This window comes from Enterobacter sp. MALB-1 (genome assembly GCF_041021625.1).
GTDB classification, from domain to species: Bacteria; Pseudomonadota; Gammaproteobacteria; order Enterobacterales; family Enterobacteriaceae; genus Enterobacter; species Enterobacter oligotrophicus.
On sequence record NZ_JBDPJL010000001.1, the window covers coordinates 2,745,713 to 2,976,398 of the forward strand.

The 230,686-nt window shown below is 54.1% G+C and carries 201 protein-coding genes, 2 tRNA genes, 2 CRISPR repeat arrays and 1 riboswitch (2 of these 206 cut by a window edge); of the genes, 85 read left to right on the top strand and 118 right to left on the bottom strand.

The window, feature by feature from the left end; genetic code table 11:
• Positions 1-328 carry the 5' portion of a DUF3574 domain-containing protein gene (locus tag ABGB15_RS13220; RefSeq protein WP_215722987.1) on the bottom strand. 92 nt of this gene lie to the left of the window's left edge, so only the first 328 of its 420 coding nucleotides appear in the window; the start codon lies at positions 326-328; the stop codon falls past the left edge of the window.
• Between the two features lie 117 nt (positions 329-445).
• Complete coding sequence (gene putP, locus ABGB15_RS13225; protein WP_152084148.1) at positions 446-1,954, bottom strand: sodium/proline symporter PutP; 1,509 nt, start codon at positions 1,952-1,954, stop codon at positions 446-448.
• Between the two features lie 423 nt (positions 1,955-2,377).
• Between putP and putA the strand changes: the two genes are divergently transcribed.
• Together putA and ABGB15_RS13235 are read left to right on the top strand one after the other, a co-directional pair.
• Complete coding sequence (gene putA, locus ABGB15_RS13230; RefSeq protein ID WP_215722988.1) at positions 2,378-6,340, top strand: trifunctional transcriptional regulator/proline dehydrogenase/L-glutamate gamma-semialdehyde dehydrogenase; 3,963 nt, start codon at positions 2,378-2,380, stop codon at positions 6,338-6,340.
• A gap of 102 nt (positions 6,341-6,442) precedes the next feature.
• The gene (locus ABGB15_RS13235; protein WP_215722989.1) at positions 6,443-6,844 is read left to right on the top strand and encodes a lysozyme inhibitor LprI family protein; all 402 of its coding nucleotides are present in this window, start codon (positions 6,443-6,445) and stop codon (positions 6,842-6,844) included.
• 60 nt (positions 6,845-6,904) lie between these two features.
• Here the strand turns inward: ABGB15_RS13235 and rutR are convergent, their stop codons facing one another.
• The 3 genes from rutR to ABGB15_RS13250 all read right to left on the bottom strand — a co-directional run bounded on the left by rutR (position 6,905) and on the right by ABGB15_RS13250 (position 8,780).
• Positions 6,905-7,543: an HTH-type transcriptional regulator RutR gene (gene rutR, locus ABGB15_RS13240; RefSeq protein ID WP_152084145.1), complete on the bottom strand. Its 639-nt coding sequence runs from the start codon at positions 7,541-7,543 to the stop codon at positions 6,905-6,907.
• Between the two features lie 44 nt (positions 7,544-7,587).
• Positions 7,588-8,493, bottom strand: coding sequence for a DMT family transporter (locus ABGB15_RS13245; RefSeq protein WP_215722990.1), 906 nt, complete (start codon positions 8,491-8,493; stop codon positions 7,588-7,590).
• 116 nt (positions 8,494-8,609) lie between these two features.
• Positions 8,610-8,780, bottom strand: a complete 171-nt coding sequence (locus tag ABGB15_RS13250) for a general stress protein (RefSeq protein WP_059354485.1) — start codon at positions 8,778-8,780, stop codon at positions 8,610-8,612.
• 391 nt (positions 8,781-9,171) lie between these two features.
• On the opposite strand from ABGB15_RS13250, the gene wrbA reads away from it, so the two are divergent.
• Both wrbA and ABGB15_RS13260 read left to right on the top strand, forming a co-directional pair.
• On the top strand, positions 9,172-9,768 hold the full coding sequence (gene wrbA, locus ABGB15_RS13255; protein ID WP_090279120.1) for an NAD(P)H:quinone oxidoreductase: 597 nt from the start codon (positions 9,172-9,174) through the stop codon (positions 9,766-9,768).
• Positions 9,769-9,786: 18 nt separating this feature from the next.
• Positions 9,787-10,014 (top strand): YccJ family protein, encoded by a 228-nt coding sequence (locus tag ABGB15_RS13260; RefSeq protein ID WP_152084143.1) that lies wholly within the window; start codon positions 9,787-9,789, stop codon positions 10,012-10,014.
• 34 nt (positions 10,015-10,048) lie between these two features.
• Here ABGB15_RS13260 and agp read toward each other — a convergent pair whose 3' ends face one another.
• Both agp and ABGB15_RS13270 read right to left on the bottom strand, forming a co-directional pair.
• On the bottom strand, positions 10,049-11,290 hold the full coding sequence (gene agp, locus ABGB15_RS13265; RefSeq protein ID WP_152084142.1) for a bifunctional glucose-1-phosphatase/inositol phosphatase: 1,242 nt from the start codon (positions 11,288-11,290) through the stop codon (positions 10,049-10,051).
• A 114-nt stretch (positions 11,291-11,404) separates the two neighbouring features.
• A complete protein-coding gene (locus ABGB15_RS13270) occupies positions 11,405-11,908 on the bottom strand; it encodes a DedA family protein (protein WP_152084141.1) in 504 nt (167 codons plus the stop codon).
• Between the two features lie 155 nt (positions 11,909-12,063).
• Positions 12,064-12,233, top strand: a riboswitch (M-box (ykoK) riboswitch).
• A gap of 60 nt (positions 12,234-12,293) precedes the next feature.
• Between ABGB15_RS13270 and ABGB15_RS13275 the strand changes: the two genes are divergently transcribed.
• Positions 12,294-13,295, top strand: a complete 1,002-nt coding sequence (locus tag ABGB15_RS13275) for a magnesium transporter (RefSeq protein ID WP_152084140.1) — start codon at positions 12,294-12,296, stop codon at positions 13,293-13,295.
• Between the two features lie 74 nt (positions 13,296-13,369).
• On the opposite strand, the gene ABGB15_RS13280 is transcribed toward ABGB15_RS13275, so the two are convergent.
• A tRNA-Ser gene (locus ABGB15_RS13280) sits at positions 13,370-13,457 on the bottom strand.
• A 151-nt stretch (positions 13,458-13,608) separates the two neighbouring features.
• Between ABGB15_RS13280 and ABGB15_RS13285 the strand changes: the two genes are divergently transcribed.
• The 3 genes from ABGB15_RS13285 to ABGB15_RS13295 all read left to right on the top strand — a co-directional run bounded on the left by ABGB15_RS13285 (position 13,609) and on the right by ABGB15_RS13295 (position 16,417).
• On the top strand, positions 13,609-14,622 hold the full coding sequence (locus tag ABGB15_RS13285) for an ABC transporter substrate-binding protein (RefSeq protein ID WP_215722992.1): 1,014 nt from the start codon (positions 13,609-13,611) through the stop codon (positions 14,620-14,622).
• A gap of 77 nt (positions 14,623-14,699) precedes the next feature.
• Positions 14,700-15,662, top strand: a complete 963-nt coding sequence (locus ABGB15_RS13290; protein WP_225903506.1) for an iron ABC transporter permease — start codon at positions 14,700-14,702, stop codon at positions 15,660-15,662.
• Positions 15,659-16,417, top strand: a complete 759-nt coding sequence (locus ABGB15_RS13295; RefSeq protein WP_215722993.1) for an ABC transporter ATP-binding protein — start codon at positions 15,659-15,661, stop codon at positions 16,415-16,417. Before ABGB15_RS13290 ends, ABGB15_RS13295 begins: the two co-directional genes overlap by 4 nt.
• Positions 16,418-16,474: 57 nt before the next feature.
• On the opposite strand, the gene ABGB15_RS13300 is transcribed toward ABGB15_RS13295, so the two are convergent.
• Together ABGB15_RS13300 and ABGB15_RS13305 are read right to left on the bottom strand one after the other, a co-directional pair.
• Positions 16,475-16,562: transfer RNA gene (locus tag ABGB15_RS13300), tRNA-Ser, on the bottom strand.
• 142 nt (positions 16,563-16,704) lie between these two features.
• Positions 16,705-18,333 carry an ABC transporter substrate-binding protein gene (locus ABGB15_RS13305; protein ID WP_215722994.1) on the bottom strand — a complete coding sequence of 543 codons (1,629 nt, stop codon included), beginning with the start codon at positions 18,331-18,333 and terminating at the stop codon, positions 16,705-16,707.
• A 269-nt stretch (positions 18,334-18,602) separates the two neighbouring features.
• Between ABGB15_RS13305 and yccA the strand changes: the two genes are divergently transcribed.
• On the top strand, positions 18,603-19,262 hold the full coding sequence (gene yccA / locus ABGB15_RS13310) for an FtsH protease modulator YccA (protein WP_215722995.1): 660 nt from the start codon (positions 18,603-18,605) through the stop codon (positions 19,260-19,262).
• Between the two features lie 87 nt (positions 19,263-19,349).
• Entirely contained in the window at positions 19,350-19,679 is a 330-nt protein-coding gene (gene tusE / locus ABGB15_RS13315; protein ID WP_152084491.1) for a sulfurtransferase TusE, read from the top strand.
• On the opposite strand, the gene yccX is transcribed toward tusE, so the two are convergent.
• A complete protein-coding gene (gene yccX / locus ABGB15_RS13320; RefSeq protein WP_215722996.1) occupies positions 19,676-19,957 on the bottom strand; it encodes an acylphosphatase in 282 nt (93 codons plus the stop codon). The two genes, tusE and yccX, sit on opposite strands and share 4 nt — an antisense overlap.
• A gap of 93 nt (positions 19,958-20,050) precedes the next feature.
• Between yccX and rlmI the strand changes: the two genes are divergently transcribed.
• Positions 20,051-21,241 (top strand): 23S rRNA (cytosine(1962)-C(5))-methyltransferase RlmI, encoded by a 1,191-nt coding sequence (gene rlmI / locus ABGB15_RS13325; RefSeq protein WP_215722997.1) that lies wholly within the window; start codon positions 20,051-20,053, stop codon positions 21,239-21,241.
• A 60-nt stretch (positions 21,242-21,301) separates the two neighbouring features.
• Positions 21,302-21,619 (top strand): heat shock protein HspQ, encoded by a 318-nt coding sequence (gene hspQ / locus ABGB15_RS13330; protein WP_010429359.1) that lies wholly within the window; start codon positions 21,302-21,304, stop codon positions 21,617-21,619.
• Between the two features lie 36 nt (positions 21,620-21,655).
• Here the strand turns inward: hspQ and ABGB15_RS13335 are convergent, their stop codons facing one another.
• Positions 21,656-22,069, bottom strand: coding sequence for a CoA-binding protein (locus ABGB15_RS13335; protein ID WP_152084132.1), 414 nt, complete (start codon positions 22,067-22,069; stop codon positions 21,656-21,658).
• A gap of 173 nt (positions 22,070-22,242) precedes the next feature.
• Here ABGB15_RS13335 and ABGB15_RS13340 point away from each other — a divergent pair, with 173 nt between their 5' ends.
• Together ABGB15_RS13340 and mgsA are read left to right on the top strand one after the other, a co-directional pair.
• Positions 22,243-22,905, top strand: a complete 663-nt coding sequence (locus ABGB15_RS13340; protein WP_152084131.1) for a DUF2057 family protein — start codon at positions 22,243-22,245, stop codon at positions 22,903-22,905.
• A gap of 80 nt (positions 22,906-22,985) precedes the next feature.
• Positions 22,986-23,444, top strand: a complete 459-nt coding sequence (gene mgsA, locus ABGB15_RS13345; RefSeq protein ID WP_152084130.1) for a methylglyoxal synthase — start codon at positions 22,986-22,988, stop codon at positions 23,442-23,444.
• A gap of 82 nt (positions 23,445-23,526) precedes the next feature.
• Here the strand turns inward: mgsA and helD are convergent, their stop codons facing one another.
• Positions 23,527-25,581, bottom strand: coding sequence for a DNA helicase IV (gene helD, locus ABGB15_RS13350; RefSeq protein WP_215722998.1), 2,055 nt, complete (start codon positions 25,579-25,581; stop codon positions 23,527-23,529).
• Between the two features lie 123 nt (positions 25,582-25,704).
• Here helD and ABGB15_RS13355 point away from each other — a divergent pair, with 123 nt between their 5' ends.
• Complete coding sequence (locus tag ABGB15_RS13355; RefSeq protein ID WP_152084128.1) at positions 25,705-26,151, top strand: YccF domain-containing protein; 447 nt, start codon at positions 25,705-25,707, stop codon at positions 26,149-26,151.
• Between the two features lie 19 nt (positions 26,152-26,170).
• Positions 26,171-28,333: a YccS family putative transporter gene (gene yccS, locus ABGB15_RS13360; protein ID WP_152084127.1), complete on the top strand. Its 2,163-nt coding sequence runs from the start codon at positions 26,171-26,173 to the stop codon at positions 28,331-28,333.
• Here yccS and ABGB15_RS13365 read toward each other — a convergent pair.
• Entirely contained in the window at positions 28,290-28,916 is a 627-nt protein-coding gene (locus tag ABGB15_RS13365; RefSeq protein WP_152084126.1) for a TfoX/Sxy family DNA transformation protein, read from the bottom strand. The genes yccS and ABGB15_RS13365 overlap by 44 nt on opposite strands.
• Before the next feature lie 217 nt (positions 28,917-29,133).
• Between ABGB15_RS13365 and sulA the strand changes: the two genes are divergently transcribed.
• Both sulA and ompA read left to right on the top strand, forming a co-directional pair.
• Positions 29,134-29,643 (top strand): SOS-induced cell division inhibitor SulA, encoded by a 510-nt coding sequence (gene sulA / locus ABGB15_RS13370; RefSeq protein ID WP_152084490.1) that lies wholly within the window; start codon positions 29,134-29,136, stop codon positions 29,641-29,643.
• A gap of 355 nt (positions 29,644-29,998) precedes the next feature.
• A complete protein-coding gene (gene ompA / locus ABGB15_RS13375) occupies positions 29,999-31,051 on the top strand; it encodes a porin OmpA (RefSeq protein WP_152084125.1) in 1,053 nt (350 codons plus the stop codon).
• Between the two features lie 63 nt (positions 31,052-31,114).
• On the opposite strand, the gene matP is transcribed toward ompA, so the two are convergent.
• The gene (matP, locus tag ABGB15_RS13380) at positions 31,115-31,567 is read right to left on the bottom strand and encodes a macrodomain Ter protein MatP (RefSeq protein WP_152084124.1); all 453 of its coding nucleotides are present in this window, start codon (positions 31,565-31,567) and stop codon (positions 31,115-31,117) included.
• 186 nt (positions 31,568-31,753) lie between these two features.
• Between matP and ABGB15_RS13385 the strand changes: the two genes are divergently transcribed.
• Together ABGB15_RS13385 and fabA are read left to right on the top strand one after the other, a co-directional pair.
• On the top strand, positions 31,754-33,514 hold the full coding sequence (locus ABGB15_RS13385) for a Lon protease family protein (protein WP_215722999.1): 1,761 nt from the start codon (positions 31,754-31,756) through the stop codon (positions 33,512-33,514).
• Positions 33,515-33,582: 68 nt separating this feature from the next.
• Positions 33,583-34,101: a bifunctional 3-hydroxydecanoyl-ACP dehydratase/trans-2-decenoyl-ACP isomerase gene (fabA, locus tag ABGB15_RS13390; RefSeq protein WP_000227926.1), complete on the top strand. Its 519-nt coding sequence runs from the start codon at positions 33,583-33,585 to the stop codon at positions 34,099-34,101.
• A gap of 71 nt (positions 34,102-34,172) precedes the next feature.
• Here the strand turns inward: fabA and rmf are convergent, their stop codons facing one another.
• The 6 genes from rmf to rlmKL all read right to left on the bottom strand — a co-directional run bounded on the left by rmf (position 34,173) and on the right by rlmKL (position 42,098).
• A complete protein-coding gene (gene rmf / locus ABGB15_RS13395; RefSeq protein ID WP_152084122.1) occupies positions 34,173-34,340 on the bottom strand; it encodes a ribosome modulation factor in 168 nt (55 codons plus the stop codon).
• Between the two features lie 254 nt (positions 34,341-34,594).
• Positions 34,595-35,161 (bottom strand): membrane integrity-associated transporter subunit PqiC, encoded by a 567-nt coding sequence (pqiC, locus tag ABGB15_RS13400; protein ID WP_152084121.1) that lies wholly within the window; start codon positions 35,159-35,161, stop codon positions 34,595-34,597.
• Positions 35,158-36,798: an intermembrane transport protein PqiB gene (pqiB, locus tag ABGB15_RS13405; RefSeq protein ID WP_152084120.1), complete on the bottom strand. Its 1,641-nt coding sequence runs from the start codon at positions 36,796-36,798 to the stop codon at positions 35,158-35,160. The genes pqiC and pqiB overlap by 4 nt, the downstream gene beginning before the upstream one ends.
• 4 nt (positions 36,799-36,802) lie before the next feature.
• Positions 36,803-38,056, bottom strand: a complete 1,254-nt coding sequence (gene pqiA, locus ABGB15_RS13410) for a membrane integrity-associated transporter subunit PqiA (protein ID WP_152084119.1) — start codon at positions 38,054-38,056, stop codon at positions 36,803-36,805.
• Positions 38,057-38,069: 13 nt separating this feature from the next.
• Positions 38,070-39,977, bottom strand: a complete 1,908-nt coding sequence (locus ABGB15_RS13415) for an ABC transporter ATP-binding protein (protein WP_152084118.1) — start codon at positions 39,975-39,977, stop codon at positions 38,070-38,072.
• Positions 39,978-39,989: 12 nt separating this feature from the next.
• Positions 39,990-42,098, bottom strand: a complete 2,109-nt coding sequence (rlmKL, locus tag ABGB15_RS13420; protein WP_215723000.1) for a bifunctional 23S rRNA (guanine(2069)-N(7))-methyltransferase RlmK/23S rRNA (guanine(2445)-N(2))-methyltransferase RlmL — start codon at positions 42,096-42,098, stop codon at positions 39,990-39,992.
• A gap of 98 nt (positions 42,099-42,196) precedes the next feature.
• Here rlmKL and ABGB15_RS13425 point away from each other — a divergent pair, with 98 nt between their 5' ends.
• Entirely contained in the window at positions 42,197-43,306 is a 1,110-nt protein-coding gene (locus tag ABGB15_RS13425) for a YcbX family protein (RefSeq protein ID WP_215723001.1), read from the top strand.
• On the opposite strand, the gene zapC is transcribed toward ABGB15_RS13425, so the two are convergent.
• Together zapC and pyrD are read right to left on the bottom strand one after the other, a co-directional pair.
• Positions 43,303-43,845: a cell division protein ZapC gene (gene zapC, locus ABGB15_RS13430; RefSeq protein WP_152084115.1), complete on the bottom strand. Its 543-nt coding sequence runs from the start codon at positions 43,843-43,845 to the stop codon at positions 43,303-43,305. The genes ABGB15_RS13425 and zapC overlap by 4 nt on opposite strands.
• A gap of 165 nt (positions 43,846-44,010) precedes the next feature.
• Positions 44,011-45,021: a quinone-dependent dihydroorotate dehydrogenase gene (pyrD, locus tag ABGB15_RS13435; protein ID WP_215723002.1), complete on the bottom strand. Its 1,011-nt coding sequence runs from the start codon at positions 45,019-45,021 to the stop codon at positions 44,011-44,013.
• A gap of 249 nt (positions 45,022-45,270) precedes the next feature.
• On the opposite strand from pyrD, the gene ssuE reads away from it, so the two are divergent.
• The 5 genes from ssuE to ssuB are packed head-to-tail and all read left to right on the top strand — an operon-like array spanning position 45,271 to position 49,511.
• Positions 45,271-45,846 carry an NADPH-dependent FMN reductase gene (gene ssuE, locus ABGB15_RS13440; protein ID WP_152084113.1) on the top strand — a complete coding sequence of 192 codons (576 nt, stop codon included), beginning with the start codon at positions 45,271-45,273 and terminating at the stop codon, positions 45,844-45,846.
• Positions 45,839-46,801 (top strand): sulfonate ABC transporter substrate-binding protein, encoded by a 963-nt coding sequence (locus tag ABGB15_RS13445; protein WP_152084112.1) that lies wholly within the window; start codon positions 45,839-45,841, stop codon positions 46,799-46,801. The genes ssuE and ABGB15_RS13445 overlap by 8 nt, the downstream gene beginning before the upstream one ends.
• Positions 46,798-47,943 carry an FMNH2-dependent alkanesulfonate monooxygenase gene (gene ssuD, locus ABGB15_RS13450; protein ID WP_129324407.1) on the top strand — a complete coding sequence of 382 codons (1,146 nt, stop codon included), beginning with the start codon at positions 46,798-46,800 and terminating at the stop codon, positions 47,941-47,943. The genes ABGB15_RS13445 and ssuD overlap by 4 nt, the downstream gene beginning before the upstream one ends.
• Positions 47,944-47,952: 9 nt before the next feature.
• Positions 47,953-48,744: an aliphatic sulfonate ABC transporter permease SsuC gene (ssuC, locus tag ABGB15_RS13455; RefSeq protein ID WP_152084110.1), complete on the top strand. Its 792-nt coding sequence runs from the start codon at positions 47,953-47,955 to the stop codon at positions 48,742-48,744.
• Positions 48,741-49,511 (top strand): aliphatic sulfonates ABC transporter ATP-binding protein, encoded by a 771-nt coding sequence (gene ssuB, locus ABGB15_RS13460; RefSeq protein WP_215723004.1) that lies wholly within the window; start codon positions 48,741-48,743, stop codon positions 49,509-49,511. The genes ssuC and ssuB overlap by 4 nt, the downstream gene beginning before the upstream one ends.
• 104 nt (positions 49,512-49,615) lie before the next feature.
• On the opposite strand, the gene pepN is transcribed toward ssuB, so the two are convergent.
• Entirely contained in the window at positions 49,616-52,228 is a 2,613-nt protein-coding gene (gene pepN, locus ABGB15_RS13465) for an aminopeptidase N (RefSeq protein WP_215723005.1), read from the bottom strand.
• 255 nt (positions 52,229-52,483) lie between these two features.
• Here pepN and pncB point away from each other — a divergent pair, with 255 nt between their 5' ends.
• From pncB to aspC, 4 genes are all read left to right on the top strand, one after another.
• Positions 52,484-53,686 (top strand): nicotinate phosphoribosyltransferase, encoded by a 1,203-nt coding sequence (gene pncB, locus ABGB15_RS13470; RefSeq protein WP_215723006.1) that lies wholly within the window; start codon positions 52,484-52,486, stop codon positions 53,684-53,686.
• A 167-nt stretch (positions 53,687-53,853) separates the two neighbouring features.
• Positions 53,854-55,254, top strand: a complete 1,401-nt coding sequence (asnS, locus tag ABGB15_RS13475; protein WP_215723007.1) for an asparagine--tRNA ligase — start codon at positions 53,854-53,856, stop codon at positions 55,252-55,254.
• A gap of 605 nt (positions 55,255-55,859) precedes the next feature.
• Entirely contained in the window at positions 55,860-56,966 is a 1,107-nt protein-coding gene (locus tag ABGB15_RS13480) for a porin (RefSeq protein WP_269777594.1), read from the top strand.
• Positions 56,967-57,151: 185 nt separating this feature from the next.
• Positions 57,152-58,342 carry an aspartate transaminase gene (aspC, locus tag ABGB15_RS13485; protein WP_152084105.1) on the top strand — a complete coding sequence of 397 codons (1,191 nt, stop codon included), beginning with the start codon at positions 57,152-57,154 and terminating at the stop codon, positions 58,340-58,342.
• Between the two features lie 50 nt (positions 58,343-58,392).
• On the opposite strand, the gene ABGB15_RS13490 is transcribed toward aspC, so the two are convergent.
• From ABGB15_RS13490 to cmoM, 7 genes are all read right to left on the bottom strand, one after another.
• Positions 58,393-59,040, bottom strand: coding sequence for an MBL fold metallo-hydrolase (locus tag ABGB15_RS13490; protein ID WP_215723008.1), 648 nt, complete (start codon positions 59,038-59,040; stop codon positions 58,393-58,395).
• A 20-nt stretch (positions 59,041-59,060) separates the two neighbouring features.
• Positions 59,061-59,612 carry a YcbK family protein gene (locus ABGB15_RS13495; RefSeq protein WP_215723009.1) on the bottom strand — a complete coding sequence of 184 codons (552 nt, stop codon included), beginning with the start codon at positions 59,610-59,612 and terminating at the stop codon, positions 59,061-59,063.
• A 176-nt stretch (positions 59,613-59,788) separates the two neighbouring features.
• Positions 59,789-61,612 (bottom strand): L,D-transpeptidase, encoded by a 1,824-nt coding sequence (gene ldtD, locus ABGB15_RS13500; RefSeq protein ID WP_215723010.1) that lies wholly within the window; start codon positions 61,610-61,612, stop codon positions 59,789-59,791.
• Positions 61,613-61,792: 180 nt separating this feature from the next.
• On the bottom strand, positions 61,793-66,241 hold the full coding sequence (gene mukB, locus ABGB15_RS13505) for a chromosome partition protein MukB (RefSeq protein ID WP_215723011.1): 4,449 nt from the start codon (positions 66,239-66,241) through the stop codon (positions 61,793-61,795).
• Entirely contained in the window at positions 66,241-66,945 is a 705-nt protein-coding gene (mukE, locus tag ABGB15_RS13510) for a chromosome partition protein MukE (protein WP_215723012.1), read from the bottom strand. The genes mukB and mukE overlap by 1 nt, the downstream gene beginning before the upstream one ends.
• The gene (mukF, locus tag ABGB15_RS13515; protein WP_152084099.1) at positions 66,926-68,248 is read right to left on the bottom strand and encodes a chromosome partition protein MukF; all 1,323 of its coding nucleotides are present in this window, start codon (positions 68,246-68,248) and stop codon (positions 66,926-66,928) included. The genes mukE and mukF overlap by 20 nt, the downstream gene beginning before the upstream one ends.
• A gap of 3 nt (positions 68,249-68,251) precedes the next feature.
• Positions 68,252-69,031: a tRNA uridine 5-oxyacetic acid(34) methyltransferase CmoM gene (gene cmoM / locus ABGB15_RS13520; RefSeq protein ID WP_152084098.1), complete on the bottom strand. Its 780-nt coding sequence runs from the start codon at positions 69,029-69,031 to the stop codon at positions 68,252-68,254.
• 124 nt (positions 69,032-69,155) lie between these two features.
• Here cmoM and elyC point away from each other — a divergent pair, with 124 nt between their 5' ends.
• Entirely contained in the window at positions 69,156-69,935 is a 780-nt protein-coding gene (gene elyC / locus ABGB15_RS13525) for an envelope biogenesis factor ElyC (RefSeq protein ID WP_152084097.1), read from the top strand.
• Here the strand turns inward: elyC and ABGB15_RS13530 are convergent.
• The 14 genes from ABGB15_RS13530 to ABGB15_RS13595 all read right to left on the bottom strand — a co-directional run bounded on the left by ABGB15_RS13530 (position 69,912) and on the right by ABGB15_RS13595 (position 85,468).
• Positions 69,912-70,805 carry a YcbJ family phosphotransferase gene (locus tag ABGB15_RS13530; protein WP_215723013.1) on the bottom strand — a complete coding sequence of 298 codons (894 nt, stop codon included), beginning with the start codon at positions 70,803-70,805 and terminating at the stop codon, positions 69,912-69,914. The genes elyC and ABGB15_RS13530 overlap by 24 nt on opposite strands.
• 145 nt (positions 70,806-70,950) lie before the next feature.
• Entirely contained in the window at positions 70,951-71,697 is a 747-nt protein-coding gene (gene kdsB, locus ABGB15_RS13535) for a 3-deoxy-manno-octulosonate cytidylyltransferase (protein ID WP_215723014.1), read from the bottom strand.
• Positions 71,694-71,876: a protein YcaR gene (gene ycaR, locus ABGB15_RS13540; RefSeq protein ID WP_152084094.1), complete on the bottom strand. Its 183-nt coding sequence runs from the start codon at positions 71,874-71,876 to the stop codon at positions 71,694-71,696. The genes kdsB and ycaR overlap by 4 nt, the downstream gene beginning before the upstream one ends.
• 45 nt (positions 71,877-71,921) lie before the next feature.
• Positions 71,922-73,151, bottom strand: a complete 1,230-nt coding sequence (locus ABGB15_RS13545; RefSeq protein WP_152084093.1) for a winged helix-turn-helix domain-containing protein — start codon at positions 73,149-73,151, stop codon at positions 71,922-71,924.
• Between the two features lie 44 nt (positions 73,152-73,195).
• A complete protein-coding gene (lpxK, locus tag ABGB15_RS13550) occupies positions 73,196-74,173 on the bottom strand; it encodes a tetraacyldisaccharide 4'-kinase (RefSeq protein ID WP_152084092.1) in 978 nt (325 codons plus the stop codon).
• Positions 74,170-75,918 (bottom strand): lipid A ABC transporter ATP-binding protein/permease MsbA, encoded by a 1,749-nt coding sequence (gene msbA / locus ABGB15_RS13555; RefSeq protein WP_152084091.1) that lies wholly within the window; start codon positions 75,916-75,918, stop codon positions 74,170-74,172. Before msbA ends, lpxK begins: the two co-directional genes overlap by 4 nt.
• Positions 75,919-75,954: 36 nt before the next feature.
• On the bottom strand, positions 75,955-78,219 hold the full coding sequence (locus ABGB15_RS13560; protein ID WP_215723015.1) for a ComEC family protein: 2,265 nt from the start codon (positions 78,217-78,219) through the stop codon (positions 75,955-75,957).
• 227 nt (positions 78,220-78,446) lie between these two features.
• Positions 78,447-78,881, bottom strand: coding sequence for an IS200/IS605 family transposase (gene tnpA, locus ABGB15_RS13565; protein WP_061379590.1), 435 nt, complete (start codon positions 78,879-78,881; stop codon positions 78,447-78,449).
• Positions 78,882-79,060: 179 nt separating this feature from the next.
• On the bottom strand, positions 79,061-79,348 hold the full coding sequence (gene ihfB, locus ABGB15_RS13570; RefSeq protein ID WP_003858233.1) for an integration host factor subunit beta: 288 nt from the start codon (positions 79,346-79,348) through the stop codon (positions 79,061-79,063).
• A 169-nt stretch (positions 79,349-79,517) separates the two neighbouring features.
• Positions 79,518-81,191, bottom strand: a complete 1,674-nt coding sequence (gene rpsA, locus ABGB15_RS13575) for a 30S ribosomal protein S1 (RefSeq protein WP_003858235.1) — start codon at positions 81,189-81,191, stop codon at positions 79,518-79,520.
• Between the two features lie 111 nt (positions 81,192-81,302).
• Positions 81,303-81,986, bottom strand: coding sequence for a (d)CMP kinase (gene cmk / locus ABGB15_RS13580; protein WP_152084089.1), 684 nt, complete (start codon positions 81,984-81,986; stop codon positions 81,303-81,305).
• A 185-nt stretch (positions 81,987-82,171) separates the two neighbouring features.
• Positions 82,172-83,455 carry a 3-phosphoshikimate 1-carboxyvinyltransferase gene (aroA, locus tag ABGB15_RS13585; RefSeq protein WP_215723927.1) on the bottom strand — a complete coding sequence of 428 codons (1,284 nt, stop codon included), beginning with the start codon at positions 83,453-83,455 and terminating at the stop codon, positions 82,172-82,174.
• 69 nt (positions 83,456-83,524) lie between these two features.
• Positions 83,525-84,613, bottom strand: a complete 1,089-nt coding sequence (gene serC, locus ABGB15_RS13590; RefSeq protein ID WP_215723928.1) for a 3-phosphoserine/phosphohydroxythreonine transaminase — start codon at positions 84,611-84,613, stop codon at positions 83,525-83,527.
• A 162-nt stretch (positions 84,614-84,775) separates the two neighbouring features.
• Positions 84,776-85,468, bottom strand: coding sequence for a DUF421 domain-containing protein (locus ABGB15_RS13595; protein WP_215723929.1), 693 nt, complete (start codon positions 85,466-85,468; stop codon positions 84,776-84,778).
• Positions 85,469-85,595: 127 nt separating this feature from the next.
• Between ABGB15_RS13595 and ycaO the strand changes: the two genes are divergently transcribed.
• The 4 genes from ycaO (at position 85,596) to pflA (ending at position 91,896) form a co-directional block, all read left to right on the top strand.
• Entirely contained in the window at positions 85,596-87,356 is a 1,761-nt protein-coding gene (ycaO, locus tag ABGB15_RS13600) for a 30S ribosomal protein S12 methylthiotransferase accessory factor YcaO (RefSeq protein ID WP_215723930.1), read from the top strand.
• 405 nt (positions 87,357-87,761) lie between these two features.
• Entirely contained in the window at positions 87,762-88,619 is an 858-nt protein-coding gene (gene focA, locus ABGB15_RS13605; protein ID WP_152084085.1) for a formate transporter FocA, read from the top strand.
• A gap of 51 nt (positions 88,620-88,670) precedes the next feature.
• Positions 88,671-90,953: a formate C-acetyltransferase gene (gene pflB, locus ABGB15_RS13610; RefSeq protein ID WP_152084084.1), complete on the top strand. Its 2,283-nt coding sequence runs from the start codon at positions 88,671-88,673 to the stop codon at positions 90,951-90,953.
• Positions 90,954-91,155: 202 nt separating this feature from the next.
• Positions 91,156-91,896 (top strand): pyruvate formate lyase 1-activating protein, encoded by a 741-nt coding sequence (gene pflA / locus ABGB15_RS13615; RefSeq protein ID WP_137848949.1) that lies wholly within the window; start codon positions 91,156-91,158, stop codon positions 91,894-91,896.
• Positions 91,897-91,932: 36 nt separating this feature from the next.
• Here pflA and ABGB15_RS13620 read toward each other — a convergent pair whose 3' ends face one another.
• From ABGB15_RS13620 to lrp, 10 genes are all read right to left on the bottom strand, one after another.
• Positions 91,933-92,409, bottom strand: a complete 477-nt coding sequence (locus ABGB15_RS13620; RefSeq protein WP_215723931.1) for an anti-virulence regulator CigR family protein — start codon at positions 92,407-92,409, stop codon at positions 91,933-91,935.
• Positions 92,410-92,532: 123 nt separating this feature from the next.
• On the bottom strand, positions 92,533-93,681 hold the full coding sequence (locus tag ABGB15_RS13625) for an MFS transporter (protein WP_152084082.1): 1,149 nt from the start codon (positions 93,679-93,681) through the stop codon (positions 92,533-92,535).
• Positions 93,682-93,954: 273 nt separating this feature from the next.
• Complete coding sequence (locus ABGB15_RS13630; RefSeq protein ID WP_215723932.1) at positions 93,955-94,818, bottom strand: dimethyl sulfoxide reductase anchor subunit family protein; 864 nt, start codon at positions 94,816-94,818, stop codon at positions 93,955-93,957.
• A gap of 1 nt (position 94,819) precedes the next feature.
• Complete coding sequence (locus tag ABGB15_RS13635; RefSeq protein WP_014169373.1) at positions 94,820-95,437, bottom strand: DMSO/selenate family reductase complex B subunit; 618 nt, start codon at positions 95,435-95,437, stop codon at positions 94,820-94,822.
• A gap of 10 nt (positions 95,438-95,447) precedes the next feature.
• Positions 95,448-97,892: a dimethylsulfoxide reductase subunit A gene (dmsA, locus tag ABGB15_RS13640; RefSeq protein WP_215723473.1), complete on the bottom strand. Its 2,445-nt coding sequence runs from the start codon at positions 97,890-97,892 to the stop codon at positions 95,448-95,450.
• Between the two features lie 209 nt (positions 97,893-98,101).
• Positions 98,102-99,394, bottom strand: coding sequence for a serine--tRNA ligase (gene serS / locus ABGB15_RS13645; protein ID WP_045908394.1), 1,293 nt, complete (start codon positions 99,392-99,394; stop codon positions 98,102-98,104).
• Positions 99,395-99,486: 92 nt separating this feature from the next.
• Positions 99,487-100,830 (bottom strand): replication-associated recombination protein RarA, encoded by a 1,344-nt coding sequence (gene rarA / locus ABGB15_RS13650; RefSeq protein ID WP_152084079.1) that lies wholly within the window; start codon positions 100,828-100,830, stop codon positions 99,487-99,489.
• Positions 100,831-100,839: 9 nt separating this feature from the next.
• Positions 100,840-101,451 carry an outer membrane lipoprotein chaperone LolA gene (lolA, locus tag ABGB15_RS13655; RefSeq protein WP_215723472.1) on the bottom strand — a complete coding sequence of 204 codons (612 nt, stop codon included), beginning with the start codon at positions 101,449-101,451 and terminating at the stop codon, positions 100,840-100,842.
• A 129-nt stretch (positions 101,452-101,580) separates the two neighbouring features.
• Positions 101,581-105,261: a DNA translocase FtsK 4TM domain-containing protein gene (locus tag ABGB15_RS13660; RefSeq protein ID WP_215723471.1), complete on the bottom strand. Its 3,681-nt coding sequence runs from the start codon at positions 105,259-105,261 to the stop codon at positions 101,581-101,583.
• A gap of 135 nt (positions 105,262-105,396) precedes the next feature.
• Positions 105,397-105,891, bottom strand: coding sequence for a leucine-responsive transcriptional regulator Lrp (gene lrp / locus ABGB15_RS13665; RefSeq protein ID WP_000228469.1), 495 nt, complete (start codon positions 105,889-105,891; stop codon positions 105,397-105,399).
• A 544-nt stretch (positions 105,892-106,435) separates the two neighbouring features.
• Here lrp and trxB point away from each other — a divergent pair.
• From trxB to ABGB15_RS13700, 7 genes are all read left to right on the top strand, one after another.
• The gene (trxB, locus tag ABGB15_RS13670) at positions 106,436-107,404 is read left to right on the top strand and encodes a thioredoxin-disulfide reductase (RefSeq protein ID WP_215723470.1); all 969 of its coding nucleotides are present in this window, start codon (positions 106,436-106,438) and stop codon (positions 107,402-107,404) included.
• A 114-nt stretch (positions 107,405-107,518) separates the two neighbouring features.
• Positions 107,519-109,285 (top strand): cysteine/glutathione ABC transporter permease/ATP-binding protein CydD, encoded by a 1,767-nt coding sequence (gene cydD / locus ABGB15_RS13675; protein WP_152084074.1) that lies wholly within the window; start codon positions 107,519-107,521, stop codon positions 109,283-109,285.
• Positions 109,285-111,006, top strand: coding sequence for a cysteine/glutathione ABC transporter ATP-binding protein/permease CydC (cydC, locus tag ABGB15_RS13680; protein WP_215723469.1), 1,722 nt, complete (start codon positions 109,285-109,287; stop codon positions 111,004-111,006). The genes cydD and cydC overlap by 1 nt, the downstream gene beginning before the upstream one ends.
• Before the next feature lie 46 nt (positions 111,007-111,052).
• Positions 111,053-111,757 (top strand): leucyl/phenylalanyl-tRNA--protein transferase, encoded by a 705-nt coding sequence (aat, locus tag ABGB15_RS13685; RefSeq protein ID WP_215723468.1) that lies wholly within the window; start codon positions 111,053-111,055, stop codon positions 111,755-111,757.
• A 284-nt stretch (positions 111,758-112,041) separates the two neighbouring features.
• Positions 112,042-112,260 carry a translation initiation factor IF-1 gene (gene infA, locus ABGB15_RS13690; protein ID WP_002211347.1) on the top strand — a complete coding sequence of 73 codons (219 nt, stop codon included), beginning with the start codon at positions 112,042-112,044 and terminating at the stop codon, positions 112,258-112,260.
• Positions 112,261-112,431: 171 nt separating this feature from the next.
• Positions 112,432-113,059: a CRISPR direct-repeat array (repeat unit 28 nt; unit sequence TTTCTAAGCTGCCTATACGGCAGTGCAC).
• Between the two features lie 239 nt (positions 113,060-113,298).
• The gene (locus tag ABGB15_RS13695) at positions 113,299-113,742 is read left to right on the top strand and encodes an antitoxin Xre/MbcA/ParS toxin-binding domain-containing protein (protein WP_152084071.1); all 444 of its coding nucleotides are present in this window, start codon (positions 113,299-113,301) and stop codon (positions 113,740-113,742) included.
• Positions 113,739-114,212, top strand: coding sequence for an RES domain-containing protein (locus tag ABGB15_RS13700; protein WP_215723467.1), 474 nt, complete (start codon positions 113,739-113,741; stop codon positions 114,210-114,212). The genes ABGB15_RS13695 and ABGB15_RS13700 overlap by 4 nt, the downstream gene beginning before the upstream one ends.
• Before the next feature lie 21 nt (positions 114,213-114,233).
• Here the strand turns inward: ABGB15_RS13700 and cas6f are convergent, their stop codons facing one another.
• From cas6f to clpS, 9 genes are all read right to left on the bottom strand, one after another.
• A complete protein-coding gene (gene cas6f / locus ABGB15_RS13705) occupies positions 114,234-114,788 on the bottom strand; it encodes a type I-F CRISPR-associated endoribonuclease Cas6/Csy4 (protein ID WP_215723466.1) in 555 nt (184 codons plus the stop codon).
• A 9-nt stretch (positions 114,789-114,797) separates the two neighbouring features.
• The gene (csy3, locus tag ABGB15_RS13710; protein ID WP_369064193.1) at positions 114,798-115,796 is read right to left on the bottom strand and encodes a type I-F CRISPR-associated protein Csy3; all 999 of its coding nucleotides are present in this window, start codon (positions 115,794-115,796) and stop codon (positions 114,798-114,800) included.
• 13 nt (positions 115,797-115,809) lie between these two features.
• Positions 115,810-116,745, bottom strand: coding sequence for a type I-F CRISPR-associated protein Csy2 (gene csy2, locus ABGB15_RS13715; RefSeq protein WP_215723464.1), 936 nt, complete (start codon positions 116,743-116,745; stop codon positions 115,810-115,812).
• Complete coding sequence (gene csy1 / locus ABGB15_RS13720; RefSeq protein WP_215723463.1) at positions 116,742-118,052, bottom strand: type I-F CRISPR-associated protein Csy1; 1,311 nt, start codon at positions 118,050-118,052, stop codon at positions 116,742-116,744. Before csy1 ends, csy2 begins: the two co-directional genes overlap by 4 nt.
• Before the next feature lie 393 nt (positions 118,053-118,445).
• Positions 118,446-121,673, bottom strand: coding sequence for a type I-F CRISPR-associated helicase Cas3f (gene cas3f / locus ABGB15_RS13725; RefSeq protein WP_215723462.1), 3,228 nt, complete (start codon positions 121,671-121,673; stop codon positions 118,446-118,448).
• Positions 121,670-122,653, bottom strand: coding sequence for a type I-F CRISPR-associated endonuclease Cas1f (gene cas1f, locus ABGB15_RS13730; RefSeq protein WP_215723461.1), 984 nt, complete (start codon positions 122,651-122,653; stop codon positions 121,670-121,672). The genes cas3f and cas1f overlap by 4 nt, the downstream gene beginning before the upstream one ends.
• 332 nt (positions 122,654-122,985) lie before the next feature.
• Positions 122,986-123,976: a CRISPR direct-repeat array (repeat unit 28 nt; unit sequence TTTCTAAGCTGCCTGCACGGCAGTGAAC).
• A gap of 175 nt (positions 123,977-124,151) precedes the next feature.
• Positions 124,152-124,592 carry a hypothetical protein gene (locus tag ABGB15_RS13735; protein WP_152084063.1) on the bottom strand — a complete coding sequence of 147 codons (441 nt, stop codon included), beginning with the start codon at positions 124,590-124,592 and terminating at the stop codon, positions 124,152-124,154.
• Between the two features lie 416 nt (positions 124,593-125,008).
• Positions 125,009-127,288, bottom strand: a complete 2,280-nt coding sequence (gene clpA / locus ABGB15_RS13740; protein WP_152084062.1) for an ATP-dependent Clp protease ATP-binding subunit ClpA — start codon at positions 127,286-127,288, stop codon at positions 125,009-125,011.
• Positions 127,289-127,315: 27 nt separating this feature from the next.
• Positions 127,316-127,636, bottom strand: coding sequence for an ATP-dependent Clp protease adapter ClpS (clpS, locus tag ABGB15_RS13745; protein WP_006174393.1), 321 nt, complete (start codon positions 127,634-127,636; stop codon positions 127,316-127,318).
• Between the two features lie 267 nt (positions 127,637-127,903).
• Here clpS and cspD point away from each other — a divergent pair, with 267 nt between their 5' ends.
• Together cspD and tnpA (ABGB15_RS13755) are read left to right on the top strand one after the other, a co-directional pair.
• A complete protein-coding gene (gene cspD, locus ABGB15_RS13750; protein WP_006809408.1) occupies positions 127,904-128,125 on the top strand; it encodes a cold shock-like protein CspD in 222 nt (73 codons plus the stop codon).
• A 183-nt stretch (positions 128,126-128,308) separates the two neighbouring features.
• Positions 128,309-128,743: an IS200/IS605 family transposase gene (tnpA, locus tag ABGB15_RS13755; protein WP_061379590.1), complete on the top strand. Its 435-nt coding sequence runs from the start codon at positions 128,309-128,311 to the stop codon at positions 128,741-128,743.
• A gap of 82 nt (positions 128,744-128,825) precedes the next feature.
• Here tnpA (ABGB15_RS13755) and macB read toward each other — a convergent pair whose 3' ends face one another.
• Entirely contained in the window at positions 128,826-130,766 is a 1,941-nt protein-coding gene (gene macB / locus ABGB15_RS13760; RefSeq protein ID WP_152084061.1) for a macrolide ABC transporter ATP-binding protein/permease MacB, read from the bottom strand.
• The gene (macA, locus tag ABGB15_RS13765; protein ID WP_152084060.1) at positions 130,763-131,878 is read right to left on the bottom strand and encodes a macrolide transporter subunit MacA; all 1,116 of its coding nucleotides are present in this window, start codon (positions 131,876-131,878) and stop codon (positions 130,763-130,765) included. Before macA ends, macB begins: the two co-directional genes overlap by 4 nt.
• A gap of 159 nt (positions 131,879-132,037) precedes the next feature.
• Here macA and ABGB15_RS13770 point away from each other — a divergent pair, with 159 nt between their 5' ends.
• A complete protein-coding gene (locus ABGB15_RS13770; protein ID WP_215723460.1) occupies positions 132,038-132,994 on the top strand; it encodes a VirK/YbjX family protein in 957 nt (318 codons plus the stop codon).
• Here ABGB15_RS13770 and ABGB15_RS13775 read toward each other — a convergent pair.
• Positions 132,991-134,649, bottom strand: a complete 1,659-nt coding sequence (locus tag ABGB15_RS13775; RefSeq protein ID WP_152084058.1) for an ATP-dependent endonuclease — start codon at positions 134,647-134,649, stop codon at positions 132,991-132,993. The genes ABGB15_RS13770 and ABGB15_RS13775 overlap by 4 nt on opposite strands.
• A 292-nt stretch (positions 134,650-134,941) precedes the next feature.
• On the opposite strand from ABGB15_RS13775, the gene aqpZ reads away from it, so the two are divergent.
• The 6 genes from aqpZ (at position 134,942) to ABGB15_RS13805 (ending at position 140,397) form a co-directional block, all read left to right on the top strand.
• Positions 134,942-135,637 carry an aquaporin Z gene (aqpZ, locus tag ABGB15_RS13780; RefSeq protein ID WP_152084057.1) on the top strand — a complete coding sequence of 232 codons (696 nt, stop codon included), beginning with the start codon at positions 134,942-134,944 and terminating at the stop codon, positions 135,635-135,637.
• Positions 135,638-135,814: 177 nt separating this feature from the next.
• Entirely contained in the window at positions 135,815-136,714 is a 900-nt protein-coding gene (locus ABGB15_RS13785) for a lysine exporter LysO family protein (protein ID WP_215723459.1), read from the top strand.
• A gap of 144 nt (positions 136,715-136,858) precedes the next feature.
• The gene (gene hcp, locus ABGB15_RS13790; protein ID WP_152084055.1) at positions 136,859-138,511 is read left to right on the top strand and encodes a hydroxylamine reductase; all 1,653 of its coding nucleotides are present in this window, start codon (positions 136,859-136,861) and stop codon (positions 138,509-138,511) included.
• 10 nt (positions 138,512-138,521) lie between these two features.
• Positions 138,522-139,490, top strand: a complete 969-nt coding sequence (gene hcr / locus ABGB15_RS13795; RefSeq protein WP_215723458.1) for an NADH oxidoreductase — start codon at positions 138,522-138,524, stop codon at positions 139,488-139,490.
• A 140-nt stretch (positions 139,491-139,630) separates the two neighbouring features.
• Positions 139,631-140,080 (top strand): STM2901 family protein, encoded by a 450-nt coding sequence (locus ABGB15_RS13800; protein ID WP_152084053.1) that lies wholly within the window; start codon positions 139,631-139,633, stop codon positions 140,078-140,080.
• Complete coding sequence (locus ABGB15_RS13805) at positions 140,080-140,397, top strand: DUF1493 family protein (protein ID WP_174779604.1); 318 nt, start codon at positions 140,080-140,082, stop codon at positions 140,395-140,397. The genes ABGB15_RS13800 and ABGB15_RS13805 overlap by 1 nt, the downstream gene beginning before the upstream one ends.
• Before the next feature lie 24 nt (positions 140,398-140,421).
• On the opposite strand, the gene ABGB15_RS13810 is transcribed toward ABGB15_RS13805, so the two are convergent.
• Together ABGB15_RS13810 and ABGB15_RS13815 are read right to left on the bottom strand one after the other, a co-directional pair.
• The gene (locus tag ABGB15_RS13810; protein WP_215723457.1) at positions 140,422-140,904 is read right to left on the bottom strand and encodes an Hcp family type VI secretion system effector; all 483 of its coding nucleotides are present in this window, start codon (positions 140,902-140,904) and stop codon (positions 140,422-140,424) included.
• Between the two features lie 209 nt (positions 140,905-141,113).
• Complete coding sequence (locus tag ABGB15_RS13815) at positions 141,114-141,548, bottom strand: DoxX family protein (RefSeq protein WP_215723456.1); 435 nt, start codon at positions 141,546-141,548, stop codon at positions 141,114-141,116.
• A gap of 151 nt (positions 141,549-141,699) precedes the next feature.
• Between ABGB15_RS13815 and poxB the strand changes: the two genes are divergently transcribed.
• From poxB to ABGB15_RS13835, 4 genes are all read left to right on the top strand, one after another.
• Entirely contained in the window at positions 141,700-143,418 is a 1,719-nt protein-coding gene (gene poxB, locus ABGB15_RS13820) for a ubiquinone-dependent pyruvate dehydrogenase (protein ID WP_215723455.1), read from the top strand.
• Between the two features lie 38 nt (positions 143,419-143,456).
• Positions 143,457-144,458, top strand: a complete 1,002-nt coding sequence (gene ltaE, locus ABGB15_RS13825) for a low-specificity L-threonine aldolase (RefSeq protein WP_215723454.1) — start codon at positions 143,457-143,459, stop codon at positions 144,456-144,458.
• Between the two features lie 10 nt (positions 144,459-144,468).
• Positions 144,469-145,905, top strand: coding sequence for an SDR family oxidoreductase (locus ABGB15_RS13830; protein ID WP_152084048.1), 1,437 nt, complete (start codon positions 144,469-144,471; stop codon positions 145,903-145,905).
• A gap of 93 nt (positions 145,906-145,998) precedes the next feature.
• Positions 145,999-147,012: an NAD(P)-dependent oxidoreductase gene (locus ABGB15_RS13835; protein ID WP_152084047.1), complete on the top strand. Its 1,014-nt coding sequence runs from the start codon at positions 145,999-146,001 to the stop codon at positions 147,010-147,012.
• A gap of 137 nt (positions 147,013-147,149) precedes the next feature.
• Here the strand turns inward: ABGB15_RS13835 and ABGB15_RS13840 are convergent, their stop codons facing one another.
• The 15 genes from ABGB15_RS13840 to gspC all read right to left on the bottom strand — a co-directional run bounded on the left by ABGB15_RS13840 (position 147,150) and on the right by gspC (position 163,409).
• A complete protein-coding gene (locus ABGB15_RS13840) occupies positions 147,150-148,976 on the bottom strand; it encodes a glycoside hydrolase family 19 protein (RefSeq protein WP_369064194.1) in 1,827 nt (608 codons plus the stop codon).
• A gap of 144 nt (positions 148,977-149,120) precedes the next feature.
• The gene (gene iagB, locus ABGB15_RS13845) at positions 149,121-149,561 is read right to left on the bottom strand and encodes a type III secretion system invasion protein IagB (protein ID WP_152084045.1); all 441 of its coding nucleotides are present in this window, start codon (positions 149,559-149,561) and stop codon (positions 149,121-149,123) included.
• Between the two features lie 139 nt (positions 149,562-149,700).
• Entirely contained in the window at positions 149,701-152,418 is a 2,718-nt protein-coding gene (locus tag ABGB15_RS13850) for a glycosyl hydrolase family 18 protein (RefSeq protein WP_369064195.1), read from the bottom strand.
• Positions 152,419-152,659: 241 nt separating this feature from the next.
• A complete protein-coding gene (locus ABGB15_RS13855; RefSeq protein ID WP_215723451.1) occupies positions 152,660-153,457 on the bottom strand; it encodes an A24 family peptidase in 798 nt (265 codons plus the stop codon).
• Positions 153,454-153,939 (bottom strand): type II secretion system protein GspM, encoded by a 486-nt coding sequence (gene gspM, locus ABGB15_RS13860; RefSeq protein ID WP_152084042.1) that lies wholly within the window; start codon positions 153,937-153,939, stop codon positions 153,454-153,456. Before gspM ends, ABGB15_RS13855 begins: the two co-directional genes overlap by 4 nt.
• Positions 153,936-155,069, bottom strand: a complete 1,134-nt coding sequence (gspL, locus tag ABGB15_RS13865; RefSeq protein WP_215723450.1) for a type II secretion system protein GspL — start codon at positions 155,067-155,069, stop codon at positions 153,936-153,938. Before gspL ends, gspM begins: the two co-directional genes overlap by 4 nt.
• Positions 155,070-155,084: 15 nt before the next feature.
• The gene (gspK, locus tag ABGB15_RS13870) at positions 155,085-156,095 is read right to left on the bottom strand and encodes a type II secretion system minor pseudopilin GspK (protein WP_215723449.1); all 1,011 of its coding nucleotides are present in this window, start codon (positions 156,093-156,095) and stop codon (positions 155,085-155,087) included.
• On the bottom strand, positions 156,092-156,733 hold the full coding sequence (gene gspJ, locus ABGB15_RS13875; RefSeq protein WP_215723448.1) for a type II secretion system minor pseudopilin GspJ: 642 nt from the start codon (positions 156,731-156,733) through the stop codon (positions 156,092-156,094). Before gspJ ends, gspK begins: the two co-directional genes overlap by 4 nt.
• Complete coding sequence (gene gspI, locus ABGB15_RS13880) at positions 156,730-157,110, bottom strand: type II secretion system minor pseudopilin GspI (protein WP_152084038.1); 381 nt, start codon at positions 157,108-157,110, stop codon at positions 156,730-156,732. The genes gspJ and gspI overlap by 4 nt, the downstream gene beginning before the upstream one ends.
• Positions 157,103-157,588: a type II secretion system minor pseudopilin GspH gene (gene gspH / locus ABGB15_RS13885; protein WP_152084037.1), complete on the bottom strand. Its 486-nt coding sequence runs from the start codon at positions 157,586-157,588 to the stop codon at positions 157,103-157,105. The genes gspI and gspH overlap by 8 nt, the downstream gene beginning before the upstream one ends.
• Positions 157,588-158,037: a type II secretion system major pseudopilin GspG gene (gspG, locus tag ABGB15_RS13890; RefSeq protein ID WP_215723447.1), complete on the bottom strand. Its 450-nt coding sequence runs from the start codon at positions 158,035-158,037 to the stop codon at positions 157,588-157,590. The genes gspH and gspG overlap by 1 nt, the downstream gene beginning before the upstream one ends.
• Positions 158,038-158,040: 3 nt before the next feature.
• A complete protein-coding gene (gene gspF / locus ABGB15_RS13895) occupies positions 158,041-159,249 on the bottom strand; it encodes a type II secretion system inner membrane protein GspF (RefSeq protein WP_276852034.1) in 1,209 nt (402 codons plus the stop codon).
• Entirely contained in the window at positions 159,249-160,727 is a 1,479-nt protein-coding gene (gene gspE, locus ABGB15_RS13900; protein WP_152084034.1) for a type II secretion system ATPase GspE, read from the bottom strand. The genes gspF and gspE overlap by 1 nt, the downstream gene beginning before the upstream one ends.
• A 14-nt stretch (positions 160,728-160,741) precedes the next feature.
• Positions 160,742-162,664, bottom strand: coding sequence for a type II secretion system secretin GspD (gene gspD, locus ABGB15_RS13905; RefSeq protein WP_152084033.1), 1,923 nt, complete (start codon positions 162,662-162,664; stop codon positions 160,742-160,744).
• A gap of 13 nt (positions 162,665-162,677) precedes the next feature.
• On the bottom strand, positions 162,678-163,409 hold the full coding sequence (gspC, locus tag ABGB15_RS13910) for a type II secretion system protein GspC (protein ID WP_215723476.1): 732 nt from the start codon (positions 163,407-163,409) through the stop codon (positions 162,678-162,680).
• 301 nt (positions 163,410-163,710) lie between these two features.
• On the opposite strand from gspC, the gene ABGB15_RS13915 reads away from it, so the two are divergent.
• The gene (locus tag ABGB15_RS13915; protein ID WP_215723445.1) at positions 163,711-165,288 is read left to right on the top strand and encodes a peptidoglycan-binding domain-containing protein; all 1,578 of its coding nucleotides are present in this window, start codon (positions 163,711-163,713) and stop codon (positions 165,286-165,288) included.
• On the top strand, positions 165,288-165,926 hold the full coding sequence (locus tag ABGB15_RS13920) for a hypothetical protein (protein WP_215723444.1): 639 nt from the start codon (positions 165,288-165,290) through the stop codon (positions 165,924-165,926). The genes ABGB15_RS13915 and ABGB15_RS13920 overlap by 1 nt, the downstream gene beginning before the upstream one ends.
• Here ABGB15_RS13920 and ABGB15_RS13925 read toward each other — a convergent pair whose 3' ends face one another.
• The 3 genes from ABGB15_RS13925 to ABGB15_RS13935 all read right to left on the bottom strand — a co-directional run bounded on the left by ABGB15_RS13925 (position 165,927) and on the right by ABGB15_RS13935 (position 167,971).
• The gene (locus tag ABGB15_RS13925) at positions 165,927-166,550 is read right to left on the bottom strand and encodes a helix-turn-helix domain-containing protein (protein WP_152084030.1); all 624 of its coding nucleotides are present in this window, start codon (positions 166,548-166,550) and stop codon (positions 165,927-165,929) included.
• Between the two features lie 270 nt (positions 166,551-166,820).
• Complete coding sequence (locus ABGB15_RS13930; protein WP_215723443.1) at positions 166,821-167,651, bottom strand: N-acetylmuramoyl-L-alanine amidase; 831 nt, start codon at positions 167,649-167,651, stop codon at positions 166,821-166,823.
• Positions 167,648-167,971, bottom strand: a complete 324-nt coding sequence (locus tag ABGB15_RS13935; protein ID WP_006174327.1) for a heavy metal-binding domain-containing protein — start codon at positions 167,969-167,971, stop codon at positions 167,648-167,650. Before ABGB15_RS13935 ends, ABGB15_RS13930 begins: the two co-directional genes overlap by 4 nt.
• Before the next feature lie 107 nt (positions 167,972-168,078).
• Between ABGB15_RS13935 and ABGB15_RS13940 the strand changes: the two genes are divergently transcribed.
• From ABGB15_RS13940 to artJ, 6 genes are all read left to right on the top strand, one after another.
• Entirely contained in the window at positions 168,079-168,597 is a 519-nt protein-coding gene (locus tag ABGB15_RS13940) for a lipoprotein (RefSeq protein ID WP_215723442.1), read from the top strand.
• 226 nt (positions 168,598-168,823) lie between these two features.
• Positions 168,824-169,552: an arginine ABC transporter ATP-binding protein ArtP gene (gene artP, locus ABGB15_RS13945; RefSeq protein WP_152084027.1), complete on the top strand. Its 729-nt coding sequence runs from the start codon at positions 168,824-168,826 to the stop codon at positions 169,550-169,552.
• Between the two features lie 19 nt (positions 169,553-169,571).
• Positions 169,572-170,303: an arginine ABC transporter substrate-binding protein ArtI gene (gene artI, locus ABGB15_RS13950; RefSeq protein WP_215723441.1), complete on the top strand. Its 732-nt coding sequence runs from the start codon at positions 169,572-169,574 to the stop codon at positions 170,301-170,303.
• 6 nt (positions 170,304-170,309) lie between these two features.
• Positions 170,310-171,026, top strand: coding sequence for an arginine ABC transporter permease ArtQ (gene artQ / locus ABGB15_RS13955; protein WP_152084025.1), 717 nt, complete (start codon positions 170,310-170,312; stop codon positions 171,024-171,026).
• Complete coding sequence (gene artM, locus ABGB15_RS13960; RefSeq protein WP_152084024.1) at positions 171,026-171,694, top strand: arginine ABC transporter permease ArtM; 669 nt, start codon at positions 171,026-171,028, stop codon at positions 171,692-171,694. The genes artQ and artM overlap by 1 nt, the downstream gene beginning before the upstream one ends.
• A 175-nt stretch (positions 171,695-171,869) precedes the next feature.
• On the top strand, positions 171,870-172,601 hold the full coding sequence (gene artJ, locus ABGB15_RS13965) for an arginine ABC transporter substrate-binding protein ArtJ (protein WP_152084023.1): 732 nt from the start codon (positions 171,870-171,872) through the stop codon (positions 172,599-172,601).
• 85 nt (positions 172,602-172,686) lie between these two features.
• Here artJ and ABGB15_RS13970 read toward each other — a convergent pair whose 3' ends face one another.
• The 11 genes from ABGB15_RS13970 to nfsA all read right to left on the bottom strand — a co-directional run bounded on the left by ABGB15_RS13970 (position 172,687) and on the right by nfsA (position 183,368).
• Complete coding sequence (locus ABGB15_RS13970; RefSeq protein WP_215723440.1) at positions 172,687-174,156, bottom strand: ATP-binding protein; 1,470 nt, start codon at positions 174,154-174,156, stop codon at positions 172,687-172,689.
• On the bottom strand, positions 174,140-174,847 hold the full coding sequence (locus tag ABGB15_RS13975; RefSeq protein WP_152084021.1) for a response regulator transcription factor: 708 nt from the start codon (positions 174,845-174,847) through the stop codon (positions 174,140-174,142). The genes ABGB15_RS13970 and ABGB15_RS13975 overlap by 17 nt, the downstream gene beginning before the upstream one ends.
• Before the next feature lie 95 nt (positions 174,848-174,942).
• Positions 174,943-176,073, bottom strand: a complete 1,131-nt coding sequence (gene rlmC, locus ABGB15_RS13980) for a 23S rRNA (uracil(747)-C(5))-methyltransferase RlmC (RefSeq protein ID WP_215723439.1) — start codon at positions 176,071-176,073, stop codon at positions 174,943-174,945.
• Between the two features lie 40 nt (positions 176,074-176,113).
• Complete coding sequence (locus tag ABGB15_RS13985) at positions 176,114-176,611, bottom strand: YbjO family protein (RefSeq protein ID WP_215723475.1); 498 nt, start codon at positions 176,609-176,611, stop codon at positions 176,114-176,116.
• A 42-nt stretch (positions 176,612-176,653) separates the two neighbouring features.
• Complete coding sequence (gene potI, locus ABGB15_RS13990) at positions 176,654-177,499, bottom strand: putrescine ABC transporter permease PotI (RefSeq protein ID WP_152084018.1); 846 nt, start codon at positions 177,497-177,499, stop codon at positions 176,654-176,656.
• Positions 177,496-178,449: a putrescine ABC transporter permease PotH gene (gene potH / locus ABGB15_RS13995; RefSeq protein WP_152084017.1), complete on the bottom strand. Its 954-nt coding sequence runs from the start codon at positions 178,447-178,449 to the stop codon at positions 177,496-177,498. The genes potI and potH overlap by 4 nt, the downstream gene beginning before the upstream one ends.
• 9 nt (positions 178,450-178,458) lie before the next feature.
• Positions 178,459-179,592, bottom strand: a complete 1,134-nt coding sequence (gene potG / locus ABGB15_RS14000) for a putrescine ABC transporter ATP-binding subunit PotG (RefSeq protein WP_131632878.1) — start codon at positions 179,590-179,592, stop codon at positions 178,459-178,461.
• 96 nt (positions 179,593-179,688) lie between these two features.
• A complete protein-coding gene (gene potF / locus ABGB15_RS14005; protein WP_152084016.1) occupies positions 179,689-180,801 on the bottom strand; it encodes a spermidine/putrescine ABC transporter substrate-binding protein PotF in 1,113 nt (370 codons plus the stop codon).
• Between the two features lie 351 nt (positions 180,802-181,152).
• Positions 181,153-181,629 (bottom strand): YbjN domain-containing protein, encoded by a 477-nt coding sequence (locus tag ABGB15_RS14010; RefSeq protein ID WP_003858385.1) that lies wholly within the window; start codon positions 181,627-181,629, stop codon positions 181,153-181,155.
• A gap of 62 nt (positions 181,630-181,691) precedes the next feature.
• Positions 181,692-182,594: a 30S ribosomal protein S6--L-glutamate ligase gene (gene rimK, locus ABGB15_RS14015; protein WP_152084015.1), complete on the bottom strand. Its 903-nt coding sequence runs from the start codon at positions 182,592-182,594 to the stop codon at positions 181,692-181,694.
• A gap of 51 nt (positions 182,595-182,645) precedes the next feature.
• Positions 182,646-183,368, bottom strand: a complete 723-nt coding sequence (gene nfsA, locus ABGB15_RS14020) for a nitroreductase NfsA (protein ID WP_152084014.1) — start codon at positions 183,366-183,368, stop codon at positions 182,646-182,648.
• 186 nt (positions 183,369-183,554) lie between these two features.
• Between nfsA and ABGB15_RS14025 the strand changes: the two genes are divergently transcribed.
• Positions 183,555-183,824, top strand: a complete 270-nt coding sequence (locus ABGB15_RS14025) for a GrxA family glutaredoxin (protein ID WP_014069504.1) — start codon at positions 183,555-183,557, stop codon at positions 183,822-183,824.
• A gap of 30 nt (positions 183,825-183,854) precedes the next feature.
• Here the strand turns inward: ABGB15_RS14025 and ABGB15_RS14030 are convergent, their stop codons facing one another.
• A complete protein-coding gene (locus ABGB15_RS14030; RefSeq protein WP_152084013.1) occupies positions 183,855-184,229 on the bottom strand; it encodes an inner membrane protein YbjM in 375 nt (124 codons plus the stop codon).
• A 273-nt stretch (positions 184,230-184,502) separates the two neighbouring features.
• Here ABGB15_RS14030 and ABGB15_RS14035 point away from each other — a divergent pair, with 273 nt between their 5' ends.
• The 4 genes from ABGB15_RS14035 to arsC all read left to right on the top strand — a co-directional run bounded on the left by ABGB15_RS14035 (position 184,503) and on the right by arsC (position 188,712).
• Complete coding sequence (locus ABGB15_RS14035; RefSeq protein WP_152084012.1) at positions 184,503-186,188, top strand: aspartate:alanine antiporter; 1,686 nt, start codon at positions 184,503-184,505, stop codon at positions 186,186-186,188.
• 542 nt (positions 186,189-186,730) lie between these two features.
• Positions 186,731-187,438 (top strand): hypothetical protein, encoded by a 708-nt coding sequence (locus tag ABGB15_RS14040; protein WP_152084011.1) that lies wholly within the window; start codon positions 186,731-186,733, stop codon positions 187,436-187,438.
• Between the two features lie 221 nt (positions 187,439-187,659).
• A complete protein-coding gene (locus ABGB15_RS14045; RefSeq protein ID WP_215723438.1) occupies positions 187,660-188,139 on the top strand; it encodes a type VI secretion system tube protein TssD in 480 nt (159 codons plus the stop codon).
• Between the two features lie 141 nt (positions 188,140-188,280).
• Positions 188,281-188,712, top strand: a complete 432-nt coding sequence (arsC, locus tag ABGB15_RS14050) for a glutaredoxin-dependent arsenate reductase (protein ID WP_215723437.1) — start codon at positions 188,281-188,283, stop codon at positions 188,710-188,712.
• Between the two features lie 21 nt (positions 188,713-188,733).
• On the opposite strand, the gene ABGB15_RS14055 is transcribed toward arsC, so the two are convergent.
• Positions 188,734-189,285, bottom strand: a complete 552-nt coding sequence (locus tag ABGB15_RS14055) for a TetR/AcrR family transcriptional regulator (protein WP_215723436.1) — start codon at positions 189,283-189,285, stop codon at positions 188,734-188,736.
• 82 nt (positions 189,286-189,367) lie between these two features.
• On the opposite strand from ABGB15_RS14055, the gene ABGB15_RS14060 reads away from it, so the two are divergent.
• Both ABGB15_RS14060 and ABGB15_RS14065 read left to right on the top strand, forming a co-directional pair.
• Positions 189,368-190,582: an MFS transporter gene (locus tag ABGB15_RS14060; protein ID WP_215723435.1), complete on the top strand. Its 1,215-nt coding sequence runs from the start codon at positions 189,368-189,370 to the stop codon at positions 190,580-190,582.
• Positions 190,572-191,384 (top strand): Cof-type HAD-IIB family hydrolase, encoded by an 813-nt coding sequence (locus ABGB15_RS14065; RefSeq protein WP_215723434.1) that lies wholly within the window; start codon positions 190,572-190,574, stop codon positions 191,382-191,384. The genes ABGB15_RS14060 and ABGB15_RS14065 overlap by 11 nt, the downstream gene beginning before the upstream one ends.
• A gap of 46 nt (positions 191,385-191,430) precedes the next feature.
• Here the strand turns inward: ABGB15_RS14065 and ABGB15_RS14070 are convergent, their stop codons facing one another.
• Positions 191,431-192,663 (bottom strand): MFS transporter, encoded by a 1,233-nt coding sequence (locus ABGB15_RS14070; RefSeq protein WP_152084004.1) that lies wholly within the window; start codon positions 192,661-192,663, stop codon positions 191,431-191,433.
• Positions 192,664-192,830: 167 nt separating this feature from the next.
• Here ABGB15_RS14070 and ABGB15_RS14075 point away from each other — a divergent pair, with 167 nt between their 5' ends.
• From ABGB15_RS14075 to deoR, 3 genes are all read left to right on the top strand, one after another.
• Positions 192,831-193,559: a phosphatase PAP2 family protein gene (locus ABGB15_RS14075; protein ID WP_215723433.1), complete on the top strand. Its 729-nt coding sequence runs from the start codon at positions 192,831-192,833 to the stop codon at positions 193,557-193,559.
• A 7-nt stretch (positions 193,560-193,566) separates the two neighbouring features.
• Positions 193,567-194,175: an undecaprenyl-diphosphate phosphatase gene (gene ybjG / locus ABGB15_RS14080; protein ID WP_215723432.1), complete on the top strand. Its 609-nt coding sequence runs from the start codon at positions 193,567-193,569 to the stop codon at positions 194,173-194,175.
• 67 nt (positions 194,176-194,242) lie between these two features.
• Positions 194,243-195,001, top strand: coding sequence for a DNA-binding transcriptional repressor DeoR (gene deoR, locus ABGB15_RS14085; protein WP_215723431.1), 759 nt, complete (start codon positions 194,243-194,245; stop codon positions 194,999-195,001).
• A gap of 83 nt (positions 195,002-195,084) precedes the next feature.
• Here the strand turns inward: deoR and dacC are convergent, their stop codons facing one another.
• Positions 195,085-196,290, bottom strand: a complete 1,206-nt coding sequence (gene dacC / locus ABGB15_RS14090; protein WP_152084000.1) for a serine-type D-Ala-D-Ala carboxypeptidase — start codon at positions 196,288-196,290, stop codon at positions 195,085-195,087.
• 247 nt (positions 196,291-196,537) lie between these two features.
• On the opposite strand from dacC, the gene ABGB15_RS14095 reads away from it, so the two are divergent.
• On the top strand, positions 196,538-197,164 hold the full coding sequence (locus ABGB15_RS14095) for a glutathione S-transferase family protein (protein ID WP_152083999.1): 627 nt from the start codon (positions 196,538-196,540) through the stop codon (positions 197,162-197,164).
• On the opposite strand, the gene ABGB15_RS14100 is transcribed toward ABGB15_RS14095, so the two are convergent.
• Both ABGB15_RS14100 and bssR read right to left on the bottom strand, forming a co-directional pair.
• Positions 197,165-198,283: a PQQ-dependent sugar dehydrogenase gene (locus ABGB15_RS14100; RefSeq protein ID WP_215723430.1), complete on the bottom strand. Its 1,119-nt coding sequence runs from the start codon at positions 198,281-198,283 to the stop codon at positions 197,165-197,167. It lies immediately after the preceding gene.
• A gap of 106 nt (positions 198,284-198,389) precedes the next feature.
• Positions 198,390-198,773, bottom strand: a complete 384-nt coding sequence (gene bssR / locus ABGB15_RS14105) for a biofilm formation regulator BssR (protein ID WP_152083997.1) — start codon at positions 198,771-198,773, stop codon at positions 198,390-198,392.
• 216 nt (positions 198,774-198,989) lie between these two features.
• Here bssR and rimO point away from each other — a divergent pair, with 216 nt between their 5' ends.
• Complete coding sequence (rimO, locus tag ABGB15_RS14110) at positions 198,990-200,315, top strand: 30S ribosomal protein S12 methylthiotransferase RimO (RefSeq protein ID WP_152083996.1); 1,326 nt, start codon at positions 198,990-198,992, stop codon at positions 200,313-200,315.
• 63 nt (positions 200,316-200,378) lie between these two features.
• Here the strand turns inward: rimO and gsiD are convergent, their stop codons facing one another.
• From gsiD to iaaA, 5 genes are read right to left on the bottom strand one after another with little or no spacing between them, the layout of a single operon-like run.
• Entirely contained in the window at positions 200,379-201,290 is a 912-nt protein-coding gene (gene gsiD, locus ABGB15_RS14115) for a glutathione ABC transporter permease GsiD (protein ID WP_152083995.1), read from the bottom strand.
• 1 nt (position 201,291) lies between these two features.
• Positions 201,292-202,212, bottom strand: coding sequence for a glutathione ABC transporter permease GsiC (gene gsiC, locus ABGB15_RS14120; RefSeq protein ID WP_152083994.1), 921 nt, complete (start codon positions 202,210-202,212; stop codon positions 201,292-201,294).
• A 5-nt stretch (positions 202,213-202,217) separates the two neighbouring features.
• Positions 202,218-203,756, bottom strand: coding sequence for a glutathione ABC transporter substrate-binding protein GsiB (gsiB, locus tag ABGB15_RS14125; RefSeq protein ID WP_152083993.1), 1,539 nt, complete (start codon positions 203,754-203,756; stop codon positions 202,218-202,220).
• A 23-nt stretch (positions 203,757-203,779) separates the two neighbouring features.
• A complete protein-coding gene (gsiA, locus tag ABGB15_RS14130; protein ID WP_215723474.1) occupies positions 203,780-205,633 on the bottom strand; it encodes a glutathione ABC transporter ATP-binding protein GsiA in 1,854 nt (617 codons plus the stop codon).
• A gap of 10 nt (positions 205,634-205,643) precedes the next feature.
• Positions 205,644-206,582, bottom strand: coding sequence for a beta-aspartyl-peptidase (iaaA, locus tag ABGB15_RS14135; RefSeq protein ID WP_215723429.1), 939 nt, complete (start codon positions 206,580-206,582; stop codon positions 205,644-205,646).
• 188 nt (positions 206,583-206,770) lie between these two features.
• Here iaaA and moeA point away from each other — a divergent pair, with 188 nt between their 5' ends.
• Both moeA and moeB read left to right on the top strand, forming a co-directional pair.
• A complete protein-coding gene (gene moeA, locus ABGB15_RS14140; RefSeq protein ID WP_215723428.1) occupies positions 206,771-208,003 on the top strand; it encodes a molybdopterin molybdotransferase MoeA in 1,233 nt (410 codons plus the stop codon).
• Between the two features lies 1 nt (position 208,004).
• A complete protein-coding gene (moeB, locus tag ABGB15_RS14145; protein ID WP_215723427.1) occupies positions 208,005-208,757 on the top strand; it encodes a molybdopterin-synthase adenylyltransferase MoeB in 753 nt (250 codons plus the stop codon).
• A gap of 86 nt (positions 208,758-208,843) precedes the next feature.
• Here the strand turns inward: moeB and fsa are convergent, their stop codons facing one another.
• Positions 208,844-209,506 (bottom strand): fructose-6-phosphate aldolase, encoded by a 663-nt coding sequence (fsa, locus tag ABGB15_RS14150; protein ID WP_215723426.1) that lies wholly within the window; start codon positions 209,504-209,506, stop codon positions 208,844-208,846.
• 127 nt (positions 209,507-209,633) lie between these two features.
• Between fsa and ABGB15_RS14155 the strand changes: the two genes are divergently transcribed.
• The 4 genes from ABGB15_RS14155 (at position 209,634) to ABGB15_RS14170 (ending at position 215,410) form a co-directional block, all read left to right on the top strand.
• Positions 209,634-210,533: a glycyl-radical enzyme activating protein gene (locus ABGB15_RS14155; protein WP_215723425.1), complete on the top strand. Its 900-nt coding sequence runs from the start codon at positions 209,634-209,636 to the stop codon at positions 210,531-210,533.
• Between the two features lie 4 nt (positions 210,534-210,537).
• Complete coding sequence (locus ABGB15_RS14160) at positions 210,538-212,970, top strand: formate C-acetyltransferase/glycerol dehydratase family glycyl radical enzyme (protein WP_369064196.1); 2,433 nt, start codon at positions 210,538-210,540, stop codon at positions 212,968-212,970.
• A 218-nt stretch (positions 212,971-213,188) separates the two neighbouring features.
• Positions 213,189-214,004: a Cof-type HAD-IIB family hydrolase gene (locus tag ABGB15_RS14165; RefSeq protein ID WP_152083986.1), complete on the top strand. Its 816-nt coding sequence runs from the start codon at positions 213,189-213,191 to the stop codon at positions 214,002-214,004.
• A 149-nt stretch (positions 214,005-214,153) separates the two neighbouring features.
• Positions 214,154-215,410, top strand: a complete 1,257-nt coding sequence (locus ABGB15_RS14170; protein WP_215723423.1) for a DUF1479 domain-containing protein — start codon at positions 214,154-214,156, stop codon at positions 215,408-215,410.
• On the opposite strand, the gene ABGB15_RS14175 is transcribed toward ABGB15_RS14170, so the two are convergent.
• Positions 215,407-216,480 (bottom strand): LacI family DNA-binding transcriptional regulator, encoded by a 1,074-nt coding sequence (locus tag ABGB15_RS14175; RefSeq protein ID WP_215723422.1) that lies wholly within the window; start codon positions 216,478-216,480, stop codon positions 215,407-215,409. The two genes, ABGB15_RS14170 and ABGB15_RS14175, sit on opposite strands and share 4 nt — an antisense overlap.
• Positions 216,481-216,765: 285 nt before the next feature.
• Between ABGB15_RS14175 and ABGB15_RS14180 the strand changes: the two genes are divergently transcribed.
• Together ABGB15_RS14180 and ABGB15_RS14185 are read left to right on the top strand one after the other, a co-directional pair.
• On the top strand, positions 216,766-218,067 hold the full coding sequence (locus tag ABGB15_RS14180; protein ID WP_152083983.1) for an MFS transporter: 1,302 nt from the start codon (positions 216,766-216,768) through the stop codon (positions 218,065-218,067).
• 17 nt (positions 218,068-218,084) lie between these two features.
• Positions 218,085-220,448, top strand: a complete 2,364-nt coding sequence (locus ABGB15_RS14185; protein ID WP_369064197.1) for a TIM-barrel domain-containing protein — start codon at positions 218,085-218,087, stop codon at positions 220,446-220,448.
• A gap of 84 nt (positions 220,449-220,532) precedes the next feature.
• Here the strand turns inward: ABGB15_RS14185 and ABGB15_RS14190 are convergent, their stop codons facing one another.
• On the bottom strand, positions 220,533-222,128 hold the full coding sequence (locus ABGB15_RS14190) for an ABC-F family ATPase (RefSeq protein ID WP_215723420.1): 1,596 nt from the start codon (positions 222,126-222,128) through the stop codon (positions 220,533-220,535).
• 731 nt (positions 222,129-222,859) lie between these two features.
• Between ABGB15_RS14190 and ABGB15_RS14195 the strand changes: the two genes are divergently transcribed.
• Positions 222,860-223,765 (top strand): site-specific DNA-methyltransferase, encoded by a 906-nt coding sequence (locus tag ABGB15_RS14195; protein WP_152083980.1) that lies wholly within the window; start codon positions 222,860-222,862, stop codon positions 223,763-223,765.
• Here ABGB15_RS14195 and ABGB15_RS14200 read toward each other — a convergent pair.
• A complete protein-coding gene (locus ABGB15_RS14200) occupies positions 223,754-224,860 on the bottom strand; it encodes a HindIII family type II restriction endonuclease (RefSeq protein WP_215723419.1) in 1,107 nt (368 codons plus the stop codon). The genes ABGB15_RS14195 and ABGB15_RS14200 overlap by 12 nt on opposite strands.
• Positions 224,861-224,901: 41 nt before the next feature.
• Entirely contained in the window at positions 224,902-225,195 is a 294-nt protein-coding gene (locus ABGB15_RS14205) for a helix-turn-helix domain-containing protein (protein WP_215723418.1), read from the bottom strand.
• A 572-nt stretch (positions 225,196-225,767) separates the two neighbouring features.
• Here ABGB15_RS14205 and ldtB point away from each other — a divergent pair.
• Positions 225,768-226,688, top strand: a complete 921-nt coding sequence (gene ldtB / locus ABGB15_RS14210; RefSeq protein ID WP_152083977.1) for a L,D-transpeptidase — start codon at positions 225,768-225,770, stop codon at positions 226,686-226,688.
• Between the two features lie 42 nt (positions 226,689-226,730).
• Here the strand turns inward: ldtB and ABGB15_RS14215 are convergent, their stop codons facing one another.
• From ABGB15_RS14215 to ABGB15_RS14230, 4 genes are all read right to left on the bottom strand, one after another.
• Positions 226,731-227,447: a GntR family transcriptional regulator gene (locus tag ABGB15_RS14215; RefSeq protein WP_152083976.1), complete on the bottom strand. Its 717-nt coding sequence runs from the start codon at positions 227,445-227,447 to the stop codon at positions 226,731-226,733.
• Between the two features lie 16 nt (positions 227,448-227,463).
• The gene (locus ABGB15_RS14220; protein WP_215723417.1) at positions 227,464-228,786 is read right to left on the bottom strand and encodes a PTS sugar transporter subunit IIC; all 1,323 of its coding nucleotides are present in this window, start codon (positions 228,784-228,786) and stop codon (positions 227,464-227,466) included.
• A gap of 51 nt (positions 228,787-228,837) precedes the next feature.
• A complete protein-coding gene (locus ABGB15_RS14225; RefSeq protein ID WP_215723416.1) occupies positions 228,838-230,214 on the bottom strand; it encodes a glycoside hydrolase family 1 protein in 1,377 nt (458 codons plus the stop codon).
• 158 nt (positions 230,215-230,372) lie between these two features.
• A protein-coding gene (locus ABGB15_RS14230; protein ID WP_215723415.1) for a YbjP/YqhG family protein crosses the window boundary here: on the bottom strand, positions 230,373-230,686 show its 3' portion. 184 nt of this gene lie beyond the right edge of the window; only the last 314 of its 498 coding nucleotides appear in the window; the start codon falls outside the window, past its right edge; it ends in the stop codon at positions 230,373-230,375.

Here is a 230,686-nt window from a genome sequence, read left to right on the forward strand (position 1 = left end):
TCTCACTCTGCGCATCTTTGCCGTGGATAAGCATCAGCGCCTTGCTCGGCTCACGCGCCACTTTTCCATCATTCCCCAGCCACTGCCCGCGCGCATCAAATACCGTTAAGCCATCACGAAAACGCGGCGTCACGTCCTGGTCAACAAACTGCTGCCACTCGTTAGCGGTGATCTGCGCCCCTGCCGGACGATTCAGTCCGAAGTAGAGCGTGGTCTGCTGCATCTGATTCTCGGCTTTGCAGGTCTCCACCGCCGCGTGCTGCGAGGGAGCAGTGCAGCCAGCCAGCATCAATACTGCCGCCACCATTACCCCTGCTTTGATTGTCATGCTTCGCTATCCTCATTGTTATAAGTATATGGATATCACAGGAAATTACGGATTTTGGCAAGAAAAAAGCCGGGTGGCGCTTGCGCTTACCCGGCCTACATTGTGCAGCGAGAAAAATTATTCTGCCTGGAGTTTAGACGGCGGTGCAGAGCGATAATGCGCATCCGCTTCTGCAAAGCGTTTCTGCATGGACGCAGACGGCGCTTTACCCAGCAGGCTGAACACCACAATACCGATGCTGCCGAAGATGAAGCCCGGAATAATTTCGTACAGACCCAGCCACGCGAACTGTTTCCAGACGATCACGGTAACTGCACCAATGATCATTCCCGCCAGCGCGCCGTTACGGGTCATGCGTGACCACATCACGGAGAACAGGACCACCGGGCCAAATGCCGCACCAAAGCCTGCCCACGCGTAGCTCACCAGACCAAGCACACGGTTTTCCGGGTTTGCGGCCAGCGCAATCGCCACCAGCGCCACTGCCAGCACCATAAAGCGCCCTACCCATACCAGCTCTTGCTGGCTCGCGCCTTTACGCAGGAACGCTTTGTAGAGGTCTTCGGTAATCGCACTGGAGCAGACCAGCAGCTGGCAACTGAGGGTGGACATCACAGCCGCAAGGATCGCTGACAGCAGAATACCGGCAATCCACGGGTTGAACAGGATCTGCGCCAGCTCGATGAACACGCGCTCGGCGTTCTGGTTCACCGCGCCCGCCTGCGCCGGGTTGTTGTTGAAGTAGGCGATACCGAAGAAGCCTACCGCACACGCGCCAGCCAGACAGAGGATCATCCACGTCATACTGATTCGACGCGCATGAACGATGGTGTGGTGAGAATCGGCAGCCATAAAGCGCGCCAGAATATGTGGTTGACCAAAGTAGCCCAGGCCCCAGCCCATCAGGGAGACGATGGCCACGAAATTCAGTCCCTTCAGCATGTCGACGTTTTCAATGCTCTTCTGCTTGATCACTTCCAGCGAATCAGCAAAACCACCAACGGTGAAAATCACAATCACCGGCGTCAGGATCAGGGCGAAAATCATCAGGCTCGCCTGCACGGTATCCGTCCAGCTTACCGCCAGGAACCCGCCCACGAAGGTGTAGAGGATGGTTGCCGCCGCACCGGCCCACAGCGCCGTTTCATAGCTCATGCCGAAGGTGCTTTCGAACAGACGCGCGCCCGCCACGATGCCGGAAGCACAATAGATAGTGAAGAACAGCAAAATCACAACCGCGGAGATAATACGCAGAATGCGGCTGTTATCTTCGAAACGTCCGGTGAAGTAATCCGGCAGCGTCAGGGCGTTGTTGTTGGCTTCGGTATGCACGCGCAGACGGCCTGCCACCAGCTTCCAGTTGATCCACGCGCCCACTGTCAGGCCAATCGCGATCCAGCTTTCGGAAATACCGGAGATGAAAATTGCCCCCGGCAGCCCCATCAGCAGCCAGCCGCTCATGTCGGATGCGCCTGCAGAGAGTGCAGTCACCATCGGGCCTAAACTGCGTCCGCCCAGAATGTAGTCGTCAAAGTTTTTCGTTGAACGCCACGCCAAAAACCCTATCAGGATCATGCCAAAAATATAAACGAGAAATGTCACCAGCATCGGTGTGCTAATTGCCATTCAAATTCTCCAAAATGTCGAGCGACAACCGTCCGGGTTGCCTTGTTATGTCATCACCGGAACGTAGTGATGTGTGTATGTGTTTCTGTTGGCCGCGCGTATCCTGCCGTAAGCTGTCCCCGCGCACAAACGATTTAACACTGCATTTACATCAAATTCATCCCTGGTTTTATACGTCTTTCCTATAGGTTGCACTCGCTCACGCTTTTACGGGTTGCACCTTTAAAAAGTGTTAAGTTCCGCATAAAAACAGGTGTGAGATGCAGAAGCCCATACTTTTTCCTGGCTAACCAACCATTAACAATCCATTCATTTTCCGGGTTGCAGACCAGGTCACATTTAACACGGTTGCACAAAGTTGCAACATGGTGGATATTTCACGCTAACGACAGAACACGATTAAAGCACAACAGGAGTTTTGGCATGGGGATGACCACCATGGGGGTTAAGCTGGATGACGCGACCCGCGAACGGATTAAAACCGCAGCAACCCGTATCGATCGCACACCGCACTGGTTAATTAAGCAGGCCATTTTTAACTATCTGGAAAGGCTCGAGAGCGAAGAAGGGCTGCCTGAACTGCCCGCCCTGCTGACGGGCGCAGCGAATGAAAGCGAAGAGGCCACAACCGTGGCTGAAGAAAATCATCAGCCGTTCCTCGAATTCGCCGAGCAGATCCTGCCGCAGTCCGTTAGCCGCGCCGCCATCACCGGTGCATACCGCCGCGCCGAAACCGACGCTGTGCCGATGCTGCTGGAGCAGGCTCGCCTGCCGGAAGCCATCGCCGCCCAGGCGCACAGCCTGGCATATCAGTTGGCCGACAAACTGCGTAATCAGAAAACCGCCACCGGCCGCGCCGGGATGGTTCAGGGGCTGCTGCAGGAGTTCTCCCTCTCCTCTCAGGAAGGCGTGGCGCTGATGTGCCTGGCGGAAGCGTTGCTGCGCATTCCGGACAAAGCCACCCGTGACGCGCTGATCCGCGACAAAATCAGCAACGGCAACTGGCAGTCACATATTGGCCGCAGCCCGTCGCTGTTCGTCAACGCCGCGACCTGGGGCCTGCTGTTTACCGGCAAGCTGGTCTCAACGCATAACGAAGCCAACCTGTCACGCTCCCTGAACCGCATCATCGGCAAGAGCGGCGAGCCGCTGATCCGTAAAGGCGTGGACATGGCGATGCGCCTGATGGGCGAGCAGTTCGTGACCGGTGAAACCATTGCCGAAGCGCTGGCGAACGCCCGCAAGCTGGAAGATAAAGGTTTCCGCTACTCTTACGACATGCTGGGTGAAGCGGCGCTGACCGCCGCCGACGCGCAGGCCTACATGGTCTCTTACCAGCAGGCGATCCACGCCATCGGTAAAGCGTCCAACGGTCGCGGTATTTATGAAGGTCCTGGCATCTCTATCAAACTGTCCGCCCTGCACCCGCGCTACAGCCGCGCGCAGTACGACCGGGTGATGGAAGAGCTTTATCCACGCCTGAAGTCCCTGACTCTGCTGGCGCGCCAGTACGACATCGGCATCAACATTGACGCCGAAGAGGCCGACCGTCTGGAGATCTCCCTCGATCTGCTGGAAAAACTGTGCTTCGAGCCAGAGCTGGCAGGCTGGAACGGGATTGGCTTCGTTATCCAGGCCTACCAGAAGCGCTGCCCGTTCGTCATTGACTACCTGATTGACCTGGCCAGCCGCAGCCGACGCCGTCTGATGATCCGTCTGGTGAAAGGCGCCTACTGGGATAGCGAAATCAAACGCGCCCAGATGGAAGGTCTGGAAGGCTATCCGGTCTATACCCGCAAGGTCTACACCGACGTCTCTTACCTCGCCTGCGCGAAAAAACTGCTCGGCGTGCCGAACCTGATCTACCCGCAGTTCGCCACCCACAACGCCCACACTCTGGCGGCAATTTACAGCCTGGCCGGTCAAAACTACTATCCTGGCCAGTACGAGTTCCAGTGCCTGCACGGCATGGGCGAACCGCTGTACGAGCAGGTGACCGGTAAAGTGGCCGACGGCAAGCTGAACCGCCCATGCCGCATCTATGCCCCGGTGGGCACCCACGAAACCCTGCTGGCCTACCTGGTGCGTCGCCTGCTGGAAAACGGCGCGAACACCTCCTTCGTTAACCGCATCGCCGACACCACGCTGCCGCTGGACGAGCTGGTGGCCGATCCGGTGCAGGCCGTAGAGAAGATGGCGGCGCAGGAAGGCCAGATTGGCCTGCCGCATCCGAAGATTGCCCTGCCGCGCGAGCTGTATGGCGCTGGCCGCGTCAACTCGGCGGGCCTGGATCTCGCCAACGAACACCGTCTGGCATCCCTCTCTTCTGCCCTGCTCAACAGCGCGCTGCAGAAATGGCAGGCCAAACCGATCCTTGAGCAGTCTGTCGAGGACGGCGACATGCAGCCGGTGATCAACCCGGCCGAGCCGAAAGATATTGTCGGCTACGTGCGTGAAGCGACCGATTCGGAAGTCGAGCAGGCGCTGGAGAGCGCGGTGAACAACGCGCCAATCTGGTTCGCCACCCCGCCGCAGGAGCGTGCCGCCATTCTGGAACGCGCGGCGGTGCTGATGGAAGATCAGATGCAGTCGCTCATCGGCATTCTGGTCCGAGAAGCGGGTAAAACCTTCAGCAACGCCATCGCCGAAGTGCGCGAGGCCGTCGACTTCCTGCACTACTACGCCGGTCAGGTGCGCGATGATTTCGACAATGAAACCCACCGCCCGCTCGGCCCGGTGGTGTGTATCAGCCCGTGGAACTTCCCGCTGGCGATCTTCACCGGCCAGATTGCCGCCGCCCTTGCCGCAGGCAACAGCGTGCTGGCAAAACCGGCAGAGCAGACTCCGCTGATTGCCGCTCAGGGCATCAACATTCTTCTGGAAGCGGGCGTGCCTGCGGGCGTGGTTCAGCTGCTGCCGGGCCGCGGTGAAACGGTCGGCGCGAAATTGACTTCCGATAACCGCGTGCGCGGCGTGATGTTTACCGGCTCGACCGAAGTGGCCTCCCTGCTGCAGCGCAACATTGCCACCCGTCTGGATGCGCAGGGACGTCCAACCCCGCTCATCGCCGAAACCGGCGGGATGAACGCCATGATCGTTGACTCCTCCGCCCTTACCGAGCAGGTGGTGGTGGACGTGCTGGCCTCCGCCTTCGACAGCGCGGGCCAACGCTGTTCGGCTCTGCGCGTGCTGTGTCTGCAGGACGACGTGGCCGACCACACGCTGAAGATGCTGCGCGGGGCAATGGCCGAATGCCGCATGGGCAATCCGGGCCGTCTCACCACTGATATCGGGCCGGTGATCGACGCGGAAGCCAAAGCCAATATTGAAAACCACATTCAGGCCATGCGTGCCAAAGGCCGCCCGGTATTCCAGGCGGTGCGTGAGAACAGCGAGGATGCCCGCGAGTGGCAGACCGGCACCTTCGTGCCGCCAACGCTGATTGAACTGGCGAGCTTCGATGAACTGAAAAAAGAGGTCTTCGGCCCGGTACTGCACGTGGTGCGCTACAACCGTAACAACCTGAAGGAGCTGATTGAGCAGATTAACGCTTCCGGCTATGGCCTGACGCTCGGCGTGCATACCCGCATCGACGAAACCATTGCCCAGGTCACCGGCAGCGCCAGAGTGGGCAACCTGTACGTGAACCGCAACATGGTCGGTGCCGTGGTAGGCGTACAGCCGTTTGGCGGCGAAGGTCTGTCCGGCACCGGCCCGAAAGCGGGCGGTCCGCTCTATCTGTACCGTCTGCTGGCGAACCGTCCGGAGAATGCGCTGAGCGTGACGCTGGCACGTCAGGATGCGGAACGTCCGGTGGATGCGCAACTGAAATCCGTACTGACACAGCCGCTGGACGCGCTCATCGCGTGGGCAGAGAAACGCCCTGAACTGCGTGCTGTCGCGCAGCAGTATGGTGAGCTGGCGCAGTCGGGTACGCAGCGTCTGCTGCCAGGTCCAACCGGCGAGCGCAACACCTGGACGCTGATGCCGCGCGAGCGCGTGCTGTGCGTGGCGGATAACGAGCAGGACGCACTGGTTCAACTGGCCGCCGCCGCTGCGACGGGCTGTGAAGTGCTGTGGCCGGAAGATGCGCTGCATCGCGACCTCGCCAAACAGCTGCCGAAGGAGGTCTCGGCCCGCATCCACTTTGCGAAAACCGATGCCCTGCTCACCCAGCCGTTTGATGCGGTCATTTACCACGGTGATTCCGACCAGTTACGCGAGCTGTGCGAGCAGGTTGCGGCACGCAGCGGGGCGATTGTCTCAGTGCAGGGCTTTGCGCGCGGAGAAACCAACCTGCTGCTGGAGCGTCTGTACGTGGAGCGCTCGCTCAGCGTCAATACCGCGGCGGCGGGCGGTAACGCCAGCCTGATGACCATCGGTTAATCGTGTAAACTCTCCCTGGAGGCGCTACGCTTACCGGGGCTACCAGTGTCACCGTAAGCCGGATAAGCTCAGCGCATCCGGCTTTTTTACATGGAGGGGACGATGAAACGATATTTGATTGCAGGTGCAGCACTGCTCCTGAGCGCCAGCGCGCTGGCCAACGAGTGCGACAACGCCACTACCCAGCCTGAACTGAATACCTGTAGCGCGGAGCAGTACCAGGCCGCCGACAAGAAGCTCAACCAGACGTATCAGGCCGCCATTAAACGCGCGGCTGCCCCCCAGCGCGACCTGCTGAAAAAAGCGCAGCAGGCGTGGATCGGCCTGCGCGATGCGGACTGCGCGTTTATCGGCTCGGGTACGGAAGGTGGCAGCGTTCAGCCAATGATTATTAACCAGTGCCTGGCGGAGAAAACCGTCGAGCGCGAAGCGTTTCTGGCCTCGCTGATGCAGTGTGAAGAAGGCGATTTAAGCTGTCCCCTCACCCCGGCCCTCTCCCCATAGGGGCGAGGGAGAAAAGACAGCACAGAGCAGTCCCCTCTGAGAGGGTTAGGGTGAGGGGAACTAGCGCACGCGGACCCCTTCGATAATCATTCGCTGCACGTTTTCCAGCGTGCTCTGGAAAAACGCCTCATCCTGCAGCGTTTTGCCGGTCACCGCTTCAACCTGGGCCGCAAAGTCAGCGTAATGCTGGGTGGAGGCCCAAATCATAAAGATCAGATGATGCGGCTCAACGGGAGCCAGCTTCCCGCTGGCAACCCATCCGGCGATGATCGCGGATTTATCGTCCACCAGCTGTTTTAAATCCCCTGTCAGTTCAGCCTGCAGCAGCGGTGCCCCCTGCAGCATTTCCAGGCAGAATAGCCGTGACGCCTGCGGGTAGTCGCGGGAGACCTCCAGCTTCAGGCGGATGTACTCTTTAATCGCCACCAGCGGAGCCAGTTCCTGACGAAAGGCTTTTAGCGGGGCCAGCCAGATATCGAGGATCTGCTGCATCACCGCCACATACAGCGCCTCTTTCGACGGGTAGTAGTAGAGCAGATTGGTTTTAGACACTCCGGCCTGCTCGGCCACCTGCTCAAGGCGCGTGCCGTGAATACCAAACTGCGAAAACGTATCCAGCGCCGCGCTGAATATCGCCTGCTTCTTGGCGCTCACCGCCTGCGAACGTTTACCGGGTCTTTTCACTGCCGCCTGAGTCATTTTCGCTCTCCTTGTTTTTCTTAAAATGAATCCATGGGTTGGCTTTACTCAACCGTCAGATCCCCCGCCTCGCTCCGGCGCTTTCTGAGCTTTAGCTCGCTCACCAGCACGCCAGCGATGATAAACGCTGCGCCCACTATTGCCAGCCACGGCAGACGCTCCCCGGCGAGCCGTCCGAACACACCCGCCCAGACTGGTTCACCAGTGTAGATAACCGTGGCGCGCGTCGGAGAAACACTGCGCTGCGCCCAGTTCATCGTGACCTGGATAATGGCGCTAAAGATGCCCAGCCCCAGCGCGACGACGAGTAATCCGGTGGACATTGGCGGAACAGACTCTCCTGCCGGAACCATGGTGGCAAATGCCACAAGCGACGCGGTTGCCAGTTGCACCACCGTCACCCGCCTGACGTCCACTTTTCCCGCCCAGGCGCTAATCAGGATAATTTCCGCCGCAATCGCCACCGCGCCAATAAGCGTGATCAGTTCACCGGGCCCCAGTGCCAGCAGCGAGTTTCCTGGCCCCGCCAGCAGGATCAGGCCGATAAACGCCAGCCCAATCCCGATGCAGGACATCAGGCCGGGGAGTCGCCCCAGACACAGCCATTGCAGTAACGGCACCAGCGGGACATACATAGCGGTAATAAAAGCGGATTTACTGCTGGAGATGGTCTGCAACCCCCACGTCTGCAGGCTGTAGCCCATCGCAATGGCGATACCGATCGCCACTCCGGCCTTTAGCTCTTTGAGGGTCAGCCCACGCAGGGTTTTTAACGAGATCAACGCCACGGCAATCGCCGCCGTTGCAAACCGCAGGCCGACAAAAAAGAACGGATCGCTCAGGGTGACGGCATACTGGACGGCAAGGAATGTTCCACCCCAGAACATGGTGATGAGAATGAGGATGGCTTCCTGAGGTTTAACGGAGAATTTGAAACGTGAAGCAGACATGAGGCACCAGCAATAATCATCGATTCTGTAGTGTGCGATGCCTTTGGTTACAGTTCAATGTTGCAGAAATAAAAAAACCGCCGGGAAACCCGGCGGCAGAGGATCAACCCGGCGTATTACTTGCTGCTGCCGTGGCTGTTTTTACCCCCTTTTTTGCCAGCTTCAGATGCGCGCTGAGGGTCATTTTTGAAGTTGCCCCCGCTGCTCTGACCACCTTTACGACCTGCTTCTGATGCTCTTTCACGGTCTTCAGCGAAATTACCTGAACCACCACGATGGTTTGCCATCTCTAACCTCCAGAGTGTTAAACATTAGACATCATATTGCATTCAGTAAAAGAGGATTCTTTCACCTGGCGACTTAAGGACAGTGCCTTTATCTGCGTCGCGTGAAACTAATCTTAGTGGAATGAGGCTATCCGGCCAGTTAACAGTAATATCCTGCAACATGATCTCAGCCTTTCGAATGAGATAACGCGGCGGTTATTCATAAGCCTTTCTTATACATTAAAAAATCCACGCCATTAAAGTTGTTTCAGTTTGCTACAAACGGCATTTTAAAATTTATTGTTATAAATCAAAGAAATGCTGTTCATTTTTGCAGTCTGGCTGTGATGTCATATCTTTAAAAGAACGCAGCGATCCGCTGTCAGAAAAAACAAACGAGGAGTGATGCAAAATGGCAAAAGTTCTGGTGCTCTATTATTCCATGTATGGACACATTGAAACCATGGCTCACGCAGTTGCAGAAGGTGCAAACAAAGTGGATGGCGTTGAGGTTGTGGTGAAGCGTGTACCGGAAACCATGCAGGCCGAAGCCTTCGCCAAAGCCGGGGGGAAAACCCAAAACGCCCCGGTCGCGACCCCGCAGGAGCTGGCCGAATACGATGCCATTATCTTTGGCACTCCTACCCGCTTTGGCAATATGTCAGGCCAGATGCGCACCTTCCTCGATCAGACCGGAGGACTTTGGGCATCGGGTGCATTATACGGCAAGCTCGCCAGCGTCTTCAGTTCCACCGGTACGGGGGGCGGCCAGGAACAGACAATCACCTCAACCTGGACTACCCTTGCTCATCATGGAATGGTGATTGTGCCTATTGGCTATGGTGCGCAGGAACTGTTTGATGTCTCTCAGGTTCGCGGCGGCACGCCTTACGGTGCCACCACTATTGCGGGTGGTGATGGTTCACGTCAGCCCAGCAATGAAGAGCTCTCTATCGCCCGGTATCAGGGTGAATATGTCGCGGGTCTTGCCAAAAAACTGAACGGCTAACCCAACAGGAGGACAAGCATGCCAACTCAAGAATCCAAAGCTCACCGCGTGGGCGAATGGGCAAGTTTACGTAATACCTCGCCGGAGATTGCCGAAGCCATCTTTGAAGTCGCAAAATACGATGAAAAACTGGCAGAGCAGATTTGGGAAGAAGGCAGCGATGAAGTTCTGGAGCGCGCCTTCGGGAAAACGGACAAAGATTCGCTCTTCTGGGGTGAGCAAACCATCGAACGTAAAAACGTCTGAACGTTTCCCCCCGCCGCTGCGGGGGGTTGTCTTGCTATTTCGCCGCGTCGTTCATTACCGCATTAAATTTATCGATCGGACAGAAGCCGTTGGCATCCACCGGACAGCCTTTTAGCTCCAGCGTTACGCGCTGCGCCGGAGACTGCAGCGACAGTGCGCTGGCATTTCGCAGCTGTTCTGAGCTTTGATAAACATACTCAATCTTCATCAGTTCACGATTCGCGCCCTTATCATGCCAGCGCTGGAACACAATCTTGCCGCCAATGGGGGTCCGCTCCTGCTGGTCATGCAGCTGATAGGGTTTAAAATCAAGCGCCGTCAGCAGCGAAGCGATGTTGGAGTCATGCCCCACCAGCAGCGTGATTTTCGGTGCTTTCGCCTGTTCAGTCACCAGGGCTTTGTCGATGTACTTCACCAGCGGTTTAGCAACGTTCTGCGCAACTTCCGTAGAGGTAAACAGCGAGTCCTGATAACCATTTTTCAGCTTCGACAGTACCCGCCACTGCTGGTCAGTTTTGATATCGCCCCAGGCAACCTGATCAAGCGGGAAGCCTTCGTAATACTGCAGCGTAAAGGCATCGACCAGGGAATTACCGACCTTAAGCGGCCCGGAAACGCCGGGCTCTTTTTCGTATTCTGCACTGAACGTATCTTTCTCCCCGGTCAGCGAGCAGACTTTTTTCTCTTTGCAGGACGGTGATTCCGCGTAATTTGTCATCTGCTCCAGCAGCTTGTAGCTCTCATCAAGCTGCATTTTCTGGCGTTCCGCCGCCATTGCTTTCAGTGCTTTTTCACGGAATTCAGGCGAGTTATCGGTGATGACCGGATTAAAGGTCGGGTCCATCGTGCCCATTTTTTCCTGATGGTGCACCGGAACATCACACCCCGGAAACGCCCCGGTAATAAAGAATTGCGCGGTCGCTACGGTGCGCTGCAGACTGTTGGCGTAGGCATAAACGGTATCCGCTGGCGGACACTCACCCGTGGTGACCATGCCCTGTTTTGCCAGCCACTCACGCATATAGTGGCCCATATAGACTTCGAGCACACCGCCTTTGGTCGTCAGTTGACCACCCGGTACATCCCATTCCGGCCACTTTTCTGGCGTGGACTGCTCCAGCACGCTGCCGTTATTGGCGAGCGGCGCACGCAGGTTATGGCGACTCATGATTAAAACTTGTTCCAGCTGATACCCGTCCGGCGTCTCTTGCGCCTGGGCACCAAACGTCACTGAAACTGAACCTGCCACGGCAATCGCGAGTAGTGCTTTTCTCATCCCTAATTCCTCACTCGGTTTTAAAGGTCGGATCAAGTGTGACAGATTGATGACAATTTTCCCGGAAGCATTTCTCAAACTGATAATTACGCGGGCAGAAAGGGCGTTCAGGGTTCAGAAAAGCGTGATGCCAATGGCCGCGCCCACATACAGCGCCGCCCATACGGAGGCCGAAACCAGGCTGATAAGATAGACCTTCACCACGCTGAGCCTGAGCATACCCGCCGCCAGCGGCACGATATAACGCAACACCGCCAGAAAACGGGAGGTGAACAGGACAAGCACGCCGTTTTTCTGTAGCTGATGCTGTACACGCAAAAATTTATCAGCATGTTTTGAGGTGAAGCGCGTGACCCAGCGCGTATCGCCCATGCATTGTCCGGTATGGTAATTCAGCAACGAGCCCGCCGTTGCCCCCATCACAACAGCGAGCCATGCGAGACCCGGATGTAAACCCGGCTGGCTGACGGTTATTCCCGCCAGCAACATGACCGACGCGGGCGGAAGCACAGAGGAGATAATCACCGTCGATTTACCCAGTGCCATTGCGAATAACAACGCGAACAGATGAGCTGGATAAAGCGCAAAATGATTAAGTAAATTATCTAACCACGCCATCTCCCCGCCTCCGCGTTATTTAATCCTCCATTTAAAGTTAATAACCTTAAATAAACCCTCAACGTATGAACAGAAATAATCACCTAAACATTTCTTAAACATTATTTAAATTTCAAAGCAGCAGGAAAAAATAAGCGTATTATCCCCCTCGTTTACAACGATCTCGTTATGGCGAGGCTCCTGTACAAATACACGTTATCGCTCTGGTGGGTTCGAGAGAACCGGCACAGGGTAAAACAGGCACTGTCGAATCAAGGCTTTGTCAGTATAACTTCCTGAAAAGGATACGGTGTACAGTGCTGAACCCAGGACGTGGGGATCTCTTCTTCGACATGCCCTGTCTTGCTCGCCCCTGAGAGATTTTATTATTCAAAGGGAATTCACTATGTCTTACTCCATTCACAACCAAAACCCGGCATTCAATGAAAGCGCGATCGCGCAATATATGAATACCGATTTTATCGCTCTTGATATCTCATTATGCGTGGGACTGGCGCGCGAGCAGTTTTTCGAGAAATTAAAAGACAATGATATTCCGTCGCATATTTTCATCGAAGATAATGGTCGTCTGGCCGGTATGATTGCCGTTCGCAGATTATTGCAGGAAGCCAATACGGTGCAACCGGTTAACGCTCTGATGGTGTCGCATTTTATTCAGGTTAAACCTGAAGACGAACGCGCGGATATTGCCGCACTGCTGGCCCACGGAGAGGCCGACGTGGTTCCGGTGGTCACGCACGGAAAACTGGTCGGATGCCTGACAGAGCGCGAAATTGCGCATCTGCTGGAGGATGATGTGACGGAAGATGCCCAGCTTCAGGGGGCCACTCTGCCGCTGGAAAAACCGTATCTGGAAACCAGCGCATTCAGCCTGTGGAAAAAACGCTCCGTCTGGCTACTGCTGCTGTTTGTTGCCGAGGCTTATACCAGCTCAGTCATTCAACATTTTGAAGAGGCGCTGGAATCCGCCATTGCGCTGGCGTTCTTTATTCCATTGCTGATTGGTACAGGGGGAAACAGCGGTACGCAAATTACCTCCACGCTGGTGCGCGCGATGGCGCTGGGAGAAGTGCATTTACGCGATGTTGGCCGCGTACTGCGCAAAGAGATGAGCACCTCGCTCATGATCGCCGTCACGCTCGGCCTGGCAGGATGTTTCCGGGCATGGATGATGGGGATTGGGCTGGAAATTACCCTTATCGTCAGCCTGACGCTGGTCTGTATAACGCTGTGGAGCGCGACTGTCTCTTCTGTGATCCCGATGGTGCTTAAGCGCTGCGGTATCGACCCTGCCGTGGTCTCCGCGCCGTTTATCGCTACCCTGATCGACGGCACCGGTTTGATTATCTACTTCAAGATTGCCCAGTACACGCTGGGGCTGGAGTAATATCCCCCTTTCCCGGTAACGCCAGGTAAAAACAAAAAGCCCTGCAATATTGCTATTGCAGGGCTTTTCAAATTTGGCGGAAGCGTAGAGATTCGAACTCTAGAACCCTTTCGGGTCGCCGGTTTTCAAGACCGGTGCCTTCAACCGCTCGGCCACGCTTCCAGAGTGAGGCGCACTATAAACGTCTCAACGCGCTATGTAAAGCAGGAAATTGAGGAATTTAAACATGTTTCGCTCCCGCCGCGGTGAGACGGTTGCTCTCAGCGCCAACATATGTATTATGTTATAACATAACAATTAAGGGATCGGGATCGTGTTTACCAAAAAAGCGCTAGTAATATCTGTGTTAATGACTTTTGCTCATGTCACTTTTGCCTCATCAACCTTCCCTCTTTCGCTTGAAAACTGTGGGATAAAACAAACGTTCTCTGCGCCACCGAAGCATGTTGTCACTGTCGGACAGCATGAGACCGAATTACTGCTGGCATTAGGGCTGGAGAAAACAATTGGCGCTACGTCAGTCTGGTTTGAAAAGCTGCCAGCGCCCCTGGCGGAGGCCGGTAAAAATCTCAAAAAGCTGGCCGACAACTCTCCCTCTTTTGAAGCGATTGTGGCGCAAAAACCCGATCTGGTGCTCGCCCAGTATCACTGGCACATCGGACCGCAAGGTGAAGTCGGCACCCGCGAACAGTTTGCATCGCTGGGGATCAACACCTGGATTTCTCCGGCGGACTGCACAAATAAAGGCGTAACCGAAAACTCAAACGCGGATGGCGCGCGCAGTGCGCCCTTCTCAATGGCGGAGATTGAGCGGGAAGTCAGCGATCTAGCGACGATTTTTGATGTCGCAGAGCGAGGAAAGCAGCTGAATACAACGCTGACAAAACGCATTGCGCATGCGCAACAGCAAGCTGGCGCAAATTCGCGCGCACCGCTGAAAGTTGTATTTTGGTTTTCAAGCAGCAGACTGAACGGCGATCCCTGGGTAGCCGGGGATTACGGGGCTCCTGGCTGGATCAGCCGCACGCTTGGATTGCAGAATATTATTGATTCCCATGATGAGTGGCCAGCCGTGACGTGGGAGCATATCGCTCAGGCACAGCCTGACGTTATCGTCATTGCTGATATGGCGCGGAGGCTCTACCCTGCCGATGATGTTGCCGCTAAAAAGGCCTTTTTGCTAAGCGATCCGGTAACGAAGAATATTCCCGCGGTCAAAAATAATCGCATTATTGTTGTTCCGGCGATGTCCCTGAACCCTTCGCTGCGCACCGTTGATGCCGTTGAGAAAATCAGCCAACAGCTTGTCTTGTTTCAGGCCAGGTAATGAACCGTTTCCCCTTAACCTTACCTCGCTGGAACCAGCGAGGCCCGATCACGCTGGCTGTCATTGCCTTACCCTTGATGCTGGTATTCGCCGCCAGTATCGGGGATATGGCGGTATCGTATACCAGCACGGCAAAAGCGATCCTCAACGGGCTGGGAGTCACCTCGTATGTTCTGCCCCAGACAGAAGAAGGCATTGTCTGGCAGTACCGGATGAGCCGGGCGCTGATGGCAGCGTGCAGCGGCGGTGGTCTGGCACTGTCCGGGTTGGTACTGCAGTCGATTCTGCGCAATCCATTAGCTGAACCTTACCTGCTGGGTGTTTCTGCCGGGGCGTCCCTGGGGGCCGTGTGCGTGATGCTGCTGGGGATCGGCGGCAGTACACTCGGCGTCAGTAGCGGTGCGTTTGTGGGCTCCTGCGCTGCTTTCGTGCTCATCATGCTTATTACCAATGGCATGACCGAAAGTCCGTCGCGCATTTTGCTGGCGGGAATAGCCGGAACGCAATTGTTCAATGCACTGACCGCGTATGTGGTCAGTACCTCAGCAAATGCCGAGCAATCACGTAGCGTGATGTTCTGGCTTCTGGGGAGCCTGAGTGGTGTGCGCTGGCCGGATGCGATACTGGCGTTGACGGTGACGATGCTGGGCTTAATTGTGGTGTTAACCTTTGCCCGTGCACTGGATACGTTCTCCTTTGGCGATGAGGTCTCCACGACGCTGGGCATTCCGGTGACCTTCGTCCGCGTTATTTTGCTGCTCACCTGCGCGTTAGTCACCGCAACCCTGGTGAGCGCAATTGGCGCAGTGGGCTTTGTCGGGCTGGTGATCCCTCACGTGACACGCATGATCGGCGGACCTGGACATAGTCGATCCGTTCCACTGACGTTCCTGATCGGCAGTCACTTTATGATTGTGGCGGATATCGTATCTCGTACCGTGATAACGCATCAGGTGCTGCCGATTGGCGTGGTGACAGCCCTGGTGGGTGCCCCTGCGTTTGTGGTGTTGCTGTATCGCAACCGGGAGACTAAAAAATGAACATTTCCGTTGCCGGATTACAGGTGACAATGCAATCACAAACGGTCCTGAAGGGGATCGATCTTGAACTGCCATCCGGACAAATCATCGGCCTGCTTGGACCAAACGGCTCAGGGAAATCAACGCTGTTGCGCTGTCTGGCGGGGCTATTCCCGCAACACGCGCAACGTGTCGCGTTTAACGGCAGGATGCTTGGTGATGTGCCACTCAGGATACGAGCAAAACAGCTGGCCTTTGTACCTCAACATGCTGAGGTTGACGGGGAACTTACCGTCGAACAGATCGTCCGTTTGGGTCGAACGCCCTACCGAAGGGCGCTCCGGCGCTTCACCGATGAAGATGAGTTGGCCGTTGAAGAGGCGATACGTTTAATGCGGCTAAACACGCTTCGTCACCGGCGATGGGGGCAATTATCGGGTGGAGAGCGCCAGCGCAGCCAGATAGCCCGCGCGCTGGCGCAACAACCGCACGTATTACTGCTGGATGAGCCGACAAACCACCTGGACATCCAGTACCAGCTGGAACTGATGATCCTGATTTCGCAACTGCCGCTCACGGTGGTCATAGCCCTGCACGATCTCAATCTGGCGGCGAACTACTGTCAGCGTCTGGTGCTGCTGAAATCCGGACGCATTTCATCCATCGGTACACCCGAAAATGTCCTTACGCCGGACAATATTGAGAAAACCTGGAACGTTAAAGCGAGGGTTAAACGGGAAGACGAGAAAATCGCGATCAGCTATATCATGGGGTAACTTTGGCCCTGAAAAGAAAAACCCCGCGATATTGCTATCGCGGGGCTATTCCTTATCTGGCGGAAGCGCAGAGATTCGAACTCTGGAACCCTTTCGGGTCGCCGGTTTTCAAGACCGGTGCCTTCAACCGCTCGGCCACACTTCCGGAATGAGGCGCACTATAAACACCTCATTGCGCCCTGTAAAGGGTGATTGCATTCGTTCGCCTGAAAAATAGCCAACACGTGTTTAATCGGTTGAATTGACAACGCATTGACCATTTTATCAACACAAAATCTTACCGCTACTCAGTGCTTTTTGATGTACATATCTTTGGTGAAGTAATAACCCAGTTTGTCTGGCGTAAATCCACCCACCCACGGTTTCACCAGGTGTGTACGCACGTAGTGGTAAACCGGAATAGCGGGAACATCGCGCCCCAGGAGATCTTCCGCCTGCTGGTAGAACTTCCCGCGCGCTTCCGGCGTTTTGGCTTTTGCTGCATTTACCAGCGCCTGATCGTAATCCGGGTTGCTGTACTGGCTGGTGTTCTCGCTGTCGCCGGTGCGGAAGTTGTTCAGGAAGGTCGCCGCATCGTCATAATCCGCAATCCAGGCGTAGCGCACTGCATCGAAGTTATGGGTATGCATGGTATCCAGCATGGTTTTCCACTCCTGATTTTGCAGCTTCGCCTCCACGCCGAGATTTTTTTTCCACATGGAGCTGGCGGCAATGGCAATGCGCTGGTGCGATTCAGAGGTATTGTAGAGCAGATTAAAACTGAGCGGATGGTCGGCGTTAAACCCGGCTTCAGCCAGCAGTTTTTTCGCCTCGGCAATGCGTTTATCCATCGGCCAGCTGGCGTAATCCGGATTCTTCAATGTTACACCGCCAATATCCGGCTGGCTGATCAGCCATGCCGGACGTTGCCCCTGACCCAGCACTTTTTCCGCAATGATGTCTTTATCCAGCGCCATATTCAGCGCTTTTCGCACGCGGGCATCGTTAAATGGCGGTCGTGTGGTGTTGAATTCATAATAGTAAGTAGCAAGCTGCGGAGACACGTCCAGCTCGCTACCCAGCGTTTTCCTGAGTTGGGCAAACTGGTTGATTGGCACGGTGTACACAATGTCAATCTCACCCGCTTTATAGCGGTTCACATCCGAGGCTTCTGAGGTGATTGGCAGGTATGTCACCTTGTTAATGACGGTATGAGCGTTATCCCAGTAGCGCGGGTTACGCTCGGCCACAATACGCTCGTTGACCACCCACTGCGAGAGCTTATAGGCACCGCTGCTGACGAAATGCTCCGGCCGGGTCCACTTCTCACCAAAGCGACCAATCAGCACTTTATCGACCGGCACCAGCGACGGGTGTGCCAGCATCGCCAGGAATGCGGCATTAGGTTGGGTGAGCGTGACTTCCAGCGTAGCGTCATCGATTGCTTTGACGCCCAGTTTGTCCGGCGTTTGTTTACCCTGGGCAATGTCTGCCGCATTAACGATATGCATATTGCCCGGATAGCTGGCATACGGCGAAGCTGTCTTAGGATCAACCAGACGCTGCCAGCTCCAGACAACATCTTCCGCCGTAATGGCAGTGCCATCGCTCCATGTAATGCCCGGACGCAAATGGAAGGTCCAGACGGTGTTGTCTTTGTTTTCCCATTTTTCCGCCAGCCGCGGCTGGATCTCACCTGACGGGGAGACGCTCACCAGCCCTTCGAATAAATCACTGATAATATTAAATTCGACATCGCTTTCGACTTTATGCGGATCGAGCGTTGACGGCTCACTGCCATTATTCCTGACCAGTTCCTGTTTTTCAGCCAGCTGTGTTCCTGCTGGTACGTTAGCCGCCCAGGTCGCTGTGCTGGCGCACAGAAGCCCTGCGGATAACAAAGAAAGGGTAACGTGCATGCGTGATTGTGGTTTCATTTCCTTCGCCTTATTGTCTGTTTTTTGACGATCCGGAGATAACTCTTAGCGCTCCGGATGTAATAAGGCAATATATTTCAGTAACCTATAAGAGGTTGATCTGAATAAATCGCGCAAACCGTTCTTCATTCTGCAGAACCGTCTTTCTGCAGAAGAAACAACCAGCGCCGCGGCTAACGTGCTGAGTAAAGATGGGTAAAACCACTTTGAGACTGGCGCATCGTTTCCTATTCTTGCCGTTAATTACATCTGTCATAAGAGAGTGACTCATGGATCGTATTATTAGTTCTTCACGCGACCGCACATCGCTACTCAGCACCCATAAAGTGCTGCGCAACACCTATTTCATGCTCAGCCTGACGCTGGCGTTTTCTGCGATCACCGCCACGGCCAGTACCGTACTGATGCTGCCGTCTCCGGGGCTGATCCTGACGCTGGTGGGTATGTATGGCCTGATGTTCCTGACTTACAAAACGGCTGACAAACCGGTAGGTATTCTGTCGGCATTCGCCTTCACTGGCTTCCTGGGCTACATCCTGGGGCCGATCCTGAACGCCTACATGTCAGCCGGAATGGGTGACGTCATTGGTATGGCGCTGGGCGGCACCGCGCTGGTGTTCTTCTGCTGCTCGGCCTACGTGCTGACCACCCGCAAGGATATGTCCTTCCTCGGCGGTATGCTGATGGCGGGTATCGTGGTGGTGCTGATTGGTATGGTGGCAAACATCTTCCTGCAGTTGCCTGCCCTGCACCTGGCGATTAGCGCGGTATTTATCCTGATTTCATCTGGCGCAATCCTGTATGAAACCAGCAACATCATTCACGGCGGTGAGACCAACTACATCCGCGCGACCGTGAGCCTGTATGTATCGCTGTATAACATCTTCGTTAGCCTGTTGAGTATCCTGGGCTTCGCCAGCCGCGATTAACGCACAGTGCTGTAAACCAGGCCCCGCTTATGCGGGGCTTTGTTTTTTGGTACACTGCAGCGGTTTTTGACTGATGTGTGAATGACTATGTTGTGTTTTGAAGGTAAAGAGATCGAAACCGATAACGACGGTTATCTGAAAGAGAGCAGCCAGTGGAGCGAAGCGCTGGCGGAAGTGATTGCTGAGAAAGAAGGCATCGCGCTCTCCCCTGAACACTGGGAAGTGGTGCGTTTCGTGCGCGAATTCTATCTCGAATTCAACACCTCTCCGGCTATCCGCATGCTGGTAAAAGCCATGGCGAACAAATTTGGTGAAGAGAAAGGTAACAGCCGCTACCTGTATCGCCTCTTCCCGAAAGGCCCGGCAAAACAGGCGACCAAAATCGCGGGTCTGCCAAAACCAGTGAAGTGCATTTAATAGCGAATACCAAAATTATCGTATTCCCGATCGGGTTGATGCGGTTCCGTTAAAACCTTATCAACCCGCGCACTTCGCGGCCCGCCCGCTTTCAGCCACGCCACCAGCTTTTCTACCTGTGCTTCTTCGCCACAGGCGACCACCTCCACGCTGCCGTCATCCATATTGCGTGCGTATCCCGTTAGTCCAAGCTGAACGGCTTCGCGCTGTGTGCTGTAACGGAACCCAACCCCTTGTACGGTGCCGTAAACCCAGGCAATGGTGCAGACTTTTGACATCTTCCTTCTCCTTATCCGTCTGGCGCGTTGCATTTCCTCACTGAACTCGGGAAAATGGCGGCCATTTCATTGGAATCGACAGAATAGCAAATTATGAGTGTACGTTTAGTGTTAGCCAAAGGGCGCGAGAAGTCATTACTGCGCCGTCATCCCTGGGTCTTTTCCGGCGCAGTTGCCCGTATGGAAGGCAAAGCCAGCCTCGGTGAAACCATTGATATCGTTGACCATCAGGGGAAATGGTTAGCGCGCGGCGCATACTCGCCTGCATCCCAGATCCGCGCTCGCGTCTGGACCTTCGATAAAGACGAAACCATCGACATCGATTTCTTCGTTCGCCGCCTGCAGCAGGCGCAGCAGTGGCGCGACTGGCTGGCAAAACGTGACGGGCTGGACAGCTACCGCCTCATTGCCGGGGAATCCGACGGTCTGCCGGGCGTCACCATTGACCGCTTCGGTAACTTCCTCGTGCTGCAACTTCTGAGCGCAGGGGCGGAGTATCAACGCGCCGCGCTGATTAGCGCGCTGCAAACCCTGTTCCCGGAATGCGCTATTTACGACCGCAGCGATGTGGCAGTGCGCAAAAAAGAGGGCATGGAGCTGACCCAGGGTCCGGTTACCGGCGAGCTGCCGCCTGCCCTGCTGCCGATTGAAGAGCACGGCATGAAGCTGCTGGTGGATATTCAGGGCGGCCACAAAACGGGTTATTACCTTGACCAGCGCGACAGCCGACTGGCGACCCGCCAGTACGTTGCCGACAAACGCGTCCTGAACTGTTTCTCCTATACCGGTGGCTTCGCCGTATCGGCACTGATGGGCGGCTGTGCTCAGGTGGTGAGCGTAGATACGTCACAGGAAGCGCTGGACGTGGCGAAACAGAACGTTGAACTGAACAAGCTGGATCTCAGCAAAGCGGAATTTGTCCGTGATGACGTGTTCAAACTGCTACGCAAATACCGCGACCAGGGTGAGAAATTTGACGTGATCGTCATGGACCCGCCAAAGTTCGTGGAAAACAAAAGCCAGCTGATGGGGGCTTGTCGCGGCTATAAAGACATCAACATGCTGGCAATTCAGTTACTGAACCCTGGCGGGGTATTACTGACGTTCTCCTGCTCTGGCCTGATGACCACAGATTTATTTCAGAAAATCATCGCTGATGCCGCAATTGATGCGGGTCGTGATGTACAATTTATAGAGCAGTTCCGTCAGGCGGCCGATCATCCGGTGATCGCTACCTACCCGGAAGGGCTGTATCTGAAAGGGTTTGCCTGTCGCATCATGTAACTTGAAAAGAGGAATATTGCCCATACATACGGTATGAGTAATGTTTCCGGGGAGGTGACTATGATTGCCAGCAAATTCGGTATCGGCCAGCAGGTCCGCCACACCTTGCTTGGTTATTTGGGTGTGGTCGTGGATATCGACCCGGAATATTCCCTTGATGAACCGTCAGCAGATGAGCTGGCAGTTGACGCAGAGCTTCGCGCAGCACCCTGGTATCATGTGGTGATGGAAGGTGATGACGGACAGCCCGTTCATACCTACCTTGCCGAAGCGCAGCTAAGTAGCGAACTGCAGGACGAGCATCCGGAACAACCCACTATGGACGAGCTTGCTCAGACCATCCGCAAACAGTTACAGGCTCCAAGACTGCGAAATTAAAGGTGTAAAAAAGCCCGGCGAACGGGCTTTTTTTTGTTACTTTGCCAGCCCCAGACGGGGAATATCGATCGCCGGACAGCGATCCATTACCACGTTTAACCCGGCATCCCGCGCCAGCACAGCCGCCTGCTCATTTATGACGCCCAGTTGCATCCACAGCGTTTTCGCGCCAATGGCAATCGCTTCCTGCGCCACGCCCCAGGCCGCCTCTGAGTTACGGAAGACATCCACCATATCCACTTTTTCAGGCACATCAGCCAGCGTCGCGTAACCCTGCTGGCCCAACAGCGTTTTACCCGCCACCTTTGGCGATACCGGGATCACGTGGTAGCCCTGATCCAGAAGGTATTTCATCACCCGGTAGCTTGGGCGATCGGGTTTGTCGCTCGCCCCCACCAGCGCGATAGTGCGTGTGGACGTCAAAATCTCGGCAATATCGTTCTCTTTCATACTCATCCTCCTGGCTTTTTTCAAAGTGTACGTCAAAGCCGTGTTCACAACCATTCATCCCATACAGATGTATGAGGGCAAAACGGTGGAATATGTCTATATGTTAGTAAACGTGATTATCGAAAAATTTAGATACATTATTACGAAGAAAGTATTTTCAACAGGAGCGCCCTATGAAAACCGGCATTGTCTCTGCTGTGATTGCGTTAGTCATGCCGGTTTGCGTCTTTGCGACCACACTACGCCTCTCAACTGACATTGATCTGCTGGTACTCGATGGCAAAAAAGTATCCAGTTCACTTCTGCGTGGCGCAGACAGCATAGAACTCGACAACGGGCCGCATCAGGTGGTTTTTCGGGTAGAGAAAATGATCCGCCTTGCCAACCATGAACAACGGATGTACATCTCGCCACCGCTGATTGTGAGCTTTAATACTCAGCGTATCAGTCAGGTAAATTTTAACCTCCCGCGCCTCGAAACCGAAAAAGAGGCCATCGCTTTTGATGCCGCGCCGCGAATTGCGCTCGTAGATGGCGACGCGATGCCCATTCCGGTGAAACTGGATATTCTGGCACTGACAAAAATGCCTAAAGGCACGGATTACGAAGCAGATACGGAGGTCTATAACAAAGCCGGTAAGCGCGCTTCGCTGCCGCAATTTGCCACGATGATGGCTGACGATAGCACGCTATTGTCTGGCGTATCAGAACTGGATGTGATCCCGCCCCAGTCGCAAACGCTCACCGAGCAGCGCCTGAAATTCTGGTTCCAGCAGGCCGATCCCGATACGCGAGCCCGCTTTCTGCAATGGGCGAAGCAACAACCTTCGTCATAAGCCACATTTTTTTGTCCTTTCTCTTGCAGCATCAGGCAGTTCCCGTCATCGTGTAGCCAGGTAACCTGACGGACAAGATTATGGAACTGACAACACGCACGCTTCCTGCACGCAAACACATTGCTCTGGTTGCGCACGATCACTGTAAACAAATGCTGCTTAACTGGGTTCGCCGCCATCAACCGTTGCTGGCAAATCACGCCCTCTCAGCCACGGGGACAACCGGCAACCTGATCCAACGCGAAACGGGTCTGGAAGTGAATGCCATGCTGAGCGGCCCGATGGGCGGCGATCAGCAGGTGGGCGCACAGATTTCGGAAGGCAAAATTGATGTACTGATTTTCTTCTGGGACCCGCTGAATGCGGTGCCACATGATCCCGATGTTAAAGCGCTGCTGCGCCTTGCGACGGTGTGGAATATCCCGGTAGCCACAAATCTGTCGACGGCGGATTTCATCATTGAATCACCGCAGTTCAACTCTCCGGTTGAGATCCTGATCCCGGATTATCAACGTTATCTTTCCGAGAGACTGAAGTAGCTCTTTGCCCGGCGGCGCTACGCTTGCGGGGGCCTACGGTTTTTGCAGGCCGGGTCAGGCGTAGCGCCGCCCGGCAATCCAGCTACGGTTTCCTCGCCACCGGCACGTCAATACTCTTCAGTATATCGACAAATACCGACGGCTCGTCTTTATTGAACAGCAGCCACACGCGATGGCGCGCGCGGGTTATCGCCACATACAGCAGACGCCGTTCTTCTGCATCCGGGAAATCTTCCGGTACTGGCAGCAGCGCCTGCTCCATTACCGACTCACGTGCCGGAGCCGGAAAACCATCACTTCCCTCTTTCAGCCCGACCACAATCACGTAGTCAGCCTGCTGGCCTTTGCTGGCATGGATAGTCATAAAATCAAGCTGTAGCGTTGGCCAGCGAGTGGCCGCCTTTTCCAGCACCGTCGGTTTAAGATGGTGATAACGCGCCAGCACCAGAATCCGTTCATCGGGCTTTGCATACCCGCTCAGTTTATCCAGAAGCGGCTCAAGCTGATCGTCCGCCAGCAGCGTGACCGCTTTCTTATCTCCCGGCCTCAGGCTGTTGAGCGGTTTCGCCAGTTGATGCGGGTTTTGCTGAATAAAACGGTTTGCGATTTCGCCAATTCGTGAATTGAAACGGTAGGTAGTATCCAGATCGCTGCGATCGCCCTCGCCAAAATGGTGGTGAAATGCAGTTGTGAGCGAGAGTTGCGCCCCGCTGAAGCGATAGATAGCCTGCCAGTCATCCCCCACGGCAAACAGCGACGTATGTTTGTTCTGCGCCCGCAACGCCGAGAGCAATGCGGCACGCTGAGGCGAGATATCCTGGAACTCATCCACAAGGATATGCTTCCACGGACTGACAAAGCGTCCTTTCTCCAGAATGACAATGGCCTGATGAATAAGACCGGAAAAATCGACGGCATTTTCCTCTTTCAGGGCCGATTTCCAGGCTTTCAGCAGCGGTGCCATTAATTTGACGCGCTTTGAAAACACGGTGCGGATCGCTTCCGGCGCGCTGTCGATCATCTCTGCCTGAGAGCCGCCGTGCATGCGCATCAGGCTCACCCAACGGTCAAGTCGCGCGCCGAGGCGTCGCGCCAGCTTTTCATCCTGCCAGAAACTGCCTTCCGGCACTTCCCAGTTCAGTTCCTCCTCCAGCCACTGACGCCACCCTTTGGCCTGCGCTTTTTTCTCGCTGCACTGCTGACGCCACGTCTTAATAAACAGCGCCTGACGAGCCTGGGTGTCATTTTCCAGTTTACTGATGGACGGCACTTTCTTACTACCCTGCTGAATAATATGCAGTGCGAGGGCGTGGAAGGTGCGCGCCGTAATATCCTGAGTATGCAGGCGCTGCCGGATTCGCTCGTCCATCTCCTGCGCAGCTTTGCGGCCAAAGGCCAACAGGAGGATTTGGTCAGCTACGGCTTCACCGGTTGTCAGAAGCCAGCCTGCACGCGCCACCAGCACGGAGGTTTTACCGCTGCCTGCGCCCGCCAGCACCAGTAGCGACGGTTCACCGTTGACAACGGCACGCGCCTGAGCCGGGTTGAGCGGCGACGATTCGACGGTGCTGAAGAAATCGGCATATTCCGCAAGCATGGCATCGGTCCAGGCCTGGTTATGTGCCAGTCTGCTTTTATCAATATCGCTGAGCCAGGCCTGACACTGACGCCACGCATCACGGCAGTTTTCAAACTCATTAAGACGGGAGACGGGGAACGGCAGCGCGGTTAGCGCCTGTGTTATCTTTTCCTGCAACCCGGCGGTTTGCTGGCGCGTCAGCCACTTTTGCTGCGCGTTACTTCGGGCGATATCGTCAAGCACCTGCTGCAGCACCTGTGCCGCAATCACACTCATGTCATGGCTCCACTGTTGCCAGAGCGTGTTCAGATGATGGTGAAAACGTTGTGTTTCTGCCCACTCAGTACCGTGCAGACGTACCACTTTATCGGCTGGCAGGACGAACTCCAGTTCCCCCCACACCAGCCCGCGTTTGCAATGAATGGCCAGAAGTTGATTAAACGGAATGAGATATTCATGACGCTCACCGGAGACTTTCACTCCCGCATTGAGAAGGACAACCTTGTCGTAAGGGTGCTGCGCCAGGCGTTTGCCCATTGAAGTTGCTTTCAGTTCCATATCCAGCCGGACCCACAAAGAGATAATTTGTCTGACAGTTTAACTGCCAGTTTTAAGGTGCTCCAGCCTAAAAAAACGTTACAATCACTCAGCGTTAGTCTTATCGAAAGGAAATGAGGGTTTATGCGTACCGTTCTGAATGTTTTGAATTTTGTCCTTGGCGGTTTTGCCACCACCCTTTCCTGGCTTTTTGCCACCCTGGTGAGCATCGTGCTCATTTTCACCTTGCCGCTGACCCGCTCCTGCTGGGAAATCACCAAACTCTCACTGATTCCCTTCGGCAATGAAGCTGTCCATGTTGATGAACTGAACCCGGACGGGAAAAATGCCCTGATGAATACCGGTGGTACTCTGCTGAACGTTCTGTGGCTGATTTTCTTCGGCTGGTGGCTGTGCCTGATGCACATCGTTGCCGGCATTGCACAGTGCATTACGATTATTGGCATTCCGGTTGGGATCGCTAACTTTAAAATTGCCGCCATTGCCCTGTGGCCGGTTGGACGCAGAGTCGTCCCGGTAGAAGTGGCGCAAGCCGCACGTGAAGCCAACGCTCGTCGCCGTTTTCAGTGAATAAGGACAGGCCGCGCTCATGCTAAGCCCACTGCTTCGCCGTTATACCTGGAACAGTAACTGGCTCTATAACGTCAGGATTTTTATTGCCCTCTGCGGCACGGTTGCCCTGCCGTGGTGGCTGGATGATGTAAAACTGACCATCCCGCTGACCCTCGGCGTGGTGGCCGGGGCGCTTGCCGATCTTGATGACCGTCTGGCCGGACGTTTGCGTAACCTGGTCATCACTCTGGTCTGTTTCTTTATAGCATCAGCGTCCGTTGAGTTGCTGTTCCCCTGGCCCTGGCTTTTTGCGCTGGGGCTTACGCTTTCAACCAGCGGGTTTATTCTGCTTGGCGGGCTTGGGCAGCGCTACGCCACCATCGCGTTTGGTGCCCTGCTGATTGCTATCTATACCATGCTCGGTGTCTCTCTTTACGATCAGTGGTATCAGCAACCCGTTCTGCTGTTGGTGGGGGCGATCTGGTATAACTTGCTGACCCTGACCGGACACCTTATTTTTCCGGTTCGGGCGCTGCAGGATAACCTCGCGCGCAGTTACGAGCAGCTGGCTCAGTATCTTGAATTAAAGTCACGTTTGTTTGACCCGGATATTGAAGAGGAGAGCCAGGCACCGCTTTACGATCTGGCGCTGGCGAACGGCCAACTGGTGGCAATGCTTAACCAGACAAAAGCCTCGCTGCTTACTCGTCTGCGTGGCGATCGGGGTCAGCGTGGCACCCGAAGAACTCTACATTACTATTTTGCCGCCCAGGATATTCATGAACGAGCCAGCTCATCGCATGTCCAGTATGCAGCCCTGCGCGAGAAGTTCCGCTATAGCGACGTCATGTTCCGTTTCCAGCGCTTACTGTCGATGCAGTCTCAGGCCTGTCAGCAGCTGGCGCGCTCAATCCTGTTGCGTACACCGTACCAGCATGACCCACGTTTTGAGCACGCTTTCAGCCATCTTGATGCAGCCCTCGATCGCGTTCAGGCGAGTGGGACATCACCAGAGCACATCAAAGCGCTGGGATTCCTGCTCAATAATCTGCGTGCGATTGATGCCCAACTGGCAACCATTGAATCCGAACAGGCAATGGCGATGCCACGAAGCGACACGGAGAACCAGCTTGCGGACGACAGTCTGCACGGCGTTAGCGATATATGGCTGCGCCTGAGCCGCCACTTTACGCCAGAATCGGCGCTCTTTCGCCATGCGGTGCGGATGTCACTGGTACTGTGCGTAGGCTATGCCTTTATTCAGATAACCGGCTTGCAGCACGGTTACTGGATCTTACTGACCAGCCTGTTTGTCTGCCAGCCCAACTACAACGCCACCCGCCACCGTCTTGCGCTGCGTATTATCGGCACGCTGGTGGGCGTCGCTATCGGGCTACCGGTGCTGTGGTTCGTGCCCTCGGTTGAAGGACAGCTTATTCTCATCGTCATCACCGGCGTGTTGTTCTTTGCCTTTCGTAATGTGCAGTACGCACATGCCACCATGTTTATCACGCTGTTGGTTCTGCTGTGCTTTAACCTGTTGGGTGAAGGGTTTGAAGTCGCCCTGCCCCGCGTGATCGATACGCTGATCGGCTGTGCTATTGCCTGGGCGGCAGTGAGCTTTATCTGGCCTGACTGGCGTTTTCGCAATTTGCCGCGCGTGACAGACAGAGCAATGAATGCAAACTGTCGCTACCTGGATGCCATTCTTGAGCAGTATCACCAGGGCCGCGATAACCGCCTGGCCTACCGTATCGCCCGTCGCGATGCGCATAACAGCGATGCTGAACTCGCGTCAGTAGTTTCAAATATGTCCACAGAGCCGCGCGCGACTGCAGAGATACGTGAAACCGCGTTTCGCCTGCTCTGCCTGAACCATACGTTTACCAGCTATATCTCTACGCTGGGTGCCCATCGCGAGAAATTGACCAATCCGGGTATCTTGTCCCTTCTCGATGATGCCGTCTGCTACGTCGATGACGCCCTTCATCATCGGCCTGCCGATGAACCCCGTGTGCAGCAGTCGCTGGACGACCTGACTCAGCGTATTGCGCATCTCGATCCAGGCTCCGACAGCAAAGCTCCACTGGTCCTTCAGCAAATCGGCCTGCTTATTGCTCTGCTGCCGGAAATTTGCCGACTACAACAGCAGATCGCTACCTGGCGGAATGACTCTCCTGAGCCTCAGGCAGTGCATTAAACCATTCCGTTAGCTCCCGGCGAATGTCCGCCGGGAGCGCCGCTTCGTGCATTCCCTCAATTGCCCCTTCAAGCGCAAACAGCACCTTAATGCTCAGCCCCTTATTTTTTGATCGTATTTTCAGCCAGCTCGTTTTTGCGCCCAGTTCCCGTAACGTCTCTTCATTTGTTATACCCGCTTCACAGAGCAGAACTTCAATCTGAAATGTCAGGTTCGGCAGATCTTTTAGCCGATTCCGCTGGTGACGCTGATACCGCTCTTTTCTGGCCGCATCAAGTGCAGACGATGAAAGTTTGAGCAGCTCATCCCTGTTCTGCCAAAGCCCGTCATCCACGCGGTAATAGTTAAGAAGGACAGGACGGCCCCGCTTCATTAACGTCAAAAATGAAGAGGCGTGTTTTACACAGTATTTTGCGCTCTCTTCACAGGCCCGAAGATAGAGCTCCCCGTCCGACACCATGGCGAAAACCGCATCATCCACCGCAAGGGTATATCCTCCAAAAAGCGCGCGATGATGAATTTCTCCTAATGGAGAAAGGTATTCCTGCGATTTATAAATCCGGTCATAAGATATCTTTTTCATGATATTTCCCTTCAAAATCATAAAGTAACAACATATTTTCTTACTAGCGGATCCGTTAGCAGGAAAATAGGCAACTTATTGCCTGTGAGCAAGATGATTTTTCGAGGCACGCCATTAATGAGTGAAATTTGCGAGTCGCTTTCCGAAAATGAGGTTGATCTTTATGCATACAGGGGTTACTGTATATCCATACAGTAACTACAGGGCTGGAATGAATATGTACACTTCAGGCTATGCAAATCGCTCAATCTCTCTTTCTTCTACCGCTGACACTGTCGCGCAGAAATCTGTCGGGCGCGTTTCAACCGGGCTTATTAGTGAAGTGGTTTATCGTGAAGACCAGCCCCTGTTGACACAGCTCTTATTACTGCCACTATTACAGCAGCTTGGCCAACAGTCCCGTTGGCAGTTGTGGCTGACGCCACAGCAAAAATTGAGCCGTGAATGGCTTCTCTCCGCAGGGCTGCCGCTGGCAAAGGTGATGCAGATTAACCAACTCCCGCCCTGCGATACGGTTGAGTCAATGATCCGCGCATTACGCACCGGAAATTACAGTGTGGTGATTGGCTGGTTATCGGATGAGCTGACGGAAGAAGAGCATTATCGGCTCACGGAAGCGGCAGAAGAGGGAAATGCGATCGGGTTTATTATGCGACCTGTTCGGGCAGATTCTCACCGCAAAGGACAACTTTCCGGGCTAAAAATTCACTCTAATTTGTATCACTAAGCCATTTTAAGAGTTTTCCTGGAATTTTTTTTGACCTCAGGATTGGAAAAAAGTTCCAGGTGACAAAACTGCGGCAAGGCTTGTCTGGAGCGGTTCTTCTTAATTTTACTGCACAAAATTCGTTCTAAAAATGTTAAATATTAGGTATACGGAACTTTTTTTTTCATATGCCTGACGGACTTCACACTTGTAAGTTTTCAGCTACGTTGTAGACTTTACATCGCCAGGGGTGCTCGGCCTAAGCCGAAGATATCGGTAGAGTTATAGTTGACCACGCCCCCCGGTGAAGGATTTAACCGTGATTTCTCTGTTGAGATTTACATGGCGAATTTTGGATGATAACGAGGCGCAAAAAATGAAAAAGACAGCTATCGCGATTGCAGTGGCACTGGCTGGCTTCGCTACCGTAGCGCAGGCCGCTCCGAAAGATAATACCTGGTATGCAGGTGGTAAACTGGGCTGGTCTCAGTTCCATGACACTGGCTGGTACAACAGCGCTAACAACAACGACGGCCCTACTCATGAGAGCCAGCTCGGTGCAGGCGCGTTCGGTGGCTATCAGGTTAACCCGTATGTTGGTTTTGAAATGGGTTACGACTGGTTAGGTCGTATGCCATACAAAGGCGACACCGTTAATGGCGCTTTCAAAGCTCAAGGCGTACAGCTGACCGCTAAACTGGGTTACCCAGTAACTGACGATCTGGACGTGTACACCCGTCTGGGCGGCATGGTATGGCGTGCTGACTCCAGCAACAGCGTTGCTGGCGACGACCACGACACGGGCGTTTCCCCAGTATTCGCTGGTGGCGTTGAATGGGCAATGACCCGTGACATCGCTACCCGTCTGGAATACCAGTGGGTTAACAACATCGGCGACGGCAACACCGTTGGTGTTCGTCCAGACAACGGCATGCTGAGCGTAGGTGTTTCCTACCGTTTCGGTCAGCAGGAAGAAGCTGCGCCAATCGCGCCAGCTCCGGCTCCAGCACCAGAAGTACAGACCAAGCACTTCACTCTGAAGTCTGACGTTCTGTTCAACTTCAACAAAGCGACGCTGAAACCAGAAGGTCAGCAGGCACTGGATCAGCTGTACACCCAGCTGAGCAACCTGGACCCTAAAGATGGTTCCGTAGTGGTTCTGGGCTTCACCGACCGTATCGGTTCTGACGCTTACAACCAGGGTCTGTCTGAGAAACGTGCTCAGTCCGTTGTTGATTACCTGGTATCTAAAGGTATCCCAGCTAACAAGATCTCCCCACGTGGTATGGGCGAATCTAACCCAGTTACTGGCAACACCTGTGACAACGTGAAAGCTCGCGCTGCACTGATCGACTGCCTGGCACCAGATCGTCGCGTTGAGATCGAAGTTAAAGGCATCAAAGACGTTGTAACTCAGCCAGCGGCATAAGTTATCGTCTTAAAAAAAACCCCGCACTGCGGGGTTTTTTATTGTCTGAAGAAAAGGAAGAGATTACTTTTTGCCAAGCAGTGCCTGAAGATCGTTCTTCAGTGTCGACATTTGACTGGCATACTTTTCTTTATGCTCAGCATCTTCAATCAGCTGCACAATCGTTTCCGATAATGTTTTCCCGCGACGCTGCGCAAGCCCTGCCAGTCTCTGCCAGACCATAAACTCCAGATCGATAGACTTCTTGCGGGTATGCTGATGCTCAGCATTAAAATGCCGTTTGCGACGCGCACGGATAGTTTGCTTCATCCGGTTTAACAGCGCCGGATTGATATGCTTCGCTATCCAGCTATTGACCTGTACCGGTTCGTTTTCGAGGGTCAGCAACATATCCACGGCCTCTTGTGCCGCGCTGGCTTCGATGTAGCAGGTGATCAGTTCACCTTCACGGTGCTTCTTGACCAGGTACTTCCATTTCCAGCCGCTTTCGAGGTTTTCCAGTTGTTGATATTTCATTGCGATCTCAGTGTTACCACGTAACTCTGTTCAGAATATCAGTTTTTTAGCAATCTGCTGAAAAGAAATCATATCCTGTGAAACATGACAGAAGATTCACTCGCCGAAATCCCCATTCCTGCATGGGCAGAAACCACCGCTTACGGTATACTCCACGGTTTTACATCTGACTAAAAAACATCGACTTTGACCATTACGAAACTAGCATGGCGTGACCTGGTTCCGGATACGGAAAGCTATCAGGAACTGTTTGCACAGCCAGACCTCGCAAAAGAACACGAATTTATACTTAGCGATACACAACCGCGTTTGCATTACGCACTGGAGCAGGTGTTAAGCCCGTGGGCTACATCTCCCTTCATGCTGCTCAAAGCCCCGGAAGAAGCCGAGTATTTGACGCTTCTGGGGGATGCTATGCGCCAGTTAAAACCGGACGCGAACACCGTTTATGGTGGCCAGTATCGTATCGCGGGACAACATATCACTTTCACTCCCGCAGAACGGGCAGATGACCATTTTGCCGCCAAAGGTGAAGTGATTACCGCCAGTTGGGTTGAAGCCGAGCAGTTATTCGGTTGCCTTCGTCAGTTTAATGGCGAACTGTCGTTACAACCTGGGCTGGTACATCGTGCAAACGGCGGCGTATTGATCATCTCTCTTCGTACCCTGCTCTCCCAGCCTCTGCTGTGGATGCGCCTGAAAACGATTGTGAGCCAGCAACGTTTTGACTGGGTGGGATACGACGAGTCACGCCCTCTGCCGGTTTCTGTGCCGTCGATGCCGCTCTCTCTGACTGTCGTCTTAACCGGTGACCGTGAGTCTCTGGCTGATTTCCAGGAGATGGAGCCGGAACTGGCTGAACAGGCGGTCTATAGCGAATACGAAGACAATATTCAGATTGCTGATGCCGATGATATGGCGCAGTGGTGTCAGTGGGTGATGGCCGTTGCAGAACGTTCAGCACTGCCAACTCCCGCCGCCGATGCCTGGTCAGGTCTGATCCGTGAAGCGGTCCGTTATACTGGCGATCAGGAAACCCTGCCCCTCTGTCCACTCTGGATCGGCAAGCAACTGCGTGAAGTGGGTGTCATCAGCGGTGAAGGGTCGTTTACCGGTGAGCAGTACGCGCAAATGCTTGCCCAGCGCGAGTGGCGTGAAGGTTACCTTGCTGACCGTATGCAGGATGAAATTCTGCTGGAGCAGATCCTGATCGAAACCGAAGGCGAGCGTATCGGTCAGATCAACGCCTTGTCTGTCATCGAGTTTCCGGGGCACCCGCGTGCATTCGGCGAGCCGTCTCGTATCAGTTGCGTGGTACACGTCGGTGACGGGGAATTTACGGATATTGAACGCAAAGCCGAGCTGGGCGGGAACATTCATGCCAAAGGCATGATGATCATGCAGGCGTTTCTGATGTCTGAGCTGCAGCTTGAACAGCAAATCCCCTTCTCTGCATCGCTGACCTTCGAGCAGTCTTACAGTGAAGTTGATGGAGACAGCGCTTCAATGGCGGAGCTGTGCGCATTAATCAGCGCCCTGGCGGAAGTGCCGATTAATCAGAACATTGCGATTACGGGTTCTGTCGATCAGTTTGGCCGTGCTCAGCCTGTTGGCGGCCTGAACGAGAAAATTGAAGGTTTCTTCTCTATTTGTCAGCAACGCGGTTTAAATGGCAAACAGGGCGTGATCATCCCAGCCCCCAATGCGCGCCATTTGAGCCTGAGTCAGGAACTTCTGGATGCGGTGGAACAGCAACAATTCTCCCTGTGGGCCATCGAAGGCGTTGAGGATGCACTACCCTTACTGACAAACCTTGTCTGGGATGGCGAAGGGCAGACCACTTTGATGCAGACCATTCAGGAACGTATTGCTCAGGCAACACAGCAGGATGCTCGTCATCGTTATCCTTGGCCGTTACGCTGGCTAAGTTGGTTTACGCCGAACTGATCGGACTTGTTCAGCGTACACGTGTTAGCTATCCTGCGTCCTTCACTAAAATAAGGCTTACTGAGAACATGGTAGATAAACGCGAATCCTATACAAAAGAAGACCTTCTTGCCTCTGGTCGCGGTGAACTGTTTGGCGCTAAAGGCCCGCAGTTACCGGCCCCGAACATGTTGATGATGGACCGTGTCGTGAAAATGACCGAAACCGGCGGCAACTTCGATAAGGGTTACGTAGAAGCAGAACTTGATATCAACCCGGACCTGTGGTTCTTCGGCTGCCACTTTATTGGCGATCCGGTAATGCCTGGCTGTCTGGGCCTGGATGCGATGTGGCAGTTGGTTGGCTTCTATCTGGGCTGGCTCGGTGGCGAAGGCAAAGGCCGCGCACTGGGCGTGGGTGAAGTGAAATTTACCGGTCAGGTGCTGCCTACGGCGAAAAAAGTCACCTACCGTATCCACTTCAAACGCATCGTTAACCGTCGCCTGATCATGGGCCTGGCGGACGGTGAAGTGCTGGTAGACGGTCGTTTGATTTACACCGCAAACGATCTGAAAGTGGGTCTGTTCCAGGATACCTCTGCATTCTGATTTTGCTTTTTTAGCCAATCCAGAAAGGCGAAACCTCCGCATTGCGGAGGTTTCTTTTTAAAGAGACGTTATCAAACAAGTACTGCCCTGTCTCCGATGGCTTCTCGCCAGCCCCCTAACCATTGAGATCTCTGATTCAGAGTCTGATAGGGACACATTTCTTTTGAACGTCCGGCGATGCCAGCCTGATAACCACGTTGATGAGCCCTTTCCAGGCGATCTCGTTTCTGTCTCTTCATGCCTCGTTTCCCTCATTCTTTTGTCTGGTGGAAAGAAAACAGTGATTGCAAAATGTGCAACCACAGATAACGAATACCGCGAATCAGGCTCAGCGTCAACGTTCAAAATTCATACGGGTGTCATATTTGTGAGCTACATGGAATATCATTTGTACAAAAAATGTGACCCGGCACAAGTAACGGTCTGAAGATAAAACGAAAAAAAAGCCGCAATCAGCGAGACACTGAGTGCGGCTTTTGGCTATGAATTTTACTTATGGAAGTCGGGAAATCTCTCTGGCTATACTGGCCGACTCCTGCGCCCACCCTTGTGCCAGAACTTTCACCATTTCATCATAACCGTCTTTCTGTTGTTTCATTTCGAGATGGAACGGACGCTTAATCAGCTGTCCCTGATGATTCAACAGCCACTCGCCGCTGATCACCACCGCACCATCATAACGCCCATGGAAACCAGTCACCGTCACATTGAGCGTATCCTGGTCGCTGCCTAGCGGTTGCGAAGCGACAATCCAGCCCGGAAGCTGACTGCTCAGATTCGCCACCAGCGTGTTGCGTAGCTGCTGATCCAGCGGGCTAGCCCACAGGTTATTATTGGCAATGACGTACTGCACATCGCTGGTTTGATACACCACCCCGTTTCCGGCGAGATAATCAGGCACCGCGACCTGCTCCACCCATAACAGACGGTTGCCCTGCGAGGCGTGACTTTGCGACCCCACCTGCGCAGTCAACGGTAGCTGGTAATAGCTTTTGTTTTCGCTTCCTGAGCTGCAGGCCGTTAGTACCATCGCTCCCACAATCGCTAGCCACTTTTTCATTGTTTAGCCCTCTTCGGCTCAGGATCTTTTTTATCTTTTGCTTCAAATACCAGCGCGTTGCTCTTCTCATTGAGCGTTTTCAAGACTGGCTGCAGCTCACGTAATACCTGATCAAGACGCTGCATATCTGCCACCATCTTGTTATACGCCGCCGAACCTGGCTGGAAGCCCTGCATACTACGGTTAAGCTCACGCAATGTTTTCTGCATATCCTGCGGCAATTGCTGCATGGACTGGCTTGCGGTGATCTTATTGATATTATCCAGCGTGGTTTGCAGACGTCGCATCGTCGCCTGGCTTTGACTCAGTGAGTTTGTCGCGGCTTCAATCATCGGATTCAGTGGCAGATTGTTAATCTTATCCAGTGTTTCCATCAGACGCTGCTGGATTTGCGCCAGACCGCTGCTGACCGTTGGGATAATCGTATAGCCACCGAATTCACGCATACCCGTAATGGCAGGCGCTTTTGGATAGAAATCCATATCCACATACAGCGCGCCAGTCACCAGGTTACCGGTTTTCAGCGAGCCTCGCAGCCCACGGTTCATGAGGTCAGTAATATGCGCACCAATATCCTGATTCTCGCCGATCTGATTGATTAACCGCTCAGGCTCAATGCGAATCAGCACCGGAATGCGGTAATCATCATCCAGCATCTGCTTAAGACCCGGCACAAAGAACGGCACCTGTCCTACCGTACCCAGACGAATACCGCGGAACTCAACTGGCGCTCCCGGCTGCAGACCACGGACGGAATCTTTAAAGAACATCAGGTAATCGATGTGATCGGTATAGAGTGCATCCTGAATGCTTTTTTGATCGTCAAAGAGCCTGAAAGCGGTTTTCTCGGCAACCGGCTGCCCCAGATCGATCCCCTCTGGCACATCAAAACTCACGCCACCGCCAAACAGGGTGGTCAGAGAGCCCATTTCCACTCGCATACCAGCAGAAGTGAGATCAACCGCGATCCCGCTGTCTTTCCAGAAACGCACGTTGCTGGTCACGAGGCGATCGTTTGGCGCATTGATAAACAGCTGATAGCTGATGGTACGTTTTTGCGGATCAAAGGTACTGGTTTCTACCGAACCAACCCGATAGCCGCGGAACAAGACCGGGTCGCCAGGGCTTAACTGTCCCGCTTTTTGACTGTCGAGGATCACACGAATACCTTTCGCATCCGGCGGCGCGAGCGGCGGTGAATCAAGCAACTGATATTCCGCAGGCTGGTTACCTTTCGCGCCAGGCTGCAGTTCAATATAGGCACCAGACAGCAACGTGCCCAGGCCACTGATCCCTTCACGGCCAACCTGTGGCTTTACCACCCAGAATACGGAATCACTGTGCAGCAGCTTTTCCATACCGGCATTCAAACGCGCTTTGATTTGCACATGCGTTAAATCATCGGTCAGGGTTGCACTTTCGACCACGCCCACATCCACGCTACGGCTCTTGATGGTCGTCTTGCCGCCCTCAATCCCTTCTGCATTGGTGGTGATCAGCGTGACTTCCGGCCCCTGATGGCTGTAATGATAAAACAGTATCCAGGCACCGATCAGCGCAGTCACGATGGGGAATATCCACACCGGCGACCAGTTTCTGACCTTCTGCACTTTCGCCTCTCCACTTTTGTTTTCCATGCTCTTACTCTTCCTCATGGCTTGACTCGGGCTCACGATCCCACGATAAACGAGGGTCGAAGGTCATGGCCGCAAACATGGTCATAATGACGACCAACGCAAACATTAGCGCTCCCATAGCGGGATAAATACTCATTAGTCCCCCCATGCGCACCAGCGCAGAGAGAACCGCAATCACAAATACATCTATCATTGACCAGCGACCCACAAACTCCACAACTTCATAAATCAGATGCATGCGTTCGCTGTCGCGTTTGCCATGGCCTTTCGCATCCCAGCAGAGCCAGGCAATTGCGATCATTTTTAAGGTCGGCACCATGATACTGGCGATAAAAATAACACCGGCAACCGGGTACGAGCCTTCTCCCCAAAGCAAAATAACCCCTGCCAGGATCGTCGAAGGCATTTTATCGCCGAGCAAATCGGTGATCATGATGGGCAGGATATTGGCAGGCAGATAGAGCATGATGGACGTCACCAGTAACGCCATTGTCCACTGCAGGCTGTTTTTACGTCGCACATGGCCCGTTGTCCCACAGCGCGGGCAAACTTCGTTGTCTGCCGGCAGCACTGCCGTACAACAGGAGCAGGAGCGCAGACCCTGGCGAATACCCGGAACGCCCACTTTTACCACCTGCGGTAGTGTTGGGGCTGGCGCGATATCGTCCCACACCCAACGACGGTCCACGCACTGAAAAGCACGAAGCTGCAGCACACAGTACAAACACCAGGGGATAAAACTGCTGCCAATCCCGACATCGCCGTAAGCCATCAGCTTCACGAAACTGACCAGTATCCCCGCCAGGAAGATCTCAGCCATCCCCCAGCTTTTCAGCTGGAACAGTATTCGCGCAAGTTTGATTTTAAGAGAGGCGGGCATCTGCACGCGGTTGACCAGCAAAAGGATCACGATCAGGCAAAAAGCCGGAACGATCTGTACAAACAGAAGAAAGAACGTGCCGAGGCTGGCGTAATCTTCCGAGAACATCACGCCAGGTATTTCAAGAAGTTCGACCTGGCTGGTCATCCCTCCCACTTTCATATAAATGAAGGGGAAGAGATTCGAGAGCACAAGCATGAACAGAGCAGCAATAGCATAGGCCGTGGGACGCTGTCTTGGCGCGTCCCATTCGGTCGTTAACGTTGCACCGCAGCGCGGACAGGTTGCCTTATGTCCGTGACCAAGCTCTGGCAACGCCACGAGCAAATCGCATTGCGAGCATAATATATGCCGATCGGCATGGTGCTGGTCACACATAGTTAATCCCTGTTTATGCGCCGTTTTTCAGAGACTCAAGGTACTCCCAGCGCTCAAATGCTTCTTCCAGTGCCTGCTCGGCCTGGGAGAGATCAGCCAACACTTTCTGAGTATAGTCGTGAGGCTGCGTAAAAAATGACGCATCTGCGACCTGAGATTGCAGCGCTTCCAGCGAGGCTTCCAGCTCTTCGAGACGCTGTGGCAACCCTTCCAGTTCGCGCTGCAGGTTATAGCTCATTTTAGCAGGAGATTTTTTAACAGTTTCTGCTTTCGCGGCAACCGGTTCGGCAGTATTTTTGGTTTTTGCCTGCTTTTGCGCCAGCGACTGAGCCTGCTGGCCTCGCGCGTCATGATAACCGCCGACATACTGCCCAATCCGCCCCTCGCCTTCGAAGATCCAGCATTCGGTCACGGTGTTATCCACAAACTGACGATCGTGACTCACCAGCATGACGGTTCCCTGGTAGCCGTCGATCAACTCTTCCAGCAATTCCAGCGTTTCGACATCCAGATCGTTCGTCGGTTCATCGAGAATCAACAGGTTACTGGGTTTTAAGAATAATCGGGCAAGCAACAGACGGTTTCGCTCACCGCCTGACAATGCGCGCACTGGCGTCATGGCACGTTTCGGGTGGAACAGGAAGTCCTGCAAATAGCCAAGCACGTGACGCGGTTTACCGTTAACCATCACCTCTTGTTTCCCTTCGGCCAGGTTATCCATCACCGTTCTGTCCGGGTCCAGCTCCGCACGGTGCTGGTCGAAGTACGCGACTTCCAGTTTTGTACCGCAATGAATACGCCCGCTGTCGGCCTGCAGTTGTCCCAGCATCAGTTTCAGCAACGTGGTTTTACCGCAGCCGTTCGGGCCGATGAGCGCAATTTTGTCGCCACGCTGAACCTGCGCGGAGAAGTCCTTCACCAGCACTTTGCCATCAACCTGGTAGTTGACGTTTTCCATTTCAAAGACAATCTTGCCGGAACGGGACGCTTCTTCGACCTGCATTTTGGCGCTGCCCATCACTTCACGGCGTTCGCTACGCTCGCGACGCATCGCCTTCAGGGCACGCACGCGGCCTTCGTTACGGGTACGTCGCGCTTTGATGCCCTGACGAATCCACACCTCTTCCTGCGCCAGCTTGCGGTCGAACTCTGCGTTTTGCAGCTCTTCTACACGCAGGTTCTCTTCTTTCTCCAGCAGGTAGGTGTCGTAATCGCCCGGATAGGTGACCAGCTTGCCGCGATCGAGATCGACAATGCGCGTCGCCATATTGCGAATAAACGAACGGTCATGCGAGATGAAGATAATGGTGCCGCTAAAGGTTTTGAGGAAACCTTCCAGCCAGTCAATCGCTTCAATATCCAGGTGGTTGGTCGGTTCGTCCAGCAGCAGCACTTTTGGCCCGCTGACCAGGGCACGGCCCAGCGCCGCTTTACGCAGCCAGCCACCGGATAACGCCGACAGCTCCATATCCGCTTCAAGGCCGAGCTGTGCCAGCACCTCGTTAATACGGTTTTCCAGCTGCCACAGGCCGTGGTGATCGAGCATCTCCTGCACTTTTGCCAGTTCGTTAAGATTCTTGTCGCTCGGATCGGTCATCACCAGATGCGAAATCTCGTGATAACGCTTCAGGTATTCCGCCTGTTCAGAGATGCCTTCCGCCACGAAATCGTAAACGCTGCCGGTCACATGACGCGGCGGGTCTTGCTGCAGACGTGAAACAATCAGATCCTGCTCGTACACGATACGGCCATCGTCCAGCCCTTGTTCGCGGTTGAGGATCTTCATCAGCGTGGATTTGCCCGCGCCGTTACGGCCCACCAGACAGACACGCTCGTTATCTTCGATGTGCAGTTCTGCATTATCAAGAAGCGGTGAGTCGCTGAAAGAGAGCCACGCGCCGTGCATACTAATTAAAGACATTTATTTTTCCTTTCAAACCGCGGAGATTAACCAGCAGTTATGGATCTGACGGTTACGGGCAAAGTCCTGAGACAGCGTTTTTTGGCTGATTTCTTGTGCTTTCAGTCCCAGTGCGGCCAGGCCGTCGTGATCCATACGGAATCCACGTTTGTTGTTTGAGAACATAATGGTGCCGCCTTTACGCAGCAGGCGTTTCAGGTCGGTCATCAGGCGCAGGTGATCGCGTTGAACATCAAAGCTATCTTCCATACGCTTGGAGTTTGAGAACGTCGGCGGATCGATGAAGATCAGGTCGAACTGTTCATCGGTGTCACGCAACCAGCCCAGTACGTCGGCCTGCATCAGACGATGCTGACGCCCGGTTAAACCGTTCAGGCGCAGGTTACGCTCCGCCCATTCCAGGTAGGTACGGGACATATCTACCGTGGTGGTGCTGCGCGCACCGCCCAATCCCGCATGTACGCTGGCGCTGCCGGTATAGGAGAACAGATTGAGGAAATCTTTGCCCTTGCTCATCTGGCCCAGCATACGACGCGCGATACGGTGGTCAAGGAACAGGCCAGTATCAAGATAGTCAGTCAGGTTAACCCACAGGCGCGCGTTATATTCGCCCACCTCGATGAAGTCGCCCTTCTCGCCCATCTTCTGGTACTGGTTTTTCCCTTTCTGACGCTCACGGGTTTTCAGCACCAGTTTGTTAGGTGCAATGCCAAGCACATTGATTGTCGCGGCAATGACGTCCAGCATACGCTGACGGGCTTTTTGCGCATCAATGGTTTTTGGCGGGGCATATTCCTGAATCACCACCCAGTCTGCATAGCGGTCAACCGCCACGTTGTACTCCGGCAGGTCAGCGTCGTACAGGCGATAACATTCAATTCCTTCCTGCTTCGCCCATTTTTCAAATTTCTTCAGGTTCTTACGCAGACGGTTGGCATAATCTTCTGCCACACCTGACGGTTTGCTGTCTGCCGCTTTCTCTGCCAGATGGTAGTTCTTCTGCACGCAATCCAGCGGGCCGTTTTTCGCTTTAAACTGGCGTTCGGCACGTAGCTGAAGGCAACTCAACAATTCTGGTGACGCACTGAACAGGGAGAGATTCCAGCCACCGAAGTAGTCTTTCATATTGCGACCCAGCAGGCTGTGCAACGCAATCAGTGCCGGTTCGCTGTCCAGACGCTCGCCGTATGGCGGGTTGCTGATCACAGTCCCGTATGGACCTTTTGGCAGCGGGTTGGTCAGGTTCGCCACGTCTTTCACCTCGAAGGTGACCAGCTCACCGATACCGGCACGACGGGCGTTGCTGCGCGCACGTTCTATTACACGCGGGTCGCTGTCAGAACCGTAGAAGTGTGAGGTGTACTCTGCCAGGCCTTTACGCGCACGGTTCTGCGCTTCGGCTTTCACCTCTTTCCAGAGCGCTTCGTCGTGCTGTGCCCAGCCGCTAAAGCCCCAGTGTCCGCGGTGAAGCCCCGGTGCGCGATCGGTTGCCAGCATCGCCGCTTCAATCAGCAGCGTACCGGAACCACACATCGGGTCGAGCAGCGGCGTACCCGGTTGCCAGCCGGAGCGCATCACAATAGCGGCGGCCAGCGTTTCTTTAATGGGTGCCATACCGGTACGATCGCGGTAACCGCGCAGGTGAAGGCCCGCTCCACTCAGATCCAGCGAGATACTCGCGGTGTCACCGTTGAGCCAGACGTTGATACGCAGATCCGGGTTTTCGCGATCGACGTTCGGACGTTCCTTATTTTTACGGGTGAAGCAGTCAACAATGGCGTCCTTCACGCGCAGCGCGCCATACTGGCTGTTGCGGATCTCGTCGTTCACGCCGTTGAAATGCACCGCAAAGGTGGCATTCGGGGTGAAGATCTCTGTCCAGTCGATCATCTGTACACCGGTGTAGAGATCAAGGTCGCTGTAAACCTTGCACTCTTTCATCGGCAGCATGATGCGCGACGCCAGACGGCTCCACATCAGGCTCTGGTAAATAAGCCGTGTGTCGCCCTCAAAATGGACACCACCCTGAACCACCTGGCACTCTTGTGCACCCAGGGCTTCCAGTTCAGTTTTTAACAGCTCTTCCAGCCCACGGGCCGTACTGGCAAACAGAGAATTCATATCGTCACTTATACTCTTAGAAAATTGTCGCGCATTATAGCTAATATGGCGTGTATGTCATAAAGTTGAAGGCTTATTTTCAATTGTGGGAGTGTGCAGTGGCGACGTTATCCAGGCTTTTTATTCATCCGGTGAAATCTATGCGCGGTATCGGCGTCTCTCACGCGCTGGCCGACATGAGCGGATTTGCCTTCGATCGTATTTTTATGGTCACCGAGCCTGACGGTACGTTCATAACGGCACGCCAGTTCCCGCAGATGGTTCGCTTTACCCCTTCCCCCCTGCATGACGGCCTGCATCTGACCGCGCCGGACGGCTCCAGCGTGGTGATTCGCTTTGCTGATTTTGCGCCTGTCGACGCGCCAACGGAAGTCTGGGGCAATCATTTTACCGCCCGCATCGCGCCAGATGAGATTAACCGCTGGCTGAGCGGCTTTTTCTCTCGCGACGTGCAGCTGCGCTGGGTCGGGCCTGAATTAACGCGTCGCGTTAAGCGCCATGACGCCGTTCCCCTCTCCTTCGCCGATGGCTACCCTTTCCTGTTGACCAACGAAGCCTCGCTGCGCGATTTGCAGAGCCGCTGTAAGGCCAGCGTCCAGATGGAGCAGTTTCGCCCGAACCTGGTGGTGACGGGTACTGACGCCTGGGATGAAGATACCTGGAAAGTGATCCGCATCGGCAGCGTCATTTTCGACGTGGTAAAGCCGTGCAGCCGCTGCATATTTACAACCGTAAGCCCGGAAAAAGGACAAAAACACCCCTCCGGCGAGCCGCTGAAAACGTTGCAGTCGTTTCGAACCGCACAGGATAACGGCGATGTGGATTTTGGTCAGAACTTAATTCCCCGCACCAGCGGCGTGATCCGCGTGGGTGACGAGGTGGAAATTCTCGCCCGCGGGCCATCAAGGATTTACGGCGCAGGTCAGGAAGAAGAATTCGTCGACGTTGAGACATCGGTCAGCTCAGCGGTGGATATTCACTGGCAGGGCACCCTTATCCGGGGCAACAATCAGCAAGTTTTACTTGAGCAACTGGAACAGGCAGGTATCCGTGTACCTTACTCGTGTCGTGCGGGAATTTGCGGATGCTGTCGCATAACGCTGGTTGACGGTGAAGTCAGCGCCCTGAAAAAGTCGGCGATTGGAAATGACGGAACCATTTTATGCTGCAGCTGTGTGCCAAAAACGTCGGTACGGCTGGAAGTTTAAACCGCCTGTTCGAGGTTGAAAGCGTCCACGCGAAGCTGCGGTTTCAGCCTGTCGTTCATCACTTTTATGGCATCACCCAACTGCATCACTCGCCCGGCAATCGTTACGCCGGGCTGAGCCAGCAGACAGAGCGCCGCGTTTTCACCAGGTTCAACCACCAGCAAACTGACCTCTTCTGCGGTATCGCTCAGATTGACGCTGGCCGCATCGCCCGTTGCAGGCATCCAGTTCACACCGTGCGCCAGGAAATGCCAGCTTTTTGGCATTTGTGGCTTCAGGAAACGGATCGCCACCAGCGCATTTAATACCAGCTCAGCGCGCTGTTCTTTTGAGAGTTCCAGATCGCGGCATTTTTCTTCGAATGAGAAATAAAGCGCTGCATCGTCAACGCAAAAGCCTGAGGGTGCAAATGCGTCCGGGGTCAACATTCGGCGTGGAAAACGAGAACGAAACAACATGCCATTGGCTAAATCGAGCATCATTCGATCATGCTCGTCGCAAAAATACCAGCGCCAGTTATCGTCAGGTTTAATTCGCATGTTTCTCTCCCGTCCCCAAACACCCTGTTCTAAAAATGTCCTGTTTGCCGCCTCGTTTATAACAACATTAATAAAAGACTATAATGTCTAAATAAGCAACAATGACGGAATATAAAACAACCAGGGCTGGAAATAAAGCCCTGGTTGTCTGATTCAGAAAAAAGATTAGATATGAGTAACGATTTCTTTAATCAATGGCGGCCCTTTAAAAATAAAGCCGGAATAGATTTGTACCAGCGATGCTCCTGCCGCCATCTTTTCACGGGCAGCTATCACCGAGTCGATGCCACCCACACCAATAATCGGCAGTCGGCCATTTAATTCGGCAGACAACGCGCGAATAATTTCGGTGCTTTTTAATTGCACCGGACGGCCACTTAAGCCCCCCGCTTCGTCACAGTTTTTCATTCCCTGAACGAGAGAGCGATCGAGTGTGGTATTGGTCGCAATAACACCATCAATATTATGGCGGACTAAACTATCCGCAACCTGGATCAATTCTTCGACAGAAAGATCCGGGGCGATCTTAACCGCGACCGGAACATATTTATGGTGGATCGCCTGCAGCGCATTTTGTTTATTTTTAATGGCACTGAGAAGATCGTCCAGCGCTTCGCCATATTGCAAAGAACGCAGCCCCGGAGTATTCGGTGAAGAAATGTTCACCGCAATATAACCGGCATAGGCATAGACTTTTTCCATACAAATCAGATAGTCATCTTTACCCTGCTCGACTGGCGTATCTTTATTTTTGCCAATATTGATGCCTAATACGCCATCAAAATGGGCTTTTTTAACGTTCTCAACCAGATGATCAACGCCGAGGTTATTAAAGCCCATACGGTTGATCAGCCCTTCGGCTTCGACCAGACGGAACAGGCGTGGCTTGTCGTTACCCGGCTGCGGACGCGGAGTAACCGTACCGATTTCGATGGAGCCAAACCCCATCGCCCCCAGTGCATCAATGCACTCACCATTTTTATCCAGACCGGCCGCGAGACCCAGCGGGTTCTTAAACGTCAGGCCCATGCAGTGGACTGGTTTTTCCGGCACGTTTTGACGCACCAGCGCAGCCAGTGGCGTGCCGGTGATACGACGCAATTGCTGGAATGTAAATTCATGAGCGCGCTCAGGATCGAGCTGGAAAAGGGCTTTACGAACGAAAGGGTAGTACATGAACTCTCCTGGATTCCCGGTGTGCAAACCGGGAGGGGATTATCTGCGATCCTGCCCGGAAAGGGAATTGACCTGTGGCAAAAAATGCAGCTTAAAAAGCAAACGTTTCCCTTGCAGCACACTTCTTATGCAATTTCCTGCAGTTCACTTGCAGATAAATCATTTAGTGGAATAACCCGGCGATGTCACACTCCTGAAAATTGTTATGAATGTTAGATAAAAGCAAACAATTAGTTATAAGGAGCATGCATGCGCGTCATCACTCTTGCCGGAAGTCCACGGTTCCCTTCACGTTCCAGCGCATTGCTGGAATATGCCCGCGAAAAACTGAACGCCGTGGATGTGGAAGTATGTCACTGGAATCTGCACAACTTCGAACCGGAGGATCTGCTCTACGCTCGTTTTGACAGCCCGGCGCTCAAAACCCTGATCGAACAACTGAAAGGGGCTGACGGGCTAATCGTGGCGACGCCTGTCTACAAAGCCTCTTTTTCTGGCGCACTGAAAACCCTGCTGGACCTGCTGCCTGAACGCGCACTGGATGGCAAAGTGGTGTTACCACTGGCAACAGGCGGCACGGTGGCTCATCTCCTGGCGGTGGATTATGCCCTTAAGCCGGTGCTGAACGCACTTAAGGCACAGGAGATCCTGCACGGCGTTTTTGCTGACGATTCTCAGGTCATTGATTATCAGCATAAACCACACTTCACGCCGAATCTGCAAACGCGTCTCGACAGTGCGCTGGAAACCTTCTGGCACGCGCTGCATCGCAGGGATATTCAGGCTCCCGCATTTGGTCAACCACAAGGAGTTGCTCATGTTTAGAACGCTAACCCGAATCGGGCTGGCTGGACTGTTGGCTATGTCTGCGCTTGCTCATGCGGCACAAACGGCACCGGAAAGCCTGCGTATCGGCTACCAGAAAGGCAGCGTCAGCATGGTGCTGGCCAAAAGCCACCAGTTGCTGGAAAAACGTTTCCCGCAAACGAAATTTTCCTGGGTGGAGTTCCCGGCCGGACCGCAAATGCTGGAGGCGCTGAATGTCGGGAGTATCGATCTCGGCAGTACCGGGGATATTCCGCCGATTTTCGCTCAGGCGGCCGGGGCAGATCTGGTCTACGTGGGCGTTGAACCTGCCAAGCCAAAAGCAGAAGTGATCCTGGTTCCTGAGAACAGCGCCATTAAGAGCGTCGCCGATCTCAAAGGCCATAAAGTGGCGTTCCAGAAAGGTTCCAGCTCGCATAACCTGTTACTGCGTGCCTTACAGGAAGCCGGGCTTAAGTTCACCGACATTCAACCGGTTTACCTGACGCCCGCCGATGCGCGCGCTGCATTTCAGCAAAAGAATGTGGATGCCTGGGCCATCTGGGACCCGTACTACTCCGCCGCATTACTTCAGGGGGGTGTACGTGTCCTGAAAGATGGCACCACGCTTAAGCAGACCGGTTCGTTCTACCTGGCAGCACGTCCGTATGCGGAAAAGAACGGTGCCTTTATTCAGGGCGTGCTGGATACCTTTACCCAGGCCGATGCACTGACGCAGAGCCAGCGTCAGGAGAGCATCACCCTGCTGGCTAAAACCATGGGCCTGCCGGAGCCCGTCATTGCCAGCTATCTCGACCACCGTCCACCCACCACGATTACGCCCGTGGATGCACACGTAGCGGCACTCCAGCAGCAAACAGCCGATCTCTTTTATCAAAACCGCCTGGTTCCAAAACAGGTGGATATTCGTGACCGTATCTGGCAACCCAATGGTAAAGAAGGAACCAAATCATGAGCCTGAATCTTTTCTGGTTTTTACCCACTCACGGTGATGGACACTATCTTGGTACAGAAGAGGGGTCCCGCCCGGTCGACCACGGCTACCTGCAGCAAATTGCGCAGGCGGCGGATCGAATCGGTTTTACCGGCGTGTTGATCCCCACCGGACGCTCCTGTGAAGATGCATGGCTGGTCGCTGCCTCAATGATCCCGGTGACCCAACGCCTGAAATTCCTGGTCGCGCTGCGTCCGAGCGTGGTGTCCCCTACCGTTGCGGCACGTCAGGCGGCAACGCTGGACAGGCTCTCTAACGGTCGCGCCCTGTTTAACCTGGTGACCGGCAGCGATCCACAGGAACTGGCGGGCGATGGCGTATTTCTCGATCATACCGAACGTTATGAAGCCTCGGCCGAATTCACCCGCGTCTGGCGTCGTCTGCTTGAGGGTGAAACCGTTACCTTTGAAGGCAAACATATCCATGTTCGTGATGCAAAGCTCTACTTCCCGCCGGTGCAGCAACCGCGTCCGCCGCTCTACTTCGGCGGATCGTCAGATGTTGCGCAGGATCTGGCGGCCGAGCAGGTTGACCTTTATCTGACATGGGGCGAACCACCGGAGCTGGTCAAAGAGAAGATTGCCCAGGTGCGCGCCAAAGCCGCCGCGCATGGGCGCAAAGTGCGCTTTGGTATTCGTCTGCATGTGATTGTACGCGAAACCAATGAAGAAGCCTGGCAAGCTGCTGACCGCCTGATCTCGCATCTGGACGATGCCACCATCGCGAAAGCGCAGGCCGCGTTTGCGAAAACCGACTCCGTCGGGCAGCACCGGATGGCGTCCCTGCACAACGGCAAGCGCGAGAATCTGGAGATCAGCCCGAACCTGTGGGCAGGTGTGGGCCTGGTTCGCGGCGGTGCAGGTACGGCGCTGGTCGGCGATGGTCCAACCGTTGCGGCGCGTATTAATGAATATGCCGATCTGGGCATCGACAGCTTTATCCTCTCCGGCTATCCGCATCTGGAAGAGGCATACAAAGTCGGTGAGCTGTTATTCCCGCATCTGGATGTCGCCATCCCGGAAATTCCGCAGCCTCAGCCACTTCAGTTACAGGGCGAGGCGGTAGCGAACGAGTTTATTCCGCGTAAAGCGGCGCAGAGCTAAGGAGTCGCCATGTCTGCCATCTCACAAAAATGGTTGCTGCGCGCTGCCCCCTGGTTTTTGCCCGTCGGCATTGTCGCTATCTGGCAACTCGCGTCGTCAACCGGCTGGCTGTCGAGCCGTATTCTGCCCGCACCTATGGGCGTTGTAGAAGCATTCTGGTCGCTGAGTGTAAGCGGCGAGCTATGGCAACATCTGGCGATCAGCTCATGGCGGGCGGTGATCGGTTTTTCCATCGGCGGAAGCATCGGCCTGACGCTCGGGCTTATCAGCGGCCTGTCTCGCTGGGGCGAGCGGCTGCTGGATACCTCCATTCAAATGCTGCGCAACGTGCCGCATCTGGCGCTTATCCCGCTGGTTATTTTGTGGTTTGGTATTGATGAGAGCGCCAAGATATTCCTCGTGGCGCTGGGCACGCTGTTCCCGATTTACATCAATACCTGGCACGGTATTCGAAGTATCGATCGCGGTCTGGTGGAGATGGCACGCAGCTACGGGTTATCCGGTTTTGCACTGTTTACCCATGTGATCCTGCCGGGTGCCCTCCCCTCCATTATGGTCGGCGTGCGTTTTGCGCTCGGCCTGATGTGGCTGACGCTGATTGTGGCGGAAACCATTTCGGCCAATTCCGGCATCGGTTATCTGGCGATGAACGCCCGTGAATTCCTGCAGACGGATGTGGTGGTGGTTGCCATCATTCTTTATGCCCTGCTCGGCAAACTCGCCGACGTCAGCGCCCAGTGGCTGGAACGCAGCTGGCTGCGCTGGAACCCGGCCTATTCACTTCAGGAGGCTAAAGCATGAATACTGCCCGACTGACTCAGGGGACGCCGTTATTATTGAACGGCGTAACCAAACGCTATGGTGATAACACCATTCTTAATGCGCTGGATCTGCATATTCCTGCCGGACAGTTTGTGGCCGTAGTTGGTCGCAGCGGCGGCGGTAAGAGTACACTGTTGCGCCTTTTGGCCGGTCTGGAAGCACCAAACGACGGTGCAATTCTGGCGGGCACGACACCACTGGCCAATATTCAGGACGATACCCGCATGATGTTTCAGGACGCGCGCCTGCTGCCGTGGAAAACGGTAATTGATAACGTCGGGCTGGGTCTGAAAGGTAGCTGGCGGGATAACGCGCGTCAGGCGCTGGCCGCCGTCGGGCTGGAGAATCGCGCGGGCGAATGGCCTGCGGCGCTGTCAGGCGGGCAAAAACAACGCGTGGCGCTGGCTCGTGCATTGATTCACCGCCCTGGTCTTCTGCTGCTTGATGAACCGCTTGGTGCGCTTGATGCGCTGACGCGTATCGAAATGCAGGATTTGATTGAATCCCTCTGGCAGACACACGGCTTTACGGTGCTGCTGGTGACGCATGACGTCAGCGAAGCCGTGGCGATGGCCGACCGTGTGCTGTTAATAGAAGAGGGGAAAATTGGACTGGATCTGACGGTGGATATCCCGCGTCCTCGGCGTGTCGGTTCGGCAAAACTGGCGGAGCTGGAGGCGGAGGTGTTGGATCGGGTGATGAAGCGTGGGAGTGCGGAGTTACAGCGGATCAAAGCTAATGCCTGATGCCCTCTCCCTGTGGGAGAGGGAGAAAACCAGTGCCCCGCTATCACACGGTGCAAGGGTAAATCGTAGGCCCGGTAAGCGTAGCGCCACCGGGCTTTTTTACATCAGGCCAGCGCCTTAGTAATCTTCTCGTACAGATCGCCAGACAGATTTTCCAGCCCTTTCAACTGCTCAAGCGCGGCACGCATTTTCGCCTGACGCTTCGCATCGTAGCGTTTCAGGCGGATCAGCGGCTCAATCAACCGTGACGCCACCTGTGGGTTGCGGCTGTTCAGCTCGGTCAGCATCTCAACCATAAACTGATAACCGCTGCCGTCTTCCGCATGGAATGCGGCCGGGTTGCTGCTGGCAAACGCACCAATCAGGGAACGCACGCGGTTCGGATTGCTCATGGTGAACGAACGGTGCTTCAGCAGGCTGCGTACTTTGCTGAGGGCATCGGCCGCCGGGCTGGTGGCCTGCAGAATGAACCACTTGTCCATCACCAGACCATCCTGATACCACTTGTCGTCGTACTCCTGCATCAGCGCATCACGGCACGGCAACTCGGCAGCAACGCTTGCAGCTAAAGCAGCCAGCGCATCGGTCATGTTATCGGCTTCATGATACTGCTTGCTCACCAGCGTATTCGCCAGTTCCACTTCACCAAAGGCCAGATAGCGCAGGCAGGTATTACGCAGGGAGCGTTTGCCGATATCGGCATGTTCTACGCGATACGCATCCAGCTTGTTGGTGTTGTAGATCGCCAGGAACTCATCCGCCAGCTCGGTTGCCAGAGTACGGGTCAGCGCTTCACGCACAGCAACAATAGCAATCGGGTCGATAATATCGAACAGCTCGGCGATTTCACTGGCCGCTGGTAAGGTCAGAATTTCAGCCGCCAGCGCCGGATCAATCTTCTCGTCCAGCAGGATAGCGCGGAATGCGTCAGCAACATGGATCGGCAGAGACAGCGGCTGGCCCTGCTGGTGACGGTTCACGTTCAGCTTGATGTACGTTGCCAGCAGGCTTTGTGCCGCATCCCAGCGGGAGAAATCGTTGCGCGCGTGACGCATCAGGAACGTCAGTTGCTGATCGCTCCACTTATACTCCAGCTTCACTGGCGCTGAGAATTCGCACAGCAGCGCAGGCACCGGCTGGAAATAGACGTTATCGAAGATAAAGGTCTGCTCAGCCTGGGTTACGTTCAGTACGTGGTGTACCGGATGACCGCCCTTCTGCAACGGGATCACTTTGCCTTCATTGTCGTACAGCTCAATGCTGAACGGGATGTGCAGCGGGTGTTTCTCTTCCTGCTCGGCCGTAGGCGGCGTGCGCTGGCTGATGGTCAGAGTGTACTGCTCAGTTTCCGGGTTGTAATCGTCTTTGACGGTCACCACCGGCGTACCGGCCTGGCTGTACCAGCGGCGGAAGTGAGAGAGATCGACATTAGACGCGTCTTCCATCGCCTGCACGAAGTCGTCGCAGGTGGCAGCGCTGCCGTCGTGACGTTCGAAGTAGAGCTGCATCCCTTTCTGGAAGTTCTCTTCGCCCAGCAGGGTATGGATCATACGGATGATTTCTGCACCCTTTTCATACACCGTCAGGGTGTAGAAGTTGTTCATCTCAATGACTTTATCCGGGCGAATTGGGTGCGCCATTGGACTGGCGTCTTCCGCAAACTGCAGGCCGCGCATGGTGCGCACGTTGTTGATGCGGTTCACCGCGCGTGAACCCAGATCGGAGCTGAACTCCTGATCGCGGAAAACGGTCAGGCCCTCTTTGAGGCTCAACTGGAACCAGTCGCGGCAGGTGACGCGGTTACCGGTCCAGTTATGGAAATACTCGTGGCCGATGACGCGTTCAATATCGAGATAGTCTTTATCGGTGGCGGTATCGGTACGCGCCAGCACGTATTTGGAGTTAAAGACGTTGAGGCCTTTATTCTCCATCGCGCCCATGTTGAAGAAATCGACGGCGACGATCATATAAATGTCGAGATCGTATTCGAGGCCAAAGCGCTCTTCGTCCCACTTCATGGAGTTGATAAGCGAGGTCATCGCCCACGGCGCACGGTCAAGGTTGCCACGATCAACAAACAGTTCCAGTGCTACTTCGCGGCCAGAGCGGGTTTTAAAGGTATCGCGCAGCACGTCGAAATCACCGGCTACCAGCGCAAACAGGTAGCACGGTTTCGGGAACGGGTCCTGCCACTGCACCCAGTGACGCCCGTTTTCCAGCTCGCCTTCACCGACGCGGTTACCGTTGGAGAGCAGGAACGGATAGAGGGTTTTATCGGCGATGATTTTAGTGGTGAAGCGGGCCAGCACGTCCGGGCGATCGAGATACCAGGTAATATGACGGAAGCCTTCCGCTTCACACTGGGTACACAACGCCACGCCGGACTGGTAAAGCCCTTCCAGCGCCGTGTTCGCAGCAGGGCTGATTTCATTGACGATGCTCAGCGTGAAGCGCTCAGGCAGATTGTTGATAACCAACTGGTTATTTTCTTCTTTATAGTCTGACCATGCTTCATCATTAATATGCAGGGAGACCAGCGTCAGGTCTTCACCATCAAGACGCAGCGGCACTGCTGTCGCGCTCTGGCGCGTCACCTGACTGACCGCCGTGACAACGGTTTTAGTGGCATCCAGGTCAAAAGTCAGATCGATATCGCTAATCAGGTAATCCGGCGCACGATAGTCGTGGCGGTATTTGGCTTGTGGCTGTTGTGTCATAGAAAACCTTATGCATCGTTTGTCGAATATCGAATCCAGTCTATTCCTGTTGTGTAAAACGCGCTACGCAGAATGTTCATCTTTTCAGGCACAACGACCTTTTTCGCTACATTTTTATAACAAGAGGCACGAAATGCCATCGACCCTAAAGACAGCTTATGTTGTGATCGGGGTTCAATAAATCACTAAACAAGGTATACTCCGGAGTTGTTTATTGTACTAAACGCTCCTGTGAGAGGATGCTACTGCGCACCTATGACTCAATTCGCTTCTCCTGTTCTGCATACGTTGCTGGATACCGACGCGTATAAACTGCATATGCAGCAAGCCGTTTTCCACCATTATCATGATGTCCATGTAGCGGCTGAGTTTCGCTGCCGTGGCGACGACTTGCTGGGTATCTACGCAGACTCCATTCGTGAACAGGTCGATGCCATGCAGCATCTGGCGCTGCAGGACGACGAATATCAGTGGCTTTCCGGCCTGCCTTTCTTTAAAGCCGATTATCTGAACTGGCTGCGCGATTTCCGCTATAACCCGCAGCAGGTCACCATCACCAATGAAAACGGCAAACTGGACATCCGGCTTGAAGGTCCGTGGCGTGAAGTGATCATGTGGGAAGTACCGCTTCTGGCTGTGATCAGTGAGCTGGCTCACCGCTATCGCTCTCCGGAAACCGGCGTTAAGCAGGCGGTTGCTTCGCTGGAAAACAAACTGGTTGAGTTCTCACATCTGACCAACGATCTGGATATGTCCCGCTTCCGCCTGATGGACTTTGGCACGCGCCGCCGTTTCTCGCGTGAGGTTCAGCAGGCCATCGTTGAGCGTTTGCAGCAAGAGCCGTGGTTTGTCGGGACCAGTAATTACGATCTGGCGCGTCGTCTGGACCTGACGCCAATGGGCACCCAGGCACATGAATGGTTCCAGGCGCATCAGCAAATCAGCCCCGATCTGGCCAACAGCCAGCGTGCTGCACTTGCCGCGTGGCTGGATGAGTACCCGGACCAGCTGGGTATCGCCCTTACCGACTGCATTACAATGGATGCTTTCCTGCGCGACTTTGGCCCCGAATTCGCTGAGCGCTATCAGGGTTTACGCCATGACTCCGGCGATCCCGTTGAATGGGGCGAGAAGGCCATTGCTCATTACGAAAAACTGGGCATTGACCCGATGAGCAAGGTGCTGGTCTTCTCTGATAACCTTGATTTAGCAAAAGCCGTCGATCTCTATCGCCATTTCTCCTCCAGAGTGAACCTGAGCTTTGGGATTGGGACCCGTTTGACCTGCGATATTCCTCAGGTGAAACCGCTGAACATCGTCATAAAACTGGTGGAATGTAACGGCAAGCCGGTCGCGAAACTCTCCGACAGCCCCGGTAAAACCATCTGCCATGACAAAGCGTTTGTTCGCGCATTGCGCAAAGCGTTCGATCTGCCACAGGTTAAAAAAGCCAGTTAATCGCTTTCGGGAGCCTGACCGGCTCCCCTCTCCTTATTTATTTCTGATTTCTTCTCTTTTGACTGCGAAATCTGCTTGTCTGGCGGCGGATGCCAGGTAACATAGATATCCCCCCTTTAAGGGCGGACAAGTGTTTATTTTTTCCGACTATTAACAGAGAGAATATTATGAGCGTTGTGCCTGTAGCCGACGTACTCCAGGGCCGTGTCGCCGTTGACCAAGAAGTCACCGTGCGCGGATGGGTGCGTACTCGCCGAGATTCTAAAGCTGGCATCTCCTTCCTTGCCGTCTATGACGGTTCCTGCTTTGATCCTGTACAGGCCGTCATTAATAATTCTCTGCCCAATTACAATGATGACGTTCTGCGCCTGACAACGGGTTGTTCCGTTATCGTTACCGGCGTTGTTGTCGCATCGCCTGGTCAGGGTCAGAGTTTCGAAATTCAGGCATCTGCGATTGAGGTCACCGGCTGGGTTGAAGATCCGGATACCTACCCGATGGCGGCAAAACGTCACAGCATCGAGTATCTGCGTGAAGTGGCGCACCTGCGCCCGCGTACCAACCTGATTGGTGCGGTTGCTCGCGTGCGTCATACGCTGGCACAGGCGCTGCACCGCTTCTTCGATGAGCAAGGTTACTTCTGGGTATCCACCCCGCTGATTACCGCTTCCGATACGGAAGGTGCGGGTGAAATGTTCCGCGTCTCAACGCTGGATATGGAAAACCTGCCGCGCACGCCGGAAGGCAAAGTGGACTACGACAAAGATTTCTTTGGTAAAGAGTCCTTCCTGACGGTATCTGGCCAGCTCAACGGTGAAACCTACGCCTGCGCACTGTCGAAGATCTATACTTTCGGCCCAACCTTCCGTGCTGAAAACTCCAACACCAGCCGTCACCTGGCGGAATTCTGGATGCTGGAGCCGGAAGTAGCGTTCGCGGATCTGGATGATGTTGCAGGCCTGGCTGAAGCAATGCTGAAATATGTCTTCAGGGCGGTGCTTGAAGAACGTGCTGACGACATGAAATTCTTCGCAGAGCGTGTAGACAGTGATGCCGTTGCGCGTCTGGAGCGTTTCGTTTCCGCAGATTTCGCTCAGGTGGATTACACCGATGCGGTCGCCATCCTTGAGAAATGCGGTGAGAAATTCGAGAACCCGGTTTACTGGGGCGTTGACCTGGCTTCTGAGCATGAACGTTATCTTGCAGAGAAACACTTCAAAGCACCGGTCGTCGTTAAAAACTACCCGAAAGATATTAAGGCGTTCTATATGCGCCTTAACGAAGACGGTAAAACGGTTGCCGCGATGGACGTTCTGGCTCCGGGCATTGGTGAGATCATCGGTGGTTCGCAGCGTGAAGAGCGCCTGGACGTACTGGATGCGCGTATGGCTGAGATGGGTCTCAATAAAGAAGACTACTGGTGGTATCGCGATCTGCGCCGTTACGGTACCGTACCGCATTCCGGTTTCGGTCTTGGTTTTGAGCGTCTGATTGCTTACGTAACGGGTGTTCAGAACGTGCGTGACGTGATTCCTTTCCCACGTACTCCACGCAGCGCAACCTTCTAAATCCTCGTCATCTCAATGGCCAGCTCTGCTGGCCATTATTTTATTCTGCATTGTCAGTTTGTGTCAGTTAAAAGTCAGTATCTTTAAATCTCAACCCCGACAAATCCCCTGATTGTTACCTGGTATTTCCCCGAAATATCTTTGAACAAAAAATAAACCGCACAGACATTGCGCCTAATCTATTTCTTACGCTTTAGCACAAAACTCAGCCAATTTCTCAGACTTCCAGATGTCCAGAGTGCGTCATAAGAAAAATAAACTTGTTTAACTTCTGTTTATATGAAATGCCTTTATCAAAATTAAACATAAGCAATTCATATATATAGGATAGGTTCAGTCGTTTAAATAACCAATCGGTTCTGAAATTTGAGGTGCTTCACAAAGTTCCTTAAAATTCACATTTAGTTACACATAATTTCTTTTTGTTACTGAATCTTGAGGATTGTAGCACTTTCAGGCTAGCGAAACGGTTCTATGAATGGAAAGATGCCTGTCAGATACATAAAGACACCAAACTCTCATCAATAGTTCCGGAAATATTTATTGACAGAATTTATTGACGGCAGTGGCGAGTGTCATAAAAAAACCAATGAGGGTAATAAATAATGATGAAGCGCAATATCCTGGCAGTGGTTATCCCTGCCCTGCTGGTAGCCGGTGCAGCTAACGCTGCAGAAATCTATAACAAGAACGGCAACAAACTGGACTTCTACGGTAAAGTTAACGGCGAGCACGATTTCGTGACCACCGGCGACGACACCAATAGCACTGATGGTACTTACGCACAGATTGGCTTCAAAGGCGAAACCCAGATCAACGATCAACTGACCGGTTACGGCCAGTGGGAATACCGTTTCATGGCTAATCAGCCTGAAGGCGGCAACCAGTCCAACAAAAACCGTCTGGCTTTCGCTGGTCTGAAAGCAGGTGACGCTGGCAGCATCGACTACGGTCGTAACTACGGTATCGTTTACGACGTAGAATCTTACACCGATATGGCACCGTCCTTCTCCGGTATGACCTGGGGCGGTAACTACGTCGATAACTTTATGACCAGCCGTAGCACCGGCTTGCTGACCTACCGTAACAGCGATTTCTTCGGTCTGGTTGACGGTCTGAGCCTGGGCGTACAGTACCAGGGCAAAAACGACCGTGCTGACGTTAACACCTCTAACGGTGATGGCGTAGGTTACTCCCTGGGTTACGATTTCGGCGAAGGCTTCGGTGCAATCGCATCTTACAGCAACGCTAACCGTACTCTGAATCAGAAAGCTGATGGCCAGGGCGATAAAGCTGAAGCATGGGGTGTCGGTCTGAAATACGACGCTAACAACATCTACCTGGCAACCACCTATGCTGAAACCCGTAACACTACCCGTACTGGTTCTAGCGGTGATGCTGGTTTTGCTAACAAAACCCAGAACTTCGAAGTTGTTGCTCAGTACCAGTTCGACTTCGGCCTGCGTCCGGCAATCTCCTACGTCCAGACCAAAGGTAAAGACCTGGCTGCCGTCGGTGGCTTCAGCGGTGGCGATGCAGATCTGGCGAAATTCGTTCAGGTTGGCGCGACTTACTACTTCAACAAAAACTTCAACGTGTGGGCTGACTACTACATCAACCTGCTGGACAAAGACGACGCATACGTGTCTGAAGTTGGCGGCATCAACGGCAACGACGACATGGCTGCTGTTGGCGTAACTTACCAGTTCTAATCAGTACACCACTTTGTTATATGCTTAAGAAACAGGGCTTCGGCCCTGTTTTTTTTATGCCTGAAAGCAAAAAGTCGCGTCTTTTGAAAAGCCGCACGCTTTTTGTCGCAAACGGTTGGCATTTTGTAAATCTACCGTTAACCTGATAGCGGATTTCACTTCTGTAATCACAATGGAACTTCGTCATGTTTGAGAACATTACTGCCGCTCCTGCCGACCCAATTCTGGGCCTGGCCGATCTGTTTCGTGCCGACGACCGCCCTGGCAAAATCAACCTGGGTATTGGTGTATATAAAGATGAAACCGGCAAAACTCCGGTACTGACCAGTGTGAAAAAAGCTGAGCAGTATCTGCTGGAAAACGAAACCACCAAAAACTACCTCGGTATTGATGGTATCCCTGAATTTGGTCGTTGTACTCAGGAGCTGCTGTTCGGTAAAGGCAGTGCAATTGTAAGTGACAAACGTGCGCGCACGGCACAAACCCCTGGCGGTACAGGCGCATTGCGCGTTGCGGCGGATTTCCTTGCGAAAAACACCTCAGTTAAACGTGTCTGGGTAAGTAACCCAAGCTGGCCAAACCATAAAAGCGTCTTTAACTCTGCTGGCCTGGAAGTGCGTGAATACGCCTACTACGACGCCGCAAACCACTCGCTGGATTTCGATGGCCTGCTGGCCAGTCTGAACGAAGCGCAGGCGGGGGATGTGGTGCTGTTCCACGGCTGCTGCCACAACCCAACCGGTATCGATCCAACGCTGGAACAGTGGGAACAGCTGGCAAAACTGTCCGTTGAAAAAGGCTGGCTGCCCCTGTTCGACTTCGCCTATCAGGGCTTCGCCCGTGGTCTGGAAGAAGATGCTGAAGGCCTGCGTGCGTTCGCCGCGGTGCATCAGGAACTGATCGTCGCGAGTTCCTATTCCAAGAACTTCGGCCTGTATAACGAGCGCGTGGGGGCCTGTACGCTGGTCGCTGCTGACGATCAGACCGTTGATCGCGCATTCAGCCAGATGAAATCCGTCATTCGCGCTAACTACTCCAACCCACCGGCTCACGGTGCGTCTGTTGTTGCTACTATCCTGAGCAACGATGCCCTGCGCGCTATCTGGGAGCAAGAGCTGAACGATATGCGTCAACGCATTCAGCGTATGCGCCTGCTGTTCGTGAATACACTGGCAGAAAAAGGTGCTGACCGTGATTTCAGCTTTATCATTAAGCAAAACGGCATGTTCTCTTTCAGCGGTCTGACCAAAGAACAGGTGCTGCGCCTGCGTGAAGAGTTCGGTGTATACGCTGTTGCCTCTGGCCGTGTAAACGTTGCGGGTATGACGCCAGACAACATGGCACCGCTGTGTGAAGCGATTGTCGCGGTGCTGTAATTTGCACCCAAACAAAAAAGCCTGCGTTATGCAGGCTTTTTTAATGCGGGTTACCAGACAGGCATTTCATCCTGAAGGAACGGATTATGCAACCGTTCATAGCCCAGCGTTGACATCGGACCGTGTCCAGGAATAAACGTCACATCATCGCCCAGCGGCAACAACGTCTGTTTAATTGACTGAATCAACTGCCCGTGATCGCCACGCGGGAAATCGCTGCGTCCTACGCCGCCTTTGAAAATCACATCGCCGGAAATCAGCAGACGGGACTGGTCATCAAAGAAGACGATATGGCCTGGCGTATGCCCAGGACAATGCAACACCTGTAAAGTCACATTCCCTACGGTTACGCTATCTCCTTCGTTCAACCAGCGATCGGGCGTCAACGGCAGACACTCATCAAGGCCAAACATGCGGCTTTGGGCGGGTAACCCCTGCAGCCAGAACTCATCTTCTTTTTCCGGGCCAATCACCGGCACACCGTAGTGTTCAGCCAGCTCCGCCGCAGCACCCACATGATCAAGGTGACCATGGGTCAGCAAAATTTGCATCAGCGTGACACCGCTGGCTGCGACCTCTTGCTTGATTTTCTCGGCGTCACCGCCGGGATCGACAAGCGCGGCCAGTTTGGTTTGCTCGCACCAGATTAATGAACAATTCTGGGAGAACGCGGTAACCGGAATAATACGATAGTTCATACTGCTCCTGTGTTTCGTTATTACCAGTGCCGAACCGGCCCGGTATCAATATGCACAAAGTTGCTACGTGGGTAATATCCTACACCACCTGCGCGCATAGATAACGCAGCTTTGCGAATATTGGCTAACGAAACGCCTTCAATATGGAAATCCATTGCCTGCCCTTTCGTGTGATAGCTTTTTTTGGCTACCCCACGGCTGTGGGCGCGCAGTTCATTATTGGTATCAAGGGAGCGATAGCCAGAAATGAGCTGCACCGGCTTGCGGGTTCCCAGCAGGCCCTGAAGGCGGAATAATTGATCAAATAATCCTGGGTCGATGGCTTTTATTTTATTCGCGCGGAAATCACGGAAAAAATGGTTGAGTCTTGCTAATTCATCCTGAATATAGCCTCTGCCATCAAAAAACTCCGCTTTAAGCGTCTCACCCGTGTGGAGGTTGTTGAGCGTTAAAATGCGCGGACGAGGTGTCGAGAGGGTGGCAAATGCTGGCGTCGGCAGGATGGCCGCTGCGCCCAGCGCAACGCCACCTAACGCCAGCAGTTTGCGGCGATTAGCGTCAAATTTGTCCATGATAATCAGGTCTACAGGTCAAGGTTTATCGTATGTATGCTTAGCGCACGAAGGGCACCATAACTGGCAAAGCCAACGACGTCAAGGCACCCAACCCCAGTAAATACGGGGCTTACAGCCTTATCGCCCCGATTTCACCATAACTTACGACAATCTATTTTCCCGAACTACTTCATTTATCTGATTAATTGTTCAGCTTTTGGCAAAATTTGTGCGCCAGATCGCGCGGGGAGATCATAATTGTAAATATCTGTACGATACTGGGTACGCCCGTCTTCGCCAACAAATGCCGTCAGATAGTAAAGGTTGACCGGAATATTGTGTCGAATGTTAACGTAACGCGTATCCCCTTGTTTCAGCGCATCGGAAATCCGCGTATCGTTCCAGCCTGCATCCTGCAATAGCATATTGGCCAGTTCAGAGGCTTTGTTCACGCGAACGCAGCCAGAACTGAGCGCGCGGGCATCTTTCTGGAACAGGTTATGGTTCGGTGTATCGTGCAGGTAAATAGCGTCCGAACTTGGCATATTGAATTTATACCGTCCCAGCGAGTTATGTGCGCCAGGTGCCTGCTGAAAACGGAACGGCAGGTTCGAGGCGGTAATTGTTGACCAGTCAACCATATACGGATCGATAGCCTCTTTGCTGTTCCATCCTCGCATCACGGTATATCCATGGCGTTCAAGATAACCCGGATCGTTCCATACCTTCGGCAGGATATCTTTGCGCGCAAGCGTAGGCGGCACGTTCCACGGCGGATTCACCACAACGTTATTCAACGCGCTGCTCATCATCGGTGTTTTACGGTCAGGACGACCGACAATCACACGGGACGCCAGCACTTCACTACCGTCCTGGTAATAAACCAGGGAGTAGGCAGGAATGTTAACCATAATACCGGTCGACAACGTGCCCGGCAGCAAGCGCAAACGCTGGATGTTCAGGGCCAGCACACCTGCACGCTGCGCAGGAGAGACATTCAGCCACTCACGCGTTGACTGACCAATCACACCATCGGCTCCCAGCCCCTGCGCGGCCTGAAATTGCTTAACCGCCGCGACCAGCTCGCGATCGTAAGCCGCAGGTTTATCGCTCAACGCCACGGCTTTCTGCTCTTTCACCGGTGCAGACGGGCTGACAACCACACTTTGCGGATCATCACCCGGAAGCGCGATTTTTGGTCCATTTTCCAGAATGCCGGAACGTTTAAGGATCTCACGCAGGGCTGGAACATCACTGCTCCACTGGCCAGGGCGAAGCGTTGCAGTCGCCCGCAGTTGCGGCCAGGGACGGGAATCTGCCACCAGCTCAAGTAAGGACTGGTGCATCGTGGCATATTGCGGGTGTGCAGGTGCCAGGCTTGCGATAAAGCGTGGCAGTTGGCCATTATCCAGCGACAGTTGCCACTGGTTAATCACCGACAGTGCAGGCGTTGCCAGCTTGTACGGCTTTTCGCTGTATAACCAGCGATTACCATTGACCGGAATACCCGCCACAAACTGAAGGTAACCCATCAGCGCATCGGACAGCACCACATCACGCGCCTGCCCGGTCACGGCAGGATCGGTCAGCAACTGGACCCACGTTGTAAATTGCGGCTGAAAACCCGCAATGGCCACTTCCGCCAGTTGCTGCTGGAAAGCACGTACCGCGTCGCGATCTTCCCACATTGGTTTCATATCGCGCGCAGCATAAAGCAGCGTTAACTGGTTGATATAAGCAGGTGTATAGCCGGACGGCAACCCCGTCATCAGCTGCTGGCGAAGCGATTCGGTGTCGATACCTTCCGGTAACGGCTTAATGCCGGCCATAATGGCCGTCGCCGGAGATTGTTCCAGCGGTTGCGACAGTGACGTAGGCTGTGCACCCATCGTTGCGGAGCTGTCACTCGGCACAATTTCAGGCTCGTCGGCCTGAGCGGTAAACAGTGGAGCAAACATCACCGTCAGGCACAAACTCAGCGCTGACAGCTGACGACCACGATTTTTCATTAGCAACATCCCTTGCCCCCTGTTTTCTCACGACATTCCCAATACACTGGGGCTAATCTTCATTATAGGAAGGCAAAAACGCTGTTGCCTTACCTTATGTAAAGAAGTTTAAAGATAACGCAGCCGTAAGTACAACTTAAGAGAATAAAAAAAGCGGCGCATTTGCGCCGCTCTTTGTAACAAAACGCGTTATGACGCGTCAGCCGTACCCGGTAATGACTCCGGTGGCTGCGGTGCAAATCCGCGCAAACCGACAACGTGTACGTGCTCACTGTTCTGGAACACCTTACGCACCAGCTTGTAGGTCGTCCCTTTTTCCGGGCTGATATTTTCCGGTGCCGCAATGATGAGCTGCATATCAAGGCGATCGCAAAGCTCAAACAGCGTGGCGATGGAGCGCGCATCAAGACGTGCCGCTTCATCCAGGAACAGCAAACGGCATGGAGAGATATCTTTGCCGCGCAGACGACGCGCTTCATCTTCCCAGCTTTGCACAACCATCACCAGAATCGACATCCCCGTACCGATAGCTTCACCGGTAGAGAGCGCGCCGGATTCCGCACGCAGCCAGCCGTCTGAACCACGGTTAACCTCAACTTCCATCTCCAGGTAGTTACGGTAATCCAGCAGCTCTTCGCCGATGGTTTGTGGCGTACGCTGCCCCATATCAATCTGTGGATTCAGGCGCTGATACAGTTTCGCCAGCGCCTCGGAGAAGGTCAGACGGTTGCTGTTGAACAGATCCTGATGCTGTTCGTGTTGTTCGGACAACACATCCAGCAGCGTGGCGTGAGCTTCACGCACATTCACGTTCAGACGCACGCTGTTAACCTGGCCGAACGACACGCTCTGCAGACCCTGGTTCAACTGGCGGATACGGTTCTGCTCGCGCTGAATGGTTTTGCGGATGATATTCGCCACGCTGCGGGAACTGATAGCCAGTTTTTGTTCGCGGGAGGTTAACTCTTCCGTCAGGCGGCCCAGCTCGATTTCCATCTGTTCAATGGCTTCAACCGGATCGTCGGTACGGATAATGTCCTGACGAATACGTTCGCGCAGGTGCTGATAAACCGCCACGAAGAACTGAATTTTACGCTCAGGACGCTTCGGATCTTCTGACATGCGCAGCACGTCGCGCAGATGCTCGTTATCCGCCACCGCCAGACGCAACGCACCCAACGCTTTATCCGACATGGAACGCAGTTCATCTCCGGAGAGATACGCCAGCTCACGACGATGCAGACGACGTTCAACACCGTTGTCTTTCACCATGCGCATCACCGCACACCAGCCCGCCTTCGCGGTCACGACCTGCTCGCGCATTTCGTGATAATCGCGTTCCAGCTTGCGCAGCCGACGAGTCAGATTGTCCATCTCCGCTTCGCAGAAGGTCAATGCTTTTTCCAGCTGATTACGGCGCGCACGGTTGTTGCTGAGCTGCGCATGTAGCTCATCGCGACGAATACGCGCCCTCTCTTCTGCACCACTGTCGGCACGCACGCCGATGTCCTGCAGCTCTTTATGCAGATCGTTTAACAGCTCTTTCTTGGTGTCGAAGGAGCTTTTCAGCGAGGCCATGACCTGGCTGTACTGGCTCAGTTGCGCAGCATGAGTACGCATCGCGTCACGAGCGCGGGTACGCTCCGCTTCGGCCTGCTCAAGGCGCTGGCGCAGTTTTTCATTCAGGTCACTGTTGCCGCTCAGCATTTCCGCCGAGTCGGAGTAGCCAAAGTGGGCGCGACGTTGCACCACTTCCGTCAGGGCAAACGCCTGTTGACGCGCTTCGCGCTGGACCTGCTGAGACCAGGCATAATCTTCTTTTAACTGCTCGAACTGCTCCGGGTCGCTCTGCAGAACGGAAACCATTGGCTCCAGCTTCGCCAGTTGATTACCGTACTGCTGAACGAAACGCGCGGCTTCCTGGGCTTCATCCAGCCGTTCCTGGATTTCATCCACGCGGTCTGCCAGCGTGTCATCGGCCAGCAGATTCAGACGAGGCAGGATGCGGTTCAGCGCGGCAACGCCCTCTTTCGCCTGTTCGAACTGGACGCGGCTCTGCTGGTTATCATTTTCATGATTAGCAATCGCCCGCTCCAGCTCACCACGACGGGTGTTGAGCTTGCGAATTTCGGCTTCCGGGTCCGCTTCAAAGGCCACGCCCAGATGGCTGCCGATAAAGCGGCTGAAGGCCTGGTGCAGACGCTGAGTTTTCTGAACGTCGAACGACAGAGTCGCAAAACGTTCGGAAAGGGTTTCACGCTCCGCGTGCAGGCTTTCGATACGGCTTTCACGCGCGGCGCGGCCAAACAGCGGCAGTTCCGGGAAGCGTGAATAACGCCACTGACGGTCAGCGATTTTTACAACTACCGCTTTTTCCAGTTCATCGACGCTGAACACGCTGTCATCAAACGACTGCGGATCGCCCTCGATCAGATAGAGATCTTCCGGACAATCTTCCAGGCCTGCGAGTTGCTCAGAAATCAGCGACAGATCGGGCACTACAATCGCGTTACGCGACGGGCCGTACAGCGCGGAGAAGTACGGTGCGTCATCAAGACCCACATCGTCATAAATTTCAGACAGCAGCACGCCGCCAAAACGCTCCGCCAGAGTGTTCAGGCGCGGATCTTCTGCCCCGCCCGGCTGGCTTAAGCGTTCAATTTCTTCGTCGACGTCACGTTTACGCGCGCCGACTTCATCACGCTCAACAATCGCTTCGCGTTCACGCTCCAGCAGTTGTTGCAGGTATTCAGTCACTTCCTGGCTGGATTCAAACTCTTCGCCACACTGCTCGCTGAGCTGGTTCAGGCTGCTTTGCGCCGCAAGCCAGACCGGTGCACGCTGCAACAGCGCCTGCGAGCGGGACTGGAGCTGTTCCATCTCCTGGCGTAGCGTCATGCGCTGTTCGCTGGCGCTGGATACGGTATCGGACAGGGCCGCAATACGCGCCTCCAGCTCCTGATGCAGGGCTTCCAGATCGTCGATATCGTAATTTTTACCCTGACGCTTGCAGAACTCGGCCAGCAGACGCTCGGCTTCCTGCTGCTCGCGCAGGCGCTGCTCCAGCTCGTTCAGACGCATACGCAGCGGTTGCACCTGCCCGGCCAGATGGCGCTGATTCACGCTATCGCGCAGCAATTCACGCGCAACGTCCCACGCTTCATTACGCGCAAGCGGGCCATTGATCGCTACCACGAGTTGATAAGCCTGTTCAAACTGGCTGTGTGCCGTTTGCGCTACGCTCATTTTCTGCTCGAGAGACAGCAGTTTCTCCGTGGCTTCCTGCTCTTTGGCCTGGAAGGTTTCCAGCCATTCATCGGCGCTGTCCGGCGTTAAATCCGGCAGATGGCACAGCTCTTTTGCGCGCTGCAGCGCCTGAAGTGCCTGAGTGTACTGAATGGCACGCGTCTGCTGCACGTCCAGCGCCTGCTGATAGTCGGCAAGCTGGCTTTTCAGCTCATCCACTTCCAGCTCGGCAGCTTCGGCGCGCGCTTCGTTCTCTTCCTGCATGTCGGCAGCTTCAGCCACCACTTCATTTTGCTCTTCGAGACGAATTTGCAGTTCATCAAGATCCGCTTCATAGCGCTCGATTTTTTCCTGCTGGCGCAGTGCGGTCTGCACCAGGTTCAGGTGATCGCTGGCCGCCTGATAATCCGCTTCCAGATCGCCCTCGGCACCGTTGTGCTCGCCCAGTTCGCGCGCCATTTCAACGTGCTTATACTGCTCGGCCACCAGCTGTTTACGGGAGGTAAACAGTTCACGGCGGTACTCTAACGCCTGATCGAGATGAATGCGGCGCTCGTTGGCGTGACGCATATAGTCCGCAGCCACATAGTTTGTGGCTTCGCTGATCAAGTGTTTAAACAGGTCGCGATCGGACTGAGTCACGCGGATCGCTTCCAGCGTCATGCGGTTTTCACGCAGCGCGGCTTCCATATCCTGGAAGGCCTTACGCACGCCGCTGTTTTCCGGCAGCAGGTAGTCACGCAGGGAGCGGGTAATGGCGCTGGAGATACCGCCGTACAGTGACGCTTCGATCAGACGGTAGTATTTGCTACGGTCTGAGGCGGTGCGCAGGCGACGCGCGACAACGCCCAGATCAAACATCAGGGAGTGGTAATCGGTAATAGAGTTGAACTGCTTGAACTGCACGCCTTCGATCGTTTCGAGCTTGTCTTTCAGCTCCTGCAGGGTCAGCACGCGCGCCTGGCGTTCGTTCAGGGTCTCCGTCAGCAGCGCCGTGGGCTGCATCGATGTTGGCAGCCCCTGGATGGCGAACGGTTTAATATCAACTTTACGGTCGCGCCCGGCAACCTGCTGCAGACGCACACCCACCACGACACGCTGGTGACGAGAGTTGATCACATCCAGCACCGAATAACAGACACCCGCTTTCAGCTTACCGTGCAGGCCTTTATCACGGGAGCCGCTTGTCGCCCCCGCTTCGGTGGTGTTACGGAAGTGCAGCAGCGTCAAATCTGGGATCAGCGCCGTAACGAAAGCGGCCATGGTGGTGGATTTACCCGCCCCGTTACCGCCGGAGAGCGTGGTCACCAGCTCATCCAGATCGAAGGTTCGGGCAAAGAAACCGTTCCAGTTAATCAGCGTTAGTGAGCGAAATTTACCGCGTTCAATCATTACTCTTCCTCCCCGCTATCCGGCTGATTCTCTTCGTGCTCATCATTGAGCTGCAAATGGTTTTCCACCGGCATCGCTTCACCGTCGCGGATCATACGCAGCTGCGCCTCACGCGCATCGTCACCCGCACGCACATCGGCACCAAAGCGGAAGACGGACTCCGTAATGCGGAATTTGCTGCTGTCATGGCCCATAAACCAGACCATCCCCAGACGGCGCAGACGGTTCAGGGAAGAGCGTACTTTTTCCTGCAATTTCTGACGATCGAGATCCGAACCCGTTGAACGGTTATTCACCAGCTTCAGCAGCTTGCTTTCATCCGCCAGCGCGAGCAGCTCATCGTAAAGCTCCTGCTGAGTGAAGATACCTTCGTTCGCCAGACGTTCCGGGCTGAGATAGAGATAGCAGAGAATTTTACCTACCATCATGTCCAGCTCGGAAAGCACGGAACGCGGAATAAGCGTCGTGGAGCGCGGACGCAGGTAGAAAAAGCCTTCCGGCGCACGGATAAGCTCAACGTTATAACGCGCGTAAAACTCCTCCAGATATTCCTGGAAGTCCATCAAAAAGGCGTGATTATCCAGCTCGTCAAGGCCAATGTGACGACCGGCACGCAGCTGGCTGTCCAGCGCCGGAAACAACGGATTTGCCAGCGCCTGTGCCAGTTTCACTGGCATCACTTGTTCAATATTTGTCAATGACATGCGCCTGTACCTTGGCTCCGTAATCGTTAATCGGCTGCCACTTCGGCGGCAGTCCGGTGAAATCTGCTTGTGCAACACCCAGGCGCACAGCCTGGTCTACAACAATGCGGGCGATATCAAAATGGCGCGCACGTGGATATTGCGCCAGATAGTCGCGCACCACGAGCCCAAGATCCAGCGGCACTTGTCTGGTTTTGTAGACAGCAAGCTGTTCTTCGATCATCGCCGCAAGTTGTTCGCGAATTTCGTTAAATTCTTCGTATTCCAGATCCGGTGGCAATTCACCGGTCACCTCTTCGTCGCGCAGCGCCATCTCTTCGTCGCGCATATCCAGCAGACGATCGGCGTTAGCGTAGGTCAGCGCCCATGGCGCATCGAAATAAGTCTGTACCGACTGACGCAGACGCTGAGCAAAGACGCGGTTTTTATCCATATCGATGGCGGTACGGATAAATTTATGCACGTGACGGTCATAGCCAATCCAGAGGTCGATCGACTGCTGGCCCCAGCTAATAATGCGATCAAGTTTGCTCTGCAGGTCGAAGACCAGACGATCTATAAAATGCAGATCGTCATGCGCCAGCGTCGCATCCTGAATACGCAGCAGGTTGGCCTGCAGTTTGTCACCCGCCGCCTCCAGCGTATCCTGCAGCTCACGCAGCGTACCGGAAGTTTCAGACAGTAAAAGTTCACAGCTTGAGATGGCCGCGCGCCAGTCTTTGTTTAGCAACTGGGCGATATCATCTTTTACCTGCTGCTGTTGTTCGTCCATCAGACGCTGAGTCAGATCGATGCTGTCGAATATCTCCGCAACCGAGTATTTCAGCGGGGCGTAGACGTTGCGGTGCCAGTGGAACTCATCGCCGTTTTCATCCGCGGCATCGGCAGCGCGTTTCAGCTCGCCCGCCACAATGGAGAGCTGCATAGAAAGGCGCAGCGTGGAGAACTCACGCTGACGGATGTAGTAATCAGTTATGCCGATGCCCAGTGGCGTCAGACGATAGATGGCGTTTCCTTCCGCCTGCTCGCTGGTAAAGCGGTTCAGCAGACGTTGACGCACCATATCGTTGATAGCGTTGTTAGCACGCACGCTAATGGTTTCGCTGGTTTGCTCAAACGCATCACTGACATGGCGGAACGCATCCACCAGTTCACCCTCGCTCATTTCACCATCCAGCCGTTCGCCGTTCAGCGTGGCAACCGCCAGCAGGAAAGAGAGTCTGTCTACCGGCAGCGAGATGGCGAAATCATTTTTCCTGGCCCAGGCAACCAGTTCTGGGACTGTCTGGGAAAATTCACTCATAGGTTATCCTTGCATCTGCGGTTTGCGGGCAGTGACATGTATATAACGGCCAAGGCTGATAAACGGCTCCTGGCGGCAATACCGCGTTTCTAATTCTGCTAAGGTATCAAAACAGTCACGCTGTTTGTGTTTTTCACGCAGATAATCATGAAACACCCTGACGCCCGTCTTTCCGGTAATCTCCCAGCCAATCTCTTCCAGCCAGCTATAGACCTGCTGTGGATCGCGTGGGTAGTCCGGCGAAAGCGTGCGCTTTTTCTTTTTCGGCATCCCGACCTGAACGTAGTCGAAGTTACCTGCAACCATGTTGTGCATCAGGAAGCCGTTTGCATTGTAGAACATCAACGACAGCGTGCCGCCGGGGCGCAGCATTGACCAGAGGGTTTGCAAGACCTTTTGCGGATCGGCAACCCACTCCAGCACAGCATGAAACAATATCAGATCAACTTCGGTTTCCAAATGTTGAGCAATGTCCTGAGCGGCGCTGTGTATAAAATGCATGTTGTCGCTCACACCTTTCTCTTCTGCTGCTCGGGTCGCACGCGCAACCATCTCAGCAGAAAGATCGCAAAGCGTGACGTGATGACCGCGCTGCGCCATTTTTATGGCCGTTTGCCCTTCACCGCCGCCAGCGTCCAGCACACGCAACGTCTGGCTACCGTAAGCGGCAAGGATGTTGTCCAGATCCTGCCAGAGGATCGTCTGACGCAACTGCCCTTTGGTGGTGCCATAAATGTTGCGCGAAAACTTTTCCGCGATGTCATCAAAATTGCGATCCCGCATTGGGAGAGTTCCACTCGCTAACTGCAATACCGCTATTTTGTCACACCCGAGCGGAGAATGAACCTCTCTGGTGTAATATCACAGACAATCGCCTGCTATATGGTTAAAAAAGGAACCAAAAAGGATGCTTTTTACCCTGAAGAAATACATCGGAGGCATGATGCTTCCTCTTCCGCTGCTGCTTCTGCTCATTGCGCTGGGGCTGGCGCTGGTGTGGTTTAGCCGCTTTCAGAAAAGTGGCAAATCGATCATTACTCTGGGCTGGCTGGCACTGCTGTTATTGAGCCTGCAACCGGTGGCCGATGGACTATTGCGTCCCATAGAAGATAAATATGCAACCTGGCAAGGCACGCAAAAAGTTGAGTACATCGTGGTGCTGGGAGGCGGCTATACCTGGGATGCAAACTGGGCCCCCAGTTCTAACCTGATTAACAATAGCCTGCCGCGTCTGAACGAAGGCATTCGTCTGTGGCTGGCGAATCCGGGATCAAAGCTGATCTTCACCGGCGCGGCGGCGAAAACAAATCCGGTCAGTACGGCAGAAGCCGGAGCAAGAGTGGCTGAATCACTGGGGGTGCCGCGCTCCGCAATCATCACGCTGGATAGCCCAAAAGATACGGAAGAAGAAGCCGCAGCGGTTAAAGACGCGATTGGCGATGTCCCGTTTTTACTGGTGACGTCTGCTTCGCACCTGCCAAGGGCCATGATTTTCTTCGAGAAACAAGGACTACACCCCTTGCCCGCCCCTGCCAATCAGATGGCCATAAACGCGCCGCTCAACCCGTGGGAACGGGCGATTCCGTCCCCAATGTGGTTGATGCACAGCGATCGGGTAGGCTATGAAACGCTTGGTCGCGTCTGGCAGTGGCTGAAAGGCTCGTCAGGCGAGCCAGGGCAGCAGTGATTTTGTCGCAAGATCGAAGTTGGCGCGGTTGAACCTGCCGGTATTCACCAGTTGCGCCACTTCATCCCAGAGCAGATAGAGCCAGCGCCGCCAGAGAAACGCCTCTGCGACAGGGGCTCGCTGCAGATAATGCCACAGCAAACCTTCTGCAGAACCGCTATCGCTCAGCCGGAACAGCTCATATTCGCGGGGGGCCCAAAGCATGATCCCCGGTCCGACCATCGCCAGTAACTGGTCGCTGCGGGGATCTTTCAACATACTGCGCAGCGTGAAATTGCCATGCACCAGGACGCAGTTATCGTTGAATCCCTCAAACAACGCAGGCAGACACTCGCGTGTGCGGAAAAGGATGCGTTTGTCCTGCATGGTTAAGCCGGTATTATTGAACTGATTAAGCGTCCCCCATAGCACCTCAACACGCTGGCGATACCACAGAGGCCACAGATTTTCCTGAGTGCTGTCTACAGGGCCGACAAGCCCGCGGCTATCCTGCCGGTGCCAGGCCAGCAGCGCTTCAACAATCTGATCTTTTAGCTGTTCCCAGCGTTCCGGCGTGCGAGCCGGAGCTTCAACAGAGACGCCGCGTAAACGCTCAATAAGGAGTACATCCGGGCCAGGGTGTTCCTCATGCGTCATCACGCCGTAAACCGTTGGCATGCGGACCGTCCCTTCCCGTGCCAGCATCGACATTTTCCAGGCGAGCTGTCTTGCGACCCCCGGTGAGGTAAAACTTCTTGCCATCAGTGGCATCGGGTTTCCCTGGCTGTCGTACAACGACCAGAGAGCGGTATCTGCTTTTTCATTCACGCACTCGACCCGGCTTAACTTTTCGCCAAGCAGGTGGCTGAGTTCGGCACGCAGTTGTTCCATATGAGATTACCCCCATTAAGACTACTGCTTTTATAATGAGCGCGCGGGGAGCAGAAGTCACCCGTGAGAGATCAATTATGGAAAAGAAAAGAAAAAAATAACCAGGCGGGAGAACATCCCCCCGAACGAGGGGATGGCGGTAAAATTAACGCATTTCGGTACGCACGCGCTCAAGGTCTTCAGGCGTATCAACGCCCGTACCCGGCACTTCCTTTGCCACTGCAACGTGGATCTTTTCGCCGTACCACAGCACGCGAAGCTGCTCAAGCATTTCAATATGTTCCAGCGGGCTGGGTGCCCAGCTGACATAGCGGCGGATAAAGCCTGCACGGTAACCGTAGATGCCAATATGACGCAGGAAGGTGTCGCCTATCGTCTCTTTTGAAACGGCAAAGCGATCGCGATCCCATGGAATGGTCGCACGCGAGAAATAGAGCGCATAGCCTTCAGCATCCATCACCACCTTCACCGCATTCGGGTTAAACGCCTCTTCGGCATGGTGAATCGGCACAGCGAGCGTTGCCATACCGACCTGACGCTGAGCCAGGTTTTCCGCCACCTGGCGAATAATGACTGCCGGGATCATCGGCTCGTCGCCCTGCACGTTAACAATGACCGTATCGTCGCTGAAACCACATTTTTCGACAACTTCAGCCAGACGTTCAGTACCAGACTGGTGATCGGCGCGGGTCATGCACACTTCTCCACCCGCTGCTTCAACAGCACGTGCAACATCCGCATGGTCAGTGGCGACAATAATGCGATCGGCACCTGATTCACGCGCACGTTCGAGAACATGCACAATCATCGGCTTGCCATTGATATCAACCAGCGGTTTACCAGGCAGACGCGTTGACGCATAACGCGCCGGGATAATGACGACAAAACTCATGGTTTGCTCTCTTCTGCGACCAGGGAACGGGCTTCATTTTCCAGCAGGACAGGAATACCGTCACGCAGAGGGAAAGCCAGGTTGTCCAGTTTGCATATCAGCTCTTGTTTATCCTGGCTGTAATACAGCTTGCCGTTGCACACCGGGCAGGCAATGATTTCAAGTAAACGGTGATCCATAGTTCCTCCGTATGGGTAATTGCTACAGCTTAACACATTCCCTCTTCAGGCTAAGCCTGTTTCCCAGCCACGTTGACAGGATATAAACAACCCGTCAGGCAGACGCCCCAGCGTGACTTCCCTGGCTCCCTGCCAGACAGCAAACTCATTAATGGCAGACGTTAATCCCCTTTCCAGCGCGGCCGTGACGTTCACGCCCTCTTCCAGATAGAGCGCAATGATCTCCAGGATACCGGTTTTACGGTGCATCTTGGCATCCATACGGCCGACCAGTTGCCCTTTGTGCAACAGAGGCAAAACGAAGTAGCCATACTGACGTTTTGGTGCCGGGGTATAACATTCCAGCCGATAGCTAAAATCAAACAGCTGCATGGCACGTTTTCTGTCCCACACTACCGGATCAAACGGTGACAACACCGCGCTGTGGGTGGCCTGAAGTTTGCCTTCCAGGGCCTGCGGCAATAGCGGGAGTAAATCTGCATGCAGCCACATCTCCCCCAGCGTCTCCACTGAGACCGGAATCACGCGCTGTGTCTGTTGCCAGTGCTCCAGCAACGGTTTCAGCGCAGGCTGGCGGAGACGGTAGTAGTCCGCCAGCCATTGCGGACGAAAAATACCCAGACTACGGGCACTGTTCTCCAGCATAATGGCCTCAGCGGTATCCTGGGTGAGCAGATCGCGCGCGTCATCCCAGTGCGGCATCACGCGATGCGTCAGGTCGTAAACACGCTGAAAATTACGGCGCTCCACCACCATCACTTTGCCTGATGTAAAAAGCCCTTCAAGGTGGCGCTTATGCGGCTTCCACTCCCACCAGCCGCTCGCGCCTTTTCGCGGATGTTCAAAATCAGCGGAGCGTACCGGACCGTTCTCCTGAATATGGGCAATAAGCTGCTCAATTTCAGCCGCGTGCTCCTGCATCCACTCCTGCCGGTATTTCCAGCCCATCTTGTCGGGGGAGAGCATGCGGTGGCGAACCAGTGCGAAATCGCTGCGAGGGAGGAAACAGGCTTCATGCGCCCAGTATTCCATTAGTTCACCCTGACTGAGCGCCATATCCAGCCATTGAGGCTGATAGTGTCCCAGACGGCTGAACAGCACCAGATACGGGCTACGTGCCACGATATTAATGGTGTCGATCTGCAGCAGCGACATGCGCTGCACGGTGGAAAGGATGTCTGCGGGGCGGGCGCGACGACGGGGCTTTTTAAGCAGCCCCTGCGCAGCCAGGTGTAAATGACGTGCAGCTGAAAGTGTGAGTTGCGGTAAAGACATGCTTTTTCCTGTCAGTTAACGCGCTACCGGAAACAGGATTGCTATTAATGTGTTAGCGCAATCAGCTCCCTGAGCAATTGTTCCGGCTGCTCGCCGCTGAGTTCAGCGTCAACCGGCAGATACCACCAGTTTTCTTTCGCGAAGGCACGGCATTTCACCGCATCTTTTTCTGTCATAATGAGCGTCTGTCCAGGCGCAGTCAGCGCTTCAACCTGCTCCGGAACCAAAGCCTGGTGATCGGCCAGTGGCACGCATTTTTCAAGCCGGGCACCACACTGTTCAAGCGTCGTAAAGAAGCGTGGCGGATGACCAATACCCGCCATCGCAACCAGAGAGGAGAGTTGCGCGACATCCTGACGTTCACCGGTCAAAAGATTCACCGCCAGACCAGGGTGAAGGTGCATCGGGATTTCCCCCGCTCTGGCTTCGCCACCGTTTACGATGACCGCATCAACAGACTTCAAACGGGATGCGCGTTCACGCATCGGCCCGGCGGGTAACCACCAGCCGTTGCCAAAACGGCGCACACCGTCGATGACCACAATCTCTTTGTCTCGCGCCAGGGCATAATGCTGCAGGCCATCATCGGTAATGATGATTTGAACCGCATGCTCAGCGAGAAGTGCCTTCACGGCGTCACTGCGCACAGGAGACACCGCAACCGGCGCGCCCGTGCGCTGGTAGATCAGTACAGGCTCGTCGCCAGCTTCAGCCGTTGTGGTTTGAGCGCTTAACAGCAGAGGATATTGCGCCGCTTTGCCCCCGTAGCCACGTGAGACCACCCCAGGCCGGAGACCCCGTTTCTGAAGTTGCTCTACCAGCCAGATAACCACTGGCGTTTTACCGTTTCCACCCGCAGTCAGATTACCGACCACCACCACCGGAACCGGTGCGCGCCAGGCGCGTTTCAGCCCCAGACGGTAAAGCAAGCGGATCACACCACTCACCAGACCATAAAGCCAGGAGAGCGGCAGAAGCAGCAGCCACAGCGGTGATTCACCTGACCAGATGCGTGCTATCATTCGCCAAACTGCATCTTGTGAAGCTGCGCGTAAACGCCGCGATGCGCCAGCAGATCCGCATGGCTACCACGTTCGACGATAATGCCATCTTCAACGACGACGATTTCATCAGCTTGCTCAATCGTCGACAGACGATGCGCAATCACCAGCGAAGTACGGTTCTTTTGCAGTTCATCCAGAGCCGACTGAATAGCGCGTTCAGACTCCGTATCCAGTGCAGACGTCGCTTCATCCAGGATCAGAATTGGGCTGTCTCGCAACAGCGCACGCGCAATCGCGATACGCTGACGCTGGCCGCCGGAAAGCAGAACGCCGTTTTCACCGATAATCGTATCCAGACCGTTATCCATCTTGTTGATAAAGTCCATCGCATAGGCCATACGAGCAGCATTTTCAATTTGCTCGCGGCTGTACTCTTCGGTACGCGCATACGCGATATTGTTTGCGACCGTATCGTTAAAGAGATGTACGTTCTGCGATACCAGCGCAACCTGGTTACGCAGCGATTGCAGGGTATACTCACGCAGATCATGGCCATCCAGCAGGATCTCGCCGTCGTCGATGTCATAGAAACGCGTTATCAGGCTGGCAATCGTCGATTTACCAGAACCCGAGCGGCCCACCAGTGCAACCGTTTTACCTGCCGGGATATTCAGGCTGATATTACGCAGCGCAGGAGCTTCGCGGCCAGGGTAGGTAAAGGTCACGTTACGGAACTCAACGTCTCCGTTTGCACGTTCAATCACGCGCTTACCTTCATCTTTTTCCTGCTCGGAATCCAGAATGCTGAACAGCGTCTGGCATGCTGCCATCCCGCGCTGGAACTGCGCGTTGACGTTGGTCAGAGATTTCAGCGGGCGCATCAGTGCAATCATGGACGAGAAGACCACCGTTATAGTCCCCGCGGTCAGGGTCTCCATGACGCTCGGGAAACTTGCCGCATACAGCACAAATGCCAGTGCCAGAGAGGCAATCAGCTGGATGATCGGATCGGAGATAGAAGAGGCTGACACCATTTTCATCCCCTGCAGACGCATCTTGTTGCTGACCTTATCAAAGCGTTTGGTTTCGACATCCTGACCACCGAAAATCAACACTTCTTTATGCCCCTTCAACATCTGTTCAGCGCTGGTCGTCACCTGCCCCATCGTATTCTGCATGTTTTTACTGATATTGCGAAAACGCTTAGACACGACGCGGATCGCGATAGAGACAATCGGTGCCAGAACAATGAGGATAATCGACAGCTGCCAGCTGTAATAGAACATCATCACAAACAGGCCGATGATCGAAGCACCTTCACGCACAACGGTGATCAGCGCGCTGGAGGACGAGGAGGCTACCTGCTCTGAATCGTAGGTAATACGCGACAGCAACGTACCGGTAGACTGTTTATCGAAGAAAGCGACAGGCATACCCATCATATGGCTGAACAGCCGACGGCGCATGGTCATAACCACTTTTCCCGATACCCAGGAGATGCAGTAGCTGGAAATATAGCTGGTGATACCGCGTAAGATCATCAGTCCGATAACCACCAGAGGCATCCATAGCAACACTGAGCGATCCGTTTTACCAAAACCGTCATCCAGTAACGGTTTGAGGAGCGATAACATAAAAGTATCGCTGGCTGCGTTGAGGATTAACGCTACGCCCGCCACGATCAAGCCTGCTTTAAAAGGTGCAATCATCGGCCAGAGACGGCGGAACGTTTGCCACGTGGAGAGATCTTTGTCGTTATGCATTCAAAAAACCAGCATTTGTTGAAATAGCCGCATATTCTACCCGTTATCGACGGGCGCGCCAAACCACTGATGATACCAACGTGGCAAATAGTGATCGCGTAAGCGACGGATTTGCCTGTCATGTTGCGAAAACGTCACAGAAATTTGTCCGGAGTGAGGCGTATCAAGCCAGATATAGCCCTCTTTTCTGTAACGCCTGACCACTTTAACAGACGGAAATCGCCACGCGTTATAGCGGGCCGCTGAGGCCAGCGCTATCTTCCCTTCGGCACGCTGCACCAGCGGCAGTGATGAAGAGGTATTGCTGCCATGATGCGGTACCTGAATGAGTGTAGACGCAAGATAGCGCCAGTGGTGGCTCAGCATCATCTGTTCAGCCCGCGCTTCAATGTCTCCCGTCAGCAGTACACTCTGTTCACCATCATCAACTTTTACCACGCAGGAGCGGTTATTGCCTTTGGCGTGATACTCCTCTGGCGGCCAGTGCACGGTGAATTTTAAACCCTGCCACTGCCATTGCTGCCCACGAAAACACGGAAGATGCCCGGCCCAGCGTAGCGGACTTTTTATCCACATATCTGGCCATGCTTTTTGTAGTGATGGCAGGCCACCTGCATGGTCAAGATGCTCGTGGCTCAGAATCACGCCTTCCGGCTTAAGATGGTGCCAGCGTAGCCAGGGTATTATCAGTTGCTGTCCACTGTCGCCCCCCGGCCACGCCAGCCCGGTATCGTATAAAATGGCTTTCCCGTGGCGTTCAACTACCATTGCCAGCCCCTGCCCCACATCAAGCATATGCAGCGTCCAGCTGTCTGTTTTAACCGTTCGCCAGAGAGGAAACGACAGCATAATACTTCCTGCCAGACAAACCGCAGGTACGGCTTTCAGGGCGCGGAAACGCCAGCCAGCTATAGCAAACCACGGCAATAACGTCAGGTATTGCCAGCGTTCATCGACATCCTGCCAGCCATCCGGCAGTCGCATCAGCAGCCAGAACAGCCCCGCAAGAGATTTATCTGACGCAAACCAGACGGCGTTCTCAAGAGAAACCAACGGGAGCAGATGCAGCAGCATACCGAACAGGATCAGCGGAACCGAGATAAACGTCACCAGCGGAACGGCAAAAAGGTTAGCAACCAGTGAAGATATGCTGAAGCCATGGAAAATCAGCACCTGTAAAGGCAGAAGCAACAGCAACATACCCAACTGCAGATAGATTAAATTTACCAAAGGGCGTATCCGGCTAGCCCAGCGCCAGTGCGGGAGAGGCAACCACTGATACCAGAAAATTAATGCCGCCACGGCAAAAGCCGACAAAATAAGGCTTTGTGATAGCACAGACATGGGATCGAAAATCAGGATCGTCGCCACACAGCATAACCAGACCTGCCAGGGTGACCACAGGCGGCCGCTCATCCGTAAAGCTGCCAGCACCGCAAGAGAAATAACAGTACGCAGTGCCGGTGGCTGTAAGCCAGTTAGCCACGCGTAAAAGGCGGCAAACAGCAGGCCAGCAAGTAGCGGTATCTGCCATATCATCCAGCGACAGGGCAAGAATAGCTGGATGCCCCGAGCCAGAAACCAAAAAACAGAGGCTGCCAGCGCAATGTGCAAACCTGAAATTGCCATCAGATGCAGGGTCCCCGTCTCACGCATTAAATTTTTTATTTCGCGCGACACATTCAGACGCTCCCCCATTCCCAGCCCCAGGATCACTGTCCCCCACTGAAATGGGGAAAGAGAACGTTGCAATGATGTCAGGTACTGTGAACGCAGGCTGCAGCGAGCATCAATACTCTCTGCGTGAGTGAAGCGTCCGCTCAACGTTTGATGTCGGGCAAAGGCACTCTGCTGCGAATCATAGCCTCCCTCGTTGAGTTCACCATGTACCGCTCTGAGGCGCAGCGTCATGGCCCAGCGCTGACCCGCGCACACCTTTTCAGGTAAGTAATTACCATACAGCGTTACACCCGTTGCGGCCCCCCAACGTTTTCCGTTTAGGCTGACAATGTTTGCCTGATGCACCGTCGCACCGTCGGTTGCGGTAATCACCACCTCTGCCTGCTGTGGCCCTGTCGTTAAGTGCTGCATGGGCCAGATATTTTCCTGCGCGTTCAGAATGCCCCAGGCAAAAAATAACAACCCGGTTCCCATGTAACGCAGCCACGTCCGCTGCTGAAAAGCCAACACAATCCCGACGGCAATGCTCCCCCAGACAGTATGAAGGTCCGGCAGAACGGGTAACCAATACAGTGGGATAATTGCCAGAATGGCACACAGACTGATAGCGGATATCCCCATTTTCACCTCCCTGTTTCAGAGAAGTATGCGGGTTTAATGGGGCATCGTCAGACGGATAAAGTGAGTGTTGCGGCGGTCGCTGTAACGTTTTTGGTTGGTTACAGAAAACCAAACAGGAATTGCGGCACATCTTCAGAAATGAAGGAAGGAAAGTAAAAGACCACCTTCTAAGAAGGTGGCTTTTGAGAATGCCCCCTGTAAGGGGGGCTATTATCACTTCCCGCTTACTACTCTAGCAATTCCATCTGCTGTTCATGCGTTTGTTCCGTTTTCTCCTGATGCCGCACATATCGTCTGATAATTTCCTCGTTCACACCGACAGTATCTACAAAGTATCCACGTGACCAAAAGTGGTTGCCCCATAGCTTTTTTCGTATATGTGGAAAACGATTGTAGAGCCTGATGGCGCTGCGGCCTTTCAGATGCCCCATCAGGGTTGATATCGAGATTTTAGGTGGGACGATTACAACAAGATGTACATGATCTGGCTGAATATTTAGCTCCAGAACCTCACAATCTTTTATTCCACAGAGAATGTAGATTGTCCTGTAAAGTTCCTTACCCAACTTATCTTTCAAGATCCTGAAACGGTACTTTGGCGTCCAGACTATGTGGTATTTGCAACGCCAATATACATGTGATGAACTCCTGTAAAGCCCCATGTCGGTTTGTCTCCTTTTACTTGTGGTGAGTAAGCAGAGATATTCCGGCATGGGCATTCTTCAGGCTATAGCCTTACAGGATCAATCACCACCTCCCCAGGAGGTGGTTTAGGGGTGACAACAAAAAAAGCACCCGAAGGTGCTTTCTTTAAAACCCAGTTTAACCCTGACGGCTAAACTCAGTTGCCATAAATATTGGCGCGATCGCGCAGTTCTTTACCCGGTTTAAAGTGAGGAACGTATTTACCTTCCAGTTCAACTTTATCGCCAGTCTTCGGGTTACGCCCGGTGCGTGGAGCACGATAGTGCAGAGAGAAACTACCGAAACCGCGGATTTCAATGCGCTCGCCCTGGGCAAGAGTGGTGGCCATATGCTCCAGCATCTCTTTAACAGCATCTTCCACAGCCTTTGCCGGGATGTGCGGTTGCTGACTGGCAAGTCTTTCAATCAATTCTGACTTGGTCATGATTCCTCCGGTTCCTTCAAACCATTTAGCTGAACAGCTCATTAAACAAGGGCGGCCGTAGCCGCCCTTTGTTATTGATTACAGGACGAATCCTGCAATCTGTCAAGTCTGCTCCTCATCCTTCGCGCTGTAAATGCGTTACAGATCAAATGATGCTGAGAACCTGATATTACTCGCCTTTAGCTGCTTTGAATGCTTCAGCCATTGCGTTGTTAGAGAAGTTTGCATCTTCCTGTTTGTTAACAGTTGCGATTGCATCTTTCTCATCAGCTTCGTCTTTAGCACGAACAGACAGGCTGATAGCACGGTTCTTACGGTCAACACCGGTGAACTTAGCTTCAACGTCGTCGCCAACACTCAGAACCAGAGTTGCATCTTCAACGCGGTCACGTGAAGCCTCGGAAGCGCGCAGGTAACCTTCAACGCCGTCAGCCAGTTCTACGGTTGCGCCTTTAGCGTCAACTGCAGTCACTTTACCGTTTACGATTGCGCCTTTCTTGTTCAGTGCAACCCAGTTGTTGAACGGATCTTCTGCGAGCTGTTTAACGCCCAGGGAGATACGCTCACGCTCTGCGTCAACCTGCAGAACAACTGCAGCGATTTCGTCGCCTTTTTTGTATTCACGAACTGCTTCTTCGCCTGCAACGTTCCAGGAGATGTCAGACAGGTGAACCAGGCCATCGATGCCGCCGTCCAGGCCGATGAAGATACCGAAGTCAGTGATAGACTTGATTTTACCTTCAACACGGTCGCCCTTGTTGTGGGTTTCCGCGAACTGCTGCCATGGGTTGTTTTTGCACTGTTTCAGGCCCAGGGAGATACGACGACGTTCTTCGTCGATATCCAGAACCATCACTTCCACTACATCACCAACGTTAACAACTTTGGATGGGTGGATGTTTTTGTTGGTCCAGTCCATTTCGGAAACGTGCACCAGACCTTCAACGCCTTCTTCGATTTCAACGAAGCAGCCGTAGTCAGTCAGGTTAGTAACGCGACCAGTCAGTTTAGTACCTTCTGGGTAACGCTTAGCGATAGCTACCCATGGATCTTCGCCCAGCTGTTTCAGGCCGAGGGATACACGAGTACGCTCGCGGTCGAACTTCAGCACTTTAACAGTGATTTCGTCGCCCACGTTCACGATTTCGCTTGGGTGCTTAACGCGTTTCCACGCCATGTCGGTGATGTGCAGCAGGCCATCAACGCCGCCCAGATCAACGAATGCGCCGTAGTCAGTGAGGTTCTTAACGATACCTTTGACTTCCATGCCTTCCTGCAGGTTTTCCAGCAGCTGATCGCGTTCTGCGCTGTTTTCGGATTCGATAACGGCACGACGGGAAACAACAACGTTGTTACGCTTCTGGTCCAGCTTGATTACTTTGAACTCAAGCTCTTTGCCTTCAAGGTGCAGGGTGTCACGGACTGGACGCACGTCTACCAGTGAACCTGGCAGGAACGCACGAATACCATTCAGCTCAACAGTGAAGCCACCTTTAACTTTGCCGTTGATAACACCGACCACAGTTTCAGCTTCTTCGTAAGCCTTCTCCAGCGTGATCCATGCTTCGTGACGTTTAGCTTTCTCACGAGACAGCAGGGTTTCGCCGAAGCCGTCTTCTACTGCGTCCAGAGCAACGTCAACTTCGTCACCGACCTGGATTTCCAGCTCGCCCTGGGCGTTTTTGAACTGCTCTGCCGGAATGGCGGACTCAGATTTCAGACCGGCGTCAACCAGCACTACGTCTTTGTCGATAGCAACAACAACACCACGAACGATGGAACCCGGACGGGTTTCGATTTCTTTTAAGGATTCTTCAAACAGTTGAGCAAAAGATTCAGTCATGTTTAATCTTCAGGTTAATATTAACGTCCACCTGGCTCCGTGCCGGATGGGGTTGTTTCACATACCCGCCGTCAATCCATTGCAGCGGGGGTACTGCTAAATCGGTCGCGATTACGCGAGTGCCAGTTTTTGGCGCGCATATTGTAGCGCTTTTTCAATCACTTGCTCAATAGTTAAACTGGTTGAATCCAGAACTAATGCATCTTCTGCAGGAACAAGTGGGGCGACAGCGCGGTTACGGTCGCGGTCATCGCGCTCTTTTATCTCGGATAAAAGGCGATCAAAGTTAACACTAAACCCCTTTTCCTGCAACTGAAGCATGCGACGTTGAGCACGTTCTTCCGAGGAGGCGTCAAGGAAAATTTTCACTGGCGCATCAGGAAATACAACAGTTCCCATGTCACGGCCGTCGGCAATAAGCCCTGGGGCCTCACGGAAACCACGCTGACGACGTAAAAGCGCCTCGCGAACGCGCGGGAATGCCGCCACTTGTGAGGCCGCGTTAGCGACTTCCTGAGTACGAATTTCGCCACTGACGTCTTCGCCTTCCAGGATCACTTCAAGATTGCCATCAGTGGAGACGAAACGCACATCCAGGTGTGCAGCCAGCGGAACCAGCGCCTCTTCAGATGCGACATCCACATGGTGATGCAGCGCAGCCAGAGCCAGCACACGATAGATTGCTCCCGAATCTAAAAGATGCCATTGCAATGCTTCCGCCATCGCTTTACACAGAGTACCTTTCCCTGCGCCACTTGGCCCATCAATGGTGATTACCGGGGCAACTGCCGTCATCTTTTTCTCCTTAATAAAGGCATACCGTTAACATGAACGCCGCGCATTATACGCGTCAACGTGCGCAACTGTTACCCTTGCGTGCAAATTACGGAATGATTGAAGCAGAGTGTAGAAGAAATGGGCGGAAGTGTTCGTCAGGAAGCGTAAGGAAATGCCGCACCGGATGATGCGGCAGAGAACGATCAGGCCAGCGTGCTAATGCGCGCCAGCTGTTCGAAGTAGTCCGGGAAGGTTTTCGCCGTACACTTCGGATCGAGAATAGTGACCGGTGTGTCGGACAGCGCCACCAGCGAGAAGCACATCGCCATACGGTGATCGTTGTAGGTGCCAATTTCCGCAAACTGCAGTTTCGCCGGAGGCGTGACGCGAATGTAGTCTTCGCCCTCTTCCACCTCGGCACCCACTTTACGCAGCTCGGTGGCCATCGCGAACAGGCGGTCCGTCTCTTTTACGCGCCAGTTATAGATGTTACGCAGCGTGGTGGTGCCTTTGGCAAACAGCGCCGCCGTGGCAATGGTCATTGCCGCATCCGGGATATGGTTCATGTCCATATCGATGGCGTTCAGCTCGCCACGGGTACAAGAGATGAAGTCATCGCCCCAGGTGACAATGGCACCCATTTTTTCCAGCACGTCAGCAAAGCGGATATCGCCCTGTACGCTGTTGCGGCCAATGCCGGTCACTTTTACCGTACCGCCTTTAATCGCGCCAGCGGCAAGGAAATAGGATGCGGATGAAGCATCACCTTCAACGAGGTAGTGGCCCGGAGACTGGTACTGCTGCGCACCGCGAACCACAAAACGCTGATAAGCCTGGTTTTCAACCTCAACGCCGAAAGTTTTCATCAGGTGCAGCGTGATATCAATATACGGTTTAGAGACCAGGTCACCTTTGATAGTGATAACTGTATCCTGCGGAGCCAGCGGTGCCGTCATCAGCAGTGCCGTCAGGAACTGACTGGAGACACTGCCGTCAACCTCAACCGTACCGCCAGTAAAACCACCGCGCAGACGCAGCGGCGGGTAATTTTCCTGCTCCAGGTAATCGATCTGAGCCCCCCCCTGACGCAGAGCATCCACCAGATGGCCGATCGGACGCTCTTTCATACGCGGTTCACCGGTCAGCACAATGTTATTGCTGCCGAGGCACAGCGCGGCGGCTAACGGACGCATCGCCGTCCCTGCATTGCCCAGGAACAGCTCCAGCGCTTCACCGGAACGTAACGCACCGCCGTTGCCGGTCACCTCACAACGGGTACGATCGTCAGAGAGTGTGTAATGTACGCCCAACGCTTTCAGTGCATTGAGCATATGGCGCACGTCATCGCTGTCCAGCAGGTTTGTGAGGACGGTGGTGCCGTTTGCCAGAGCTGCCAGCAGCAGAGCGCGGTTCGAGACACTTTTTGAACCAGGCAGATTAATGGTGCCATCTACCCGCGCGATAGGTTGTAACGTCAGGGATTCCATGAAACTTAACTCTCAACTCAACATAATAAAAACCCCGCAGCAATGCTACGGGGGTGAAAAACAGCGCAATTAACCGTGACGACGTTCGAAGTCGATCATGAAATCGGTCAGTGCCTTAACACCTTCCAGCGGCATGGCGTTATAAATAGAGGCGCGCATCCCGCCCACTACACGGTGGCCTTTCAGCGCGTGCAGCCCCGCAGCGAAGGACTCTTCCAGGAATACTTTATCCAGGTTGCTATCCGCCAGCTGGAACGGCACATTCATGCGGGAACGGTTAGCTTTCGCCACATCGTTACGGTAGAAGTCGCTTTTATCAATCACGCCGTACAGCAGTTCCGCTTTTTGCTGATTGATGGTGTTCATCTGCGCCACGCCGCCCTTTTGCTTCAGCCATTTGAAGACCAGACCGGAGAGATACCAGGCGAACGTTGGCGGCGTGTTGAACATTGAGTCGTTATCGTTCAGCACGGTGTAATCAAAAATCGACGGGCAGGATTTATGCGCTTTACCAAGCAGGTCTTCACGCACGATGACCAGGGTCAAACCTGCGGGACCGATGTTTTTCTGCGCACCGGCATAAATCACACCGTAACGGCTGACATCCAGAGGCGAGGAAAGAATGGTAGAAGAGAGATCCGCGGTCACCACCACGTTCTCACCAAAGTTTGGCTCTTCGTGAATGGCGATGCCGTCGATCGTTTCGTTCGGGCAATAGTGCAGATAAGCGGCATCAGAGGAAAGCTGCCACTCGCTCATTGGCTTAACGGCGCGCAGACCGTCAATGGTCACTTTGGCATCAATAACGTTTGGTGTGCAGTATTTGTGCGCCTCTTTTACCGCACTGGCTGCCCAGTAGCCTGCATCAACGTAATCGGCGGTGGTTTTGTCGCCCAGCAGGTTAAGTGGGATACCGGCAAACTGACCGCGTCCACCACCGTGGCAGAATAATACTTTGTAGTTGGAGGGAATGTTCAGCAGATCGCGAAAATCCTTTTCTGCCTCTTCTGCCACCTGAATAAACTCTTTACCACGGTGGCTGATTTCCATCACCGACGTACCCAGACCGTTCCAGTCACACAGTTCCTGTTGAGCCTGTTTAAGTACATCCGCCGGTAACATTGCCGGACCTGAACTGAAATTAAAGACTTGAGCCATTTCCCCTCACCACGCTAAAAGCAATAAGTTATAACTGTGGATATCGGTTTTATCATTCAGTGACACGCGCCGCAATGTCTAAAACTTATGACGGGTGAAATGTGTCCTTCGTCACACAATACATTCTGCCGCTCCGCTGTCACAAAACCGACAAAATGGCTGTCAGGTAACACGTATAGCCCGGCTAACCTTCGTCCATTCTGGATTCGTACAGCGAGGGCATAATTGATGATCACCCGCCCGCATGGCAACCACATGACTACATTTGATACAGGCATACTCTTCGGTTTCGGGTACGGTCGTAAACCGTTCCACCAGCATATCCGGCAGGATGCACAACCCAGGCTTCACCTCATCGTCGGGATAGTAGTAGACGCTGATTTGCCCGTTCGTTTCCATAATGGCCAGACGCACCTGCCCCAGTTGTTCAACGCTGTTGAGACGCAGTTCCATAAAGAACTCGAACTCCGTCATATTGGCACTTTGCACTTTCTCCCAGGCCAGTTGCCCGTCTTCCACAATCACCACCGGTTTCCCTTCAAGCAGATCTTCCAGCTTTTCGCTTTTCGACATCAGCCACATCACCAGCCGGTACAACAACGCGAGGGAAACAAAGACAATAAAAACCGGCACCATCGGCACATCGTCATAGAACGCCACATCCCCTGCCGCTGAACCCAGCGTCAGAATGATAAGCACTTCAAAGAGGGACATCTGCCGAACGCCACGGCGTCCGGTGATTTTGAGAAACAGAAACACCAGCACGAAGGTATAAAGGCTACGCAGCGCCACCTCACCTAAAAATTCAAGAGGAACTTTGTCAAACGCCATCCGCTGGAGATCAAATGCTTTCATTTTTCTACGCCTTAACAGTGGGTTACTGTCTTTAAGCATAGTCCAGCCATTTATTTTCGCCGGAGATAGCACCCGTCACGCAAAACCCGTATCATTGCGCGCTTTACGTACGATAAAAGTGAACGCCATGACTCAAACGTTTATCCCCGGCAAAGACGCCGCTCTGGAAGATTCCATCGCTCGCTTCCAGCAGAAACTGACCGACCTGGGCTTTAATATTGAAGAAGCCTCCTGGCTGAACCCGGTGCCTCACGTCTGGTCCGTGCATATTCGCGATAAAGACTGCGCGCTGTGCTTTACCAACGGTAAAGGCGCAACTAAAAAAGCGGCACTGGCCTCTGCGCTGGGTGAGTATTTTGAACGTCTGTCGACCAACTATTTCTTTGCTGACTTCTGGCTGGGCGAAACCATCGCCAACGGTCCATTCGTTCACTACCCAAACGAAAAATGGTTCCCGCTGACGGAAGATGACGAACTGCCGGAAGGCATTCTTGATGCCCGTCTGCGCGCGTTCTACGACCCGGAAAATGAACTGACCGCCAGCATGCTGATCGACCTGCAGTCTGGTAACGAAGATCGTGGTATTTGCGCTCTGCCTTTCACGCGTCAGTCTGACGAGCAGACCGTGTATATTCCGATGAACATCGTCGGCAACCTGTATGTGTCCAACGGCATGTCCGCTGGTAACACCCGCAATGAAGCGCGCGTGCAGGGTCTGTCTGAAGTCTTCGAACGCCACATCAAAAACCGCATTATTGCCGAATCCATCAGCCTGCCAGAAATTCCGGCCGACGTACTGGCACGCTATCCTGGCGTGGTGGAATCCATCGCTAAACTGGAAGCAGAAGGTTTCCCAATCTTTGCCTATGACGGCTCACTGGGCGGTAAATACCCGGTTATCTGCGTGGTGCTGTTCAACCCGGCGAACGGAACCTGCTTCGCCTCCTTTGGCGCACACCCGGACTTTGGCGTGGCGCTGGAGCGTACCGTCACCGAACTGCTGCAGGGCCGCAGCCTGAAAGATCTGGACGTGTTCACCCCACCAACGTTTGACGATGAAGAAGTGGCCGAGCATACCAACCTCGAAACCCACTTTATCGACTCCAGCGGTTTGATCTCCTGGGATATGTTCAAGCAGGACGCGGACTATCCGTTCGTGGACTGGAGCTTTGCTGGCACCACCGAAGAAGAGTTTGCGACGCTGATGGCGATCTTCAACGCCGAAGATCAGGAAGTCTATATTGCTGACTACGAACACCTGGGTGTTTATGCGTGTCGCATTATCGTTCCTGGCATGTCGGATATCTATCCAGCGGAAGACCTGTGGCTGGCGAACAACAGCATGGGCGCACACCTGCGTGAAACGCTGCTGGCCCTGCCGGGCAGCGAGTGGGAAAAAGAAGATTATCTGAACCTGATCGCCCAGCTGGACGATGAAGGCCACGATGACTTCACCCGCGTGCGTGAGCTGCTGGGTCTGGCGACCGGTAAAGATAACGGCTGGTACACCCTGCGTATTGGTGAACTGAAAGCGATGCTGGCGCTGGCGGGTGGCGATCTGGATCAGGCGCTGGCCTGGACTGAGTGGACAATGGAGTTCAACCAGTCGGTCTTCTCTGCCGAGCGCACCAACTATTACCGTTGCCTGCAAACTCTGCTCCTGCTTTCTCAGGAGGACGATCGCGAGCCATTGCAGTACCTGAATGCATTTGTTCGTATGTACGGTGCAGACGCGGTTGAAGCCGCCAGCGCGGCGCTGAGTGGTGAAGAGCCGTTCTATGGCCTGCAGGCCGTTGATAGCGATCTGAAAGCCTTCCCGGCGCATCAGTCATTACTTAACGCTTATGAGAAATTACAGAAAGCGAAAGCCGCTTACTGGTCAAAATAAGCGCATATAACATTAGCGGCTGTAGGCGTATTCAATCGTCTGAGCTATATTACGGGGCAATTTCATTGCCCCGTTTTTTATTTTTTCGGCAATGACTGTTGATTGTAATAATAAAGTTAAATATGGGTAAATATAATAATATTTATCCACGCTTTATTGTTACTTTTTATGGTAAATACTCCATATTAATTAACTGTTTTCCGGGAGGCCGAACGAAATAATTCAACTCTTTTCATAACTTTTAAAATTTATTTTTATACGGATAATCAAATACTTACTCCGCACTTGCTGTAAAACCATACGCATTGCGGGCCTATAAGCCAGGCGAGATATGATCTATATCAATTTCTCTTCTATAATGCTTTGTTAGTATCTCGTCGCCGACTTAATAAAGAGAGAGTTAGTGTGAAAGCTGACAACCCTTTTGATCTTTTACTCCCTGCTGCAATGGCGAAAGTTGCCGAGGAAGCAGGTGTCTATAAAGCAACGAAACACCCGATGAAGACGTTCTATCTGGCGATCACAGCCGGTGTGTTCATCTCAATCGCTTTCGTCTTCTACATTACTGCCACCACCGGTACTGCCGCGATGCCTTTCGGCATAGCTAAACTGATTGGCGGTATCTGCTTCTCACTGGGTCTGATTCTCTGCGTCATCTGCGGTGCCGACCTCTTCACCTCTACGGTGCTGATTGTGGTGGCGAAAGCCAGCGGAAGAATTACCTGGGGCCAACTGGCGCGCAACTGGCTTAACGTCTATGTTGGCAACCTGATTGGCTGTCTGCTCTTTGTTCTGTTGATGTGGCTCTCTGGCGAGTACATGACCGCCAACGGCGGCTGGGGGCTTAACGTCCTGCAAACCGCTGACCACAAAATGCATCACACATTTATCGAAGCCGTTGCTCTCGGCATCCTCGCAAACCTGATGGTCTGCCTGGCTGTATGGATGAGCTACTCGGGTCGTAGCCTGATGGACAAAGCCATGATTATGGTTCTGCCGGTTGCGATGTTTGTTGCCAGCGGCTTTGAGCACAGTATTGCGAATATGTTTATGATCCCGATGGGTATTGTAATTCGCAACTTTGCGAGCCCGGAGTTCTGGACTGCTATCGGTTCAACCCCGGAAAGTTTCTCTCACCTGACTATCATGAATTTCATTACTGATAACCTGATCCCAGTCACTATCGGGAACATTATCGGTGGGGGTCTGTTAGTCGGGTTGACATACTGGGTCATTTACCTGCGTGGCGGCGACCATCATTAATGGTTGTCTCAGGCAGTAAATAAAAAATCCACTTAAGAAGGTAGGTGTTACATGTCCGAGCTTAATGAAAAGTTAGCCACAGCCTGGGAAGGTTTTGCGAAAGGTGACTGGCAGAATGAAGTCAACGTCCGTGACTTCATTCAGAAAAACTATACCCCGTATGAAGGTGACGAATCCTTCCTGGCTGGTGCAACTGACGCGACCACCAAGCTGTGGGACAACGTAATGGAAGGCGTTAAACTGGAAAACCGCACTCACGCGCCAGTTGATTTTGACACCTCCGTTGCATCCACCATCACTTCTCACGATGCTGGCTACATCAACAAAGCCCTTGAGAAAATCGTTGGTCTGCAGACTGAAGCACCACTGAAACGCGCAATCATCCCGTTCGGTGGTATCAAAATGGTTGAAGGTTCCTGCAAAGCGTATAACCGCGAGCTGGACCCAATGCTGAAAAAAATCTTCACCGAATACCGCAAAACCCATAACCAGGGCGTATTCGATGTTTACACCAAAGACATTCTGAACTGCCGTAAATCCGGCGTTCTGACCGGTCTGCCAGATGCGTATGGCCGTGGCCGTATCATCGGTGACTACCGTCGCGTTGCGCTGTACGGTATCGACTTCCTGATGAAAGACAAATACGCACAGTTCGTATCCCTGCAGTCCGATCTGGAAAACGGCGTAAACCTGGAAGCCACTATTCGTCTGCGTGAAGAAATCGCTGAACAGCACCGCGCACTGGGTCAGATCAAAGAGATGGCGGCGAAATACGGCTGCGATATCTCTGGTCCTGCGACTAACGCTCAGGAAGCTATCCAGTGGACCTACTTCGGCTACCTGGCCGCAGTTAAGTCTCAGAACGGTGCAGCAATGTCCTTCGGTCGCGTATCCACCTTCCTGGATGCGTACATCGAACGTGACCTGAAAGCAGGTAAAATCACCGAGCAAGACGCTCAGGAAATGATTGACCACCTGGTCATGAAACTGCGTATGGTTCGTTTCCTGCGTACCCCAGAATACGATGAGTTGTTCTCCGGTGACCCAATCTGGGCGACAGAATCTATCGGTGGTATGGGCGTAGACGGCCGTACTCTGGTAACCAAAAACAGCTTCCGCTTCCTGAACACCCTGTACACCATGGGTCCTTCTCCGGAGCCGAACATCACCGTTCTGTGGTCTGAAAAACTGCCTCTGAACTTCAAGAAATTCGCCGCTAAAGTGTCCATCGACACCTCTTCTCTGCAGTACGAGAACGATGACCTGATGCGTCCGGACTTCAACAACGATGACTACGCTATCGCTTGCTGCGTAAGCCCAATGGTTGTTGGTAAACAAATGCAGTTCTTCGGTGCGCGTGCAAACCTGGCGAAAACCATGCTGTACGCAATCAACGGCGGCGTTGATGAAAAACTGAAAATGCAGGTTGGTCCTAAATCTGAGCCAATCAAAGGCGACGTGCTGAACTATGACGAAGTCATGGAGCGCATGGACCACTTCATGGACTGGCTGGCTAAGCAGTACGTGACCGCGCTGAACGTTATCCACTACATGCACGACAAGTACAGCTACGAAGCCTCTCTGATGGCGCTGCACGACCGTGACGTCGTTCGCACCATGGCGTGTGGTATCGCGGGTCTGTCCGTTGCGGCTGACTCCCTGTCTGCAATCAAATATGCGAAAGTTAAACCAATTCGTGACGAAGACGGCCTGGCTGTAGACTTCGAAATCGAAGGCGAATACCCGCAGTTTGGTAACAACGACGCTCGCGTTGATGACATGGCGGTTGACCTGGTAGAACGTTTCATGAAGAAAATTCAGAAACTCACTACCTACCGTAACGCTATCCCGACTCAGTCTGTTCTGACCATCACCTCTAACGTTGTGTATGGTAAGAAAACCGGTAACACCCCAGACGGTCGTCGTGCTGGCGCGCCATTCGGCCCAGGTGCTAACCCAATGCACGGTCGTGACCAGAAAGGTGCTGTAGCCTCTCTGACCTCCGTTGCTAAACTGCCGTTTGCTTACGCAAAAGATGGTATCTCTTATACCTTCTCTATCGTGCCAAACGCGCTGGGTAAAGACGACGAAGTGCGTAAAACCAACCTCGCGGGTCTGATGGATGGTTACTTCCACCATGAAGCGTCCATCGAAGGTGGTCAGCACCTGAACGTGAACGTCATGAACCGTGAAATGCTGCTCGACGCGATGGAACACCCTGAGAAATATCCTCAGCTGACCATCCGTGTATCTGGCTACGCAGTACGTTTTAACTCCCTGACGAAAGAACAGCAGCAGGACGTTATCACCCGTACTTTCACTCAGTCCATGTAACTGGATTTGACTGAAATCACGCGTTAAAAGGCGTACAATAAAGGCTCCACGCAAGTGGGGCCTTTTTAACACCCTCTCTGCCTCAGTCTCTTTTGTCCGCTATCTATACTCAATGGATAACAGCCAAAACAGACTCGACATAGCCTTTGAGCTGTGCACCTACATAGGCCCCGGATGGGCCAAATTCGGAGATATCACCGCAATGTCAATTATTGGTCGCATTCACTCCTTTGAATCCTGTGGCACTGTCGACGGCCCAGGCATCCGCTTTATTACCTTTTTCCAGGGCTGCCTGATGCGCTGCCTGTACTGCCATAACCGTGACACCTGGGATACGCACGGCGGTAAGGAAGTCACCGTTGAAGATTTAATGAAAGAGGTGGTGACCTACCGCCACTTTATGAACGCATCCGGCGGCGGCGTGACGGCATCCGGTGGCGAAGCCATTCTGCAGGCCGAATTCGTGCGTGACTGGTTCCGCGCCTGTCGTAAAGAAGGGATTCATACCTGTCTTGATACCAACGGTTTTGTGCGCCGCTACGACCCGGTCATCGACGAACTGCTGGAAGTGACCGATCTGGTGATGCTCGATCTCAAACAGATGAACGATGAGATCCACCAGAACCTGGTTGGCGTCTCCAATCACCGTACCCTGGAGTTCGCAAAATACATCTCCGGGAAAGGCATCAAAACCTGGATTCGCTATGTCGTCGTACCGGGCTGGTCAGATGATGATGATTCAGCGCATCGCCTGGGGGAATTTACCCGCGATATGGGCAACGTCGAGAAAATCGAACTCCTGCCCTATCACGAACTGGGTAAACATAAATGGGTGGCGATGGGCGAAGAGTACAAACTCGATGGCGTGAAGCCGCCGAAGAAAGAGACGATGGAACGCGTGAAAGGTATTCTTGAGCAGTACGGCCACAAGGTTATGTATTAATAAAAAGCCCGGTGAGGACACCGGGCTTTTTTAATTTTATTTGAAAACACCGTTGATAATGGTAGTTACAATCGCCGTGCTGAGGGCAATTAAGACCAGGTCATCTCCCACCACTCGCCATTCATAACCTGGATAAGAAGGCAGTTGACCAAGCATTGATGCTGGCACAGTCTTTTTCGCAATCCCCGGAGGCAGTGGCTTACCGCGAGCCAGGTTCTTCGCAATACCTGGGGGCAATGAGTCATAGCCTGTTAAACCGTAATTCAATGCCAGATGACGGGCATGGTCGAAGCTCACGCGGGCTTCAACATCGTCACTTACGCTTTTATTCGATTTGCCTGGGTTTTGATTACCGTTATTTTTATTACCATGGTTAGCGGAATTCCCGTTGCCATGATTGCCGCTATTGCCGTGACCATTCCCGTTTCCAGGATTCGCCATAACCGGAGCCGTTGCAAACGTTAAAGACAACACTACTGCCAGCGCGGTAGTGGAAAAACGACGTAGTGACATGATTGCTGCCTTTTAGTGATAGAACTCAATTGAATTATCACCTGGCGCAATAAACAAACAATAAGTAAAACTCTTAGATGTGATGGGGACAAAAAAGCCTGTCATCGACAGGCTTTTATTTAATCAGGCATGAGCCACAGGCGTTGGATGTTCGCCCACCTTGCGCAGCAACATTAAGAGATAAATAAACGACACGCTGGCAATCATAATAAACAGCAAATTGTCGGAATAATTCTGCATAAGCATGGCGGTAAATGTCGGCCCCAGTAAACTGCCGATGGTATAACTCAGCAGCAACGCCTGGTTCATCGCCACCAGCTGGTGATGCTCCACTTTCTCACAGGCCCAGGCCATTGCAACCGGATAGAGCGTAAAGCCCGCTGCGCCTAAAATAAACAATGCTGGTGCCATAGCCGCGTTGCTGAGCATGGCAAGACAACCCATTATCACTACGAATACCTGAACGCGCAGCACCAGCAGGCGTCCAAAACGATCCGCCAGACGGCCAATTGGCCACTGCCCGACAATCCCGGCGCTGACCATCACCGCCATCCAGAAACCAATCCCGGAATCACTCACGCCCTGATGATTCAGGTAGAGCGGCATCAGGCCATAGAGCGAGCCGAGCACAATTCCGGAGATAATGCAGCCATTAACACCCAGACGCGCCTGTCGGAGCCTCAGCATCGGCCAGACGTGGGTCACCTCCTGGTGTTCGCTGCTCTGGTTTACGATGCGCGTAAACAGCAGCGGCAGGATCGCAGCCAGCACCATGCCCGTAACCCACGGCAGGACGCTCATCAAATCGGTTGGCAGTTTGCTGACCATCAACTGGCCCAGCACGGTCCCGACGTAATAGACCATCATATAAGCTGCAAGCAGGCGTCCGCGGTTGCGCGATGTACCGCTGCACATCAGCGCACTTTCCACCACTACCCAGATCATCGCGCAGCCCACGCCAGCAATAAATCGCCAAGCCATCCAGCTCCAGAAGCCAACCATCAGCCCTAACCCGGCACATCCGGCGGCGAAAATCAGCGATGCCAGATAATAGCTACGGTTAAAGCCAAAACGCTTAATCAGGCTTCCTGTTAATAGCGTACCCAGCAGGTTGCCGGTAAAAAACGACGAGCTAACCATACCCACCTGCCAGGTCGGTAAGTTTTCATGGGCGAGCCACAGCGGGACGAGCGTGTTTAACACTGCGATCGCCAGGGTCAACAAAAGCAGGCCACAGAGCAACAAAAGCACTGGCCGGGTATAGGTGGTCATGGGTTAAAAACCGTGAGGAAGTTCAGATTTCGTGCGCATCATGCCACTGGCAAAAACAAAGTCAATCCACTGATTTAGCCGCCTCGCACAATATGTTCCCTGTCGATTTAAAAAACTTATCCTGCTAATGCAATACTGGCTATAGATATTAATTATGTATCTGTTTTTATTTATTTATGGCGAGAATTAAAACCAAACGACAGTCGAAAAATTTCATGAATGAAAAAAGAAAAGCCGGGCACACAGTCCCGGCTTGATATAACAAAAAACGTGTTAACTGGCGACGGCCATGCCCACGGTCATATGCAGCCCGTAGAACACACCACGGCCAATCAGTTCGCCCGCCAGCATCAGCACAAAGGCCAGTGACAACAACGGCAGCGCAGGCTGATATCCTTTGAGCTGAGGCGCGATCCAGAACACCAACGCCGCTACCAGCAGAACGATACGCCACGCCATCAACGCACCGTAATCCGGCACCAGCGCAGATGCCTGCTGAACAGAGCTATGAATGGTTGCCAGTTCAGCGCCCTGCATCAGAGCAACCATCGCGCTCACCACCAGCGCCAGCAGTGAAACCGCTGGCAACAAGCGCATCGCCCAGCCATCAACACCCGCCACGCGCAGTAGCAGGTAGCCCAACAGCGGCCCGCCGATAAACAGGGTCAGGAAGAAGCTCATCGGCGTCCAGACGCTGTACCAGGTGGGGACGGTGTCGATGGTGTTGTAGACGCGTACCATCATCCACACGAATACCACGCCCAGCACCATCGTCACGATCAGCCACAGGGTGCGCAGGCCCGCAGGCAATTTCTTCAGCGCAGCCAGCAGCCATCCCAGCCCGCCGACGGCAAAGAAGATCGCCCCGCTGGCAATCTCGTTACTGAGCGAAGAGGCACCGACGCGGTTCAGGGAATTAAACGCACGCATTGGTGAACCGAGGTGCAGCGTAGAAGCAATAAAGCCAATCCCCATCAGCACCCACAGGCCAAACATGCTTAACACCAGACGCTGCTGCTGTTCGGCATTCAGATTGCCTTTTAACAGCGCCAGGGCGAGCACAATAAAGCCACCCGCGACGCACTGCCCAAAGACCGTGAAGATCATCAGCGGCCATTCATGCCATCCACTTCCCATCTCACACCTCCTTCGGGTTTGCCAGATAGCCGGTGGTGTCACCCGTCGGACGGCTGTTGGCGTTAGGTTTAATCACAATACTCGGCTTCGTGAAGTGCGCGGACGGCAGCGGTGCCACCGCAGCAAGCTGGCCGTGTTTTTTGCGCAGTTCGTCTATCGGGCCAAAGTCCAGCGCACGCAGCGGGCAGGATTCCACGCAGATCGGCTTTTTACCGTCCGCCACGCGGGTGTGGCAGCCATCGCACTTGGTCATATGCCCTTTGGCGGCATTGTACTGCGGCGCGCCGTACGGGCAGGCCATATGGCAGTAGCGACAGCCGATGCAGACATCTTCATCCACCACCACAAAACCGTCGTCGCGCTTGTGCATCGCACCGCTCGGGCAGACTTTGGTACACGCCGGATCTTCGCAGTGGTTACAGGCAATCGACAGGTAATAGGCAAAGACGTTCTGATGCCAGACGCCGTTGTCCTCCTGCCAGTCACCGCCCGCGTATTCATAAATACGACGGAAACTGACATCCGGCGTTAAGTCTTTGTAATCTTTACAGGCCAGCTCGCAGGTTTTGCAACCGGTACAACGGCTGGAATCAATGAAAAATCCATACTGGGTTGTCATCGGTTACTCCTTACACCTTTTCAACCTGAACAAGGTTCGTGTGGGACGGGTTACCTTTCGCCAGAGGCGACGGGCGCTGCGTGGTCAGTACGTTAATACTGCCAGCCTGGTCGATGCGATTTGCATCCGGGCTATACCAGGCCCCTTCCCCCAGCGCGACAACGCCAGGCATCATGCGCGGTGTCACTTTGGCTTCGATATGTACTTCACCGCGACCATTAAAGATGCGCACGCGATCGCCATTGCTGATACCACGCGCTTTGGCATCCATCGGGTTAATCCACATCTCCTGACGACATGCCGCTTTCAGTACGTCTACGTTTCCGTAGGTTGAGTGCACACGCGCTTTGTAGTGGAAACCGGTCAACTGCAGCGGGAATTTCGCCGTCAGCGGGTCGTTGTAGTTTTCGAAGCCAGGCGTGTAGATCGGCAGCGGATCGATAACGTCCCCTTCCGGCAACTCCCAGGTAGAGGCGATTTTTGCCAGCGCTTCGGAGTAGATTTCGATTTTGCCCGACGGCGTAGTCAGCGGATTAGCCTGCGGATCTTCACGGAAGGCCTTGTACGCCACGTGGTGTCCTTCAGGATCACGCTGCTTGTACATCCCCTGCTTGCGGAACGTATCGAAGTCAGGCAGGTCCGGGATCGCTTTGCGGGAGAGTTCATGCAGGTGGCGCATCCATTCTTCCTGAGTGCGTCCTTCAGTAAACTTCTGCTCGACGCCAAGACGTTTCGCCAGCGCAGACGTCATCTCATAAATGGTTTTGCATTCGAAGCGCGGTTTAATGGCCTGGTCGGTGAAGATCACATAGGACATGTTGCCGCAGGAGGCGTCCAGCGCGAAATCCATCTGCTCAGAGGCGGTGCAGTCCGGCAACAGAATATCGGCATATTTCGCTGAAGAGGTCATGTGGCAGTCGATCACCACAATCATCTCGCACTTCTTGTCGTCCTGCAGGATCTCGTGGGTGCGGTTGATCTCGGAGTGCTGGTTGATGAGGCAGTTACCGGCATAGTTCCAGATCATCTTGATCGGCACATCCAGTTTATCTTTGCCGCGCACACCATCGCGCAGCGCGGTCATTTCCGGGCCACGTTCAATCGCATCCGTCCACATAAACATGGAGATGCTGGTCTGAACCGGGTTATCCAGCGTCGGCATGCGTTCAAACGGCACTTCATACGAGCCTTCACGCGCGCCGGTGTTACCACCGTGGATACCAACGTTACCGGTCAAAATAGAGAGCATTGATATGGCACGAGTCGCGATTTCACCATTGGCATGACGCTGCGGCCCCCAGCCCTGGCTGATATAGGCCGGTTTCGCCGAGCCAATTTCACGCGCCAGCTGGACAATACGCTCGACCGGAATACCGGTGATGGTGGAGGCCCACTCTGGTGTTTTCGCCACGCCGTCGCTACCCTGACCGAGGATATATGCTTTATAGTGACCATTTGCAGGCGCACTGGCTGGCAGCGTTTTCTCGTCATAACCGACGCAATATTTATCAAGGAATGGCTGATCGACGAGGTTTTCAGTGATCATCACCCACGCCAGCGCGCTAACCAGCGCAGCATCCGTACCTGGACGGATGGGTATCCACTCGTCTTCACGGCCTGCACCGGTATCGGTATAGCGCGGATCGATAATGATCATACGCGCGTTGGATTTAGCTCGAGCCTGTTCGAGATAGTACGTTACCCCGCCGCCGCTCATACGCGTTTCACCTGGGTTGTTACCGAACAGCACCACCAGTTTACTGTTTTCGATATCGGACGGACTGTTACCGTCTGCCCAGCCGCCGTAGGTGTAATTCAGACCGGCAGCAATCTGTGCAGAAGAGTAGTCACCGTAGTGATTGAGATAACCGCCACAGCAGTTCATCAGACGCGCCACCAGCGTTTTTCCCGGTGGCCAGGAGCGGGTCAGCGTGCCGCCGAGCGTCCCGGTGCCGTAGTTCAGGTAGATGGATTCGTTGCCGTACTCTTTGATCAGGCGCTGCATACTGGTGGCGATAATATCGTAGGCTTCGTCCCAGCTAATGCGTTCGAACTTCCCTTCGCCGCGTTTACCAACGCGTTTCATTGGGTATTTCAGGCGGTCCGGGTTATAGACTCGACGACGCATGGAGCGACCACGCAGGCAGGCGCGAACCTGATGTAACCCTTCGTAGTTATCGTCCCCGGTGTTATCCGTTTCGACGTATTTGATTTCGCCATCCACCACATGCATACGCAGCGGACAACGACTGCCACAGTTTACGGTACAGGCACTCCACACGACTTTTTCAGGGGCCGTGGCCGGGGACAGCGCATCCGCTGCCGATGCCAGACGAGAAAAAGGGAGCGTGAAGGCGCTACTGGCAACAGCCAGACCACCAATTGCCGTGGTTTTCATCAACCCACGGCGAGTGACCTCGGCAGCCATTAACGTTTCAGGCGCTTTGATTTTCATAGAGACTCACTTTGGTTGCTCACAAAGAAAAGAGAGGCGGTGATTAACCGCTATATAGTTTTATATATATCGAATTTCTGCGTTATCAGCTTTTTATGCTGATTTATTCAGATGAGTATTACTACTTTAGAGGGAGGGGTTATTGCTTAGTATCAAATCAGGGGCGTAAAAAAAGCGCCAACAGGCGCTTTTTTGATTCAGGGGACACATTAACCGATGTACTGCAGGCCTTTCATATACGGACGAAGCACTTCCGGGATCTCAATACGTCCGTCTGCCTGCTGGTAGTTTTCCAGCACGGCAACCAGCGTACGACCCACAGCCAGACCAGAACCGTTCAGGGTATGCACCAGACGGGTTTTCTTGTCAGATTTGCTGCGGCAACGTGCCTGCATACGGCGCGCCTGGAAATCCCAGACGTTTGAGCAGGAGGAGATTTCACGGTAGGTGTTCTGCGCAGGAACCCAGACTTCGAGGTCGAAGGTTTTGCAGGCTCCAAAGCCCATATCACCAGTGCACAGCGCCATACGGCGGTACGGCAGACCCAGCAGCTCCAGCACTTTTTCCGCGTGGCCGGTCATTTCTTCAAGCGCATCCATAGACTCTTCAGGACGCACAATCTGTACCATCTCCACTTTGTCGAACTGGTGCATACGGATCAGACCACGGGTATCACGGCCGTAAGACCCCGCTTCAGAACGGAAACACGGAGAATGTGCGGTCAGTTTGATTGGCAGATCGTCTTCGTCGATGATCTCATCACGCACGAGGTTAGTCAGCGGCACTTCCGCGGTTGGGATCAGCGCGTAGTTGCTGCTGTCTGCTTCTTCGTCCAGCGGACGGGTATGGAACAGATCGCCAGCAAATTTTGGCAACTGCCCAGTACCGTACAGCGTATCGTGGTTCACCAGATACGGCACGTAGGTTTCACTGTAACCGTGCTGCTCAGTGTGCAGATCCAGCATGAACTGCGCCAGCGCACGGTGCAGATGGGCAATCTGGCCCTTCATTACCACGAAGCGAGAACCGGTCAGCTTAACCGCAGCCGCAAAATCCAGCCCCGCGTGCATTTCGCCCAGCGTCACGTGATCGCGCACCTCGAAGTCGAACTCGCGAGGCGTGCCCCAGCGTTTCACTTCAACGTTATCGTTTTCATCTTTACCGACCGGAACGCTGTCGTCAGGAATGTTCGGGATCGCCAGGGCGATATCACGAATTTCGGCCTGAAGAACGTCCAGCTCAGCTTTCGCCTGGTCCAGCTCTTCACCCAGTTTGTTGACTTCCAGGCGTAATGGCTCAATGTCTTCCCCGCGCGCTTTCGCCTGGCCGATGGATTTCGATCGAGAGTTACGCTCTGCCTGCAGATTTTCAGTTTGTACCTGCAGAACTTTACGACGCTCTTCAAGAGCGCGCAGCTTATCTACATCCAGCTTAAAGCCCCGGCGTGCCAGTTTTTCAGCGACTGCGTCTGGCTCATTACGCAGCAGATTGGGATCGAGCATGCTTATCCTGTGCTTATCGAATTAAAATAGGGAAAAGTGGCCACAGCCTGCGGCCACAGAGATACATTGCCAACATTACCGCAACGATCGCGCTAACGGTAGCGTTTTATAGGGCTATTTTGATCCTGTCCGGCGAGCCAGGCGAGCTTTTCGCCAATCTTGCCTTCAAGACCTCTGTTTGTAGGGTGATAATAGCGTGTTTGTGCCATTTCTTGCGGGAAATACTCTTCACCGGCAGCGTAGGCATTCGGCTCATCGTGGGCGTAGCGATACTCCTGCCCGTAGCCCATCTCTTTCATCAGTTTGGTCGGCGCATTGCGCAGATGAACCGGCACATCATAGTCCGGACGTTCACGCGCATCTGACATCGCCGCTTTGAAGGCGGTATACACCGCATTACTTTTCGGCGCACAGGCCAGATAGACAATCGCCTGCGCAATGGCGCGCTCGCCTTCTGCTGGCCCAACACGGGTGAAACAGTCCCAGGCGGAAATGGCGACCTGCATCGCGCGCGGGTCAGCATTACCCACATCTTCAGACGCAATCGCCAGACAGCGACGCGCTACATATAACGGATCGCCGCCTGCGGTAATAATACGCGCGTACCAGTAGAGCGCCGCATCCGGCGCGCTGCCGCGCACAGATTTATGCAGCGCAGAGATCAAATCGTAAAAACGATCGCCTTTGTTATCGAAACGCGCGCTGCGTTCACCGGCAATTTCGGTGAGCAGTTCAGGTTTCAGCACACGCTTGCCGGAATCATCCACTTCAGCCATATCGGCCATCATTTCCAGCGTATTCAGCGCCCGGCGCGCATCGCCGTTAACCAGTTCTGCAATCGCCCGGCGCGTCTCATCCGGCAAAACGATATCCTGCCCGCCATAGCCGCGTGCTTTGTCGTCCATCGCCTGCGTCAGAACCTTTTCGATATCTTCCGTGGTTAGCGATTTAAGCAGGTAAACGCGCGCACGGGAAAGCAGCGCTGAGTTAAGTTCGAAAGACGGGTTTTCAGTGGTGGCACCGATGAAAAAAATCGTGCCGTCTTCAATGTGGGGAAGGAAAGCATCCTGCTGGCTCTTATTGAAGCGGTGGACTTCGTCCACAAAGAGGATAGTTCGACGTCCGGCATTGCGGTTCTGACGCGCGCGCTCTATCGCCTCGCGGATCTCCTTCACACCCGACGTCACCGCCGAGATGCGCTCAACGTCCGCGTTGGCATAGCGGGCGATCACTTCAGCGAGGGTCGTTTTGCCGGTCCCAGGTGGCCCCCAGAGGATCATCGAGTGAAGATGCCCGGCCTCAATGGCGCGCGGCAAGGGTTTCCCCGCAGCCAGCAGGTGCTGCTGGCCGATGTACTGCGCTAAATTTTCTGGCCGCATACGCGCGGCCAGAGGTTGAAACGCATTATCTGAAAAATCGAGCGACAGGTTGCTCACTCACGCCTCTTACTTACGTTGGTCATCCACCGTTACGCCCTGCGGCGGGGTAAAGGTGAATTTCGATGCATCAACAGCGCCGTTTTGCTGCGATTTAAGCTGATAGCTGCTGCGCTGATCGTCCTGCTCAACCGCACCGAACTGATTAATTGTACCGTTGCTGCTCACATTGATGGTGAACTGCTTCAGGTTGCCGTTGCTGCCTTTTGGCGTCAGGACAAACTCATCCCCGTTCTGCTTGATGTTGTACTGCTGCCAGTCGCTGGACTGGTTACGGGCGATCAGCATAAACGGCGTGTTGCTGGTCGCATCTTTCAGCCAGGTCGCGGTCGCCTGTTCAACAAACGGGTTGAAGAACCACAGGGTTTTACCGTCAGACACCAGGATGCTTTCATCCGGCTGGGTCATGTGCCAGTTAAACAGATTTGGGCGTTTCACCCACAAATCCCCCTGACCTTCCTGCACCGCGTTACCGCTGCCATCAGTCACTTTCTGCGTGAAGCTGGCGTGGAAGCTGCTCACTTTATCCAGTCGGCTTTTAAGGTCGCTGGCTGCATCAGCCCAGACGCTGCTGGCAACAAAACTGGTGAGAAATGCACAGGCGATGGCGATTTTTTTCATTGTCATTCCTTAAAATACGTCTTCCCGATGTGGGGGTTCCGTCTTCTATTCTGGACCTGCCCGCAGGCAGGTGACAGAAGAAAATGCTTAATTTTGGCTGATTTACCCTTCTTTGCAATCAGAACGCGGTCAATCAAACGGCGGTGGTGCCAGCACCTCACGGTTACCGTTATGTCCCTGCTCGCTCACAATGCCCTGCGCTTCCATCTGTTCGATGATACGCGCAGCACGGTTGTAGCCGATACGGAACTGACGCTGCACGCCGGAGATAGACGCTTTACGTTTTTCAGTCACGAAGTTAACCGCCTGGTCGAATAACGGGTCCAGCTCTTCGCCGCCGTCGAAGCCACCGCCGCCGCCTTCGCTTTCGCTGTCGGAGGTGATGCCATCAACGTATTGCGGACGACCACGTGCTTTCCAGTCCTGTACGACCGCGTGAACTTCCTGATCGCGAACAAACGCGCCGTGAACACGTACCGGAGAGGTAGAGTTCGGGCCGGAATAGAGCATATCACCCATTCCCAGCAGCGACTCCGCGCCGCCCTGGTCAAGGATAGTACGTGAGTCAATTTTGCTCGATACGGTAAACGCGATACGGGTCGGGATGTTTGCTTTAATCAGACCGGTGATGACGTCCACAGACGGACGCTGCGTCGCCAGCACAAGGTGAATACCCGCCGCACGTGCTTTCTGCGCCAGACGAGCAATCAGCTCTTCCACTTTCTTACCGACGGTCATCATCAGGTCGGCGAACTCATCCACCAACACAACGATGTAAGGCAGTTTTTCCAGCACCGGATGCTGGGCATCCATGCTGTCGCCCGGCTTCCAGTATGGGTCCGGAATTGGACGCCCCATACGCGCCGCCTCGGCGATTTTCTCGTTATACCCGGCAAGGTTACGCACACCCAGCGCCGACATCAGCTTATAGCGACGCTCCATCTCATTGACGCTCCAGCGCAGGGCGTTAGCAGCATCCTTCATGTCGGTCACAACTTCCGTCAACAGATGCGGAATGCCTTCATATACCGAAAGTTCCAGCATTTTCGGGTCGATCATGATGAAACGCACATCTTCCGGCTGCGCTTTATAGAGCATGCTCAGGATCATGGCGTTCACACCGACAGACTTACCGGAACCGGTCGTACCCGCGACAAGCAGGTGAGGCATTTTCGCGAGATCGGCCACCACAGGATCGCCTGCGATATCTTTACCCAATACCACGGTCAACGGGGATGGGTTATCACGGAACTTGGTATTATCCAGCACTTCACGGAGGTAGACGGTCTGGCGTTTCTTGTTCGGCAGCTCCAGGCCTACATACGGCTTGCCTGGGATCACTTCCACCACACGCACCGCAACGGTCGACAGCGAACGCGCCAGGTCACGTGACAAATTAGAAATACGAGCTGCTTTTACACCCGGTGCCAGATTGAGCTCGAAACGGGTAATCACCGGACCAGGAGAATAGTTCACCACATCCGCTTTGATACGGAAGTCTGCCAGACGGGCTTCCACCAGTCGGGCCATCTGCTCAAGCGCAAACGTATCAACAGGCTCCACTTCTGCCGGTGGAGGCGTTAACAGATCCAGCGACGGCAGCGGCGTGCTTGGACGTTGCAGCGGACGGCTGTCACCGTTACGCATCAGCAGCGGGTGAATCAGGCTTTCCTGCGGCTGTGCCTGAGGCTGCTGGAACTGCGGTGGCTGTTGTGGCTGTGCATATGCCTGCGGAGCCGGTTGTTGTGGCTGAGCATACGGCTGTGGCGCAGGTTGCTGGCGCACCGGTTCGGCTTCAGGCATCACACTCGGGGTGAACAACGGCTCGCTCGGGCCATCATCCACCAGATCTTTCATTGGCGAGAATTCAAAATCGGACAGTGAGAACGGGTTCGCACCGGCAGGTTGTTCACCGGAATAGCGTTGCTGCTGGGTTGCAGCAAACTGACGCGCTAATTCCGCCTCGGCCGCCTCATCGTCATCCTGGTGGGCTTGATGGTGCTGCACATCATGCTGGTATTCTTCACCATACCGCTGTTGCTGTTGCGCGGCGAACTGGCGCGCCAGTTCATCCTGCTGCAGTTCATCAGTGTCGTCTTCGTACTCAGGCTCACGCGCTTTCTCTTCAGCCATACGCTGGGAGGGCAATTTAATGCCATAAGAGGCCAGCTCACGGCGCGTCGGAACGCGAACGCGGTTAGGGCGCGGCAGCTGCGGGCCAATCCCCTCTTTCACCTGTGGGCGCGGCGCGCCACCGGCTGCCAGGCTAAACACCGGCGCAGCAGCCGCTGCTGTTGCAGTGGCTTGCTTCACGCTTTCAGCCACAGGAGCAACCGCAGGTGTTGGGTCGACTGGCGGAACGGAAACGGTCGGAGCCCTGGTGACAGGCTCCTGAAGCGGTTCTGGCACTGGCTGATACCAGGCCGCCAGCTGTTCGCGCTCACGGGCGCGACGCTCTTCAACCTCTTCAAAATAGTACAGTGGCGGACGCGACGGTTTCGCCTCTTCCACCACTTCCGGTTCAGGCTGTGGCGCGACATACGGTTGCACAGGTTCAACCGGCTCAGGCGCATACTCCTGATACGGCTGAGCAACAGGCTCCTCATACTGCGGATATTCCTGCGGCTCCGGCTGATAAGGCTGCTGCCACTGCTCCTGCTGAACGGGCACATAGCTTTCTGGCTCAGGCGCAATCGTCGGCTCCGGCGTATGGACACCTGGCGCAGTCTGCCAGTCAATCTGTGGTTGTTGAATGGCAGATTCGGGTGCAGGAACCTGCGCGGAAGGCATGACGGCTTCCACAGGGGCAGCATAAGCCTGCGTGGCCATAGTGGCCGCTGCGGCAGCCGCCACAGGTTCAGTAACCGAATGGCCATTTAACAACGGATCGTATTCGTCGTAATCGCCAGGCATCGCACGGCTGCCAGAGAAAAGAACATCGTCAGGATCAAGGGCAGCCCCCGAGGTGCGGTACTCAATGTGCTCTTCGTCATCCATGCGTTTGCCGGAGAAAAGTGCCGCATCGGTTTTACGACCTAACGGATTGGCGAATTTTTCAGCGACGCGTTTACGACGCGCCAGCGCACCGCGCAGAATGCGGGCGCGACGAGATTCGCGACGCTCAACAGGCGCGTCATCATCCTCTTCGTACTCATCTTCATACTCGTCTTCATCGACCCATGTATCGTCGCGGCGGGTACGGTTACTGGCAAAGGTGAGAATATTGAGGATAAAGCTGCCGATCTTCTCAGCGATGCTCACCCACGACCAGCCGGTGAACAGCGTCAACCCGGCCGCCCAGATGCAAAGCAACGTAAGGGTGCCGCCGCTGCTGTGGAGCATCGGTTGCAGCGCGGTACTCAGCAGGCTGCCGATCACGCCGCCGGAGGCGAAATACCAGATATCATCAGCATTGATAGCCGCCAGCCCGCAGGAGGTGAGGATCAATGCCAGCGCGCCTATCAGGCGCAATGAAACGGCAAAGTAATCGATGTAGTCATCGTTCTGTCGATGACGCCAGGCAAACCAGCATCCGCCAATAATAATGACGGGAATGGTATAGGCCATCACACCGAAAATGAAAAAGAGGGTATCCGCAAGCCAGGCACCAGGAATGCCGCCTAAATTATGGATAGGCTCATGCCATGCGGTTTGTGACCAGCTGGGATCGGAGGGATTGAAACTGAGTAAGGCGACCATCAGCCAGACGGCAAAAAGGGCAATAACGATCAGCAACGCCTCAAGGAGGCGACGTCCGCTGCTTAGTTTCGATAATGTGACTTCTTTGTCTTCGGTATATTCCTGGCTCAAGAAAGGCTCTCCAGGTATCAGGCATGTCCTGCCTGTTTGCTAAAACGGACAACAGCGCCGGGGTTCCCCGGCACTGTTGCTGTATGGATTAACAGGAGTGTAATCAAACTACGCTGATTTTGCACCTGTTCCGTGTTAGCGCGTCTTAATAACCAGACGATTGCTCTGTTTGACCTCTTCCATCACCACATAAGTACGGGTGTCGTTCACGCCTGGCAGACGCAGCAGGGTTTCACCCAGCAGCTTACGGTAGGCGGACATGTCTGGCACACGGGTTTTCAACAGGTAGTCGAAATCACCGGAAACCAGATGACACTCTTGAATTTCTTCAAGTTTTTGTACAGCGGCGTTAAATTGCTCAAACACATCCGGCGCACCACGATTCAGAGTAATCTCAACAAATACCAGAAGTGAGGCATCCAGATAATGCGGGTTCAGCAGAGCCGTATAGCCCTGAATAAAACCCTGTCTTTCCAGTCGGCGCACACGCTCAAGGCACGGCGTCGGGGAAAGTCCCACACGTTTTGAAAGCTCGACGTTGGAAATACGCCCATCCTTTTGCAATTCATTAAGAATGTTACGATCGATACGGTCGAGATCTTTGCCAGGGCGCTTCTTGCTATCTACCATTATTATTGTCTCTCTGTATTCCTTCCCTACTCCTGCCTGGACCCTGTGCACATCACTGTTCAGAGCCTGTACCCGTTATTCATCACATCGCCTGGTTATGTGTTAGACGCGATGCGGATTCGGGTTCTGTTGGTAAGAAGACCGTTGCCCGAAGGCAGTCACCGACATCACGTATGGCGTCTGTCCACGCCATGCGTAGATTTCACTGACCCGGTAAAAATGGCATTTACGTGCATGCCTATGCGGCACACGGTTAACGCGGTTTTTTTTCTTCCTTGAATGTTTTCGCAAAAGCGCAGGGGATTGTCAAAGCAAAACATCGATTTTTAGTACAACATGCCGGATATTCATTACGGTCGCGTATTAATCATCATTTTATTGCCTTATAAACGACCGGTTTTCAGTAGAAATCGTTATGTTATAGCGCTCCATTCATCGTCGGCGTCTATTGCACATATTGATATCAAAATTGCTGTGCTCTTTTTTTACGGCAACAAATTCCCTACAATCCAGCCAAATGTCTGCCAACAACAATGGGGATCTCATGGGCACGGCCAAACACAGTAAGCTGCTAATCCTTGGTTCTGGACCTGCGGGATATACCGCGGCGGTCTATGCTGCACGCGCTAACCTGCAACCGGTATTAATCACCGGTATGGAAAAAGGCGGTCAGCTGACCACCACCACTGAAGTGGAAAACTGGCCAGGCGATCCGAACGACCTGACCGGGCCGCTGCTGATGGAACGTATGCACGAGCATGCAACCAAATTCGAAACTGAAATTCTGTTCGACCACATTAACAAGGTCGATCTGCAGAACCGTCCGTTCCGTCTGACAGGCGACAGCGGTGAATACACTTGTGACGCATTGATCATTGCCACTGGCGCATCAGCCCGTTACCTCGGCCTGCCGTCAGAAGAGGCATTCAAAGGCCGCGGCGTGTCTGCCTGTGCAACCTGCGACGGTTTCTTCTACCGCAATCAGAAAGTCGCGGTCATCGGCGGCGGCAACACCGCAGTGGAAGAAGCGCTCTACCTGGCGAACATCGCCTCTGAAGTGCACCTGATCCACCGCCGTGACACCTTCCGTGCCGAGAAGATCCTGATCAAACGTCTGATGGATAAAGTGGCGAGCGGCAACATCGTGCTGCACACCAACCGTACACTGGAAGAAGTGACTGGCGATCAGATGGGCGTGGCGGGTCTGCGTATTCGCGATACGCAGAACACCGACAACGTGGAAACGCTGGAAGTGGCGGGCCTGTTTGTGGCGATCGGCCACAGCCCGAACACGGCAATCTTCGACGGCCAACTGGAGCTGGAAAACGGCTACATCAAAGTGCAGTCCGGTATCCACGGCAATGCGACCCAGACCAGCATTCCTGGCGTGTTCGCCGCAGGCGACGTGATGGACCATATTTATCGTCAGGCAATCACCTCCGCGGGCACTGGCTGTATGGCCGCGCTGGATGCTGAACGCTACCTGGATGGGCTGGCTGAACAAGCCAAATAATCTTTACAAGTCAGTAACAAACGTAAATAAAGGCGGCCACAGGTCGCCTTTATTTTTGGTCACGTGTAACATGCAGTTGTCTAATTTCTTATAACGTCACCTGCAAAATACGCAATGGAAAAAACCCGTCAACAAGAGTTAACACGCTGGCTAAAACAGCAAAGCGTTCTATCCCGCCGCTGGCTTACCTTTTCCCGACTTCTGGGATTTGTCAGTGGTCTGTTGATTGTTGCCCAGGCATGGCTGCTGGCCCGCATTCTTAATCATATGATTATGGAGAACATCCCGCGCGAAGCGCTGCTGCTGCCCTTTATCATTTTAGTCCTGGTCTTTGTGCTGCGCGCCTGGGTCGTATGGCTGCGTGAGCGTGTTGGTTTTCATGCCGGACAACATATTCGCTATGAAATTCGCCGCCAGGTGCTTGACCGTCTTCAGGAGGCGGGGCCAGCGTGGATTCAGGGTAAGCCTGCCGGAAGCTGGGCAACGCTGATCCTTGAGCAGATCGACGATATGCATGACTACTACGCCCGCTATCTGCCACAGATGGCGCTGGCTGTATTCGTTCCGCTGCTGATTGTGATCGCTATTTTCCCTGTCAACTGGGCCGCTGCGCTGATTTTGCTGGGCACCGCCCCGCTGATCCCACTGTTTATGGCGATGGTTGGGATGGGTGCCGCAGATGCCAACCGCCGTAACTTCCTTGCTCTGGGGCGTTTAAGCGGTCATTTCCTTGACCGTCTGCGCGGCATGGAAACCCTGCGTATATTTGGCCGTGGTGAAGCGGAAACCGAAAACATCCGTCTGGCCTCACAGGATTTCCGCCAGCGCACCATGGAAGTGTTACGTCTGGCGTTTTTGTCATCTGGCGTTCTTGAATTCTTTACCTCACTGTCGATTGCCCTGGTGGCGGTCTATTTTGGCTTCTCTTACCTCGGAGCGCTGGATTTCGGCCACTACGGTACGGCAGTCACCCTTTCTGCTGGTTTCCTTGCGCTGATCCTGGCACCGGAATTTTTCCAGCCGCTTCGCGATCTCGGCACGTTTTACCATGCCAAAGCGCAGGCCGTTGGCGCAGCCGACAGCCTGAAAACGTTCCTTGAAACGCCGCTGGCGCACCCGGCACGTGGTGAAGTGACCCTGAACGCCCAGGAGCCTGTGACCATTGAAGCGCGGGATTTCTCTATTCTCTCGCCAGAGGGAAAAGTGCTGGCAGGCCCTATGAACTTTACCCTGCCAGCCGGACAACGTGTGGTTCTGGTGGGCACCAGCGGCTCCGGGAAAAGCTCGCTGCTCAATACCCTTTCTGGTTTTATGGCCTACACCGGTTCCCTTCGCATTAACAAAACAGAACTCAGTGAGCTTGATCCTGAGGCCTGGCGTAAACAGCTAAGCTGGGTGGGGCAAAACCCACAGCTTCCTGCCGCCACGCTGCGTGAAAATGTGCTGCTGGCGCGCCCTGATGCGCGAGAAGATGAGTTGCAATCGGTGCTCGATCGCGCCTGGGTCAGCGAGTTTCTACCGCTGCTGCCGCAGGGTGTGGATACCGTGGTTGGCGATCAATCCGCCGGACTGTCCGTTGGGCAGGCGCAGCGCGTGGCTGTTGCCCGTGCGCTGTTGAATCCCTGCCAGCTTATGCTGCTGGATGAACCCGCCGCGAGCCTGGATGCGCACAGTGAGAAACGTGTAATGGATGCGCTTAACGCGGCTTCGCGCAGGCAAACCACTCTGATGGTCACGCACCAGCTGGAAGGCATTGCCGACTGGGATCAAATTTGGGTGATGGAAAATGGTCGTATTGTTGAGCAAGGCGATTACGCCTCTCTCGTTGCTGCGCAGGGGCCGTTTGCCACCCTGCTGGCGAATCGTCAGGAGGACATTTGATGCGCGCCTTACTCCCGTATCTTACCCTGTATAAACGCCACAAATGGATGCTGACGCTGGGCATCGTTCTGGCAATTGTTACCCTGCTTGCCAGCATCGGCCTGCTTACGCTCTCCGGCTGGTTCTTGTCGGCTTCTGCCGTCGCGGGCTTCGCCGGATTATACAGCTTTAACTATATGCTTCCGGCTGCGGGCGTACGTGGCACCGCCATTACCCGTACTGCCGGACGTTATTTCGAGCGTCTGGTCAGCCACGACGCGACGTTCCGCGTGCTGCAGCACCTGCGTATCTATACCTTCAGCAAACTGCTCCCTCTCTCCCCTGCCGGGCTGGCGCGTTTTCGCCAGGGCGAATTGCTCAACCGTGTGGTAGCGGATGTCGATACACTCGATCACCTCTACCTGCGTGTGATTTCTCCGATCGTGGGTGCGTTTGTGGTGATCGTGGTGGTCACGCTGGGACTTTGCGTTCTGGACGTACCGCTCGCATTGACGCTGGGCGGCATCATGCTGCTGACGCTGATTATCCTGCCGCCGCTGTTTTACCGTGCCGGTAAGTCAACAGGCGAAAACCTGACCCGTATGCGCGGGGAGTATCGACAGCAGTTGACCTCCTGGCTGCAGGGACAGGCAGAACTTACCATTTTTGGTGCCAGCACGCGCTACCGTTCGCAAATGGAAAGCACCGAGTTGAACTGGCACGAAGCTCAGCGCCGCCAGTCAGAACTGACGGCCTTCTCCCAGGCGCTGATGATGTTAATCGGCGGCGTGGCGGTTACCGTTATGCTGTGGATGGCCTCCGGCGGCGTGGGCGGCAACGTACAGCCCGGCGCGCTGATTGCGCTCTTCGTATTCTGTGCGCTGGCGGCCTTTGAAGCCTTAGCCCCGGTCACGGGGGCGTTCCAGCATCTGGGACAGGTTATCGCTTCTGCAATGCGTATTACGGAGATTGCTGAGCAGGAGCCGGAAGTGAAGTTCACTGCTGCGCAGACAACCACGCCTGAACAGGTCGCACTGACGCTCAGTGACGTCACATTCGCCTATGACAAGCAGGCGCAGAATGCACTGGAAGGCATTAACCTCGTCGTTGAAGCGGGCCAGCGCATTGCGATCCTTGGCCGTACCGGCTGCGGTAAATCGACGCTTCTGCAGCTCTTAACGCGCGCATGGGACCCGCAGCACGGCATAATTCGGTTTAACGATACGCCACTGGCTAACTTCAGCGAGCAGACCTTGCGTAAGACCGTGAGTGTAGTTCCACAGCGTGTACATCTGTTCAGCGCCACACTTCGCGATAACCTGCTGCTGGCCGCGCCGGATGCTCCGGACGACACGCTTTGCGCGATACTGGAACAGGTCGGGTTGCATAAGTTACTCGAAGACGACGGGCTTAACGGCTGGCTGGGCGAAGGTGGCCGCCAGCTTTCCGGTGGCGAGCTGCGTCGTCTGGCGATTGCGCGTGCGTTGCTACACGATGCGCCGCTGATGTTGCTGGATGAACCCACAGAAGGGCTGGATGCTACTACCGAGAGTCAAATCCTTGATTTACTGGCGAATGTGATGGTTGGTAAAACCGTGTTGATGGTCACGCACCGCCTGCGCGGGCTGGCGAGTTTCGATCAAATAATTGTGATGGACAACGGACACATTATTGAGCAAGGTAGTCACGCAGAACTGTTGGCGAAACAGGGTCGTTATTACCAGTTTAAACAGCGTCTGTAGACTATATTTGAACCGATCCTCACTCGCGTATTGGAGTTCTGCTGTCATGCGCCTGGTCCAGCTTTCTCGTCATAATATTGCGTTTCCTTCCCCGGAGGGCGCGCTACGTGAGCCCAACGGGTTGCTGGCACTTGGCGGCGATCTCAGCCCGGCACGGCTGCTGATGGCCTACCAGCGCGGGATATTCCCGTGGTTTTCACCCGGCGACCCGATTTTATGGTGGTCGCCCGATCCGCGTGCCGTGCTGTGGCCAGCGCAATTCCACCTCAGCCGTAGCATGAAGCGTTTTCATGCTAAATCGCCTTATCATGTCACCCTTAATCACGCGTTCGGGCAGGTCATCGAAGGCTGCGCCGAGGATCGCCATGAAGGTACATGGATCACCCGTGACATCATTACCGCTTATCAGCAGTTACACGAGCTTGGCTATGCGCATTCCATTGAAGTCTGGGATAAAGACGAGCTGGTGGGCGGCATGTACGGCGTAGCACAGGGGACGTTGTTCTGCGGGGAGTCGATGTTCTCCCGCGCCGTTAATGCATCGAAAACCGCGCTGCTGGTTTTCTGCAAGGAATTTGCCGAACGTGGCGGACAGTTGATGGATTGTCAGGTACTCAATGAGCATACCGCCTCACTGGGAGCCGTTGAAATCTCCCGCCGTCACTATATTGAGCATCTGGATACCTGCCGCCAGGAGAAGCTCCCGCGCGACTTCTGGATACCAAGAACGCTCTTTATGCCCAATGCCTAAATGTTTTCCGCACATTTTTTATGAGGGTGTTATAATTACGCCGCAGAGTAGCTTCTGCCTGTTGCCCCGCCGCCGTTTGGGACCCTCGCTTCAGATAACGTCCTGACGTTTATCCTGTTGTCTCCCCTTTACGAATGCGCTTCCCGTTCGGTTGTACCGTGACGCTTGGGCAATGCGCTGAAACTGTTTTGCTGCGTTTTAAACGCGCAATTCTTTACTTAATTGATGAATTTCGGCATTATCTTGCCGGTTCAAAACTTGGTAGTGATACCCCAGAGGATTAGATGGCCAAAGAAGACAATATTGAAATGCAGGGTACCGTACTTGATACGTTGCCTAATACCATGTTTCGCGTAGAGCTGGAAAACGGTCACGTGGTAACTGCGCACATCTCCGGTAAAATGCGCAAAAACTACATCCGCATTTTAACGGGCGACAAAGTGACTGTTGAACTGACCCCGTACGACCTGAGCAAAGGCCGCATTGTCTTCCGTAGTCGCTAATTGTTTTCGCCTGTAAGGGCAGATGAATATTAAATAAGGCCGGGATAGTCCCGGCCTTATTTTTTGGTCGTGCGATCGATTACATAAACCGTTATTTGAGGTTTCTTTTCAGCTCAGCGCTGGCTGTTCGACAGTGCAAAATGTAAGGGTGTGAAGACCTTATTTTCTATTTTGCTAAGCTGCCTATACGGCAGTGCACGAGACAGCATGGCCGACGGCAGCCTGTACAATTTTCTAAGCTGCCTATACGGCAGTGCACCGCCACCACCCCCAGCCCAGGCCCCAGGTTATTTTCTAAGCTGCCTATACGGCAGTGCACACAGGACAAACGAACACAGCGCGCGTCTACAATTTCTAAGCTGCCTATACGGCAGTGCACGTGTACGCCAAGCTGTGAGAGGGCTGGTACACTTTCTAAGCTGCCTATACGGCAGTGCACTCGTGCCACATCTCACGAGCTTTATTAGCAAATTTCTAAGCTACCTATACGGCAGTGCACGCATTGTCGGCGTTTTCCGGCGGCTATGCGTCTTTCTAAGCTGCCTATACGGCAGTGCACGACAATCGCGCAACTATGCCACGCCGGAGTAATTTCTAAGCTGCCTATACGGCAGTGCACTATCGAGGTGCACAACCGGCGCATGTTGGCCTTTTCTAAGCTGCCTATACGGCAGTGCACTCGAGCGGGCCCGCAAAAAATGCTGGATGGTATTTCTAAGCTGCCTATACGGCAGTGCACTTATCGAAATTGTCGACAGCCTCGGCCAGAGTTTTCTAAGCTGCCTATACGGCAGTGCACTGAAATAATACCCCCTTACCATTATGATTTTCATACAAAAAAAGCTAAAACCCTATTCCTATCCTATTTTACCCCACCCACAATATTTCCAATATAAATCAATACATTACATATCACTCCAAAATTAGGGGTAAACAGCTGAATTCTCTTCCACCGCCCCGCGCAAAAAACATCCATTCCAAACACCACGACAAATGACTATACTAATCTATGACAAATGACTTCAACCAGGAGGTACTATGAGAACATGGGTTCCCGCGCAGAAACCTGCTGATAACGCGCTTTGGCGCTATGCCGGTTTACCTGCAAACCGTGGTATGCGGTTAGTTGAATACCTCAATCAAGGTTTACCCGTCAGTATCCTCGATAACATTCATGAATGGACGTCGATGTCGAAAGCGGACATCCTTCGCGTGACGGGGATTAACGAGCGCAATGTCGCTCGCCGCAAAAGCGCAGGGCGAACGCTGACGCCCGATGAAAGCGAGCGCGTGGCACGTTTCGTGCGTGTGCTGGATGCTGCTGTCGATTATTTTGGTAGTAAAGAGGAAGCATGGAACTGGCTGCAAGCACCGGTGCGTGGGCTTGGGAATGTTGCGCCAGTCAACCTGATTGCCACTGAAACCGGCGCGCTGGAAGTCACCGATTTGATTGGTCGTCTGGAACACGGAGTGTTTGCGTGATTTTTTATCGTCTGGTGACAGGACGTTATGCCAGCGAAGCGTGGAGTGGTAGCGGCGCAAACCAGTATGGCGGTCGCTGGAATCATAAAGGGCATCCTGCCGTCTACGTATCCACCGCCATCTCGCTGGCATCGCTCGAAATTTTGGTGCACGTGAAAAAAGACACCGTGCTGAATCAGTACCAACTGTTCAGTATTGATATCCCGGATGACCAGATTGACTACCTGGACAAAGCCTGGTTGCCCGAGGACTGGCAGGAAAATCCGACACCGGTATCAACGATGGATCTGGGAACCGGTTGGTTGCAGGCGAACAGTGCGCTCGCGCTTATCTTACCTTCCTGCATCATTCCTTATGAAAACAACGCCATACTTAACCCATTACATCCGGCATTCCACAAAACACTCAATTCTGTCCAGCAGCTCCCTTTTAATTTCGATATTCGTCTGGCAGAAAAAACCGCACCCTGAAAGCTGATGCGGTTATTATTCTCAGAACCAGGGAATGGTCGCCGTTGCACTTAACCCGTATGTCGAAAACGCCCCGATGACAGGCGTAGAAAGTAGATCACCATGACGGATAAAGAGCCTGAACGACTGGCCTGTAGAGAGGCTACGCAGATTAAGCCAGGGCAAATCAGTCCGCGCCTCTTGCATTGTCAACAGGCGTTGCTGCGCCTCCTCCTCTGTTAACCATCCTTTTTTCACCGAACGACGCATAAGCCTTTGCGCACTGCTTTTAACCTGAACGCGGCTCACACAGCGCCATTGCGTAACGGCAGGCACGGGCTTTATGTCCGAAGACACGCAGTAGTCGCTCAATCCTTTGCGCCATGTCAGTGATTCGAGAACGCTTAACGCCTGGTGCTGACCGTGCAGACGTAACACCGGGCCAGGCTTTATGCTGTATGCAGGGAAGCTAATACCAATATCACCCTGCCCTCGTTGCCCCAGCGCGCGGTGCAGCTTAGCCACCAGCGCGGCCATCAGCATTTCCTCGCTAAACTCCGGGTCGGGCAGTACGCGGATCTCAATGTAGTGATCCATTACGACTCCTTACTCGCTTTTCTCACCGAAGACGCCGCCGCGGATCAGGACGGCCATCACGTAATGCTGCTGTTCAACGTCTGGCTTCTGGCCTTTCGTCACCCAGTTATCCAGCAAGGTGTAAAAATCCATTTTATCTTTCGGCTGACGACACGCCACGCCGCGGCTGGTGACAGAGCCGTACGGTTCGACGGCGATCGCCCCCAACTCTTCAACTTTAGGATGCCAGGTATCAATAGTGCGCAACGCATTACCCAATTTCTGTGAATGCATCCCGGCAACACCATCCACCTGATACAGCAGACGGCTCTTACTGCTGTTGCTGTCGAGCACAAGTTCCTGCGACGGGAAAATCTCCTGTCCGGCACCAAGTAATACCTGCGCCTCTACATTCAGCAGGACGAATCCGTTGCCGCTGAGCCCTTTTTCTATTTCCTGAGCCAGTTCGTTCAGTTGCTCGTCGCTGGCAGAAAAATCACGCAGCGCATAGGCGTAGGCATCGAATGTCCATGACTTGCTGCCCGCTACCTTAACGATAATCTTCTCGGCACCGACACGGTTACGCCATAAAAAACGGGCATTCGCCAGGTTGGTCGCATAGCGGCGTGCCAGCTCGGCAAAACCGTGTTCACTGATATAGCCGTCAATGACCTGCGTGAGTTCATCCTGATAGGCCCGGTCGTTACACACAGAAGGCGTCGAAAGATTTCCCAGCACGCGCAGGGTAAACTTCACTTTCAGGGTATCCGCATCAGCAGGTAACGCCGCCACATCGACACGCTGCAGGTTCGCTTTCTGGATCTCAGCATCCAGTTTTGCCGGATCGCTGGTAATGGCATTTTTAAGACGGTTTGAAATGGTGCCACGCACCGCTTTCTCCTGAATACGAATCAGTTGCCAGACCTCTTCCCCCCAGGTGCCTGAATACATTACTGCATCGGAGGTTGCCAGTTTCCGTTCAAATGCCAGTACAGATGCCGTTTTAACGGTAGTTGGAGCCTTTGCCATAGTTAAGTCCTTTTTAATTTGAATGTTCAGATGTCACTGGCGCGCCCGCGCCCTGACAGTAGTAGCCCGTTTCTGTCGTGCGATAACGCCAGAAAATGTCATCAAGTGACTGAATTCGATGCAACCCACACCATTCGCCCACGCCATACACCGCTTCGGTAAACGCGAAGGGTGTTTCTGAATCGCGCGCGTTTGCCACAACGCCGGGCGCGTAGAGTTCAGAGATGCGCTGATAACCGGTCATTAACGGCACCAGGTAACCGGGGTTGGGTTTAGGAACATAGTGCCAGTTTGCCGGTTCGCCTTCGCGGATGTCACCTTCCTCCGGCGTTTCGGCTTGCATTTTCAGGGCAGCAAAATCCAGCCAGGCGTCAAGCAACGTGGCGTTAGGATCGTTTTCAAGAAGCGTTTGATGATGTTCGCCCAGCCAGCCGCTGCGATCGCGCAGGGCAAAGCCCGGCATCAGTTGCCACTGTAATCGCCCCATCTCCTGACGACTGGCAGGCATTGCCATCACAGAGATATCCTGAATATCGACGATAATTCCTCCCGCCAGTCGGAGCGTCGGGCACACCTGCAACAGAAACTCTGCCAGGTCGCGCTGCCCGTATTCACCATTGGGGATTTCTCCGTGACATTCCAGCAGCAGAGATACGGTTAAATGCATGCGCCCCTCTTCATTAAAGGAGGCGGTTTTCGCGTCACGAGTTAACGGGTTGCGGGTCAGCGCAAACTGATAATCACGGCCAGACGTATGCGCGTGGATCTGGTGCTCGTGGCTCACGACCGCACAGCCATCAATACGCAGCCCGTGCGTTTCCGTCAGCTTGCGGGACAGCGCATGGGAAAATCCCATGAAATGGGTGATAGCGGGAAAACCATACGTCAGGCCAGCAATCGCGTTGGCGTTTTCGACTCTGACGCGGCGAAGCAGGATCAATGAGCTCATTTCAGCGCCTCCCGGATGATTTTTTCCATCTCGCGCAGGTTCGTGCGTAAACGTTCGCGGGTTTCCCATTCACGCTTTTCTACCGCACCTAAATCAGGCAATGCCTTGCGCAGACGCGCGTTCAGCCACAGGGCAAAATCCTCTGCCACAGAGTCCTGCCAGTCGTCTTTTTCACGCTCAAGGCGGAAGGCTTCGTCTGTTTTTGTGCGCCAGGGGTCGAGCCAGAGTTGCTGATGGGATTTAAGATCCGGACAGTTGAGCGTCCAGTTTTGCCATGTTTCGCACTGAAATTGAGCCGCAACGTCAAACAACAGGTCGATAAGCGCGTTGATATAGCCATCACGTGCTTCGCGAATACGAAAGCTGGTGTAACCGCCCGTTCTCGTCAGCAAGGAAATAAGCAACTGAATTTGACTCTTGGCACGACGGTCAAATTGCCCACCCGAGGCGAAAACAGAACGTAAATTCGTTGGCGGCTTTTCTGCTCTTTTCCACTGTGGTGGCTGGCAGGAAAATAGCCAGCTACGTCCGCCGCGCACGCTGTTGAGATACGAAATGTTCTGCGGTTTTGTGCCACCGAAGTGTATTTCCGCTGAATCCGGGAAGAGTGTCAGCGGAGTGGGATGCCAGGTTTTCTCGCGACGCGCTTTCCAGATGGCTTTAACCTCATCGCCAAAACGCAGGGCAACCATTTTCTGATGCATAGCATGGACAAGCGAGGTGGCAAACAGCAGGCTTAACAGGTGGTAACCATCACCTACCGGAAAATAGCCCTGTTTTGCGAGTTTGTGCGAAGCTGGCTCTCCTGGCTTCAGAGCGCGCGAAAATCCCGCTATCCACTCATTTAACTGATGAGTGTCGTCGGTAAATGCGGCCAGCGCGGCATGGTCACCGCGTTTCAGGCTCGCCAAAAGGGAGTCGCCCCCTTCGATACGGGTCTGCAGAAGTTTCGCCACATCCAGCGCTGCAGCATTACCCACGGCATCCGGTTCCAGACCAGACAACGCTGCGCTGCTGAGATATCCTTCCTGCGCCACTGCCTCGCTGTAAATACTGCTACTTTTTGAATCCCCGTGGGTAAATTTCGCCGCATGGGTCACGAGGTTAATTTGTCCGGCTCGCTTCGCGGCATCCGTCAGCCATGCTTTCGGTTCATAGCGAAGCTCCAGCTCCCGGCGTTCTGCCGCAAGCGTCGCGCTCTCTGCCTCGCTGCGTTTTGCGGCCTCTTTTTCAAATGCTTCCAGCTTTGTTTGCCGTCGTCCGGCAATGTAACAGCGAATAGACTCTGTCAAAGATGACTTGCCCATCGTGCTCTCCCTTTACAATTTACCTCACGACTTCACAATTGTTACAAACGAGTTAAATACGTGAGAAGGTGCATTTATGTTAAACGTCTGATGTACAAGTAACTGCTTTGTCAGGACAGGATAGACAATCAATATCATTGAAAACCACAATACGTTTGGCTTCTTCATGAGTTTTTGGCCTTAGTTAAGATATGCCTTTAGGTTATAACTCAAGCAAGAAAAAATCAACCTATCACGCATGAGATTTAATATGCAAATACTAAACATCATTGACGCCACTTTTCTTACACAATAGTCTTGGCCCAGACTACCGTTCAGGTAGCTTAGAAATATCAAGCATGAGATTTTACTCAATCGATCAATATACTGCTGAACAAGCAGCTCGCGCCCTCTTCAGAGGGCGCGAAACACACCCAGTACCGGGTGATACAGCCATTGTTCCGTCTCCTCCTCCCTGCTGACCCTCAATGTGATTTCGCCATAACGACGCGACACCGCATCCAGCTCCATCTGCTTTTCATCCGCAAGCGCCTGCAACACCCTGGCATAATCAATCGCAAACCACGGTTCTACGCCGTCGGCCATGGATAACGAATGCGAGCGAAACCGCTCCGAAGGTTTTAACCTGCCGTCTTCCTGCATCAGACAAAACACGGGTTCGTCGTCTTCCTCCTGCATACTCAAAAAGAAAGAGTCCTCAGGCGATGAGCGGCGAAACGGTGTTCGTTTTTGAAGCTCACCGTTCCACGTCAGTGGCAATCGCCACCACGACGCGGCAACAACATCCGGTTTATCCCCACCGTCCAGCAGCGCGGCACGCAACCGGGCATGCTCCAGCGCCGCCAGCGCATTACCGGGTAAATCTTCAACGATGCGCGGGATAGCATTGAGTGTGCGATAACTTTCTTCACTGAGCAGTTCATGAAGATCATGGTGAGGCAGCGGATGGTGTTCCGTTTCGAAACCAGGACGACAGTAGGCCACGCGCTCCCCACGAAGCGCGCGCACGTTGCGTTCCAGAATCACCAGGTTTTCACGCTCAGGAACCTGCTGGCGATGACGCTGAATACGCCCGGCAAACTGAATAAGCGAACGCATTGAACTCGGTTCGACGATCCCCCAGTCGGCATCAAAATCTCGCCCGACCTCCAGCACAGACGTCCCCAGCACAACAAAAAGATGGTGTTGCTCCGGCGATGTCAGCGCCTGCTTCACTTCCGGTAACTGCCAGACATGTTCCGGGTCGTGTCGCGTGAACGCGCTGTCCAGCCGTTTTTCGATCGCCGCGCGCACCGCCAGCGGGTGCTGACTGTGATAAACGCAATAATGAATGCGGTAATTGTCCGGCGAGGGGATTGCCATCAGCGCCTGCGCAACAGCAACCAGCGGATTGATATTGGCCATGCGAACCAGGCCAAACGAGACCGTTTTTCCACTTTTATGGGCTGTGTGATGACGCTGATGAAGTTCAACCATCTGCTGGTGCAACGTCTCCGCCAGGGCAGACACCACGTCTGCATTACTGGCTGAGTTCGGCATAACAGGAGCCAGTTTTCCCAGACGAAGCCGTGGCTGGTCAGGCAGGCGTTTAATCCGCTGATGCACAAATTCGCCGTGCGCCTGACGAAACTGGTTTTCATCGGCCACATCCTTTGACTGTGCGCCGTATTCATCAAACCAGGCGCAGCAGATACTCAGCGGTCTGTCGGAGATCCCGCAAGCGATTTGCCAGGCTTTGCGTCCTTCCCGATAGGCTTCAAACAACGCTTCCGTTAACGCAGGGGGCAGCGTTGCCGACGAGAGAAGCACACGAGAGCAGAGCATTCCCGCCCAGTTCACCAGCCGACACAGGGCGTGCAAATCATCAACGTCAAAATCATCTGGCTCATCAAGCACCAGATCGCTGGTCAGCAGGCGCAGCATGGCGGGGATCTGCCGCCCCCCGCGTACGCCTTCCGTCGCGGGCATAAGATGATCGACGGTTGTCACCAGCACCGGCGCACTGACCAGACGGTTAAGCGTCGGTTCTTTCGCCAGCCACTGTTGCGCAATACCGCTGCTCATTGCGCCCTCATAATGAACGTAATGATGGCTGGCGAAAAACGCTTCGTCGCTGGCGCTGCTGTTATCTTCAACGTCATTCCCCTGGTACAGCTCCTTCACCGCCGCAGCACCGGTCACGACGGCCAGCGTGTCATCGTCGAGTCCCAGACGTGACTGCAACGCATGTCCCGTCTGAAGGGTTAAGGTCCGCAACCCCAGCGCCACGCTGAAGCGACATCCCGCCTGCTCATCTGCGAGGGCATACATAATTCGGGCATTGGCAAAGGTTTTGCCGCACCCTGTCGAGGCCATATTGATGCCGAAGAAACCCTGCTCTGCACTCTTCTCCCGCAAGGCAGAGGCCACATCCCATGCTTTGTTCTGCCATTGAAAGCGCGGATTTGTTGCCCTTTCCCGAAACGCTTTATGTCGGGCGATGGCGGGCAACGAACGACGCAAAGAAGGAAGAGAACGCCCCATCAGCAGCGCCAGGTGCGCGACACCGACATTGTGCTCATCCAGTTTTTGCTTAAGCAGCCCTGACTGGCGGTCACTGTTGGCCCAGCACTGGACGGCATCATCCTGCCATTTGGAATAAGCCGGTTGAGAGGAGTAAACGTGATCGGCCAGCATCAGCGACAGACGAGCAAGATGGAGGGTGAAAAGATTATCCAGCGATCCCGCATGAAGCAGTGCGGGGAGGTTACGGATGCGTTTACCAATCTGCCTGGCCTTCTCGCGCCAGGTTTTACTTTTTAGCGGCGTGCCGTGAGGAAATGTCCAGACGTTTTGTTTTTCCCGCGTGGTCCAGCCATGCTTTTCCTGTTTGTGATTTAGCGCGTTCCAGTCCACATTCAGCTGTCGCTCAAGCCAGCCTTCACAGTACAGTAATGAGGGATTTTTCGGATGGGGCTCAGGTAAACGGTGGTGTGATAACATCAGCCACGCCACCACTTTAGCGACGGGTGGTAATGTTCCCAGCGGACTATTACTCCACTCTTCCCTGTCCTTCTTCAGCGCTTTTAGCATGGCCTTTTCGTCAGCGGCTTTGAGCTGTGTTAAGGATGTCAGCCACTGTTCATCGGTTTGTTCTCCTACAAATGCCTCGAACAGACGAACAGAGATCCACTCATGGCGAAACATTTGACAGAAGCGCTTACTTTCACCCTTAAGCGTTTGCTGGAAACTCATCCCCGCTTTACCAAAATCATGAAACAGCCCGGCGATCGCCGCCAGCAAGGCGATGCTTTCCGCACTGTGCCAACGGTGTTCGTTGTCATTGCGGATAATTTGCAGGGTCGTGCGATTTGTGGGCACACGTCCTTGCGCGTTAAAGCGACGCAAATTCCCGACAATCCACAGCAGCTCTGTTTGCCCGCTTTTTTTCAGCCAGTGGCAGGCCACGGCGGTATTACGCCGTGCAGTTTTACGCAGCAGCTTACGTAGCGTGTTAACGCCTTCCATTGTGATCGTCGTCTGCCACGCAGCGTCACCCGTGCGCTCAGCAAATTGATCGATAATTTGACAGCTTTGCTCGCGCGCACGTTTCGTACACCGGGAGATAATCAGCACATTCATTTTGCGACTCCCGCCAGCGACTGCGAGGTTTCCTGCAACGTGGCGATCATCACATCCAGCGCATCAGCCTGTTGAAACACGTTGATGCAGCGCTGACGAAACTGTTGATTATCCTCACCCTCCATAGCCGCAATAAATGCCTGTGGCATAACGAGGGCGTCTTTCATTAAATCAGCAATATCAAAAACCAACCCACCGCGTCGGGTTTTACCGTGCATAACCGCAAGCCCATGAGGAATGCCCGTCACCCAGGCTGCGACAGCCGCCAGCCCGTAGGCCAGATAGTTGCCCTGATCGAGAAAACGGTTCGCCATATCCGCCCCGCCACCCCGTTTGGCGCGGATAAAGCTGCCGTAGCCCACCGTCTGGCTTGCCAGTTTATAGAGTAATTTCGTCAGCTGTGCCTCCTGAAGCATCAACGACGTATGATCCTGAGCGTTTTCCATGCCCTGCTTCGCACGCTCAAGAATATTATTCAGCGCATCCTTATCTGGTTGAAAAGAGGTTTCTCGCTGCATCCGCAACCCGGACCACTGTTTTTCGATTTGCTGTAAACGAATAAACTGAAAGTGCTTTGCCGCCTGCAGACGTTTTTCTTCGTCAAACCAGAATGAAACCCAATTTTGCAAATACCCCGTCGGGCGATATTCACTTTGCGGACAAAGCCAGGAGACATCAATATCCACTTCGTTTGCCGCATAAAGCGGCGTGCCATCCGTTCCACAAAAACCAACCATCACGCCTGCCCGTGCAAATTCCCGCATTGCCATTTGCGTAACGGAGGTTCCCATACCCAACATGACCGCCGTAGTATTGGCGATGGGAATGTTCCAGTAAAATGACTCTTTCCCTTCCTGGGTGACATATTCAACCCGCCCACCATTTACCTGAATACGACATTTCTCCAGATAATAGATATTGGCGCGTTTAGAGTGGAGTATGGTTTTTAAATCGCCAGGCGTGATGCTGTTTGCGGGCATGTTAAGGCTTTTATTTCAAAGAATTGAATGCAGGATATGTTAGCGAGTTTTAGACAAAGACAAATGTGATATATATCAAATGAATAATAATCAGAGGGGTAATAAAACAGAAAGTGTGTTTAATAGCGCATTTATCATCCCAATGAATAATGCATTCCTTTGATTATATTTATGGATTGGATATGTTTTTTGATTTAAATAAAAATGATAGAGATAATAGTGATGTGTTCTTATGAATGATCGATTTGGTGCATGTAATTGCAAGACCTTTTTAGCAAGAGTGTGTGTGTGGCGTTGAACATTAACGCCTTCGTCCAGATGGGCATTGAGTGTTTCTAAGCTGCCTGCACGGTAGTGAACAAAGATCCAGACTCTGGATATGCCGTTTCTCTTTTCTAAGCTGCCTGCACGGCAGTGAACCACGCAATAAGCGGATGTAAAACGGTGCTAACTTTCTAAGCTGCCTGCACGGCAGTGAACGTGCGCTGCGTCCATGTGCCAAACCCCAGCCATTTCTAAGCTGCCTGCTGCACGGCAGTGAACCCCAAGCTGATTAATGACTGGCTTTGTCATGCTTTCTAAGCTGCCTGCACGGCAGTGAACATTGAAGAATGGACGAAGCAGGACGGTTCCCATTTCTAAGCTGCCTGCACGGCAGTGAACCGGTGGGTTTGGTCGCCCACCTCAGCATCGCCTTTCTAAGCTGCCTGCACGGCAGTGAACAGTGACCGTACCAAGCGGGTTATCCAGCTGCATTTCTAAGCTGCCTGCACGGCAGTGAACTGAAGCATCTTCGCCACATCGTCATTAAACAGTTTCTAAGCTGCCTGCACGGCAGTGAACATGGTGGCGTTCGCCAGGCTGAGTTTCTCAGTTTTCTAAGCTGCCTGCACGGCAGTGAACTTATCCGCTGTAGGGGGTATTGCCATTACGATTTTCTAAGCTGCCTGCACGGCAGTGAACCGTTGTGTTGTCATCCCACTGCTTTGGAATCATTTCTAAGCTGCCTGCACGGCAGTGAACACTTAAACCCGGATTCGACTACCGCGACGTCTTTTCTAAGCTGCCTGCACGGCAGTGAACCTAAACACGAATGCCCTTGCTGACCTGATGGGTTTCTAAGCTGCCTGCACGGCAGTGAACAAACAGGTGACGCAATCTACACCCGCCTGTTTTTTCTAAGCTGCCTGCACGGCAGTGAACTTCCAGCCCGCGCCAGTCCTCACATTTCCTGTTTTCTAAGCTGCCTGCACGGCAGTGAACACCTTCGGTCTGATACTGCGGCGAGCGCTACATTTCTAAGCTGCCTGCACGGCAGTGAACTGAAAGGAAACCTCGCCATCTTATTGTTGTATAAGAAAATAATCAATACATGCGCATTAAACCCTTTTTTTCAAAGCGCAAATCCTCATCATATAAATCAATGAGTTACAAAGCCGCCAGAAAAAAGGGTTTAACCTGCATGCATCGAAACAACTCCCCCGACGCGACAAAATAATCAGGGAATAATATGGATAACGGTTTCTGCACTACGAGGCGCAACCACATCTGCCGCCATTGAGTGAGTAATGTCGTGCAATAATCCCGTCAGGTACGGCAGCATCTCGCGGTCAAAATGCGATACCAGCAGCACGTGATTTAATGCGCGGCAGTAATCGCACTTGGTTTCAGTACCTTCCAGCAACCACTCTTTTTGCCGCGGTGGCTCCTCTTCTTCCTCAAATTCTACTATCTGAAAATCACTCATCGATTCCACAAGGCCGGTTTTGACTTCCTCCAGATAAGCACCAAGACAACGACAAACGGGTTGAGTTTGCGGGAGCGAGTTGCAGTCCAGCAGGATTTCAGTGAGCAATTTGCAACGCTCAGTAAGGGTTGGGAGATCGAGGTTTAGAGTAAGTTCGCTGTAGAGTTGGGCGAAATTATTTTTTGTATTCATTGGGTAATTCCTTCACACACTTTGAATTTACCACCGCAGGAAACGCCAGATTCGCTGGCGGCGGACGAAAAGGAATTGGCGTACCAGTGTGTGTGCTACTGGCGCTTCAAAGGAAGCTCCCGATTCGCCCGCCAGATGCAGATTATACCCTTTTCCTTAGGGCGAACGAAGCCTGCAGCAATACTGCTGCTCACACACTTTCAGGACGCCAATCCCGACACCTGATTTTGCAGGTGCGTCGCCATTTTATTGCTGTGGATTTATCCAGCAACAGACATCAAAAGAAACTGGAAAGCGCCTCGCAAAATTTCGCTGCGACCTGATGCCCTCACCCCAGCCCTCTCCCACAGGGAGAGGGAGAAAAGCGGGCATAAAAAAACCGGGCAAATGCCCGGTTTTTTCGTTTAACGTTCAACTCAGTGAGCCGCTTCCGGCTTGTGCTTCGCCGCACTCTGGAAATCGTACGTCAGTTCGTTCTTCGCCTGGTCCAGCGCCACGGTCACCTGGCCGCCGTCCACCAGCGAGCCAAACAGCAGCTCGTTCGCCAGCGGTTTCTTCAGGTTGTCCTGAATCACACGCGCCATCGGACGGGCACCCATCGCACGGTCGTAGCCTTTCTCTGCCAGCCAGTTGCGGGCCTCCTGGCTCACTTCCAGCGACACGCCTTTCTGATCCAGCTGAACCTGCAGTTCGACGATGAACTTATCCACCACCTGATGGATCACCTCGGTAGACAGGTGATCGAACCAGATAATGTTGTCCAGACGGTTACGGAACTCCGGCGTGAAGATCTTCTTGATCTCTTCCATCGCATCGGTGCTGTTATCCTGGTGGATCAGGCCGATGGATTTACGCTCGGTTTCACGCACCCCGGCGTTGGTGGTCATCACCAGCACCACGTTGCGGAAGTCCGCCTTACGCCCGTTGTTGTCGGTCAGCGTCCCGTTGTCCATCACCTGCAGCAGGATGTTGAACACGTCCGGGTGCGCTTTCTCGATTTCATCGAGCAGCAGTACCGCGTGCGGATGCTTGATCACCGCGTCGGTGAGCAGGCCGCCCTGGTCAAAGCCCACGTATCCCGGAGGCGCACCAATCAAACGGCTGACGGTGTGACGCTCCATATACTCGGACATATCAAAGCGCAGCAGTTCAATGCCCAGTGCTTTGGAGAGCTGCACCGTCACCTCGGTTTTCCCGACACCGGTTGGCCCGGCGAACAGGAAGGAACCAACCGGCTTGTGATCATGCCCCAGCCCGGCGCGTGCCATCTTGATCGCTTCGGTTAAGGCCTCAATGGCTTTATCCTGACCAAAGACCAGCATTTTCAGGCGATTGCCGAGGGTGCGCAGCGTATCGCGGTCACTCTGAGAAACGCTCTTCTCAGGGATACGCGCGATGCGGGCCACCACGGACTCGATATCCGCCACGTTAACGGTTTTCTTGCGCTTGCTGGCTGGCATCAGGCGCGCACGCGCCCCCGCCTCATCAATCACGTCAATCGCCTTATCCGGCAGATGACGGTCGTTGATGTATTTCACCGCCAGTTCCACCGCCGCACGCACCGCTTTCGCGGTATAACGCACGTCGTGGTGCGCTTCGTACTTCGGTTTCAGGCCGTTGATGATCTGCACCGTCTCCTCGACGGACGGCTCAGTCACGTCGATTTTCTGGAAGCGACGCGCCAGCGCACGGTCCTTCTCGAAAATGTTGCTGAACTCCTGGTAAGTTGTGGAGCCAATCACGCGGATCTTGCCGCTGGAAAGCAGCGGTTTGATCAGGTTAGCGGCATCCACCTGGCCACCGGAGGCCGCACCTGCACCGATGATGGTGTGGATTTCATCGATAAACAGAATGCTGTTAGTGTCCTGCTCAAGCTGCTTTAACAGCGCCTTGAAGCGTTTTTCAAAATCACCGCGGTATTTGGTGCCCGCCAGCAGCGAGCCGATATCCAGCGAGTAGATGGTGCAATCGGCAATCACTTCCGGCACGTCGCCCTGCACTATGCGCCAGGCAAGACCTTCGGCAATCGCGGTTTTACCGACGCCAGATTCCCCTACCAACAGCGGGTTGTTCTTGCGGCGACGGCACAGCACCTGAATCGCACGCTCCAGCTCTTTATCGCGACCAATCAGCGGGTCGATACCGCCAACGCGAGCAAGCTGATTAAGGTTGGTGGTGAAGTTTTCCATACGATCCTCCCCGCCTGCTTGCTCTTCGTTGTTGTTAATCTGATTGCTGGAATCCGATGCCTGGTTAGGCTCGTCTTTGCGCGTCCCGTGAGAGATGAAGTTGACCACATCCAGTCGGCTGACTTCGTGTTTGCGCAGCAGGTAAGCCGCCTGTGACTCCTGCTCGCTGAAGATGGCGACTAAGACGTTTGCGCCAGTCACTTCGCTACGCCCGGAAGACTGGACGTGGAAAACCGCGCGCTGCAGCACACGCTGGAAGCTAAGCGTCGGCTGCGTGTCACGCTCTTCTTCACTGGCTGGCAGCACCGGTGTGGTTTGTTCGATGAAGGCTTCGAGTTCCTGACGTAGCGCCACCAGATCCACGGAGCAGGCTTCCAGCGCTTCGCGGGCAGATGGGTTGCTAAGCAGTGCGAGCAGCAAGTGCTCGACGGTCATAAACTCATGTCGGTGCTCACGCGCTCTGGCGAAAGCCATATTTAAACTGAGTTCCAGTTCTTGATTGAGCATAGGCACCTCCCCCAATTTTATGCCTTATCAGGCCTTTTCCAGCGTACACAGCAACGGATGCTCGTTCTCCCTCGCATAATCGTTCACCATCGCCACTTTGGTTTCCGCAACTTCGGCAGTAAAGATGCCGCAGATCGCTTTGCCACGATAATGAACGGTAAGCATCAGTTGCGTTGCACGTTCTACATCATAAGAAAAGAACTTTTGTAGCACGTCAATAACAAATTCCATCGGCGTGTAATCATCGTTCATTAACATAACTTTATACATAGATGGCGGTTTTAGCGCGTCACGCACTTTATCTTCCGCCAGCTGGTCAAAATCCAGCCAGTCGTTCGTCTTACCCATTATGCATAACCACTTTGAATCTACCTCAGATGTTAGATAACAATCATCTATTACTGTCATCCGCGATGTCTGTCACAAACTGTTGCAATAGCGTTAACTGCCTCAAATTTTGGTTGATTATTGTCCCAACTCCAGCGCCAAACGCTTGACGGCTTCTTTCGTTTATCTAAATTGTACAAGCGTGAGTTGGCGAGGTTTTGAACAGCCCCCACTCCACCACCGGTTCATTCCATCTTAATTTATAAGATTTACGAAGGATGTCGAAGCATGGAAATGGGTACTGTTAAGTGGTTCAACAACGCCAAAGGGTTTGGCTTCATCTGCCCCGAAGGCGGCGGCGAGGATATCTTCGCTCACTATTCCACCATTCAGATGGATGGTTACAGGACGCTCAAAGCCGGGCAGTCCGTCCGGTTCGATGTACACCAGGGGCCAAAAGGCAATCACGCCAGTCTAATCGTGCCCGTTGAAGCAGAAACGGTTGCATAGCCCTCTGTTTTATTGTGTACATCCCGCAGGCAAAATGCCAGCCCGATCGGCTGGCATTTTTATTGTCACCCCTAAACCACCTCCTGGGGAGGTGGTGATTGATCCTGTAAGGCTATAGCCTGAAGAATGCCCATGCCGGAATATCTCTGCTTACTCACCACAAGTAAAAGGAGACAAACCGACATGGGGCTTTACAGGAGTTCATCACATGTATATTGGCGTTGCAAATACCACATAGTCTGGACGCCAAAGTACCGTTTCAGGATCTTGAAAGATAAGTTGGGTAAGGAACTTTACAGGACAATCTACATTCTCTGTGGAATAAAAGATTGTGAGGTTCTGGAGCTAAATATTCAGCCAGATCATGTACATCTTGTTGTAATCGTCCCACCTAAAATCTCGATATCAACCCTGATGGGGCATCTGAAAGGCCGCAGCGCCATCAGGCTCTACAATCGTTTTCCACATATACGAAAAAAGCTATGGGGCAACCACTTTTGGTCACGTGGATACTTTGTAGATACTGTCGGTGTGAACGAGGAAATTATCAGACGATATGTGCGGCATCAGGAGAAAACGGAACAAACGCATGAACAGCAGATGGAATTGCTAGAGTAGTAAGCGGGAAGTGATAATAGCCCCCCTTACAGGGGGCATTCTCAAAAGCCACCTTCTTAGAAGGTGGTCTTTTACTTTCAGGTTATTCCCGCGCCAGCGCATCCACCGGATCGAGCCGCGCCGCATTGCGTGCTGGCAGCCAGCCAAACAGGATACCGGTAAAGGTCGAGCATAAAAACGCCGTGAGAATTGCCACCGGTGAGAAACCGATCTCCCAGCCGGGTAAAAAGAGCTGGAGCGCAAAGGCAATCATCATCGACAGCGCAATCCCCATCGCACCACCGACCAGACACACCAGCACCGCTTCGATCAAAAACTGCTGCAGCACATCGCTGGCTCTGGCCCCGACCGCCATGCGGATACCGATCTCCCGCGTGCGTTCCGTGACCGACACCAGCATGATATTCATCACCCCGATACCGCCGACCACCAGCGAAATCACCGCCACCAGCGTCAGGAACAACTGAAGAGTACGTGTGGTCTTTTCCGCCGTTTTCAAGAGGCCGTCCATATTCCAGGTGAAGAAATCCTTCTTCCCGTGGCGCAGGGTTAACAACCGCTCAAGCTGCTGTTCGGCCAGGGTGCTGTCGTAGCCCTCCTTCACGCGAACGGTGATGGAGTTAAGCCATGACTGGCCCATAATCCGCCCGGAGATGGTGGTATACGGCAGCCAGACGCGCAGGATCTTGCTGCTGCCAAACATCGACTGTTTCTCTTCCGCCACGCCGATGACCGTGGCAGGCATGTTCCCCACGAGGATCACCTCACCCACAACGTTCGTTTTATTCGGGAAGAGCTGCCTGCGCGAGTTTGCATCTAACACGACTACCTGTGCCCTGCCCGCCAGCTGTTCGGCATTGAAGGTCGCGCCTTCGCTGAAGGTCATGCCGTAGACGTTGAAGTAATCACCGCTGACGCCGTTGGCGCTGGCCGCCACGTCGATATTGCCGTAGCGCAGGCGCAGGTTTTGCGAGACCGCAGGCGTAGCCGAATTGACCCATGGCTGTTTCTGAATCGCCGCCAGGTCGTCATATTTCAGCGCCTGTTGATACTGTGGTTCATCGTCGCCAAAGTCTTTGCCAGGGTAGACGTCAATGGTGTTGGTGCCGATTGCGCGAATATCCGCCAGCACCAGCTGTTTGGCCGCGTCGCCCACCACCACAATCGACACCACCGACGCGATACCAATAATAATGCCGAGCATGGTCAGCAGCGTGCGCATTTTATTCGCTGCCATCGCCAGCCATGCCATGGTCAGCGCTTCGCGAAAGCCGCTGGAAAACTGCCCCCAGCCGGTTGAAGCAGGCAATGCTTCTTTCGGCGCAGCCGCCCTGGACTGACGCGGCGGCGGGTTGCTCACCAGCTCGCCGTCGTGGATCTCAATAATCCGCTCCGCCTGCGCAGCCACCTGCGGATCGTGGGTAACGATAATTACCGTATGCCCCTGGTCACGCAGTTGATGGAGGATCGCCATTACCTCTTCACCGGAACGGCTGTCGAGCGCCCCGGTCGGTTCATCCGCGAGGATCACCTGACCACCGTTCATCAGCGCGCGGGCAATACTCACGCGCTGCTGCTGGCCTCCCGAAAGCTGCGACGGCTGATACTCCACACGCTCCGCCAGCCCCAGACGCGTTAACAATGCTTTCGCACGCTCAAGGCGTTTTTTACGCTCCACACCCGCGTAGACGGCCGGCACTTCTACGTTCTGCGCCGCGCTCAGATGAGAGAGCAGATGATAGCGCTGGAAGATAAAGCCGAAGTGCTCACGGCGCAGTTTCGCCAGCGCATCGCCGTCCAGCGTAGAGATATCCGTCCCGGCCACACGATATGTGCCGCTGGTGGGTTTATCGAGACAGCCGAGAATGTTCATCAGCGTCGATTTACCGGAACCGGACGCACCGACAATCGCCACCATTTCGCCCGCTTCAACGCGCAGGGAGATCCCCTTAAGCACTTCCACCGGGCCGTCGCCGGAAGGATAGCTGCGACGAATGTCATTCAGCTCAAGCAGCGCGGTCATTTAGCGGCTCCGGGCAGGCTTTCGCTGGTGACAACCTCTTCCCCCTCTTCAAGCCCTTTCACCACCACCACGTCCGTGTCGTTACGTGCGCCAATCACCACTTCACGCTCGCGCGTTTCGCCGTTGCGCAGCACCTTCACTTTATAGCGGCTGTCCCCTGCGGACTCACCCAGCGCTGAGAGTGGGATGGTCAGCACGTTTTTCACCCCGGTTAACTGGATGTGCACCTGGGCGGTCATATCCAGGCGCAGCACGCCCTGCGGGTTAGGCACCTCGAAGCGCGCATAATAAAAGATGGCGTCATTGACCTTTTCCGGCGTCGGCAGAATATCTTTCAGTACGCCTTCATAGCGGGTTTGCGGGTCGCCCAGCACGGTAAACCAGGCGTTCTGCCCCGGCTTAAGATGAATCACATCTGCCTCAGAGACCTGCGCTTTCACCAGCATGGTGCTCATGTCTGCCAGCGTCAGAATGTTCGGAGCCTGTTGCGCAGCAATCACCGTTTGCCCCTGCAACGTGGTGATTTGGGTGACTTCCCCGGCCATTGGCGCGACGATGCGCGTATAGTCGAGGTTGGTTTTCGCCGTATCGAGCGACGCCTGGTTACGTTTGATTTGCGCATCAATGGTGCCGATCTGCGCCTGTTTTACCGCCAGCTCTGTTGCTGCGGTATCCAGATCCTGCTTCGAGATGGCCTGCGTTTTAGCCAGCGCCTGCTGGCGCGTCAGGGTGACCTGCGCGAGGTTGCGCTCCGCCTGAGCCTGAGCGCGTTGCGCGCGTAACTCCATCAGCGTCGCTTCCACTTCGCGGATCTGGTTCTCCGCCTGCTCAGGATCGATAACGCCCAGCAACTGGCCTTTTTTCACCTTATCGCCAATCTCAACCGACAGCGTTTTCAACTGGCCGCTCACCTGCGCCCCTACGTCAACCTTGCGCAGGGCATCAAGTTTGCCTGTCGCCAGGACATTCTGTTGCAGTTCACCTGGGCGAACGATCAGCGTCTGATACTGCGGCACAGGCGCGTTCAGCACCTGCCATAACCAGAAACCGCCCACTAACACCAGCACCGCCAGCAGCAGAAATAGCGTTCTGCGTTTTCCCTTAAGATTCATAAATATTCCAAATAATTGTCCTGGCTATCATCACCGTTGATTCTATCTAAACCACTCCTCAACGAAACCCCTGTTTTCTGGAATCGTCGGAATTTGTTTACGAGATGTTGATAAAGCGCCTGCTGAAATAACGATCTTCCACAAGGAGCAGGATCTAACATGTCTTCCATCGTCGATACACCTTATTCAAACCTGTCACAACCTAAAACCGGCTGGCAACTTTTCAGGAGCCTGGCATCCGGGGCGATTACGCCAGGACTGGCGTGGCAAAACCCCGCCTATCGACGCAAATTCATGCTACGTTCACTGGCAACCCCGTTCAGCACCGCGCGTCTGCTGGCAAGCCTGGCAAAACAACCCTGTCTGATGCAAATGTTACAGGTGCAACCTGGGCTGCCGTGCCGTCTGCACCGTCCCTGGCTGACCGTGAATATGAGCCGGCAGAACGCGCTGGAATCGCTTAACTGCCACTACCAGATGATGAGCCGTCAGCTTCCGGCGACGCTACTGAAAGGTTATCTCTCGAAAAAAGGGATGACGCTGGTCACCTTAACCGGCAAAGACGAGCAACCATTCACCCTCCGCCTCTGTGCTGATGCGTTTCTTGATAAAGAGGGTGAAGCGACCCTCGCCTTTTGTGACCATCAAAATACGGTACTGGCGGAGATGACCTTTACGCTGTGTCAGTTTGAAGGGAAATCCACGCTGTTTATCGGCGGATTACAGGGCGCGAAATCGCATGTGCCGCATGAGCTGATCCAGGGGGCGACCAAAGCCTGTCACGGCCTGTTCCCGAAACGTCTGCTGGTTGAAGCCGCGATGACCCTGGGGACAGCTTTCCCGGTCGAACAGATTGTCGCCGTGAGCAACGCCACGCATATCTATCGTAGCTGGCGTTATCGCAAGAAAAAAGAGGGAAAACTGCTGGCAGACTACGACAGTTTCTGGCTTTCCATTGGCGGCCAGCAGCAGGATCACGGCAACTTTGTGCTACCGCTGACAATGCCACGCAAACCGATTGAAGAGATTGCCAGTAAAAAACGTTCCGAGTATCGCCGTCGCTACGCGCTGCTGGATAGCCTGATTAGCCAGGTAAACCAGGCCACTCACCGCTAATCCGCTCTCCCGCGTGCGAGCCAAAGTACGCGGGAGAACATTTTGCGCAGCAGCGTAGGCACCGATTCAACACCCCTCCGCCCTGCTTCCGTTGCCACTTCAATGGCCAGATCCGGTTTTGACGATCGGTGAATTGCTTTGGCGATCACCCGACGCATATTCATCGGCACATCCACCGGCACCATCGCAATGCGGTGGAATACGTCATCGAAACCCTGACGATACATAAAGTGTTCCATATCCATCGCGGGCAGCGTGGTTAAATGATCGCGCTCTTCTTCCCGGTCATTGTTGAGCAGGCTGCGGACGGTAGCGGCATATTTTTTCCCTGCTTCGTCACCATCCACCAGTACATGCCACTCAATGCCCATCCGGCGGGCGAATTTGATTAACGGTTTTAATCCCGACTGCGCGAACTCAATGACCTTAATGCCTTCTGCATCGAAGTGATGACCGCACTGGCGCGCCAGCTCGTTGATAACCCAGGTTTCGGTTTCCCCCTCGACCAGAAGCCAGCAACGCGCAAACAGCGACGACGCGCGGTTAAAGCGGATATGAAACGCAATGCGGCGACCGTCCTCCGCGTTCAGGCCGCCCGGCCCCAGCCGGTAAGCCGATACGCGCGAGGATTCACGCACCAGACGGCAGACATACTCCACCGGCGTGAGGGATAACAGCTCGCCGGAATTGGTGGTGGTAATACGTTGCAGCGGCAGCAGGTTTAATAGCTGCCACGCAACGGAGAGCATGATAGGGTGCAGGCGCGTTTCAGGATCTTCCACCAGCAGCAGCGGCCGCGCGTCCCTGTCCAGCCGAACGGTGCCTTTGGCCTGCAAAAGCGTGGAGAACAATCCCAACAGGATCACTCTGTGAGTGCGCCCGCCTGGCCGGTCGATCATGCGGTTAATGATATCGAGGTAGCGCCAGCTTCGCTGTTCATCGTGCGAGCGGCGGCGCATCAGACGGTTACGTGACTGCGATGTTCCCTGCTCGGAAAAGTAGTGCTCAAGCAGTTGCACCATGGCAGATAACCCCTGGCGGATCTGCCCGTCGGTCAGGTTTTGCGGACGAGAGACCAGCTCACGCGCCAGAAAATCCAGCTCGCGAGCGGTCACTTCCACTTCAGGCATATTCGGTACAGTGCCGTTACGGATGCGCCGCATAAAACGCGCATCACGCAAGCGTAATACCGGCGTCAGGCGAATCAGGTGGCGGGCCATCTCATCAATGTTTTCCAGCGAGAGGGGATGACCTTTGCCATCGAGAAATTCACGCAGCGTTAATACGCTCTCATTCTCGGCCAGCTCACCTTCCAGACGGTAGAAAATACGATGGAAGTCATCATCGCACGGCACCCAGCACGACGACAGCGGGCGAAAGCGACGCACGCGATGACGCCCCGGCTCAGATTCCCGAAAGGTCAGAATGATATGTAAATGCTTCTCGCGCCCCGTGACATCACCCGGTGGGAACCAGAAGTCATCATGAACGAAGTGGTACAAATTATCTTCGGGTGAAAGCAACAGGGTCAGGGCATCCAGCAGACTGGACTTTCCCCAGGCGTTTTCCCCAATCAGGACGTTGTTCTGTTCCAGTTGCAGCGACAGACGGTTAATACCGCGAAACCCGACTATTTCCACTCGTTCGAGAAGCATAAATCCCCCGCGAAATGATCACTTTTTCCTTCAAGTTATCAGCAGTATAGCGGCAGGATGTTGGACACGATAGCAGAAGATACGCCCGTTTAAGAATTGGACTATGATCTATTTACCTCCCGCTCGAACAAGGAATAACATCACATTGCCTTAAATCAAATTAATTGAATTTATTTAAGTGGCGAAGGGGTGTTGTAGGTTTCTAAAATAATGGCTCTTTGAGTCGTCATCCCTTTATGGCGATATAACCCGCACGCGGGATAGTGTGCGGAAATTTATTATTGAGGTGGTTATGTTCAGAAAGTTAGCGGCAGAATGTTTCGGTACATTCTGGCTGGTATTTGGTGGTTGCGGTAGCGCAGTTCTCGCAGCCGCTTTTCCAGAATTAGGCATTGGTTTTGTCGGTGTCGCCCTGGCTTTTGGCTTGACGGTGTTAACGATGGCATTTGCCGTAGGTCATATTTCCGGCGGACATTTTAACCCGGCAGTGACATTAGGTTTATGGGCAGGCGGCCGGTTCCCGGCGAAAGACATTCCTGGCTATATTATCGCTCAGGTGGTTGGCGGCATTATTGCCGCCGCGGTGCTGTACATGATTGCCAGCGGTAAAGCAGGCTTTGATGCGGCAGCCAGCGGTTTCGCCTCTAACGGCTTCGGTGAACATTCGCCGGGCGGCTATTCCATGCTGTCTGCCATTGTGATTGAAATTGTGCTGACGGCTGGCTTCCTGTTAGTCATCCACGGTGCAACGGATAAACACGCACCCGCGGGCTTCGCGCCAATCGCTATTGGTCTGGCGCTGACGCTTATCCACCTGATCTCCATTCCGGTTACCAACACCTCCGTAAACCCGGCGCGCAGTACCGCGGTCGCGATTTTCCAGGGGGGCTGGGCGCTTGAGCAGTTGTGGCTGTTCTGGGTGATGCCAGTCATCGGCGGTATACTGGGCGGTGTGCTGTATCGTACCCTGCTGGAAAAACGCGATTAATAAAAGTGCGGCCTGTAATGTCGGGTGGCGCTAACGCTTACCCGACCTACGCGATGGCGCACGTTATAGGCCGGGTAAGGCGTAGCCGCCACCCGGCTTTTTTTGTAGCTTTACCTCAAAGCCTTAATTGGGTAGTGTCACTGGCGCTTAACAGATACTCAAAAGGACCAGCTGTTCATGTTTTCAGGACTCCTCATTATTTTGCTGCCCTTGATTGTGGGCTACCTTATTCCGCTGCGCCGTGAATCCGCATTAAGGCTCATCAATCGTTTTCTCAGCTGGATTGTCTACGTTATTCTTTTCTTTATGGGGATTAGCCTCGCTTTCCTGGATAACCTGGCCGCTAATTTGCTCTCGATCCTGCATTATTCAGCCGTCACGGTTGTGGTGATATTACTGTGCAATATTGCTGCGCTTTTCTGGCTGGAGCGCTCAATTCCGTGGAAAAATCACCACCACCAGGAAAAATTACCTTCGCGTATTGCGATGGCGCTGGAATCATTAAAACTGTGCGGCGTCGTGGTGCTCGGTTTTCTGCTGGGACTTACCGGATGGGCATTTTTACAGCACGCCACGGAAGCCAGCGAATATACCCTGATCTTCCTGCTATTCCTGATTGGTATTCAGCTGCGAAATAATGGCATGACGTTAAAACAGATCGTCCTCAACCGCCGGGGAATGATAGTGGCCGTTGTCGTGGTCGCCAGCTCCCTGGTCGCGGGTGTCATTAACGCCTTTATTCTTGACCTGCCGCTGAAAACCGGGCTGGCAATGGCCTCCGGCTTCGGCTGGTATTCTCTGTCTGGCATCCTTCTGACGGAATCGTTCGGGCCGGTGATTGGCAGCGCCGCCTTCTTTAATGACCTGGCGCGCGAACTGATTGCCATCATGTTGATCCCAGGCCTGGTTCGCCGCAGCCGCTCCACCGCACTGGGCCTGTGCGGTGCCACATCGATGGACTTTACCCTGCCGGTGTTACAACGTTCCGGCGGTCTGGAGATGGTGCCTGCCGCCATCGTACACGGCTTTATTTTGAGCCTGCTGGTTCCGGTTCTGATGGCGTTTTTCTCCGCCTGATACTTCTTTGGCGGTAGCGAACCTGCCGCCAAAATTGCGCTAAATCAATATCCCTCTACTTTGTAGCAGAAAGCACTTTTCACCGTTCTGGCACAAGCATAATCTTAAACATGTATATTAAATATAACTTTAACAGGTGTGATTATGTTTTGTGTGCAATGTGAACAAACCATCCGTACTCCGGCAGGCAATGGCTGCTCTTACGCGCAGGGTATGTGCGGCAAAACCGCAGAAACATCAGACCTGCAGGATCTGCTGATTGCTTCCCTGCAAGGGCTCTCCGCGTGGGCGTTCAAAGCCCGTGAATACGGCATTATCGACCACTACGTCGACAGCTTCGCCCCTCGCGCATTTTTCTCCACGCTGACGAATGTCAACTTCGACTCCCCGCGCATTGTCGGTTACGCCCGCGAAGCGATTGCCCTGCGTGAAGCACTGAAAGCGCAGTGTCTGAATGCCGATGCCAGCGCTCGTGTGGATAATCCAATGGCAGAACTCCAGCTGGTGAGCGATGACCTGGGTGAACTGCAGCGTCAGGCGGCAGAATTTACGCCAAACAAAGATAAAGCTGCGATTGGCGAGAACATTCTCGGCCTGCGTCTGCTGTGCCTGTACGGCCTGAAAGGTGCAGCCGCCTATATGGAACACGCGCACGTTCTCGGTCAGTACGACAACGATATTTATACTCAGTACCACAAAATCATGGCGTGGCTGGGAACCTGGCCTGCCGATATGAATGCGCTGCTTGAGTGCTCAATGGAAATCGGCCAGATGAACTTCAAAGTGATGAGCATTCTGGATGCTGGTGAAACCAGCACCTACGGCCACCCGACGCCAACGCAAGTTAACGTCAAAGCGACCGAAGGCAAGTGCATCCTGATCTCCGGTCACGATCTGAAAGATCTCTATAACCTGCTGAAGCAAACCGAAGGCACCGGCGTTAACGTCTATACCCACGGTGAGATGCTGCCTGCACACGGTTACCCTGAACTGCGTAAATTCAAACATCTGGTCGGTAACTACGGCAGCGGCTGGCAGAACCAGCAGGTTGAGTTCGCCCGTTTCCCTGGCCCAATCGTGATGACCTCCAACTGCATTATCGACCCAACCGTGGGCGCGTATGACGACCGCATCTGGACCCGTAGCATCGTCGGCTGGCCGGGCGTGAGCCACCTCGAAGGTGACGATTTCGGCCCGGTTATCGCCCAGGCACAGCAGATGGCAGGCTTCCCTTACAGCGAAATCGAACATCTCATCACCGTCGGCTTTGGCCGTGAAACACTGCTCGGTGCGGCGGATTCTCTGATTGACCTCGTCAGCCGTGAAAAACTGCGCCACATCTTCCTGATTGGCGGCTGTGACGGCGCGCGCGGTGAACGTAACTACTTCACCGATTTCGCCACCCGAGTGCCGGAAGATTGCCTGATCCTGACCCTGGCGTGCGGTAAATACCGTTTCAACAAACTGGACTTTGGCAACATCGAAGGTCTGCCGCGCCTGGTGGATGCGGGCCAGTGTAACGATGCTTACTCTGCCATCATTCTGGCGGTCACCCTGGCGGAGAAGCTCGGCTGCGGCGTGAACGATTTGCCGTTATCACTGGTGCTTTCCTGGTTCGAACAGAAAGCGATTGTCATCCTGCTGACCCTTCTCTCTCTGGGTGTCACCAACATCGTGACCGGACCGACCGCGCCAGGCTTCCTGACACCGGACCTGCTGGCCGTACTGAACGAGAAATTCGGTCTGCGTTCCGTGACCAATGTTGAAGATGATATGCAGCAACTGCTGAGCGCGTAAGGAGCAATTCATGACCATGCCAACCTCACAATGTCCGTGGCGGATGCAGGTTCATCACATCCATCAGGAGACGCCGGATGTGTGGACGCTGTCGCTGCTGTGCCATGACTACTATCCGTATCGCGCCGGGCAATATGCGCTGGTCAGTGTTCGCAACTCTGCGGACACTCTGCGCGCTTACACCATTTCCTCAACGCCGGGTGTGAGCGAGTACATCACGCTCACCATCCGTCGCATTGATGACGGTGCAGGCTCCCAGTGGCTGACCCGTGATGTGAAGCGCGGAGATTATATCTGGCTGTCTGACGCGCAAGGTGATTTCACCTGTGACGACAAAGCAGACGATAAATTCCTGCTGCTGGCAGCCGGTTGTGGCGTAACGCCGATTATGTCGATGCGCCGCTGGCTGGCGAAAAACCGTCCACAGGCCGACGTGCAGGTGATCTTCAGCGTGCGCTCACCAGAGGATGTGATTTTTGCCGATGAGTGGCGCGACTATCCGGTAACGCTGGTGGCAGAGAATAACGCCACCCACGGTTTTGTCGCCGGTCGTCTGAGCCGCGAGCTGCTGCAAAGCGTACCGGATATTGCGAACCGTACCGTGATGACCTGTGGCCCAGCACCGTACATGGATATCGTGGAAGAGGACGTAAAAGCGCTGGGCGTGACCCGCTTCTTTAAAGAGCAATTCTTCACGCCAGTGGCCGAAGCGGCAACCAGCGGGATTCAGTTCACCAAACTGCAACCCGCGCAGACTTTCTTTGGCCGCGTGGGTACTACGCTGCTGGAAGCGCTGGAAAGCAACAAAGTGCCCGTGGTGGCAGCCTGTCGTGCTGGCGTGTGCGGTTGCTGTAAGACGAAAGTGGTTTCTGGTGAGTACAGCGTGACCAGCACCATGACGTTGACTGACGCGGAAATTGCGGAAGGTTATGTGCTGGCGTGTTCGTGTCACCCACAGGGTGATCTTGTGTTGGCGTAAGCGGTAAATGCAGCATCGTAAGCCCGGTAAGCGTTAATGCAACCGGGCTTTTTTCTGAATATCACTATAACAAGAGCCGCCTATCATCCTGATGTTACATATGAGCTTAATCTTATGATAATCAAACAAAGGATGAAGCTATGGATACAATTGAAGAGCTCGGTGGAACCTATTTCTACCACGGCAATGCGAATGTGACCCCAAAGGAGTTGTTTTGGTTGATATTCGCGGAGGGCCTTGCTGACCACTTAGGAATTGAGATAGAAGCGGCTGCGATGATTCTGGCAGGACAACCCATAATACCAAAACGTGTAGTATTAGGTTCGAAAGTCAAACGTACCAGCATTGCTTCTAAGTTGGCGCGTGCAATACTTAAGAATGCTCGTTTCCCATTTGGAATACGTTTCAATACCAGCGTGATGGGACATTCTCGTCCTACGAACAAAATCGGAACAGTGGTAGGTCGTGCGATTCCGTTTCTTGGCTACGCCCAGGTTGTTATCCTTTGTGTTAAAGTCGCCAGTGAGACGAGAAAAAAATATAATTTGATTGCCAAACCTAAAGATCAAATTTTATGGACGTCCTTCTGATGTTGCTACCCGATGAACAAGAGTTTTTAGATTACATTACTGAGAATTATAGTGAACGAAAGCGTCCAGCAAAGAAGGAATGGACATTTCAGGAATATTTTAATTTCGTACCAGAAGATCTCGAAGATATGCTCATTGACCTTTTCACTCGATATGGCATTGAGCATAGCAATTTCAATATAGATAATTATTTCATGCCAGAGTTGTACTGGTGGCAGTTTAGGCTTAAGAGAGAGTTTCGTGATCGGCAATTTAAAACGCTGACTCTGCAAATGATCATTGAGTCAGCAAAAGCGGGACACTGGCTGTATGACTAAGGGGTTCACCGCCCCTTATAATGTCTACGCCGACTGTCGTTCATTCCATGAATCACTAAAGATGATGTTCCCGTCGTGGTGCTTCCAGGTTATTTTCTCGTAGCGTAGTTCGACTGTTTCCATATGGTTTTCATTAGGGTTATCTCCTGTAGCCATAGCAGGGGAAATAGATACTACCCGAACACCTTCCAGCAGCATGTTAAAGTATTCTTCTTCCTGGCCCGAATAGTTAATCCTATACCATTTTATTTCAGCTGATATCAGATTCTGACCTGTCGCGACAGCTTTATAGAGATAGGGGCTGGAACAGTCGAACTCCTTAATGATGAGCATAGGTGAGTGCACCCTTGTCCCTGTCACTTTACCTGTGGCGTTATCAGTTGGGATCATAAGGTTATGATGGAACCCTTTTACCTCAATACTGTCGTCGCGGTGTATGACATCGACGCCCCCTTTAATCAATGCGCCACCATCGTCCTTGAGCCATAAATAAGCAGGTATAGCCATGTATATTTCCTTTGTTTCAATATATAAGACTCGTCATTAGAGCATTGCCATATACGTGATTCACGATTGCAAGCCTACGCTTGACCACAACATGGAAGTTCAAACCAGATCATAATTACGTCTTACGCTTGTTTTTTAAGAAAATAACCAGGCAATTTTTAACCAGAAGAAAGGAGCCTGCGCCCCTTTCTTACCACTACGATCCATACTCAACGCCACGCCGGATCTTTCCCCACTGCAAAACGCCCTGCCCCTAAAAATACCACCGCCAGAGAGCCGATAAAGAAATACACCAGGCTCTCAATGGCCCAGGCACCTACCGCATCCAACGCGAACGTCTTTCCAGTTCCGACCATCAACCATGCCACAACCATCGTAAACGCCAGCACCAGCGCAGCCGGGCGGGTGAAGAGGCCGATAATAATCAGGATCGGTGCCACCACTTCACCAATCAGCACCCCATAAGCGATAAACCCCGGTAAGCCTTTCTCCACCAGCATGCCGCTGATGAATCCCACGCCACCAAATAGCTTATGCAAACCGTGAAACAGCATCAGCCCGCCGACGGCAAGTCGTAACAAGAGTTTGCCAAAATCGTCGCACATTAGCTTTTCATTAACAGCAATTAACAATGATTTAACCATTTGAAATGATTCCTGTTTTCACCTGAGGTATCACCAGATTATGCCGAATAATTGCGCATGAAAAGCACCTTTTAATCAGGGGATTTGACAGCCAATACGGAGACTTTCTTCTACGCTTGTAAGCGATATCACAAAAAGGAGACGGACACCCATGAAACAAACCGTGGCTGCATACATAGCGAAAACCCTTGAACAGGCTGGCGTAAAACGCATCTGGGGCGTCACCGGCGATTCCCTGAACGGGCTCAGCGATAGCCTCAATAAGATGAAAACCATTGAATGGATGCCGACTCGCCATGAAGAGGTGGCCGCGTTTGCTGCGGGTGCCGAAGCGCAACTGACGGGTGAACTGGCCGTCTGTGCCGGGTCGTGCGGTCCGGGGAACCTGCATCTGATCAATGGTCTGTTCGACTGCCACCGCAACCATGTTCCGGTGCTGGCGATTGCGGCACATATCCCCTCGTCAGAAATCGGCAGTGGTTATTTTCAGGAGACGCACCCTCAGGAGCTGTTCCGCGAATGCAGCCACTATTGCGAGCTGGTTTCGTCTCCGGAGCAGATCCCGCAGGTACTGGCAATTGCCATGCGCAAAGCCGTCCTGAACCGTGGCGTCTCGGTGGTGGTTATACCGGGAGATGTAGCCCTCAGGGCCGCACCTGAAGGTGCCAGCAACCACTGGTATCACGCGCCACGCCCGGTCGTTACGCCTGCCGAAGAGGAGCTGAAAAAACTGGCGCAGCTGTTGCGCTACTCCAGCAATATCGCCCTGATGTGCGGCAGCGGCTGCGCGGGCGCGCACAAAGAATTACTGGAATTTGCAGGCAAACTGAAAGCGCCGATTGTCCACGCCCTGCGCGGCAAAGAGCACGTGGAGTATGACAATCCGTATGACGTGGGGATGACCGGGCTGATCGGGTTTTCCAGCGGCTTCCATACCATGATGAACGCCGACACGCTGATATTACTCGGTACTCAGTTCCCGTACCGGGCGTTCTATCCGTCAGATGCCAAAATCATCCAGATCGACATTAATCCGGGCAGCATCGGCGCGCACAGCAAAGTCGATATGGCACTGGTAGGCGATATCAAGTCTACGCTCGCCGCCCTGCTGCCGCTTCTGGAAGAAAAAACAGACCGCAAATTCCTCGACAAAGCGCTGAGCAATTATCGCGATGCACGCAAGGGGCTGGACGATCTCGCCAAACCGAGCGACAAAGCCATCCACCCTCAGTATCTGGCGCAGCAGATCAGCCATTTCGCCGATGACGACGCCATTTTTACCTGCGACGTGGGCACGCCGACGGTCTGGGCGGCGCGCTATCTGAAGATGAACGGTAAACGCCGCCTGCTCGGCTCATTCAATCACGGCTCAATGGCGAACGCGATGCCACAGGCGCTGGGGGCGAAAGCCACCGCACCGGAGCGTCAGGTGGTGGCGATGTGCGGCGACGGCGGGTTCAGCATGCTGATGGGGGATTTCCTGTCGGTGGTGCAAATGAAGCTGCCGCTTAAAATCGTGGTCTTTAACAACAGCGTGCTGGGCTTTGTGGCGATGGAAATGAAAGCCGGTGGCTACCTCACGGACGGCACCGAGCTGCACGACACCAACTTCGCCCGTATCGCCGAAGCCTGCGGTATTACCGGTATCCGCGTGGAGAAAGCCTCTGAAGTGGATGAAGCCCTGCAGCGCGCCTTCTCCATCGACGGTCCGGTGCTGGTAGATGTAGTGGTTGCCAAAGAGGAACTGGCGATCCCACCGCAGATCAAACTGGAGCAGGCCAAAGGCTTTAGCCTCTATATGCTGCGTGCAATTATCAGCGGCCGCGGCGATGAAGTGATCGAACTGGCAAAAACCAACTGGCTCAGGTAAAACATCTGGCATCGCCTTTTTGATTATAAGGATATGCCATGATTGATTTACGCAGTGATACCGTTACCCGCCCGAGTCGCGCCATGCTCGAAGAGATGATGGCCGCCCCGGTCGGGGACGACGTTTACGGCGATGACCCGACGGTCAACGAACTGCAGCGCTACGCTGCTGAGCTAAGCGGCAAAGAGGCCGCGCTGTTCCTGCCGACCGGCACGCAGGCCAACCTGGTGGCACTACTCAGCCACTGCGAACGCGGTGAAGAGTATATCGTCGGCCAGGGCGCGCATAATTATCTGTATGAAGCAGGCGGCGCGGCGGTGCTCGGCAGCATCCAGCCACAGCCGATTGACGCTGCGCCGGACGGCTCTCTGCCGCTCGATAAAGTCGCGGCTAAAATCAAAGCCGACGATATCCACTTCGCACGCACAAAACTGCTCAGTCTGGAAAACACCCACAACGGTAAAGTGCTGCCGCGTGAATATCTGCAATCCGCATGGGAATTTACCCGCGAGCGCAAGCTGGGGCTGCATGTGGACGGCGCGCGTATTTTTAACGCCGTGGTGGAATACGGCTGCGAGCTAAAAGAGATTACACAATATTGCGACTCGTTCACCATTTGCCTCTCTAAAGGGCTGGGCACGCCTGTAGGTTCCCTGCTGGTCGGTAATGCAGACTACATTAAGCGTGCCAACCGCTGGCGTAAAATGACCGGCGGCGGGATGCGTCAGGCCGGGATTCTGGCGGCAGCAGGATTGTATGCCCTGAAAAATAACGTCGCGCGTCTGAAGGACGATCACGACAACGCCGCGTGGATGGCTACGCAGTTGCGTGAAATTGGCGCAGATGTCATGCGTCACGATACCAATATGTTGTTTGTACGCGTGGGGGATGAGCACGCTGCCGCGCTGGGTGAATTTATGAAAGCGCGTGGCGTACTTATCAACGCCTCTCCGGTTGTGCGTCTGGTGATGCATCTCGACGTGAACCGCGAGCAATTGGCAGAGGTGGTGAAACACTGGCAGGCGTTTTTACAGCGCTAAGGAGCCTGACGTGCCGCAACGTATTCTGGTGCTCGGTGCCAGCGGTTATATCGGTCAGCATCTGACCACGGCGTTAAGCCAGCACGGACACCAGGTGCTGGCCGCGGCACGCTCCACGGAACGCCTGCAAAAGCAAAATTTGCCCGGCGTGACGTGTCACAACGTCGATCTCAACTGGCCGAAAGCGCTTCCTGCCCTGCTGGAAGGGATCGACACGCTTTACTACCTGGTACACAGCATGGGCGAAGGGGGCGATTTTATTGCCCATGAACGCCAGGTAGCGCTGAACGTCCGCGATGCCCTGCTGCAAACACCGGTGAAGCAGGTGATCTTTTTAAGCTCGCTGCAGGCACCAGAACATGAGCAGTCCGACCATCTGCGCGCCCGCCAGCTCACGGCTGACACCCTGCGCAGCGCCAATATTCCCGTCACCGAACTGCGTGCCGGGATCATCGTCGGCGCGGGGTCTGCAGCTTTCGAAGTGATGCGCGATATGGTCTACAACCTGCCGGTGCTCACGCCACCGCGCTGGGTGCGCTCACGCACCACGCCGATTGCGCTGGAAAATTTACTTCATTATCTGGTGGCACTGCTGGAACATCCCACTGAGCAACACCGCGTGCTGGAAGCCGCTGGCCCCGAAGTGCTGAGCTATCAGGCGCAGTTTGAGCATTTTATGCGCGTGAGCGGTCGCCAGCGCTGGCTGGTGCCGATCCCCTTCCCGACCCGCTGGATCTCGGTGTGGTTTTTAAATGTCATCACCTCGGTGCCACCGACCACGGCGAAAGCGCTGATCCAGGGGCTGAAACACGATCTGCTGGCGGACGATCGTGAACTGCGGGCGCTGATCCCGCAGGACTTGATCCGCTTTGACGATGCCGTCCGCAACACGCTAAAAGAAGAAGAGAAGCTGGTGAACTCCAGCGACTGGGGTTACGACGCGCAGGCGTTTGCCCGCTGGCGGCCGGAGTACGGCTACTACCCGAAACAGGCAGGCTGCACCGTTAAAACAGAGGCGAGTCTGGAAGCGCTGTGGGACGTCATAAACCAGATTGGCGGCAAAGAGCGCTATTTCTTCGGCAATATCCTCTGGCAAACGCGCGGCGCGATGGATCTGCTGGTGGGTCATCGTCTGGCGAAAGGCCGCCCGTCTCACCCGTATCTTGAGCCAGGTGATACCGTCGACAGCTGGAAGGTGATCATCGTCGAGCCGAAAAAACAGCTGGCGCTACTGTTCGGCATGAAAGCGCCAGGGCTGGGACGGCTCTGTTTTACCCTCAAAGACAAGGGTGACCACCGTGAACTCGACGTCCGCGCATGGTGGCATCCCCACGGTATGCCTGGTCTGTTCTACTGGTTGTTTATGATCCCTGCGCACCTGTTTATTTTCCGCGGGATGGCAAAGCGTATTGCGCAACTGGCAGAACAAAAGAAGGAAAAGATCTAAATAAAACCCTTATTCTTTCACCTTTCCCATTGCAACCCGCCGTAATTCACGAAAGAATGCGCACGAAATTCTTTTTCAACACAGTGGATTGATATGAAGGTACTGGTTACCGGAGCGACCAGCGGCTTAGGCCGAAACGCGGTCGAGTTTCTGCGCAACAAGGGCATCAGCGTCAGGGCGACCGGTCGCAATGAAGCGATGGGTAAGCTGCTGCAAAAAATGGGCGCAGAGTTTGTCCATGCCGACCTGACGGAGCTGGTTTCTTCTCAGGCGAAAGTGATGCTCGCCGGTATCGATACGCTGTGGCACTGCTCCAGTTTTACCTCCCCGTGGGGCACGCAGGAAGCCTTTGACCTCGCCAACGTGCGCGCCACGCGCCGCCTGGGCGAATGGGCCGTTGCCTGGGGCGTGCGTAACTTTATCCATATCTCCTCCCCGTCGCTCTATTTCGACTATCACCACCACCGCGATGTTCAGGAAGATTTTCGTCCGGCACGCTTTGCCTGTGAGTTTGCCCGCAGCAAGGCCGCCAGTGAAGAGGTGATCGACCTGCTGGCGCAGTCAAACCCGCACACGCGTTTTACCGTCCTGCGTCCGCAAAGCCTGTTCGGACCGCACGACAAAGTGTTTATCCCGCGACTGGCGCAGATGATGCACCACTACGGCAGCGTGCTGCTGCCACGCGGTGGTGATGCGCTGGTGGATATGACCTACTACGAAAACGCCGTCCATGCCATGTGGCTGGCGAGCCAGCCGGATTGCGATAAGTTGATTTCCGGGCGTGCGTATAACATCACGAATGGTGAACCGTGCACGCTACGCAGCATTGTGCAGAGGCTGATTGACGAGTTGCAGATCCAGTGCCGGATTCGCTCCGTACCGTATCCGATGCTGGATATGATCGCCCGCAGCATGGAGCGGTTTGGCAATAAATCTGCGAAAGAGCCCGCCCTGACGCATTACGGCGTGTCCAAACTTAACTTTGATTTTACGCTGGATATTTCACGTGCGGAGAACGAGCTGGGTTATAAGCCGATCGTGACGCTGGATGAAGGGATAGTGCAAACCGCGGCGTGGCTGCGGGATCACGGTAGATTACATCGCTAGCTTTTTTGCCCGGTGGCGACTTCGCCTTATCGGGCCTACAACTGCACCGCACTGTCCCCTCGCCCCTTTGGGGAGAGGGTTAGGGTGAAGGGAAAGAGCAGACACTAAAACGGCAACCTTTCGGTTGCCGTTTGCTTTTACAGAGCCGTCCAGGCATCAGACCATGCCAGACCTGCGCCTGGTTCATAGTATGCCGGGGCGTTGTTACACCAGCCGCTGTACGGGAACGGCTTGCACTGGAACAGTTTACCGTGGTTGTTCACGATATCGCCTGCCTTGTACTTGCTGTTCGCGCTCCACGCAGCGTAGGTATCTGAGCTACCTTCATCCTGAGACGCAGCTTTCGCTTTCACGTTCAGCAGATAAGAGGTGGTGCTGCTCAGTTCACCGTCGCTTACGGTCAGGCTAACTTCATACTGCTGAGCGGTTGCTGACTCTGGCGCAGTGAAGGTCACTACCGCTTTGTCTTCACCCGTCACAGTCTGGCCGTCCTGGGAACGCCAGGTATAGGTCAGTTTGTTACCGTCTTCGTCAGTCGATCCTTCAGCGCTCAGAGAAACCTGCGCACCCGCCTCAACTGCACCAATTGGACCGGCAATCTGCGCAACCGGCGCGTGATTAACCACTGTCGGTTCTGCTGGCGTTTCGTCCGGCGTCGGCGTTGGTGCCGGCGCTGGCGTGTCATCAGATGGCGTTGGTGTTGGCGTTACTGGCGTCTCATCAGGCGTAACGGAAGAACCGTCATCGTTGATAATGTTGACGTTATAGAACTTCTTCACGCAGTTAGTGTAGTCACCTTCTTTGAAGGCGCTGAACGGCGTCTGGTAGCCCACCAGCTGGCAAGAGTAGGTCTTGCCGTCAGGCGTATCCGCACTCCATCCCCAGTCCTGCTCCCAGTAGATCTTCAACGCACCGGCTCCGCCTTCATCGAACTGCTTCATGTTGGCGCAACCCAGCACTTCGTTCGCAGGAACAGGCACTTTCAGGTAGTTCGCGAACTCTTTGTAGTATTTGATACGGTTCTGAGACTGCGCAATTTCAGTCGGGCCGCCGCACTCAACGCCGCCGTTAATGATCTGCGTGGTCACGCCGAAGCCCGGAACCAGACCATTGGCTTTATCACGATCGTTTGGCTGCCATGTACCGTCGATCACCTGCAGCATGCTTGGTTTCGGTGGTTGTGGGTAAGCAAAGAAGAAGATCGCACTCGCCAGGTTCAGCCAGGTATCAGCCACCAGCTCCGGTTTATCCAGCAGCGTGCGGACAGTGCCAAACATCGCTTCGGAGAACGGACCGTAGTTGTAGTTGTAAGACAACTGCTTAGCGCCACGACCAAAGTAGCTCACGAAATCGCCATCTTTGTCTTTGCCGCACGGCCAGGTTTGGCCCTGCCAGATGTCAGGGTTACATTCACCGTTGTAGCCGCCTTTCTGACCTTCCGTCCAGCCCATTTCACGAACGTGAACCAGCGCCTGACGCCATTCCGCCTCCGGACGCCAGCTTTCATGCCCGCCCGTTTCCTGCGCAAAGTAAGCGAACATCGTCGCCAGCTCTTTACGGCAGATGGCGTCACTGTCACGACCATCGTTATAGGTCTTACACAGTGCCGGGAATTTACCCACCGCTTTCAGGAAATTGCTGTAGGTATAGGATTCCGCACGCATCGGGAACAGGTATTCCCAGTCGCTGGCCTTAACGATCCCTTCAACGCGTTTCACGTTGTCCGGGTTCGCCGCACGGCCTGGCTCAATCATTTCGACCTGCGCGTTATCCAGCGTTTTGATCGTCTCTTTAACTGAGGCCATCAGCGGGAAGCTGGTCAGTTCTTTTTCCTTTTTCGCCAGATCGCTGGCTTTCATGGTATACGGTTCGCTGCTGGTCGCCTGCAACGTGGTCGCCTGAGCCATAAATGGCGCAATGCATGCACCCGCCACGAGAACGCTCAGTAATGTCCTTTTAGTCATTTCAAATAATCCTGTATTCAAAAACGAGGGTTAATACATTCCAGGTTTATTTATTACTCCCTTAATAAATAAACCAAAGAATGCGGTGGTTTTCATTTTTTGAAGAACACCATCCAGCATTCTTCAAAAAATAAAAATGAGAATTCACAGGTTGCCAGCCGTCTTTATTTGCTGATATTTTTCCCAAACCTTGCGGGCATATTTCATACGCTGGGGATAATTTTCTTTTTTGAGTCCGGCGTTGTAAGCACCCACCGCCTCCCAGTTATAGCCATAGACCTTTATCATATGAGCCAGTATGGATGCACCGACCATAATAGACGTACAGGGTTCAGTCATTAAGCGATACTCATCGATGCCGTGGCGTTCTAATTCATTAAAATGCGAGCTGTTAATTTGCATTAAACCCACATCCCGCGAACCATCGTGATTCCAGCCCACTGCATGAGGATTCATCCCCGACTCCACATTCGCGATTGCAAATAATAAATAGGGGTCGACGTGGTAATAATGTGCAGCGTTGTCCCAACAATTGGCGAATGCACTTTGACTGATAATCAACAATAACAAAATTAGGCGTTTCATTGTCTTCACCTGCTTGATGAGTTTCCCATTCTCTCCTTGCGCACATCGTTTTATATGTTGGGTTATTGGTCACACCCGAAGTGGGGTGTGACCAATAATTGCGGGCTGATATCATGCCCGCAATTTCAGGCTCAGAAGATTATTTGCAGTCCGCAGACGCGCCTTCTTTCACCCATACGTCGCTGTTGGCCGGGTTATCACCGCGGGTCCACCATTTGGCACGGTAAACGTTACCCTGATAGGTGGTGGTTTCACCGCCGTTATAGACCAGGTCAGAACGCCAGTTCATCTTCACGTTGCTCACCAGCTCCCATGCGTCCACACCGAAGCCAGGCTGGTTACCTTGCGTCCAGTATTTCGCTTTCCACACCAGGTGGTCGAAGCTCACGGTATCGCCATTGTTGTAGATTTTGCTGGATTCCCACGCAGCATATTTGCTGGCATTAGCATCAACAGGCTTATCACAGCTGCCGGTTGCCGTACCTTCGTCAGAAGGTGGCGTGACATCATCAGACGGAGGAGTAACGTCATCGGATGGAGGCGTCACGTCGTCAGCTGGCGGAGTCACTTCGTCTGCCGCTTTTGGCGTGACGACAACCTGCACGTTGGACTGAACGCTGGTTTTACCGTCGCTCACCACTACGCTCAGCGTATAAGAGGACTCAGAACTCACTTCCGGTGCCGTGATAGACACGTTCGCGGTGTCAGTACCGGTTGCATGCATATCAGCCGGCACGCTCCAGGAGTAGGCCAGCGCATCACCGTCCGGGTCCGCAGCCTGAGCATGCAGAGCGTAAGTTTCGCCTGCCTGCAGGGTAACGGATTCCATTGGGTTCACTACCGGAGCCTGGTTGGCTTTTGGTGCTTTGTTAACAACCTGCACGTCAACCGCATTGCTCAGCCCTTTGGCATCTTTCACGGTCAGGCGGAAGGCCAGCGTCTGGTTGCTGGTCACAGCAGCCACGTTGAAGGTCGCTTTCGCTTTGGTACTGTTGGTGATGGTCACCGTTGGGCCAGAAATCTGGGTCCATTTGTAGGTGATTGCATCGCCATCTGGATCGGTAGAGGCAGAGCCATCCAGGGTGACAGTGGCCGGACCGGTCACAGTCTGGTCAGCAGCAGTCGCAACCGGCGCGTGGTTAGTCACAACCGGATCAACCGGAGCAGACCCGCCGCCCAGCAGGCTTTCATTCATCGCGTTCAGAATGTCGCCGGTATCGGAGTCGATAGACCATGCGAAGAGGCCACCCAGTTTATTTGCCAGAACGTACTTGCCTTTTGCGGTAGTAGAACGCGCATCTTCATAGGTGATCAGATCACCGGTGGATTTGTTGAAGACGTATGGCGCTTCAGCATCCGCGTCGTAGCCGTATTCCCAGCCTGGCTTGCCTTTGTATTCGTTGACGATTTGACGATAGTCAACCACGCCCGGCTCCCAGGTGCCTTTCACCATGCCAGTCGCGGTGCCAGTGAACGGGTTATTGCCGGTGTAGCCATGTACACCCGTCCAGCCACGGCCATACATGCCCGTGCCCACAACGATCTTGCCTGGCTGTACGCCCTGCTCCAGCAGCGCATTAACGCCATTTTCGGTGGTGTAGTTGGTATCCGGTCTCCATGACGGTGCACGCAGTGCCGTCTGGTGGCCCAGCTCGGTGTTGCTCCAGCCGCCGTAGAAGTCGTAGCTCATCAGGAAGATATGATCCATATACTGCTGAGCCGTGGTGTAATCCACATCTTCAATTTTATCTTTACCGGCCCCGATGGCGCTGGTCAGTTCATAAGTACGCCCTGTCTGAGCAGACAGTTCGTTCAGCATGGCACGCAGGTCATGCATCAGCGCTGTGTAGGTGGCTTTGTCCTGCTGCGGATTGCCCTGGTTTTCACTCACACCGCCGCCGCCTGGGAATTCCCAGTCGATATCCACACCGTCAAAGAATTTCCAGGTTTGCAGGAACTCTTTCACAGAAGAGACAAAGCGCGCGCGGATTGCCGCGTCACCCATATGGTAGAACGGATCAGACAGCGTCCAGCCACCGATGGATGGCAATACTTTCAGGTCTGGATGCGCTTTTTTCAGCGCCATCAGCTGGCCAAAGTTACCTTTGTACGGGTCGTCCCAGCCGGACACACCTGACTGTGGTTTTTGCAGCGCTGCCCACGGGTCGTGGATAGCGACGGTAAAGTCAGGACGGCCCTGGCAGTCACGCTGAAGCACGGCGAAGCTGTTACCGCCTTCAACGGTTTTCAGGCCGTCGTTGATGCCGTCGCCGCCGCAGATTGGAATAAAGCCGTACAGGATGTGGTTCAGGTTCGCTGCCGGAATTTTATCAACCGGGAAGTTACGACCATACACGCCCCATTCCGGGAAATACGCCGCCACCACTTTATCGGTATGCTGGGCGAAGGTTTTGTTATTTTCCTGCATCGGTGCATTCAGCGGAAGCAGGTGGCTACCATCGGTATCCGCAACGATAATCAGCTTGCTGGCGCTTTTGGTACAGCCACTGGTGTTACAGAGTTCAACCTGTTCCTGGTAGCGCCCACCTTTTTTGACCTTAAAGGTGGCAGAGCCCGCCGCGCTGCCCGCACCGGTCCAGACGGTTTTACCATCCAGCAGAACTTTTGCGGACGTTGGCGCATCGCCACTCCACACATTCCACTCGACCTTCACATCCACACCATCGTGGTGAACTTTGACGAGGCTATTGTAATCCTGCGCGGCCTGATCCACTTCAACAAGGGCAAATTTGTCGTTGCCGCTGCTGATAGTAGGCGTACCTGGTGCCGCTGCGAATGCAGAGCTGGTTGCCGCTGCAATAAAGAGCGCCAGATATTTAGGCTTCATAAATTTCATTTTTATTTCCTGATAAATTTATTAACGTGAATGACCCATGTATTCCTTTAGAACATGGAGTGTCTTATATCTTCAAAAACATGACAGCCGTTACCAAAAACGATGACGAGTTGTTTTCCTCCATAAAAAGATACAAGCTAAAAGTCCGTATAGCTTATGTCTATTACAATACACTGAGGGGTAAACGTATTCCTTCCATTTCCTCGTCGAAAAGATTTATAAAAAACCTTGACCTGGATATTTAATATGTGAATGCAAATAGCTGACTAACGAAAACACCTATTCCTGCAAGCGCCAGGTACGGCCCGAAAGAAATAGTTTGGTTATTTTTATTTAGCTTATTAAATAAGAAGTAACCGGCAATACCGCTTACAGACGCAGCAAACAGAATCAGGGGTAACGCCTGCCAGCCGCACCATGCCCCCAGTGCAGCAAGCAGTTTGAAATCCCCGTATCCCAGCCCTTCGCGGCCCGTCAACAGGCGAAACGCCCAGTAGATCAGCCAGAGCGAGAGGTAGCCCGCCACTGCGCCAAATAGCGCGTCCTGCAGGGGCAACGTGTGGCCCACCGCGTGAAGGAGCAATCCGGCCCACAGCAGGGGTTGCGTCAGACAATCCGGCAGCAGCTGGTGCCGCCAGTCAATCATCGCCAGGGGCAACAGGAACGCCGCCAGCAGCCAGAGCGAAAACAGCGTTCCGGCGTCAGCGATAAAACAGGCTGTGAGGCCAAAACCCAGTGCTGACACAAGCTCCATTAAAAACAGCCGCAGCGGTATTGCGCTACGGCATTTCCGGCAACGTCCACGCAGCGCCAGCCAGCTCACCAGGGGAATATTCTCCCATGCGGACAGCGAATGCTGACAAACCGGGCAGTGAGAGCCGGGGAAAAGCAAATTATCGCTTTCCGCTTCCTCTCTGACCATCGCCGGAACACGTTCGACGACAACGCCGAGAAAACTTCCTGTTATTGCGCCAAACACCGCGCTCATCACCGGAAATCCCACAGGCCAGGCCTCACGGAGAGAGTCGATAATGCTCATGCACTCGTTTTCCAGGTTAGCTCAATTTCAGCTTTGACGTCGTTCAGGTGATCAACAGGCGTGAGATTCATCTTTTGCAGCCTGACGCCCGATGCAAGGTTAATTTCCCGCAGCCAGTTCTTTAACTCATAAACATTGACGCGGTTAACCACAAACGCCAGAGTCTGCCCGTCCTGACGTACATCCGTCAGGGATAAATTAATCTCATGGGCACTATTTTCCACCACGGTGCGCGGATTATCTGTTTTAACCACATGAACCTGAAGATGATTTTTATCAATTTCGCTGCGCATCCAGTTCAGTGTCTCTTTTTGTCTGGCGAGCGTGGCTTTACTATTTTGAATCATATTATCCAACGGGATCACTCCTGCGTAATATACGGCGGCGCAGCAAAGTGCCACGGCACACAGTTTTAAAATATTTTTTTCCCTGGCACTGTATTGTTGATAACGCGATTTTAATTGTGCGATTCGCTCTTTCATTTATATTTCCCTGCGATCATTGCGGTGTATGGCGCGCTATTTGAAACAGGTTGCAGACTGAAATCAAAATTCGCGCTGGCCTGATTGATAAATTCCTGTAATGCCTGCGGGTCTTGTGCACTCACGTTAAGGGTTAATGCATTCTGACTGCTGTCATATTCCAGCAGGGTGATTTCCAGCGCCGGGACCCGCTGGCGAATGATTTCCAGATCCTCAAGCTGCCGAAAAATCCCTTTGCTCCGTTTTTTAATATTCTGACCAAAGTGGTACTTGATGTTGGTCTGCTGGCGCATGCTGGGAAAGTGGTGCTGGTAGACCTGGACGATCTCCTGCTGCGTAATGTTCTCCTGCTGCACCAGCATCCAGGCCATCGCAATACGCGGGCCAAGCAGCATTCCAAGTGACAAAAGCCCCATTGCCACAATGGCAGCCCGCACGCCCCTGACCACGCCCGCGTTCGCGCCTTTAGCACTGAATTCACCGTGTAAAAGATTGACGCGACAGGTTTGCCACTGCGCCTGAATTAACGCCAGTGGGTGCTGCCAGGAACGTTGTTCGTCAACCGCCACGTCCGCCGGGATGTCGCCATAACAGCACACCTCACCCTCACCGTTTTTTTGCATCAGCAGAGGAAGCAATGTTGCGTCGACTTCACATGCCGCAGAGGGAGAAAAACGCACCCAGTAATTCTCGCCCAGCGAGATGATCGTGCTTCCCCCCTGAGTCACCGGCAGCAGCCAGGCATCCGGCAGGACCTGAACAACGTTTAGCCCCGCAGCCTGAAAACGGCTCAGCCATTGGCGCAGACGCGTGGCGTCGATAGCGACCGCGTCGACCTCTCTCCCTTTTTTGTTGAGCACCGTCCAGTGGAGATTATCGACCTCACCTATCAGCGTCTCTTCCGCCATCCATGAAAACGCCGTCGCCTGCGACGATACCTTTTTCGGCAGCGTAAAGTGGCGAAAGATCATTTCACTGGCAGGCAACAGCAGGCATACGCGGGTCGCCAGAGGATGGCTTACAAGCGTCTCCAGACTTTCCAGCGCTTCAACCTGCTGACTTCCGGATTCACACCACCATACTGTCCCGCCTTCACGACTGTCGGGACGAATAAAAAGCACCTGTTTCATAAAATTCGACTTTAGTTATTCAATCATTCGGTAACGACGTTGCCATGTCACAATCTCGCCAGCTTCGTTATTCACCTGGAGCTGACTGGCCACGCGCAGCGTTAAATCATCGGTATTGCCGACAAAGTTGACGCGGAAATAGCGGCTATTAATGGAGAGCTGCTCCGCCACCCGCGGTAAATCATCTTTCAGTTGCGGGAAGTTTTGCTCCAGAACCTTGCTGAACGCCTCAATATTTTCCCAGCCCGTTTCAGGGCGCGATTCGATCAGGCGAACCGCATCATCGTCCGTCAGTTTTCCAGGAAAAAGCGCGGCCAGAATGGCGGCCTGTTCCTGGCTCAGGGTGTTGATATCCACCTTACTGGCGCTGTCCGGCAGCGCACACAGCAGCTTGCTGACTTTCGCATACGCCGCGGCCGGAAACGCAGGCAGTAACTTAATTTCGGCAATGTTGCGCATCATCTGGTTAGCCGGCAGACGAGCGGGCACCACGCCCGCCCAGGCATCGCTTTCAGCCCCCTCTTTTACGGTGGTGCTGTCGCCATCGAGATAGTCCACCAGCTGCAGATAGATCTCTTCCGCAGTGGACTGGCCGATCCCGCTACGGGCCAAGATCTGCTCAATCATCAGCTCTTTCAGCGGTTTTTCCGGCACGGCTGGCGCATTTTGCCCCTGAGCGATCTTCTCTGCGGCAAGCAGGTTATTGACGTTAAAGCAGTCCTGCGCGTCTTCAACCTGGCTTACCACCGTGTAATCTTCACCCTGGGTTTCCAGCGGCTGGTGCCAGTCGCCATCAGGCGCGAGCGGTTGACTTTCGCCGCTGGCGTCAGTCTGAAGACGATCTTTCACCACTTTTTCCTGCGCCTGCATCGCCCAACGCAGCTGCTGCTGGCTCACCTGATAGTGCGTTTTCTGCAAATTGCGGCAGAATTGCTGGCTGATTTTGGCGGCCAGCGCAGACATCATGACCAGCAGGATCAGCACCACCAGCAGAGCAACGCCTTTCTCTTTGCGTATGCGGCTCATGGTTTAACCTCCGGTGCTGGCGCACCTTCTGCTGCTGGCACAGGCGCTTCGGCGCTCTGTTCTGGTGCTGCAGCCACTTCCGGCATATCGCCTGGTGTGGTAAACACCCAACGCCAGGTATCACCGTTTTCCATCGTGAGCGTCAGTTCTACGCCATCCGGCTGCCGCGCAGCGTCGTCCCAGCTTTTCAGCCAGCCTTTGTGGTAAAAGCGCCATTGCATGGTTTTTACCGCACCGACGATGGGTACCTCTTCCGGCTTCACCTCCGCCGGGCTGTCGATAGCAGGCCAGACATCGCGATATAAAACGCCCTTTTCCAGCCGCCAGCGCACGCGCTCAAGCTGCACTGATCCGCTCACGCCGTTCAGTGTCGTCAGTTCAAGGGCATCCCCTTCCTGGCGGAACACATCCTGCTCGTTACGCGGCGCACGCGCCTGCAATTGAAAAAAATCACGTTCCATCAGGCTCCAGGCTCGCTGAAGCTGATTAAGTTTTGCCGCGCTGGCATCCGTTGCAGAGCTGGTGCGCATGGCACCGTCCAGAATTTGCCAGGCCAGGGTGCTGATCACGGCAAAAATGGTCAGCGCAATCATGATCTCCAGCAGGGTAAAACCGCGCTGGCGTTGCGTTTTGTTCACTTACTCTCTCCCGGCGGAATAATCTGCAGCGTAATAACCGGCTGGCTTTCATCGCCTTCCGCATAGACGCGGATCGCATTCGCCCAGCCGTTATCCGCCGTTTTTACCCGCTGTTTGCGCCAGCCCCAGCTGCGCCCGCCCATGATCTCCGTCCCCTGCTCTTCCGCATCCGGGAAATCACTTTTGGTGAGCTGCGCTTCCGCAAGCTGGTTCTCAGCCACCCAACTGGCCTGCAATGTATCGGCCAGGCCGTGGGTGAAACGCACGTTCAGGGAGACCGAATTCATCAGCGCCAGCGCGGCGGTGGAGAAGATGACCAGCGCGACCATCACTTCCAGCAGCGTCATCCCCTTTTGCTTTTTGTTGCCGTTAGCCATCGTTTTCTACCGATACCGGTGCCGCCCCTTGCGACACCACGCGGAAATGATGTTCTTTGTCATAACTTTGCAGCGTCAGCGTGAAGCGGCTGATTTCACCATCCGGCAAAAAGACCACCTGCGGCTCAGCTTCCACCGTGGCGGCCAGGCGCTGAGGCGAGAGTGAGACGTGCATCTCTTCCGGGAAATCGCCTTTAGTGGTAATTCGGCCAGCAGATAACGGCACCCAGTGACGTTCGCCGTTTTTATCTTCGAGCGTCACCAGTTGATATTTATCCGTGGTAATAACCAGCCCGACGATATTCCCGTCCATGACCGCACGGTCCGAACCATAATCAACAAGAGCTTTTAATTGCTGGCCAAATATATCCGCACCGCTGCGTGATGGTATGGTTGACACCACCATCATGGCGCAACTGGCAAATATCACCAGCGCCAGAATAATTTCCAGCAACGTAAAGCCGCGTTGATTTTTCATTATTTCTCTTTTTTATCCAGAGACCAGTTAGTGATGTCATCAGCCGTATTCGCTTCACCGTCCGGGCCTGCGGAAAATACATCTACTGCGCCATGTTCACCGGGGCTTACCAGAATATAGTCACCGCCCCACGGGTCCTGCGGCAGACGACGAATATAGCCATCCGCACGGTAGCCGTTCGGGATTGGCGCAATTTCAGGCTTAGTCACCAGAGCCTGCAAGCCCTGCTCGGTTGTCGGATAACGGTGGTTATCCAGCTTAAACATATCCAGCGAACCTTCGAGAGCGACAATATCGCTGGTCGCTTTTTGCGTGTCCGCTTTTTCTTTATTGCCCATTAAGTTTGGTACTACCATACTCGCCAGTACGCCGAGAATAACAATAACCACCATTAATTCGAGCAATGTGAAGCCCGCCTGGCGAGCCAGGTGTTTATTTTTCATAGCCATGATTTAACCTACCATATTATTAAGTTGCAGAAGCGGTTGTAATATTGACAGGACGATGAATAAAACAATCGTCGCCATTGATACCACCAGCGCCGGTTCAAATACCGACAGCGTTAATGTAATACGATGCTGTAATGCTGATTCCTGGTTTTCCGCCGCGCGGTCCATTAAATTGCCTAATTCACCGCTCTCTTCACCGGAGGCAATCATATAGAGCATGGTCGGCGGGAATAATTTCGCCTGCTCCAGCGCCGCATATAATGACGCCCCCTGGCGCACAGTATCGGCAGCCTGCTCCAGCACCTGCCGGGCATAGAGGTTTTCGATACCGTCCATCGCGATATACATCCCCTCCAGCAGCGGCACGCTGCTGGCCTGCAGAATACTCAGAGTACGGATATAACGGGCGCTGTTGATGGCGCACACCAGCTTTTTAATCGGCGAGCCGTTCACCAGCCAGCTGTGCCAGCGAAAGCGGTTTTTGGCATTTTTGAGCCAGGCTTTAAAGCCGATAAATCCGCCCGCGAGGCTACCCGCAATATAGATACCGTAAGCCTGCAGGAAATCGCTCACCGCAATCAGCGTGCGGGTGGTGATCGGCAGTTGCTGTTTCATATGGGTGAACTGCTCAATCACCTGTGGCACCACCGCCACCAGCAAAATGCTGATCACCGCAATGGCCACGACGGTCAACGTAATCGGGTAGACCATCGCCTGCGTCAGCTTGCTTTTCATCTTCTGGCGCTGCTCGTTATACTCCGCCAGCTTTTCCAGCACATCGCCGAGGTGACCGGTTTTTTCACCTGCCATCACCAGCGTGCAATAGAGCTTGTCGAAGGTGCGAGGAAACTGGCTGAATGCATCAAACAGCGTATGCCCTTCCACCACTTTTTCGCGGATCTCCACCACCATCGACGCCAGCTTTTTATCTTCCGTCTGCTTCGAGATCGCCTTCAGCGCACTCTCCAGCGGCAGCGCAGCATTAACCAGCGTGGAAAGCTGACGGGTAAACATCGACAGCACCGGCGTAGTGAGCTTTGCCCCGGTTTTCGCTTTCCCGGCGGCAGTGGCCTCGCGGGTTTCGGTAATTGTGACCGGCATCAGCTTTTGCTCGCGAAGCCACTGGCGAACCTGCTTTTGCCCTTCGGCCTGCAGCGTGCCGCGTCGGGTTTTCCCTGCCGCGTCCGTTGCCGTCCATGCCCAGGAAGCCATTACTCATCCCCTCCGCGCTCGGCAGTAACGCGCATCACCTCTTCCAGTGACGTCACGCCGCTAATCACCTTCAGCAGCCCGTTTTCGCGCAGGCTGTAGGCCTGCTTAAACAGCTGCGTTTCGATGGACATTTCATCTTTGTCTTCATGGATGGCGCGGCGCATGGTGCTGTCCACCACCAGAAACTCATGAATACCGGCACGGCCCTGATAGCCGCTCTGACGGCAGTGCTCACAACCTACCGCGCGGAAGATCGCTTTCGGCGGCGTGTCCATAAAGCTGAACAGCGCTTTTTCATTGTCATCCAGCGGACTGGTGGTACGGCAGTGCGTACACAGCCGACGTACCAGACGCTGGGCAATGACACCGAGCAACGATGACCCGATTAAGAAAGACTCCAGCCCCATATCGCGAAGACGCGTTATTGCCCCTGCGGCGCTGTTGGTGTGCAGCGTAGACATGACCAGGTGACCGGTAAGCGAGGCCTGCACCGCGATTTGTGCGGTTTCACCATCACGAATTTCCCCGATCATCACCACGTCCGGGTCCTGGCGCAGGATAGCGCGCAGCCCGCGGGCAAAGGTCATGTCCACGCGCGGGTTAACCTGCGTCTGTCCCACCCCTTCCAGCTCGTACTCAATTGGATCTTCAACGGTCAGAATGTTACGTTCATGGCCGTTCAGCGCCGAAAGGATCGCGTACAGGGTGGTACTTTTACCGGAACCTGTCGGCCCGGTGACCAGGATAATGCCGTGCGGGCGGTCAATCAGCCCTTTTAACTTCTCCAGTTCCTCATCAATCAACCCAAGTTTGTTGATATCTGGCTTCAAATTACTTTTATCGAGCAGGCGCATAACGACGCGTTCGCCGTACTGAGACGGGATCGTCGACACACGCACGTCAATCGCCTTGCGGCCAATGCGCAGAGAGATGCGCCCGTCCTGCGGCAGACGTTTTTCGGCGATATCCAGTTTTGACATCACCTTAATACGCGACACCAGCAGCGGCGCGAGTTTACGCGCAGGCTGCAGCACCGGGCGCAACACACCATCAACGCGAAAGCGAATGCTCAGCGTGCGCTCAAACGTTTCGATATGAATATCCGATGCACCGTCTTTGACCGCCTCACCAAGAATGGCGTTGATCAGGCGGATCACCGGCGAGTTTTCGTCGTTATCAAGCAGATCCTCGTTATCCGGGATCTCCTCGGTCAACGCCATCAGATCGATATCCGCATCCATATCATCCACCAGCTGCTGGGAGACGCCGCTGTTCTGCTGCCAGATTTTTGCCAGCATCTCCTCAAACGCTTCCGGCGTCAGGATCACCGGGACGAACGTGCGCCCCAGTACCCGGCGCACCTCCAGCAGCGCAAACGCTGGCGTATCATCACGGATATAAACATCCTCGTTGTAAAACAACACGCCGTTATCTTTCGCGTAGCTACTGCTACACAGCGCTTTACTCAGTTCGTCCACATTGCACCTCCGCCTTACTCTTTAAACGGATTGCGTGATGCGCTGGCGCTGGTTTTCACCGGGGCTGCGCTTGCTGAAGGAAAATCGGGCAAGACGGGGTTATCGGCCGGTTCAAGAATGCCGAGCTTTTTCTCTTCCACACGCTGCTGCTGGCGGGCGCGGATTTGGTCATATTTTTCCTTCGACGCCGCGCTGTAGTTGTCGTCGTCGCGCAGCACCGTGGTATGGATAAAGACCATCAGGTTGCGTTTTGACGAATCCTGCGAGGTGTAGCGGAACAGCTGACCGACCAGCGGAATATCGCCCAGCAGCGGTACTTTGGAGACCGTCTGTTTGGTGACGTTTTCCATCAAACCGCCAAGCACCACCGTCTGACCACTGTGCACCATCACTTCGTTATTAATGGTGCGCGTGTTGAACGTTGGGCCAAGGCTGGCATCTTCCGTTGCGTTGTTATCCACGCTGGAAACTTCCTGCTCGATTTTCAGGTGGATCATGTCGCCATCGTTGATTTGCGGCACAATTTTCAGCTTCGTACCGACCGTTTTACGCTCAACGGAGTTAAACACGTTATCGCCACTGGTGGTCTGCGAGCCGGAAAGCACCGGCACATCCTGACCGACGTTAAACGACGCTTCTTTGTTATCCAGCGTCACGACGCTTGGCGTAGAAAGAATGTCATTTTTGCCGTCAGTGGAAAGCGCGGTCATCAGTGCGCCGAAATCACCGTTAAAGAAGCCCGTTGCCAGACCGGTAAAACTCGCGCCTTTCATGGTGCCGTTCTTAATCTGGCTGATTGGCAGGCCGGTTGAACCGAACTGCACGCCACCGTGCTTGCTCGTCCACTGCACGCCGAGATCCAGTCCGTTGCCGTCCTGGACTTCCGCAATGATCGCTTCCACCAGAACCTGCGGACGACGAATATCGAGCTTGTCGATCACCTTCTCAAGGGAGTTCATCACGTTAGGCTGCGCGGTGATCACCAGTGAGTTGGTTGATTCGTCGGCGGTAATATTCAGGTCACCTGACGCAGGCGCAGTTTTGCTTTTCGGCGCACCGGCCTTGTCTTTCAGCTGCTCGCCGATTCCGGTCAACACCGGGACAACTTTGCTGGCGTTGGCATATTTCAGGTAAAACACGCGGGTATTACCTTCATTGTTCTGCTCGCGATCCAGCTGGCCGATCAGCGAGCGGGTACGGGCACGCGCCCCTTCCGAACCGCTAATAACCAGGCTGTTGGTTTCATCGTCCGCCACCACTTTGGTCGCCAGCTGCGGTGCGTTCTGCCCTTTCTGCTCTTCGTTGTTGAGGTTATTCAACATATCCGAAAGCTCTTTGGCAGAAGCAAAGCGCAGCGGCACGATCTCGCGGCGCTGAATACCGTCTTTATCGACGCGTTGCACCAAATCCACCAGGCGGTTTACCACCGAGGCTTTACCGGTTAACAGCAGGACGTTCGACGGTTCAAAGTGCACCACGTTGCCGATACCGGACGCATCGTTGAGCTGGCGCAGCAGCGGGGCCAGTTCACGCACAGGAACGTTTTCCATGCGCACAACGCGGGTGATAATCTCATCACCTTTACCCGGATTTTTGCTGTCAGCAACCGGAGCACCTGCCGTGCGTGCCACGCTTGAGCGCACCACTTTGACCATGCCGTTGTCCATCGGGATCACCGACAGCCCGTACAGATCCAGCACGCTTAAGAAGAACTGGTAATACTCATCTTCCGTCAGCACGTTATAGGTTCTGACCGATACAGACCCCTGAACGGAGGGATCGACCAGAATGGTTTTGTTTAGGTTGCGGCCTACCGTATCGATAAATTCACGGATATCGGTGTTTTTAAAACTGGCGCTAAAGTTGGCTGCAAGCAGTGAACTCGAATATAACGACAATGCGGTCAGCGCCACGCACGCCCAGGGAAATTTCTTCATGTCTGTACACTTGTTAATTGTTTAGAACATTAACCCGAATATTTTCAAGGTGAGCGTGACGTCTGACGACGACCTCCGCTTCTTTCATATTTGACCAGTTAGCAATAATATTTTTTGCCTGTGTTTCATTGGTCATATCAACAGAGTTGACTTCTATAGCCACATCCCCTTTTTTCAGCCCGGAATGGCTGTAAAAAGAGGACACATTCCGTGGATTGATGTTGTAACCCTCCAGCTGGCCCTTTTCGATTAACGGTTTTAACACCAGATAATCATCCAGGTGCACACTGTCAGCCCCCGCGTCCTTTGTCGATTTGGTTACCGGGCCGCTGTTAACGCCGCCCTTAAAATAATCGGGTGTTTTTAATGCCAGTACCTGCGAAGTACCTTCGTAATTAATCACCACATTGTCTTTATTGATTGTCTCAATATACGCGTCGCTGAAACCGGAAAGATTTTCACCTTCACGATAGCTTTTCTGACCGCCCGGCGTCTTGATAACGGCGAAGGAGAGCCAGGCATCATCACTGCTGACAATGCCTTCAATCTCAGCGGCTAACGGAGCTTTCGCCGCCGCACGCGGGTTCTCCTGACGCACCGCGGCAGTAAAAAGAGTAAACGCTTTGTCACTCTGGCGCTGTTGAGGCTTTTTGACGTCAGCATTCGCCAGTTTATTTGAAACTTTTTTATAATCTTTATAGATCACATACCCTTGCTGGCCGCAAAAAATCAGCGACACAAACATAATACAGGGTGTTATCCACCGGGAGAGAAATGAGAAACTCATTATTCATCTGGCCTTTAGCAAAGCGAAAATAAGCAGCGTCGTGCTGCGCCAATATGTGATGCAAATAGTAAATAGTCGGCTCAAAATCGACCACCTGCTTTGCCATTAACTTTGATGAAGAAAAATATTGACCGGGAAAAAACCAGATGTTAAGGCTGAAAGACAGGTTATTTTTACTCTGACTGCAAATTGACCAGACGTAGCGCTTAGCTTACTTTTTCGTCCCAGTGCTATTCATGTAAAGAGACGGTAAGTCGTTATGTATCAGAGTCATTTTAATTTTAAAAATCCGCCATTCAGGAAGGTCACCCGCGTATCGGGTGACTTTTTTGTGCCTTATCATCAGGACGTGTTCAACCTGCTGAAGGAGAAAACCCGGACGGCGGGAATTACCGGGCTCTTTTGTCACGACACCGCGCTGCTTTGCCAGTTCAGCGATGCGCTGAAAGCCGCCTGCCGCGACGTACTTTCTGTAAATGCTTTTCCAAAACTGAGTGCCAGTAGCCTGCTGTACAAACTCAGCCCGGAGAGTAAAGAGAATAAAAGCCGCGTCCAGGCAGTCGATGCCGTACTGCGTCACTGGCTTGAAGAGAGCACTTCCCGCAAGACGAAAAGTAAAGTGCTGGTGATTTCCCACATGGAAGCCATGAAGGAGAGCTGCCGGGAGGTACTGGGAATGTTGCTGGCCCGTGCGCAGGAGCTTGAGTTTCAGTTAGCGATTGTGCTGACGGGCGCAGTGGATCAGGAAACGGTTCTGGTGCAGCAGTCAGGGCTTCAGGAGTTTGTGCATACGCACCATGTGGTGCGTGGCCTGACCTGCCGTGAATATCTCAGCTATGTGCAGGCGCAATGCGAGGAACTGGGCTGCGAAACAGCACCGTTATCTCCCGCCCGCGTTCGCAAAATGCATACGCTAACAAAAGGTCACATCAGTAAATTCAATGAACTGGCGCACCTGTCCCTGCTTGCCGCCTGGACGGAACGCGCAGCACAGGTGAGCCCGCGTCATTTACGTCTGGCCGCTGGCGAAATCCTCCCCGCGAAAAGACCCGGTAAGCGCCTGGCAACCGTTGGACTTTTCGCCTCTGTATTATTCGCTGCCTGCGGCTGGTATTTAACATCGTCAATCAACGCCAGGCTGCCGGTTCAGTTGCCGGTGCCGATCAGCTGGAAACAGCAGACCCCGAAAGCAGACGTGCCTGTCGTGCCGGTCATCGACAATGAAATGGTCAACCAGCCGGATGCCATGCACCAGCTTTACCTGATGTGGGGTTACGACGCGTCGGCGGAAGACGCGCTGTGTCAGAACGCCGCCAGGGTTAACCTGATGTGTAAACAGGGAAATGCCTCGCCGGATGCGCTGGCACACGAAGGCTATCCGTGGGTGAGTGAAATGAAAACCGGTAATCACCTTAATTATGCCGTTGTTGCCCGCGTCGGGGACAGCTCAATCGACCTGCTGATGAATAATCGTACCTGGCAGGTAAGCCGCAGCTGGTTTAACCAACATGCGACCGGGAATTACACGCAGCTGCACCGCCTGACGCCAGAAGGTAAAGACGCTATCAGTGCCGCCAGCGACAGCAAAGAGCTGGCGTGGCTCGATCAGCAGTTGAGTCTGGCACTTTCGCAGCCCGAAACACACGCCCAGACCTGGACGGCGGAGTTAATGAAACGCACCCGCGCGTTCCAGCAGAAGGCTAATCTGCATGTGGATGGCATTCCGGGAGAAGAGACACTGATGCAGTTAATGCGGGATACCAATACCACGCCGAACGTGTTGATCCAGACATCCCGTTCAGAACCCGCCGCGAAAACGCAGGAGAAGAGTTCCTAATGTCTACCATCTGTCTTGCGGCCCAGCGCAGTTACGTTACCGGGGAGGCGGTCTGGTTTTCATACCGCGTCCCCAGCCTGAGAAAAGTCGTCGGTCATACCTTTTTATGGATGCTCGGGCTTTGTGCCATGCTCGTTGCCGGGCTTTACGCACACGTTTACTGGAACTTGCGACACCCCGCACCTGAACCGGTAAAAGCAAGCGTCGCCAAACCTGAAACGCAATTGTCGGATATGCATTACGTGTATGTGAGTAAACCTTTCCCGCATCCACACCCGAAACCTGCGCCGGTGCATGAGGAGATCCCCGCGATGCAGGATCTGCCAATTAATAACGACGACGCTGACTGGCAACAGGCACCTGACGGTAATATTCCGCACGATACGTCACGTGATACGTTACCAGGAACAGAGGCGCACGATGATGTCGACGCCGTTCAGAATAGCCGTACAGATAATGACGATACATCATTAAAAGAATTATTCAGGCAGGCGCTCAAAGAACAAGAGCAGGATTATGCGCAAGGGAAAATTCCCGCGCCGCCGGTTGACGAAACGCAGGATAATTCGCAATCTGGGATGCTACATAAAGATAATTCCCGGCCTCCGTTAAGTGAAAAAGGAGACCGGCTGGAGTAATTAATATTTTTCAGGCAGTGCGGTGAGATTAAGAAGTCGACCTTTTTCCACCACAATGTATTGACCTTTCTTCAGGTCAGAGAGGATTTTAATAATGGTGCTGCGAGCCAGATTAGTGTACTCCTGAATGTAATCATAAACATTAATATCGCGTTTATGTTCAACAATCAGTTCATTAATTTCATATAAAAACTCGCGTACAACAGAATACGCACTGCGGGCAACCAGAACGTCATCACGTTTGCTCAGCATGCAGACATAGCAGGCAAGCACTTTAGCCAGCTCAGGCCAGAGATTTTTATCGGTCATCAGCTGTGTAAAAACATCTTTTTTTATGGAGCGGACAACGGTATTTGCACGCACAAGCCCATACATGTGGGTTGAATGATAGAAGATGGATGAAAGACCGAAAATGCACTGCCCCTGAACGGTGAACATACATAATTCGTCAGATTCGCGTCGGAATTCTACTTCGCCGCTGACGATAATATGAATATACTGGGAATCAGCAGTGGAGATTTTCTGCCATTTCTTTAACGTTTTTTCTTCGAAACCTGACGTTGCAGAAATAATAGCGTCCATTTCGTTTTGTGGACGTAATTTTTTAGCATAGATGCTTAACATTGTTATACCCGTTATAAGATGTGAACTTTAAAAAGCAGGACTGAGGTTAAATAACCTGAGTCCAGGAATATTTTCCTGATAATGTTCTCAAAGAGAGAATAAAAAACTGATGCTTTAAATATTTTTTTGCTGCATTGCTTAGCAAGCTATGTGTCCATCTTAAATCCGGATAATTTTAAGTCAATTAACTAAAAATGAATTGAATTTGTACCTAAGATTAATCTTAAGAAAAACATGAGAAAAATACGTCTTTGGGGGTAAACCCAAGGATTACCCCTGTCCGTATTTCTCTAAAAGTGCTTCGGCGATCGCCATGGTTTCTCTATCAGCAACGCCATTCCATAACTGCGGACGAAAATGCATCTGGAAAACGCTAATGACTCTTTTCTGCTGCGCTGGTGTGCTGTTTTCAGGCACGTCATAGCCGTAACGCGCTAAGAGGTCGAGAAGCATCGCGGTATCGACCGCCTGAAAGCGTGGTCGACCGTTCAGATAAAACGTCACGCGTTCGGGATCGGGCCAGGCACCAATCCCCTGCTGCGCCAGTTCGCGCCAGGGAAACAGCGGGCCTGGATCGTCTTTACGCTGAGGGGCGATATCGGAATGGGCCACCACGTTCTGCGGTTTAATGTTGTAACGGGTAATAATGTCTCTGGCGAGCGGGATAAGCGCCGCGATTTGCGCAGGCTCGAAGGGGGCGAATGTTTTCACGCCCTCATTCATCTGCCAGCCACGGTTTTCCAGCTCAATGCCGACAGACGTGTCGTTGATACGGTTTGTACCGCGCCAGAAGCTCAATCCGGCATGCCACGCCAGTTCACTTTCAGGCACCAGTTGCCAGATGCGCGGTTTGCCATCCGGTGCAGGAGGTTTAGCTGGGATAAGATAGTGAGAACTGACGTTTTTGTCGGTTAACGTCGCCAGCGAGGTGTCGAAATCATCGGCGGTGTAGTGGATCACCAGCACCTTTATACGCGGGTACGCCGCCTGCGCCTGGTGACGGGTATCCAGCTCGTAGGTGCCTTTATCAACAATGCCTTTTTCGGTAGTACATCCTGCCAGCAGCAGCGCCAGCAGGAGTGTGGATAGCGAGCGTTTCATCGACGCGTTTTCACCGCCGTACCGCTTACGCTCACCATCAGCATGCTGGCATCTTTACCAACGGTCTCATAATCAATATCAATACCCACAACGGCATCCGCGCCCAGCGCTTTTGCCTGCTCGCCCAGCTCCTTAAACGCGATTTCGCGCGCCTTACGCAGCTCTTTTTCGTAGGCCCCCGAACGGCCACCGACGATGTCGCGGATACCGGCAAAGAAATCCCGAAAAATATTCGCGCCGAGAATAGCTTCGCCCGTGACCACGCCGCAATATTCGGTAATCGGCTGCCCTTCCAGGGTTGGCGTTGTTGAAAACTGCATACTTACTCTCCTTCTTTAGCGTTCAATGCCTTAGGCTATAACTTCAACAGCATTATCGGTTCGTTACGCTATGATTGAAAGGATAGTTAATAAATAAGGAAATCAACATGCGCTACTCTGCTTTAACGCTTTTAGTGCCGTGCGCGCTGGTGCTCAGCGCCTGCACCACCCCGGTCACGCCAGCTTTTAAGGATATCGGTACGCGTAGCGGCCCTTGTATTGAGGGCGGCCCGGATACCGTGGCGCAACAGTTCTATGATTATCGCATCCAGCACCGGGGTAACGACATCACCGCCCTGCGCCCGTACCTGAGCGATAGTCTGGCAAAACTGCTGAACGACGCTTCGCGCGATCCACAGCATAATGCGCTGCTCAAATCCGACCCGTTCTCCAGCCGCGCAACGCTGCCGGATAGCGTCGAGGTCGCCAGTGCTTCAACGATCCCGAACACCGATGCGCGAAACATTCCGCTGCGCGTGAAGCTGACTCAGGGTAGCCAGACCTGGCAGGATGAAGTGCTGATGATCCGCGAAGGCCAGTGCTGGGCGGTAGACGACGTGCGCTACATCGGCGGCAACGTTCATGCCCCGGCTGGCACGCTTCGCCAGTCGATTGAGAACCGCTAAGTCATCCGTTATAAAAATGTTAACCCCGTAAAATGTCCGGCATTTCATGCGGAATGCCGACATTTATACTCGCCGTCATTGCCCATCGCTATTTTGTGCTATGTTTAGAGAGGATTACGGGTTATATTTAACTTTTAACGCAGAAATATTGCATAACTATTCTGTCAACGGTACTATCTGCGGCCTCAATTGCTATAGATTGCCTGGATGAGTAAAGACTGCCCCGATGAGTATTCAACTAAACGGCATTAACTGCTTCTACGGCGCACACCAGGCGCTGTTTGACATTACGCTGAACTGCCCGGAGGGCGAAACGCTGGTTTTGCTCGGCCCAAGCGGCGCAGGCAAAAGCTCCCTTCTGCGCGTCCTTAATCTGCTTGAAATGCCCCGTTCAGGTACGCTGGCGATTGCCGGTAACCATTTCGATTTTGCGAAAACGCCGTCTGATAAAGCGATCCGCGAGCTGCGTCAAAACGTCGGCATGGTCTTTCAGCAATACAACCTCTGGCCGCACCTGACCGTCCTGCAAAACCTGATTGAAGCGCCTTGCCGCGTGCTCGGTTTAAGCAAAGACCAGGCAATGGCGCGCGCCGAAAAGCTGCTGGAACGTCTGCGTCTTAAGCCGTACAGCGATCGCTATCCGCTGCACCTCTCCGGTGGTCAGCAGCAACGCGTGGCGATTGCCCGTGCGCTGATGATGGAGCCTGCGGTGCTGCTGTTTGACGAGCCAACCGCAGCGCTGGACCCGGAAATTACCGCCCAGATCGTGAGCATCATTCGTGAACTGGCGGAAACTAACATTACTCAGGTCATTGTGACTCACGAAGTGGAAGTGGCGCGTAAAACCGCCAGCCGCGTGGTTTACATGGAAAATGGGTATATCGTTGAGCAAGGTGACGCGAGCTGCTTCACAAACCCGCAAACCGATGCCTTTAAAAATTACTTATCTCACTGATGTGTTAGGGAAAATGATAATGAAAAAAGTATTGATTGCCGCGCTGCTTGCTAGCGTCAGCCTTTCCGCTACCGCAGCCCAGACTATTCGTTTCGCCACCGAAGCGTCTTATCCTCCGTTTGAATCTATCGATGCAAACAACAAAATTGTTGGCTTCGATGTGGATCTGGCAAACGCTTTATGTAAAGAGATCGACGCGACCTGTACTTTCAGTAACCAGGCGTTTGACAGCCTGATCCCAAGCCTGAAGTTCCGTCGTATTGATGCCGTGATGGCCGGTATGGACATCACCCCTGAGCGTGAAAAACAGGTTCTGTTCACTACGCCTTACTATGACAACTCCGCGCTGTTTATTGGTCAGAAAGGTAAATACACCTCTGTTGATCAGCTGAAAGGTAAGAAAGTCGGCGTGCAGAACGGCACCACGCACCAGAAATTCATCATGGATAAACATCCGGAAATCACCACCGTTCCGTATGACAGCTACCAGAATGCGAAGCTGGATCTGCAGAATGGCCGTATCGACGGCGTATTCGGTGATACCGCAGTCGTGACCGAATGGCTGAAAGCGAACGATAAACTGGCCGCCGTAGGTGATAAAGTAACGGATAAAGATTACTTCGGCACTGGCCTGGGTATCGCGGTTCGTCAGGGCAACACTGAGCTGCAGCAGAAATTCAACACTGCGCTGGAAAAAGTGAAGAAAGACGGCACCTACGAAACCATCTACAAAAAATGGTTCCAGAAGTAATTCCTGATGAATGAAATTTTTCCTTTAGCAAGCGCCGCCGGGATGACCGTCGGCCTTGCCGTTTGCGCACTGGTTATCGGCCTGGCGCTGGCGATGTTCTTTGCGGTGTGGGAGTCAGTCAAATGGCGTCCCGTCGCATGGCTTGGCTCAGCGCTGGTCACGGTATTGCGCGGACTACCGGAGATTCTGGTGGTCCTGTTTATCTATTTTGGCTCGTCACAGCTACTGTTAACGCTGTCGGACGGCTTTACGATTAATCTTGGATTTGCACAGATCCCGGTGCAAATGCAGATAGAGAATTTTGACGTCAGCCCGTTCCTGTGTGGCGTGATTGCCCTCTCCCTGCTCTATTCTGCGTATGCCTCGCAAACCCTGCGCGGTGCGCTGAAAGCCGTACCACAGGGGCAATGGGAATCCGGTCAGGCGTTAGGCCTGTCGAAAGCGGCAATTTTCTTCCGCCTGGTGATGCCGCAGATGTGGCGTCATGCCCTGCCGGGCCTGGGGAACCAGTGGCTGGTGCTGCTGAAAGATACCGCGCTGGTGAGCCTGATCAGCGTTAACGATTTGATGCTGCAAACCAAAAGTATCGCCACCCGCACCCAGGAGCCCTTTACCTGGTACATCGTGGCGGCGGCTATCTACCTGGTGATCACGTTGCTGAGCCAATACATCCTTAAGCGTATTGACCTGCGTGCAACGCGTTTTGAACGGAGACCAGGCTGATGCTTGAGTATTTACCCGAGCTAATGAAAGGGCTGCACACCAGCCTGACGCTGACCGTGGCATCCATCATCGTGGCCCTGATTCTGGCGCTGATCTTTACCATCATCCTGACGCTGAAAACGCCGGTGCTGGTGTGGATTGTACGCGGCTACATCACTCTGTTTACCGGTACGCCGCTGCTGGTGCAGATCTTCCTGATTTACTACGGACCGGGCCAGTTCCCGTCTTTGCAGGAGTATCCGGTTGTCTGGCATCTGCTCTCTGAGCCGTGGCTGTGCGCCCTGATCGCGCTCTCCCTGAACAGTGCCGCGTATACCACGCAGCTGTTCTACGGTGCGATCCGCGCGATCCCGGAAGGACAATGGCAGTCCTGCGGGGCGCTGGGGATGAGCAAAAAAGATACGCTGGCGATTCTGCTGCCTTATGCCTTTAAACGTGCGCTCTCCTCGTATTCCAACGAAGTCGTGCTGGTGTTCAAGAGTACCTCGCTGGCCTACACCATCACATTGATGGAAGTGATGGGCCACGGGCAGTTGCTGTATGGACGTACTTACGACGTGATGGTATTTGGTGCCGCAGGTCTGGTGTATCTGGTGGTCAATGGTTTGCTGACGCTGATGATGCGTCTGATCGAGCGTAAAGCGTTAGCGTTTGAGCGCAGATCGTAGGCCGGATAAGCGCAGCCCCCCGGCAAGAAGTGCATAAATGTGATTTATCAATGCGGGTAACTTTCTGGTTATCCGCATTTTTTTATCCACAAATAAATATTTAATCATTTATATTGCATACAAATTCATTAAATGGCATTGTACTTTCATAAGACCTACAGACGGGAGTATGACAATGAAAAAGTTAGTTCTGGCCGCATTACTGGCAACTTTCGCCGCTGGCGCTACAGCGGCAGAGAAAATCAATTTTGGCGTTTCAGCCACCTATCCACCATTTGAATCGCTGGATGCCAGCAACCAGATCGTCGGTTTTGATATCGATCTCGCGAAAGCCGTGTGCAAACAGATGCAGGCCGACTGCACGTTCACCAACCACGCGTTCGACAGCCTGATCCCGTCTTTGAAATTCAAAAAATACGACGCGGTGATCTCCGGGATGGACATCACGCCGGAGCGTAGCAAACAGGTTTCTTTCACCGACCCGTACTACGCGAATTCCGCGGTGGTGATTGCGAAGAAAGGGGCGTACACCTCTTTTGACCAGTTGAAAGGCAAGCGCATCGGGATGGAAAACGGCACCACGCACCAGAAATACCTGCAGGACAAACACCCTGAAGTGAAAACCGTGGCCTACGACAGCTACCAGAATGCGATTATCGACCTGAAAAATGGCCGTATTGATGGGGTGTTTGGTGACACTGCCGTCGTCAACGAGTGGCTGAAAACCAACCCGCAACTGGGTACGGCGACGGAGAAAGTCACCGATCCGCAATATTTCGGCACGGGCCTGGGCATTGCGGTGCGTCCGGATAACAAAGCCCTGCTGGAAAAACTGAACGGCGCGCTGAAAGCGATTAAAGCAGACGGCACGTATCAAAAAATCAGCGACCAGTGGTTCCCGCAGTAATGTCTTTTGCCGGGTGACGGCTTCGCCTTACCCGGCCTACGGGGGTGGTCTGTAGGCCGGATAAGCGCAACGCCATCCGGCAACTCTACAGCGGCACAAAGAAGCGAAAACGCGCCCCGCTCACCGAATCCATCAGCCTGATCCCACCGCCGTGCAGCTCCAGCATCCGTCTCACAATGAGCAGCCCTAAGCCGCCACGATTCTCCCGCGATGCCTGGGAATTTAACGCAGAAGGACGCTGAAACAGATCGTCGCGTAGCGCCGCATTCACCCCCGTTCCGCTGTCTGCCACTTCAACCTGCAGTTGCTCATTCTCCTGCCACACCGCCAGACGGATTTCTCCGCCCGCAGGCGTATGGCGGATCGCATTATCCAGCAGGTTTGTCACCACCCTCTCAATCATCGACACATCCGCATTAACCAGCGGCAGTGGACCCGGCACATCAATATGCAGATTCAGTTCGCGCGTGCGGGCGGTCAGTTCGAACTTCTGCGCCACGTCAGAGATAAGCTCCGCCATCGCGAAGCGTTCGCGCTGCGGCTTAATGCCACCATGTTCCAGGCGCGCCAGTTCAAACAGCTGCTGCGAAAGGTGACGCACCTTTTGCCCCTGACGCAGCGCAGTGGCGAGATACTGCTGATGCTCCTGTGGCGTCAGCGTGGCGGACTTGAGCGACAAGGTTTCCAGATACCCCAGCAGCGAGGTGAGCGGTGTGCGCAGATCGTGCGAAATATTGGCAATAAACTCCCGGCGCTGACGGTCGCTGTCGGCCAGTTGATCCCACTGAGAAATTATTTTGCGTGCAAGCTCGATAAAGGTGTTGCGCAGAGTCACCACTTCATCATTTGCCGCGGGCTCCAGCGGCTGTGCCGCCAGCTGTTTGATGGCGCTAATGCTGTCCTGCTCCAGCCCTGCGACGTCCGTCGTCAACTGTTTTACCGGACGCGTCACCCAGTACCAGAGCAGCAGCCCTGTCAGCAGACCAAAGAGCGCCACCAGCAACAGAGACCACATCGCCGTGCTCCAGAGCGCTTTATGCCACGCCATCTCTGCCAGCGCGTTTGACTCTTCGCCCTGGAGAATAATGTACAGATAGCCTTTAAGCTCACCGTCCTGGCGTAGCGGCATGGCGCTGAAAACCTTTTGATTCTGGCTACGCGGGTCGTCGCCGTAAACCGGCATTGCCGCACCGCTGAGAAACGTCTGCAGCGGCGCAATGTCGATTTTTTGCCGCTGGATATGGCCTGGCGGTGCCGCATCGGCCAGCAGTTCACCGTCCGGAGAGACGACATAAAGCTCAACGCTCGGATTAAACGTCATCAGCCGATCAAACAGCGGCTTCAGTACGTCACGATCAACCCTGCCCTGGGCGTTCAAAATCGGTTCACGCTGTACAATCTGCTGCGCCAGGCCACCGGAGAGCCGCTGTACCATGGCATTGCCGTATTGCATGCTGTTGTAAAGCTGCACCGCGCAGGCGACGGCGGCGCAGAGCATCATCAGCAGAATGAACAGCAGCGTCAGCCGCTGGCTCAGGCTAAAGCGCCGCATCATGCTTCAGCTCCGCAAATTTGTAGCCTTTGCCCCAGACGGTGCGAATGATCTCCGGCTCGGCGGCATCTTTCTCAATCTTGATGCGCAGGCGGTTAATGTGTGTGTTAACGGTGTGTTCATAGCCCTCGTGCTGATAGCCCCATACCTGCTCCAGCAAAGCGAGACGGGAAAAGACTTCACCGGGGTGGCGGGCAAAGAAGTACAGCAGTTCAAACTCGCGCGGAGTGAGATCGACGTCTTGCCCGTTCAGGCGTACCGTGCGTGCCAGCGGATCGATCGTCAGGCCGTGAGCGTGAATGAGGCCGGAAGTCTGCACCTGCCCCATCGCCTGCTGGCGGCGAAACAGCGCTTTAATGCGCGCAATCAGCTCCTGCACCGAAAACGGTTTTGCCAGGTAATCATCGGCCCCGGTTTCCAAGCCGGTAATGCGGTCCGTCTCGCTGCTACGGGCGCTGATGATAATAATCGGCAGGTAGCGCGTCATCTGACGGATGCGACGGCAAATCTCCAGACCATCGACGCCGGGGAGCATTAAGTCGAGGATCACCGCATCCCACGGCTGTGCTTCAAGCCGCTGTAGTGCATTGCCGCCGTCGGATTCATGGGTGATGGTGTAGCCTTCGTCTTCTAAATTGAGACGCAGGAGTGCTGCGATATCGTGGTCATCTTCCACCAGCAGGATCTGCTTCATGGGTAAGCCTTAATTCATTTCGTTGTCTTAAGATTACCTGATTTCGCAGGGATGAAGAGTTCACATTTTGTTTAAGGTTATGCGATGGCTATGGATTAGCGCGTTTTCACCAACAACGTCAGCACTTCATAATGCGCGGTATGCGGGAACATATCGAAAAGCTGAACGCGTTCAATACGGTAGCCCGGCAGGTCAGCAATGTCTTTCGCCATCGTCTGCGCGTTGCAGCTGGAGTAGATGAGGTAATCTGGTGCCATCTGGCTGAGATAGTCACACAGGGCTTTACCAATGCCGCGACGCGGCGGGTTGACCAGCACCAGCTCCGGCACGTTGCCCTGGCCGGTCGCAAAGCGGGTGGAATCCAGCGCCTGAAAATGAAGATTCGTTAGCCCCAGTTCCGCGGCGGATTGTTTCGCACAGGCAATGGCTTCGGCGGAAATTTCGATCCCGGTCAGCTGCATTTCGGGCGTGGCGCAGTGCAGGCCAAAACCGCCCACGCCGCAGAACAGATCCCACATATGATGGATGTTCAACGCGCGAACCCAGTCGCGTGCGGTGGCATACAGCGCGCTCGCGACGGTCGGGTTAGTCTGGAAGAAACTTTGCGGGCGAACCCACAGCGGCACATCATTAAAACGCTCTGCCAGCGCGTGCTGTTCGGTGAAGAAAATCTCTTTCTCCCCTTCCATGATGGCCATATGCACAGGCTGAATATTGGCGGTAATGACCTTTAATTGTGGAAGCTGCTGCTGGAGCCACGGCAACGCCGCGCGCAGTTGTTCCAGTTTGGCTTCCGAGCGCAGCACGAAGCGCAGCATCATCCCGCCATCGAGCTGGCTTTCAGTCAGCAGAAGGTATTTCAGCTCACCGCGCTTGCGGGCAACGTTATAGGGCGTTAACCCTGCGCGAGCAATAAACGGTTTGAGCGCGGTGAAAACCGGTGCAAATGAGGCAGGATAAAGCGGACAACCGGTCAAATCTTCCGGTGTGCCGTCGCGATGCAGCATACCCAGCAGCGGTTTTTCAACGCTGCCGCTGACCACCATTTTGGCTTTATTACGAAAACCCTGTTCTGGCCCGCTAACAGGTGCGCACCACTCTCCCACCGCGTGTTCAGCCAGCAGCTGTTGCAGATCGATCATTTTAGCGGTGAGTTGTTGAGGGACGGGCTGTTCTATCCACTGACAGGAGCGGCAGCGTCCGGCGTCATAGAGTGCGCACTGCATATGAAAACCTTCAGGAAAACGAGGGCTGCGATTATACACATTATTGCAGGCGGAAGAACCGTCGGCTGGAGGCAGGTGCAAAGAGCAGGAACAGCACCAGCATATCCGGGAGTTTTTGCATCATCAGCGAGTGAAAAATCTCGCGTCGGGAGCCGCCGGGAATACTGAACAGCTCCGGGTAGCCATACCCCAGCGAGGCGGCCCACAGGTAACTAGCAGCCGTGACCTGCGTCAGCAGATAGACCCAACGCGCCCAGTTTCGCCCTCTGACCAGCGAAAATGCGCAGTAAATCTCGATAAAAACCAGCACCAGGCTGCTGAAAAAAACCAGCGTCAGATTCCACGTCTGCACACTGCGGTGAATAAACTCACCGATGCCGCGCGCGCCTAAGGTATTCAGAATCATCAGCACGTCCAGACAGCGGATCATAATAATGGCGAGCGCCGCCACCTGCACCAGCGCAGGAACGTTCGGACGAGCGTGCGTATGACGTGATTTTTGTAAGAATCCCAATGTTTTTACTTCCCTGAAAAACAGTGCCGCGTCATGCGCGGCACTTCACTGGGAATTTTAAATGCTTCAGCCGCGTCTTGCACGCTGGATATCACGCACACGCTGTTTTTCCGCGCGCGCCATCAAATACCAGGCGATAAATCCGACAATTCCGACCACGCCAAGGATGATAGAGGCCAGGGCGTTGATTTCCGGGTTGACCCCCATGCGCACGCTGGAGAAGACCAGCATCGGCAGCGTCGTCGCCCCTGGGCCGGAGACAAAGCTGGCGATAACCAGATCGTCGAGCGAGAGCGTAAACGCCAGCAGCCAGCCGGAAATCACCGCAGGCATAATCATCGGCAAGGTAATGATGAAAAAGACCTTCAGCGGCGTTGCACCGAGATCCATCGCCGCCTCTTCAATAGAGCGATCCAGCTCGCGCAGGCGGGAGGAGATGACCACCGCAACATAGGCAGTACAGAACGTGACGTGCGCCAGCCAGATGGTCAGCATGCCGCGATCCGCCGGCCAGCCGATGGCGTGCGCCAGCGCCACAAACAGCAACAGCAGCGAGAGGCCGGTGATAACATCCGGCATCACCAGCGGCGCGGTGATCATAAAGGCAAAACCGTTCGCCCCGCGGAAACGACCAAAGCGCACCATCACCAGCGCGGCAATCGTCCCCAGCACACAGGCCATCGTCGCCGCCAGCGCCGCAATGGTCAGACTTAAACCCACCGCACTCATCATCGCATCGTCGTGAAACAGTTCGCTGTACCAGCGCGTCGACCAGCCCGCCCAGACAGTGACCAGCCTGGAGCTGTTGAACGAGTAGATCACCAGCATCAGCATCGGCGCATACAGGAAGGTAAAGCCAATCACGAGGATCAGAATTCGCCACGGGGAGCGCACTACCGGTAAGTTGTTCATCCGTGATCTCCCATCTGTTTCTGCTGATGTTTATGGAACCACATGATCGGCACGATCAGCAGCAGCAACATGACGATCGCCACCGCCGAGGCCACCGGCCAGTCGCGGTTGTTGAAGAACTCCTGCCACAGCACACGGCCAATCATGATGCTGTCCGGCCCGCCGAGCAGTTCCGGAATGACGAACTCACCGACAGCAGGGATAAAGACCAGCATCGACCCGGCGATAATCCCGCCTTTGGTCAGCGGCACAATCACGCTGAAAAAGGTCTTCAGCGGGCGTGCGCCCAGGTCCAGCGAGGCTTCCACCAGCGAGTAATCAATACGCGTCAGCGCCGTGTAGATCGGCAACACCATAAACGGCAGATAGGCGTAAACAATCCCGATGTAGACCGCGAGGTTGGTGTGCAAAATCGTCAGCGGCTGGTCGATAACGCCCAGCCACATCAGGAAATTATTCAGCACGCCGTTGTTTTTCAGGATACCCATCCACGCATAAACGCGGATCAGGAATGAGGTCCACGACGGCAGGATCACCAGCAACAGCAGGATGTTACGCGTCGACGGCTTGCTGTGCGCCACCGCCCACGCCAGCGGGTAACCCATCACCAGACAGCAGATCGTCGAGATCGCCGCCACCTGCAATGACTGCAGGTACGCTTCGAAATAGAGCGGATCGTCGGTGAGCTGCAGGAAGTTGCCGAGATTTAGCGTCAGCGTCAACTGGCCGTCTGCCCAGTCCAGCAGGTTGGTATACGGCGGGATCGCCCGCGCCATCTCCGCCAGGCTGATCTTAAAGACAATCAGGAACGGCAGCAGGAACAGCAGGATCAGCCAGATATACGGCATGGCGATCACCAGCTTGCGGCCATGCGCCATCTGCATACGCGCCAGCCAGTGCGCAAAGCCGCCTGGTTTTTTTACGCGGGCTGGAGGTTCAAGTGTGCTCATGATCGCTCCTTATACCGTCAACACGACGCAACTGTCTGCATCCCAGCACAGGCGCACTTCGTCGCCCCAGGTCGGCTGTCCCTTGCGATAGCGATGTTCGTTCTGCAACTGGGCGCTGAGCATCTGTCCGCTTTTCAGGCGCACATGGTAAATAGAGAGGTCGCCCAGATAGGCAATGTGCACCACTTCTCCGACGGCAAAGTTATAGCCATCAGCAGGCGGCTCGTCGCAGAGCATGATTTTTTCCGGACGCAGAGCAACATAGACCGGCACGTTGTCCACCACCGAGTTATCAGGGTCGACCTTCAGCGGATGCACCAGCCCCGGCGATTCGATGACCAGCCCATCCTCCTGACGATCTTTCAGCAGCCCCTCGAAGACGTTGACCGAGCCGATGAACTCCGCGCTGTAGCGGGTGGTTGGGTGCTCGTAAATCTCTTCCGGCTCGCCTATCTGCACGAATTTACCGCGATTCATGATCGCAATACGTCCGGCCATGGTCATCGCCTCTTCCTGGTCGTGGGTCACCATCACGCAGGTCACGCCCACGCGCTCCAGGATATCCACCACTTCCAGCTGCATGCGGTCACGCAGTTTTTTATCCAGCGCCCCCATCGGTTCGTCGAGCAGCAGCAGTTTCGGGCGTTTCGCCAGGCTGCGGGCCAGCGCCACACGCTGACGCTGGCCGCCAGAGAGCTGGTGTGGTTTACGCTTCGCGAACTCCTGCATGTGTACCAGGCTCAGCATCTCGGCCACGCGCGCGGTGATTTCGGCTTTCGGCAGCTTGTCCTGCTTCAGGCCAAAAGCAATGTTCTGCTCAACCGTCATGTGCGGAAACAGCGCGTAGGACTGGAACATCATGTTGATTGGGCGCTGGTACGGCGGCACGCTGGAGAGATCCACGCCGTCCAGCACAATCTGTCCCGCGGTGGGCTGTTCAAAGCCTGCCAGCATACGCAGCAGTGTGGATTTGCCACAGCCAGAGGCACCGAGCAGAGCAAAAATTTCGCCTTTATAGATTGTCAGGCTGACGTCGTCCACGGCATGCTGGCCGTCGAAGGATTTAGTGAGGTTACGGATTTCAAGAAGCGGGGTCAGCGCTTTACGGACTTTCGCCTGCGGGCGGGGGATCGCATCATTCACGGGGTGTTCTCCGGCAGAAATCAAACTGGTGCAGGCGCACCAGAACGGTGCGCCAGTTGCCGGGGTCGCTACGCTTGCCCGGCCTACAACAAAGGGTTATTTACCGCTTTTCACCTTCGTCCACGCACGGGTCCGCACGCGGTCAATTTTCGGCTCCTGAACTTTCAGGGTGAACAGCTTGGCAAAGACATCCGCCGGTGGATAAATTGCCGGATTATTGCGGATCTCTTCACTGACCAGCGGCACAGAAGCCTTGTTACCGTTGGCGTAGTAAACGTGGTCGCTGATATGGGCGATCACGTCCGGACGCATCAGGTAGTTGAGGAACTGATACGCTTCTTCTTTGTTTTTCGCATCAGCAGGCATGGCGAAGACATCAAAGAACGCCAGCGCCCCCTCTTTTGGAATGAAGTAAGAGACATTCACGCCGTTTTTCGCCTCTTTCGCGCGGTTAGCCGCCTGCCAGACATCGCCCGCCCAGCCGATGGCCACACAGATGTCGCCGTTTGCCAGGTCGTTAATGTACTGAGAGGAGTGGAAATAGCGAATATTGGGACGCAGCTTCAACAGCAGGTCGGTGGCCGGACCGGTGTAATCATCGGCTTTGTTGCTGTTCGGATCTTTACCTAAGTAATTAAGCACAGTGGCGAAAATCTCTTCCGGCGCATCAAGGAAGGAGACACCGCAGCTTTTCAGCTTCTCAAGGTTTTCCGGCTTCAGCACCAGATCCCAGCTATCCAGCGGAACATCTTTGCCCAGCACCGCTTTCACTTTATCGACGTTATAGCCGATGCCGGTGGTCGCCCACAGATAAGGCATCGCGTATTTGTTGTCCGGGTCGTGTTTTGAAATCAGCTTCAATACTTCCGGATCGAGGTTTTTCCAGTTTGGTAATTTGCTCTTATCGAGCGGCTGGAAGACACCCGCCGTGAGCTGGCGCTCAAGGAAGCTGGCAGACGGCACGACCAGGTCGAAGCCGGTACTGCCCGCCATCAGTTTTCCTTCCAGCACTTCGTTGGAATCGAACACATCGTAGACCACTTTAATGCCGGTCTCTTTTTCAAAATTCGCGACGGTGTCCGGCGCAATATAGTCAGACCAGTTATAAACGTGCAGCGTTTTTTGTTCCGCAGCGAGCGTGCCGGCAGAGACGGCCATCAGAGCACCCGCAACCAGACCCGATAACCATTTTTTATTCAAGGCGATCATATCGTTATTCCTTCTGAAAGCTCGTTAACAAACGAACTAAAACTGTGCAATCTGAAGATATGCAATAATCATGCATAGTTTGTCGCTCTGCCTGAAATAAAAATAAACCGCTTTTCCCGGCAGGAACCGCTCGCTTTTTTAAGCATCGCAAGAATAACTGTAGCCCGTGTCTCCGGCTATAGCCCAGACGAAAAAACGCCTTTTATCAATTTTTTATGCAGGTTATGTCTACGTGATAAGCCGAAATGGCCTTTGAGGAGGTGAAAAATTCTTTAAAGAAAGGTTAAATGCAGCAGAAAAAATGGCGTTACGCAGCCGCTCTGGCAGCGACTGCGCAAAAGTCAGCCAGGCTCAGTGAAGAAAATTGGGAGATGCATCATTATTCTCTGCATCATCTTCTGCGCTGTACAGCAGATGATGTGCATTGGCTTCCATCATGACCATCGAAATTTGCTCTTCGCTCAGGCGCATAAACCAGGCGAACTGCTTAAAGGAGAGGCCAGCACCGGAGAATAAAGACTGGCAAACAACCAGTTTCGGCAGATTATCATCCTGTATGTCGAGAAATGCTTTTACTGTCAAAGAACTGGCATTAATGGCCGACAGATCTGACGCCAGCGCCAGCAGCGCCGACGGCTTTACCTCAGCCAGCGCAGAGAAAAGAATGACATCGTTAATCAGATCGATTTTGGCATCAAAAATGCCATCGAAATTTTGCATATGAGGCAGATGCAGCGCCTGACAGGAGTCGCATTCAAAGAAAGTGATACCGGCATCATCGAGCCATTGACGTAACGTATCCAGTGTTGGAACGACCTGTAAATCCATCGCTGTGCAGCCTCTTTAAAAATAATTCGCCTAGATTACGCAAAAAGTGCGCGTTAATCCATTTACCCGCCCGTTTTCAGGCAGAATCCCGGCGTTGCATGACGTTCAATCCATCTGATCATTTTACCTGCAATATCGACGCCTGTGGTTTTTTCCACGCCTTCCAGCCCTGGCGAGGCATTCACCTCCATCACCAGTGGGCCACGTGTTGCGCGCAGCAGATCCACACCGGCGACGTCCAGGCCTAACGTTTGTGCCGCTTTCACGGCAATCTCGCGTTCACGATCGCTGATACTGGCCACCCGCGCCACCCCGCCCCGGTGTAAATTAGAGCGAAAATCGCCCTCCTTCGCCTGACGTTCAATCGCAGCAACCACTTCGTCTCCGACCACGAAACAGCGAATATCGCGACCTTTGGCCTCTTCGATATACTCCTGCACCAGAATGTGAGCGTTAAGGCCACGAAAGGCGTCGATCACGCTCTCCGCCGCCTGACGCGTTTCTGCCAGCACCACGCCAATGCCCTGAGTGCCTTCCACCAGCTTGATCACCAGCGGCGCGCCGCCCACCATGTCGATCAGATCGCTGGTGTCATCCGGCGAGTGGGCGATGCCGGTGACGGGCAAATCAATGCCCTGACGCGCAAGCAGCTGCAAAGAGCGCAACTTATCGCGGGCACGCGAAATAGCGACAGATTCATTAAGAGGATAGCTACCGAGCATTTCAAACTGGCGCAACGCGGCAGTACCGTAGTAGGTAATCTGAGAACCAATGCGGGGGATCACCGCATCATAATGCGGTAACCGGCGGCCTTTATAATGAATAGACGACGCCGCAGGATCGATATTCATATAGCAGGAAAGCGGATCGAGGATCTCAACCTGATGGCCGAGTTTACCCGCCGCTTCTCGCAGGCGTTTACATGAATAGAGCGTTCCATCCCTGGACAAAATGGCAATTTTCACCCTGCACCTCGCTAAAGACATGGAAAAAGCCTGCGTATCATACAGAATGAACTATCGCGTCGCCCAGCCCTGTTTGTGCAGATAATCGAGAATAAACGGGCGGTTTTCTTTAATGATAGTGCGACGGATATGGTCGCTCCAGGTATCGCGGCGGTTGTTGCTGTCGCGCGTCAGATAGTAGTTCGCCAACTCTTCATCGTATTGATTCAGCACATCCTGGTCGACCGGCTGATAGTGGTTTTCATGCACCAGCATCGCAGCAGGAATGCGCGGTTTCAGATCCGGGTTATCCGCCGGCCAGCCGAGGCACAGGCCAAACAGCGGCAGGACGTGTTTAGGCAACTGAAGCAGTTCGGTGACGCTTTCGATATTGTTACGCAGGCCGCCAATATAAACGCCGCCTAATCCCAGCGACTCCGCCGCCGTGAAGGCGTTTTGCGCCATTAAAGCGGTATCGACGACACCCAGCAGCAGCTGTTCGGCCAGGCCCAGTTCGGCTTCAGGGCAAATCTGCAGATGGCGGTTAAAGTCAGCGCAGAACACCCAAAATTCAGCCGCCTGGGCGACGTGTTTTTGTCCGCCCGTCAGGGTCACCAGCTGTTCACGCATTGCCGGGTCGGTAATGCGGATAATGGAGCTGCACTGCAGGAAACTGGAGCTGGATGTCCCTCTTGCGCTGTCGATAATCGCGTCGCGCTGCGCCTGGGTGATCGGCTCATCGGTGAAATGGCGAATGGAACGATGGGAACGTAACAGGTCAATTGTCGGCGTCATTTTCTCTCTCTTTGTCTGTCTTTACGCGGTATGGCAGCCAGTATAGGCAAACATCTTCGTCATGTAATTGGCGAAACATAGCTCGTAGATATTAAAGCGACAGGTGAAACCTTCTTTCCATGACGGCAGGTTATCGTGCACTATACGCGTCATTCGCCGTCAGGCTTGTTTTTTGAGGAGAGAGAAATGTTTGCAGTAATTTTTGGTCGTCCGGGATGCCCTTACTGCGTGCGCGCAAAAGAACTGGCTGAGAAACTGACCGAAGAGCGTGATGACTTTAACTTCCGCTATGTGGATATCCACGCGGAAGGGATCAGCAAAGCCGACCTGGAAAAGACCGTCGGTAAACCGGTTGAAACCGTCCCGCAGATCTTCCTCGATCAGAAACACATTGGCGGCTGCACTGATTTTGAAGCCTACGCTAAAGAAAATCTGGGCCTGTTTGCGGCTCAGTAACGATAAAAAAGCCCTCAACTGAGGGCTTTTTTATTTGTGGTGCCGCCTGTGCATAATCAGGCTTCGCACAAATAAGAAGCACAGCGCCCCAAGCGCGCACCAGAATACCGCACTCAATAACCACGCCAGCTCCTGCCAGAACGTTCTCGACGTGATAAATACCAGACGCATCAACAGCAGACACAACGGTGCTGCCAGAATCGCGCCTAATAACGGTTTAATCACCTCTCCACCACGGGAAAGAAAACTGGCTGCCGCACCCGGCAGGGTGAAAAAGAGCAGTCCCAGCTCCGGATGGCCGGAGGCCCTGAACGCCCCCTTCACATTAAAAGCTAACGACACGCAAACGACCGTAAACAGCAAAAAGCAGCTGATCACCCCCGCCCAGTTTCGCTTAATGTTCAAACTATCCTCCTGACTTATCTCTATCAAATACACATTCGTCCGATGGACGCCCAGTCAGATAAAGCATCGTGGCAATCCTTGCCAAAGCACGCACAGGGTAATGCGATAATAGGTGGCTGTTGATAGCTAATACGATTAAACTAACCGCCTGCTAGTGTTTTAGGGAATTTTTAAGGAAACAGGGAGTATTGCTGTCTTTCCCTGGCTCTGAAAACAGTAGCCCAAATAGTCCTTTCATTCAACAACTTACTGGTAAACAAGAAGTTAGCCTCCGTGAATATAAACGTCGCAGACTTGTTAAATGGGAATTACATCCTGTTATTATTTGTGGTACTGGCACTGGGCCTTTGTCTGGGAAAATTGCGCCTGGGTTCAGTTCAACTTGGTAATTCCATTGGCGTTTTAGTCGTCTCCTTATTATTAGGTCAGCAACATTTCAGCATTAACACGGACGCACTTAACTTAGGTTTTATGCTGTTTATTTTTTGTGTTGGTGTGGAAGCAGGACCCAACTTTTTTTCAATTTTCTTTCGCGACGGCAAAAATTATCTAATGCTGGCGCTGGTGATGGTCGGTAGCGCGCTGCTGATCGCGTTGGGGCTGGGCAAACTGTTTGGCTGGGATATCGGGTTAACGGCCGGTATGTTGGCAGGTTCTATGACCTCCACGCCGGTGCTTGTGGGGGCGGGCGATACTCTGCGTCATTCCGGCATGGCGGGAGCGTCGCTTTCTACCGCGCTCGACCACCTGAGCCTCGGCTATGCCCTGACCTACCTGATTGGTCTGGTAAGCCTGATTGTGGGTGCCCGCTACCTGCCAAAACTGCAGCATCAGGATTTACAGACCAGTGCGCAGCAGATTGCCCGCGAGCGCGGCCTGGATACCGACTCCAAACGTAAAGTCTACCTGCCTGTGATTCGCGCCTACCGCGTGGGGCCAGAGCTGGTGGCGTGGGCGGACGGTAAAAACCTGCGTGAGCTGGGAATTTACCGCCAGACAGGTTGTTATATCGAACGAATTCGTCGCAACGGTATCCTGGCGAACCCGGACGGCGACGCGGTGCTGCAGATGGGCGACGACATCGCGCTGGTGGGCTACCCTGACGCCCACGCGCGCCTCGACCCGAGCTTCCGTAACGGCAAAGAGGTGTTCGACCGCGATCTGCTCGACATGCGCATCGTTACCGAAGAGATTGTGGTGAAAAACCATAACGCCGTCGGCCGCCGTCTGGCGCAGCTAAAGCTGACCGACCACGGCTGCTTCCTGAACCGCGTGATCCGCAGCCAGATTGAGATGCCAATTGATGACAACGTGGTGCTCAACAAAGGTGACGTTTTGCAGGTTAGCGGCGACGCCCGCCGCGTGAAAACCGTTGCCGACCGCATTGGCTTTATCTCCATTCACAGCCAGGTCACCGACCTGCTGGCCTTCTGCGCTTTCTTTATTGTCGGCCTGATGATCGGGATGATTACCTTCCAGTTCAGCAACTTTAGCTTCGGCATCGGTAACGCCGCCGGACTGCTGTTTGCGGGGATCATGCTGGGCTTCCTGCGTGCGAACCACCCAACCTTCGGCTATATCCCGCAGGGTGCGCTGAACATGGTGAAAGAGTTCGGTCTGATGGTCTTTATGGCAGGCGTTGGCTTAAGCGCCGGTAGCGGCATTGGCCACAGCCTGGGAGCCGTCGGCTGGCAGATGCTGGTTTCGGGGCTTATCGTCAGCCTCGTCCCTGTGGTGATCTGCTTCCTGTTTGGTGCTTACGTGTTGCGTATGAACCGCGCCCTGCTCTTCGGCGCGATGATGGGTGCGCGTACCTGTGCCCCGGCGATGGAAATTATCAGTGATACCGCACGCAGCAACATCCCGGCGCTGGGCTATGCGGGGACCTATGCCATCGCCAACGTACTGCTTACCCTGGCGGGTACATTGATCATCATCATCTGGCCTGGTCTCGGATAACTCTCAAGTTTGCGCGTGGCAGAAAAAATTTTTGTTACGCGCAGAACTTTTTTATCAGGGGGCAGTCATAACTAGTGCCACTGCTTTTCTTTGATGTCCCCAATTTGTGGAGCCCATCAACCCCGCCGTTTTGGTTCAAGGTTGATGGGTTTTTTGTTGTCTGAAAAATTACCTTTTTTTAAATCAATGGTTTATGCCACCACTTTCCCTTACATGGCGACATCGTCGCGGCAGAACTTTCGGATTTTGTAAGAAGTCATTCAATATCGAACTCATCTATTTCACTTCTTGCTCAAGACAGATTGTGTTTGGGTTAAAAAATATCAGGTCATAATCTTAAAAAGACTCTGCTTGTCGTAAACATGATCTGCTTTGAACTTCCATACAAGTGACGAGAATACTCTGGAGTGGATAGAAGCACACTCTGGAGGGAACAAGAATGACGTTTCCAAGCGCAGTAATGGCAACTGAACTCATCGTAACGGTCTTAGAGAATGCGGCAAAAGAACGCTCGATTGAGCTGAAGTACGAGGCCAGTAAGCATGTACCATTCTGACGAGATCATCCGACAGCTTCAGAGCCAAAAGATACTGGCAACGAAGCTGGACCGGGCGGTACGCGCTGTAGGTAAAGAGGTAAAGAACCACCTGAATAATATAGGTGCCGGTGCCCAACGCCTGCTGTACTACACCTCCTGCTTTACCGATGAATATTACGATGTATGCATCAGACAAAACCTGGAGGATGCTCGCTTCCGAAAGGGCATATTCCATCTCGTTTCTCGCTGGAACATTGTGTTTGACATAATCAACACATACGTTGAGGAGCTGGTAAAAGATTTTTCCCCGGCAGAATTAGCAGCGATACAGCATGCTCTAATGCGCGCTAATGTTTACATATCCACCAGCACGCTAACCTCGTATTCATTCTCTGCAGGCGTCGCATCGACTGTTTGCCTCTATGTGACCATTCCACCTTCGGGACTAAAGGTCGTTTCAGGGTTAACGGGCGCTGCTATTGGCGGGCTGGGGATATATGGGATTGTGCAAAAGGCCGCTGACAGCGCTCGCCGTCTGCAAGTGATACATCCCGCCTACTATCAAGCGTTGTATCTACGAGAGCTAGAGATGATGTATTTCCTGGTGGAGCCTGCGTTTATGCGCGCGGGCGTGCTAACCCAACAGTGGACTGATAACCAAAGCCCTTATGGTGCTGCGGACACGATCCTGAAGCTAATGGGTAGACACTGATGAGCTTTCTAAGACTCTGGCTCAAATCTCAGGCTCAGTTTTTCTTCTGGACCTATGTCCCCATCCTCCTCACGTTCATTTTTGGTTATGTCCTTGACGTTTACTTCCCTGAGGTTAATCAAGGATTCATCCTCCTGTTTTACCTGGTAACACTGGGACTGGCTTACTGGATATGGCATTGAAGACCATCAATGCTTCACGCTCACTAATAAGGAAATTATATGCTGACACCCGCACACCTATGGCTTGAAGACGAAAACGGCTCGCCGGTTGTCGGTAGTTGCATGATGCCCACACGTCTTGGTTCCATAGAGCTAAAATCGTTCTCCCACGGTGTTACTATTCCCGTTGACTCAAGCTGGGGCAAGCTGACCGGCACGCGCGTCCATCGTCCTGTCACGATAGTCAAAGAGTTTGATCAGACTACCCCGTTTCTTTACCGCGCCGTGTGCGAAGGGCGAGTTATGAAGAAGGGGAGCATTAAGATGTACCGCATTTTGGAGTCCGGTATCGAGGCCGAATATTTCAATATCGTGATGGAAAATGTTAAGTTCACGACAGTGGCACCATTCCTGACCCCTAACGGGATGAGCAGCACCCATCTTGAAACGATCGAATTGCGTTATGAAGCAATCTCCTGGAAGTACACGGAGGGGAATATCATTTACCGTGACACCTGGAACGATCGCTGTTGCGCCTGAGCAGAGAAGAGTACTGAAAAACCGCCGGCCTGCCGCTCATTGTGTCGAACCTGGTCAACATTGATGACGTTGCCGGTCCTGTTTGTATCGCTCGCCGCGCTGGCGTTACGTCTCTCCTTCACACAATAATGAGTAACGGATATGACCCACATCACCATCTATCACAACCCATCTTGCGGCACCTCACGTAACACGCTGGAGATGATCCGCAACAGCGGCACGGAGCCAGAAATTATCCTCTATCTGGAAACCCCACCGTCGCGCGATAAGCTGACCGCACTGATTGCCGATATGGAGATTTCCGTGCGGGATCTGCTGCGTAAAAACGTGGAGCCCTACGATCAACTTGGTCTGGCCGAAGAAAGATTCACCGACGAGCAGCTTATCGATTTCATGCTGCAATACCCGATCCTGATTAACCGTCCGATCGTGGTGACGCCGCTGGGCACTCGCCTCTGCCGCCCTTCTGAAGTCGTCCTCGACATTCTGCCTGAGGCGCAAAAAGGGGCGTTTACCAAAGAGGATGGTGAAGCGGTCATTGACGCCAGTGGGAAGAAAATCGCCCAGAAATAGATGAGGCCGGGGCGAGCACGGCTAACACCCACCCTCGCCCGCAATCCGTCCCACCATCGCCCGGATCTCCTCCCGCGACAGCGGCTGTCTGTCGGTCACAAAGTGCAGCGTCATCCCTTCGATAAACGCGTCCAGCGCTCTGGCTGTAACCGGATCAAACCACTGCTCAAGCGTGGTCTGGCTCATCTTCATCCAGTCCTGCATCACCGTTTTCAGCGCCGCACTGCGGTGCATAAAGGCATACAGCTGATACATCAGCGCCATGTTGTGCGGCGTGGTGACTTGTGAGCTGTGGATTAACGTGGTGATGGACTCGCATGCCATCTCCGGGCCAGCCACGCCCGCAAAGAAATCACGATACTGCTGCGACATCTGTCGGGTAAACCACGTGAATGCCTCTTCCAGCAGCGGCTCTTTGCCGTCGAAATAGTAGGTCATCGATCCCAGCGGCACGCCCGCACAGCTGGCGATTTTACGGTGCGTAACGGCATGGATACCATGCTCAGCAATGGTGTCCAGCGTGGCCTGGAGGATCTTTTCCCGGCGCTTAGGGTCGTTCGGCGGTCTGCTCATAAATTCCTCATGCGGTTTATGTACAAATGTACACAAAGTTGCTAGTGTTGTCGCTATTGTTGTACTTCTGGTGCTTATCCCAATGACGTTGACCTCTCCCCGTAAAGCCCTGCAGCTGCGCATGTGGGCGCTGTTTATGTTCTTCTTTATTCCTGGGCTGCTCATGGCTTCATGGGCAACGCGTACCCCCGCTATCCGCGATATTTTGTCCGTTTCAACGGCCGAGATGGGCATCGTGCTGTTTGGCCTGTCGATTGGCTCCATGAGCGGTATTCTTTGTTCGGCCTGGCTGGTGAAACGCTTTGGCACGCGGGCGGTGATCCGCACCACTATGTGCTGCGCGGTAGCCGGAATGATAGTGCTGAGCGTGGCGCTGTGGTTTGCTTCTCCTGTCCTGTTTGCGCTGGGACTGACGGTCTTTGGCGGAAGTTTTGGGGCCGCAGAAGTGGCGATTAACGTCGAAGGGGCGGCTGTCGAGCGTGAGATGAACAAGACGGTGCTCCCGATGATGCACGGCTTCTACAGCTTCGGCACGCTGGCGGGCGCGGGTGCGGGGATGGCACTGACGGCATGGGGTATCGCTGCTAACCTGCATATTTTACTGGCCGCGCTGGTCTGTATTATCCCCATTCTGATCGGCATCCGGGCGATCCCTGACGGCACAGGTAAAAACTCCGCAGAAGAACAAAAATCCGCCGAAAAAGGGCTACCATTCTACCGCGACATCCAGTTAATGCTGATTGGCGTGGTGGTGCTGGCGATGGCCTTTGCCGAAGGCTCTGCAAATGACTGGCTGCCGCTGCTGATGGTGGATGGACACGGGTTTAGCCCCACCTCCGGCTCACTGATCTACGCCGGGTTTACGCTGGGGATGACCGTCGGACGCTTTACCGGCGGCTGGTTTATTGACCGCTACAGCCGCGTGGCGGTGGTTCGCGCCAGCGCCCTGCTGGGCGGCTTAGGCATCGCAATGATCATCTTTGTGGATGTGGACTGGATTGCCGGCGTCTCCGTGATCCTCTGGGGGCTGGGAGCATCGCTTGGTTTCCCGCTCACCATTTCCGCCGCCAGCGATACCGGACCGGATGCGCCGACGCGCGTCAGCGTGGTGGCAACCACAGGCTACCTCGCCTTCCTCGTCGGGCCACCGCTGCTCGGTTTCCTCGGTGAGCACTACGGGTTGCGCAGCGCGATGCTGGTGGTGTTAGGGTTAGTCATTATTGCGGCGCTGGTGGCGCGCGCGGTGGCAAAACCGGAAGCAGAACAAACGTCAATGGAGAAGGGATATGAGCGTTAAACTGATTGCAGTCGACATGGATGGTACCTTTCTGAGCGATGCAAAGACTTACAACCGTGCGCGTTTTCTGGCGCAGTACGCGCGCATGAAGGAGCAAGGCATTCGCTTCGTGGTTGCCAGCGGCAACCAGTATTACCAGCTGATCTCATTTTTCCCGGAGATTGCACATGAAATTTCGTTTGTTGCCGAAAATGGCGGCTGGGTGGTTAGCGCAGGGGAAGATGTCTTTAATGGCGAATTGACGAAAGCACACTTCGATACCGTGGCCGCCGTGTTAAACGATGTGCCAGGCATTGAGATTATCGCCTGCGGAAAAAGCAGCGCCTATACCCTGAAGGCTTATGACGATGTATTCAAAGCGATCGCCGCGAAATACTATCATCGGCTGGAAATGGTGAACAATTTTGACCATCTGAACGATATCTTCTTTAAGTTCGGGCTTAACGTCTCCGATGCTGAAATACCGCGTATTCAGGCATTGCTGCATGAAAAACTGGGCGACATTATGGTGCCTGTCACCACCGGCCACGGCAGCATCGACCTGATTATCCCCGGCGTGCATAAGGCCAACGGCCTGCGGATATTGCAGGAACGCTGGGGGATTGAAAACAGTGAAGTGGTGGCGTTTGGCGACAGCGGTAACGACGTGGAAATGCTGCGTCAGTCCGGCTTTAGCTTTGCGATGGCAAATGCCAGACCGCAAATTAAAGCGGTGGCCCGGTTCGAAGCGCCGCACAATAATAACGAAGGTGTTTTAGACGTGATTGAGAAAGTGTTGAACGGAGAAGCGCCGTTTCATTAACATCGTGCGGTCTGGTGCCCTCTCCCAAAGGGAGAGGGAAGAAGGATTAAGGTTGCAGGGCGTTTCCGACACGTTTGTCTTTCAGGAACACCACCATCAACCCGACCCACAGCACGCCGTTGGCAAGGTTAAACAGGCTGAACAGCCCGTTGCCGCCAAAAGCATAGGCGTGCTTGCTCACCTCAATACCAACAGTGAAAATCAGCATCTGCAGCATACCCATCGCCGCGGACACCGTGCCTTTACTCATTTCGCTGGCAAAGAGCGTCAGACGCACCAGTCCGGCATTCGCCAGACCAATACCAAAAGCATAAATACTCAGCCCCGCCGTCATCCACAGGTATGCATGCGATGACGCGACAGTCGCAACCGCCGCCACAATCAGCCCTGCCGCGATCGGCCAGCCACCCATAATGATCAAGGAACGCACGGTCCGACGCGACGTCAGGCGAGCCAGCACCAGGTTACCGATAATCAACGCCCCGAAGATTGGCACCTGCAGCAGGCCATACTCATAGCTGCTGAGCTGTTCACCGCTGATAATAATCACCGGCGACTGGGCGATCCACGCCAGAAGCGGCAAACTGACAAAGCCCGTCGCCAGCGCACCTGCGACAAAACGGACGTTTTTCAGGACCTCTTTATAATCCCGACCCAGCTCTTTCAGCGAGAGCGTTTCCCCCAGTCTGGTGGCGGTTTCCGGCATTGCACGATGCAATCCAAAGAAAGAGATAGCGGCAAGCACCGCAAAGAGAATAAACATCCCTTCCCACGGCGCAACGTGTACCCACGCAGCCCCCACCAGCGGCCCCAGCAACGGCGCGATCAGCGCCACGTTCGCCATCAGCGCGGTAATTTTGATGCACACCGCCTCTTCGAACGATTCCTGAATCGCGGCATACCCCACGGCACCAATGAAGCACAGGCTGACCCCCTGCAGGAAGCGCAGCAGAGTGAATTGTTCAATATTTTGCGCCAGCAGCGTGGCAAGACAGGTGACGATAAACCACACCACGCCGGTCAGCATCACCGGACGACGGCCAATACGATCCGACAGCGGTCCTAACAACCACTGCAAAAACATGCCGCCAGCCAGATAGGCGGTCATGGAGGTCGGCACCCACTCAATACCGGCGTTGTACTGTTCCACCACGGCCAGCATACCGGGCTGGATCATATCGTTGCCGATGTAGGTAGAGAATTCGTAGAGCACCAGACACAGAGGAAACAGTAACGCCTGACGACCCAGACGGTTACCGGAAGAAGAACGGTTTAACATGCAGTCTCTTTATGATGAAAAAATCGCGATGAGTGTAATGAATTGCCGCTGCCTGAGATAGCACATTATCGAGAAAAAACAGAAATAAAGCACATATCGTTGTTGTTTAAGGTTTCCTTAAGTTGGCCCCCCTATGATAGCGCTATTTCACGTCATTAACCGAAATTATGGCACATATCTTCAGCCCTTCAGAATTGTCTAAGTTACCGACAACTAAGACAAAACAACTTTACCGTTTGCCGACCCGCTTTTATGGTTATCAGCTTTTCGTGCTGATCGTCTTCGCGGTGTTGTTTACCTGGCTGTCACGTGACGAAACGCTCGACAGGTGGATCACCGGTTTCTGGTACGACGCCGCCGCACAGCGTTTTCCGCTGCAGCAAAATCCCCTGCTGGATCTGCTGAACCACCGGCTGGCGAAGTACGTTGCGATTGCGATGGCTGCCGTGGCGCTGATTTACGGGGCATGCAAACGCAATGCGCGGCTGGTGACTGCCGCGTTGCTGATGGGACTGGGCACGCTGGTGGTCGGTGCGCTGAAAAGCATTAGCCACCATAGCTGTCCGTGGGACCTGGTGGAGTACGGCGGAAAAGCGGTCTCTTACCCGCTGTTTAGCGCAGTACCGGCAGCGAGCGGGCCCGGACGCTGCTTCCCCGGCGGGCACGCCTCAAGCGGCTTTATGGTGATGGGGCTGTTTTTTGCGTTCTGGCGCGAACGTCCGCGCCTGGCCTGGAGCTTTGTCGTGCTGGGTGCCGTAGCAGGGCTGGCAATGGGTTACGGCCAGGTGATGCGCGGGGCACATTTTTTCTCTCACAACCTGTGGGCTGGGTGGTGGGTCTGGTTTTCTCAGGTGGTGGTCTACGGCCTTGTTTCCACCTGGTTTGCTAAAGAGTGATGAGGGTATGTTAGAAAATCTGAACTACGGACTGTTTTATCTGATCAACGCCACGCCAGCCTCGCCGGAATGGATGATTGATATCGCCACCTTTATTGCAAAGGATTTGATCAGCATCGTTCCCGCGCTGGCCGCTATTCTCTGGCTGTGGGGGCCACGCAAACAGGTGAACGCGCAGCGCCAGCTAGTTATCAAAGTGGCGATGGCTCTCGGTGTCAGCGTGCTGACCAGCTATGTTCTGGGACACGTGTTCCCGCACGAGCGTCCCTTCGTCGGGCATGTAGGATATAACTTCCTGCACCATGCGCCGGATGACTCCTTCCCGAGCGATCACGGTACGGTGATTTTCACCTTCGCACTGGCGTTCCTGTTCTGGCATCGCCTATGGTCCGGAGCGGTGCTGATGGTAATAGCGGCCGCTATCGCCTGGTCCCGCGTTTACCTGGGCGTGCACTGGCCGCTGGATATGGTGGGCGGGTTCCTGGTGGGGCTGATGGGCTGCGTGAGCGCGGCGATCCTGTGGAGCCTGTTTGGTCCGGAGCTTTACCGCGGGCTGTCTCAGCTTTATCGCATTCTGTTTGCTATCCCGATCCGTAAAGGCTGGATACGTGACTAATCCTGGCTCAACAGGTTACACTTGAACCCCCGCCCTGCGGGGGTTCACTTTTCTATCCCGAGGATCTATGGAAACACGACGCGATGACCGCATTGCTCAGCTGCTCCAGGCGCTGAAGCGCAGTGATAAGCTGCATCTCAAAGAAGCCGCTAGCCTGCTCGGCGTCTCGGAGATGACCATTCGTCGTGACCTGAACAGCGACAGCGCGCCCGTCGTGCTGCTGGGCGGGTACATCGTCCTTGAGCCGCGTAGCGCCAGCCATTATCTGATTAGCGATCAGAAAACGCGTCTGGTAGAAGAGAAACGCAAAGCCGCACGGCTCGCGGCCTCGCTGGTACAGCCGCATCAAACGCTGTTTTTTGACTGCGGAACGACCACGCCGTGGATCATCGAAGCCATCGACAGCAGCCTCCCGTTTACCGCCGTGTGCTACTCATTAAATACCTTCCTGGCACTGCAGGAAAAACCGGAGTGCCGGGTGATCCTCTGCGGCGGTGAGTTTCATGCCAGCAACGCGATTTTTAAGCCACTGAACCTGCAGGACACGCTTAACAATTTATGCCCGGATATCGCCTTTTACTCTGCGGCAGGCGTGAATGTGCGTCAGGGAGCGACCTGCTTTAACCTCGAAGAGCTACCGGTGAAACACTGGGCGTTGAACGCAGCGCAGTACCATGTGCTGGTGGTCGATCACAGCAAGTTTGGTAAGGTGCGTTCGGCAAGAATGGGTGAGCTGGCGCAGTTTGACGCCATCGTGAGCGATTGCCGTCCGGATGACGAGCTGGCGGCGTATGCAAAAGCGCAGCAGATTAAGTTGATGTATTGAGAGGGGTGCGGTCTGATGCCCTCTCCCACGGGGAGAGGGAGAAAAACGTAGGCCGGGTAAGCGCAGCGCCACCCGGCAAAAACTTAACTAAACCAACTGCCAAACCACCCGTGGAATTTCATTAATACGAAATCCCACATCCGGCTGAAGAAGCCGCCCTCTTCCACCGCTTCCATAACCACCAGCGGACGCTGTTCAATCGACTTACCATTAAGCTGGAAATCAATCGTCCCGACGACCTGGCCTTTTTTCAGCGGTGCAGTCAGTTGTGGCTCAGTCAGCGTGAAGCTGGCTTTCAGGTTTTTCAGTTGACCGCGCGGGATGGTCACCGAACCGGCTTCACCCGCCCCCAGATTCACCTCACGCTTGTCACCAAACCAGACGCGCTGGCTGACGAAAGTCGCATCCGGCTTAATCGGCGTTACGGTTTCGAAGAAGCGGAAGCCCCAGGTCAACAGTTTTTCTGATTCGTTAAAACGAATGCGGTCGGTTTTAGTGCCCAGCACCACCGAAATCAGGCGCATATCGCCCTGGGTCGCCGAGGCCACCAGGTTGTAGCCCGCGCCCGCTGTCGTCCCGGTTTTCATGCCGTCAACGTTGACGTTGCTGCTCCACAGCAGACGGTTACGGTTCGGCTGGCGGATCTTATTGAACGTAAACTCTTTCTCTTTGTGAATCGCGTACTCATCCGGCACGTCATGAATCAGCGCTTTACCCAGCAGCGCCATATCACGCGCGGTACTGAACTGACCCGGCGCATCCAGACCGTGGACGGTTTTGAACGTCGTGTTGGTCAGCCCCAGCTTTTGCGCATAGCCGTTCATCAGGCCGATAAAGGAGTCCTGGCTGCCAGCCACGTAATCCGCCAGCGCAATACAGGCGTCGTTGCCGGACTGGATAATGACCCCTTTGTTCAGATCGGAAACCGAAACCTGATCGCCTGGTTTCAGGAACATCACGGAGGAGCCACGCAGCGCCGGGTTGCCGGTCGCCCAGGCATCTCTTCCAACAGTGACCATGTCATCAAGTTTGATTTTGCCCGCTTTTAATGCCTGGCCCACCACGTAGCTGGTCATGATTTTGGTCAGGCTGGCCGGATCGAGCTTTTCATCGGCGTTGCCTTCCGCCAGCACTTTACCGCTGGCGTAATCCATTAAGATCCAGGCGCGTGCATCGACAGGCGGAGCTTCGGGCGCTGCCTGTTCCGCCGCATAAAGTGTTGGTGCAAAAAGGAAAAGCAGCGCAGAACCTGCCGCGAGGCTGCGCAGAGAAGAAGTTTTTTGCGTCATAAATGCCACCCGAGTGTCCTTTCTAAAAATCACGTCACAATCACCGTGTCGCAAGAAGCGATGAGTAATAGCGCACTACAGCGTTCAAAGAAACCTAAACCAGGTAAAGTTTTTAAAGTTTATGCAATAACATTCAGATACGCTTTGATAAGCGCGATTTTTTTGTCCTCTGTTGCGTAATTGTTAGCTTTATCTCACCATGGCGTATCGTGGGCTCTGATTCTGTTTGACTATTGTGGGAGTTAATATGATTACGCTGTGGGGCAGGAACAATTCAACCAACGTTAAAAAAGTGCTCTGGACGCTGGAAGAGCTGGATTTACCGTTTACGCAGGTGATGGCAGGTTTACAGTTTGGCGTCAATCACGAGGCTGAGTATCTGGCCATGAACCCGAACGGCTTAGTGCCGCTGCTGCGCGATGAAGAGACCGGGGCGACGCTCTGGGAATCTAATACGATCGTGCGATACCTCGCCGCCCAGTACGGTCAGAGCCGCCTGTGGGTAGAGAGTCCGGCTCAGCGCGCCCAGGGTGAAAAGTGGATGGACTGGGCAAACCAGACGCTCTCTCCCACTCACCGCGTGATCCTGATGGGGCTTATCAGAACGCCCGAGCCAGAACGCGATTACCCTGCCATCCACGCCGCACAGGACGCCTGCGAAGCGCTTTTTGCGATGATGGACGACGAGCTGGCGAAGCATACATGGTTCTCTGGCGACGCCTTCGGCGTGGGTGATATCGCCGTTGCGCCGTTCGTCTGGAACCTGACCAACATGGGCCTGACGTGGACGCCGCGCCCGCACCTTGAGCGCTGGCTACAGCAGCTCAGCGAGCGCCCGGCGTACCGTAAGGTGGTCATGATCCCGGTGAGCTGATTACGCGCCGGACGGGCTGACTTTCAACAGTTGCCCGTCCGACTCATCGGTCAGGACATACAGATAGCCATCCGGCCCGACCCGCACATCGCGGATACGCTGATCTTTATCACCCAGAATACGCCCGTCCTCGGTCACCTTGTTGCCATCCACGCTCAGCACAATAATGTCTTTTTCCTTCAGCGCACCGATAAACAGCTTGTTTTTCCACTGCGGGAAAACATCGCTATTGTAAAACGCCATGCCGCTCACGGCGGGTGACACCTTCCAGACAAACAGCGGTTTTTCTGTTCCTTCCACGTGCTCGCCTTTGGCTTCCGGGATCTTCAGGCCACTATAGTTAATGCCGTGCGTCGCCAGCGGCCAGCCGTAGTTTTTGCCTTTCTCCGGGATGTTGATTTCATCCCCGCCGCGTGGCCCATGCTCGTTGAGCCATAACGTGTCGCTCCACGGGTTCATCGCCATACCCTGCGGGTTACGAATACCCAGGGACCAGATTTCCGGCCGCGCGCCAGAGGTGTTCACAAACGGATTATCCGGCGGCACTTTCCCGTCTTCGGTCAGGCGCACCACTTTACCCTGCAGCTTATCCAGATCCTGCGCCGTTGGACGCTGGTTATTTTCGCCTAAACCGATGAAGAGATAGCCTTTCCCGTCAAACACCAGCCGGCCGCCAAAATGGTTACCGGTGGAGAGTTTCGGCATCTGACGGAGTACCACCTGGAAACCCTCGATGCGCGACAGATCGTCACTCAACCGACCATACCCCACCGCAGTCCCCGCTTTTCCGTCATTACCCGCCTCGGCGTAGCTCAGCCAGATGCGGCGTGATTTTTCAAAATCCGGTGCCAGCACCACGTCCAGCAATCCCCCCTGTCCGCTCGCCCACACCTTCGGTACACCGACAATCGGATCGGAAAGCCCTTTCCCCGCCTGCCAGTGTTTAAGCTGCCCGTCTTTTAACGTTACCAGCAGCCCCTTATTGTCCGGTAAAAAGGCCAAAGACCAGGGATGATCGAGCCTGGTTTGCAATACCTCGACCTTCACCGCATCCGGGGCAGCAAGCAGCGAAACAGGGAATAATAATGCAGGAATGAAAATCAACGAGGATCGATGCATAACGCGCTCCTTTGTCGGCATATGGCATAAAGATTAGCCACAACGCCCGGTCGCGTTATCACTTTTACAAAATCTTAATCAGAAGGGGGAGTCGCCTCCCCCAGGCTTAATGCTGTTCAAGCGTCTCCTGCTTGTTCAGACACATGATGCATAGAGAGAGCGTCGTCAGGCAGTTTTCGAGCTTCTCTGCGTTGACAGCAATAAAATTCGGGCAGTCATGGCGTCCGGTCATCAGACATACCCCGGCAATGGAGAGCACCTCAGCGGCGCGGCGCAGAGCAACCAGCTCGCTTTCAGCGCATTCCGCTTTCAGAACAGGTGCTTTTTCACGCATAAAGTTGCCAAGTTCAAAGAGATTATCACGCAGATGTTCGCTTTCGCTGACTGACATATACCCTTTCGCCTTTCTCAACTGCAGATACGCGGCAAGGTCGATTCGGGCGTTGATCAGCTTGTTAAGCAGATCGCGTTTCAGTCTGTCAACGGACATGCTATTTCCTCCTCTGTCAGCCTTGTTGCACATTCAGAATAAGGTTATTTTTTGTACAATTTAATGCCTGAGATCAATAAAACGTAACTCGTTAACATTCTTTACAATGTTACAACGTCTGGCGAAGTCATCCGCCCCGCAAAGGGTGTATAAATCCCTCGCGGAACGCTGTAAAATCCCGCCCTGATAACTCCATAATTGATGAATTTTTAACCTATGAGCAATGTTACCCACCAGCCGAAAATCGGCTTCGTCTCCCTGGGCTGCCCGAAAAACCTGGTGGATTCTGAACGCATCCTGACCGAACTTCGTACCGAAGGCTATGACGTGGTGCCAAGCTACGACAACGCCGACATGGTGATCGTCAATACCTGTGGCTTTATCGACAGTGCGGTACAGGAGTCTCTGGAAGCCATCGGTGAAGCGCTAACGGAAAACGGCAAAGTAATTGTGACCGGGTGCCTGGGCGCTAAAGTGGATCAGATCCGCGAAGTACACCCGAAGGTACTGGAAATCACCGGCCCGCACAGCTACGAGCAGGTGCTGGAACACGTGCACCACTACGTGCCAAAACCAAAGCACAACCCGTTCCTCAGCCTGGTGCCGGAACAGGGCGTTAAGCTGACGCCGCGCCACTACGCTTACTTAAAAATTTCTGAAGGCTGCAACCATCGCTGCACCTTCTGCATTATCCCGTCTATGCGTGGCGATCTGGTGAGCCGTCCAATCGGCGAAGTGCTGGCGGAAGCCAAACGTCTGGCCGACGCGGGCGTGAAGGAACTGCTGGTGATTTCTCAGGATACCTCCGCCTATGGTGTAGACGTGAAACACCGCTCCGGTTTCCACAACGGCGAGCCGGTAAAAACCAGCATGGTTGGCCTGTGCGAACAGTTGTCTAAGCTGGGCATCTGGACGCGTCTGCACTACGTCTACCCTTACCCGCACGTTGACGACGTGATCCCGCTGATGGCGGAAGGCAAAATCCTGCCGTACCTGGATATTCCGCTGCAACACGCCAGCCCGCGTATTCTGAAACTGATGAAACGCCCTGGCTCCGTTGATCGCCAGCTGGCTCGCATCAAACAGTGGCGCGAAATCTGCCCGGACCTGACTCTGCGCTCCACCTTTATCGTCGGCTTCCCTGGTGAAACCGAAGAAGATTTCCAGATGCTGCTCGACTTCCTGAAAGAAGCTCGCCTGGACCGCGTAGGCTGTTTCAAATACAGCCCGGTAGAAGGCGCAACGGCTAACGAGCTGGCGGATCAGGTGCCGGAAGAGATCAAAGAAGCGCGCTGGAACCGCTTTATGCAGTTGCAGCAGCAGATCTCTGCTGAACGTCTGCAGGAGAAAGTGGGCCGCGAAATTCTGGTCATTATCGACGAAGTGGACGAAGAAGGCGCGATTGGCCGCAGCATGGCGGATGCCCCTGAAATCGACGGCGCGGTCTACCTGAACGGTGAAACCAACGTCAAGCCGGGTGACATTATTCGCGTGAAGGTTGAAAACGCGGACGAGTATGATTTGTGGGGTAGCCGGGTTTAATCTTCCTACTCCTTTGTTGTAGGCCGGGTAAGGCGTAGCCGCCACCCGGCACATTCTACCGCACTACCCCTTAATCCTCGGGTCCAGCGCATCGCGCAGCCCGTCTCCCAGCAGATTAAACGCCAGCACGGTCAGGAAAATCGCCAGGCTCGGGAATATCGCTACGTGCGGCGCAATCACCATATCCGCTCTTGCCTCGTTCAGCATCGCGCCCCACTCTGGCGTCGGTGGCTGCGCCCCCAGCCCCAGAAACGACAGGCTGGCCGCCGAGATAATCGACACCCCGATACGCATCGTAAAATAGACCACGATTGACGACACCGTACCCGGCAGAATATGGCTGAACAGGATCGTGGCATCGCTGGCTCCCATGCTGCGCGCCGACTCAATAAACGTCTGCTGCTTGAGTACCAGCGTGTTACCGCGCACCAGGCGGGCGAACGCCGGAATGGAAAAGACCGCCACGGCGATGATCACATTCGCCATGCCGCTCCCCATAATGGCGACGACGGCAATCGCCAGCAGAATACCGGGAAACGCAAACAGCACGTCACACACGCGCATGATAATGCGGTCCCACCAGCCCTCGTAATACCCGGCGACAAGACCGAGTACCGTCCCAATGATTGCGCCAATCAATACCGCAAAGACCCCGGCCGCCAGCGAGATCCGTGCCCCTACCAGCACACGGCTGAAGATATCGCGCCCGAGCGAATCCACGCCAAACCAGTGCAGCATCGACGGTCCGTCGTTCAGACGGTCATAATCAAAGTAGTTTTCAGCATCAAACGGAGCCACCCACGGAGCGATAACTGCCACCACAATCAGCAGCAGAACAAAAAGCCCCGCCGTCATAGCCACTGGCTGGCGACGAAAGCGCCGCCAGAACTCAACCCACGGCGTGCGGATGTGGTCCGGCTTAAGCCCCGGCATAGCGTTTACAATGGCCTGGCGACGCCAGTTCAACAATCGCATCTTACTTATACCTGATGGCCGGGTTAATGGCGGCGTAGAGCACATCCACCACTAAATTGATAAGAATAAACTCCAGCGAGAAAAGCAGAACTTCCGCCTGAATGACCGGGTAATCACGCATTTCGACCGAGTCCACCAGCAGACGCCCCAGCCCCGGCCAGTTAAAGACCTTTTCCACCACGATAGAGCCGCCCAGCAGGAAGCCGAACTGCAGCCCCATCATTGTTACCACCGGGATCATCGCATTGCGAAAACCGTGCTTGAGAACCACCCATTTTTCACTCACCCCTTTCGCCCGCGCGGTGCGGATATAATCTTCACTCAGCACGTCAACAAACGAGGCGCGGGTAAAGCGGGCCATCACCGCCGCCACGGCCGCGCCCAGAGTTACTGAAGGCAGAATGTAGTGCTTCCAGGTATCGGCCCCGACGGTCGGAAGCCAGCCTAACTCCACCGAGAAAATCTGCATCAGCAACATCCCAAGCGCAAACGCCGGGAAGGAGATACCGGTCACGGCCAGCGCCATGCCGAGCTTATCCGGCCAGCGGTTGCGCCAGATTGCCGCCACAATTCCGGCAGCAAGGCCAAACAACACTGCCCAGGCCATGCTGGTAATGGTTAACCAGAATGTCGGCATAAAGCGGCTGGCAATCTCTTCCGAAACCGGGCGACGGGAGACCATCGACGTCCCAAAATCGCCCTGCAACACGTTGCAGATATAGTGCAAAAACTGCTTATACAAAGGCTGGTCGAGGCCCAGTTGTTTGCGCACCAGTTCAATGACTGTCGCGTCCGCATCGGAACCGGCAACCAGCCGCGCCGGATCGCCGGGCAGCATATGGACAAATAAAAACACCAGCACCGCCACAATCAGCAACGTCGGGATAAGCCCCAGCAGGCGTTTACAAACATAATTCAGCATGAGTTTTATTTTAAATCCGCGTCATCGAAGCTGAAGCCCGTGTCCGGCATGATATAGAACCCGGTCAGCGCTTTGTTATGCGCCGACACCAGCTTCTCCACCACCAGCGGCACCCACGGCGACTCTTTCCAGATGATATCCTGCGCCTCTTTATACAGGCGCGCTTTCTCTTCAGGCTTCGTCGTTTTCAGCGCATCGGCCAGTGCTTTATCCACCTGCGGGTTGCTGTAAAAGGCGGTGTTGAACAGCGTTGGCGGCCAGTTCTGGGACGCAAACAGCGGCGACAGCGCCCAGTCCGCTTCACCGGTTGATGCCGTCCAGCCGGTATAGAACATCCGCACGCCGCTCTCTTTCTGCCCTTTGCCTTCAACTTCGGCGGCACGCTGTCCGGCATCCATAGCCGTCACCTGCGCTTTAATCCCTACCTGCGCCAGCTGCTGCTGGGTGAACTGCAGCACCTTCTGGGCGGTGCTGTGATTATGCGACGACCAGAGCGTGGTGCTAAATCCGTTCGGGAAACCCGCCTCTTTCAGCAGTTCACGCGCTTTGGCCGGATCGTAAGGCCACGGCTGATAACGCTGCGAGTATTGAATCGCTGGCGGCAGAACCCCGGTCGCGGGCGTTGCGTAGCCCGCAAAAGCTACCTTCACCAGTGCCTGACGGTTGATCGCATAGTTGATGGCTTCACGCACTTTAGGGTTATCAAACGGTTTTTGCGTGACGTTCATACTGATATAGCGCTGCATGATGGACGGGCTGGCGACCAGCTCCAGCTTGCTGTTTTTCGACAGCAGCGCCGCCTGCTCATAAGGGATCGGGAAGGCAAACTGCGCTTCGCCGGTTTGCAACATCGCCGCACGGGTGTTGTTATCAACGACCGGACGCCAGGTGATGGTGTCCAGCTTCGGCAGGCCCTTCTGCCAGTAACCGGCGAATTTCTTCACCTTCACAAAATCAGTCTGGTTCCAGGTGAGCAGCTCATACGGGCCGGTCCCGACCGGATGGAAGCCGATCTCTTTGCCGTATTTTTTCAGCGCGGCCGGGGAGATCATCGCCGTGGCCGGGTGCGCGAGAATATTAATAAACGCCGAGAATGGCTCTTTCAGAGTGATCTTCACGGTCGCCGGGTCTACGGCTTCAGTGCTGGCGATATTTTTATAGAGATTATAACGCTTGAGGCTGTTTTCCGGGTTGCTGGCACGGTCAAGGTTCGCCTTCACCGCTTCCGCGTTAAAGTCGGTGCCGTCCTGGAACTTCACGCCGGTTCGAAGTTTGATGGTATAGACCAGCCCGTCGTCCGAAACGGTATAGCTTTCCGCCAGCACGTTTTTCAGCTTCATCTCTTTATCCAGGCCAAAAAGCCCCTGGTAGAACGATTTTGCTACCGCCTGCGACAACGTGTCGTTCGCGTCATACGGGTCCAGCGTGGTGAAATTAGACCCAACCGCCACAACCACATCTTTGGCAGCGAACGCGGGGGCTGCGGCCAGGGCTGCCGTCACGCTCGCGGCTAACAGCCATGTACGAGCAACAAATTTAACCATTGTGTTCTCCTGCCTGTTGTAAGTTATAACCGCGAGAATGCATTGTCCTGGCGCGGTGGTGCGACAAAATGACCAGGGCCGACCTCACGCAACGTCACACGCTCCATGCTTTCGCCCCGCTTACGAATATTGCTCGGCATTTCATCCTGCAACAATACGCGCTGGGCGTGACGATGCGCCGGATCGGCGACCGGTACGGCGGCCATCAGCTTACGGGTATACGGGTGCTGCGGGTTTTCAAACACCGCCCGCCGGGGGCCAATTTCTACAATCTGCCCCATGTACATCACCGCCACGCGATGGCTAATGCGTTCCACAACCGCCATATCGTGCGAGATAAACAGGAATGCGATCCCCATATCTCGCTGTAAATCGAGCAATAAATTAATGATCTGCGCCCGGATAGAGACATCCAGCGCCGAAACGGACTCATCCGCTATCACCACTTTCGGGTTCAGCGCCAGCGCGCGCGCAATGCAAATACGCTGCCGTTGTCCGCCAGAAAACTCGTGCGGATAGCGCCAGGCGTGTTCCGGCTTCAACCCCACGCGCTCCAGCAGCCAGGCAACACGACGCTGTGCCGCCTCGCCGTCGAGCAGGTTGTGCACCCGCAGCGGCTCCATGATCGAGTACCCCACCGTGTGGCGCGGATCGAGGGACGCATACGGGTCCTGGAAAATAAACTGAATATCCCGGCGCACCGCCTGCAGCTTGCTCTCCGGCAGGGTATCAATACGCTCACCGTTAAAGGTGATGCTCCCCTCCTGAGACTCCACCAGCCTGAGTAACGCCCGTCCGGTGGTGGATTTTCCACAGCCTGACTCCCCCACCAGCGCCAGCGTTTCGCCAGGCCATAAATCAAAACTGACGTTTTCCACCGCATGCACTTCGCGCTTCACACGATTCAAAATCCCACTGCGCAGGGGAAAACGGGTGACCAGATCGCGCACTTCCAGAATCGGCTTGCCCGGCACCACGGTATCCTGTTCGGTTTCAGCTTCCTGCGCAGTCAGCGGAAAACGTCGCGGTAAATCACTGCCGTTCATCGCACCAAGACGCGGAACCGCCGCCAGCAGCGCTTTGGTGTAGGGGTGAACCGGGGCATGGAAAATTTGCTCAACGCTGCCCGTCTCCACGGCGTTCCCCTGGTGCATTACCAGTACGCGATCGGCGATATCCGCCACCACGCCCATATCATGGGTGATAAAGATCACCCCCATCTCCATCTCCTGCTGCAGAACTTTGATCAGCTGCAGGATCTGCGCCTGAATCGTCACGTCCAGCGCCGTGGTTGGTTCATCGGCGATCAGCACTGCCGGACGGCACGAAAGCGCCATCGCAATCATCACGCGCTGACGCATGCCGCCGGAAAGCTGATGCGGATAGCGCGCTAAAATCGACTGCGCCTCCGGAATACGCACCAGCTCCAGCATTCGTCTGGCTTCGTTGAGCGCCTCATCGCCGCTCAGCCCCTGGTGCAGGCGGATCGACTCCGCGATCTGCTCACCCACCGGAAAGACCGGGTTCAGCGACGTCATCGGTTCCTGAAAGATCATCGCGATATCTGCCCCGCGCACGCTCTGCATCTGCGAGGCGCTCATTTCGCCGATATCAATCACCTGACGGTTACGGCGGCGCAGCAGTATTTTGCCGCACGTCACCTGTCCACCGGTCTGTTCGAGCAGGCGCATCAGAGACAGCGCAGTGACTGATTTACCCGATCCAGACTCACCGACAATCGCCAGCGTTTCGCCGCGATTGAGCGAAAACGATAAATTCTGTACTGCGGGAACGAACTGCCGCTCTTCCTGAAACGCAATATTCAGTTGATGGACCGCCAGCACTTCCCGGCTGTCCAGCTCTTCACTGTGCGGCACATTTTGCCCCTTATTCACGATAGATCCCCGTACTGGGCTCATCACCGGCATAACCCCACGCGCGGTACATGCCTTCACTGTTGAACGGCAAGGCCACGTTGCCCTCGCGGTCGACGGCAATTAGCCCGCCGACGCCGCCCAGCGCGGGTAATTTTTCCATCACCACGCGTTCACAGGCCTCGGCCAGACTGAGCCCGCCGTAATCCATCAGTGCGGTAATGTCATACGCGGCCAGCGCGCGGATAAACACTTCACCCGTACCGGTACATGACACCGCAGCGGTGGCATTATTGGCATAACATCCGGCCCCCGGTAGCGGGCTGTCTCCAACGCGTCCCGGCAATTTGTTGGTCATACCGCCCGTCGAAGTCGCAGCAGCAAGGTTACCCGCTTTATCGAGCGCCACCGCCCCTACCGTGCCCATTTTGCTGCGCTCATCCAGCGGCGCGGCGTGATCAAGCTGCGCAACGCCCGCCGAACGCGCTTCCAGCAGTTGCTGGTAACGCTCCGGTGTCGAAAACGTATCGGGTGAAACGGATTCCATACCATGCTGACAGGCAAATGCTTCTGCGCCCGCCCCCGTCAGCAGTACGTGCGGGCTCTGCTCCATCACCAGACGCGCCGCCAGCACAGGATTACGCAGATGGCTTACGCCTGCGACGGCTCCCGCGTTAAGGGTAATACCGTCCATCACGCAGGCATCCATCTCGTGCGTTTCATCGCGGGTAAAAACCGAGCCGATCCCCGCATTAAATAACGGACACTCTTCCAGCAGGCGTACCGCCTCGGTGACCACGTCCAGCGCGCTTTCGCCCGCCTCCAGCATCCGCTGGCCTGTTTCCACAATGGCATACAGCGCGTCAATGTAGCGCTTCTCCTGCTCAGGGCTGAGCTGCGCACGGGTGATTGCCCCGGCACCACCATGAATTGCGATTACCGCATTAACCATTTCGCATCACCCGTCAGCCAGACTTACGGCTTTTTCTATAAATATCATTATCGTCGATGAAACTTCAGATGATTTTTGAATATAGAAAGACGCAACTGTGATGTAAAGCGTACGCCTATCGGGTCATACAGTTAGCCGCACTTTTCTGCCATAATGGACGCTTTCGTTGTTACTCCGCAGGAGCCCCCATGGATTTTACCGCCGGACTGATGCCGCTTGAGACGGCACTCACGCAGATGCTCGACCGCATTTCCCCGCTGCAGGACCACGAGACGCTGCCGTTAGCGCGTTGTTTTGGTCGCATCGCCGCACGCGATATCGTCTCCCCGCTTAATGTGCCAGGGTTCGATAACTCGGCGATGGACGGTTATGCAGTGCGCCTGGCAGATATCCAGACGGGTCAGGCGCTGCCTGTAGCGGGTAAAGCGTTTGCCGGACAGCCGTTTCACGGCGAATGGCCGGCAGGCACCTGCGTGCGCATCATGACCGGCGCGCCGGTTCCGGCAGGCTGCGATGCCGTGGTGATGCAGGAAGAGACCGAACAGACTGACAACGGTGTGCGTTTTACCGCCAGCGTCAACGCGGGCCAGAACATCCGCCGCGCGGGCGAAGACATTACTCTCGGCGCAACGGTGTTTGCCGCCGGACAGAAGCTGACGGTGGCCGAGCTGCCGGTGCTGGCGTCGCTTGGTATCGCTGAAATCGACGTCATCCGCAAGGTGCGCGTGGCGGTCTTTTCCACCGGTGACGAACTGCAACTGCCGGGCCAGCCGCTACAGGACGGCCAGATTTACGACACCAATCGTCTGGCGGTTCACCTGATGCTCGAACAACTGGGCTGCGAAGTGATTAACCTGGGCATTATTCCTGATGACCCGGAAAAACTGCGCGCGGCCTTTATTGAAGCGGATAAATCCGCCGACGTGGTGATCAGCTCCGGCGGCGTCTCCGTGGGGGAAGCGGACTACACCAAAACGATGCTTGAGGAGCTGGGCGAAATCGCTTTCTGGAAGCTCGCCATCAAACCGGGCAAACCGTTCGCCTTTGGCAAGCTGGCGCACAGCTGGTTCTGCGGCCTGCCGGGTAACCCGGTCTCGGCAGCACTCACCTTCTACCAGCTGGTGCTGCCGCTGCTGGCGAAACTTTCAGGCAACAACGCCAGCCCGCTGCCGGAACGCCAGCGCGTGCGCGCCGCAACGCGCCTGAAAAAATCGCCGGGCCGTCTCGATTTCCAGCGCGGTATTCTGGCGCGCAACGCCGATGGCGAGCTGGAAGTGCGCACCACGGGCCACCAGGGTTCGCACATTTTCAGCTCCTTCAGCCAGGGCAACTGTTTTATCGTGCTGGAGCGCGAGCGCGGCAACGTAGAAGCCGGTGAATGGGTTGAGGTGGAGCGCTTTAACCACTTGTTTGGAGGCTGATATGACGGTGGAACTGAGCGACCAGGAGATGCTGCGCTATAACCGCCAGATTGTGTTGCGCGGTTTTGATTTCGAAGGTCAGGAAGCACTCAAGGCGGCCAGCGTGCTGGTGGTCGGGCTTGGCGGTCTGGGCTGCGCTGCCGCGCAATATCTTGCCGCGGCGGGCGTGGGCAGGATGACGCTGCTGGATTTTGATACCGTATCGGTGTCCAACCTGCAGCGCCAGACGCTGCACAGCGACGCGACCCTCGGCCAGCCGAAAGTGGGATCTGCGCGCGAGACGTTAACGCGCATCAACCCCAACGTTCAGTTCACCCTGATTAACGCCCTGCTGGATGACGAGGCGCTGTTTGCACAGATTGCGCAGCACGATCTGGTGCTGGACTGTACCGATAACGTCACCATTCGCAACCAGCTGAACACCGGCTGTTTTGCTCATAAAACGCCGCTGGTTTCCGGCGCGGCGATCCGCATGGAGGGGCAAATCAGCGTCTTTACTTACGCCGAGGGCGAGCCGTGCTATCGCTGCCTGAGCCGTCTGTTTGGCGAGAACGCCCTGACCTGCGTGGAAGCGGGTGTCATGGCACCGTTAGTCGGCGTGATTGGCTCGTTACAGGCGATGGAAGCGATCAAGGTACTGGCGCATTACGGCACGCCAGCGGCGGGGAAAATCGTGATGTATGACGCGATGACCTGCCAGTTCCGCGAGATGAAGCTGATGCGTAATCCGGGATGTGAGGTTTGTAGTCAGTAAAAAAGTCGGGTGGCGGCTTCGCCTTACCCGACCTACAACGACTCGAACGTAGGCCGGGTAAGCGTTAGCGCCACCCGGCTACAGCATCAGATTGACAACCGTCCAAACGCCCCCTGCCAGTCCTGCTCAAACTTCACAATCGCCGCATCCACGGCCGGTGAAGTCATAAACTGCTGCGCCACGTCCAGCGGCAGCGTGATAGATTCACAGCCCGCCAGCAGGCAATCCAGCGCCTGACGCGGCGTTTTAAAGCTCGCGGCCAGCACTTTTGACTGTGGCGCATGCAGCGTCAACAGCTGTTGCAGCTCTACTACCGTCTGTATCCCGTCACCGCCCTGTGCATCCACGCGGTTAACATAAGGCGCGACATACTCAGCCCCTGCCAGCGCGGACAACATCCCCTGCGCCGCGCCGTACACCGCGGTGCCAAGCGTTGGAATGCCTTCAGCTTTCAGCATCTTGATCGCCGCCAGCCCTTCCGCCGTCACCGGTACTTTCACGACCAGGTCGTTAATTATCGCACGCAGCTTACGCGCATCCTCCACCATCCCTTCGGCGGTGGTTGCCATAACCTGCGCAAACAGACGGCCTTTCCCGCCCAGCGCATCGTGCAGTTCTGGCAGCAGGACGTCGAGCGGCGTTTTACCTGCCGCCACGATGCTTGGGTTAGTGGTTACGCCCGCCAGCGGGAAAATACGCGCCAGCTTTTTTACTGCCGCAACGTCGGATGTATCGAGATAAAGTTCCATGATGTCGCCCTCAAAATTAGCCTGTACTTACCCTATCACGGCAAAACCTGCTCAGGAGTTGACCTGCATCAATATAACTTTCATTCGAAAGTAATTTAATCTTCATATGCAACCTGAGAGCGAAAAAATGATCTTCAATATTCAGCGTTATTCCACCCACGATGGCCCCGGTATTCGTACCGTGGTGTTCCTGAAAGGCTGCTCGCTGGGCTGTCGCTGGTGTCAGAACCCGGAGAGCCGCTCCCGCACGCGGGATGTGCTGTTCGACGCACGTCTTTGCCTGGAAGGTTGCGATCTGTGCCAGCACGCGGCACCGGACATTATCGAGCGTGCGCTGAACGGGCTGGTCATCCACCGCGAAAAACTGAGCGAAGAGACGCTCGACGCCCTGGCAAACTGCTGCCCGACGCAGGCGCTCACCGTATGTGGTGAAGAACAACAGCTCGCCGATATTATGGCAACGGTTTTACGCGATAAACCTTTTTATGACCGCAGTGGCGGCGGCATTACGCTTTCCGGCGGTGAACCCTTTATGAACCCGGTGCTGGCACACGATCTGTTTAAGGCCAGCCATGAGCAAGGCATTCATACCGCCGTTGAAACCTGTCTTCACGTACCGTGGCACTATATCGAACCCTCATTACCGTACATCGATCTGTTCCTGGCCGATTTGAAGCACGTCGATGGCGAAGTGTTTAAACAGTGGACGGACGGTTCGGCAAAACGTGTGCTGGATAATCTGAAACGCCTGGCGGCTGCCGGAAAACAGATCACCATCCGTGTGCCGCTGATTCAGGGCTTTAACGCCGATGAAGCGTCCATTACCGCCATTACCAATTTCGCTGCCGATGAACTCAACGTTCACGATATTCATTTTCTGCCGTATCACACGCTGGGCATGAACAAGTACACCCTGCTCGGCCAACCTTACTCTGCCCCTGACAAACCGCTGGATAACCCTGCGCTGCTGGACTTCGCGCAGCAATATGCCTGCCAGAAAGGGTTAACCGCGACCTTACGAGGATAAACTTATGACGACCCTGAATCTCAACACCCTCAGCGAGCGCATTAAAGCGCACAAAATGGCTCTGGTGCACATTGTTAAGCCGCCGGTCTGTACTGAACGCGCGCAGCACTACACCGAAATGTACCAGCAGCACATGGACAAACCGATCCCGGTACGCCGCGCGCTGGCGCTGGCGCATCACCTGGCTGAGCGTACCATCTGGATCAAACACGATGAGCTGATCATCGGTAACCAGGCAAGCGAAGTGCGCGCCGCACCGATCTTCCCGGAATACACCGTCTCCTGGATTGAGAAAGAGATCGACGATCTGGCGGACCGTCCGGGTGCAGGCTTTGCGGTAAGCGAAGAGAACAAGCGCGTTCTGCATACGATCTGCCCATGGTGGCGCGGCCAGACGGTGCAGGAACGCTGCTACGGGATGTTCACCGACGAGCAAAAAGGTCTGCTGGAAACCGGCATTATCAAAGCCGAAGGCAACATGACCTCCGGCGATGCGCACCTGGCGGTAAACTTCCCGCTGGTACTGGAGAAAGGCCTCGACGGCCTGCGTGACAAAGTGGCTGAACGTCGCTCACGCATCAACCTGACCGTGCTGGAAGACCTGCACGGCGACCAGTTCCTGAAGGCGATTGATATTGTGCTGGAAGCCGTCAGCCTGCACATTGAACGCTTCGCTGCACTGGCCCGCGAAATGGCGTCTGCGGAAACCCGCGAAAGCCGCCGCGACGAACTGCTGGCGATGGCGGAAAACTGCGACGTGATTGCCCACGAACCGCCAAAAACCTTCTGGCAGGCGCTGCAGCTGTGCTACTTCATCCAGCTCATTCTGCAGATTGAGTCCAACGGCCACTCCGTGTCGTTTGCCCGTATGGACCAGTATCTCTATCCGTTCTACCGCCGCGACGTAGAGCTGAACCAGAGCCTCGATCGCGAGCACGCCATTGAACTGCTGCACAGCTGCTGGCTGAAGCTGCTGGAGGTGAACAAGATCCGCTCCGGCTCGCACTCCAAAGCCTCCGCCGGTAGCCCGCTGTATCAGAACGTCACCATCGGCGGTCAGAAGCTGGTCAACGGTGAGCCGATGGATGCGGTCAACCCGCTCTCCTACGCGATTCTGGAATCCTGCGGTCGCCTGCGCTCCACTCAGCCGAACCTGAGCGTGCGTTACCACGCGGGCATGAGCAACGACTTCCTCGACGCCTGCGTGCAGGTGATCCGCTGCGGCTTCGGGATGCCCGCGTTTAACAACGACGAAATCGTTATTCCTGAATTCATCAAACTGGGCGTGGAGAAAGACGACGCTTACGATTACGCGGCCATCGGCTGTATTGAAACCGCCGTGGGCGGCAAGTGGGGCTATCGCTGCACCGGCATGAGCTTCATTAACTTTGCCCGCGTGATGCTCGCCGCACTGGAAGGCGGCCGCGATGCCACCAGCGGTAAAGTGTTCCTGCCGCAGGAGAAAGCGCTTTCTGCCGGTAACTTCGACAACTTCGATGAAGTGATGGCGGCGTGGGATAGCCAGATCCGCTACTACACCCGCAAATCTATCGAGATTGAGTACGTAGTGGACACCATGCTGGAAGAGAACGTGCACGATATTCTCTGCTCGGCGCTGGTGGACGACTGCATCGAACGCGCGAAAAGCATCAAGCAAGGCGGCGCGAAGTATGACTGGGTCTCCGGCCTGCAGGTGGGGATCGCCAACCTCGGCAACAGCCTGGCGGCAGTGAAAAAGCTGGTGTTCGAACAGGGGACGATCGGTCAGCAGCAGCTGGCCGCCGCGCTGGCGGATGACTTCGACGGGCTGACCCACGAGCAGCTGCGTCAGCGACTCATCAACGGCGCACCGAAGTACGGCAACGACGATGACAGCGTGGATATGCTGCTGACCCGCGCTTATGAAACGTATATCGAGGAGCTGAAACAGTACCATAACCCGCGTTACGGCCGTGGCCCGATTGGCGGTAACTACTACGCCGGAACGTCATCCATCTCTGCAAACGTACCGTTTGGCGCGGCGACAATGGCCACGCCGGACGGACGTAAAGCGCACACCCCGCTGGCAGAAGGGGCAAGCCCGGCCTCCGGTACGGACCACCTCGGCCCGACGGCGGTGATTGGCTCCGTGGGTAAACTGCCAACCGAAGCGATCCTCGGTGGCGTGCTGTTAAACCAGAAGCTGAACCCGTCGACGCTGGAAAACGACAGCGACCGCCAGAAGCTGATGGTGCTGCTGCGTACCTTCTTCGAGGTGCATAAAGGCTGGCACATTCAGTACAACATCGTCTCGCGCGAAACGCTGCTGGAAGCGAAGAAACATCCTGACCAGTATCGTGACCTGGTGGTGCGCGTGGCAGGTTACTCGGCGTTCTTTACCGCCCTGTCGCCGGATGCGCAGGACGATATTATTGCCCGTACTGAGCATACGCTCTAACGGCGTATCCCCTCTCCCTTGAGGGAGAGGGTTAGGGTGAGGGGGAAAGGCATACGCTGATGCCCTCACCCCGGCCCTCTCCCACAGGGAGAGGGAGAAAACACTAAAAACGGCAACCTGGTTGCCGTTTTGCTTTTACTTTCGAATGAAATTAAATTTGTGCTCCCCGTCACCTTGTTATTAGAATGTTTCAAAACGCAGTGACCCAGGAGCACAGTATGACCGTTAAAGTTATCGTCACCGATATGGACGGAACTTTTCTTGATGATGCCAAGCAGTACGATCGAGACCGCTTTCAGGCACAGTTTGAACAGCTTAAAGCCCGCAACATTGAATTCGTTGTCGCCAGTGGCAACCAGTATTACCAGCTCATCTCCTTTTTCCCGGAGCTGAAAGAGCAGATCTCCTTCGTGGCGGAAAACGGCGCGCTGGTCTTCGATCACGGCGAACAGATTTTCCACGGCGAGTTGACGCGTCATGAGTCGCAAATCGTCATTGGCGAGCTGCTGAAAGACAAAGGCCTTAATTTCGTAGCCTGCGGGCTGGAGAGCGCCTACGTCAGCGACCAGGCCCCGGAGCAGTTCGTGGCGTTGATGTCGAAGCACTATCACCGCTTAAAGCGCATCAGTGATTACCGGGAAATTGACGACGTGCTGTTCAAGTTCTCCCTGAACCTGCCGGACAGCGATATCCCGAATCTTATCGACAAACTGCACGTCTCGCTGGACGGCATCATGAAGCCCGTCACCAGCGGCTTCGGCTTTGTCGATTTGATCATCCCCGGCCTGCACAAAGCTAACGGTATCAGCAGGCTGCTGAAGCGGTGGAAAATCTCCCCGCAGGAGTGCGTCGGCATTGGCGACAGCGGCAACGACGCCGAGATGCTGAAGCTGGTGAAATACTCCTTCGCGATGGGCAACGCGGCAGAGAGCATTAAAGAGATTAGCCGCTACAGCACCGACGACAACAATCATCAGGGCGCGCTGAACGTCATTCAGGCCGTGCTCGACGCTCACTCTCCCTTCGACGCGTAATCCCCTTCCTGCCGGAGTACCGCTCCGGCATTTTACTCTTTCTTCATCCTGTGGCGCACTTCAAGGTTTTAAACTTGCATTAACTTATTTTTAACTTAAAGTATCACTTGTAGATACTTTTACTTTCGAATGAAAGATGCGAGGCAGTTATGACCTTTACCAGTGAAACCTTGCCAGCGGATCACAAAGCGGCAATCCGTCAGTTGAAACGGGAACTACGCGCGCAGATTGGTGACGTGCAGGCGGTATTCAATAAGCTCAGCGATAACATCGCCACCCGCGTGGCGGAAATCAACGCCCTGAAAAATAAGGGTGAATCTGTCTGGCCGGTGATTCCCTTTGCAGATGTGAAAAACGGCACGATCACAAACGCACAGCGCGAGGCGGTAAAACGTCGTGGCTGCGCAGTGATTAAAGGGCACTTCCCGCGGGAGCAGGCGCTGGCGTGGGATCAGTCGATGCTCGACTACCTCGATCTCAACCAGTTTGACGAGGTGTACAAAGGACCGGGCGATAACTTCTTCGGCACCTTAACCGCCTCCCGCCCGGAGATTTACCCCATCTACTGGTCGCAGGCGCAGATGCAGGCGCGCCAGAGTGAAGAGATGGCGCAGGTGCAGTCGTTCCTGAACCGTTTATGGACATTCGAGAGCAACGGAAAACAGTGGTTCGACCCGGACGTGAGCGTGATTTACCCGGATCGCATCCGCCGCCGTCCACCGGGAACCACCTCGAAAGGACTCGGCGCGCATACCGATTCAGGCGCGCTGGAGCGCTGGCTGCTGCCCGCTTATCAGCAGGTATTTGCCCGCGTGTTTGACGGCAACGTAGAGAAGTACGATCCGTGGAACGCCGCGCACCGTACCGAAGTGGAAGAGTATACCGTGGATAACACCACCAAATGCTCCGTGTTCCGTACCTTCCAGGGCTGGACGGCGCTGTCGGACATGATCCCCGGCCAGGGCCTGCTGCACGTGGTGCCGATCCCGGAAGCGATGGCGTACATTCTGCTGCGTCCACTGCTGGACGACGTGCCGGAAGACGAGCTGTGCGGCGTGGCACCGGGGCGCGTGCTGCCGATTTCCGAAAAATGGCATCCGCTGTTAATTGAAGCGTTAACCAGCATTCCGGCGCTGGAGGCAGGCGATTCGGTGTGGTGGCACTGCGATGTGATCCACTCCGTCGCGCCGGTTGAAAATCAGCAGGGCTGGGGCAACGTGATGTACATCCCTGCCGCGCCAATGTGCGAGAAAAACCTCGCCTACGCGAAAAAGGTCAAGGAAGCGCTGGAAACCGGTGCATCACCGGGAGATTTCCCGCGTGAAGACTACGAAAAAAGCTGGCAGGACCGCTTTACCGTGAACGACCTGAACATCCACGGCAAGCGCGCGCTGGGCATGGTTTAACTGTCGTATAACCCTTCCCGCTCCACGGCGGTGCGTCGTTTCCCCTGACGTATCCGCCGGACTGATTCCCGTATGCTCAGCGTGCCATTAAGCAGCAGGGTCCCTACTGGTGCATCCGGGCGCATCAGTCGCTGCTGGAGCATATGCACGGCTTCGGTGCCCAGTTCATCACGCGGAACGTGCACCGCCGTTAACGGTACATCCTGGATCGCCGCGAGATTAAAGCCGTCAATGCTCATCACCGACACGTCCTGCGGCACACGCAGGCCATACTTTTGCAGGGCGCTAATCGCCCCTGCCGCCATAAAATCGCCCCCGACCAAAAATGCCGTAGGCAAATCCTTCCCCTGACGCTGTTTAAGCCATTCGCTGACCGCTTGCTCTGTCTCTTTCGCACTGAAACTTGGCACCACCAGCAGATCGCGTTTGTCGTTGAACTTCAGATTGTGGGATTGCCATGCATCGCGAACACCCGACAGGCGCAGGTCCATCGTGTAACGCCGCAGGCAAAGCACATTCATCACCTCGCGGTGCCCCATTTCGAACAGGTATTCCGCCGCCCGTTCACCAATGGCGCGGTGATCCGGTGCCACCGCAGGCAGGCGCATATGTCGGTCACGGCAGTTAATCAGCATGCAGGGTTTACCCACATCCACCGCCAGATCGTGGATATGCGGATCGTCGATACCCAGCAAAATTGCGGCCTGAGTGTCTGGCTCGTTCATTCGCGCGAGAAACAGTTGCGCGTCGCTGTCGTTCTCTTCCAGCGCACAATAGCGTAATCGCACCTCATGCGACGCCAGCCCTTTGCTCACGCTCTGGATCACTCGGTAGTAAAAGATGTCGGACCGCTCATCAAACGCCCGCTGCGGCGCAAATACCACCAGGCCATTGAGCAGCAGGCGTCCCGCAGCCAGACCATCCATCACGCCCAGCGACCGCGCGCACTCCAGCACTTTAATGCGCGCTTTTTCGCTGGTATTAGCCTTCCCCGCCAGTACGCGAGAAACGGTACTGATAGACAACTGCGTGCGGCTGGCGATTTCGGCGATTTTTAGCCTTTTGTCCATTTTGTGATCTGGCTCCGGTTACGAAATGAAAAAATTTTCATGACGTGATCATCAGGAAATAACTGACATGAAAGCCATCATGCCAAATGGCGGCCGTTCATTATGAGAAACTTTGCACAAAATCCACTATTGCCCGCTCATTTTCTCCCTTAAGGTGAACTTGTCACACAACTTCCATACTAGTTGTATATCAACTTGGTCCATTAAAACAGATAACTATCAATGTATTAAAAATCTGTGTGACATCTGAATCCATCCCCTACCGTCCGTCTTGTGGAGAGTAAAATGAGTCAGGACATCAATAATACCGTTGCGGCAAGCAAGCCTCGCCGCGTCATCAAAAATCTGCGCTGGTATGTGCTGGTGCTGTTTTTACTTGGCGTAACTGTTAACTACATCACCCGAAACTCACTGGGTATTCTTGCGCCGGAGCTGAAAGAGAGCCTCGGGATCACCACCGAGCAATACTCCTGGATCGTTGGCGCATTTCAGATTGCCTATACCATTTTCCAGCCTCTGTGCGGATGGCTGATCGACGTCATTGGCCTGAAGATTGGCTTTATGGTTTGCGCCGGGATCTGGGCGCTGATGTGTATCTTCCACGCGGGGGCCGGAAGCTGGCTGCACCTGGCGATCCTGCGCTTCTTTATGGGTGCCTCTGAAGCCGCCGCAACCCCGGCGAACGCCAAAACCATTGGTGAATGGTTCCCGAAATCGGAGCGTCCTGTTGCCGCAGGTTGGGCGGGCGTAGGCTTCTCCATCGGTGCAATGCTGGCCCCGCCTATCATCTACTTTGCTCACGCCTCGTTTGGCTGGCAGGGTGCGTTTATGTTTACCGGCGTGCTAGCGCTGGTGTGGGTGGTCCTGTGGTGGGCGTTCTATCACAACCCGGAACAGCACCCGAACCTGAGCAAAGACGAGCTGGCGTTTATCAAGCAGGACAACGAACCTGCCCCGGTCAAACTGCCCTTCCTCACCGCGCTGAAAACCGTCTCGAAGAACAAACGCTTTTACGGTATCGCCATCCCGGCCTTTATGGCGGAACCGGCCTGGGCGGTGCTGAGCTTCTGGGTGCCACTGTACCTTGCCAAAGAGCACGGCATGGACCTGAAGCAGATTGCGATGTTTGCCTGGCTGCCCTTCCTCGCTGCTGACCTCGGCAGCGTGGCGAGCGGCTACCTCACCCGTCTGTATACCCGCTGGTTCGGCTGTACCCGCGTCAATTCCGTGGTGGCAAGCTCCGTGACCGGTGCGTTTCTGATGATCTCACTGGCCGTGGTAGCAGTGACTCGCGACCCGTATATCACCATCGTGCTGATCTCCATCGGCGGTTTCGGGCACCAGATCATCTCCTGCATGTTGAGCGCCCTGGTCGTGGAATCGTTTGATAAAGGCCAGATGGCGACCGTCAACGGCATGCGCGGCTCGGCGGCGTGGATCGCCAGCTTCCTGTTCTCTCTGTTAATCGGTGTAACCGCCGACAAAATCGGCTTCAACCCGCTCTTTATTGCCATGGGTTTCTTTGACCTGATTGGCGCTGTCTTCCTGGTAGCCTTTATTGCTGAACGTCGCGCCAGGCACAACTGATAGTGGATGTATTGCATATGAAAACCCTGAAAAACTGGACCAGTGATACACAGTCGGCAAACCATCTGGAACTGCTGGTGGATAACCAGCACCGCCTGTGCCTGTATGTGCTGGAAGAGAACCTGTTCCGCGTGCTGATTAAACGCAAAGGCGAGCTGGCGCTGGACCGCACCTGGAGCATCGCCCCGGAGCAAGACGTACCGTGGGAAGGCCGTCATCGTGATGACGTGAGCGGCTTCTCCTGCCCCGCCTGGACGCTGACGCAGCAGGACGATGTGCTGACAGTGGCAACCGAACAGCTGCGCGTGACCGTCCACCAGCCGCTGTGGCTGGAGTGGCACTACCGTAATGACGCGGGCGAGTGGCAGCCGCTGGTGAATGACCGTCCGACCAGCGCGTACCTGCTGAACGCCCACGGCGACGGCGTGGCGCACTATCTGAGCCGTCGTAAGGACGAGCGTTTTTACGGCCTGGGTGAAAAAGCGGGCGATCTGCAGCGCAACGGTAAACGCTACGAGATGCGTAACCTCGATGCGATGGGCTATAACGCAGTGAGCACCGATCCGCTGTATAAGCACATTCCGTTCACTATCGCCCGTCGCGACGACGTGAGCTACGGCCTGTTTTACGACAACCTGAGCAGTTGCTGGCTGGATCTGGGTAACGAAATCGACAACTACCACACCGCCTATCGCCGCTGGCAGGCGGAAGCGGGCGATATCGATTACTACATCTTTACCGGCAAGCGCGTGCTGGACGTCACCAAAGCCTTTGTGCGCCTGACCGGGAAGACGCTGTTCGGGCCGAAATGGAGCCTGGGCTACAGCGGCTCGACTATGCACTACACCGATGCGCCGGACGCCCAGAATCAGCTGATGAACTTCATCCGCCTGTGCGAAGAGCACGCCATTCCGTGCGACTCGTTCCAGCTCTCGTCGGGCTATACCTCCATTAACGGCAAGCGCTACGTCTTTAACTGGAACTACGACAAAGTGCCGCAGCCGAAGGTGATGAGCGCGGCATTCCACGACGCGGGGCTGCGGCTTGCAGCAAACATCAAGCCGTGCCTGCTGCAGGATCACCCGCGCTATAACGAAGTGGCGGAAAGCGGCCTGTTTATTCGTGATTCAGAAACCGATGCTCCAGAACGTTCCAGCTTCTGGGATGACGAAGGATCACACCTCGACTTTACCAACCCGCAGACGGTGCAATGGTGGCAGAATGGCGTGACCACGCAACTGCTGGAGATGGGGATCGACTCCACCTGGAACGACAACAACGAGTACGAAGTGTGGGACGGTGAGGCGCGCTGCTTTGGCTTCGGCAAGGAGATCGCCATCAAGCACATTCGCCCGGTGATGCCACTGTTGATGATGCGCGCCTCGCTGGAAGCGCAGCAGCGCTTTGCGCCGGAAAAACGTCCGTACCTGATCTCCCGCTCCGGCTGTGCCGGGATGCAGCGCTACGTGCAGACCTGGAGCGGCGATAACCGCACCAACTGGGACACCCTGCGCTATAACATCCGCATGGGGCTGGGCATGAGCCTGTCCGGGCTGTTCAACGTCGGTCACGATGTCGGCGGTTTCTCTGGCGATAAGCCGGACGCCGAGCTGTTTGTCCGCTGGGTACAGAACGGCGTGATGCACCCGCGCTTTACCATTCATTCATGGAATGATGATCACACGGTGAACGAGCCGTGGATGTATCCGGGCGTAACACCAGCGATTCGTAGCGCCATTGAACTGCGCTACCGTCTGCTGCCGTACCTCTATACCCTGCTCTGGCAGGCGCACGCCGACGATGAGCCGATGTTGCGCCCGACCTTCCTCGACCACGAGCATGATGCGCAGACCTTTGAAGAGTGCGACGACTTCCTGCTGGGCCGTGACCTGCTGGTCGCCAGCGTGGTCGAAGCCGGGCAGCGCGAGCGCCGCGTCTGGCTGCCGGAGAACGACACCGGCTGGTACGATTTTTACACCCACGAATGGTACTCAGGCGGGCAGTGGATCGTCCTCAACGCGCCGCTCGAAAAACTGCCGCTGCTGGTGCGCGCCGGTGCCGGTCTACCGCTTAGCGAACGCATCACCCACGTGAGCGCCGGGAAAGACGATACCCGCGAGCTGAAGCTCTTCCCGGTGAAAGGCGTCGGCACCACCTCTGGCCTGCTGTTTGAAGACGATGGCGAAAGCTGGGGCTACCAGAACGGTAATGCGCTGTGGGTGGAGTGGGAAATGGTGTGCGACGGGGCAACCATCAACCTGAAGGTTAACGCGCGCGGCGATTATCGTCCGGCGTGGAAAGCGCTGAAGGTGTCGTTACCGGTGGGGGAAAAACGTACGCTGCGGGTGAATGGGGTTGAAGGGGGCGAGTGGGTGCTCTGAACAATGCCGGGTGGCGGCTTCGCCTTACCCGGCCTACAAACTGACCCGTAGGCCCGGTAAGCGTAGCGCCACCGGGCAAGGTTTTTAGCCGTCGATGCCTTTACTGCGCAGGTAATCTTCGTAGTTACCGGTGAAGTCCACCACGCGCTCTGGCGTAATTTCGATCACGCGGGTCGCCAGCGAGCTAACGAACTCACGATCGTGAGAGACGAAGATCAGCGTACCCTGATACATCTCCAGCGCCATGTTCAGCGATTCGATAGATTCCATATCCAGGTGGTTGGTGGGTTCGTCCATCACCAGGATGTTTGGTTTTTCCATCATCAGCTTACCGAACAGCATACGGCCCTTCTCACCGCCGGAAAGCACTTTGGCAGGCTTTTTGATGTCGTCCTGGCTGAACAGCAGACGTCCCAGAATACTGCGCACCGCCTGCTCATCGTCACCTTCCTGCTTCCACTGGCTCATCCAGTCAAAGACGGTCAGATCGTTTTCGAACTCATATTCATGATCCTGCGCATAGTAACCAACCTGCGCGTTTTCGGACCATTTCACCGTACCGTTATCCGGCTGCAGTTCACCTACCAGGGTTTTCAGCATGGTGGATTTACCCACGCCGTTGGCACCGAGGATGGCAATCTTCTCACCCACTTCCAGCAGCAGGTTGAAGTTTTTGAACAACGGACCGTCATCGAAGCCTTTGGTGAGGGCTTCCACTTCCAGCGCGTTACGGAACAGTTTCTTGTCCTGCTCGAAGCGGATGAACGGGTTCTGACGGCTGGAGGCTTTAACCTCTTCCAGCTTGATTTTGTCGATCTGGCGCGCACGTGAAGTCGCCTGGCGAGATTTCGACGCGTTGGCGCTGAAGCGGCTGACGAAGGATTGCAGGTCCGCAATCTGCGCTTTCTTCTTGGCGTTGTCCGCCAGCAGACGTTCACGCGCCTGGGTTGCCGCCGTCATGTATTCGTCGTAGTTGCCCGGATAAACGCGCAGCTCGCCGTAGTCCAGATCCGCCATGTGGGTACAAACCATGTTCAGGAAGTGACGGTCGTGCGAGATGATGATCATGGTGCTGTCGCGGTCGTTCAGCGTCTGCTCCAGCCAGCGGATAGTGTCGATGTCCAGGTTGTTCGTCGGTTCGTCGAGCAGCAGAATGTCCGGGTTGGAGAACAGGGCCTGCGCCAGCAGCACACGCAGCTTCCAGCCTGGCGCAACTTCGCTCATCGGGCCGTAGTGTTGTTCAACAGGAATACCGACACCCAGCAGCAGCTCACCCGCACGCGCTTCCGCAGAATAGCCGTCCATTTCGCCGTACTGTACTTCGAGGTCAGCCACTTTGTAGCCGTCTTCTTCGCTCATTTCCGCCAGCGCGTAGATGCGATCGCGCTCCTGCTTCACTTCCCACAGCTCCGCGTGTCCCATGATCACGGTGTCAAGCACGGTGAACTCTTCGAAGGCGAACTGATCCTGACGCAGCTTACCGATGCGCTCGTTAGGGTCGAGCGATACGTTGCCAAGCGTTGGCTCTAAGTCGCCGCCGAGGATCTTCATAAAGGTGGATTTGCCGCTACCGTTGGCACCAATCAGGCCGTAACGGTTGCCGCCGCCAAATTTGACGGAAATGTTTTCGAACAGCGGCTTACTGCCAAACTGCATAGTGACGTTGTTGCAAAGAAGCAAAATTGATACTCTCTTGTAAGTTACTGAGATGGTTATGAAACAAAAAATATAAGCATACTCTTACATAAGATTCTCATCAAAGAAGCAAGAACGAAGCGTTCCGGTAAGACGCCAAACAGAACTTGCTGAGCTGAACAGTATGCACATGCGAATACTTTGATTCTATCAGAGAAGAGCTTTCAAAACCTCGGAATCTCAGCATACAAAGAGGGAAACAGACCCTCACTCGCTGATACGCCCGAAGCAATCGAGCAAGGTCGGATCGCAAAAGCATCGACATGACTCTACAGATCGTTAAATCGATCCTGCAAAACAGTACCTCTATCGCTTCGCTGCTGACTAAACCAGGGGGACTGTCAACGACCGGGTAAGTGTTATCAGTTACCCTTGCCTGAAGAGAATTACGGAGAAAGATGGATCGGAACAGAGAAACATACGATATCGTTTATATCAAACAAAACGATATTTTTAGCTCATAAAAAATTTATACAATTTAATCATTTACAAGAGAACAAACATAAAATTCGGGTTCGACATTTATAAAATGTAATTAATATGAAAACTCCATATTATTAGAATACCAGAGGATGGCTATAAACTGGCAAAATATAATGACGAATATTATGAACTACCGGAGGCACCGTGAACATCAGCAAGCAGTTTTAATGAATTTTACTGTTACTCTGCCATGTGTTAATATACGCTCGTCATCTTTTTAAGGTTAAAATGAAATGCGCAAAGAGTTATTAATAAATGCAGACTCAATAAACGAGTTAAAAAAACTAGAAGCTAATAGTATAGACCTTATTCTGAGTGACATTCCTTATGGTATAGGTGCTGACGACTGGGATGTATTACATAAAAACACGAACACAGCATACTTAGGAAACAGTCCAGCCCAAAAACAAGCAGGAGCTGTTTTTAAACGCAGAGGAAAACCAATTAATGGATGGTCAGATGCTGATAGAAAAATTCCAGTTGAATACTACCAATGGTGTCAAACATGGGCATCTGAATGGTTAAGGGTTTTAAAACCTGGCGGTACAGCCTTTGTTTTTGCTGGCAGAAGATTTGCGCCAAGATGCATTGTCGCATTAGAGGATGCCGGCTTTAACTTCAGAGACATGTTATCCTGGATAAAACCTAAAGCTACTCATAGAGCGCAGCGATTAAGTATCGTTTATGAGCGTAGAGGGATGCAGGAAGAGTCCCTTCACTGGGATGGTTGGCGTATTGGTAACTTAAGACCTGTTTTTGAGCCAATCATATGGTGTTTCAAACCTTATAAACACACCATTGCTGACAACGTTCTTGAGCATAAACTGGGTGCATATAATCAATTTGCGTTCGAAGAAATGACTGGACATTTTAATAATGTACTTGAGATAGGGATGGCACCTAAAGAAGGTGGGCTTCATGATGCTCAGAAACCAGTAAAATTGTTAGAGACGTTAATTTCATTAGTTACTGTTCCTGGACAAGTTGTTTTAGATCCGTTTGCAGGTAGCGGCTCAACCGCAATAGCTGCAATGAATTTAAATCGAGATTTTATTATGATCGAAAAAGATTTAAATACTTTTTCGATCATGAATGAAAGACTTTCAAAGTCAAAACAGACTATATCTTTATTTGATTAGCTTCCTGAAAAAACTAATATTATCTCTTTGCCTTAAAAGATGTTGATTGCCTAGCTGATATTTTATATCAGCTAGCTGCCTTTTTGCCTCATCAGCAGAAAGAGACTCGGCCCATGTAAGAGCCCTCGCTTTTTCCTCTGCCAGGAAATTATTTAACGATAAAAGTGTTGATGTGGCTTTTTCGCTTGCTATTACGTCAGCAGTTTCTGAGAACTCAGACCATTTTAATTTTCCACAATTAAGCAAATGTTGTTCTAACTTATCAAAATATATTTTTCTTGATCCAACTTTATTAAATACTTCATTCGGGAAAATGTCTTTATGATTACGATAAAAGCCCAACAAATCATCTTTATTCATGCCTGCTAATAGCATAAAAGCCATATGCTCATAAAACAACATGATGATTGGAGAACTTTTATCTGTCAAATATAGATAAAAATCACTTCCGTTCTTCCAGTCATGTTGTGATGGAAATGCAACAAGCCCACCGATACGGTTATACCTGGATTGGTCATAATACGCCAACCATTTTGCGATATCTCCTTTTTTGAGTGCATCTTTTACATTTGGCGCAGCCTGGCTTCTTCCTAAACGGTAAGATTTAGCATCAGCAACAATAATATTGTTCCCATCCGAAATAGTAATATCTTCTTTACTTGATTTCTGAGTAGGCAATGATGAATAGATAAAACCCATTCGAATAGCCCACTCATTCACCATTGCTTCAACTAATTTAGAGTAAAGTGTTTCCTGGCTTGAGTCAGCTTTATATATTTCGGGTATATAACCAGTATGACACAGTAAAAATGAGAAATCTTTTAAAGATAACGATCTCAACTGGGCAGAAAATTTTGTCGCAATCACATTAGTATTAGGAGCGAAATCCCAATTTAAATGCTCCTTTTGAATATAATTTTGTATATATTCATAACTATTAAAACGATTACTATAACCTGCATAATAATCACTAAACCAATGAGCTATAGATTTATTTATATGACCGACCTGGCCTTTTTCTGATAGCGCCTCAAATTCCAAATCATCATCTTGAGCTAAAGGCGGGATCTTCACCATTTTTACTACTTTCATCATGATTCATTCCTGTGATTATTATAAATTAGAATTTTACTTATTCAGTCCTCGTCTTTATCAGAAAGTAGAAATGTCTTTCTTTCTGATTCACTTAATTCACTCCATTTTAAAATCATCTGTGCCAGATCGTCTTCCTGTGTATAAAAGTAGGAAACGGGAACTTGCAGCACCTTCGCTAATCTATTAGCCATTTCGTAATCAGGCGCGTGCTTTCCTCTCTCATATTGGTTCATTCTTGCACTGGCTGAAGCCTCATCAATGCCAGCAAGTATCCCCAGTTTTTCCTGGGAAAGCCCTGCCCTAAGACGTGCTTCTTTCAGCCTTTTTATAAGCATAAAAACCTCAGCCCAATTCTTTCACTAAGATTTTCTTAGTTTATAGATACAATTTCACTAAGGATTACTTAGCAAAGGCACGATGATGCAAGATCATCATTTAAGGCTAACAATATAATTATCAATAGATTAGCAAATATATCCTTTACTTAAAGGATATTTAAAACCGCATCTGGCTCCTGCTAAACCGATTGTAAGTGCCCATGATAAACTCTCTACCGTTCCCATCACACTTCAGCGCTCATGCGGAGAATGAACTCACATGCATATGCGCCTGGCTACGAGCCAGTGCTCCAATTTTGCTTATGTGTCAAAAATCGAGGAGAGTGTGACGTTGCTGATAACTAACACGGAGATGGCAGTGAAAAGTGCGATAAACACAGCCTTATGCCACAATTCCGAATTGAGATCCCGTGTTGCGACTATCCACTAAACTTTAACAAATTCGAAAAAAATGTGATTTCGTACACATCTGAATTCCCTGTTAGCGGGAATGCACATATAATGCGCTCCCATCACAGATTCAGACTTATTCAACCAATCGCCAGAGTGGCTCAGATACCTCGCACAACATGAACATGAAATTAACAACGCTTTTTGCGGCGGCGTTAGCCGTAGTAGGTTTTTGTAAGACCGCGTCTGCGGTGACGTATCCCCTGCCGACAGACGGTAGCCGTCTGGTGGGTCAAAACCAGGTGGTGATTGTGCCGGAAGGCAACTCTCAGCCGCTGGAATACTTCGCTGCACAGTACCAGCTCGGTCTGTCTAACATGCTGGAAGCCAACCCAGGCGTTGACCCGTATCTGCCAAAAGCCGGTACGGTGCTGAACATTCCTCAGCAGTTGATCCTGCCGGACACCGTACATGAAGGTATCGTGATCAACAGCGCGGAAATGCGTCTGTACTACTACCCGAAAGGCACCAACACCGTGATCGTGCTGCCAATCGGTATCGGCCAGCTGGGCAAAGACACCCCGCTGAACTGGACGACCAAAGTGGAGCGTAAGAAAGCGGGCCCAACCTGGACCCCAACGGCTAAAATGCACGCAGAATACATCGCGGCAGGTGAACCGCTGCCGGCCGTTGTGCCTGCAGGCCCGGATAACCCAATGGGTCTGTACGCGCTGTACATTGGTCGTCTGTATGCCATCCACGGCACTAACGCTAACTTCGGTATCGGCCTGCGCGTCAGCCACGGTTGTGTGCGTCTGCGTAACGACGACATCAAGTTCCTGTTCGAAAACGTGCCGGTCGGCACCCGCGTCCAGTTCATTAACGAACCGGTTAAAGCGACCTCCGAACCGGACGGTAGCCGTTACATCGAAGTACACAACCCGCTGTCCACCAGCGAAGACCAGATTAACAACAACGAAATCGTACCGATTAATCTGACCAGTGCGGTACAGACCGTCACCTCTCAGCCGGATGTCGAAACGGCCGTGGTTGATCAGGCGATTCAGAACCGTTCCGGTATGCCGGTGCGTTTGAATTAATCGCGAAACATTAAAAAAGCGGGCTTCGATGCCCGCTTTTTTTTATCCGTTATTCACTATCACGATCCCGCCGTGGTCGTACCGATAGTGGCAGTGGGCATACTCCAGCGGAGTACCATCTTCAAGGTAGATCACCTGCTCCACCTCCAGCACCGGATCGCTTTGCTCGCAAATCAGGTGCTGCATATCCAGCGCATTCGGCTTTAACGCGCGCACTACGCGATAAGAGCCCATAATTTTCAACCCCAGCGTCTCCTGAACGTACTGAAATACCGAGCCTTCAAGGTGGCTTTTATTCAGACCAGGCACCAGGTTGAGCGGCATCACCGTGGAATCCAGCGACATCGGCTCGCCGTTTAGCAGGCGCAGACGAATGAAATCATAGATCGGTGTATCCGCATTTATCATCAGCGAGGCCTGCTCTTTCTCGTTCGGGAAGCGCAGCTCGAAATGGACCACCTGGCTGCTTACCGTCCCCAGATGTTCCCAGGTTTTCGTCGCGCCAAAATAGTCGCTGCCGGAGAGATCCCACTGCGACAATTGCAGGAAGTTTTTTCGAATAAAGGTTCCCTGCCCCTGACGGGTATAAACCAGCCCTTCAACGATCAGCTGGCGCATCGCTTGCTGAATGGTCATCCGGCTGGTACTGAACTCCGCCGCCAGCGCAAACTGGTCCGGCAGCGGTTCATTGGCGGCATATTGCTGGCTGATAATGCGTTTTTTAATTTCCCGCGCTATGGTGATGTACTTCGCCGCCATCGTCCTTCCCTTCTGATTAGTTTGCTGTCCCGCTATTTTTCAATGCCACTCTCTCGGCTATTTTGAGGAAAGGCAGGTAGAAGAATACACCAAATGTAATGATTGCCAACTGCACCACCACTGCCCGCCAGTCCCCCGCCGTCGCCAGCCAGGCGCTCAGAACGGGCGGTGTGGTCCATGGGATCATCACCACACAGCGCGACATCAACCCCAGCGTGGTGCAGAGCCAGGCAAAATAGATACCGATGGCAGGCAACAGCACAAACGGGATCATTAGCGGCAGGTTAAAGACAATCGGCAGGCCGAAAATCACCGGCTCGTTAATGTTAAACAGACCCGGTGCCAGCGATAAACGCGCCACCTGCTTCGCCGATTGTTGCCGCGAGAAGATAAAAATGGCAATCAGCAGCGAGATAGTACTGCCGGTGCCGCCCACCATACCAAACGTCGGCACAAAGATATTATTAATGATATGCGGAATCGGCTGACCGTTGGCGAAGGCCAGCATATTTTCGTTAGTGTTAATCAGCAGGAACGGCTCCAGAACCACGCTGTTAACCACCGACTGATGAATACCGAGCGTGAACAGGAAGTTACCAAAGCTGTAAATGAAAATCGTCCCCGGCAGGCTGGTATTAATCAGCCGCAGCGGTTGTTGAATAAACGTGGTGATCAGATGGATTAAATCCGTATGCAACACATTTGCCAGCACTGCCGCCAGCACCGCAAACAAAGAAAGCGTGAGAATGGTCGGGATCAGCGCGGTAAAGGATTTGCTTACCGCCGGAGGCACATTTTCCCCCAGTGAGATGTGCAGCGCCCTGAGCCGCGAAATGGCGATAAACAGCTCTGTTGAAAGTAACCCAATCAGCACCCCGGCGAAAATGCCGGTGGAGCCGATATTGGCGAATGTCAGCACTTGCGTAACGTTGACCGCCGCATCGCTGCCGACGGGCGTCAACTGCAGGCGCATCGGCATCATGATAATAAAGCTACTGACGGCGATAACCACTGCCGAGACCGGATTGTCGAAATCTTTGTTACGCGCCAGAGACCAGGCAATCATCGGGGCCAGCAGCAGCGCGGCGATGTTCAGCGTGCCGTTGATAATCGCCTCGCCCCACACCTTAAACTGCGTGAGCGTGTCGCCTTCAAAGATCCACGGAAACACCACGTTGTTCACCAGCACCGCTAATCCGGCGAGGATGAAAATCGGCATCACCGTGGCGAAGGCATCGCGTAAGGACCGAAGATGCACCTGGTTTGCCAGGCGCGCCGAGAACTCTACAAATCTGTCGACAAAGGACTGCATATGCGGTGTTATTTTTGTATCAGACATAGCGGATGTTTCCCATCAATCAGTCACAAAAACGGCCCGGCAGCGTACGGCTTACATCTCGCGTCCGTTGGTATGAATAACCTGTTTCAACCAGGCGTAGCTTTTCTTCGGCACACGCTTTAAGTCTTTCAGGTCATGGTTTTCACGGTTGACATAGACCACACCGTAGCGCTTGCGCATGTCACCCTGCGAGCTGAGAATGTCGATTAAGCCCCAGCCGAGATAGCCAATGACCTCTGCGCCGTCCTCGAACATCGCCGCTTTCATGGCGTCGATATGCGCCCGGTGATAGTCGATTCGGTAGGTGTCTTCAATCGGGTTCACGCCGTCCCAGGACTCAATGACCCCGATACCGTTTTCAATCGGGAACACCGGCATGCGCCAGTCGTTGGCGTAGCGGGTGATGATGGTGCGAAAGCCCAGCGGATCGATCTGCCAGTTCCACTCGGTCGCTTTCAGGTACGGGTTGTTCTTCTCGCCGTGCAGCAGGTAATAATTGACCGGGGTGCCTTCCGGAATAGCATCACTGTCCAGCGTTTTACTGGCGTAGTAGCTGAAGGCCATGAAGTCATTTTTGGTGCGCGCCAGTAGCGCTAAATCCCCGGCACGATAGATATCGCCAAAACCTTCCTGCTCAACCACCGCCATCACTGCCGGGCTGTAACCCTGGCCGGCAAAGACGCGCAGCAGGTTCTGGTTGAGGAATTCGTCATACTGCTGGGCGCAAAAGATATCGCGCGGTTTGCAGGTGGCCGGGTAGATCAGCTGGTGCGCCAGCATACCGCCCATCAGTTGGCCCGGTTTGGTCTGGTGCAGATACTCGGTCAGCGCCATATGCGCCACCATCGCATGGTGCTGCAGCTCGTACAGCTCGCGCAGGGTTTTCTCCCCTTTCATATAACCGGAAATACGAAACGCTTCCGGCATATGGAAGATGTTCTGCTCGTTGAAGGTCAGCCAGTACTTCACACGGTCGCCGAAGCAGTCAATCATCTTTTTGCCGTAGCGGATAAAGGCGTCCATTACCCGGCGATCGTTAAACCCGTTGTACTCCTGCGCCAGCGCCAGCGGCATATCAAAGTGATAGAGACAGATCATCGGCTCGATGCCGCGGGCAATGAGATCGTCGATAAAGCGGTCATAAAACGCGATGCCTTCGTCGTTGAACTCGCCGTCGCCCTGCGGGCAGACGCGGCTCCATGAGATCTGGAAGCGGTAGCAGTTCATGCCCAGATCCTGCATCAGGTCGAAATCTTCCCGATAACGGTGGTAGGAATCGGTCGCTACTTTCCAGTCGGAGATGTTTTCTCCGGCTTCACGAATGTCGTACACCGACATGCCTTTCCCGCCCTCATTCCATGCCCCTTCCGTCTGCATGCTGGACACCGAGTTGCCCCATAAAAAATTGGCTGGCAGCGAATTGTTCATGCTCTCTCCCTATATGACTAGTCATTTAAAAACTTATGACTAGTCATATAGGCGAAGATGAAATGATGATCAAAGGGGAGGATCGTTTTTTGTGAAGTTGATGGAATTAAAAAGCCTCGACAGGCATCGAGGCTTATTGAAAGTTTAATGGTTAATGTTTAAAGCCCGCTTTCTGCTGCAACTCTTGCCTGAGTAATTGCTCCGGCATTGAATATGGGGTGCTCATAGTTGTCGGTTACATCGCGAACTCTGTATATCTTCCATGCACCAGCCTCACGACGAACGAATACCTGCAACTCTACTTTTCCACCGTTTTCTCTCCCAATCCAGACTGGCATAACCTCCCCCCCCATAAACGATTTGGCTGGCCCGACATTTAACGCCGAAACCCAGGAGGGATCATAGTCCTGCGCATAAGCGAAGTAATCAGATCCAAGCAGGTCTTGTTCGGGTATCGACTCTATATCATCCA

Excerpts from the sequence above, each read along its gene's own strand:
- csy1 (WP_215723463.1), bottom strand. The coding sequence starts at position 118,052 with ATGGGCAAGTCATCTTTGACAGAGTCTATTCGCTGTTACATTGCCGGA.
- potF (WP_152084016.1), bottom strand. The coding sequence starts at position 180,801 with ATGATCGCCTTGAATAAAAAATGGTTATCGGGTCTGGTTGCGGGTGCT.
- hcp (WP_152084055.1), top strand. The coding sequence starts at position 136,859 with ATGTTTTGTGTGCAATGTGAACAAACCATCCGTACTCCGGCAGGCAAT.
- lrp (WP_000228469.1), bottom strand. The coding sequence starts at position 105,891 with ATGGTAGATAGCAAGAAGCGCCCTGGCAAAGATCTCGACCGTATCGAT.
- wrbA (WP_090279120.1), top strand. The coding sequence starts at position 9,172 with ATGGCAAAAGTTCTGGTGCTCTATTATTCCATGTATGGACACATTGAA.
- zapC (WP_152084115.1), bottom strand. The coding sequence starts at position 43,845 with ATGCGAATTAAACCTGACGATAACTGGCGCTGGTATTTTTGCGACGAG.
- artQ (WP_152084025.1), top strand. The coding sequence starts at position 170,310 with ATGAATGAAATTTTTCCTTTAGCAAGCGCCGCCGGGATGACCGTCGGC.
- ABGB15_RS13245 (WP_215722990.1), bottom strand. The coding sequence starts at position 8,493 with ATGTCTGCTTCACGTTTCAAATTCTCCGTTAAACCTCAGGAAGCCATC.
- ABGB15_RS13235 (WP_215722989.1), top strand. The coding sequence starts at position 6,443 with ATGAAACGATATTTGATTGCAGGTGCAGCACTGCTCCTGAGCGCCAGC.
- ABGB15_RS14045 (WP_215723438.1), top strand. The coding sequence starts at position 187,660 with ATGCTGACACCCGCACACCTATGGCTTGAAGACGAAAACGGCTCGCCG.
- aroA (WP_215723927.1), bottom strand. The coding sequence starts at position 83,455 with ATGGAATCCCTGACGTTACAACCTATCGCGCGGGTAGATGGCACCATT.
- ycaO (WP_215723930.1), top strand. The coding sequence starts at position 85,596 with ATGACTCAAACGTTTATCCCCGGCAAAGACGCCGCTCTGGAAGATTCC.
- cmoM (WP_152084098.1), bottom strand. The coding sequence starts at position 69,031 with ATGCGGGATCGCAATTTTGATGACATCGCGGAAAAGTTTTCGCGCAAC.
- ABGB15_RS13490 (WP_215723008.1), bottom strand. The coding sequence starts at position 59,040 with ATGAACTATCGTATTATTCCGGTTACCGCGTTCTCCCAGAATTGTTCA.
- ABGB15_RS13260 (WP_152084143.1), top strand. The coding sequence starts at position 9,787 with ATGCCAACTCAAGAATCCAAAGCTCACCGCGTGGGCGAATGGGCAAGT.
- gspG (WP_215723447.1), bottom strand. The coding sequence starts at position 158,037 with ATGGCTATGAAAAATAAACACCTGGCTCGCCAGGCGGGCTTCACATTG.
- ABGB15_RS14075 (WP_215723433.1), top strand. The coding sequence starts at position 192,831 with ATGGCACATATCTTCAGCCCTTCAGAATTGTCTAAGTTACCGACAACT.
- ihfB (WP_003858233.1), bottom strand. The coding sequence starts at position 79,348 with ATGACCAAGTCAGAATTGATTGAAAGACTTGCCAGTCAGCAACCGCAC.
- ltaE (WP_215723454.1), top strand. The coding sequence starts at position 143,457 with ATGATTGATTTACGCAGTGATACCGTTACCCGCCCGAGTCGCGCCATG.
- fabA (WP_000227926.1), top strand. The coding sequence starts at position 33,583 with ATGGTAGATAAACGCGAATCCTATACAAAAGAAGACCTTCTTGCCTCT.
- ABGB15_RS13595 (WP_215723929.1), bottom strand. The coding sequence starts at position 85,468 with ATGAAAGCATTTGATCTCCAGCGGATGGCGTTTGACAAAGTTCCTCTT.
- ompA (WP_152084125.1), top strand. The coding sequence starts at position 29,999 with ATGAAAAAGACAGCTATCGCGATTGCAGTGGCACTGGCTGGCTTCGCT.
- tnpA (WP_061379590.1), bottom strand. The coding sequence starts at position 78,881 with ATGGGGCTTTACAGGAGTTCATCACATGTATATTGGCGTTGCAAATAC.
- putA (WP_215722988.1), top strand. The coding sequence starts at position 2,378 with ATGGGGATGACCACCATGGGGGTTAAGCTGGATGACGCGACCCGCGAA.
- kdsB (WP_215723014.1), bottom strand. The coding sequence starts at position 71,697 with ATGAGTTTTGTCGTCATTATCCCGGCGCGTTATGCGTCAACGCGTCTG.
- gsiB (WP_152083993.1), bottom strand. The coding sequence starts at position 203,756 with ATGGTTAAATTTGTTGCTCGTACATGGCTGTTAGCCGCGAGCGTGACG.
- artJ (WP_152084023.1), top strand. The coding sequence starts at position 171,870 with ATGAAAAAGTTAGTTCTGGCCGCATTACTGGCAACTTTCGCCGCTGGC.
- asnS (WP_215723007.1), top strand. The coding sequence starts at position 53,854 with ATGAGCGTTGTGCCTGTAGCCGACGTACTCCAGGGCCGTGTCGCCGTT.
- ABGB15_RS14170 (WP_215723423.1), top strand. The coding sequence starts at position 214,154 with ATGACCTTTACCAGTGAAACCTTGCCAGCGGATCACAAAGCGGCAATC.
- mukB (WP_215723011.1), bottom strand. The coding sequence starts at position 66,241 with ATGATTGAACGCGGTAAATTTCGCTCACTAACGCTGATTAACTGGAAC.
- ssuC (WP_152084110.1), top strand. The coding sequence starts at position 47,953 with ATGTCTGCCATCTCACAAAAATGGTTGCTGCGCGCTGCCCCCTGGTTT.
- rlmKL (WP_215723000.1), bottom strand. The coding sequence starts at position 42,098 with ATGAATTCTCTGTTTGCCAGTACGGCCCGTGGGCTGGAAGAGCTGTTA.
- ABGB15_RS14200 (WP_215723419.1), bottom strand. The coding sequence starts at position 224,860 with ATGATGAAAGTAGTAAAAATGGTGAAGATCCCGCCTTTAGCTCAAGAT.
- ABGB15_RS14160 (WP_369064196.1), top strand. The coding sequence starts at position 210,538 with ATGACGACCCTGAATCTCAACACCCTCAGCGAGCGCATTAAAGCGCAC.
- ABGB15_RS13785 (WP_215723459.1), top strand. The coding sequence starts at position 135,815 with ATGTTTTCAGGACTCCTCATTATTTTGCTGCCCTTGATTGTGGGCTAC.
- rpsA (WP_003858235.1), bottom strand. The coding sequence starts at position 81,191 with ATGACTGAATCTTTTGCTCAACTGTTTGAAGAATCCTTAAAAGAAATC.
- potI (WP_152084018.1), bottom strand. The coding sequence starts at position 177,499 with ATGAACAACTTACCGGTAGTGCGCTCCCCGTGGCGAATTCTGATCCTC.
- putP (WP_152084148.1), bottom strand. The coding sequence starts at position 1,954 with ATGGCAATTAGCACACCGATGCTGGTGACATTTCTCGTTTATATTTTT.
- pflA (WP_137848949.1), top strand. The coding sequence starts at position 91,156 with ATGTCAATTATTGGTCGCATTCACTCCTTTGAATCCTGTGGCACTGTC.
- ABGB15_RS13480 (WP_269777594.1), top strand. The coding sequence starts at position 55,860 with ATGATGAAGCGCAATATCCTGGCAGTGGTTATCCCTGCCCTGCTGGTA.
- artM (WP_152084024.1), top strand. The coding sequence starts at position 171,026 with ATGCTTGAGTATTTACCCGAGCTAATGAAAGGGCTGCACACCAGCCTG.
- yccS (WP_152084127.1), top strand. The coding sequence starts at position 26,171 with ATGCTAAGCCCACTGCTTCGCCGTTATACCTGGAACAGTAACTGGCTC.
- gspH (WP_152084037.1), bottom strand. The coding sequence starts at position 157,588 with ATGAAAAATCAACGCGGCTTTACGTTGCTGGAAATTATTCTGGCGCTG.
- cmk (WP_152084089.1), bottom strand. The coding sequence starts at position 81,986 with ATGACGGCAGTTGCCCCGGTAATCACCATTGATGGGCCAAGTGGCGCA.
- ABGB15_RS13805 (WP_174779604.1), top strand. The coding sequence starts at position 140,080 with ATGTTGCTACCCGATGAACAAGAGTTTTTAGATTACATTACTGAGAAT.
- elyC (WP_152084097.1), top strand. The coding sequence starts at position 69,156 with ATGCTTTTTACCCTGAAGAAATACATCGGAGGCATGATGCTTCCTCTT.
- ABGB15_RS13340 (WP_152084131.1), top strand. The coding sequence starts at position 22,243 with ATGAAAACCGGCATTGTCTCTGCTGTGATTGCGTTAGTCATGCCGGTT.
- ABGB15_RS13530 (WP_215723013.1), bottom strand. The coding sequence starts at position 70,805 with ATGGAACAACTGCGTGCCGAACTCAGCCACCTGCTTGGCGAAAAGTTA.
- ABGB15_RS13250 (WP_059354485.1), bottom strand. The coding sequence starts at position 8,780 with ATGGCAAACCATCGTGGTGGTTCAGGTAATTTCGCTGAAGACCGTGAA.
- lpxK (WP_152084092.1), bottom strand. The coding sequence starts at position 74,173 with ATGATAGCACGCATCTGGTCAGGTGAATCACCGCTGTGGCTGCTGCTT.
- ABGB15_RS14065 (WP_215723434.1), top strand. The coding sequence starts at position 190,572 with ATGAGCGTTAAACTGATTGCAGTCGACATGGATGGTACCTTTCTGAGC.
- ABGB15_RS13365 (WP_152084126.1), bottom strand. The coding sequence starts at position 28,916 with ATGAAAAAGATATCTTATGACCGGATTTATAAATCGCAGGAATACCTT.
- ABGB15_RS13275 (WP_152084140.1), top strand. The coding sequence starts at position 12,294 with ATGTCTTACTCCATTCACAACCAAAACCCGGCATTCAATGAAAGCGCG.
- csy3 (WP_369064193.1), bottom strand. The coding sequence starts at position 115,796 with ATGGCAAAGGCTCCAACTACCGTTAAAACGGCATCTGTACTGGCATTT.
- gspI (WP_152084038.1), bottom strand. The coding sequence starts at position 157,110 with ATGGCTAACGGCAACAAAAAGCAAAAGGGGATGACGCTGCTGGAAGTG.
- rimO (WP_152083996.1), top strand. The coding sequence starts at position 198,990 with ATGAGCAATGTTACCCACCAGCCGAAAATCGGCTTCGTCTCCCTGGGC.
- ABGB15_RS13355 (WP_152084128.1), top strand. The coding sequence starts at position 25,705 with ATGCGTACCGTTCTGAATGTTTTGAATTTTGTCCTTGGCGGTTTTGCC.
- cydD (WP_152084074.1), top strand. The coding sequence starts at position 107,519 with ATGGAAAAAACCCGTCAACAAGAGTTAACACGCTGGCTAAAACAGCAA.
- serS (WP_045908394.1), bottom strand. The coding sequence starts at position 99,394 with ATGCTCGATCCCAATCTGCTGCGTAATGAGCCAGACGCAGTCGCTGAA.
- mukE (WP_215723012.1), bottom strand. The coding sequence starts at position 66,945 with ATGTCATTGACAAATATTGAACAAGTGATGCCAGTGAAACTGGCACAG.
- mukF (WP_152084099.1), bottom strand. The coding sequence starts at position 68,248 with ATGAGTGAATTTTCCCAGACAGTCCCAGAACTGGTTGCCTGGGCCAGG.
- gsiC (WP_152083994.1), bottom strand. The coding sequence starts at position 202,212 with ATGCTGAATTATGTTTGTAAACGCCTGCTGGGGCTTATCCCGACGTTG.
- pflB (WP_152084084.1), top strand. The coding sequence starts at position 88,671 with ATGTCCGAGCTTAATGAAAAGTTAGCCACAGCCTGGGAAGGTTTTGCG.
- ABGB15_RS13625 (WP_152084082.1), bottom strand. The coding sequence starts at position 93,681 with ATGACCACCTATACCCGGCCAGTGCTTTTGTTGCTCTGTGGCCTGCTT.
- ABGB15_RS13635 (WP_014169373.1), bottom strand. The coding sequence starts at position 95,437 with ATGACAACCCAGTATGGATTTTTCATTGATTCCAGCCGTTGTACCGGT.
- ABGB15_RS14185 (WP_369064197.1), top strand. The coding sequence starts at position 218,085 with ATGAAAACCCTGAAAAACTGGACCAGTGATACACAGTCGGCAAACCAT.
- gspK (WP_215723449.1), bottom strand. The coding sequence starts at position 156,095 with ATGAGCCGCATACGCAAAGAGAAAGGCGTTGCTCTGCTGGTGGTGCTG.
- aat (WP_215723468.1), top strand. The coding sequence starts at position 111,053 with ATGCGCCTGGTCCAGCTTTCTCGTCATAATATTGCGTTTCCTTCCCCG.
- ABGB15_RS13775 (WP_152084058.1), bottom strand. The coding sequence starts at position 134,649 with ATGCTTCTCGAACGAGTGGAAATAGTCGGGTTTCGCGGTATTAACCGT.
- msbA (WP_152084091.1), bottom strand. The coding sequence starts at position 75,918 with ATGCATAACGACAAAGATCTCTCCACGTGGCAAACGTTCCGCCGTCTC.
- ABGB15_RS13810 (WP_215723457.1), bottom strand. The coding sequence starts at position 140,904 with ATGGCTATACCTGCTTATTTATGGCTCAAGGACGATGGTGGCGCATTG.
- ABGB15_RS13270 (WP_152084141.1), bottom strand. The coding sequence starts at position 11,908 with ATGGCGTGGTTAGATAATTTACTTAATCATTTTGCGCTTTATCCAGCT.
- ABGB15_RS14180 (WP_152083983.1), top strand. The coding sequence starts at position 216,766 with ATGAGTCAGGACATCAATAATACCGTTGCGGCAAGCAAGCCTCGCCGC.
- ABGB15_RS13835 (WP_152084047.1), top strand. The coding sequence starts at position 145,999 with ATGAAGGTACTGGTTACCGGAGCGACCAGCGGCTTAGGCCGAAACGCG.
- gspL (WP_215723450.1), bottom strand. The coding sequence starts at position 155,069 with ATGAAACAGGTGCTTTTTATTCGTCCCGACAGTCGTGAAGGCGGGACA.
- ssuB (WP_215723004.1), top strand. The coding sequence starts at position 48,741 with ATGAATACTGCCCGACTGACTCAGGGGACGCCGTTATTATTGAACGGC.
- moeB (WP_215723427.1), top strand. The coding sequence starts at position 208,005 with ATGACGGTGGAACTGAGCGACCAGGAGATGCTGCGCTATAACCGCCAG.
- gspM (WP_152084042.1), bottom strand. The coding sequence starts at position 153,939 with ATGAAAGAGCGAATCGCACAATTAAAATCGCGTTATCAACAATACAGT.
- ABGB15_RS14025 (WP_014069504.1), top strand. The coding sequence starts at position 183,555 with ATGTTTGCAGTAATTTTTGGTCGTCCGGGATGCCCTTACTGCGTGCGC.
- hcr (WP_215723458.1), top strand. The coding sequence starts at position 138,522 with ATGACCATGCCAACCTCACAATGTCCGTGGCGGATGCAGGTTCATCAC.
- gspF (WP_276852034.1), bottom strand. The coding sequence starts at position 159,249 with ATGGCTTCCTGGGCATGGACGGCAACGGACGCGGCAGGGAAAACCCGA.
- clpS (WP_006174393.1), bottom strand. The coding sequence starts at position 127,636 with ATGGGTAAGACGAACGACTGGCTGGATTTTGACCAGCTGGCGGAAGAT.
- gspC (WP_215723476.1), bottom strand. The coding sequence starts at position 163,409 with ATGTTTGTGTCGCTGATTTTTTGCGGCCAGCAAGGGTATGTGATCTAT.
- infA (WP_002211347.1), top strand. The coding sequence starts at position 112,042 with ATGGCCAAAGAAGACAATATTGAAATGCAGGGTACCGTACTTGATACG.
- tnpA (WP_061379590.1), top strand. The coding sequence starts at position 128,309 with ATGGGGCTTTACAGGAGTTCATCACATGTATATTGGCGTTGCAAATAC.
- ABGB15_RS13770 (WP_215723460.1), top strand. The coding sequence starts at position 132,038 with ATGTCTTCCATCGTCGATACACCTTATTCAAACCTGTCACAACCTAAA.
- ABGB15_RS13335 (WP_152084132.1), bottom strand. The coding sequence starts at position 22,069 with ATGAAAGAGAACGATATTGCCGAGATTTTGACGTCCACACGCACTATC.
- nfsA (WP_152084014.1), bottom strand. The coding sequence starts at position 183,368 with ATGACGCCGACAATTGACCTGTTACGTTCCCATCGTTCCATTCGCCAT.
- dacC (WP_152084000.1), bottom strand. The coding sequence starts at position 196,290 with ATGACGCAAAAAACTTCTTCTCTGCGCAGCCTCGCGGCAGGTTCTGCG.
- aqpZ (WP_152084057.1), top strand. The coding sequence starts at position 134,942 with ATGTTCAGAAAGTTAGCGGCAGAATGTTTCGGTACATTCTGGCTGGTA.
- poxB (WP_215723455.1), top strand. The coding sequence starts at position 141,700 with ATGAAACAAACCGTGGCTGCATACATAGCGAAAACCCTTGAACAGGCT.
- tusE (WP_152084491.1), top strand. The coding sequence starts at position 19,350 with ATGTTGTGTTTTGAAGGTAAAGAGATCGAAACCGATAACGACGGTTAT.
- ABGB15_RS13630 (WP_215723932.1), bottom strand. The coding sequence starts at position 94,818 with ATGGGAAGTGGATGGCATGAATGGCCGCTGATGATCTTCACGGTCTTT.
- ABGB15_RS14215 (WP_152083976.1), bottom strand. The coding sequence starts at position 227,447 with ATGGCGGCGAAGTACATCACCATAGCGCGGGAAATTAAAAAACGCATT.
- pyrD (WP_215723002.1), bottom strand. The coding sequence starts at position 45,021 with ATGTACTACCCTTTCGTTCGTAAAGCCCTTTTCCAGCTCGATCCTGAG.
- ABGB15_RS13290 (WP_225903506.1), top strand. The coding sequence starts at position 14,700 with ATGCTGGTATTCGCCGCCAGTATCGGGGATATGGCGGTATCGTATACC.
- ABGB15_RS13545 (WP_152084093.1), bottom strand. The coding sequence starts at position 73,151 with ATGTCTTTACCGCAACTCACACTTTCAGCTGCACGTCATTTACACCTG.
- cspD (WP_006809408.1), top strand. The coding sequence starts at position 127,904 with ATGGAAATGGGTACTGTTAAGTGGTTCAACAACGCCAAAGGGTTTGGC.
- ABGB15_RS13915 (WP_215723445.1), top strand. The coding sequence starts at position 163,711 with ATGTATCAGAGTCATTTTAATTTTAAAAATCCGCCATTCAGGAAGGTC.
- agp (WP_152084142.1), bottom strand. The coding sequence starts at position 11,290 with ATGAGAAAAGCACTACTCGCGATTGCCGTGGCAGGTTCAGTTTCAGTG.
- cas1f (WP_215723461.1), bottom strand. The coding sequence starts at position 122,653 with ATGCCCGCAAACAGCATCACGCCTGGCGATTTAAAAACCATACTCCAC.
- ABGB15_RS13940 (WP_215723442.1), top strand. The coding sequence starts at position 168,079 with ATGCGCTACTCTGCTTTAACGCTTTTAGTGCCGTGCGCGCTGGTGCTC.
- trxB (WP_215723470.1), top strand. The coding sequence starts at position 106,436 with ATGGGCACGGCCAAACACAGTAAGCTGCTAATCCTTGGTTCTGGACCT.
- pqiC (WP_152084121.1), bottom strand. The coding sequence starts at position 35,161 with ATGAAAAAGTGGCTAGCGATTGTGGGAGCGATGGTACTAACGGCCTGC.
- artP (WP_152084027.1), top strand. The coding sequence starts at position 168,824 with ATGAGTATTCAACTAAACGGCATTAACTGCTTCTACGGCGCACACCAG.
- clpA (WP_152084062.1), bottom strand. The coding sequence starts at position 127,288 with ATGCTCAATCAAGAACTGGAACTCAGTTTAAATATGGCTTTCGCCAGA.
- ABGB15_RS14165 (WP_152083986.1), top strand. The coding sequence starts at position 213,189 with ATGACCGTTAAAGTTATCGTCACCGATATGGACGGAACTTTTCTTGAT.
- mgsA (WP_152084130.1), top strand. The coding sequence starts at position 22,986 with ATGGAACTGACAACACGCACGCTTCCTGCACGCAAACACATTGCTCTG.
- helD (WP_215722998.1), bottom strand. The coding sequence starts at position 25,581 with ATGGAACTGAAAGCAACTTCAATGGGCAAACGCCTGGCGCAGCACCCT.
- serC (WP_215723928.1), bottom strand. The coding sequence starts at position 84,613 with ATGGCTCAAGTCTTTAATTTCAGTTCAGGTCCGGCAATGTTACCGGCG.
- rlmC (WP_215723439.1), bottom strand. The coding sequence starts at position 176,073 with ATGCAGTGCGCACTCTATGACGCCGGACGCTGCCGCTCCTGTCAGTGG.
- ABGB15_RS13935 (WP_006174327.1), bottom strand. The coding sequence starts at position 167,971 with ATGCAGTTTTCAACAACGCCAACCCTGGAAGGGCAGCCGATTACCGAA.
- ABGB15_RS13815 (WP_215723456.1), bottom strand. The coding sequence starts at position 141,548 with ATGGTTAAATCATTGTTAATTGCTGTTAATGAAAAGCTAATGTGCGAC.
- pqiA (WP_152084119.1), bottom strand. The coding sequence starts at position 38,056 with ATGTGTGACCAGCACCATGCCGATCGGCATATATTATGCTCGCAATGC.
- ABGB15_RS14155 (WP_215723425.1), top strand. The coding sequence starts at position 209,634 with ATGATCTTCAATATTCAGCGTTATTCCACCCACGATGGCCCCGGTATT.
- matP (WP_152084124.1), bottom strand. The coding sequence starts at position 31,567 with ATGAAATATCAACAACTGGAAAACCTCGAAAGCGGCTGGAAATGGAAG.
- pepN (WP_215723005.1), bottom strand. The coding sequence starts at position 52,228 with ATGACACAACAGCCACAAGCCAAATACCGCCACGACTATCGTGCGCCG.
- dmsA (WP_215723473.1), bottom strand. The coding sequence starts at position 97,892 with ATGAAAATCAAAGCGCCTGAAACGTTAATGGCTGCCGAGGTCACTCGC.
- hspQ (WP_010429359.1), top strand. The coding sequence starts at position 21,302 with ATGATTGCCAGCAAATTCGGTATCGGCCAGCAGGTCCGCCACACCTTG.
- ABGB15_RS13970 (WP_215723440.1), bottom strand. The coding sequence starts at position 174,156 with ATGATGCGGCGCTTTAGCCTGAGCCAGCGGCTGACGCTGCTGTTCATT.
- ABGB15_RS13920 (WP_215723444.1), top strand. The coding sequence starts at position 165,288 with ATGTCTACCATCTGTCTTGCGGCCCAGCGCAGTTACGTTACCGGGGAG.
- ABGB15_RS14055 (WP_215723436.1), bottom strand. The coding sequence starts at position 189,285 with ATGAGCAGACCGCCGAACGACCCTAAGCGCCGGGAAAAGATCCTCCAG.
- potH (WP_152084017.1), bottom strand. The coding sequence starts at position 178,449 with ATGAGCACACTTGAACCTCCAGCCCGCGTAAAAAAACCAGGCGGCTTT.
- aspC (WP_152084105.1), top strand. The coding sequence starts at position 57,152 with ATGTTTGAGAACATTACTGCCGCTCCTGCCGACCCAATTCTGGGCCTG.
- ABGB15_RS14010 (WP_003858385.1), bottom strand. The coding sequence starts at position 181,629 with ATGGATTTACAGGTCGTTCCAACACTGGATACGTTACGTCAATGGCTC.
- fsa (WP_215723426.1), bottom strand. The coding sequence starts at position 209,506 with ATGGAACTTTATCTCGATACATCCGACGTTGCGGCAGTAAAAAAGCTG.
- macB (WP_152084061.1), bottom strand. The coding sequence starts at position 130,766 with ATGACCGCGCTGCTTGAGCTGAATGACATTCGTCGCAGCTATCCTTCC.
- cydC (WP_215723469.1), top strand. The coding sequence starts at position 109,285 with ATGCGCGCCTTACTCCCGTATCTTACCCTGTATAAACGCCACAAATGG.
- ABGB15_RS13800 (WP_152084053.1), top strand. The coding sequence starts at position 139,631 with ATGGATACAATTGAAGAGCTCGGTGGAACCTATTTCTACCACGGCAAT.
- moeA (WP_215723428.1), top strand. The coding sequence starts at position 206,771 with ATGGATTTTACCGCCGGACTGATGCCGCTTGAGACGGCACTCACGCAG.
- cas3f (WP_215723462.1), bottom strand. The coding sequence starts at position 121,673 with ATGAATGTGCTGATTATCTCCCGGTGTACGAAACGTGCGCGCGAGCAA.
- rlmI (WP_215722997.1), top strand. The coding sequence starts at position 20,051 with ATGAGTGTACGTTTAGTGTTAGCCAAAGGGCGCGAGAAGTCATTACTG.
- yccX (WP_215722996.1), bottom strand. The coding sequence starts at position 19,957 with ATGTCAAAAGTCTGCACCATTGCCTGGGTTTACGGCACCGTACAAGGG.
- ABGB15_RS13495 (WP_215723009.1), bottom strand. The coding sequence starts at position 59,612 with ATGGACAAATTTGACGCTAATCGCCGCAAACTGCTGGCGTTAGGTGGC.
- ABGB15_RS13620 (WP_215723931.1), bottom strand. The coding sequence starts at position 92,409 with ATGTCACTACGTCGTTTTTCCACTACCGCGCTGGCAGTAGTGTTGTCT.
- ldtD (WP_215723010.1), bottom strand. The coding sequence starts at position 61,612 with ATGTTGCTAATGAAAAATCGTGGTCGTCAGCTGTCAGCGCTGAGTTTG.
- ABGB15_RS13925 (WP_152084030.1), bottom strand. The coding sequence starts at position 166,550 with ATGTTAAGCATCTATGCTAAAAAATTACGTCCACAAAACGAAATGGAC.
- ABGB15_RS13415 (WP_152084118.1), bottom strand. The coding sequence starts at position 39,977 with ATGTCTTTAATTAGTATGCACGGCGCGTGGCTCTCTTTCAGCGACTCA.
- ABGB15_RS13735 (WP_152084063.1), bottom strand. The coding sequence starts at position 124,592 with ATGAATACAAAAAATAATTTCGCCCAACTCTACAGCGAACTTACTCTA.
- ABGB15_RS13850 (WP_369064195.1), bottom strand. The coding sequence starts at position 152,418 with ATGAAATTTATGAAGCCTAAATATCTGGCGCTCTTTATTGCAGCGGCA.
- gsiD (WP_152083995.1), bottom strand. The coding sequence starts at position 201,290 with ATGCGATTGTTGAACTGGCGTCGCCAGGCCATTGTAAACGCTATGCCG.
- sulA (WP_152084490.1), top strand. The coding sequence starts at position 29,134 with ATGTACACTTCAGGCTATGCAAATCGCTCAATCTCTCTTTCTTCTACC.
- ABGB15_RS13695 (WP_152084071.1), top strand. The coding sequence starts at position 113,299 with ATGAGAACATGGGTTCCCGCGCAGAAACCTGCTGATAACGCGCTTTGG.
- iagB (WP_152084045.1), bottom strand. The coding sequence starts at position 149,561 with ATGAAACGCCTAATTTTGTTATTGTTGATTATCAGTCAAAGTGCATTC.
- artI (WP_215723441.1), top strand. The coding sequence starts at position 169,572 with ATGAAAAAAGTATTGATTGCCGCGCTGCTTGCTAGCGTCAGCCTTTCC.
- ABGB15_RS13975 (WP_152084021.1), bottom strand. The coding sequence starts at position 174,847 with ATGAAGCAGATCCTGCTGGTGGAAGATGACCACGATATCGCAGCACTC.
- gspD (WP_152084033.1), bottom strand. The coding sequence starts at position 162,664 with ATGAAGAAATTTCCCTGGGCGTGCGTGGCGCTGACCGCATTGTCGTTA.
- yccA (WP_215722995.1), top strand. The coding sequence starts at position 18,603 with ATGGATCGTATTATTAGTTCTTCACGCGACCGCACATCGCTACTCAGC.
- deoR (WP_215723431.1), top strand. The coding sequence starts at position 194,243 with ATGGAAACACGACGCGATGACCGCATTGCTCAGCTGCTCCAGGCGCTG.
- cas6f (WP_215723466.1), bottom strand. The coding sequence starts at position 114,788 with ATGGATCACTACATTGAGATCCGCGTACTGCCCGACCCGGAGTTTAGC.
- ycaR (WP_152084094.1), bottom strand. The coding sequence starts at position 71,876 with ATGGATCACCGTTTACTTGAAATCATTGCCTGCCCGGTGTGCAACGGC.
- bssR (WP_152083997.1), bottom strand. The coding sequence starts at position 198,773 with ATGTCCGTTGACAGACTGAAACGCGATCTGCTTAACAAGCTGATCAAC.
- ABGB15_RS14095 (WP_152083999.1), top strand. The coding sequence starts at position 196,538 with ATGATTACGCTGTGGGGCAGGAACAATTCAACCAACGTTAAAAAAGTG.
- ssuD (WP_129324407.1), top strand. The coding sequence starts at position 46,798 with ATGAGCCTGAATCTTTTCTGGTTTTTACCCACTCACGGTGATGGACAC.
- ABGB15_RS14060 (WP_215723435.1), top strand. The coding sequence starts at position 189,368 with ATGACGTTGACCTCTCCCCGTAAAGCCCTGCAGCTGCGCATGTGGGCG.
- ABGB15_RS14040 (WP_152084011.1), top strand. The coding sequence starts at position 186,731 with ATGTACCATTCTGACGAGATCATCCGACAGCTTCAGAGCCAAAAGATA.
- ABGB15_RS14100 (WP_215723430.1), bottom strand. The coding sequence starts at position 198,283 with ATGCATCGATCCTCGTTGATTTTCATTCCTGCATTATTATTCCCTGTT.
- ABGB15_RS13445 (WP_152084112.1), top strand. The coding sequence starts at position 45,839 with ATGTTTAGAACGCTAACCCGAATCGGGCTGGCTGGACTGTTGGCTATG.
- ABGB15_RS14205 (WP_215723418.1), bottom strand. The coding sequence starts at position 225,195 with ATGCTTATAAAAAGGCTGAAAGAAGCACGTCTTAGGGCAGGGCTTTCC.
- pqiB (WP_152084120.1), bottom strand. The coding sequence starts at position 36,798 with ATGGAAAACAAAAGTGGAGAGGCGAAAGTGCAGAAGGTCAGAAACTGG.
- ABGB15_RS13305 (WP_215722994.1), bottom strand. The coding sequence starts at position 18,333 with ATGAAACCACAATCACGCATGCACGTTACCCTTTCTTTGTTATCCGCA.
- ssuE (WP_152084113.1), top strand. The coding sequence starts at position 45,271 with ATGCGCGTCATCACTCTTGCCGGAAGTCCACGGTTCCCTTCACGTTCC.
- rmf (WP_152084122.1), bottom strand. The coding sequence starts at position 34,340 with ATGAAGAGACAGAAACGAGATCGCCTGGAAAGGGCTCATCAACGTGGT.
- ABGB15_RS14225 (WP_215723416.1), bottom strand. The coding sequence starts at position 230,214 with ATGAACAATTCGCTGCCAGCCAATTTTTTATGGGGCAACTCGGTGTCC.
- lolA (WP_215723472.1), bottom strand. The coding sequence starts at position 101,451 with ATGAAAAAAATCGCCATCGCCTGTGCATTTCTCACCAGTTTTGTTGCC.
- ABGB15_RS13855 (WP_215723451.1), bottom strand. The coding sequence starts at position 153,457 with ATGAGCATTATCGACTCTCTCCGTGAGGCCTGGCCTGTGGGATTTCCG.
- csy2 (WP_215723464.1), bottom strand. The coding sequence starts at position 116,745 with ATGAGCTCATTGATCCTGCTTCGCCGCGTCAGAGTCGAAAACGCCAAC.
- iaaA (WP_215723429.1), bottom strand. The coding sequence starts at position 206,582 with ATGGTTAATGCGGTAATCGCAATTCATGGTGGTGCCGGGGCAATCACC.
- macA (WP_152084060.1), bottom strand. The coding sequence starts at position 131,878 with ATGAATCTTAAGGGAAAACGCAGAACGCTATTTCTGCTGCTGGCGGTG.
- ABGB15_RS14070 (WP_152084004.1), bottom strand. The coding sequence starts at position 192,663 with ATGTTAAACCGTTCTTCTTCCGGTAACCGTCTGGGTCGTCAGGCGTTA.
- arsC (WP_215723437.1), top strand. The coding sequence starts at position 188,281 with ATGACCCACATCACCATCTATCACAACCCATCTTGCGGCACCTCACGT.
- ABGB15_RS13930 (WP_215723443.1), bottom strand. The coding sequence starts at position 167,651 with ATGAAACGCTCGCTATCCACACTCCTGCTGGCGCTGCTGCTGGCAGGA.
- pncB (WP_215723006.1), top strand. The coding sequence starts at position 52,484 with ATGACTCAATTCGCTTCTCCTGTTCTGCATACGTTGCTGGATACCGAC.
- ABGB15_RS13560 (WP_215723015.1), bottom strand. The coding sequence starts at position 78,219 with ATGGGGATATCCGCTATCAGTCTGTGTGCCATTCTGGCAATTATCCCA.
- ABGB15_RS14175 (WP_215723422.1), bottom strand. The coding sequence starts at position 216,480 with ATGGACAAAAGGCTAAAAATCGCCGAAATCGCCAGCCGCACGCAGTTG.
- ABGB15_RS14195 (WP_152083980.1), top strand. The coding sequence starts at position 222,860 with ATGCGCAAAGAGTTATTAATAAATGCAGACTCAATAAACGAGTTAAAA.
- ABGB15_RS13295 (WP_215722993.1), top strand. The coding sequence starts at position 15,659 with ATGAACATTTCCGTTGCCGGATTACAGGTGACAATGCAATCACAAACG.
- rutR (WP_152084145.1), bottom strand. The coding sequence starts at position 7,543 with ATGACTCAGGCGGCAGTGAAAAGACCCGGTAAACGTTCGCAGGCGGTG.
- ybjG (WP_215723432.1), top strand. The coding sequence starts at position 193,567 with ATGTTAGAAAATCTGAACTACGGACTGTTTTATCTGATCAACGCCACG.
- ldtB (WP_152083977.1), top strand. The coding sequence starts at position 225,768 with ATGAACATGAAATTAACAACGCTTTTTGCGGCGGCGTTAGCCGTAGTA.
- ABGB15_RS14220 (WP_215723417.1), bottom strand. The coding sequence starts at position 228,786 with ATGTCTGATACAAAAATAACACCGCATATGCAGTCCTTTGTCGACAGA.
- ABGB15_RS13840 (WP_369064194.1), bottom strand. The coding sequence starts at position 148,976 with ATGACTAAAAGGACATTACTGAGCGTTCTCGTGGCGGGTGCATGCATT.